Here is a 226041-nt window from a genome sequence, read left to right on the forward strand (position 1 = left end):
ACCTGAACGGCAGTAGACGACGTAGTCGGCGTGGGGGTCCAGGTCAGGGATTGCCGTTTGCAGCTCGCCGGCGGTGACGTCGAGCAGGAGTGCCCCATCGAGATGCCCTTCGGCGTGTTCGGCGGGTGTGCGGACGTCGATGACGATCGCATCCGAGCTAACCGCAGGTTGGGCGGTGGTCGGCGCGGTGCAACTCGTGAGCGCGAAGGCGGCGACGAGTGCGGTGACTGTAACGAGGGCGAAGCGACGCATGGGGTCCTTTCGGGGGTTTGGGGTTAGAGGTTGCAGGAGCGGTCGGCGCAGTGATGTGTGGGGTGTCGGCTGAGACGGCGGTGGAGGTGGCAGCCCGCGCACCAGCCGAAGATCGCTTCCAGGGCTAGGAGGATGAAGCAGACACCGCACAGGGCGAGTACCCCCTGGAGGGGGATAGCGCCGGAGCCCAGCGCGACGCATGAGACTGTGGCGATGCCGACGGCTAGCCACCACGCGAAGGCCTTCTGCGGGGCGCCGACCCAGCGCGGGAAGTGGGAGCGGCTCGCGAGTCGTCCCAACGCCAGGGTGATCGACAACCGATCACTGACGAGGAGACGGGTCAGCATGTCGAGCAGGAAGAACATTCCGAACATCTGCAGCGGGCGAGTCGTCCCGAACGCGAGTGCGGCGGTGGCGGCGAGAAGTCCGAGCGTCAGCAGGAGACCGGCCGCGATCCGGACCGCACGTTCATCGATGACAGGCCCCTGGTAGCCCTCGATGAGGGCACCAACGCGCGGGAGGACGACAGCGGGGGTGACGGACATGAGCGATTCCCGGAGGGTCATAGAAGAGGTGCGAGGCGCAGGATCGTCGCTGTGAGCATGATGATGCCCACGCCCAGGACGAAGAAGCCGAAGCTTTTGCGGAGCGTGGGGGCGGACAACTTTCTGGCGAGCAGCATCCCGGCGACGGAGCCGACAACGGCGAAGGCGGTGAAAGGAAGAACGGTTTCCCATGGGATCGCGGTGGCGAACACCTGTGCGGCGAGTCCTGCGGTGGAGTTCAGTGCGATGACGAGGAGTGATGTGCTGGTGGCCGCGGCGATGGGCAGACCGAAGATCAGCAGCGCGGGGACGATGAGGAAACCACCTCCCGCCCCGAGCAGCCCCGTGAGGAACCCCACAGACACCCCCATGATCACGACGCGCAGGACATGAGAGCTGCGCGCGCGAGGTCGCTCGGGTGGGGCGGGTGTGCGACGGCCGCGGATCATCGCGAGTGCCGTGGCGATCATGATGCCGCTGAAGAGAATGGCGAGGAGGGAGTCGGGCACGAACCGCCCCAGAGATGCACCGCCGAGCCCGCCGAGCATCCCTGTCGCCCCGAACGCGACACCGACCCCCCATTTCACGGTCCCCGTTCGCGCGCGTATCAGGACGGCGATGGCGCTGGTCACTGCGACCACGAAGAGCGAAGACGCGATCGCCTCTCGCGTTCCCATGCCCAATATCAGGGTGAGGACGGGGACGGCGAGGATTGAGCCGCCTCCGCCGAGGAGCCCGAGCGCGACGCCGACCACGGTCGCGAGGATCATCGCGGTGATGATGGGCAAGGTCAGTCGGGCTCCTCGAGGGGTCAGGCGGCGTTCGCGGCGGGCTGCGCCGTTGCGGCGAGCCAGGCGCGGTAGCTGCCGTCGATCTCGATGACGTCGTGACCGGCTCGACGCAGGGCGCTGGCGACGACGCTGTTGCGGACGCCGCTCTGGCAGTAAGTGAGGATGACGCCCGAGCTGGGGAGCTCATCGGTGTGCCAGAGAGCGCGACCGCCGGAGAGTTGGGCGGCACCGGGGATGTGTCCCGCGTTGTATTCGGTGCGGTTGCGCACATCGAGCAGGAGGGCGTGCTCCACCTGGTCGATGTCCGTGGGGGCGATGGTCTTCGGCTGAACGAGCCGCAGTCCGTCGAGGGTGTCGGTGAAGCCGTGGACAGCGTCGATCCCCACCCGCAGCAGGTGGTCGCGGAACCGCCCGGCCGCGTCAGTCGAGTCGGCCAGAATGACGAGGGGGCGTGTTTCCGTCTCAGGGTCGTAGACCCAGGCGGCGTAGCTGGCGGCTTTCGCTTCGCCGGGGACGTTGAGCGCGCCGGGCACGGTGCCCTGGTGTACCTGCGCGTGGTGGCGGGTGTCGATGAGGATGACGCTGTCTTCCTCCAGCGCAGCGGACAGGTCGGAGGCGTCGATTTGCGGCAGCGGTGCGAGCTTGCCCAGCAGAGCGGGCCCGGTGCGGTTCTGCCGCTTCATCCGGGCGAAGTAGGCGTGCGCATCAGGTTGATCATCGAGGAGGGAGTTGATGAAGCCCTGCTCGTCGCCGGCGGCCAGGTACGGTGCCCACCAGGCAAAGCGTCGCTCGTATCCGACCGTGGAGGTGGGGACAGCGCCGAGGGCCTTGCCGCAGGCCGAGCCGGACCCGTGTGCGGGGAGCACCTGGACGTAGTCCGGGAGGGTGAGGAAACGGTCGCGAAGGCTGGCGAACAGATCGCGCGCGCCCTGGAAGCGGGTGTCGATACCGCCGGCGGCTTCATCCAGCAGGTCGGGGCGGCCGATGTCGCCGACGAAGACGAAGTCGCCGCTGAGGAAGTAGCCCGGGTCGGAGGTGGCGGCTCCATCGGTGACGAGGAAGGAAAGGTGCTCGGGGGTGTGGCCGGGGGTGTGCACTGCTTCGAGGGCGATGTTGCCGAGGGTGATGCGCTGACCGTGCACCATCCGGGTGGCGTCATCGAATCCGGAACCGTACTGCCAGTCGGGCCCGCCCTCGGCGGAGACGTACATCGTCGCTCCCGTGCGGGCAGCGAGTTCGCGGGTGCCGGAGAGGTAGTCGGCGTGGATGTGAGTCTCGGTGACGGCAGTGATGGTCATGCCATGCTTCGCGGCGAGGTCGAGATAGACCTGCACGTCGCGGCGGGGATCGACCACAATCGCTTCACCGTTCCGCTGGCAACCGATCAGGTAGCTGGCGTGCGCGAGGTCGTCGTCATACAAGCGTTCGAGGAGCACGGGGATCTGCTTTCGCGGGGTCAGTGCGCGCAGGTGCAGCGCTGGTCTTCGGGAACGTCGGCGAGGGCGTCGTCGATGTGTTGGCCGCAGCCGGCCCACGTGGGCTTGCCGCAGGAGGGGCAGGTGATTTGAGCGCACACGGTCAGGCAGCCGTCTCGGCAGCCGCGATCTGGCGGCGGACATCATCCATGTCCAGCTCGCGGGCTTTGGTGATCAGTTGCTCGAGCTGCGGGGCAGGCAGAGCACCGGGCTGCTTGTACACCAGCACGCCATCGCGGATCACCATCAGCGTCGGGATCGAGGTGATGCGGTGAGCCGAGGACAACTCAGCTTCCGCTTCGGTGTCCACTTTCGCGAACACGATGTCGGGGTGCTTCTCCGACGCCGCCTCGAATACCGGAGCGAACGAGCGGCACGGGCCGCACCAGGCCGCCCAGAAGTCGATGAGGACGATCCCGTCTGCCTGGACGGCCGGGCCGAAGGTCTCGTTCGTGAGCTCAGTGGTGGCCATCGTCGGTCACCGCCCGAACAGGCGCGAGAAGAACCCGCCCTGCTTCGACTGTGCAGCCTGCACCTCACCGCGCGTGTGGTTGCCATTGCACCACTGCGACGCGGGCACCGACGCGCGTACCGAAGACACGTGCTGGCCGCAGCCCGCCCACGTCGTCTTCCCACAGGTCCGGCACTTCGTAGCTCGACACATGTTCTCTCCCTTTCCGGTGATACCCCAGGGGGTATATCTGAACCTGGACGCCCAGGATACTCCGGGGGGTATAGTTGTTGTCAACTCGACGGAAGGAACCGCTCATGGGCAGTGACCCGCAAGGCCCTGACTCGCTGCTGCACGATCAGGAGGCGAAGCGAAAGGTGCTCAACCGTCTGAAGCGTGCGCAAGGACAGCTCGCCGCGGTGATCGGCGCCGTTGAAAACGACGCACACTGCCGCGACGTCGTTCAGCAGCTCTCCGCCGTCTCTAAAGCTCTGGATCGGGCCGGCTTCCTCGTCATCTCCACCGCTCTTCGCGACTGCATGACCACGCCGGAGGCGGATAACGTCACCAACCCCGACGAGCTGGAAAAGCTCTTCCTCTCCCTCGCCTGATGACCACGCGAAACACGCTCGTCATCCACGTCTTCGCCGAGGACGCCGCGGTTCTCACCGCCGCGCTGCGCGTTGCCCGAAACGCCGTTGACGATCTCAGTCCCGACGGCATCGTGCAGCTCGTCGTCCAGGGCGGCGCGGTGCGGGGCCTGGTCGCGGACGGTGCCTATCGAGACGATCTCGTCGCAACGATCCGCAGTGCGGGCGTACAGGTGCTGGCGTGTCAGAACAGCATGAGCCGAGAAGACGTGGACGCTGATTCTTTGCTCGAGGGGGTGTCAACCGTTGCCGCGGCCGTGGGCTACCTCGCTCAACAACAATGGGCAGGCGCCGCCTACGTACGACTGTGATGCATCCAGCACCTGTCACGCCATCCGCACGCACCGGTATCGCAGCTGTGACCTCTTCTGCGTGATGGCAACTAGTCCGAGAGCGACATTTCTGCGCAAAACTCTGAAGTCCCACCGACGAGCATCCCTCCAGCAAGGCGGCCCAGCCCCGACCTGAGCCCTGCGAGAACCGAGCTGCTGTAGACACGTCACGTAGCGAAGTCAGAACGCCGCCACGGAGCGCTGTTATTCACAGGCGTGTCGGGTGCCGACTCCGCAGTTGTGCACGCGCGCGGGACGCACGCGGCGGGCCGTGCACAGACGCGGATGCGGCGGCGCGCCGCGTCAGATGACCTCGGCGGACCAGGGGTCGGGGTTGCCGTAGCGGTGCGCGGTGATGGAGATCGCCTGCTCATGCAGGAACGGCAGCAGCTCGAGCCGGCCGGCGGTCGTCACCGCGCCGTCGTACACGGCGAGGTCGGGGTCGCCCTCGGTCGCCTCCGCGAGCGCGGCGCGCAGGCCCGCGACCGCATCGGGGTCGCCGATGAGCCGCGCCCGCGAGGGGCGGTCGGCGCGCTCGAGCATCCGCTGCAGCCAGTCGCCGTCCGACTCGACCGAGACCGACACCCCGGCGTCGCCGAGCGCGCGGCGCACCGCAGCGGGCAGGCCCGTCGCCGTCGACAGCAGGAACCCGGACCCCGAGCGGATGCCGGCGACCACGACGCGCAGCACCTCCTGCAGGTCCGCGCCGGCCACCGCGCGCACCGCCACGTCGACCGGCCGGTAGCGGAAGAGGTTCCGCTCGACGCGGAGCTTCGAGGCGTCCTTCACCTGCCCGAACTCGCGGTCCCACTCGACCGCGTCCGAGAGCGCGGCCCGCCTGAGCCACTCGAACCGCTCGTAGTCCAGCGAGGGCTGCGCGGCCTCGATGATCGTCGTGATGCGGGAGTCCAGTCCGCGCAGGTGCAGGGTCGGCGAGGGCGCGCCGGCGTTCGTCGGCCGCCACGAGCCGAGGCCGACGAGGTAGTTCGGGCCGCCCGCCTTCGCGCCCGCGCCGACCGTGGAACGCTTCCAGCCGCCGAACGGCTGCCGCTGCACGATGGCGCCGGTGATCCCCCGGTTGACGTACAGGTTGCCGGCCTGCACCTCGTCGAGCCACAACCGCAGCTCGTCCGGGTTCTGCGTGTAGAGCCCGGCGGTGAGCCCGTAGTCGACGGCGTTCTGCAGTTCGATCGCGGCGGCGAGCGAGGGGGCGTGCATGATGCCGAGCACCGGCCCGAAGAACTCCTCCCGGTGGAATCGCGATCCCGGCTGCACGCCGGAGCGGATGCCGGGTGTCCACAGCCGGCCCGCGTACTCCGGTCCGCCGTCGAGCTCGCGCGGCTGCACGACCCACTTCTCGTCGGGGTCGAGTTCGGTCAGCGCCCACTTCAGCTTGCCGGTGGGCGCCTCGATGAGCGGCCCGACCTCGGCCCGCGGGTCGGTGGGCGGGCCCACGCGCAGCGACGTCACCGCATCCACGAGCTGCCGGGCGAACCGCTGCGAACGGCCGACCGGTCCGACGAGGATCGCGAGGGACGCGGCCGAGCACTTCTGACCGGCGTGGGAGAAGGCGCTGCGGACGAGGTCGCCGGCGGCGAGGTCGAGATCGGCCGAGGGGGTGACGATCATGGCGTTCTTGCCGCTCGTCTCGGCCAGCAGCGGCAGGTCGGGGCGCCAGGAGCGGAAGAGCGCGGCGGTGTCCCAGGAGCCGGTGAGGATGACGCGGTCCACCTGCGGGTGGGAGATGAGCTCACGCCCGAGCTCGCCCTCCTCGATGTCGACGAGGCGCAGCACGTCGCGGGGCACGCCCGCGTCCCACAGCGCCTCGGCGATCACCGCGGCGCAGCGCCGGGCCTGCGGGGCGGGCTTGAACACGACGCCGGAGCCCGCGGCGAGCGCGGCGAGCACGCCACCGGCGGGGATCGCGAGCGGGAAGTTCCACGGCGGGGCGACGACGGTCAGCCGCGACGGCTGGAACACGGCGCCCTGCACCCGGTCGAGCTCGCGCGCGGTGGCGGCGTAGTAGTTCGCGAAGTCGACCGCCTCGCTCACCTCGACGTCGGCCTCGGCGAACACCTTGCCGGTCTCGGATGCGGCCACCTCGATGAGGACGCCGCGTCGCTGCTCCAGCACCCGCGCAGCCTGCTGCAGCACGACGGCGCGGTCGGCGGCGGGGAGCGCGCCCCAGGCGACGGCGCCGTCGCGCACGGCGTCGATGACGCGTTCCAGCTCGTCGGCCTCGGTGACCCGTGCCTCCCCGATGACGGCGTCGCCGGCGGCGGAGGTCTCGACCCGGTCCAGGATCGCGCGCGCCCACTCGCGGTTCTGCGGCAGCGCAGCATCCGAGTCGGCGCTGTTGCGGAAGCCCGGGGCGCCGGTCGCCTTCTCGCCGGATTCGCGCGGCGAGAACACGGCGGTCTCGACGAACTGCGCGCCGCCGAACACGATGCGCGCGTCGTCGGGGTCGTCGTCCGCGGCGGCCGCGGCGATGCCGAGCACGGCCTGGGTGAGTCCCTGCGCCTCGTCGTCGGTCGCGGGTTCGCGCAGGATCGCGGGCTCGGCGGTGTCGGCGCCGACGCGGTCCTGGGTACGACGCGGGCCGGCGCGCAGCGCCGGATCGGCGGCGCGCTCGACCGAGGCGAGGAACCGGTCGCGCTCGCGCTCCCAGAGGGACTCGTCCTCGGCGAGGTCGAACGCGGCGGAGAGGAAGTTGTCGCTGGATGCGTTCTCCTCCAGGCGCCGCACCAGGTAGCTGATGGCGACGTCGAACTCGTCGGGCGCCACGACCGGCACGTACAGCAGCACGTGGCCGACCTCGGCGGCGACCGCACCGACCTGGCCCTGGGCCATGCCGAGCAGCATCTCGACCTCGATGCGCTCGCGCACCCCGCGCTCGCCCGCGAGCAGCCACGCGTAGGCGATGTCGAAGAGGTTGTGTCCGGCGACGCCGACGCGCACGGATGCGGTGTGCTCGGGCGTGAGCGCCCAGTCGAGGCAGCGCAGGTAGTTCGCGTCGGTGTCGAGCTTGCTGTCGTAGGTGGCGACCGGCCAGCCGTGCATGACCGCATCCACCCGCTCCATGGCGAGGTTGGCGCCCTTCACGAGCCGCACCTTGATCGATGAGCCGCCGTCGGCGACCCGCTGCGTCGCCCACGCGGTGAGCTCCTGCAGTGCGGGCAGCGCGTCGGGGAGGTAGGCCTGCAGCACGATGCCGGCTTCGAGCCGCGCCAGGCGCGGGTCTTCGAGGAGCCGGGTGAACACCGCGATCGTGAGGTCGAGGTCGCGGTACTCCTCCATGTCGAGGTTGATGAACGTGCCGTCCTGTGCGGCGTCGAGGTAGAGGGGCAGGAGCCGGGCGACGACGTCGTCGACGACCTCGTCGAAGGCCCACATGGTCATGCGGCCGGCGATCGCGGACACCTTCACCGAGACGTAGTCGACGTCGGGGCGGCGGATGAGGTCGTGGATGCCGGCGAGCCGGCGTCGGGCCTCCTCGTCGCCGAGCACGGCCTCGCCGAGCAGGTTGAGGTTCAGCCGGGCGCCGGACTCGCGGAGCTTCGCGATCGCGGGGCCGAGCTTCTCGGGGCGGGCGTCGACGACGAGGTGGCCGACCATCTCGCGGAGGGCGCGGCGTGCGATCGGGACGACGGGGGCGGGGAGCGCGGGCGCGACGACGCCGCCGGCGCGCACCGCGGAGCGCAGGTGCCACGGCAGGAAGTCGGGCACGAGCGGGGCGATCCGGCGCAGCTGCGCGGCCGCGGCACTGAGGCTCTCCGGGCGCATGACGCCGTCGACGAACCCGATCGTGAACGGCAGGCCGTTCGGGTCGCGGAGCACACCCGCGAGGCGCTGCGCGGCAGCATCCGCCTGCACCTCGGCCGACTCGCGCACCCACCGCCGCGCGAGCTCGACCGCCTGCTGCGCACGCTCCGGTGCGGCGGCGGTCTGGGGGGATTCCACGGTGCGGTCGTCGGACGCGTCGGCCATGCGATCAGCCTACGTCCGGGGCGGTCGCCCGGGCCGGAGCCGGCGGGGGTGCGGCGCGGGCGGGGTCAGTCCCAGACACTCGGCGCGGGCTGCCGGGTCGAGGGCAGCGACACGTCGTCGGCCCAGCGCAGCATCCACTCCTCCGGCTGCGGGACGGATGCGGGATCGGCGCCGACCGCCTCGAACATCTCCGACATGCGGAGCACGCCGCCGGACTTGCGCAGGAAGCGGCCGCGCACGAGCACCTGCGCGTAGATCTCGCCGCCGACGACGGCGCGGTGCTCGATGTAGACGGCGCGGTCGTCGGCGGCGACCACCCGCGTCTCGACGTCGAACCGCTGCCACAGGTGCAGGGACTTGCGGTACGTGATGGTCTGGTTGGCGATCACGGGGTACCAGCCGTTGCGGTCCATGACGTCCCAGATGCCGGTGCGCACGAGCATGTCGAACCGGCCGAGGTCGAACAGCGACAGGTAGCGGCCGTTGTTCATGTGCCGGACGAGGTCCAGATCGGTAGGGAGCGTGGTCAGCCGGATGCGGCCGACGGCGAGCAGGTCGATGTCCCCCTCGCGCCGGTGACGGCGGCGGGAGCGCCAGAGGGTGAGGAGGGTGCGCCAGATCACGTTCACGGGGATGGATCGTACTGACGCGCCGTCCCCACCCGGATTCGTTTGTCGATGGGCGACAGTCGGGTCAGGCCCGTTCGACGCCGAGACGGATGACGGCCCACGACAGCGGGGGCAGGCTCGCGCGCAGCACCCCGTCCTCCACGCCGACACCCTGGAGCGGTACGAGCCCGACGTGGTCGGGTGCGTCCTGCGTGTTGGCGGCGGTCCGGTCGGCGCCCTCGGGCACGGTGAGCACCTCGGCGCCCTCGATCCCGGTGACGCCGAGTCCGCGCAGTTCGAGGGTGAGGTCGGCGGCGTCGTCGAGCGAGCGGTTGGCGACGAACAGGGCGACCCGGCCGTGCTCCTCGTCCCACGTGGCGGCGGCGTCGACCGTGTCCACGTCGCCGAACTTCGCGGTGTGCGTCTGCGAGGAGTCGACGGCGAGGCGCAGGATGCGGCCGCGGGCGAGGTCGGCGATGCGGGCGAACGGCCAGAAGATCGACTGCCGCCAGGCGGGGCCGCCCTCCTCGGACCGGATCGGGGCGATCACGTTGACGAGCTGCGCCTGATTCGCGATCTTCACCCGGTCGCCGTGCCGGAGGAGGGAGTGGAGGAAGGTGCCGACGACGACCGCATCCGTCACCGAGTAGGTGTCCTCGATGAGGCGCGGGTGCTCGCGCCAGCCGCGGGCGACCTGGTGCGGCTGGTCGTCGGTGTCGAGGCCGTGCTGGTACCAGACGTTCCACTCGTCGAAGGAGATGTCGACCTGTTTGCGGTGCTTGCCGGCGGCCTTCACCGCGTCGATCGTGGCGACGACGCCGTCGATGAAGGCGTCCATGTCGACGGCCTCGGCGAGGAACGACGCCGCATCGCCGTCGTGCTCCTGGTAGTAGGCGTGCATCGAGATGTAGTCGACCTCGTCGTAGGCGTGGGTGAGCACGGTGTGCTCCCACGATCCGAAGGTCGGCATCTGCCGGTTCGAGGAGCCGACCGCGACGAGCTCCAGGTCGGGGTCCACGAACCGCATGGCCTTCGCCGTCTCCTGCGCGAGCCGGCCGTACTCGTGGGCGGTCTTGTGCCCGATCTGCCAGGGACCGTCGAGCTCGTTGCCGAGGCACCAGAGGCGGATGTCGAACGGCTCCGCCGCGCCGTTCCGGCGCCGCAGGTCGGACCAGTACGTGCCCCCGGGGTGGTTGGCGTACTCGACGAGCGCCCGTGCCTCCTCGACACCGCGGGTGCCGAGGTTCACCGCCTCCATGACCTCGACCTGCGCCTCGCGCGCCCACTCGACGAACTCGTGCAGGCCGAACGCGTTCGTCTCGATCGTGTGCCAGGCGCCGTCGAGCCGACGGGGCCGGTCCTCGACCGGGCCGACGCCGTCCTCCCACAGATACCCGGAGACGAAGTTGCCGCCCGGGTAGCGGACGACGGTCGGGCCGAGCTCGCGCACGAGGGCCAGCACGTCGCGGCGGAACCCGCGCTCGTCCGCCTGCGGGTGGCCGGGCTCGAAGATGCCGGTGTAGACGCACCGGCCCATGTGCTCGACGAACGAGCCGAACAGCCGGCGTGGCACGTCGGCGACGGTGAAGTCGCGGTCGATCACGATGCGGGCGCGGGTCATGGTTCTCCTCGGGGGATGGACGGTCTGCGGGCGGATGCGGCGGTGGGATGCGGACGGGTCACTGCCCGCCGAACCCGGTGGTCCCCACGCCCCGGACGATCTGCTTCTGGAAGACCAGGAACACCACGATGAGCGGCAGCGAGGCGAGGACGGCCTGCGCCATCACCTGCGCGTACTGCACGCCGTAGGCGCTGATCACGGTCTGCAGTCCGACCGGGAGGGTCATGAGGAAGGTGTCGTTGATGATGAGGAACGGCCAGAGGAAGTTGTTCCAGGCGGTGATGAACACGAAGATCGCGACGGCGCCCATGATGCCGCGGGACAGCGGCAGCACGATGGACCAGAAGACGCGGAGGCGTCCGGCGCCGTCGACCCGCGCCGCCTCCTCCAGCTCGATCGGCACGGCGTCGAAGAACTTCTTCAGGATGAACACCATCGGCGGCACGACGATCTGCGGCAGGATCAGCCCCCACGGGGTGTCCACGAGGTTGAACGCGAGCATCTCGTGGAACAGGGGGATGATGAGCACCTGCGGCGGGATCACGATCGAGACGATCACGACCGCGTAGAGGGCCTTCCGCCCCGGGAAGTCGAGCCGGGAGAACGCGTACGCGGCGAGCGCAGAGATCGCGAGGGTCAGCAGCGTGATCACGGCGGAGGTCCACAGGCTATTCCCCGCCCAGATCCACACGTTCCCCTGCGCGAGGATCGACGCGAACGCGTCCAGGGTGACCCCGTGTTCGCCGATCCAGGCGGTGCCGCCCGCGGCCGCATCCGTCTCGGTCTTGAACGCGGTGGCGACCGCCCACAGGTACGGCAGCAGCCAGCCGACGGCGAGCACGATGAGCACGAGGAGCGCGAGCACCCCGCCCGGACGGATGCGGCGGCCACCGGTGTGCCCGGCCCGACCACGGGTCGTCTTCCGGCCCTGGGTGAGCAGGGTGCGGGTCTGCGTGGCGGTGCTCATGCCCGCTCCTCCCCTCGGCGGCGCATCGTGAGCGCCTGGAGCACGCCCAGGATCACGATGATGGCGAAGAAGACGTACGAGATGGCGGCCGAGTACCCGAAGCGGTAGCTCACGAACCCGGTCTCGTACACGTACTGGACGATGGAGCGGGTGGTCTCACTCGCCACCCCGCCGAGCATCTGGTACGCCTGGTCGAACAGCTTCAGCGAGGCGAGCACCTGCAGGATCGCGATGAGGACGGTGATCGGCCCGAGCTGCGGCAGGGTGATCGACCACAGCTGCCGCCAGCCGCCGGCGCCGTCGAGGGATGCGGCCTCGTACTGCTGCTCCGGGATGTTCTGCAGCGCGGCGAGGTAGAGCAGGAAGTTGAACCCGACCGTCCACCAGACCGTCGCGATGACGATCGCGTACATGTTGGTGTCGGGGTTCTGCAGCCAGGCCAGGGGTTCGAGGCCGAACCACTCGAGCACCCCGTTCGCCGCGCCGATCTGCGGGTTGAAGATCCACACCCAGATCTGCGAGATGACGGTGGAGGCGAGCAGGTAGGGCATGAAGAACGACAGCCGCCAGAGCCACTGTCCGGGCAGCCCGCGGTGCACCAGCAGCGCCATGACGAGCGCGAGGAGCACGAGCGGGATCGTGGAGAGCACGGTGAACCACGCGGTGTTGCCGAGTGAGCGCCACATCGTCGGGTCGCCGAGCGCCTCGACATAGTTGTCGACGCCGACGAAGCGGCCGCCGGCACCGGTGAGCGACTGGTCGGTGAAGCTCAGGTAGAGCCCGTGGACGAGCGGCCACACCAGGAAGAGGAAGAACGCGACCAGGAACGGCGCGAGGAAGAGCCAGGCGACGCCGTACTCGCGTCGCCTGATCGACGACCGACGGGTGCTGCGGGCAGGGTCCAGCACCTGGGTGCCGCGGTCCGCGGGGAGGGTGGCGGTCATGCGCGGCTCCCGTCGGGGTCGGCCGGGTTCGGCGTGGTGAGTTTGCGGTCGATGCCGCGGCGGAATCGTTCCAGCGCCTCGGCCGGATCGTCCCCGCGCAGCAGGACGTTCTGCACGGCGGCGCCGAAATCGGCGTAGAACTGCGAGCCGGGGCCGGTGAACCACGCGGACGGGTCGTACCGCACGAGCTCCGCGGCCTCGGCGTAGTGCGCCTGCGGGAGCAGGTCGGCGTACTCGGGCGACTGCGTGACCGGGAGGAACGCGGGGATGTGGCCGGCCTCCGCCCAGCCGAACGAGCCCTTGAGCAGGTCGGCCACGAACCGGTAGGTGAGCTCGCGCGACCGCTCGTCGGGCCGCTCCTGATGCGGGAGGGTGAGGGCGTGCGAGTCCGCGTACACCGCGGGTGTGCCGTACAGGGTCGGGATCATGGACGCGTCGAACGGGAGCCCCTGCTCCTGCATCGTGCGCAGCTCCCACACGCCGGTGAGGAAGATGCCGCTCTTGCCGGTCGCGAACTCGGCGATGCCCGACTGGTAGTCGTTCTGCCGGGCGGCGATCTCGCCGTCGAGAAGCTGCTGCATGAACCGCAGCGACTCGACGCCGGCGTCGTCGTCCATCTCCATCGGCCCGCCGTCGGGCAGCCCGATCTCCAGTCCGTGCTGCGTGTACAGGGTGTAGAACAGGCGCCACATCTGCGCGCCGTCGCCGAGGTAGCCGAACGAGAGACCGTACTTCTCCGAGACCCCCGCGACCGCGCGTGCCACCTCGAGGAACTCGTCGGGCGAGGAGACCGGCAGCATCCGACCGTCCGCATCCAGTACACCGGCCGCGTCGCAGAGGTCGGTGTTGTACATCATGACGAAGGGGTGGGCGTCGAGGGCGATGCTGAACAGGTCGTCACCCGCGAACCCCTTCTCCCAGATCGCGGCGGGGAACGCGGATGCGTCGACGCCGAGGCCGGCGAGCCGGTCGAGGTCCCACGGATCGAGCAGTCCGCCGGGGGCGTAGCCGACGACGCGGGACGCGTGCATGACCGCGACGTCGGGGGCACGACCGCCCGCCGCCGCCATGGCGAGCTTCGTGTAGTACGGCTCGCCCCACGCGAGGACGGTCGGGCGGACGCGGTAGTCGCGCTGCGCCGCGTTGACCTCGTCGATGAGCCCCGACATGGTCACCCCGTCGGCGCCCGAGAGCAGGTGCCAGAACTGCAGGGTGCGCGCGTCGGGTCCGCCGGGGCCGGCGGGCGCACAGGCGGCGAGGGCGGCCGTGCCCGAGAGCGCGGCGGCGAGGGCGAGGAACTGTCGCCGTGAGAACACCGGTGGTGCGGTCATCGTCACTCCTTCGTGACACATCCGTGGGGGGAACGGTGCGACCACGTTACATCGATGTAATCGCGCGCGGAAGGTTTCCACAGGTCGGCGGATCAGGCCCGGCGGGTACTCCCCCGCACATGCAACGTGTGCGGCACCGTGACCTCGCGCGGCGGGGCCGTCGGGTCCTCGATGCGCTCGGTGAGCAGGCGCACCGCCGCCTCCGCGAACGCACGACGGTCGAAGCCCACGCTCGTGAGCGCGGGCGAGGTGAACCGGGCGAGTTCGACGTCGTCGAACCCGGTCACGAGCACGTCGTCCGGCACGCGCAGCCCCGCCTCGTGCAGCGCGTGCACGGCCCCCACCGCGATCGAGTCGGTGAACGCGACCACGGCGTCGAACGCCGCCCCGCGCCGGAGGAGCTCGGATGCGGCCGCCGCACCGCCGGCCATGTCCCACGGCTCCGTGTCGATCTCCAGCGCGGGATCCGGCCGAAGCCCGGCCTCCGCCAGCGCGTCGTGGACCCCTGCGAGCCGCAGGCGGCTCGTCGCGGTCGCGGCGTCGGCCCCGGTCACGCCGCCGATGACCGCCACGCGGCGGGCGCCGCATCCGATCACGTGCGCGGCGGCGTCCTTCGCCGCCTGCCGGCTGTCGATCCGCACCCGGTCGGTGCGGTGGTGCTCGACCTCGCCGATCAGCACGGTCGGCGGGAGCTCCTCGGCGTGGTCGACGATGCTGTCCTCCAGTCGCACGGGGTTGAGGATCAGCCCGTCGACGAGGTGGGCCCGTGCCCGCGACAGCAGGTCCTGCTCGCGCTGCGGCCGGGCGGCGGTCTCCTCGATCTGCACGGCGAGGCGACGTTCGTGCGCCGCCTCGACGATCGCGTGGAGGAGGTCCGCGGAGTACGCGGTGGCGAGGTCGGGCAGCGCGACCGCGATCGTCCCCGAGCGCCCGCTGCGCAGCCCCCGCGCACTGAGGTTCGGCACGAAGTCGAGCGAGCGCATCGCGTGCTCGACCCGCTCCCGCGTCTCGGCCCGCACCGGGATGACGCCGGTGAGCACGTTCGAGACCGTCTTCGGCGAGACGCCCGCGAGGGCGGCCACGTCCTTGACCGTCGCCCTCGCCCGTCCCATGCCCCTCAGGATAGGTCGCGCCCGACCCGATTTCGCGACCCACGGGGGTCCGCGTAGAGTCTGCGCATGAACGCCGAAATGACCGCTGACGTCATCGTCCGCCCCGTGCGCGACGTGGATGCCGAGGCCCTCGGTCGTGTCCACGCCCAGTGCTGGCACGAGACGTACGACCACCTGATCAGCAAGGCCGCCCTCGAGCGGGTCTCACCGAGGAGACTCGCGGAACTCTGGACCCACTGGGCCCTGCAGGGCCCGGAATTCCGCATGAGCGCCGCGCTCGTGGACGGCGAGATCGTCGGGTTCGTGGGCTCCGGCCCCGCCCGTGACCGCGACGCCCCGCGCACGCGCGAGCTGTACTTCCTGTACATGCTGTCGCAGTACCACGGCACCGGCCTCGGCCAGCGGCTGTTCGACGCCGCGATCGACCAGGACGAGCCCGCGTACCTGTGGGTCGCGGAGGACAACCCCCGCGCGCACGGGTTCTACAAGCGGAACGGGTTCACGCTCGACGGCGCCACCCACACCGAGCCGTTCCTGGGCGAGACGCTCACCGAGGTGCGCTTCGTCCGCTGACGGCTGACCGCCGCCGCGCACGCGCGCGCGCCGTCGTCATGATCGCCGAGACTGCATCTGCGCGCCGAGACAGCGCGGCGCGCAGATGCAGTCTCGCGGTCCGTCAGAGCGAGGTGCGCTGCGCGATCAGGGTGACCGGCTCGAACGGGGCGACCGGCTCGGGCTCGACCATGTTGCCGGCGAAGAAGTCGGACAGCTCGTCGCGCGCGGACAGCGGCAGCACCGCGGCCACGTACTGGTCCGGACGCACCACGACGATCGCGCCCTCGTCGCCGATCTCGCGGTCGCGGTGGATGTCGCGACCGTGCCCGGCCGAGAAGATCTGGTTGATGTCGACCAGCCCGAACGGTGCCTTCACCGGCTTGAACGCGTCCGGCACCTGGTGCGGCTCCACCTCGGTGTAGTCCTGGCGGTAGATCACCTTGGTGTCGAACACCGCGTCCGAGTCGCCGTCGAGCGGGGTGTACCGCACCCGCGGCGACGCCGGGTCGTGCTGCCACCAGGCCGCGAACTCCGCGGTCGGGGTGCCCTCCAGCGCCGGGGCGGCAGCATCCGCGAAGACGTACACGCGCCAGCGGCCGTCCGCCTCGTGGGTGTGACCGAGGTGCCGCCAGCGGTTGTCGGCGCGGCGGATGACCTCCGCCGACTTGAAGCGCTTGCCGACGGGGAAGCCCGGGGCGAGGTGCTGGTACCGGTCGTCGAGCGTGATGAGGTTCGGCGTGTACTGCGTCATGAAGCCCGCGGGGAACTCCATCGTCTTCACGTAGTAGCGCTCGAGCTCGGCCGGGTCCTCCCACTCGTCGACCGGCTTGGCCATGAGCGACGACCACTCCTTGTCGAAGTCGATGAGGTTCTGCGCGACGACCTTCCGCTCCTCGGCGTAGGTGTCCAGCAGCGACTCCGGCGCGCGGCCCTCGAGCACGGCGGCGAGCTTCCAACCCAGGTTGAAGCCGTCCTGGATCGACACGTTCATGCCCTGCCCGGCCTTCGCAGAGTGGGTGTGGCACGCGTCGCCCATGATGAACGCGTGCGGGTGGCGGACGCCGACCTCCTCCGGCGGCACGTCGTCGAACCCGTCGGTGATGCGGTGCGCGACCTCGTACACCGACCACCACACGACCGCGCGCACGTCGAGCGTGTACGGACGCAGGATGCGGTTCGCCTTCTCGATGATGGCCTCGATCGGCGTGGAGCGGACCTTGCCCGCATCCTTCTCGTCGGTCTCGCCGAGGTCCACGTACATGCGCACGAGGTACTCGCCCTCGCGCGGGATGAGGAGGATGTTGCCCTCGTCGTGCGACTGGATCGAGCACTTCACCTGGATGTCGGGGAAGTCGGTGTTGACCATGACGTCCATGACGCCCCAGGCGTGCAGCGCGGCCTCGCCGTGGAGGCGGTGGCCGAGCGCCGCGCGGACGGCGCTGCGCGCACCGTCGCCGCCGACGAGGTACTTCGCCTTCACGACCTGCTCCTCACCGGTGCGGGGGCCGGCGACGTACCGGATGCGGGCCGAGACCGGGTACGCGGCCTCGGGGTCGATCTCACAGCCGACGAACTCGACGCCGTAGTCGGGCACGACCCGACCGGGGGCGCGCTCGGCGTCGCGGAGGAAGTAGTCGAGGATGCGCGACTGGTTCACGTAGATGTGCGGGAACTCGCTCATCCCGGTGGCGTCGTCGGGCGCGCGGGAGGAGCGGACGATGCTGGTCGGGTCGTCGGCGGAGGGCTTCCAGAAGCACATCTCGACGTTCCGGTACGCCTCGTCGATGACCTCGTTCGCGAAGCCGAACGCCTGGAAGGTCTCGACCGAGCGCGCCTGGATGCCGTCGGCCTGGCCGACCTCGAGCCGGCCGGGCCGCTTCTCGATGGCGCGGACCGCGACCGAGGGGAAGCGCGAGAGCTGTGCGGCGACGACGGATGCGGCGGGGCCGGTGCCGACGATGAGCACGTCCATCTCGTCCGGGATCTCGGTGGGGCGGTCGATCCCGTGCCCTGCGGCCGGCTTGATGCGCGGGTCGCCCGCCTCGTAGCCGCGGTGATGGATCTGCATCGTTCCTCCTCGAATGTGTCTCTATAGTTGCTACACTGTTACAAGTATCGGAATAGACGATACCTCGACGACGAGGTTCCGGCAACGAGGAGGCTGCTGTGGCGGAGACCGGTTCACAGACGCTCGCACGCGGGCTGACCGCGCTCACCCTGATCGGGGAGGCAGCGACGCCGCTGTCGGTGCCCGAGGTCGCGGACCTCCTGGGCGTGCACCGTTCGATGGCGTACCGGCTCGTGCGCACCCTCGAGGACCTCGGGTTCGTGGTCCGCGACGGCGCCGGGCTCCTGCACGTCGGCGCGAAGGTGGTCTCCCTCGCCCGCGGCGTCTCCGGCGATCTCGCCACGGTCGCGGCGCCCGAGCTCGCCGCCCTCGCCGACGACCTCGGCATGACCGTGTGCATCGTCACCTACGACGGCGCGGAGGCCGTGACGCTCACATCGTCCGAGCCCCGGCGCGACGGCGCGACGCTCGCGCAGCGTCCGGGCAGTCGGCACTCGATCGACGCGGGTGCGCCCGGCCGGGTGATCCGCTCGCAGCTGCGGCCCGAGCAGCATCCGCCCCTCCGCTACGAGACGAGCCACGACGAGATCATCGTGGGCGTCTCGTCGGTCGCGGTCCCGCTGCCGCTGGGCGCGCACGCCCCCGCCGCACTCGCGGTGATCTACCTCACGCAGGATCTCGACACGGATGCGGTCGCCACCGCCCTCGAGCGCACCGCGCACCGCATCGCCCGCCTCGTCCGCTGACCCGCCGACGCTGACGCCGAACCGCGAGACTGCATCTGACCGCCGAGACTTCGGGGTTACCCCGCTGTCTCGGCGACAGGATGCAGTCTCGCGGTCCTTGCGGTCCTTGCGACGGGTCAGCGGGAGCTGACGGAGCCGAAGAGGCGGGCGATCGGGGCGAGCACCAGCGGCCGGGCGGCGACCCAGGATGCGGCGATCACGACCATCGAGGCGACGAAGATCCAGAACCCGGTCCAGTTCACGGCGTCCTGCGCCGCGTACATGTGGTTGAGGTTGCGGAGGGCCCCGGTGGCGAACACGAGCGCGACGTGCACGATGATGAACGCGACGAAGTACAGCATCACCGGGAAGTGCACCGCGCGGGCCCACTCGATCGGGTAGGCCTTGCTCAGCGCCGCGGCGTTCTTGGGCCAGATGCCCGACATGCGCACACCCGTCAGCGCCGCGAGGGGTGCCGCGATGAACACGGTCGTGAAGTACGCCAGCTGCTGCAGCGAGTTGTAGTTCACCCAGCCGTTCTCGGTCGGCCAGTCCAGCGACACGTACTGCAGCGCCGCCGACACGGCGTTCGGGAACACCTCCCAGCTGGTGGGCACGAGCCGCATCCACTGGCCGGTCACGAACAGCAACACGACGAACACGACGCCGTTGACCAGCCACAGGATGTCGAGCGACTGGTGGAACCAGATCGTCAGGCTGATCTTGCGCTTGCTGTTCCACTTCGGCGTCCAGAACGCGTCCGGCCGCTTCTCGTTGCGGATCCGCAGACCCGACCGGATGATGAGCACCATCAGGAACACGTTGAAGAAGTGCTGCCACCCGATCCACGCCGGCAGCCCCACGGGCGCAGCCTCGGGCAGGTGGTACTCGCCCGGGTAGGTCGCGAGGAAGTCCTGCAGCGGCTCGAGCGAGATGAGCCACCGCACCGCGAGCACGACCATCGCCGCCGCGAACAGCAGGCCGAGCCCGCCGACGACGACCGCGCCGGCCCACTGCGCCTTCGTGAACGGACCGATCCGCTCCGGCTCGGGCGCCGGCGCCGGGCGCGTGAAGGCGTACTTCCCCGGGAACACCGACGGCGTGAACGGCAGCGGCCCCGACGGCTCGGGCTGCGCGGCGACGGATGCGGCCGGCGCGAGCTCCTGCCCCGCGGGCGCGGACGCGGGTGCCTCGACCGGCGCGGATGCGGGCACGGGTGCCTCGACCGGTGCGGGCGCCTCGACCGGCGCAGCGCCCGGCGCGCCGGCCGGAGCCGGTTCACCTGTCGCCTGTTGCGGCTCCGCACCGCCGGAAGCGACAGGCGAAGCGGGTACGGCGATGTGCGGGACGAAGTCGGCGGGCGGCCAGGGCTCGCCGCCGGGTGTGCGCGGCAGCCCGCGGCGCACGGCGACGTCCGCGGCCGGAACGGATGCGGCGGGGGCCGCGACCGGCGCAGCCGTGGGCGCACCAGGGGTGGCCGATTCGGGCGCGGCCGCGGCAGCCGGCGCCGTCGCCGCGGGCGCGGCAGCGGCAGGAGTCGGCGCTGCGGCAGCGGCAGGAGCGGGGGCTGCGGATGCGGGCGGCCACGGCTCGCCGCCCGGGACGCGCGGCAGGCCCCGGCGCAGCGTCACGCCGACCGGCGCGCCGCCCCCCGCGGGCGCGGCGCTCGCGGCAGGCTGTTCACCTGTCGCGATCTGCGCCTCGAAAGCACCGTTCGCGACAGGTGAGGCACCAGGCGCCCCGGCAGCGGGCGCAGCCGCCGGCGCGGCCGCCGGAGCAGCGGGACCAGCCGCAGCCGGCGCCACGGCCTCAGCGGCAGCCACGGGCTCGGCCTCAGCCGCATCCGCGCCGGGGACGGGGGTGCCTTCGGGGGGCCAGGGGGCGCCGCCGGGCGTGCGGGGCAGACCCCGCCGCAGGGTGCGTGCGTAGGTCGCCACGGGTTACGCCTTCTTCGCCTCGAGCGCAGAGATGAGCTGTGGCACGACGGTGAACACGTCGCCGACGACGCCGAAATCGGCGATGTCGAAGATCGGGGCGTCGGCGTCCTTGTTGATCGCGACGATCGTCTTCGCCGTCTGCATGCCGGCCTTGTGCTGGATCGCGCCCGAGATGCCGAGCGCGACGTACAGCTGCGGCGACACCGACACACCGGTCTGGCCGACCTGGTACGACTGCGGCACGTAGCCGGCGTCGACCGCGGCGCGCGACGCTCCCACGGCGGCGCCGAGCGCGTCGGCGAGCTGCTCCACGAGCGCGAACTTCTCCGCCGACTGCAGGCCACGGCCGCCGGAGACGACCTTCGCCGCACCGCGCAGCTCGGGGCGGGTCGAGACCGCCTCGACCGCGTCGGTGGACTCGACGGATGCGGCGGGCTTGCCGGACGCGGCGATCTCGAGCGGGTGCACGACGAGCGGCTTCGCCTCGGCGCGGGCGTCGATCGCGCCCTGCCGGACCGTGATGACCGGTGCGCCGAACGTGGACGACGCGGTGACGTTGTACGAGCCGCCGTAGACGGAGTGGTGCGCGACCACGCCGAGGTCGTCGCGGGAGAGGCCGACCGCATCCACGGCCAGCGCCGCACGCGACCGCGCGGCGAACCGGGCCGCGGCGTCGCGACCGTCCAGCGACTGCGAGGCGAGCACCGCGTCGGGCTGCACCAGCGCGGCGGCCGCGGCCAGCGCGTCGACCGCGCCCACGCCGAGCCCGTCGCCGGGGGCGGCGGTCAGCACGGCGGCGGCGCCGAGGTCGGCGGCCTCCTGCGCGAGCGCGTCGGCGTTCTCCGCGACGATGAGCGCCACCGGGGTGCCCACCTGCGATGCGCCGCCGAGGAGGCCGGCGGCGGACTTCGCCAGTGCACCGGATGCGGTCACGTCCAGCAGGACGAGGATCGAGTCGTTCGCGAAATCAGTCATTCCACACCCCTCAGACCAGGCGGTTCTCGGCCAGGAAGTCGGCCAGCTTCTGGCCGGCGTCGCCCTCGTCGACGATCTTCACGCCCGCGGCGCGGGCCGGCTTCTCGTTCACGGTGAGCATGATGGAGCGGGCCGCGGCCGGGTCCATCGGGTCGATGCCGAGGTCGGCGAGCGTCAGCGTCTCGAACGGCTTCTTCTTCGCCGCCATGATGCCCTTGAAGTTCGGGAACCGGGCGTCGGGGAGCCGCTCGGTGATCGAGATGACCGCCGGCAGGGCCGCCTTCACCCGCTGCGTGCCGCCCTCCACGGCGCGCTCGCCGGCGACCGCGTCCTCGGCGAGCTCCACGCTGTTCAGGCCCGACGCGAGCGGCACCCCGAGGAGCTCGGCGACCATGGCCGGCACGACGCCGCCGGAGCCGTCGGTGGACTGGTTGCCCGCGATCACGAGGTCGAACCCGGTGCGCTGCAGCGCGGCGGCGAGCACCTCCGCGGTGAGGACGGTGTCGGCGCCGGCGAGCTGCTCGTCGACGACCTGCACGGCCGACGCGGCGCCCATCGCGAGGCCCTTCCGCACCGTCGCCGCCGCCGACTCGGGCGTCATCGACAGCACGACCACCTCGGTGCCCGCGTGCTTGTCGGCGTACGACAGTGCGACCTCGAGGGAGCGCTCACCGATCTCGTCGAGCACCGCCTCGCTCGCGGCGCGGTCCGCGAGTCCGGTCTCGAGGTTGAGCTTGCGGTCTCCGTAGGTGTCGGGGACTTCCTTGACCAGCACGACAATCTTCACGTAGCACTCCTCACGCCGGTTGCGAGTCTATTGAGTTCACGAGCATTCACCGAACACGCTATGGAGCGTCCGCGCGCGCCCGAAGTCGATCGTCGACGGGAGCCAAAGCGGGCCCCCTCCGGGCCGGGTGCGGCCTGTCGCTTCCCCACAGCATCCGTCACGGGAGCACCGCCGGGCGGAGGTCGACGGCGATGCCCGCGGCGTCGGCGGCCTCCCGCAGGAGCGCGGGCACACCCTGCGCGAGCGATGCGCCGAAGGCGTCGCCGGGGGTCTCGCCGTCGAGCCAGCGCGTGTGGATGGCCTCGCAGAAGACCGCGGCCTTGAACAGGGCGAGCGCGCGGTACCAGTCGAGGGCCGACACGTCGGCGCCGGTGCGCTCGACGTAGCGCGCGACGAGCTCGTCCCGCGTCGGGAACCCGGGCAGGCGGGTCACCGGCGTGAGTTCGAGCGGGGTCGCCCGTGCACCCGGTTCGGCGTAGGTCGCGACGAAGTAGCCGAGGTCGGCGAGCGGGTCGCCGAGCGTCGCCATCTCCCAGTCGAGGACCGCCAGCACGGATGCGGGTGCACTCGGCGCGTACATGAGGTTGCCGATGCGGTAGTCGCCGTGCACGACGCTCGCCCGGGCGGAGTCGGGCAGGTGGTCCGCCAGCCAGGCGGCCATGGTGTCGACGGCGGGGATCGCGCGCCGGGAGACGGCCGGCCAGAGGCCGGCGAACCGGTCCACCTGACGGCGCAGGTATCCGTCAGGGCGCCCGATGCCGGCGATCGCGGGCCGGGTGACGTCGACGGCGTGCAGGGCGGCGAGCGCGTCGACCGCGGCGTAGGCGAGGCGTTCGCGGTCGGTCGGCGCGTCGAGCAGGGCGGGCATCGCGTCGGTGACGACGAGCCCGTCGAGGTGCGCCATGAGGTAGAACGGCACGCCGAGGACCGCCTCGTCCTCGCACACGTCGAGCACGCTCGGCACCGGGACCCCCGCCTCGCCGAGCGCCCGCAGGATGCGCGCCTCCCGCACCATGTCGTGGGTCGAGGGCGGGAACGGCGGGCGTGGGCCGCGGCGCAGGACGACGCGGCGGTCGCCGAGGTCGAGCAGGAACGTGACGTTCGAGTGCCCGTCGCCGATGCGGGTCGCCTGGAGCGTCGGCACGGCGAACCCGACGTCGCGCAGGTACGCGCGGAGCGGTTCGAGCACGAGCAGCGGCGGCTGCGGCAGCTGCGCCGCCACGGCGCTCGTGGCCACGATCTCACTCACGAGGTCGCCCCGGTCGCGCGGGCACGGGCCTTCGCCGCCCGCCGCGCGATCGCCCAGCGGTGCGTCTCGCTGGAGCCGTCGTAGATGCGGAACGGGCGCACCTCGTTGAGGTACTGGATGAGGGGCAGCCCCGAGCTGACGCCGTCGCCGCCGCAGAGCTGCACGGCACGGTCGATGACCCGCCAGATCGCCTCGGAGCAGTGCACCTTCGCGATCGACGACAGCGCGGCCCCCGCCCGCGGGTCGTCCTCGAGCGCGCGGGCGGTGCGGTCGATGATCGCGTCGGAGGTCTCGATGTCGATGGCGCTGTCGGCGACGAGCGACTGCGCGACCCCGAGGTCGCGGAGGCGCTCCCCGAACAGCTCCCGCTCGTTCGCGCGGTCGAGACAGATGTCGAACGCCCGCCGCGCGAGCCCGAGCCAGCGCATGCAGTGGGTGAGGCGGGCCGGCCCCAGCCGCACCTGCGCGTAGCGGAGCCCCTGCCCGGGCTCGCCGAGCACGTCCTCGTCCGGGACGAACACGTCCCGGTACGCGACGTGGGGGTGTCCCCCGGCGATGGCCGCCTCCACCGTGCCGATCGACGGGCCGACCATGACGCCCGGGGCGTCGAAGGGCACGAGGAACATCGTGGCCCCGGCATCCGCCCCCTCCCCCGTGCGCGCCATGACGATCGCGAACGCGGCGAGTTCGGCGCCGGAGATGAAGCGCTTGGCGCCGTCGAGCACCCAGCCGCCGTCGACGCGGCGGGCGGTGGTGCGCAGCGCGGCCGGGTCGGACCCGGCGCCCGGATGCGGCTCGGTCATCGCGAAGGACGAGCGCACCTCCCCCGCCACGAGCGGGCGGAGGTACCGTTCCTGCTGCGCCGGCGTCGCGACGCGTTCGAGGAGCGACATGTTGCCCTCGTCCGGTGCCATGCAGTTGAGCACGGCCGGGCCGATGGGCGAGTAGCCGGCCGCCTGGAAGACGGGCGACCACTCCCGCAGCGGCAGCCCGAGCCCGCCGACCTCGACGGCCGCGTGCGGCGCGTACACCCCCGCCGCGCGCGCCTTGGCCCGGAGGTCGGCGAGCACGTCGTCGCGGAGCGTCTCGCCCCACCCGGGCTCGGCGGGCACGACCGTCTCCCCGATGAACGCCCGCGTGCGGCGGGCGAGGTCGGCGCTCATGCCGTGCCGCCCGCGTTCAGCAGCCCGCCGTCGAGGGTCAGCACCTGCCCGGTGACCCAGCCGGCACCGTCGCCGCACAGGTAGGCGACGGCGTCCGCGACGTCCTCCGGGGTGCCGAGGCGACCCATCGGGTAGGCGGCCGCGACCTCCTCCTCCCGGCCCTCGTACAGCGCGCGCGCGAACGTCGTCTTGACGACGGCGGGGGCGACCGCGTTCACCCGGATGCGGGGTGCGAGCTCCACCGACAGGGTGCGGGTCAGGTGGCTCACGGCCGCCTTGCTCACGCCGTACCAGCCGATGCCGTGGGAGGGGACGTCGCCGGTGACCGACGAGAGGTTCACGACGGCGGCGCCGGGCCGGTCGCCGAGTCCCTGCCGCACGGCCGCCTGCGTCCAGGCGAGGGTGCCGAGCACGTTCACGTCGAGGACCTTCCGCGCGGCGTCGAGGTCGAGGTCGACGAGCGGGCCGTAGACGGGGTTGATGCCGGCGTTGTTCACGAGGATGTCGATCCCGCCGAACGCCTCCCGCATCCGCTCGAACGTCTCCGCGCGGTGCGCCGGGTCGTCGGCGGCACCGGCCACGCCGATCGCCGAGCCGGCGGGCAGCCCCGCGACCGCCTCGGCCAGCGCGTCCTCGTGACGGGCGGTGAGACACACCTGCGCACCCCCGTCGACGAGCCGCCGTGCGATGCCGAGGCCGATGCCCCGGCTGGCGCCGGTGACCAGCGCCACCCGCCCCGAGAAAGCTGCTTCCGTCATGGCATCTCCTTCGATGACACGTTGAATTCCGATTCAAAGATAGTGCCCGGCACCGCCGGTGTTGCCGCATCCGCTTCGGACTTGCGTCGGCAGAATTCTAATGCATAATAAAAACGAGCCGCGACGAAGCGGCGGGAAGGGCGAGAGCGATGGCGCTGACCCGCGACCTGTACGAAGAAGAGCACGAGCAGTTCCGCGAGATCGTGCGGGAGTTCGTCGAACGCAATGCGAGACCGCACGCGGAACGCTGGGACCGCGAGGGGAAGGTCGACCGTTCGCTGTTCACGCAGGCGGCCGAGGCCGGCATCCTCGGGTACGCGATCCCCGAGGAGTACGGCGGCGGCGGCACCGACGACTTCCGGTTCAACGCGATCATGGGCGAGGAGCTCGCCCGCACCCCCGTCTCGAGCGGGATGGCCGGCATCTCGCTGTCGAACGACATCGTGATCCCGTACTTCACCGACCTCACGAACGAGGAGCAGAAGGCCCGGTGGCTCCCGGGGATCGCCGCCGGGGAGAAGATCGTCGCGGTCGCCATGACCGAGCCCGGCACCGGCAGCGACCTCGCCGGCATCCGCACCTCCGCCGTGCGGGACGGCGACGACTACGTGGTCAACGGGTCGAAGATCTTCATCTCGAACGGCCAGAACGCCGACCTCGTCGCGGTGGCCGTGCGCACCTCCCCCGACCGCCACCGCGGACTCAGCCTGCTCGTCGTCGAGGACGGGATGCCGGGGTTCAGCCGCGGCCGCAACCTCGACAAGTTGGGACTGCACGCGCAGGACACGAGCGAGCTCGTCTTCGAGGACGTCCGGGTGCCGGCCGCGAACCTCCTGGGCGCGGAGGGCGAGGGCTTCGCCGGGCTCATGCGCAACCTGCCGCAGGAGCGGCTGTCGATCGCCGCCGCGGCCGTCGCGTCCACCGAGGGCGTGCTCGAGCGGACGATCGCGTACGTCACCGGCCGGGAGGCGTTCGGGCAGCCGATCGGCTCGTTCCAGAACACGCGGTTCGAACTCGCCGACATGACGACGACGACCGCGGTCGGGCGCGCCTTCGTCGACCAGGCGATCAAGCAGCACGTCGCAGGGGCCCTCTCGCCCGTCGACGCCGCCGCCGCGAAGTACTGGACGACCGAGCACTACGTCGACGTCGTGAACCGCTGCCTGCAGCTGCACGGCGGCTACGGCTACATGCAGGAGTACCGCATCGCACAGGATTACCTCGATGCGCGGATCACCACCATCTACGGCGGCACGACGGAGATCATGAAAGAGATCGTCGGCCGGGACCTGGGACTTTAGGAGCACTCTGATGACGGATGCCTACATCTACGACGCGGTCCGCACCCCCCGCGGCAAGAACAAGGGCGGTGCCCTGCACTCGGTGAAGCCCGTGGACCTGGTCGTGACGTTGATCGACGCGATCACCGAGCGCAACCCCGGCCTCGACCCGGCCCACGTCGACGACATCGTGCTCGGTGTCGTCTCCCCCGTCGGCGAGCAGGGCGGCGACATCGCGCGGACCGCGGCCATCGTCGCGGGCCTGCCCGAGACCGTCGCCGGGGTGCAGGTGAACCGGTTCTGCGCCTCGGGCCTGGAGGCGGTCAACCTCGCCGCCCAGAAGGTGGCGTCGGGGTTCGAGGACCTCGTCCTCGCCGGCGGCGTGGAGTCCATGTCGCGGGTGCCGATCGGCTCGGACGGCGGCGCGTACGCGCAGGACCCGACGACGAACTACGACGCCTACTTCGTGCCGCAGGGCATCGGCGCCGACCTCATCGCCACCCTCGAGGGCTTCAGCCGGGAGGACGTCGACGCCTACGCGGCACGCTCGCAGCAGCGCGCGGAGACGGCGTGGCAGGAGGGCCGGTTCGCCCGGTCGATCGTGCCGGTGCGCGACGTCAACGGCGTGGTCGTGCTCGACCACGACGAACACCGTCGGCCGGGGTCCACCGTCGAATCGCTCGGGCAGCTGCCCGCCAGCTTCGCCGGCCTCGGGGCGCAGGCGGGCTTCGACGCGGTGGCGCTGCAGAAGTACCACTGGGTGGAGCGCATCGAGCACGTGCACGGCCCGGGCAACTCGTCCGGCATCGTCGACGGCGCCGCGCTGATGGTCGTCGGGTCGGCGAAGGCCGGCGGGCGCGCCGGGCTCACGCCGCGCGCCCGCATCGTCGCCACCGCGGTCACCGGATCCGAGCCCACGATCATGCTCACCGGCCCCACCCCGGCCACCCGCAAGGTGCTCGAGCGGGCTGGGCTCACGGTCGACGACATCGACCTGTTCGAACTCAACGAGGCCTTCGCCGCGGTCGTCATGAAGTGGCAGAAGGACCTCGGCATCCCCGACGAGAAGGTCAACGTCAACGGCGGCGCCATCGCGATGGGCCACCCCCTCGGCGCCACCGGCGCCATGATCCTCGGCACCCTGCTCGACGAACTCGAGCGCCGCGACCTCAAGCGGGGCCTGGCCACGCTGTGCGTCGGCGCGGGCATGGGCATCGCCACCGTCATCGAACGCGTCTGAAGGAAGAGCAATGGCAATCACCGAGCACACCGCCGTGTACACCGGATACGACTGGGCACAGGATGCCGACGGCGTCGTCACCCTGACGATGGACGACCCGGACAGCGCCGTCAACACGATGAACCCCCACTTCGTCGCGGCCCTCGAGGCGACCGTCGACCGCCTCGAGGCGGAGCGCGACACCATCACCGGCGTCATCCTCGCCTCGGCGAAGAAGAGCTGGTTCGCCGGCGGCGACCTCAACCTGCTGCGCGCGGCCGACCCGTCCCGCTCGGCCGAGGAGACCGCGCACATCGACCACGTGAAGTCGTTGCTCCGGCGGCTCGAGCGCCTCGGCAAGCCCGTCGTCGCCGCCATGAACGGCACCGCCCTCGGCGGGGGACTCGAGGTCGCCCTCGCGTGCCATCACCGGATCGCGGCGGGCGACGCGCGCGGCGCGCAGTTCGGCCTCCCCGAGGTCTCGCTCGGCCTCCTCCCCGGCGGCGGCGGCGTCACCCGCGTCGTGCGGATGCTGGGACTGCAGAAGGCGTTGCAGGACGTCATCCTGCCGGCGACCCGGTTCCGCGCGGACGACGCGCTGGCGGTCGGCATCGTCGACGAGGTGGCACCGCTCGCCGAACTCGAGGACCGGGCGCGCGCCTGGATCGCCGCGAACCCCGCACCCGTGAAGCCGTGGGACGAGAAGGGCTTCCGCCTCCCGGGCGGCGCCCCCACGTCACCCTCCGTCGCCGGCACCCTCGCCGCACTGCCGGCGCTGCTGCGCAAGCAGCTGAAGGGGTCGCCGATGCCCGCACCCCGTGCGGCACTCGCCGCCGCGGTCGAGGGTGCCTACGTCGACTTCGACACGGCGTCGCTCATCGAGACCCGCTACCTCGTCTCGCTCACCCACACGCAGGTCGCGAAGAACATGATCAAGGCGTTCTTCTTCGACCTGCAGGAGATCAACTCCGGCAAGAGCCGGCCGGGCGGCATCCCGCCCTACCAGGCCCGCAAGGTGGGCGTGATCGGCGCCGGCATGATGGGCGCCGCGATCGCGTACGTGTCGGCCAAGGCCGGCATCGACGTGGTGCTGAAGGACGTCAGCGTCGAAGCGGCGGAGAAGGGCAAGGACTACGCCCGCGGGCTCGAGGAGAAGGCGCTTGCCCGCGGCAAGACCACCGCCGAGAAGAGCGAGGCCCTGCTCTCGCGCATCACGACCACCGGCGACCCGGCCGACTTCGCCGGCGTCGACTTCGTCATCGAGGCGGTGTTCGAGTCGGTGCCGATCAAGCAGCAGGTGTTCCAGGAGATCCAGGAGACCGTCGAACCCGACGCGGTCCTCGGGTCGAACACGTCCACCCTGCCGATCACGCTCCTCAGCGAAGGGGTGAAACGGCGCCCCGACTTCATCGGCATCCACTTCTTCTCCCCCGTCGACAAGATGCCGCTCGTCGAGATCGTCCGCGGCGCGAACACGAGCGACGAGGTGCTCGCCAAGACCTTCGACTACGTCCGGCAGATCCGGAAGACCCCGATCGTGGTGAACGACTCCCGCGGGTTCTTCACCTCGCGGGTCATCGGCAAGTTCATCGCCGAGGCCGTGGCCGCGGTCGGCGAGGGCGTGGAACCGGCATCCGTCGAGCAGGCGGCGCTGCAGGCCGGCTACCCGGCCGGTGCGCTGCAGCTGCTGGACGAGCTCACGATCTCGCTCTCGCGGAAGATCCGGCTGGAGACCCGCGCCGCCGAGGAGGCCGAGGGCAAGGTGTGGGTGGAGCATCCGTCCGAGGCCGTCATGGACTGGATGGTCGAGGACGTCGAGCGCCCCGGCCGCCGGGCGGGCGGCGGGTTCTACGACTACGACGAGTCGGGCCGGCGCATCGGCATCTGGCCGGGCCTGCGGGAGAAGTACGGCAGCGGTCGCACGGTGCTCCCGCTGAAGGACCTGCAGGAACGGATGCTGTTCGCCGAGGCGCTCGACGCGATCGACTGCCTCGACCACGGTGTGCTGACCTCGGTCGCCGACGCGAACATCGGCTCGATCTACGGCATCGGGTTCCCCGCCTGGACCGGCGGCGTGCTGCAGTACGTGAACCAGTACCCGGGCGGCCTGCCGGGCTTCGTCGTCCGCGCCCGCGAACTCGCCGCGACCTACGGCGAGCGGTTCGAGCCGCCGGCATCCCTCGTCGCCCGCGCCGAGAAGGGCGAGGAGTATGTCTGAGGTCACGGCCGCCCCGCGGCTGCGCACCCGCTTCACCGAGGCGCTCGACATCGAGTACCCGGTGGTGCAGGGCGGGATGATGTGGGTCGGCCGCGCGGAGCTGGCCGCCGCCGTGTCCGAGGCGGGCGGGCTCGGCATGATCACCGCGCTCACGCAGCCCACCCCGGCCGACCTCGTCCGCGAGATCGAGCGGGCGCGGGCGCTGACCGACAAGCCGTTCGGGGTGAACCTGACGATCCTGCCCTCGATCAACCCGCCGCCCTACGACGAGTACCGCCGGGCGATCATCGACGCCGGCGTCACGATCGTCGAGACCGCGGGCGCGAACCCCGAACCCCACATGGACATGTTCCGCGACCACGGGGTGCGGGTCGTCCACAAGTGCACCTCGGTGCGCCACGCCCTGAAGGCCGAGAAGGTCGGCGTGACGGCGGTGTCGATCGACGGGTTCGAGTGCGCGGGGCACCCCGGCGAGGACGACGTGCCGGGGCTCGTGCTCATCCCGGCGGCGGCCGATGCGCTGTCGATCCCGTTCATCGCGTCCGGCGGGTTCGCCGACGGGCGGGGGCTCGCGGCGGCGCTGAGCCTCGGCGCCGACGGGATCAACATGGGGTCCCGGTTCATGTGCACGGTCGAGTCCCCCATCGCCCAGGCGGTCAAGGAACGGATCGTGGCCGCATCCGAACTCGACACGAACCTCATCTTCCGGAGCCTTCGCAACACGGCGCGGGTGGCGAAGAACGCGGTCAGCGACGAGGTGGTGCGGATCCTCGCCGACGGCGGGCAGTTCCCCGACGTTCAGCCGCTCGTCGCCGGCGCCCGCGGCCGCAAGGTGTTCGAGGACGGCGACCTTGACGCGGGCATCTGGACCGTCGGGCAGGTGCAGGGCCTCATCCGCGACATCCCCACCGCCGGCGAGGTCGTGCGCCGCACGGTCGCCGAGGCCCGCGAGGTGTTCGCCTCCCGCCTGTCCCTCTTCGCCTGACCCCGCGCCGGTCGCCCTCGCGGCGTGCTGCACGGGTTGAGGTGCAGCATCCGTCGCCCTCGCGGCGTGCACAACTGCGGAGATCGCGCGCGACACGCCGGCCCCACAGCATCCGTCACCGGCGTGTCGTCGACCGAATCCGCAGTTGTGTCCGCGGATGCGGCGGGCGGGCCACAGCGGAAGTCATCGCCGAGCCACCCCTTTTCCGCCGAGCCACCCCCTTTCCTGCGGCGATAAAGGGGTCGCTCGACGAGAAGGGGGTGGCTCGGCGCCCGGGGGGCGGCGCGGGCGGCGCGGGCGGGGCGCAGCATCCGTCGCCCTCGCGGCGTGCACAACTGCGGAGATCGCGCGCGACAGGCCGAGCCCACGGCATCCGTCACCGGCGTGTCGTCGACCGACTCCGCAGTTGTGTCCGCGGATGCGGCGGGTGCCCGCCGCGCACGTCGCCCGGAGGGTCAGTCGGCGGGGGCGGCGAAGGTCGCGTGGCGGACCATGTCCTGCGTCGCGCGGACCAGGTCGTCGAACGAGCGGGTGCGGGGGTTCCACCACTCGACCGCCCAGTTCATCGAACCGAGCAGCAGCAGCCGGAACACGTTGATGTCCAGTCCGGGTCGCAGCTCCCCCGCATCCTGCGCCTCGCGGAACAGGTCGCGCCAGAGGCGGCTGTACGCCCCCTCCTCCGCGGCGGGCCGCACCCGCAGATGCTCCGGCACCTGGCCGGCGTTGCGGACGGATGCGGTCGTGTAGTCGCTGATCTGCAGCTCGTACCGCAGGTGCGCGTCGACGGCGACGAGGATGCGGTCGCGCGCCGGCGTGCCGTCGGGCAGCGCCGCGAGCGCCTCCTCCACGTGCTTGCGCACCCGGTGCGCACCGGCCCACATGACCTCCTCGACGAGGTCGTCGCGGGAGGCGAAGTAGTAGTAGATCGCGGGCGCCTGCACACCGGCGGCCTCGGCGACGTCGACGAGCCGCGTGCCGGCGTACCCCTTGCGACTGAGCACCTGCGCGGCCGCGTCGAGGATCCGCTCCCTTGTGCGCGCCGACTTCGACGGTGCTGTGCGGGCCATCGCCACCTCCGCACGACATTCTAACGGTCATTCGAAAATTGCCGCCGACCGACATCTCCCTTGTTCCGCCCCGGAGGTCGGAGTAGCGTGAATCCCCATTCACTTCTCACTCGACGACGAGCGAAGGACCCGACCATGACCCTGACCGCCGGGGAACACCCCGCCACCGACCTCATCACGACCGATCCGCGGGACGGCACCGTCATCGCGAGCCACCCCATCGCCGATCGCGCGGCCGTCGCCGACGCCGTGGCCGCCGCGAAGGACGCGGCCGCCTGGTGGGCCGCCCAGGGCTACGCCGGCCGCAAGCGCGTCCTGCTCGCCTGGAAGGGCGCGATCGCCCGCTCCGCGAAGGACCTCGCCGGCGTCATCGCGGCCGAGACCGGCAAGCCCGACGGCGATGCGCTGCTCGAGGTGATGCTGACCCTCGGACACCTCGACTGGGCGGCCAAGCACGCGGAGCCCGTGCTGAAGCGACGCCGGGTGAAGTCCGGCCTGGCCAACTACAACCAGCGCGCGTCGCTCGGGTACGAGCCGTTCGGCGTCGTCGGCGTCATCGGCCCGTGGAACTACCCGTTCTACACGCCTATGGGCTCGATCTCGTACGCCCTCGCGGCCGGCAACGCGATCGTGTTCAAGCCGAGCGAGCTCACCCCCGGCACCGCCGAGTGGATCGCCGCGAAGTGGCGCGAGGTCTGCGACCGCCCGGTGTTCCAGGTCGTGACCGGCGACCGCACGACCGGCGACCACCTGGTGCGCGCCGGCGTCGACAAGATCGCGTTCACCGGCTCGACCGCGAGCGCGAAGAAGGTGATGGCCGCCGCCGCGGAGACCCTCACCCCGCTCGTCGCGGAGTGCGGCGGCAAGGACGCGCTGCTCGTGGCGGCCGACGCCGACCTCGCCGCGGCCGCGGACTTCATCGCGTTCGGCGCCTTCGGCAACGCCGGGCAGACCTGCGTGGGCGTCGAGCGGGTGTACGTGGACCGCCGCGTGCAGGAGCCGCTCGTCGCGAAGGTGGTCGAGCGCGCGGGCCGGGTCGGACCGGATGCGGCGACGCCCGCCTACGGGCCGATGACCCACCCGGGCCAGCCCGACGTGGTCGCGGCCCACATCGCGGACGCCGTCGCACGCGGCGGCCGCGCGGTCTTCGGCGGAACCGGATCGGTCGAGGGCCGACGGATCGGCCCGGTCGTGCTCGTGGACGTGCCGGAGGACTCGGACGCCGTGCAGCACGAGACGTTCGGCCCCACCGTGGTCGTCAACGGGGTCGCCGACATGGACGAGGCGATCGCGCGCGCGAACGCGACGTCGTACGGCCTCGGGGCCGCGGTGTTCACCCGCGACGGCGCGGCCGGCGAGCGCATCGCCGCGCGGCTGCGTGCCGGTGTGGTCACGGTGAACTCGGTGCTCGGGTTCGCCGCGATCGGCGCCCTGCCCTTCGGCGGCGTGAAGGGCTCGGGCTTCGGCCGGATCCACGGCGCGGACGGCCTGCGGGAGTTCAGTGTGCCGAAGTCGATCGCCCGCCAGACCGGCAAGGGGATGCTGCACCTGCTGACGCTGGACCGGAGCGAGAAGGACATGCACACCGTGGAGCGGATGATCCCGATGCTCCACGGCAAGGGCCGCTGAGTCAGAGGCCGAGCACCCGGAGGACGAGGTGCTCGGTGGCCCGGGAGAGGTCCTGGTGGCGGATGCCGGCGAGCAGGCCGACGTCCGCCACCACGCTCAGGGCGGCGTGCACGAGCACCGCCGCCTCACGGGCGCCGAGGTCGGGACGGGCGCTGCGCAGCAGCTCGACCCATTCCCCGACGTAGGTGCGCTGCAGCGCGCGGAGGCGTCGCTGCTCGTCGGGTGCGAGGCTGCCGACCTCGGCGGCGTAGACCCGCATGAGCTGGCGGTGCTCGACGCTGAACCGCACGTAGTCCGCGGCGAGGAGGCCGAGGGCCTCGGCGGGTGAGCCGGCGACGTCGCGGGCGTGCCGCATCCCGTCCTCGAGCCGCGCCGCGGCCCGGCTGCACGCCTCCAGCAGCAGCGCCGACTTGCCCTCGTAATGCCGGTAGACCCCGGATGCGGTGAGCCCTGCCGCCGAGGCGATCTCCTCGATCGTCACGTCGTGGTACCCGCGCGCCGCGAACAGCGAGATCGCCTCCTCCACGAGGCGTTCGCGCCGGCGCGCGCCGAGGTCGTGCGCGGCGGACGGCGAGGGCGCGGCCGCGGCCGCCACATCGGCGTCGAGCGCCCGCCACGCCGCGTCGTGCAGCAGCCGCCGCATGGTGGCGGCGGCGACCACCGTGCGGTGCGCCGTGATGCTGGCGACCGCGGCGAGCGCGGCCCACACGAGCACCTCGCGCTCGGCGTCGGGGACCGCCGGCCGGTAGCGCGCGTGCGGTGCGATGAACCGGGCGCGCAGGGTGTCGAACTCCGCCGTGAGCCGCGCACGGTCCGCCGCCTCCAGGTAGCGGCCCTCCCAGCGGTAGATGCCGCCGACCGCCCGCAGCTCCATGGTGGTGGCGATCACCGCGTTCAGCAGGCGCTCCAGCACCTCCCGGGCCTCGTCGGGCCCGGCCGGGTCCGCATCCGCGTCGGCGGCCGTCTCCTCGACGAGCCGGTGGGCGACCAGGAACGCGGTGCGCGCGAACAGCGCGTACTTGTTCGGGAAGTGCCGGTACAGCGCCGGCGCCGAGATGCCGACGGCCGCCGCCACATCGCTCATGCCGACCTGGTGGTACCCGTGCTGCGCGAAGGCGAGCGCGGCCGCCTCCTCGATGCGGCGTTTGCGGTCCCTGGGGCGGGAACGCTCGGCGAGTGGAGCGGACATGCGCACGACACTACCCCTCCGCGAGGGGCGCGGCGCGGCGTGGGCGCATCCGGCGGCGCGGCGTGGACGCATCCGTGGCCGGAAGGTGAATTGCCGTTAACAAAAAGCGTGACAAGCACGCCTTCCCGGTGCCATACTCGTCACCACATCACCCGGCGCGACGGTGCGCCGGGGAGAACACGCCGAGGTGACAGATGACCGAGTTCCCGTCGATCCCCGCGTCCGTCCGCCGCAACCACTGGATGAACCAGGTGGCCACGCACGCCGAGATGAAGCCCGACGCCACCGCCTTCAAGTTCCTCGGCCAGGTGACCACCTGGCGCGAGACTGCCGAGCACATGGACGCGTTCGCCGCCGCCCTGCAGCGGCGCGGCGTCGGATTCGGCGACCGGGTGCTGCTGCTGACCCTGAACCGCCCCGAGGTCGTCGAGGCCGTCTTCGGCATCAACCGCCTCGGCGCCATGGCCGTGCCGATCAACGTCCGGCTCACCCCGCCGGAGATCGCCTACATCGTCGACGACGCGGATGCCGACGTGCTCGTCGTCGAGCAGGCGCTCGCCCCGCTCGTCGGCGCGGTGGCGCAGATCACCGACCGCATCCGGCGCGTCATCGTCATCGGCGAGGCGGCCGAGGGGCAGGAGTCGTACGCCGACCTCATCGCCGAGCCGGTCGGGGCGGCGGATTTCCCGGACGTGCCCGAGGACACCACCTGCCTCATCATGTACACCTCGGGGACGACCGGCCGCCCGAAGGGCGCCATGCTCGATCACGGCAACCTCTTCGCGCAGGCGCTCACCCTGGTGCGGGTGAACCAGACGTTCGACGAGAGCGACATCTCGTTCATGACCGCGCCGCTGTTCCACATCGCCGGGCTCGGCTCGATCTCGCCGAACTTCGTTCTCGGCATCCCGACCGTCATCCACCCGCTCGGCGCGTTCAACCCGAGCGAGCTTCTGGACGCCTGGGAGCGGGAGAAGGCGACCATCGTGTTCAACGTGCCGCAGCAGTGGCAGGCGATCTGCGCGGATCCCTCCATCCCCGAGCGCGACCTGCACCTCCGGATCATCAGCTGGGGCGCCGCGCCGGCCTCCGAGACGCTGCTGCGCCAGATGAGCGACTGCTTCCCCAAGGCGACCAACGTGGCCGTGTTCGGGCAGACCGAGATGTCGCCCATCACCTGCGCGCTCAGCGGCGAGGACTCGCTGCGCAAGCTCGGCTCCGTGGGTCGCCCGATCCCCACGGTGCAGTACCGGGTGGTCGACGACGACATGCGCGACGTGCCGCAGGGGCAGGTCGGCGAGATCATCTACCGGGGGCCGAACCTCATGAAGGGGTACTGGCGCAAGCCTCAGGAGACGGCCGAGGCCTTCGCCGGCGGCTGGTTCCACTCCGGCGACCTCGTCCGGCAGGACGAGGAGGGGTTCGTCTGGGTCGTCGACCGCAAGAAGGACATGATCATCTCCGGCGGCGAGAACGTGTACTGCGCCGAGGTGGAGAACGTGCTGGCGGCCCACCCCGCGTTCCTCGAGGTCGCCGTGTACGGCCGGTCGGACGAACGCTGGGGCGAGGTCCCCGTGGCCGCGGCGGCGCTGCGCCCCGAGCAGGAGCTCACGATCGAGCAGCTGCAGGAGTGGCTGTCGGACAAGCTCGCGAGGTTCAAGCAGCCCAAGGACCTCGTGATCGTGCCCGCCCTGCCCCGCAACGCCGGCGGCAAGGTCAACAAGGTCGCGTTGCGCGCAGCGGACCGCGAGCTGTCGCCGGCGTAGGGGCATGACCGCCGCTGTGGCCGCGCTCGTCCGTGAGCGCGGCGGATCCGTCGCGCTCACGGACGTGACCGTGCGCGCCCCGGGGGCGGGCGAGGTGCTCGTCGCCGTCGCCGCCTCCGGGGTGTGCCCCACCGACCTGTTCGGCATGGCCGGCGGCGCGGGCGACCGCTTCCCGGCGGTGTTCGGGCACGAGGGCGCGGGCGTGGTCACCGCGGTCGGACCCGGCGTCTCCCGGCTGCGGGAGGGCGACCGGGTGGTGCTGAGCTTCGACTCGTGCGGCGAGTGCGACGCCTGCCGGCGCGGCCACCCCGCATCCTGCGCCCGCTTCGCACCGCTGAACTACGACGCGCCCACGGACGCGACCGCCGGGGAGGACGCGGTGACGACCGGCTGGATGGCGCAGTCGTCGTGGTCGACGCACGTCGTGGTGCGCGAGCGCAACGCCGTCCGCATCGACGACGACGTGCCGTGGGAGGTGGCGGCGACGTTCGGATGCGGTGTGCTCACCGGGGCCGGCACGGTGCTGAACGTGCTGCGCCCGGGACCGGGCGACACGCTGCTCGTGCTCGGGGCCGGCACGACCGGGCTCGCCGCGGTCATGGCCGCCGCGCACCGCGGCACGGCCCGCATCGTCGTGAGCGAGCCGTCCGCCGAGCGGCGCCTGCTCGCGCTCGGCCTCGGCGCCACGGAGGCGTACGCCCCGGCCGAACTGCCGGCGCGGACGCTCGACGCCTCCGCGGTGATCGACACCGTCGGCTCGCAGGCCGCGCTCGACACCGCGCTCGCGGCCCTCGCCCCGCTCGGGGTGTGCGCCACCGTGGCCCTGCACCCGGGCGCCAACCGCGTCGACCTGTCGCAGACCCGGCTGCTGTGGGGCCGCACGGTCACCGGGGTCATCGAAGGCGACGCCGACATCACCCGCGACATCCCGCTGCTCGCCGCGCTCTGGCGGACCGGCCGGCTGCCGGTCGAACGCCTCATCACGACGTACCCGTTCGACGCGATCGCCGACGCCGTCGAGGATGCCCGTGCCGGCCGCGTCGTGAAGGCCGTGCTGCAGATGGCGCCGCGGCCCGCGCCGCGGGCCGCGCCCGCGGCGGGGCTCGACGCGCTCCTGGCCGAGACCGCGCTCGGACAGGACGACCTCGCGGCGCTCTGGCGCTCGCTGCCGCCGGTCGACCCGGAGGCGCTGCGCGGCCTGTGGCGGGGGCACGGGCTCAGCCCCGAGCATCCCACGCACCGGCTGCTCACGGAGTCGTCGTGGTTCGGCAAGCTCTTCCGGGGCCCCGACGACGTGGTGCCCCTGGTGTGCGAGCGCGACGGCGCGCTCATCGCCGACGTCGCGGCCGCCCGCGGCGGCGCGACGCTCCGCACCGTCGTGCACCGGGGCGTCGCCACGGCCGCCATGGTCTACGACCGGCGCCCGATCATCGACTGCTTCACCAGACTCTCGCCGACGCAGGTGCTCGGCGTGATGACCGGACGTGGTGCGGAGGGGCCCGACGGCTCGCTCTACCACTTCGTCCTCGAGAAGGTCGTCGACCGCCCGGTCACGGTCGACGACCCGCACCACCCTCGCACCACCTGACCGCGCACCATCGCACCACCTGCAACCCGTCACCGTCATTCGAGGAGGAATGATGCTCGTTCCGCGTACCCGAAACGCCCGGATCGGCGGCACCGCCGTCGCCGGGATCGCCCTGGCCGCGCTGGCGCTCAGCGGCTGCGCCGGCCGTGAGGCGGCCGCCGACCCGTCCGCTGAGGCCGACGCCGCCGTGTGCGACCCCGGCTTCACCGACACCGAGGTGAAGATCGGCAACAGCATGGCGCTCTCCGGCCCGGCCGCCGCCTACGGCGCCATCTCGGAGGTCATGAAGCTGTACTTCGACGACATCAACGCCGCCGGCGGACTGGAGTTCGCCGACGGCGTGCAGCGCGACGTCGAGATCATCTACCTCGACGACGGCTACGACCCGGCCAAGGCGGCGACCAACGTGCGCACCCTCGTCGAGCAGGACGGCGTGTTCGCGCTCGCCGGCGTGCTCGGTACCGGGGCTGCGATCGCCACCGCCGACTACGTGCTCGAAGAGGGGGTTCCGAACCTGTTCACCGGCACCGGCGCCGACGCCGTCGAGGAGATCTTCGAGTCCGGGAACGACTGGGTCACCGCGTACCTGCCGCAGTACGGCTTCGAGGTGAAGGCGCTCGCGTCGTACATCAAGGAGAACTTCCCCGGCGCGAAGGCGGCGCTGATCTACCAGAACGACGACTTCGGCGAGTCGGTGAAGGCCGCCTTCGAGGCCGAGTTCGCCGGCAGCGACGTCGAGATCATCGCGACGGAGTCGTTCGAGCAGACCGCGGCGTCGGTCGATTCGCAGATCAGTGCGCTGGCCGCATCCGGCGCCGATCTGTTCCTGAACTGGACGACCGGCGCGTTCTCGACCCAGTCGCTGAAGAAGAAGGCCGAGCTCGGCTGGGACGCGCAGACGGTGCTCAGCACGACCGTGTCCGACGCGAACGTGTTCCTCAAGCCCGCCGGTCCCGGCGCCGCCGACGGCGCGATCTCCATCGCGTACACGAAGGATGTCACCGACCTGTCGCAGGCGGGCGACGCCGGCTTCGACGCGTGGACCGAGTTCACTGCGAAGCACCCGGACGAGATCAACGCGCTGTTCGCCCCCTCGGGCGTCGGGTACTCGACCGCGCAGCTGCTGGAGGCGGCGCTCGTGAACATGGACGGCTGCACCCGCGCCGACCTGCTCGAGTCCGCCCGGAACCTGACGGACGTCGAGCTCGACCTGTCGCCGCTGCCGATCACCACGACGCCGGACTACCCGTACGTCTACCGCACCCTGGGCATTCAGGAGTTCAACGGCGAGACCTGGGATCTGACCGACGCGACCTACACGGTCGGCGACTGACACCGCGGGGGTCCGGTCCCGGCCGGGCCCCCGCCCTTCCGAAGGGATCCAGCATGGCGTTGCTCGACGTGGTCGACGTCCGCCTGTCGTTCGGCGGACTGCAGGCGCTGGACGGGCCGGGCTTCACCGTCGCCGACGGCGAGGTGGTCGGGCTCATCGGCCCGAACGGTGCCGGCAAGACCAGCCTGTTCAACTGCATCAGCGGGCTGTACCGCCCGCAGTCCGGCAGCATCCGCATCGCCGGCACGGAGGTGACCCGACTGCCGCGGCACCGCATCACCGGACTCGGCGTGGGGCGGACGTTCCAGAACCTCGGACTGCTCGCCTCGCAGACCGTGCGGGAGAACGTGCTGGCCGGCGCCTACCACTCGACGAGCGGCGGATGGTGGGCGCACGCCCTCGCGCTCCCGTCGATCGCCGCGACCGAGCGGGCGATGCGCGACCGCGCCGACGTGCTGCTGGCCGAACTCGGTCTCACCGCGGTCGCGGACCGCACCGTCGGGTCGCTGCCGTTCGGCACGCTCAAGCGGGTCGAGCTCGCCCGCGCGCTGCTGAGCGAGCCGCGCCTGCTCCTCATCGACGAACCGGCGAACGGCCTCATCCACGCCGAGGTGCTCGAGCTCGGCACCACGCTCCGCCGTCTCGCCGCCGAGCGGGGCACCGCGATCCTGCTCGTCGAGCACCACATGGGGCTCGTCATGAGCGTGTGCGACCGCGTGTGCGTGCTGAACTTCGGCCGGCTCATCGCCGAGGGCGACCCGCAGACGGTCGCCCGCGACCCCGAGGTCGTCGCCGCCTACCTGGGGAGTGCCGCATGAGCATGCTGTCCGTCGAGATCGCCGAGGCCGGCTACGGCCCGGTCACCGTGCTCCGGGACGTCGCGTTCGAGATCCCCGAGGGCGGGCGGCTCGTCATCCTGGGCGCGAACGGCGCCGGCAAGACCACGACCCTGCGCACCCTCTCGGGCATGTGCCGGGTCACCGGCAGCATCCGGCTCGACGGCACCGAGATCACCGGGACGCCGCCCCATCGGATCGCCGCCGCCGGCATCGCACACGTGCCGCAGGGCCGAGGCACCTTCGGCGACCTCACGGTGCGGGAGAACCTGCTCGCCGGGGGCACGATGCGCCCGCGCCGGACCGTCGCCGAGGAGGCGACCGTGTGGCTCGAGCGGTTCCCGCGGCTCGCCGAGCGCGCGAACCGTCCCGCGTCGGGCCTCAGCGGCGGGGAGCAGCAGCTGCTCGCGATCGCGCGCGCGTTCATGTCGGCGCCGCGCGTCGTGCTGCTCGACGAACCCTCCCTCGGCCTCGCGCCGAAGATCACCGCCGAGCTGTTCGCGACCCTCGACGGGATCGGCCGCGAACGCGGCACGACACTGCTCGTGGTCGAGCAGAACGCGCAACTCGCGCTGGACATCGCCGAGGACGCGCTCGTGATGGAGAACGGGCGGATCACGCTCCGCGGCACCGCCGCGCAGCTCCGCGACGACGACGAGGTGCGGCGCGCCTACCTGGGGGTCTGAATGTTCCTGCAGCAACTCATCGACGGCATCGCCACCGGCGCCGTCTACGGCGCGCTGGCGCTCGCCATCGTGCTCGTGTTCCGGGCATCACGGACGCTGAACTTCGCGCAGGGCGAGCTGGCGCTCCTCGGCGCGTACCTGTCCTGGCAGCTGACCGTCTGGGGCGTGCCGATCTGGATCGCGCTGCTGGTGTCCATGGCGGTCTCGGCGCTGCTGTCGGCCGGCATCGAACGCGTCATGTTCCGCCCCCTCGTGCGCCGGCACCAGCACCTGGCGCTGCTCATCGTCAGCCTCGGGCTCATGATCGCGCTCGGCGCCGTCATCGGCTGGATCTGGGGCTACCAGACCCGCGAGATGCCCGCCCTGTTCGGGTCGGGGTCGATGACGTGGGGCGGGATCGCACTCTCCCGTCAGGACCTCGGCATCGTCGCCACGGTGCTCGTGGTGTCGCTCCTGCTGGCCGCACTCCTGAACCTCACCCGCGTCGGCCTGAAGATGCGCGCCGCGATCTCCGCGCCCGAGTCCGCCGAGCTCAGCGGCATCTCCACCGGTCGCACCATGACCGTCGGGTGGGCGATCGCCGGCGCGGTCGGCGCCCTCGCCGGCACCCTCGTCGCACCGGAGCTGTTCCTGCATCCGGGGATGATGGCGCCCGTCCTCATCTACGCCTTCGCCGCCGCGACGCTCGGCGGGCTGGGCTCGCCCCTCGGGGCGCTCGTGGGCGGGATCATCGTCGGGGTCGTCGAGAACCTCGCCGGTGCGTACATCCCCGAGGTCGGATCGGAGATCAAGATGCTCGTCGCCCTGCTCATCATCATCGTCGTCCTCCTCGCGAGACCGCAGGGCCTGTTCGGCCGGAAGGAGGTCGTGCGCGCATGACCCAGGTCACCTCGCCCATCCGCTCCCTCATGGCCGCGAACCGGACGCGCAGCTCGGTGTCCGAGTGGCTGCGCCGTCCCCGGCCGCCGCTGCGGGCGCCGCGCTGGCTCACCGTGACCGCGACGATCGCGCTGCTCGCCGTGCTCGTCGTGATCCCGCTCGGGAACCCCAGCTACATCAACATGAACATCACGCTCGTGATGATCTGGACGATCGTCGGTCTCGGGCTCAACCTCCTCGTCGGGTACGGCGGGCAGGTCTCCCTCGGCCACTCCGCGTTCTTCGCGCTCGGCGCGTACAGCGTCGCCGTCGGGGGCGCGGCGGGGCTCCCGCATCCGGCCACCCTTGTGCTGGCGGCCGTGCTCCCGTTCGTCGTCGGCTATCTCATCGGCCTGCCGGCGCTGCGGTTGAAGGGCCTGCAGCTGGGCCTCGTGACCCTCGCGCTGGCGATGGCGACCCCGGCCGCGATCCGGATCTTCGAGCCGCTCACCCGTGGCAGCAAGGGCATCCGGATCGACGGCGACCCGCCGGCCTGGCTCCCCCTCGCGCACGATCAGTGGGTCTACTACCTGGCCCTCGTGCTGACCCTCGTCGCGGTCGTCGTGACCCGGCGCCTCGCCCGTGGGCGGCTCGGACGCTCGTTCGTGGCGGTGCGCGACGCCGAGCTCGTCGCCGAGACCCTCGGCGTCGACACGTGGCAGACCAAGACGCGCCTGTTCGCGACGTCGGCGGCGTACGCGGGGGTCGCGGGCGGGCTCTACGCGATGCTGCTCGAATTCATCGGCCCGGAGAACTTCGGCCTGCTCATGTCGATCTCCTTCGTCACGCTCATCGTCGTCGGCGGTCTCGCCACGGTCGCCGGGGCGGTGCTGGGCGCACTGTTCGTGCAGTTCGTGCCGGCGTTCACCTCGTCGATCAGCCCCGCGGCGACCGGCGCGACCTACGGGGTCGTGCTCATCCTGTTCGCGTTCTTCGTCCCGTTCGGGCTTGTCGGGCTCATCCGCGCGGTGCTCGGCCCCCTCCTCCGCCGCCTCCCGGGTCGCTGACGGCGTCGGACGCACCCGGGGCATCGAATCGATGCGATGCTGGTGTGATGACCGTTCCCCTCATCACACTCAACGATGGAAACACCATCCCCCAGCTCGGCTTCGGCGTCTTCCAGGTCGACCCCGCCGAGACCGAGCGCATCGTCGGCGAGGCGCTCGAGGTCGGCTACCGCCACATCGACACCGCGGCCGTGTACGGCAACGAGGAGGGCGTCGGGCGCGCCATCGCCGCATCCGGCATCCCCCGCGACGAGCTGTTCGTCACCACGAAGCTGTGGAACTCCGAGCAGGGCACCGAGACCTCCCGGCCCGCGCTGGAGGAGAGCCTCGGCAAGCTCGGCCTCGACCACGTCGACCTCTACCTGATCCACTGGCCCCGGCCCGACCTCGACCGGTACGTCGACACGTTCACCGTCATGGAGGAGCTCCGCGCGGAGGGTCTGACCCGCTCGATCGGCGTCTCGAACTTCCACCGCCCGCACCTGCAGCGCATCCTCGACGAGACCGGCACCGTGCCGGCGGTCAACCAGATCGAACTGCATCCGGCCTTCGCCCAGCGCGAGCTGCGCGGCTTCCAGGAGCCGCTCGGCATCCGCACGGAGGCGTGGGGCCCGCTCGGCCAGGGCAAGTACGACCTGTTCGGCGAGCCCGCGGTGACCGCCGCCGCCGCGGCGCACGGCGTCTCGTCGGCCCAGGTCGTCATCCGCTGGCACCTGCAGGAGGGCATCATCGTCTTCCCGAAGTCGTCGACAAGGGAGCGCATGGCGCAGAACTTCGACGTGTTCGGCTTCGAGCTGAGCGACGACGAGATGGCCGCGATCAGCGCGATCGACCGGGGACAGCGCGTCGGCGCCGACCCGGACACCGCCACGTTCTGATCCGAACGACGAAGCGCCCGGGGCGTCGTCCCGGGCGCTTCGTCGTGTGCGGACGCGAGGTCGTCAGCGGTGGCGGAACTCGGGTGCCCGCTTCTCGCGGAACGCCGCCATCCCCTCCTTCTGGTCCTCCAGCGCGAACAGGCCGGCGAAGGCCTGCGACTCGAACCGGAGGCCCTCTGAGAGTGTCGTCTCCTGCGCGACCCGCAGGGCCTCCTTCGCGGCGTACAGCACCGGCAGCGACTTCGAGGCGATCGTCTCGGCGACCTTCGCCGCCTCGTCGAGCAGCTCGGATGCGGGGACCACCCGCGACACGAGCCCCGCACGCTCCGCCTCCTCGGCGCCCATGGTCCGGCCGGTCAGCACGAGCTCGGCGGCCTTGTAGGCGCCGACGGCGCGGGTGAGCCGCTGCGTGCCGCCGAGCCCGGGGATGACGCCGAGGTTGATCTCGGGCTGGCCGAACTTCGCGGTGTCGGCGGCGAGGATCACGTCGCACATCATCGCCAGCTCGCAGCCGCCACCGAGCGCGAACCCGGCGACGGCGGCGACCACGGGGGTGCGCAGCCGCGCGAGCGGTTCGAGGCCGGCGAGCGGGCTGTCGTACGCCATGTCGAGCTGACCCTTGTCGGCCATCTGCTTGATGTCGGCACCGGCGGCGAACGCGCGCTCGCTGCCGGTGATGACGATGCAGCCGATGCCCGGGTCGGCGTCGAACGCGGATGCGGCGGCGCCCAACTCGGTCGCGAGGGTCGAGTTCAGCGCGTTCAGCGCCTCCGGCCGGTCGAGGGTGATCCACCCGACCCGGCCGCGGGTCTCGACGAGCAGGGTCTCGTACGTGGCCGCCATCAGCCGACCTGCTCGGCGGGCCGCTCGGCCGCCTCGCGCTCGGCCTCGGTCGCGACGTACCCCTCGATGTGCCGCTCGTCGGGTCCGTTGTACGCCGACAGCGGGCGGATGAGCGCGTTCGACGCGGTCTGCTCCAGGATGTGCGCGGTCCAGCCGGTCACCCGCGCGGCGACGAACAGCGGCGTGAAGGTGAGGGTGTCGAAGCCGATGAGGTGGTAGGCCGGCCCGGACGGGTAGTCCAGGTTCGGGTAGATGCCCTTGCGCCCGACGAAGTCCGCCTCGAGCGCGTCGTACAGCGCGGCGAGGTCGCGGGCGTCGTAGTGCTCGATGAGGGTGTCGAGCGCCGCCTTCATGGTCGGCACGCGCGAGTCGCCCTTCTTGTACACGCGGTGGCCGAAGCCCATGATCTTGCGCTTGTTCGCGAGTGCGTCGTCGAGCCACGGCTTCACGTTCCCGGCGGTGCCGATCTCGTCGAAGATGTGCATGACGGCCTCGTTCGCGCCGCCGTGCAGGGCGCCCTTCAGCGCGCCGATCGCACCGACGACCGCGGAGTACAGGTCGGAGGTGGTGGAGGTGATGACGCGCGCGGTGAAGGTGGACGCGTTGAAGGAGTGCTCGGCGTACAGGATCATCGACACGTTGAACGCCTCGGCGACGACGTCGCTCGGCTCCTCGCCGAAGGTCATCCAGAGGAAGTTGCGCGAGTAGTCGAGGTCGCCGCGCGGCGGCACGAGTTCCTCACCGCGACGGCGGCGCTGGTCGTACGCGACCATCGCCGGGATCTTCGCGAATAGCAGCTTCGCCTTGGCGAGGTCGGATGCGGGCGAGTTGTCGGGCGTCGTCGGGTCGCTCGCGCCGAGCACCGACACGGCGGTGCGGACGACGTCCATCGGGTGCGCGTCGAGCGGCAGCAGGTCGATCGCCGCCTTCACGTGGTCGTCGAGGTCGCGGTGGGTGCGCTCGAACGTCTCGAACTCGCTGAGCTCGTGCGCCTGCGGCAGCTCGCCGTGCCACAGCAGGTACGCGACCGATTCGAACGACTGGGTGCCGGCGAGCTCCTGCACCGGGTAGCCGCGGTAGAGCAGGGAGTTCGTCTCGGGGTTCACCTTGCTGATCGCGGTGTAGTCCACCGTGACGCCGGCGAGCCCCTTCTTGATGTCGATGTCGGTCATGCTCACTCCTTCGTGATCTCGAAGTTGAAGACGTTCGTGTCGAAGTGGTTGTACTGCTCGTAGTCCACCAGGTCGTACAGGTCGGCGCGGTGCTGCATCTCGTCGAGCTTCGAGGTGAGGTGCCCCTCGTCGACGAGCGTGTCGAGTGCCCGGCCGGCCGCGCCCATCGCGATGCGCAGCAGCGACACCGGCCAGATGACGATGTTCACACCCACGTCGCGGAGCTGGTCGACCGTGAACAGGTCGGACTTGCCGAACTCGGTCATGTTGGCGAGGATCGGCACGTCCACCGCCGCCCGGATCGCGGCGAACTCGTCGAGCGTGCGCATGGCCTCGGGGAAGATCGCATCAGCCCCCGCGTCGACGAGCGCCTTGGCACGGTCGACGGCCGCATCCAGCCCCTCCACGGCGCGCACGTCGGTGCGGGCCATGATGAGGAAGTTCCCGTCGCGGCGGGCGTCGACCGCGGCACGGATGCGCTTGGTCGCGGTGCCGAGGTCGACGACGGCCTTGCCGTCCAGGTGCCCGCAGCGCTTCGGGTTCACCTGGTCCTCGATGTGCATGCCGGCGATCCCGGCGTCCTCGAGGGTCTGCACCGTGCGTGCGACGTTCATGGGCTCGCCGAAACCGGTGTCGGCGTCGATGAGGGCCGGCAGCTCGGTCATCCGCGCGATCTGCTGACCGCGCCCGGCGACCTCGCTGAGCGTCGTGAGGCCGATGTCGGGGAGCCCGAGGTCGGCGGAGAGCACGGCGCCGGAGATGTAGACGCCCTCGAAGCCCTTCCGCTCGATGAGCCGCGCCGACAGCGGGTTGAACGCGCCGGGGAACCGGAGCAGCTCACCGGAGGCGAGCCGCTCACGGAACAGGCGGCGCTTCTCGTGCGCCGGGGTGCCGCTGTACAGCATCAGAACAGCCCCTTCGGCGCGGGCGCGGTGGCGAGCACACCGGGCTTCGCGACGATCGTGAGCTGCCGCACCTCGTCGGCGGTGAGCTCGGGCAGGCGCTCGGCGAGTGCGAGGAACCGCTCGATCTCCTCCGCCGTGAGCACGGGCTCGGCCAGGATGCGGAACTTGCGGATGTAGTCCTCGCGGGCGAACGGCCGGGCCCCGAGCGGATGCGCGTCCGCGACGGCGATCTCCTCGACCAGGGTGGAGCCGTCGGCGAGGGTGATCTCCGCGCGACCGCCGAACGCCTTCTCGTCCGGGTCCTCGGAGTGGTACCGGCGGGTCCACTCCGGGTCCTCGGCGGTGGTGATCTTCTGCCACAGCGCGACGGTGTCCTCGCGGCCGGCGCGCTCGGGGGCGTACGAGTCGACGTGGTGCCAGGTGCCGTCCTGCAGCGCGACCGCGAAGATGTACGGGATCGAGTGGTCGAGCGTCTCGCGCGAGGCCTGCGGGTCGTACTTCTGCGGGTCGTTCGCGCCGGAGCCGATCACGTAGTGCGTGTGGTGGCTGGTGTGCAGCACGATCGAGGTCACGTTCGCCGGGTCGGTGAGTTCCGGGTGCTCGCCGTGGAGCTTCCGGGCCAGGTCGATCCACGCCTGGGCCTGGTATTCGGCCGAGTGCTCCTTCGTGTAGGAGTCGAGGATCGCGCGCTTGGGCTCGCCGGGGGCGGGCAGCGGCACGTCGTACGAGGTGTCCTTGCCGTCCAGCATCCAGGCGACGACGCCGTCCTCGCCCTCGTAGATGGGGCTCGGGCTGGTCTCGCCGCGCATCGCGCGGTCGACCGCTTCGACGGCCATCTTGCCGGCGAAGGCGGGGGCGTGCGCCTTCCAGGTGGAGATCTCGCCCTTGCGCGACTGACGGGTGGCGGTGGTCGTGTGCAGCGCCTGCCCGACGGCCTGGTAGATGGTCTCCGGGTCGAGACCGAGGAGCGTGCCGATGCCGGCCGCGGCCGACGGGCCGAGGTGGGCGACGTGGTCGATCTTGTGCTTGTGCAGCGAGATCGCGCGCACGAGGTCCATCTGGATCTCGTACCCGGTGGCGATGCCGCGGACGAGCGCGGCGCCGTCTGCGCCGACGTGCTGCGCGACCGCGACGATCGGCGGGATGTTGTCGCCCGGGTGGGAGTACTCGGCGGCGAGGAACGTGTCGTGGTAGTCGAGTTCGCGGACCGCGACGCCGTTCGCCCACGCCGCCCATTCCGGGCTGCTGCGGCGCTCCAGGGCGCAGCCGAAGACCGTCGCGCCGTCGCCGGAGACCGAGACGGGGTGGTCGAGCGCCTGCTGGCGGGCTGCGCTCACCGGACGCCGGGTGAGGGATGCGGCGGCGACGGAGGCGTTGTCGATGACGCGGTTGATGATCATGTCGACCACCTCGGGCTCGACGTCGACCGGGTCGGCGGCGACCTCCGCGATCTTCCACGCGAGCTGGTCCTCGCGGGCCAGGTTCTCTTCGCTCCGGTGGACGCGGAGGTGGTGGGTGACGGTCATGCTGCTCCTTCGGATGTGTCCGACGACGCATCCAGGGAGTCCAGGATGCTCGTCAGGGCGTTGTGCAGGTGCACGTGCGTGGCGTGGGACGCCAGGTCTGCGTCGCCCGCGGCGATGGCCGCGGCGATGAGTCGATGTTCGCCGACCGAGGCGGCGAGCCGCTCGGGCTTGTGGCGGGCGAGTCGGCGCACCCGCACGAGGTGGGTGCGGACGGTGCGCAGCGCCCCGGTGAGGTAGTCGTTGGCGACGGCGCGGTCGAGTTCCGCGTCGAACCTGGCGATGAGACCGTAGTAGGCCTCACGGGCCTGTTCCCCGACGACGGATGCGGCGGCGAACTCCGCCGCGAGTTCGGCGAAGGCGGCGCGGTCGCCGCGCCCGGCGGCGAGGCGCGCCGCCGTCTCCTCGAGGGCGCGTCGGAGTTCGAACAGGGCCACGATGTCGTCGCCGTCGATGGGGGCGACGACCGTGACGCGGGGGGACTGCTGCTGCACGAGGCCGTCGGCCGCCAACCGTGCGATCGCCTCCCGGAGCGGGGTGCGGCTGACACCGAGGCGCGCGGCCTGCTCGGTCTCGCCGAGCACCGTCCCGGCCGCGAGCGCACCGGATTGGATCTCGGCGAGCAGGGCGCGGTAGGCCCGGTCGCTGGCGCGCATCCTTGCCCCCTCGTGTCTCGCCCGTCGCGGTCAGTGTATACACAAACCCGACGGCGAGGCGAGTTGTCCCGGCCGCCCGCGCTTCAGCGTATACAGCGCGTCAGCCGGTCGTGCCCTCGAAGAGGCTGGGCAGCGGCAAGACCCGTGGCTCAGTCCGCGACCTCGCCCGCCGGCGGCCGGAGCGTCGTGCGCGCGAGTCGCGCCACGATGAAGCCGCCCGCCGGTGCCGACTCGTCGACGGGGGCGACGGCGCGGCCGGCCGCCCGTTCGCGGGCGAGCGCGGCGGTCCGGATGCGGACGGCCAGCGCGGCGACGTCGTCCGGCAGCCGTGCCGCCAGCTCGGCCAGCACGCGGGCCTCCCCCGCGCGCACCTGCGGGGCGACGTCGAGCGTCGCCGTGGGCAGGGCCGCGTTGAGGGCGTTCGCCCCCTCTGGGTCGCGCCGGCGGCAGACCGCGAGCGCGATGAGCGAGGCGGCGGCGATGACGAGCGCGACGCCGCCGGACACCGCGACGGCGGGCTCGCCCTCCGCGACCCCCGCCGCGGTGGCGAGCGCGACGAGCACCGTCGCGGCCGTCTCGTTGCGGAAGGTCAGCCGGTGCCGCGGCCGGAACCGCGTCCCGAGGAGCGCGGCGAGGTCGCACCCGCCGGCGAGCGCGAGGAGCAGCGCGGCGACCCACCCCGGCGCCGGCGCGACGCCGAGGGCGATCGCGGCGCCGAACGCCGCGGCGAGCAGCTGCGGCACGCACAGCAGCACGGTCCAGCCGCGCAGCGGGTTGCGGTTCCCGAACCGTTCGCGGAGGAGCCGCGCGACGGCCGGGCGCACGGCGTCCCCCACCACGCGGGCGGCATGCCAGGCGTCGAGCGCGAGGGCCTCACGGTCCAGCACGGTGAACACGGCGAGTTCGACGTCCTCCGGCTCGACCGTCCTGGTGGGGCGGGAGCGGAGCCGGTGCTCGACGGCCGCGAGGTACCGCTCGAGGTCGGGCGTTGCGCCGGTCATGCCTGTGCGAGCGCCCGTTCGAGGGCGTCGACCGCCGGGCGCTGCCCCTTCACGAGGCGTTCGCGCGCAGCATCCGGGGTCGTCCATTCGACCCGGTCGACCTCCGGGAACGTGGCGCGCTTGCCCGACCGGGGCGGCCACTCCATCTCGAACTCGCCGAACGCGACGTGCTCGAGCGGGAGCGCGGCGCCGTCGGCCACGAAGACCGTGACGCGTTTGCCCGAGGAGTACGGGAAGGTCCCGAGCTCCGCGAAGGGCCCCTCGGGCGGGTCGATGCCGAGCTCCTCGCGGAACTCGCGGGTCGCCGCTTCCAGGGCCGATTCGGTGTCGGGGTCGAACTCCCCTTTGGGGACGGACCACGCACCGGCCTCCTTGTTCGCCCAGTAGGGCCCGCCCATGTGGGCGATGAGCAGCTCGAGGCGGGTGCCGTCGAGCCGGTACAGGAGGAGGCCGGCGCTGTGGATCATGCGTTCGGGCGGGTCTTCGGCGACACCTCGTACGTCTTCTCCGGATCGGTCACCGCGACCGGCAGGAGCGCCTCGTCGATGGCCGCCATGGTGTCGGCGTCGAGGACGAGGCCGGACGCCTTGACGGTGTCGTCGAGCTGCTCGGGACGCGACGCCCCGACGAGCGCGGCGGAGACGTTGGGGTTCTGCAGCACCCACGCGATCGCGAGCTGCGGCAGGCTGAGCCCCGCCTGCTCGGCGACCGGCTTGAGCTTCTGCACGGCCTCGAGCACCTCGTCGCGCAGCAGGCGCTTGATGAACGCGGCGCCGCTCTTCTCGTCGGTGGCGCGGGAGCCCTCCGGCAGCGGCTGCCCGGGCAGGTACTTGCCCGACAGCACGCCCTGCGCCATCGGCGACCACACGATCTGCGAGATGCCCAGCTCCTCGCTGGTGGGGACGACCTTGCCCTCGATGACGCGCCACAGGGCCGAGTACTGCGGCTGGTTGGAGACGAGCTGGAACCCGAGGTCGGTGGCGAGGGCGTGACCGGCGCGGAGCTGCTCCGCCGTCCACTCGGACACGCCGATGTAGAGGGCCTTGCCCTGGCGGACGATGTCGGCGAACGCCTGCATCGTCTCCTCGAGCGGCGTCTCGTAGTCGTAGCGGTGGGCCTGGTACAGGTCGACGTAGTCGACGCCGAGGCGGCGGAGCGACCCGTTGATGCCGTCGAAGATGTGCTTGCGCGAGAGTCCGGCGTCGTTCGGTCCCATCGGGCCGATGGGCCAGTACACCTTGGTGAAGATCTCGAGCGACTCGCGGCGCTGCCCCTTCAGCGCCTCGCCGAGCACCTCCTCCGCGGCGGTGTTCGCGTACGTGTCGGCCGTGTCGAAGCTCGTGATGCCGAGGTCGAGCGCGCGGTGGACCGTCTTGATCGCCTGCTCGTTGCCGACCTGCGACGCGTGGGTGATCCAGTTGCCGTAGGTGATCTCCGAGACCTTGAACCCGCTGTTGCCGAGATACCGATAGTTGACCATCCCCCAACGCTAGCGGCGCCGGTGGACACCCGGGCCGGGCTTGCGGGGACGGTCAGCGGCCGTCGCGCCGGCGGACGAACGCGACACGCAGGCTCCGCAGGAGCAGCAGCAGCCCGCCGAGGCCGACGACGCCGCCGAGGAACGCGAAGACGGGCACCTCCGGCGTCAGCTGCGGGCCGCCGCCGGTCACCGTGAGGAACACGGCGACGAGGATGAGCGCGATCCCGACGAGCGTCGTGGTGACGCGTCCGACCAGGGTCTCGACCCAGGAGCGCTCGCCCCGGTCGTCGAACGTGCGCAGCCGCACCTGCAGCGTCCCGTCCTCCAGCTGCTGTGTGATGGTGCCGATGCGGCGCGGCAGACGCCGCAGCTGTTCGGCGAAGAGCGCCGCGTGCGTCTGCGCGGACAGCGCGAGCGACTGCGCGGACCCGATCTCACGCGCGAAGTGCGGCGAGCGGGCGAGGGCGCGGCCGACCATGTCGTAGCCGGGGACGAGCCGCCGCAGCGATCCTTCGAGCGAGGCGAGGGTGCGGAAGACGAGCAGCAGCGCCGGCGGCAGCGCGAGCCGGTGCCGCCGCATGACGTCGACGAGTGCGCGGAAGACGTTCTCGTCGACCCGGGTGTTGTGCACGCGGGTGAGGATGACGCCGATGTCGTGCTGCAGCGACGCCTGGTCGATGACGCCGTCCTGCGGCGGCGCGACGAGCATGAGCACGACGTCGGTGGCGCTGACGTCGTCCTCGTTGGCCATCGCGACCAGCAGCGGCAGCAGCATCCGGCGCATGCTCTTCTCGAGCACGCCGACCGAGCCGAAGTCGATGAGCGTCACCGAGCCGTCGTCGCCGAGCATGAGGTTGCCGGGGTGCAGGTCGGCATGGAAGACGCCTCGCACCGCGATCTGCTCGAACACCGCGTCGAGCACGCCGTCGGCGATGCGGCGCGCCTCGTCCGGGTCGAGGGATGCGGGATCCACCCGCGTGAACGGCACGCCCTCCGCGCGCTCCTGCACGAGCATCTGCGCCGTCGTGTACTGCGGGTACACCTTCGGCACACGCAGCGCGAGCCCGCCGGAACGTTCCGCAGCGCCGCGGAGCATCTCGGTGTTGGCCGCCTCGACCCGGTAGTCGAGCTCCTCGCGCAGGGCCCGGCTGAACTCGGTGGCGAGCGCCACCGTGCCGTAGTCGCGCCCCCAGGCGGTGTGCCGCTCGGCGTCGCGGGCGAGCCGCTCCACGATGTCGAGGTCGGTGGCCACCTGGGCGCGGGCGCTCGGCCGTTGGATCTTCACGACGACCCGCTCCCCCGTGTGCAGGGTCGCCGCGTGCACCTGGGCGACGGATGCGGCGGCCAGCGGCCGCTCGTCGATCTCGGCGAACGCCCGCTCGATCGGGGTGCCCAGCTGCGCCTCGATCGCGGCCTTCGCCTCGGGCCACGGGATGGGCACGGTCTCCATCTGCAGTGTGGCGAGGGAGCGGATGAGTTCAGGCGGCAGCAGGTCGTCGCGGGCGGAGAGCACCTGGCCGATCTTGATGAAGGTGACGCCCGCGTCGTTGATGGCCGACACGAGCGCGGCGGGCAGTTCGTCGGCGTCGCCGCTGTGCCGCCGACGGTAGGCCACGAGGCCGTGGCGGGACGCGATGGACACGATCTGCGCGTAGCGGCGCGCGCGGTCGCGGCGGCGGAACGCGTCGCGGATCATCGTCACCGGGTTCACCGCCGGACGGGTGGGCCAGAGCACCTCGAGCGCCACGAGGACGATGACGACGATCGCGAAGATCCAGCCGAGGGTGAGCGCGAGGAAGACGATCGCGAGCGGTTCGTCGACCACCAGCCGGCCGTCTTCCATGACCCCGGCATGCTGCAGGGCCCAGGACGCGACCGGGCTCAGCGCCAGGAACACCACGGCCGCAGTGAGCACCGACCGGATCCAGCCCACGGGGGTCTCCAGCAGCCGGCGGCTGCTCCAGCCCGCGACGAGCGAGAACACGGCGATGACCGCCACCGACCAGACGAAGATCCCGATGTCCACGACCGCCCCCGTTTCGCGGTCTCCCCGACCGCACCGCCCAGGCTATCGGCGGCATCCGCCCGGGCAAACGCCGGCCCCGCCGCATCCCCTCCACCCGCGCGGGTCGCCGCCGCCCCGCCGCATCCCGCTCGCCCGGATCAGGTGATTCGGCTGAATCAGGCCGTTCTCGCGCCGATTCGGCCTGTCCTCGCCGAATCACCTGATTCGGATGCGGGGGGGCGGTGCGCCGCACGCGGGGGTGCCCCCGCATCCCGCTCGCCCGAATCAGGTGATTCGGCTGAATCAGGCCGTTCCCGCGTCGATTCGGCCTGTTCTCGCCGAATCACCTGATCCGGACGCGGGATGACCGGGGCGGCCGGGTCGGGTCAGACGGCGGTGTACCCGCCGTCGACGGTGAACTGCGCCGCGTTCACGAACGACGCCCGGTCGCTCAGCAGGTACAGCACGAGGTCGGCGACCTCCTCGGCCGTGCCGAGTCGCCCGGCGGGGTGCTTCTCGACGAGCGCTGCCTTGGCCTCGGCCGGCATCGCGTCGAGCAACGGCGTCTCGATGTAGCCGGGATGCACCGAGTTGATCCGCACGCCCTGCCCGGCGTAGGCGGCACCGGAGGCCTTCGTCATGCCCGCGACCCCGTGCTTCGCCGTCGTGTACGGCGCCGCGGTCGGTTCGCCGACGAGGCCGAGGATGGACGAGACGTTGACGATCGCGCCGCCGCCGGCCGCGAGGACCGCCGGGATCTCGTACCGCATCCCGTAGAACACCGAGTCGAGGTTGACGCCCATGAGGGTGCGGTACGCGGCGAACCCGTCGCTGTCGTCGTAGTCGCCGAGGAACCCCTGCGGCCCGCCGATGCCGGCGTTGTTGACCGCGAGGTGCAGCCCGCCGAACGTGTCGACCGCGGCGGCGACCGCATCCTTCAGCGACGCGGGGTCGGAGACGTCGGCGCCGATCGCGAGCCCGCTCGCGCCCCGGCCCTCGGCCTCGTCCACGACGGCCTGTGCGGCGTCCTTGCGGAGGTCCACCACGACGACGTCCGCCCCCTCCTCGGCGAGCGCGAGGGCGACGGCCTTGCCGATGCCCGAGGCGCCGCCGGTGACGAGCGCGACCTTGCCGCTGAACTGTCCGGTCATGGGATGACTCCTCTCCGGGCGCCCGCCGGGTGCGGGCACCGGGTCCGAGTCCACGTCGCCCGGCGGCATCCGGCCAGCCCCTGGCGCATCACGCGCACAACCGATACCGGATCAGGTGATTCGGCGGACGCAGGCCGTACGCACCCCGGTTCGGCCTGCGTCCGCCGAAACACCTGATTCGGATGCGGGGCACCGGGGACGCGGCACACCGGGGGTGCGGGGCGCCGGGATGCGGGGCACCGGGATGCGGCACACCGGGATGCGGCGCGCCACGGCTGCGAGGCGCCGCACCCGGACGGCCACGGACGGCAGACCGCGAACGGGTCAGGCGGTGGCGGTCGCCGCGGCGGCCGCCTCGTCCTCGGTGGTGGCGACGAGCTGGCCGCAGGCGCCGTCGATCTCCTTGCCGCGGGTGTCGCGGAGGGTCGTCGGGATGCCGGCGTCGTTGAGCCGGCGGACGAACTCGTTCTGCACGTCGGGCTCGGACGAGGTCCACACGGAGCCCGGCGTCGGGTTCAGCGGGATGGGGTTCACGTGCACCCAGCCGCGACCGCGCGCGTTCAGCTTCTCGGCGAGCAGGTCGGCGCGCCAGGCGTGGTCGTTCATGTCCTTGATGAGCGCGTACTCGATCGAGACGCGGCGACCGGTCTTGTCGAAGTAGGCGCGGGCGGCGTCGAGCGCCTCGTCGACCTTCCAGCGCGAGTTCACCGGGATGAGCTCGTCGCGCAGGTGGTCGTCAGGCGCGTGCAGCGACAGCGCGAACGTGACCGGGATGTCCTCGTCGGCGAGCTTGCGGATCGCCGGGACCAGGCCGACCGTCGACACCGTGATGCCGCGGGCGCTCATGCCGAGGCCGTGCTTCTTGTCGGTCATCACGCGCACCGCGTGCATGACCCGCGCGTAGTTCGCGAGCGGCTCGCCCATGCCCATGAAGACGATGTTCGTGACCCGCTCGTCGGGGTGCCCGACCTTGCGGGGGTCGCCGAGGCCGCCGTCGCGGATGAGCCGGTTCGCGCGCACGACCTGCTCGACGATCTCGGCCGCCGACATGTTGCGGGTGAGCCCGGCCTGGCCGGTCGCGCAGAACGGGCAGTTCATGCCGCATCCGGCCTGGCTCGAGACGCAGAGCGTGATGCGGCCGGGGTAGCGCATGAGCACCGACTCGACGAGGGCGCCGTCGTGCAGCTTCCAGAGGAACTTGATCGTGTCGCCGCGGTCGGTCTCCAGGCGCCGCACCTCGGTGAGCAGCGGCGGCAGCATCCCGGCGACGAGCTCGTCGCGGCTGCCGGCGGGCAGGTCGGTCATCTCGGCCGGGTCGGACGTGTAGTGCGTGAAGAAGTGCTTCTCGAGCTGGCCGGCGCGGAAGCCGGGCAGGCCCAGCTCCTTGACCTTCTCGACCCGCGCCTCGGGGGTGAGGTCGGCGAGGTGCACCGGCGGCTTGCCGCGCTTGGGGCTCGCGAACTGCAGCAGCGGCCGCCCCTCGGCATCCTTCGCCTGCGACCACCCCTCGGTCCGGGGGCGCACCTGACGGGGTTTCGTGGTGCGCACGGGCGAGGAGTCGGTCATGCCTTCAAGGGTACGCGAGCGGCCTGGACGGATGCCGGGCGCTCACAGCGGCAGCAGCAGGTACACCGCACCGAGCACGGTGAGCAGGATCACGAGCCGTTCGAATAGGGTCTGGTCGATCCGCCGGGCGATCCGCCGGCCGACGAACGCGGCGGCGACCACGACGGGCGTGAGCACGGCGACGATGAGCAGTCCGGGCCCGGTGATCATGCCGAGCCCGATGAGGAACGGCACCTTCGCCACGTTCACCACCGCGAAGAACCACGCGCTCGTGCCGAGGAACGCGAGCACCGGGAACCGCATCGACAGGAAGTACATCGACATGACCGGCCCCGCCGCGTTCGCGACCATCGTGGTGAACCCGCCGAGCCCGCCGTACACTGCACCCGCCACCCGATGCGGACGATCGTCGGATGCGGCCGGCTTCGCCCTGCGGCGCCACAGCGTGAATCCGACCACGGCGAGCAGCAGGATGCCGATGGCCCGGCGGACGAGGTCGTCGCCGGCGAACGCGAGGAACACGACCCCCAGCAGCATCCCGACCGCCACCGCCGGGATGAGGCGGACGAGCGTCCGCACGTCGGCCTCCCGCCGGTACGCCCACAGCGCGAACACGTCGCCCACGATCAGCAGCAGCAGGATCGTGCCGGTGGACTGCTTCGCCGGCAGGACCGCGGCGAACAGCGCCACCGCGACGGTGCCCGCGCCGGGGAGCGCGGCCTTGGACAGCCCGATGACGACGGCGGCGAGGGCGAGCAGCACCCAGCCGAGCGCGGTCAGCTCCGGCATCGTCGGGAAGGGGTTCGCACCATCCCACCGTAGGGGTTCCGTGCCACGTCAAGTCCCCGCCGCGGTGCGCCGGGGGCCGCTAGCGTGCTGCCCGTGAACGACGTGCGCATCCGCCCCATCGAGCCTGAGGACGCCGGCGAGGTGCTGACCCTGCAACGGGCGGCGTTCGTCTCCGAGGCGCAGATCTACGGCGACGTGGACATGCCGGTGTTCACGCAGACCCTGGACGAGGTGCGCGGCGAGCTCGAGGACAACCTCGGCTGCGTCGCCGTCCTCGGTCACCGCATCGTCGGCGCGGCGCGGGCCAAGGCCGACGGCGGGCTCCTCCTCATCGGCCGCATCGCGATCGCGCCCGACCAGCAGGGCGAGGGCATCGGATCGCTGCTGCTCGCGGCGCTCGAGGAGCGCGGCCGCGACGCCGGCTGCACCGAGGCGGAGCTCTTCACCGGGTCGCTCAGCGAAGCGAACCTCCGCCTCTACGAACGGGAGGGGTACCGCGAGAGCGAGCGGGTGCCCGGCGAGGGCAGCGACCAGGTGTTCCTGCGCAAGCGCCTGGGCTGACGCCCGGGTTGCCCGAACCCGCCGCGCACGCGCCTGGACCGACTCAGGCGGTCGCCTCGTCGGTGACGATCGAGGCCCGCTCGCGCCACGTGCGGGCCTTCACCCGGTCGAGCGCGACCTGCCGCCGCATGGCGTCGGCCTTCTCGTACAGCGACGGGTCGCCCCAGCTCGTCAGCACCTTCACGAGCACCGGCAGCAGCTCGATCATGAAGAACAGCGCCGCGATGAGCCAGTGCGCCCACGCGAGGGCGGGTTCGCGCTCCGACAGCCGGGCGAGCGCACCCAGCTGGCTCAGCATCCCCATGGCGCCGGCGTTCGTGTCGGCGACCGTCGCCGCCCGGGCGTTGTAGGCCGCGAGCGCCGCGTCGTACTGGTCGCGGGCCGCGGGCAGCTGGTCCTGCGCCTGCGCCTTGTTGCGCTCGGCCGCACCGGCCGCGGCCTCGGTGCCCTCCGCGTTCGCTGCGGCGAGGCCGGAGGTCGCGGTGGACAGCTCGGCGGCGATGCCGTCGTACGTGGCCTGCGCCTGGGTCAGCTGCGACTGGGCGGCCTGGAGGCTGGCACCCTGACCGGGCACACCCGTGCAGCCCGGGACGGTGCCCGCGCCCTCACCGGTGAGCTCGCACTGGTAGACCGCCCGCGCCTGGTCGATGACGGCCTGCTGCGCGGCGAGCTGTTCGGTGAGCTGGTCGATGTTCGCCTGCGCGGCGGCGGATGCGGCGGACGTACTGGAGGTGCCGGCGACGATGCCCGTCGCCGCCTGGTTCTCGAGCTCGGTGACGCGCTCGGCGGCGGCGTCGAGCGCCTGCTTCTCGGGGCCGTTCGCGACGGCCTCCTGGTCGGACTGCGCCTGTGCGACGTTCACAGTCGTGACCTCGCGCGCGATGTCGTTCTGGAAGATCTGCAGTACGAGCGGCTCGGCGACGACGATGCCGATGAGCGCCGCCATGATCACGCGGGGGAACGCCAGTCCGAGGAGGCGCCAGAGGTTCCGGGTCGAGCGCATCGTCGAGGTGAGGAACCGGTCGAGGTTGAAGATGATGAGCGCCCACACGAGGGCGAGGGGCACCGCGATCCAGACCGCGACGCGCACGCCCGTGATGAGGGCGAAGAACATGGAGATCGCAGAGACCAGGGCGGTGCCGACGAGCACGAAGAACATCTGCACGAACCGGGAGGTCTCCACCGGCACGTCGTCGAGCACCTCGCCGTCGGCGCCGCCGAGGATCGCGAGCCGGCGTGACAGCGGCATCCGGCGACGCGGCCGGCGGGTGCGCGCGGCGCGGGTGCGGGGCTCGGGCTGCGGCTCGTCGACCGGCTCCGGGGCGGCCTGCGCGTCCGCGTCGGAGGTGGGGTCGGCGACGTCGACGGGCCCGGACTCGGGGCCGTCGGTCCCGGTCTCGTCGAGGACGTCGCTGAGGTACAGCGGCTCCTCTTCCTGCGGCTGCTCCACGGTGAATCGACCGTCGGCGCCGAACCGGCCGGGGCGATGGACGGAGAACGACATCCTTCAAGGCTAGGACGGGGCACCTGTGCGCCCGGTGGACGACGCCCCTGCCCGCGGTGTGAGCGGGACCACCGACCGCCGCCGTGCATGTCCCGCATCCCGCCGCCCCCGCCCCGTGCATGCACCGCATCCCACCGCCCCAGCCCGAGCGCATGCGCCGCATCCCGCCGCCGGCCCCCGAGCACAACTGCGGAGATCGTCGCCGACACGCCGACCGCGGATGCGGTGCACCCGGCGTGTCCGGCATGGACTCCGCAGTTGTGCACGCCGCGGCAGGCGGGTCAGGCGGCCTGTGCGACCTCGAGGACCGCGCGGCGACGCGAGCGGGCGGCGCCCACCACGAGGAGCAGCACGCCTGCGAGCACCCAGACCGCGAGGGTCAGCCCGGCGGTGAGGCCGCCGGCCCAACCGAAGTAGGCGGCGGAGCGGACGAGGGTGCCCGAAGCCCCCGGGGGCAGCAGCTGCCCGATGAGACCGAGGCCGGTCGGCAGCCACGCACCCGTGGTCGAGATGCCGGCGAGCGGGTTGCCGACGAACATCATCACCATCGCGCCGATCGTGAACCCCTTGCCGCCGAAGAGCTCCTGCAGTCCCGCGAGGGGCAGTGCGAGGCCGGCGATGCCGAGGGCCATGGCGGCGGCGACGGGCCAGAACGCGCTCGCGGCGATGCTGCCGAAGAGGAACGCGAGCACGGCCGCGACCGCCACGCCGCCGACCGCGGCGAACGTGACGATACCGGCGACCGCCCACCCGAGGCTCTTGGCGAACACCTTGCGGAAGGCGACGGCGGGCACGATGCCGCCGAACACGAGCGGGAACGCCAGCCCGCCGATGCCGACGCCGGACGGGTCGGTCTCCGGCAGCGGCACGACGTCGGTCACGCTCGCCTCGACACCGGTGGCGGCGGCGAGCGCCTCCCCGGTCGCGGTCACGGTCGCCGAGATGACGGCGGAGCCGGCGCTCGCGACGAGCGTGTGCACGCCGTCCTGGTCGACGACGACGCCGCCGACGACGTCGCGGTCCTGAATGGCGCTGCGCAGCGCCCCCTCGGACGCGAAGGACTCGGTCGTGTACGCACCGGGCGCTGCGGACTCGAGGCCGGTCTCGACCTGCTCGACGACCGCCGGGGCGCCGACGACGCCGAGCGGCAGGCCATGGGGGCCGCTCTTCAGCGACGGCATGATGAACACCAGCAGCAGCACCACGAGGATGACGCCGAGCCCGGCGGTCAGCCCCGCGAGCATGACCCAGCGCGGCGGCGTCCGCCGGGCGGATGCGGCGGCGGGCTCCGCAGGGGTGGTCTCGGTGGTGGTGGTCATGCCGTGCTCCCGGATCAAAGTGGAGGTTGTTCCTCCGATTATACGGAGGACTTTCCTCCACTTAAGCTGGGAGTCGCCGCCGCATCCGTTTTCGGGGCACCATGGGTGGCACCACGAGAGGGGGATCCATGCGCGCGGATGCCGTACGCCGACGCGAGACGATCGTCCGCGAGGCACGCTCCCTCTTCGCCGCGCACGGCGCGGGCATCGCCCTCGAGGCCGTGGCCGAAGCGAGCGGGGTCGGGATCGCGACGCTCTACCGCAACTTCTCCTCGCGTGCCGAGCTCGCGGACGCGGTCGCACTCGCGATCCTCGCCGACATCCACGACGCGGCGGCGACGCAGCTCGGGCGGTTCGACGACGACCCCGACGCCGCGTGGCACGGGTTCCTCGAGCGCCTCGTCGAACTAGACCTGGGCGCACTCACGGACGCGCTCGCGCACCACATCGCGGAGGGCGCGCTCTCACCCGAGGTCCGGGCCGCGCAGGACCGCGCGCTCGCGCGCGTGTCGATGCTCCTCACCGCCGCGCGCAGCAGCGGGCTCGTGCGGGTCGACCTCGACGCGCTCGAGCTCGTCGTCGCGGTCGGCATGCTCACCCGGCCGCAGCCGCAGGCCGTGCAGGAGGCCGCACCGCGCCTCGTCCCCCGCCTCATGGCGATCCTGGAGGCGGGCCTGCGCGCCTGAGACGCGAGCGCGCAGGTCAGTCGAGGAAGATGTCGGGGAAGAGCTCAGAGTCGGGGGTGCCGGGCACGGCGGCGTACCGCGAGAAGTCCGTGACGCCGACGGACTCGAGCACGTCCTCCACCACGAGCGTGTGGCCGGTGTACTCCCGCGACGGCTGCGTCACGACCTCGTACGCGGCGTCGGCGTAGATCTCCGGCGTGCGGCTGGCCCGCATCATCCGCTCGCCGCCGAGGGAGTACTGCACCGCGGCGGTGGCGATCGTGGTGCGCGGCCACAGGGTGTTCGCGGCGATGCCGGCCTCGGCGAACTCGGCGGCGAGCCCGAGCGTCACCATCGTCATGCCGTACTTCGCGAGCGTGTACCCGGTGTGCGCGCCGAGCCACCGCGGTGAGAGGTTCAGCGGCGGCGACAGCGACAGGATGTGCGGGTTGGCAGAGTGCCGCAGCGCCGGCAGCGCCGCGCGGGAGAGCAGGAAGGTGCCGCGCACGTTGACGTCCTGCATGAGGTCGTACTTCTTCGTGCTGAGCTCGCCCGACCCGGAGAGGTCGATGACGCTGGCGTTGTTCACGACGACGTCGATGCCGCCGAACTCGCCCTGCGTCTTCAGCACGGCCTCGGTGATGGCGTCCTCGTCGCGCACGTCGCCGACGATCGGCAGTGCCCGGCCGCCCGCCTCCTCGATCTGCGCGGCGGCGGTGAACACGGTGCCCTCGAGCTTCGGATGCGGGGTGCCGGTCTTGGCGAGCAGGGCGATGTTCGCGCCGTCCCGCGCCGCACGCAGGGCGATCGCGAGGCCGATCCCGCGGCTGCCGCCGGAGATCAGCAGGGTCTTGCCGGACAGGGGTGCCTCGATGCTCATGCCTGCTCCTTCGGTCGGCGGGATGCTGCGGCGAACGCGGCGACCCGCGTCTTCGCCTCGGGACCGTCGAAGGCGGCGCCGATGGACCGCGCCTCCTCCGCCAGCTGGTCGGCGAACACCCGGTCGGCGCTCGACCGGATGAGTCGCTTGGCCTGACCGTACGCCCCGGCGGCGCCGGCGAGCCAGAACCGCGCGACCTCGGCCGCCCGGGCGCGGACCGCATCCGCGATGGCGTCCGGGTCGTCGCCGGGCACGACCTCGGCGACGAGTCCCCAGGCGAGCGCCTCGTCGGCGGTGAGCATCCGGTCCTGCAGCACGAGCTGCAGGGCGCGACGCTCCCCGACGGCGCGGGCGAGGTGGGCCGAGACCGACAGGTCGGGGGTGAGGCCGATGTTCGCGTAGAGGCTGCCGATGCGCGAGTCGGCCCCGACGATCGCGTAGTCGCTGGTGAGGAGGATGCCGAGTCCCCCGCCGGCGGTCGTGCCGTGGGCTGCGGCGACGACCGGGATCGACGATTCGGCGAGCGCCCGGATGCCGGTGTTGATCACCTGCGCGAGCCGGTGGATGTCCGCACCGGACTCCATCCGCTCGGCCATGGCCCGCACGTCGCCGCCGGCGCAGAACGCCCGGCCCGCCGCATCCAGCAGGATCGCGCCGACGTCGTCCCGCGTGGTGGCGTCGACGGTGACCCGCGCCCACTCGTGGGCGAGCACGTCGTCGAAGGCGTTGAGGCTGGCGGGCCGGTTGAGGGTGATGTGCGCGAGGCCGTCCTCGACCCGGTAGCGGATGGGGTCGCTCACCGCGGCGCCATCCGGATCGCACCGTCGAGGCGGATGGTCTCACCGTTCAGGTACCCGTTGCGGACGATCTCGAGCACCAGCGACGCGTACTCTTCGGGGCGGCCGAGCCGCTGCGGGTAGGGCACCTGCTGACCGAGGGAGTCCTGCGCGGCCTGCGGCAGACCCTTCAGCATCGGGGTCTCCATGATGCCGGGGGCGATCGTGGCGACGCGGATGCCGTGGCGGGCGAGCTCGCGGGCGATGGGGAGCGTCATGGCGTGCACGCCGCCCTTCGAGGCGGAGTAGGCGGGCTGGCCGATCTGCCCGTCGAACGCGGCGACGCTGGCGGTGTTCACGATGACGCCGCGGTCACCGTCGGCGGTGGGCTCGGTGCGGGCGATGGCCGCGGCCGCCTGCGAGATGACGTTGTACGTGCCGACGAGGTTCACCTTCACGAGCTTCTCGAAATCGGCGAGCGGCGTGGGGTTGCCCTCGCGGTCGAGCACCTTGGCCGGCGGGGCGATGCCGGCGCAGTTGACCACGACCCGCAGCGGCCCGGCGGTCGCCGCCTGGGCGACGGCCTCGGCGACCTGGTCGGGGCTGGTGACGTCGGCGGGGAAGAACGACCCGCCGAGCTCGGCGGCGCGCTCGGCACCCGGCGAGGAGGGGAGGTCCACGATCGTGACGATCGCGCCGGCTGCGGCGAGGGCTGCGGCGGTGGCGTGCCCGAGGCCGCTCGCACCTCCGGTGACGAGGGCTGAGGCTCCCGTGATGTCCATGCGTTCTCCTTCGAATCTCGGCATCCGGTGTCAGCATACGGGGCACTCAGTGCCGCACGGGAGCGGGGTACCGGACGACCGTGGACCGGGGCAGGATGAGCACGTGGCCCACCCCTTCATGGCGGATCCGGACGATCCGGCCCTCCACCGGGTCCGTGCGCTGTGCCTCGCCTACCCGGGCGCGTGGGAGCGGGTGAGCCATGGCCGCCCGAACTTCGCCACCGCCCGCACGTTCTGCTGGTTCGGCGGCAGTCGCCGGGTGGACGGGACGTGGGAGGGACACGACTCGGCCGTGCTGGTGCGCCCGGATGCGGACGACGAACCGGCGCTCCGGCAGGATCCGCGGTTCTGGGTGCCCGCGTACCTCGGCCCGCACGGCTGGCTGGGGCTGGACCTCGACACCGGCACGGACTGGGACGAGGTCGCAGAGCTCATCGACGCCTCGTACCGGGCGACGGCGCCGGCCCGGCTGCTGCGGGAGCTCGACGGGTGAACCTCAGAGGCTGAACACGAACGTCCAGGTGCCGGCGAGCACTGCGGCGGCGACCGAGACCGCCGCGATGACCACGGCCAGCAGGAGCAGCACGGCATCGCGCCGGCCGACCGTGGACCGTCGCGCCCAGGTGCGCGGCGCTTCCGCCCCGAACCCCCGGGCCTCCATCGCGGTGGCGAGCTTCGTGCCGCGGCGGATCGAGAGCACGAGCAGTGCGAACGCCTGCCCGAGGAACCGGCGGATGCGGCCGGTGTCGGCGACGCCGCGCGCCCGCCTGGCCATCCCGAGTTCGCGCCAGTCGGCGACGAGGAGCCCGACGAGGCGGAGCCCCGCGAGCGCGCCGAGCACGAATCGGGCGGGCAGCCGCAGCAGCTGCGCGAGCCCGTCGGCGAGGTCGGTGGGATCGGTCGTGGCCAGCAGCAGGATCGACGGGACGGCGATCGCGAGCACGCGGAGGACGATCGCGGCGGCGAGCTCGAGCGATCCCTCGCTCACGCGCACGAGCCCCCATTCGAAGAAGACGGCGCCGGACACCCGGCCGTACAGCACGGTCGCGGCGCCGGCGATGAGCGCGGCCGCGACGACCGGGCGCACCCGGATCCACACCTGCCGGAACGGCAGCCGTGCGAACGGGAGGAGGAGCAGTGTCGCCGCGAGGGTCACCCCGGCGGAGACCGGATCGATCGACAGCAGCAGGGTGACGGAGAGGACGAGGGTCGCGGCGAGCTTCGTGACCGAGTTCACCCGGGCGAGCGGGCTGCGGCGCACGTCGAGCACGAACAGGCTCATGCGCCCACCTCCGCCACCTCGTCGGCGAGGAGTCCGACCAGCTCGGGGTCGTGCGAGACCATGCCGATCGCGGTCCCCGCCGCACGGAGCCCGTCGATGAGGTCGGCGAGCTCACGCCAGGTGCGGGCGTCCTGGCCGTAGGTCGGTTCGTCCAGCAGTAGTACGGCCGGCTCCGTCACGATCGCCGCGGCCACCGTCAGGCGGCGCTTCTCCCCACCAGAGAGCGTGAAGGGGTTCGCCTCGGCGAGGTGTCCGAGCCGGAGGCGATCGAGGAGGGGGTCCACCCGCGCGGCGATGTCCGCCTCGCCGAGTCCGAGCGCGCGGGGGCCGACGGCCAGCTCGTCGCGCACGCGGCCGGTGAGCAGCTGATGCTCCGGCTCCTGGAACACCATCCCGATGCGGGTGAGGAGTTCCCGGGAGCGCCACCGGTGCGGTTCCGCCCGCGCGCCGCCGCGCAGCACCGGGTCGGCGACGACGGTGCCGGCGACGGGTTCGCGAAGGCCCGCGAGGGTCATCGCGAGGGTGGACTTGCCGGCACCGTTCGGGCCGGTGATCGCGAGCGTGCGGCCACGGCGGAGCGTGAGGTCGATGCCGCTCGCGGCCACCCGCGGGGTCCGTTCACCGAAGTCGCGGCGCCCGACCGACAGCGCGGCGGCGGTGAGGAGTGCGGGGGCGGGATCGGTGCGCGCTCGCACGGTCACGACGGGCCGGACGCCCGGCACCCACACGCCGGCGGCGGTGAGGGTCTCGGCGTGGTCGGCGAACACCGTGTTCGGCGACCCCGAGGCGAGCACCCCGCCGGCGGCGTCGATGACGACGACCCGGTCGACGTGGTCGGCCCACAGCGCCACCCGGTGCTCGACGACGACGAGCGTGGCGCCCGTGCGGGCCGCCGCATCCGTCACCGCGTCGCGCACCTGCACGGCACCCACGGGGTCGAGGTTCGCGGTCGGCTCGTCCAGGAGCAGCAGTCCGGGCGACATCGCGAGCGCCCCGGCGAGTGCGAGGCGCTGCTTCTGCCCGCCGGAGAGGGCCGTCGTCGGATGCTCCCGGGGCACCCGGAGTCCGACCGCGTCGAGTGCGGCGTCGACGCGGCGCCAGATCTCGTCCCGCCCGACGCCGAGGTTCTCGCAACCGAACGCGACGTCGTCACCGACCCGCGCCAGCACGACCTGGGAGTCCGGGTCCTGCAGCACGAGGCCGGCCCGGCCGCGCGCGGCCGCCGGGTCGCGCCCGTCCACGGTCAGGACGCCGGCGCCCTCGCCGTCCTCGGCGTCGCCGAGCACCCCGGCGAGGCCGCGGAGGAGGGTGGACTTGCCGGCGCCGCTGGCGCCAAGCAGCAGGATGCGCTCCCCCGGCTCGATCTCGAGGTCGAGCCCGGAGACCGCCCACCGACGGCGGCCGGCGTGCCGCCACCCCCATCCGCGCGCCTCGACCCGGGCGCCGCTCACGCGGCGTCGGCGCGATCGACCGCCCGGGCCTCCCGGCCCGCGGCGAACCGGTCGAGCGCTCCGGTGCGCGCGAGCGCCCGGACGAGCAACCACGAGACGAAGCCTGCGATCACGACACCGCTGACGATCGCGGACACCAGGTAGATCGCGCGGGGCCCGAACTCGTAGGCGGCGATGGAGGTGAAGGTGGTGTCCAGGAGCCCGACCGACAGGCCGGCGAGGGCCCCGGAGACGAGCGCGCCCAGCATCCGCCAGTTGGCGTAGAGCAGGATCGCGAAGCCGAGCTCGGCGCCGAGCCCCTCGAGCACGCCCCACACGAATGTGAGGAAGCCCCATTGGGTGCCCACGGCCATCGACACGACGGAGGCGACGACCTCGGTGTACAGCGCGGCACCCGGCTTGCGGACGATGAGACCGCCGAGCACGCCGGCGAACAGCCAGCCGCCGGACAGCAGGCCCTCGAGGCCGGGCAGGAACGCCAGCACCGTGCTGAGCGGGGTCCAGGCCTGCCCCCAGACCCAGAAGATGACGCCGGCGGCGACGCCGACCACGCTGGCGACGACGATGTCGACGACCCGCCAGCGGAAGCGGCCCCGAGTGGGCGCGGACGTGGTTGTGGACGCGTGCATGTGTGCTCCTTCCTGCGCCGGCATGATCCGGATCAGGTTCGACGGTCGAAGCGTGGATCGCTTCCTCTCAGCCCGGCTCACCGGACTCCCGTGGGTGTGGTGCCGAGTATAGACACCGGCGCGATACCTTAGGCGGGTGACGCTCGAAGGCCCGCCACCGACCCGACGCGACCTGCGAGCACGGAAGGCCCCCTCGGTCGAGGTCCCGACCCCGCCCGTCGACGACGCCTCCGCCGTGCCGCTGCTCGTGGCGGCCGCGGCGCTCACCGCCGACGAGGAGACGACCGCTCCGGCATCCGGCGACCCCGTCACCGCGTCCGTTCCGACGCCCGAGCCGGTCCCGGTCGAGCCCGCGGTGCTCCCGGAGCCCGCGGATGCGGACGAGCAGGCCGACCCGGAGCCCGACACCGCCCCCGTGGCCGTCGCCCCGGCGCAACCGGAGCCCGAGCCCGCGGCGGCGCCCGAGGCGGTGCCGGAACCGGAGACCGAGGTCGGGTCCGCGCCCGGATCCGAGCCCGTGCCGGAGGAGGAACCCGAACCCGCCGCCGCGGCGGAGCCCCCGGTGCCGGTCGTCATCCCCCCGACCGCGCTGTCCTGGGTGGACGAGCGCGACGTCCTCGCCCGGACCACGCCGCAGCTGCAGCTCACGGCGCAGACCGGCGGCTACACGCCCGTGGCCGCAGACCTCCTCGCCCGCGCACCGCGCCGGTCCCCATGGCGCCCGGGTGTGCTCGTGCCGCTCGGCCTCATCCTCACGATCGTCGTCGCCTACTGCGGCACCCTGCTCGCGTGGCCGCTGCACGCGGTCGCCCCGACCGTCTCGGCGATCTCGGTACAGCCGGTGGCCGCGGCCCCGGCCACGCCCGCCTGGCCGGCCGAGGGCATCGCGGCGGTCGTCGCCGACGGCGTCGGTCCCGCGGTCGCCTCCAGCGGCGACGCGGCGCCGATGGCGAGCATCACGAAGATCGTGACCGCGCTGCTGGTGCTCGAGCAGGAGCCCCTGACCCCCGGCGAGCAGGGCCGCTCCTTCCAGTTCACCGCCGCGGACCGCACCGCCTACCGCGGGTACCTCTCACGCGGCGAGTCCGCGCTCGACGTGCCGGTCGGCGGCAGCCTGACGATGTACCAGATGCTGCAGGGGATGCTGATCGGCTCGGCCAACAACTACGCCGACCGGCTGGCCCAGACGTACTGGCCGACCGACGCGGTCTTCGCCGCCGCCGCGAACAACTGGCTCGCGCAGCGCGGCATCACCGGCGTGCGCGTGGTGGAGCCGACCGGCATCGAACCCGCCAACATCGGCACGCCGGAGGCCCTGCTCGCCCTCGGCAAGCGCGCGCTCGCGAACCCGGTCATCGCCGAGATCGTCCGCACCCAGACCGTGGAGCTCCCCGGCGCGGGCATCGTGGACAACACGAACCGCCTGCTCGCCGACCCCGGCGTGGTCGGCATCAAGACCGGCACGCTCGACGCGTACAACCTGCTGTCGGCGAAGGACATCACGGTCGGTGAGACCGTCGTCCGGGTCTACGCCGATGTGCAGGGCCAGCCCGACAACGACACCCGGGACGCCGCGACCCAGGCGCTGTTCGCCCAGCTCGAGCAGGAGCTGCAGCCGGTGCCGAGCGTGCCGGTGGGCACGACCGTGGGACAGGTCGAGACACGGTGGGGCGACCCGATCGCGATCGTCACCGCCGCGGACGCGTCCGTCGTGCTGTGGAACGGCACCGCCGCGACGACCGAGACGGTGTTCTCGCTCGGCGACGCCCGGACGGAGGGCGACGTCGTCGGTTCCCTCACCGCGACCGGGCCGCGCGACAGCGCGAGCGTCGAACTGCTGCTGGCGGCGGACGTCACCGGCCCGAGCCCGTGGTGGCGGCTGACGCACCCGCTGGAGCTGTTCGGCCTGGTGTGAGCCGCTTCAGGCGCGGAACGCAGGCGACCCGAGGACGCGCTCGACCGTGATCTCCAGCACCACGCGCTGCGGGTTCGGCGCGGGCTGCCGGTAGCGCGCGGCGTACAGCGCGACGGCGTGCGCGACCGCATCCGGATCGGCCACGACGCGGGCCGACCCCTCGAACGTGAGCCATCGACCCCCGTCGACGGTGCACACGCTCGCCCGCCCGGACCGTTCGGCGTTCAGGAACTTCTGCGTGCCGCGGCTGCCGATCACCCGGACGATCCCGTCCTCCCAGGTGATGCCGACCGGCACCTGATGGATGCGGCCGTGCCGGCCGACCGTGGCGAGGGTGGCCAGGTGGTACTCGCGGAGGAAGGCGCGCGCCTCGTCGGTGATCACGCCTCCACCCTGCCACGCGATGAGGGTGCGCTCAGAACGGCCAGACGAGCGGCACGTAGAGCACGGCGGCGGCGAGGAACACGAGCATGAGGGGCAGACCCAGCCGCCAGTAGTCGCCGAACCGGTAGCCGCCGGGCGCCATCACCATGAGGTTCGCGGGCGTCGCCACCGGGGTGAGGAAGGATGCGGCGCCGGCGACCGTGAGTCCCATGAGGAACGTGAGCGGGCTCACCCCCATCCCCTCGGCGAGCGCACCCGCCACCGGGGCGACGATGAGCACCGTCGCCACGTTGGAGATGAACTGCCCCAGCACGAACACCACCAGGCACAGCACGAGCAGCGCCGCCTGCGGGGCGCCGTCGCCGACGAGCGCGCGGATCCAGACCGCCACGATGTCGGCGGCACCGGTCGAGAGGAACGCGGCGGACAGCGGGATCATCCCGGCGATGAGCACGAGCGTCGTCCACGAGATCGAGCGGTACAGCTGCTCCAGCGCCAGCACGCGGGTGAGCACGATCGCACCCGCCGCGAGGAGTCCCGCGATCACGGGCGGGACCAGTCCGGTCGCGAGCAGCACGATCATGACGACCGCGATCACGAGCGTGCGCCGCGCACCGCGCTGCAGGTCGCGCGCCCACACGCCCCGGCGGCGCGGCAGCCGGATGGCGCCGGTGCGGACGACCTCCGGGACGAGCGAGAGCGTCTCGCCCTCCCGGCCGCTGGGCGCGGTGCGCACCGGCGGTGTCGGGTGCGCGGGGAGCAGCCGCGGCCCGAGGAGCAGCACGACCGCGACCGTGGCGAGCAGCACCGGGACACCCACGAGCGCGAACTCGAAGAACCCGAAGCCACGGCCGACCGCATCGACGGCGAGCTCGGAGACGACGACGTTCACCGGGGTGCCCGTCAACGTGAGCAGCGACGCCGCCGAGGCGATGAACGCGAGCGGGATCATGAGCTGGGATGCGGGGAGCCCGGCGCGACGGGCGATGACGGCGACCACCGGCACGAGCGCGGCGACCGCACCGTTGATGCTGATGAACGCGGTCAGCACCGCCACGAGCAGCGCCAGCAGCAGCACGATCGGCGTGCGCCGCCGGCCGGCCCTGGCCACGACCGCCCGGCCGGCGAGGGCGGTCCAGCCGGTCGCCTCGAGGGCGGCGGCGACGACGAACAGGCTCGCGATGAACAGCACGGTCGGGTCGCCGAACCCGGCGAAGGCCTCGGGGAGGGTGAGGACACCGGTGGCCCACAGCGCCACCGGCACCGCGACCGCGACCACCTCGAGCGGGATGCGGCCGGAGAGGAACGCCACGACGGCGAGCGCCAGGATGGCGAAGGTCCAGGCCGCGGGGTCCACGGTCCCACGCTACCCGCGGGCGGTCAGACGAACCGGACGGTCTGGTCCAGCCGGGTGCGGATGTCGAACACCTCGTTGCCGCCGATGTCCCGCGCGCCCGGGACGCCGCGACGGAGCACGGTCGACAGCGCGGAGCGCCCGGCGACCACGATCGGCAGGCCCCGCACCTTCCCGAGCTCGGTGATCGCCTGGGGCACGTCCTCGTCGGGCAGCACCACGATCCCGCCGCCGAAGCGCACCTTGCCGGCACGCGCGACGTGCCGCATCCCGCCGGTGAGCCGGGTGACCGGTGCGTCCGGGACGGCCGGGCCGACGATCTCGCCCCGGCGGAAGCCGACGGGTCCGCCGAAGTCCTCGCTGAGCACGCCGTACAGGCCGCTCGGGCCGAGCACGACGTGGTCGAGCTTCGCGTCCGGGTCGCCCGTGGCGACGTCGTGCCAGACCGTGTACCCCATGCCGAGGTCGGCGACGACCCGGGCGGTGGCCTCCTCGGCGAGCGCGTCGGCGAGCAGGCGCCGCAGCTCGCGCGGCGCCGACCGCAGCAGGCCCGGGTCGTAGGGGTCGGGGAGGTCGACGCCGCGACCGGCCCACTCTCGCATGAGGGTCAGGTAGCGCTCGCGGCGCCAGCCGCCGGGGTGACCGGCCGACCGGGCGCGGGGACGGGTGTCGGTGCGCGAGGCGGGCGGACGCCAGTGCGCGGGGTCGGGGTCCGGGTCGACCGAGAACCCGTGGCCGCGGTCGTAGGCGAGCCGGGCCTCGACGGTGCCGACCAGCTCCCACGCCCGCTGCACGCGCACGAACTCGGCCGCGTCGCCGCCGGTGTCGGGGTGGGTCTGCCGCAGCCGCTGCCGGAACGCACGGCGGAGGTCCTCGTCGCTCGCATCGGCCGCGACGCCGAGCACCTCGTACGCGGAGTCGGAGAGCGGGCTGTCGAACACGTCTGCTCCTCTCCTGCCGTCGGCGACGTCCCAGGCTAACGCGGCGGGCCTGTGCGCCGACCCTCAGCGGCGTTCGTTGCGCCGCGCGTAGGCGGCGGCGCTGCGGCTGGACAGCGCCAGCAGCACGAGGATGTCGAGCGCCACCGTGAGCAGCGTCGTGTCGATGTGGATCTCCTGCCCGGTCGCCCACCAGGCGACGAACGCGGAGGTGGTCGAGACCACCGCGAACAGCATGACGATCACCCGCGGGGTGTTGAACCCGAGCAGGATGAGCACGCCCAACGCGAGGTCGATGCCGAGCACGACGCCCGCGACGGCCCAGATGACCCCGAGCCCGAGGCCCAGCTCGTCCGCGTCGAGCGACACCCCGTCCAGCTGCGCGTCGACCGCGTGCACGAGCTCGGGCCAGCGCAGGGTGAGCGCCAGCATCCACAGCAGGCCCGCCGCCACGCGCAGGAACACCAGCACGGCACCGGCGACCGTGCTGATGGGCCGCTTCATCGTCGGGTCGGCCTCCGGCCGCTGCGCGAGCCGCGCGGGCGACTCGAAGGCGGGACGCTTCCGGGGCTCCTCGGTCACACCATCACCCCCCGGACGTCGATGATGGGCAGGTCGCCGTCGGTGCGGATGCTGTCACCGCCGCCGTTGCGGGCGTGGTAGCCGGTGGAGAAATCGCGGATGACGTCGACCCGCACGGCCGGCTCCGCCTCGGTGACGGTGCGCACGATGTGGTCGCGTTCGATGTCGGTGTCGGCGTCGATGCGGTGGGTGACCTGCAGCGTGAACAGGGACAGCCCGACGGCGGTGTCGAAGGTGCCGGCGGCGAGCCAGTCCACCCGGCGTCCGCCGGGGAGCAGCCAGTCGTCCGGGCAGCGCCAGAACCGCACGTGGTGGCGCTGGGCGGGGTTGCCGTCGACCTCCTGCTGGTAGGCGAAGTCCTGCATGCGGCCGAAGAGGAACAGCGGGCTCACCGGCGCCTCGCCGTAGCTGCGGCGGCTGAGCGTGGAGGTCACGATCCGCCACGAGGACCGCAGGGTCACCGGGTCGGCCCGGGTCCAGCCCGCCTGCCGGAGCGCGTGCTCGATCTGCTCCTGCCCGCCCATGAGCGCGAGGTTCACCGGGTCGCCGAGCAGCCCGTCGCTCGTGCGGGTGCGGCCGATGAAGTAGTCGGGCACGTACACGGTGGTGAGGATGCGGTGCAGTCGCGGCAGCACGAGGTAGGCCAGCAGCAGCCAGAACACCACCATGAGCGGCACGCCCCACCAGCCGACGCGGAACGTCTCGGTGAGGCTCAGCGAGGCGAGCCAGATCGCCGCGAGACCGGCGAAGACGAAGAAGAACCAGTCGAGCGCCGCCCCGATGGAGAACGTGCGGCGACGCGGTCGGCGGCCACGCATCCGGCTCACCCCCACAGCGCCTGCGCGGGGACGTGGGCGAAGGCCTGCTGCACGAGGTCGTGGGGCACGTCCTCGAGGCGGGCCGGCCGCCACCGCGGCGAGCGGTCCTTGTCGATGAGCTGCGCGCGGATCCCCTCGACGAGGTCGGGCTGGGTGGTCACGAACCAGTCGACCAGGCCGTACTCCTGTGCGAGCACGGCGCGCAGGTCGGGCAGCGTCCTCGCGCGGCGGACCGCCTCGAGCGTGATCGTCAACGCCGTCGGCGACAGCGTCCGCAGGTCCGCCGCCGCGGCGGCCGCCTCCGGTTCGTCCCGGGCGTCGAGCCGGTCGAGGATCGCGGGCACGTCGTCGGCCGCGAACGCGTCGTCGATCCAGGGGCGTGCCGCCTCGAGCCCGGAGGGCCCCGGCGTCTCGTCGAAGAGGAGGACGATCTCGGCTGGACCGTTCGGGTCGGCGCGGGAGGCGAGCGCCTCCCGCAGGTCGGCGAGCCGGTCGGCGGGGACGAGGTGATCGGCGAACCCGGCGTAGACGGCGTCGGCAGCATCCATCGACCTCCCGGTGAGGGCCAGGTACTCCCCCACCCGGCCCGGGGCGCGCGAGAGGAGCAGCGTGCCGCCGACGTCCGGGGTGAACCCGATGCGGGTCTCGGGCATCGCGAGCCGCGAGCGCTCCGTGACGACGCGGATGGCGGCGTGCCCGGCGAGGCCGATGCCGCCGCCCATCGTGATGCCGTCGGCGATCGCGACGACCGGCACCGGGTACTGGGCGACGGCCGCGTCGAGCGCGTACTCCTCGCGGAAGAACGGCACCGTGTCGGCGGGGCGCCCGGCGCGGATCTGCTCGGCGAGCGACCGGACGTCGCCGCCCGCGCAGAACCCGCGCTCCCCGGCCCCGTCGAGCACGACCACGTCGACGTCGACGGCGTCGCGCCAGGCGTCCAGCGCGGCCTGCAGGCGACGCACCATGTGGATGTCGAGCGCGTTCAGCGCGCGCGGCCGGTCGAGGGTGAGCCTGCCCACCGACCGCTCGGTGCGCACGCGCACGCCGTCGACGGATGCGGCAGCGCCGCCGGTCTCCCCCATCGCACCCACGGGCGCAACGTTACCGCCGGGCAGCGCGCCACCGTGTGTGCGCGGCACGATTCCGGCAGGATGGGAGGGCAACCGCCCCGAGGAGAGGTTCCACATGCCCGACGGCCAGGTGCTCGAATTCGAGGACGCGAGCAAGACCTTCGGCAGGGTCGCCGCCGTGTCCCGGCTGACCGCGACGATCGAGCCCGGCGCGGTGACCGGGTTCCTCGGCCCCAACGGCGCCGGGAAGACGACGTCGCTGCGCATGCTGCTCGGCCTCGTGGCCCCGACGTCGGGTCGCACCCGCATCGGCGGGAAGGCGTACGCCGACCTCAAGGACCCGCTGCGCACGGTGGGTGCCGCGTTGGAGGCGACGAGCTTCCACCCCGGGCGCACGGCGGCCGGGCACCTCGCGGTGTACTCGCGGGCCGCCGGCATCCCCCGCTCCCGCGCCGACGAGGTGCTCGGGCTCGTGGGGCTCGCCGACGTGGCGGGGCGCAAGGTCGGCGGGTTCTCCCTCGGCATGCGCCAGCGGCTCGCGCTCGCCACGGCGCTCCTCGGCGACCCGGGGGTGCTCGTGCTCGACGAGCCGACGAACGGCCTCGACCCCGAGGGCATCACCTGGATGCGCACGCTGCTGCGCATGTTCGCCCGTGAGGGGCGCACCGTGCTCGTCTCCTCGCACCTGCTGGGAGAGGTGCAGCAGACCGCCGACCGGCTGCTCATCATGAGCCGCGGCCACCTCGTGTTCGCCGGGTCCTTCGACGAGCTCGCCGACCCGGGCGAGTTCGCCACCCTCGTCGACTCCCCCGACCGCGCCGGCCTGACGCAACTCCTGCGCGATCGCGGCTGGGAGCCCGAGGTGCTCCGCAGCGGCGTCGCCGTCCGGGGCGCCGAGCCCGCGGAGATCGGTGCGGCCGTCGCCGGCACCGGTGTGGCGCTCTCGCTCCTCACCCGCCGCGGTCCGGAGCTCGAGGAGATCTTCCTCGAGCTCGTCAACGGCGTGCGGGTCGCGCCGCAGCCCGCGCCGGTCGCCGCCGCGGGCCCGGCCGCCGCACCCGACCCGGCCTCGCCGCTCGTCGAGGACGCCGCGGACCTCGGCGCGGAGCCCGTCACGGCCGAGGCCCCGGACGTGGAGACCCCCTCCGATCAGCCGGCCCCGACCGAGGCCGCGCCCGAGGCGCCCGCACCCGAACCTGCGACGGACGTCGTCGACGCCCCCGCGTTCCTCGACGAGCCGGACGCACCGACCGCCGACGAACCGCAGGAACCGACCGAAGGGAGCGAGCGATGAGCCTGGCCCGCGCCACCTCCTCGGAGCTGACGAAGCAGTTCACCACCGCGATCTGGTGGGTGCTCGCGATCGTGCTCGCCGTGTACGTGGGATTCAGCGCCACGGGCGTGGCCGCCGCCCTCGGCGCGACCGCGAGCGGCGCGCTCACCGGCTCCGCCGCGCTCGGGCTCCCCGAGGGCTCCACCGGGATGCTGTACGCCGTCGCCACCACGATCGGCTACGTGTTCCCGCTCCTCATCGGCTCGCTGCTCGTGACCGGCGAGTTCCGCCACAAGACCCTCACCCTCACGTTCCTCGCGACCCCGCGGCGGGGCACCGTGCTGTGGGCGAAGGTGCTCGCCGGCGCCGTCATGGGACTCGTGTACGGCGTGGTCGCGCTCGTCGTCACGGTCGGCGGTGTCGCCGGCATGCTCGCGCTGTTCGGCCTCGACCCCGAACTCACCAGCACCGACACCTGGGCGCTGCTCGGCCGCATCCTCATCGCCTACGTGCTGTGGGTGCTCGTGGGCATCGGGACCGGTCTCGTGATCCGCAACCAGGTCGCCGCGATCGTCGTGGTCCTCGCGTTCACCCAGTTCGTCGAACCGCTGCTGCGGCTCGGCGGGTCCCTCGTCGAGGGCGTCGCCGACGCGGCGCGGTTCCTGCCCGGCGCCGCGGGCGACGCGCTCGTCGGCTCGAGCCTGTTCAGCGCGATGGCCGCCGGTCCCGACGCGCTGCCCTGGTGGGGCGGCGGGCTCGTGCTCCTCGGCTACGGCGTCGTGCTGCTCATCGTCGGCCACATCACCAGCTGGCGCCGCGACGTCGCCTGAGCCGGTCAGGCGGTCGCGGGCTTCGGCCGGGCGGCACGCGGGGCGCGCGGCTTCTTCGCCACGATCTCGGCGACGTCTGCCGCCTCCTCGTGCCCCTCGAGGCGGAGCGCCTGCACGAGCGCGAGCCCGTGCCGCGTCGAGAGGATCACCCGCTGGAACTCCTCGTGCCCGGTGAGGTCGATCACGACCCCCGGCCGGTTGCGGCGGATGAGGGCGAAGTCCTTGCCTCCGGCGTACTGCCAGGTGCCCGCGGCGAGGGTGGCGGGCACGTAGGTGCCCGGCGAACGGACCCCGCGCAGCCAGGTCCACGGGTCGTCCGTGAGCTGCACCCGGGTGATCTCGGACCGGGGCATCAGCAGTCCGCGCCGGCGCCGGGCGAGGGCCTTCTCGGCCGGCGACAGCACGACCTCGAGCGCAGCCGAGTCGAGCATCAGGGTCACCATGCGTCCAGTCTGCCAGCGCGCCGCAGGCGCCGCTGCCCGTGTTTGCTCACAGACCGGCAACGATCGGATCCGCCCTGCACGCGCCGCCGGACCCGGCACGGTGGAAGACTGGCAGCGTGACCGTCACCACCGTGTCCGCCGACGTCCGTGCGGCGATCGCCCGCGCACGCGAGGGAGCCCGCCTCACCGCGGACGAGGTGCTGGCACTGGTCACCGGGACCGGCACCGACCGCGACGCGCTGTTCGCCGCGGCGGCCGCGCTCCGCGACGAAGGTGCCCGCCTCGCCGGACGCCCCGGCGTCATCACGTACTCGCGCAAGGTGTTCGTGCCGCTCACGACGCTGTGCCGCGACCGCTGCCACTACTGCATCTTCGTCGACACCCCGGGCCAGCTCCTGCGCCGGCACCGACCGGTCTTCATGTCGCCGGAGCAGGTGCTGCAGGTCGTGCGCCAGGGGCAGGCGCTCGGCTGCAAGGAGGCGCTGCTCACCCTCGGCGACCGGCCCGAGGAGCGCTGGCCGGAGGCGCGCGCCTGGCTCGACGAGCACGGCTTCGCCTCGACGCTCGACTACGTCGGCCACATCGCCCGACTCATCACCGCCGAGACGGGGCTGCTCGCGCACCTGAACCCGGGGGTCATGACCGCGGCCGAACTCGCCGCGCTCCGCCCCACCGCGCCGTCGATGGGCATGATGCTGGAGACCACGTCCCGGCGCCTGTTCGAGGAGCCGGGCCAGCCGCACTTCGGGTCCCCCGACAAGGATCCGGCCGTCCGCCTGCAGGTCATCGAGGACGCCGGCGCCGCCCGCATCCCGTTCACCTCCGGCATCCTCGTCGGGATCGGCGAGACGCCCCTCGACCGCGCCGAGTCGCTCATCGCCCTGCGCGACGCGCACGAGCGGCACGGGCACCTGCAGGAGGTGATCGTGCAGAACTTCCGGGCGAAGCCGCGCACCGCGATGCAGGACGCCCCCGACGCCGACCTGCTCGAGTACGCGACCGTGGTCGCCGCCGCCCGGCTCGTCCTGGGCCCGCGGATGCGGGTGCAGGTGCCGCCGAACCTCTCCGACCCCGCGGAGTTCGACCTGCTCGTCGGCGCCGGCATCGACGACTGGGGCGGGGTGTCGCCGCTCACCGCCGACCACGTGAACCCGGAGCGCCCGTGGCCGCACGTCGACGAGCTCGCCGCGCGCACCGCCGACCTCGGCTACGAGCTGCGGGAACGCCTCACCGCGCACCCCGAGTACGTGCGGGATGCGGACGCCTGGATCGACCCGGTGCTGCACGACGCGGTGGCCGCCCTCGCCGACCCCGCGACCGGCCTCGCCCGCGACGGCGCGGTGGCGACCGCATCCGGGGCCGGGCCCGCGCGTCCGACGCGGCGGGCGACGGCCGGTGCATCCGCCGCGCGCGACCGCGTGCGCGCCCTCGCCGAACGAGCCGCGGCCGACCCGCTGCAGCTCGACGACCACGAGTGGGCGGCCCTTCTCGAGGCCGGCGGCGACAACCTCGACGCGCTCACCGCGATCGCCGACGACGTGCGCCGCTACACCGTCGGCGAGGCGGTGAGCATCGTCGTGAACCGCAACCTCACCTCGACCGGCTTCCGCCGGTCGGGGGCCGCCGCGCCGGACGAGTTCGACCTCGCCGACGCCGCCGCCGTCGCACGCGACGCGGCCGGGCTCGGCGCCACCGAGCTGTGCGTGCAGGGGATGCTGCGGCCGGACGAGGACCCGCAGGCCTACCTCGACATCGCCCGCACGATCCGCGACGCGGCCCCGGACCTGCACCTGCACGCCTACCGCCCGCAGGACGTGTGGGACCTCGCCGACCGCGGCGGACTCGGCCTCGCCGGCGCCCTCGCGGCCATGCGTGAGGCGGGTGTGCGCACCGTGCCCGGCACCGGCGTGAAGGTGCTCTCCGAGCGGGTGCGGGGCATCGTCGCACCGACCGACCTCGACGTCGACCGGTGGACCGAGGGCATGGTCGCCGCGCACGAGGCGGGGTTCCGCTCCACGAGCGTGCTGTTCTACGGGCACGCCGAAACGACCGCGGAACGGATCGCCCATCTGCACCGCCTGCGGGCGATCCAGGACCGCACCGGCGGGTTCACCGAGTTCGTACCCATCCCCCTCCCCGGCCCGCTCGGGGGCGTGCCCCTCGTCGACGGCCGCGCCGCGCTCGACGAGCACCGCGCCATGGTCGCGGTGTCGCGCCTGCTCCTGTCCGGCAGCATCCCGCACGTGCAGATCCCGTGGACCCGGCACGGCCGTGCGATCAGCGCCGTGCTGCTGCAGTGCGGCGGCGACGACCTCGGCGGCACCCTCCTCGACGGCCGGGTGCGACCCGAAGCCGGCATCGAGCACGGCCAGGAGCTGCCTGTGGCGGATGCGGAGCGGCTCGTGCGTCCGCTGTTCCGGCCGCTGCGGCTGCGCACCACCGACTACCGCGACCCGGGCGGCGCGCGGACGGACGCGACGCACTGATGCGCGACGTCGTGATCGTGGGCGCCGGGTTCGCAGGCCTCGGCATGGGCATGGCCCTGCGCGAGGCGGGGCGCGACGACTTCCTCATCCTCGAGCGCGCGGACGCGGTCGGCGGCACCTGGCGCGACAACACGTATCCGGCGGTGGCGTGCGACGTGCCGAGCCACCTGTACGGCTTCGCCCGGCATCCGAACCCGTCCTGGTCGGGCGTCTACGCCGAGGGCGGCGAGATCCGCCGGTACCTCGACGACGTGGCCGCCCGCGACGGCCTCCTCCCCCACCTGCGGCTGCGCACCCCGCTGCTGTCGGCGACCTGGGACGAGGACCGCTGGCGACTGGAGACCGGTGGCCCCCGTCCCGAGGTGATCGAGACGCGCAGCCTCGTGCTCGCCTGCGGCCGGCTCACCGAACCCCGCATCCCCGACATCCGCGGCCTCGAGACGTTCGCCGGCCCGATCTTCCACACCGCCCGCTGGGACCACACCGTCGGGGTCGCCGGCCGGCGGATCGCGGTCGTCGGCACCGGCGCCTCCGCCGTGCAGCTCGTGCCCGAGCTCGTCCGCCGCGGCGCCGCCGTGACGCTCTTCCAGCGCACCCCGGCCTGGATCGTCCCGCGCGGCGCCCGGCGGTACACGGATGCGGAGCGCGCGCGGTTCGCGCAGCATCCGGCGCTGCTGCACGCCCTCCGCGACGAGCTGTACCGCGAGGGCGAGGCGCGGTTCGCGTCGCGCTCGGGCGACCGGGAGGCGGCGGAGGCCGCCCGGGCGCAGGCGCTCGCGCACCTGCACGCGCAGGTCGGCGACGAGGCGCTGCGGGAGCTCCTCACCCCGACCTACGCGTTCGGCTGCAAGCGGGTGCTGCTCTCGGACGACTTCTACCCCGCCGTGGCCTCCGACGCGGTGACGCTCGAGGCCGCCGCGCTCGTCTCGGTCGAGGACGGCGAGCTCGTCTCGGCGACCGGCCGGCGGCACCCCGCCGACGTGCTCGTGCTCGCGTCCGGGTTCGCCAGCTCGCAGCAGCCGTACGCCGACACGGTCACCGGCGAGCAGGAGACGCTCGCCCGGCACTGGTCGGGCGGGATGACCTCGTTCGCGTCGACCGTCGTCGCCGGCTTCCCGAACCTCTTCGTGCTGAACGGCCCGAACGCCTCGCTCGGCCACAACTCCGCCGTGCTCATGGCGGAGGCGCAGGCCGGGTACGTGGTCCGCTCGCTCGCCGAGCGCGACCGTCGCGGCGGCGTGCTGCGGGTGCGCCCCGAGGCCGAGAAGGCGTACACCGCCCGCATCGACGAGGCCGCCGCATCCACCCCCTGGATCGCCGGCGGGTGCGACAACTGGTACGTCGACGAACGGTCCGGTCGGCTCACACTGCTGTGGCCCGACACGGTCGACGCGTTCCGGACCATGCTGGACGAATGCCGCGGCGACGAGTTCGTCACGGCCACCGAGGAACCCCGCGACCCCTCGCGGGCGAAGGGAGAGTCATGACGGTGCCCCTGCGTTTCGGATACAAGGCGTCGGCGGAGCAGTTCGCCCCCGACCGGCTCGCCGACTACGCCGTGCTGGCCGAAGAGATGGGCTTCGACTCGGCCTTCATCTCCGACCACTTCCAGCCGTGGATGCACGAGGGCGGCCACGCCCCGGCGGCCCTCCCCTGGCTCGGCGCGGTCGGCGCGCGCACCAGCCGCATCCTGCTCGGCACCTCGGTGCTCACCCCCACGTTCCGCTACCACCCCGCCGTGGTCGCGCAGGCGTTCGCGACGCTCGGCGTGATGTACCCGGGCCGCATGGTGCTGGGCGTCGGCACCGGCGAGGCGCTGAACGAGGTCACGCTCGGCCTCGAGTGGCCCGACCCGCCGGAGCGGTTCCAGCGGCTGAAGGAGGCCATCACCCTCATCCGCGAGCTCTGGGAGGGCGAGCGGGTCACCTTCGAGGGGAACTTCTGGCACGTCACCGACGCCACCGTGTACGACCGCCCCGAGACCCCGGTGCCGATCTACATCGGCGCGGCCGGCCCCGCGGCCACCCGGCTCGCCGGGCGCATCGCGGACGGGTTCATCACCACGAGCGGCAAGGACCCGAAGCTCTACTCGGAGACCCTGCTGCCGGCACTGCAGGAGGGGCTCGAGAAGGCGCACCGCGCGGCGGACGCGATCGACACCCTCATGGAGGTGAAGGTCTCGTACCACCCCGACCACGACACCGCCCTGCAGAAGACCCGGTTCTGGGCGCCGCTCGCGCTCAGCCCCGAGGAGAAGATGGGCATCCACGACCCGATCGAGATGCAGCGCCGCGGCGACGAGCTGCCCATCGAGCGCGCCGCATCCCGCTTCATCGTCTCGACCGACCCGGACGAGCACGTGGAACGGATCGCGCGGTACGTCGACCTCGGCTTCCGCCACCTCGTGTTCCACGACCCGGGCGAGGACCAGGAGGAGTTCCTGCGCATGTACGGCGCCGAGATCCTCCCGCGCCTCCGGGCCCGGTTCGGCGGGTGACCGGCGCCGCGCAGCCCGGAGAGCCGGGGCCGCCGTTCACAACTCAGGCGGAATCGGCGGTTCCGGCCGATTCGGCGGGCCCGGATGCGGTTCTGCCTGAGTTACGGACATCCCCAACTCCGCAAGAACCGCGTGCGGCGGCTTCTGCGGGCCCCGAAACCGCCGTTTCTGAGGAGTTCGGGCGGCGCCGCTGGACGGTGATCGTGCCGCTGAAGCCCGCGGCACGCGGCAAGTCCCGGCTCGGTGCGGACGAAGCGCTCGTGCGGGCCATCGGCCTCGACACGGTCGCGGCGGCGAGCGCGGCGGCGACGGTCGCCCGCGTCGTCGTCGTGACCGCGGATGCGGACACCGCCGCCGCCCTCGCCGGGCACCCCCGGGTGGTGGTCGTCGCCGACGCCGGCGGCGGGCTGAACGCCGCCGTCGCGCAGGGCATGGCCGCTGCGGGCGAGGCCGTGGACCGGGCCGCCCTCCTCGGCGACCTGCCGGCGCTGCGCCCGGACGAGCTCGACGCCGCGCTCGCGCAGGCCGCCGCACACGAGCGCGCGGTGGTCCCGGATGCGGAGGGCAGCGGCTCCACGCTCGTCACCGCCCGTGCCGGAACGCCCTGGGCGTCCGCGTTCGGTGCTGGCTCGCACGACCGGCACCTCGCGCTGGGGTGCGCGACCCTTCCCGTGCCGGCGACAGCGGGGCTGCGACGGGATGTGGACACCGGAGCGCAGCTGCGGGCCGTCTCGGCGCTCGTCGGCGAGCACACGCGCGCCGCGCTGACGGACGGGAGCGGAGCCCCGGTGGACCACCGGGAACTGCAGGCGCGGCTCGCGGCGCTGCCGGACGTCGGCCGTTCCGGCCTGCCGTACCTGTTCGCCTGGGTCACGTCCGGCCGCCCGAGCCCGGTCCTGGTGTCCCTCCTGCCCCGGCGGGACGGCACGGTCACCGCCATGCTCGGCGACCTCCGCGAGAAGGTCCGGCCGCTCACCACGGATGACGGCACGCCTCGCGTGTTCGCCGACGAGGCGGAGGCGTGCGCGTGGGCGTGGGGCCGGTTGCGAACGGGGCTGATCGACCGCCGGGCCCCCACCCCGGAGGAGGAGGCCGAGGCGCAACGGAGCGGGGACGAGATCCGGGCCAGGTACGCGCGGGTGCTCGAAGAACACGGCGACGGGTGAGACCGGGCGCGTGACCGCCCGGCGCCATACGGTGCGCTACGCGCGCAGGGCCGTCTCGGCGAGCGCGGCGGAGCGCTCGAGGTCCCGCATCCAGAGCGGTGCGACGACCGCACGGACGCCGAGCGCGTCGACGGATGCGGCCGCATCCGCGTCCTCCTCGGCGACGAGCCAGGCGTCGAGCACCCCGCCGGCGCCACGCGCCCCGTAGTGCGCGGCGACGGCGGCCGCCGAGGTCTCCACGCCGATCGCGGTGAGGCAGACGTCGGCCATGCCGCGGACGACCTTGCCGCCGATGATCGGCGAGACCCCGACGACACGGGCGGAGGTGTCGCGGAGGGCCTCCCGGATCCCGGGCACGGCGAGGATTGGGCCGATCGACACGACGGGGTTCGAGGGGGCGAGGAGCACGACGTCGGCATCCGCGATCGCTTCGACGACACCCGGCGCGGGCGCCGACTCCGCGATGCCCGGGTTCTCGAACGCGACGGGCGCGAGCGACGCGCGGTGCCGCGTCCACCACTCCTGGAAGTGCATGCGGCGTCCGCCTTCGAGCTGGACGTGGGTGTCGACCTCGCTGTCGGTCATCGGCAGCATCCGCACGCCGAGGTCCCACCGCCGCGAGAGCCGCTCCACGACCTGGGTGACCGTGAGGCCGTCGCGCAGCCACCCGGTGCGGGCCAGGTGCGTACCGAGGTCGAGGTCGCCGAGCGTGAACCACGGCCACCCGGCGCCCCACGCCTGGAGTTCCTCGTTGACGCGCTCGGTGTCGCCGGCACGCCCCCAGCCGCGGACGGTGTCGTTCTGCCCGCCGAGGGCGTACAGCACCGAGTCGATGTCGGGCTGCAGTCGTACGCCGGAGAGCCACAGGTCGTCGCCGGTGTTGACGATCGCGGTCGCCGCGGGGGCGCCGCGGCGCCGCAGCGCCTCCCGCACGCCGAGGGTGAACTTCGATCCGCCGACGCCCCCGGCGAGCACGACGACACGGACGGATGCGGTCTCCACAGTCACCCGTCAAGTCTCGCAGCCGCGACCCCGCGCCCGGTTACGCTGGCGGCATGGTGTTCGGCCGGAGGAAGCGGGAACGGGAGCGCGACCGCGCCGAGCTGCAGGAGGCGGCCGCCCGGCACGGGTGGCGGTGGCGGGATGCGGCGGAGCCCCCGGCGCCGGAGATCCGCGAGGCGGTGTTCCGCGCCGTCCGCCCGCACAAGCACATCTGGACGACCGGGTTGGCCGACGTCGTCGACGGCACGCACGACGCTGCGCCGTTCGTCGCCGGCCGGCTGGTCGGGTACGCGTACTCGACGACCAACCAGGGCACGCCCGGTGGCAACCGGGTGACGACGAACGTCGTCTGGCGGGCGCTGCCCGCGGCGCTCCCCGAGATCCGCTTCGTCGACGGGTCCGGCCAGGCGACGACCGACCTCGGCCTCACGCTGCCCCCGATCACGACCACCGGGCTGAGCCCGCGCTGGCGGGTCGAGGGGTTCACCCCCGCGTTCGCCGCCGACCTCCTCACCCCCGCGTTCCGTGCGGCGCTCGAGACCGCCCCGGCCGGGACGACCGTCGTGCTGCGCGCCGGGGTCGCGATCGCGACCGGGCATCCGCGCGGCGACGAGGCGGCCGTCCGCGCCCGGCTCGACCTGCTGGCGGCGATCACGGCCGCCGTACCCGATGGATGCTGGGGCCGTGCGGACGCGCTCGTCGCCGGTACCGGGGTGTTCCCCTTCGACATGACCGACGGTGCCGGCCTCGACCTGCGGGCGCGCCTCGTCCGGCCGGACTGGCAGGGCTACGGCCTCGCGAAGATCCCGTGGCAGGACGCCCCCACGGCGCCGCGCATGGTGGTGCTCCGCCACAGCGAGGCCGTCGACGTCTGGGACGTCGCCCCCGGCGGCGGCACCCTGTCGGCGGGGCTCCGGGTCGGGAACGCGCAGATCGGCGGGCCGGCCCGACGCCCCGACATCCCGACGGTCGCCTCGACGCTGCTGGGCGGTTCTCCACAGCCCTGACCGGGCGGCACGACCGTTCCGCGAGAATGACTGCACACCGCGCAGGAGGCTGAACCGATGACCGACCGCATCTCCATGGACTTCGAGCGTGTGGCGCAGACCGCGGCGAGCATCGCCGCCGCAGCCACCGCGATCGGGACGACCCTCGACCGCATGGATGCGACGCTCGCCGTGGTGGAGACGCAGTGGGAGGGCGACGCGTTCACGGCCTACCGGGCGGCGCGGATGCGGTGGGAGACGCAGATGCGGTCGATGCAGGGTGACCTCGCCGGTTACGCCGAGGTGCTCCGCGAGACGAAGTCGGCGCTGCAGCAGACCGAGGCGGATCTCGCCGAGTCGCTCTGACCGCTCGCCTGTCGCATGGTGCGGCCGTGAGCGACACGAGGCGACAGGTGAACCACCGGCGTGACCGCTCACCTGTCGCATGGTGCGGCCGCGAGCCGCAGGAGGTGACAGGCGAACCGTCGCGGGGTCAGCCCTCGCGGAGATCGGTGCCGTCGCCGAGCGAGGCGAGCGGCGTGGCGAGCCCGGCGCGGTACTGCGCGAGCGTCTGCGCGCCGGCGGCACCGGCATCCGTCTCCACCACGACCTCCTCGACGTTGCGCTCGAGTTGGGCGAGCGCGTCGCGGAGCGTGGTCATGATCGCGCGCGAGAGCGCCGTCCCGCCCGCGGCGGCCGCGCGCGGCGAGATCTCCAGCGACTCCAGCAGCCCGGTCGACGACACCGCCACCTTCACGTCGCCCTGCGGCGACCGTGCCGTCGCGCCCGTCTCGCGCAGCCGGGCGTCGAGCTGCGCGACCGCCTGGGCACGCTCCTCCGCCGCGGCGTAGAGCTCCTCCCGGGCGGCCATGTACTCCGCGTACTCGGGCGGGACGGAACCGTCGGGCAGGGACATCACCAGTTCTCCTTCACCGCCGTGTTGGCGCTCTGCACGATGCTGACGAGGTTGACCGCGCTGACGTCGAACGTCCGGGTCGCGGCACGGCCGAGCGCCGTGTCGATCGCGGTGACCCGCACCTCGAACACCTGGCAGAACTGGGTGAGCTTGCTCACGATGCGGTCGACGGCCATCATCGCCTCCTGGATCTTCTGGACCCACTTGGCGACCTGCGGCACCCGCTGCGCGATCTTCGCCGAGCACTGTCCCACGATCGCCGGGATGCCGAGCCCGAGCGTCGCGAGCGCCTCGGCGACCGCCTGGATGAGCATGCCGACGAGGTCGGCGATGATGCCCTTCACGATCTCGTAGACGACCTCGACGATCGTCGCCGCCACGCGCAGCCCGTTCGCGACGCCGGTGCAGGAGGCGCCGACGGTGTCGATCATCTCCTCGATGCCGGCCGCGGTCTTCGCGTACGTGTCGGAGGCCTGGCCCTCCCAGTCCGCCTGTAGGGCGGTGACGGCCTCGGCGTGCTCGCCGGCGATCTCGCGCAGCGACCCCGAGAGGGTGTCCCACGTCTCGGCCAGCGCCCGCACCTGGTCGGGGCTGCCGGTGAGCCCCTCGAGCTCCTCGTGCAGCGGCGACATGTGGTCCATGAGGAACGAGGCGCACGAGGACGCCAGCGTCGCGATGGGGTTGGCGATGACGCTCACGACGTCGAGCGCCGCCGAGCCCACGTCGATGATGCCGGAGACCGCGTTGCCGCTGCCGAAGTCCTCGGCGGCGGCGGCGATGTTGCCGGCGACCGGGGTGGCGTCCAGGACCGCTTCGAACGCGCCCATCTCAGACCGCCACGGTGGTCAGGCCGTCGATCTTGTTCCGCAGGTTCGCGTCCGCCTCGGTGTACACCTGCGACGTCCGCTCGATCGCCTCGCCCTCCCTGCGCACCGCCGCGCCCAGCGCCGCGAACCCGGCGAGCGCCTGCATCTGATGCGCCGAGACGATCGGCACGAGGAACGAGCAGATGAGCCCGAACGCCCGGGGCTGCAGCGACATGGCGGTCAGCGCGCTGCGGGAGACGTCCCCGATCCGTTCGCCCACCGCATCCAGTCGCTTGCCGTGCGCCTCGAGTGCGGAGATCCGCACGTCCACTTCCGTCATCGGTCCTCCTGTCCATCGGGCCGCCGGTCGCCCGGGTCCCCGTCATCCGTGTCGAGGTCCCGGACCGCGCCGGCGACGCGGTCGTACAACGCGTCGAGCCGGTCGCCGAGGGTCGTGTCGAACGACGTCACGTGCGGCTGCAGGACGGCCGCCCGCAGCGGCTCCCCCTGCTCCTGCACGTCGGCGATGGCGCGGCGGGTGGCCTCGAGCACGAACCCGGCGATCTCCTCGCCCGTGTGGTCGACGACGTCGTCGGAGAGCCGCACGTCGAGCACGATGCCGTGCTGGTCGACCGTCACGGTGGCCTCGCCGTCGTCGGTGCGTCCGATGCCGCGCAGGTTCGCGAACTGTGCGCCGAGCTCCGTCACGGCGTCCGAGAGTGCGACGGCGCGCTGGAGTTGCGCGCCGATCGCCGTCAGGAGTTCACCCGCTGTGTCCATCGCCGTGCTCGTCGCCCCCTCGGTCCCGCGGGGCGCGGCCGCCCTCGCTGAGGGGAGCCTAGCCGGGGGCCGGCGGCCCGATCCGGCTATCCACAGGCGGTGGGATCAGGCGGGTGCGACCGCCTCCGCGGCGGCACGGGCGGCGGCCGGGAGCGCGGCCACGATGCGTTCGAGCGCGGCGTCGTCGTGCGCGGCGGTGAGGAACCACGCCTCGTACACGCTCGGCGGCAGCGACACCCCGGCGTCGAGCATGCTGTGGAAGAACGCCGGGTAGCGGAACGCCTCCTGCGACAGCGCCTCGGCGTAGGAGTGCGGCACCTCGGGCGCGAACGCGACGCCGAACAGGTTGCCGGCGCGCGGCACGCTGTGCGGCACCCCGGCGGTCTCGAGCGCGCCGCCGAGCGCGGTCGCGAGCACGTCCGCAGCGGCGTCGATCCGGGCGTACACCTCGGGGGTCGCCAGCCGCAGGGTCGCCAGGCCCGCCGCGACCGACAGCGGGTTCCCGCTGAGCGTGCCGGCCTGGTACACCGGGCCGACCGGCGCGAGGTGGTCCATGATCTCCGCCCGACCGCCGAGCGCGGCCAGCGGCATGCCGCCGCCGACGACCTTGCCGAACGTGAAGAGGTCGGGGGTGTACGTCTCGCCCTGCTCCTGCTGCAGCCCCCAGAACCCGGCGGGGTGCACCCGGAAACCGGTGAGCACCTCGTCGAGGATGAGGAGGGCCCCGTGCGCGTGCGCCAGGTCGGCGAGGGCGGCGTTGAAGCCGGGGAGCGGCACGACGACCCCCATGTTCGCGGCCGCGGCCTCGACGATGACGGCGGCGATCCGCTCGCCGTGCTCGGCGAACACCGCCTGCAGCGCGTCGAGGTCGTTGTAGGGGACGACGAGGGTCTGCGCGACGATGTCGGCGGGGACGCCGGCGGATGCGGGCAGCCCGAGCGTCGTGACGCCGGACCCGGCCGCGGCGAGCAGCCCGTCGGAGTGCCCGTGGTAGTGCCCGGCGAACTTCACGAGCAGGTCGCGGCCGGTGAACCCGCGGGCGAGGCGGATCGCGGTCATGGTCGCCTCGGTGCCGGTCGAAACCAGGCGCACCTTGTCGACCGGCGCCGCGTCGCCGACGCGGACGCGCCGGGCGATGACCTCGGCGAGTTCGACCTCGCCCTCGGTGGGGGCGCCGAACGACAGTCCGCGGGCGGCGGCCTCCTGCACGGCGGCCACGACCTCCGGATGCGCGTGGCCGAGAAGCGCCGGACCCCAGCTGGCGACGAGATCGACGTAGTCGGTGCCGGCCGCATCCGTCACGGTCGCGCCGCGGGCGGACGCGAGGAAGCGGGGGGCGCCGCCGACCGAGCCGTAGGCGCGCACCGGTGAGTTCACACCCCCGGGGATGGCCGCCTGCCCGCGGGCGAACAGGTCGTCGTTGCGGTCGGTCATGTCGGCCTCCATCAGAGGGATTCGCGGAGCCAGGCTGCGGCCTCGACGGCCCAGTAGGTGAGGATCGCGTCGGCACCCGCGCGACGGATGCCCAGCAGCGCCTCGGTGATCGCGCCGCGGCGGTCGATCCAGCCGTGCGCGGCGGCGGCCTCGATCATGGCGTACTCGCCGGACACCTGGTACGCCCAGACGGGCACGTCGACCGACGCCCGCACCTCGGCGAGCACGTCGAGGTAGGGCAGCGCCGGCTTCACCATCACGACGTCGGCGCCCTCGTCCACGTCGAGCAGCGCCTCGCGCACGCCCTCCCGGGCGTTGCCGGGGTCCATCTGGTAGGTGCGGCGGTCGCCCTGCAGCTGCGAGTCGACGGCCTCGCGGAAGGGGCCGTAGAACGCGCCGGCGTACTTGGCGGAGTAGGCGAGGATGAGCGTGTCGGTGAAGCCCTCGGCGTCGAGCGCGGCGCGCACGTGGCCGACCTGGCCGTCCATCATCCCGGACAGGCCGAGCAGCTGCGATCCGGCACGCGCCTGGGCGAGCCCCATCGCCGCGTAGCGCTCGAGCGTGGCGTCGTTGTCGACCGCGCCGTCCGCGGTGAGGACGCCGCAGTGGCCGTGGTCGGTGAACTCGTCCAGGCACAGGTCGGTCTGCACGACGAGCGCGTCGCCCACCTCCGCCTGCACGGCCCGGGTCGCGACGTTGAGGATGCCGTCCGGGTCGTCCGCGCCGGAGCCGCGGGCGTCACGCTCGGCGGGCACGCCGAACAGCATGATCCCGCCGACACCGGCCTCGGCCGCATCCGTCGCCGCGCGGCGGAGCGAATCGAGCGAGTGCTGCACGACCCCGGGCATGGACCCGATCGGCATCTGCTCGGTCAACCCCTCGCGGACGAAGAGCGGCAGCACGAGCTGCGACGGCACCAGGTGCGTCTCTCGGACGAGCCGGCGGACCGCCGGGGACTGCCGGAGCCGACGGGGACGGTGGACCGGGAAGCTCACGGCCGGAACTCGTCCGCGGCGTGCGGCAGCGCGAAGTGCGACACGGCGTCGATGAGGGCGTCGACGGTCTGGCGGTCGGCGACCACGTCGACGTCGAGGCCCGCCTGGCGCGCGTCCTTGGCGGTGCGCGGACCGATCGCCGCGATCACGGTGCCCTCGGGGATGTTCGGGAACTGCAGGTACACCTGCTCGGCGACCGAGCCGCTGGTGACGAGGATCGCGTTGATGCGGCCGGTCTCGACGTCGTGCGCGATGCGCTCCGTGACCGGCACCCCGACGGTGCGGTAGGCGACGACCGAACGGACCCGGTGACCGGCCTCGACGAGCCGCTTCGTGAGCACGGGCTTCGCGATCTCGCTGCGCAGGGTCAGGATGTCGCGGGGCTCCGGCTCCAGCTCGATGAGCTGATCGGCCATGCCCGCAGCCGAGTTGTCGCGGTCCGGGACGAGGTCGACCCGGTAGCCGGCCGCCTGCAGCGCCGCGGCGGTCGTCTCACCGACGGCGGCGACCTTGGTCGAGGCGGGGATCTTCGCCCGGTACGCGAAGAGGACGTCCACGGTCGTGGCGCTCGTCACGGTGAGCCAGTCGAACTCGCCCGCGGCCAGGTCGGCCAGGGCCTTCTCGAGGGTGGCGATGTCGTTCGTGGGCGCGAAGTTGATCAACGGTGCCACGACGGGCACGGCGCCCTGGGCGCGGAGGGATGCGGCGACGCCGTCGCCCCACGGACCCCCGCGGGGGACCAGGACGCGCCAGCCGGCGAGCGGCTTGGGGTCGTGCCGGGTGGAATCTGCGTGCATCAGGTCGGCTTTCATGATGAGACGTCTGCTGCTCCGCGTTCGAGCAGTTCACGGGCGACGTCTTCTCCGGTGCGCCGAGCACGCGTTTCCGGGTCCGCGTCGCCGGCAGCAATCGCACCATTGCCGCTGCCTGAGGACTCAGCATACCCGCCGATCAGGGGAATGGTCCGATCCATCCCCACCCGGGCGGCACCGTCCAGCGCGTAGACGACCGCACGCAGTCGCAGCAGGTCGTCGCGGACCTCCGCGTGCACCCCGACGGGCGCGTGACAGCCGGCCTCGAGCCCGGCGAGCACGGCGCGCTCCGCCGCGACCGCGATCCGGGTCGGCAGGTGGTCGAGCCCGGCGACCGCCTCGCGGAGCTCGGCGGGTGCGTCCTCCCTGATCTCGACCGCGAGCGCGCCCTGCCCCGGGGCGGTGGGCCACTCCGCGAGTCCGAGCGGTTCGCCGTGCAGGTCGCGCGCGAGTCCGCCGATGCGGGAGAGCCCGGCGGCGGCGAGCACGACCGCATCCAGCTCCCCCTCCCGGACCCGACCGAGACGGGAATCGATGTTGCCGCGGATGTCCTGCGTGCGGACCCGGTGGTTGCGGATGCGCACCTGGGCGATGCGCCGCGGCGAGCCGGTGCCGATCACGGCGTCCGCCGGGAGTTCGTGCAGCGGCACCCCGTCGCGGGTGACGACGACGTCGCGGGCGTCCTCCCGCTCGGGGATCGCGGCGATGACGAGGCCGGGGGCCTGGGCGGTCGGGAGGTCCTTCAGCGAGTGGACGAGCACGTCGCACTCCCCCGCCAGCAGCGCCTCGCGCAACCGGGTCGCGAACACGCCCGTGCCGCCCAGCTGCGACAGGGAGGCGCGGTTCACGTCGCCCTCGCTGGTGATGAGGACGAGCTCGACCGGCTCCCCCGCGGCCTCGGCCAGCGCGTCGGCGACCTGCTGCGACTGCGCGGTCGCGAGGGCGCTCCGGCGCGTGCCGAGCCGGATCACGCCAGCACCTCGGGGACCGCGGAGGTGGGGATGCGGCGGCCGGTGTAGAAGGGCACCTCCTCCCGCACGTGGCGGCGGGCGTCGGTGTAGCGGAGATCGCGCATCATGTCGACCAGGTCGGTGAGTTCGTCCGCCTCCATCGGCAGCACCCACTCGTAGTCGCCGAGGGCGAAGCTCGCGACGGTGTTGGCGGTGACACCGGTGAACGCGGCGCCCTTGCGGCCGTGCTCGGCCAGCATCCGGCGGCGCTCCTCCTCGGGCAGGAGGTACCACTCGTAGCTGCGGACGAACGGGTAGACGACGAGCCAGTCCTTGGGGGCGATCCCGCGGAGGAAGCCGGGCACGTGGGCGCGGTTGAACTCGGCGTCGCGGTGCACGCCCATCGCGTTCCAGGTCGGCAGCAACGGCCGCAGCAGCTCGGTGCGGCGCAGGCGCCGCAGGTCGCGCTGCAGCGCCTCGGCCTCGGGACCGTGCAGCCAGATCATGAGGTCGGCGTCGGCGCGCAGGCCGCTCACGTCGTAGAACCCGCGCACGGTGGTGCCGCCCTGCTCGATGAGGGTGACGAGTTCGGCGAGTTCGGTGTCGTCGGTCTCCGTGACGGCGTGGTGCGGGTCACGGCGGAAGACCGCCCAGAGCGTGTACTGCGCGACGGAGTCCTCGGAATGGGTCATGGTCCCAGTCTCGCCCCGGCGCGCGGAACGGCCAAACGGCGCCGGTTTCCGCTCAGCGGGTGTAGAGGCGGACGGCACCCCAGACGACGACGCCGACGGCCGCCGCCACGCCCACCACGAGTGCCGCCGCGCCCGCCGGGTTCTGCCGCGAGAAGTGGCGGAACCGGGCCGCCTTCTGCTCGACGGCGCGGTTGGCGCGCTTGGGGAGGTTGCCCTTGACCTCGATCGCCGCGAGCGTGGCCTTCAGCTCCGCCCGGGCGCGCTCGACCGGGTCGGTGATGCCGAGCGGCACGGCGGTGCGGGGGACGGGAAGCTCAGAACTCATCGCTGGTGACCTCCTTGACGGCGCGGACGTCCTCGGACACGGATGCCACGGGGTTGCCCTTGCCGATGCGCTTGAACCGGAGCAGGCCGAGGAGCGCGAGTCCGACGGCGATCAGGAGCATCGCGCCGAACACGACGAGCGCCGAGAGCCACACCGGCCACCAGGACGACAGTCCGGCGATGACGAACGTCCCGAGGGCGGGGATGGACCAGAACAGGATGAACAGCGCACCCAGCACCCATCCCACGCCGATGCCGGCGTTCTTCGCGGTCGCCGCGGCCCACTTCTTCGCCGCGTCCAGTTCGGCGACGACGAGGTTGCGCACCAGCTCGGGGATCTCGCCGATGAGGGTGAGCAGCCCCTCGTCGGCCTTGTCGCGGAATCCTCGGGGTGTGGTCATGTCACTTCCCGGCGTCGGTGGAGCGCGCCTTCGACGCCGCCTTCTTCGCGGTGGAGGTCGCCGCCTTCGCGGTGGTCTCCGCCGCCTCGGCGACGTCCTCGGCCGCATCCTCGCCCGCGTCGATCGCGGCGTCGAGGCGCTGACCGACGGTGCCCTTCGTGGTCGCCGCGGCGGTCACCTTCTTCGCGCCCTTCCACAGCGTGGTGGGCAGCGCCATCAGCGCGGAGGCGCCGAGGGATTCCATCTTGGTGACCTGCTGCTGCACCGGGTCGAGGTTCCAGACCTTCTGGGCCGCGCCCTTGATCTGCTCGTAGCGTTCGCGGCCGGCACGCGTGCCGAGCACGTAGCCTGCGGCCAGACCGATGATGAGTCCTGCTTTGCCCCTCATGGGGTCTCCTCACGCTGGTGTCGGTGGAGCGGAACGATGGCTCTCACAGTAGTGCCATATGCCGCTACCGGCATCCGGTTGACAAACCCGGCGTCCCCTGCGACCTTCGACGCCGCGTCGGCGAGGCGTCACTCGGCGCCGGAACCGTCCCAGAGCGCGGACCGTCGGGCGGCGACGGTCTCGGCGATCGCGTCCGGGATCACCTGCGCGAGGCCGGTGCCCGACAGCCACGACCCGACTGCGGCCAGACCCGGCACGGCGCGGACGGCGGCGCGGTCCGCGGCGACCGCGGCCGCCCGGCCGCGCACCGACGCCGGCTGCGACTGCTCGAACCGCTGGCGGTGCGCGCCGCGCAGCCGCGCGGGGTCGAGCCGCACGCCCAGCATCCGACCGGCATCCTCGAGGGCGAGCGCGAAGGCGTCCTCGTCCGACAGGGACGCGGTGACCGGGGCCTCCTGCTGCGTGCCGAAGGAGACGCGGACCGCGTGCACGCCGGGCCCGGCTGCGCGTGCCGCCCAGTGCCACTTCGCGGTGGTGTGCGTGAGCGCCTTCGCGGCGAACGCGCCGGGCACCGTGAGCACGCCGGTGCCGCGGGGCGCGCCGTCGAGCTCCGGCGCGTCGAGCACGAGGGTGACGATCTCGAGGACCGGCGGCGCGCCGGCCGCGGGGGCGAGCGCCGGCACCACCGGGGACAGGAGGCGTCGCGCGGTCGGCTCGTTGGTCGCGACGACCACGACGTCGGCGTCGAGCCGCGCCGCCTCGTCGGCGCCGGGCGGCACCGCGTCATCCGCGAGGTGCACGGTCCACCCGGCGGCGGCGCGCTCCAGCCGATGGACCGGACTGCCCAGACGCACGTCGACCCCGAGGTCGTGCAGTCGGACCGCCAGGGCGTCGACGAGGCGGGTCATCCCGCCGTCGATCCCCTCCACCGCGCTGCCGGGGGCCGCGGTGCGACCCGCGCGCAGCTGGCCGACCGCACCGCTCAGCGACCCCGCACGGGTGAGGGCGGCGTTCAGGCCGGGGGCGGCCGCATCCACGTCGATGTCGTCGGGCCGGGTGGAGTACACGCCCGCGGTGACCGGGGCGACGAGCCGGTCGAGCACCTTCTCGCCCATGCGCGTGCGCACGAGGTGGCCGAGGCTGTCGTCGTGGCCGATGGTCAGCGGCGGGCGCAGCCGGTCGAGGTAGGCGCGCCACGCGCCGCCCCAGCCGATGATGCGGCGCACCGACGGGTCCCACGGGTTCTCGGGGATGCCGAGGAGTCCGCCGCGCGGGAGCGGGGCCGCGCCCACACCCGGGACGCCCGCGACCCAGGCGCCGAGCGGCTCGGGGGCCACCACGGCGTCCTCGAGCCCCAGCTCGGCCAGGAGTCGCCGCACGTGTCCGCCGCGGGTCGCGAACGCCTCGGCGCCGACGTCGAGCCGGAGTCCGCCGACCTCGGCGCTGCGGATCGCGCCGCCGACGCGGTCGCCCGCCTCCAGGAGCGTGACCGACATGCCGAGCTTGCCGAACTCGAGCGCGGCGACGAGACCGGCGACGCCGCCGCCGACGACGGCGACGCGGATGTTGTGGGCGTGCGAGGCGAGGGCGTCGAGCTCGGTCATGCGCCCGCCCCGTGCACGCGCTCGACGATGCGGGTGAGCACGGCCGGGTCGGTGTCCGGCGGGACGCCGTGGCCGAGGTTCACGATGTGCGCGCGGGCGGCGCCGCCGCGGCGGAGCACGTCGTCCACGTGCGCGGACAGCACGTCCCACGGGGCGCGCAGGAGCGCCGGGTCGATGTTGCCCTGCACGGTCACGTCGTCGCCGAGCACGGTCACGGCTTCGTCGAGCGGGGTGCGCCAGTCGACGCCCACGGCGTCGGCGGTGTCGCCGAGGCGCATGTCCGCGAGCAGGTGTCCGGTCCCCACGCCGAAGTGGATGCGGGGCACCCGGGCGCCGGCGAGCGCGCGCTGCGAGTGCGGTGCGACGAACGCGCGGTAGTCGGCCACCGACAGCGACCCCGCCCAGGAGTCGAACAGCTGCACGGCGGCGGCACCCGCATCCGTCTGCGCCTGCAGGAACGCGGCGGACACCTCGGCGAGCCAGCCCGCGAGCGCGTGCCACGCGGCCGGGTCGGCGTGCATCATGGCGCGGGCGCGCAGGTGCTCCTTCGACGGACCGCCTTCGACGAGGTACGCGGCGAGGGTGAAGGGTGCGCCGGCGAAGCCGATGAGCGGGGTGTCGCCGAGCTCGGCGACGACGGCGGCGACGGCCGCGCGGATCGGACCGGCGGCTGCGGCGACCTCGCCCGGGTCGACGGCGGTGACGCGGGCGACGTCGGATGCGGTGCGCACCGGGTCGGCGAAGACGGGGCCCCGGCCGGGCTCGATCTCCACGTCCACACCGGCGAGCCGCAGCGGCACGACGATGTCGCTGAAGAAGATGCCCGCGTCCACGCCGTGCCGGCGCACCGGCTGCAGCGTGATCTCGGCGGCGAGGTCGGGGGTCAGGCAGGCGTCCAGCATCCGGGTGCCGACCCGCAGTTCGCGGTATTCGGGCAGCGACCGGCCGGCCTGTCGCATGAACCAGACGGGCGGGCGCTCGGGGCGTTCGCCGCGCAGTGCGCGCAGCAGCGGGGATGCGGTGGACACTCCCCCATCCTCGCACCGCCCTCCTCCGACCCGCCTGGACCGCCTGGCCCGCCTGGACCGCGAGACTGCATCTGCGCGCCGAGACAGCGGGGTAACCCCGCGGTCTCGGCGGTACGTTGCAGTCTCGCGGCCCGGGAGCCCGTTCAGGGGCCGCGCAGGAGGGGGCGGCGTACACTGGGTGACCGTGCTGCTGTGCGTGAGCGCGAGTCATAAGACCGCATCCTTCGACCTCCTGGAGCGGCTCAGCGCACCCCCGGCACAGATCGCGCCGATGATCGCGTCGCACCACGAGTGCGTGCAGGGCGCGGTGGTCGTCGCCACGTGCAACCGCTTCGAGGCCTACGTCGACATGGACGAGCCGGTGACCGCCGCCGAGACCGTCGGGGTCGAGGCCGCGCTCATGGCGATCGAGTCCGCCACCGGCGTCAGCCCCACCGAGCTCGACGGCGCCTACCGCGTCATCGCCGGACCGGCCGTCGCCGAGCACCTCTTCTCCGTCGCGGCCGGGCTCGAGTCCGTCGTGGTCGGCGAGGGCGAGATCGCCGGGCAGGTGCGGCGCGCACTCACCGAGGCCCGCGCCGAGGGCACCACCTCCGCCGAGCTCGAGCGCCTGTTCCAGCGCGCGTCCGAGGCGCAGCGCGACGTGAAGAACACCACCGCGCTCGGCCGAGCCGGCCGATCGCTCGTGCGGCTCGGCCTCGACCTCGCGTCCAGCCGCGTCACCGACTGGGGGATGCTGCGGGTGCTGCTGGTCGGCACCGGCGCGTACGCGGCCGCCACGCTCGCGGCGCTCCGCGACCGCGGCGTCGCCGACATCACGGTGTACTCCCCCTCCGGCCGCGGCGAGCGCTTCGCGCACAAGCACGCGATCGACTTCGTCGAGGCGGAGTCCTACCCCGCCGCGGCCCGTCGTGCCGACCTCGTCATCACCTGCACCACCGCGGAGCACCAGGTGCTCGACGCCGCGATCCTCGGCGGCGGGGCGGATGCGGTCGCCCACTGCCCCGTCGGCACGACCGTGCCGCGTCGGCTCGTGATCGACCTCGGCCTGCCGCGCAACGTGAACCCCGACGTCGCCGGCGTCCCCGGGACCGAGCTGCTGGACCTGGAGACCATCCGCCTGCACGCGCCGCTCGAGGAGCTGCAGGCGACGGACGCGGCCCGCGCCCTCGTGCAGGACGCCGCCCGCCGATTCCTCGTCGCCGGCGAGCGCCGCGCGGTCGCCCCGGCGGTCACCGCGCTCCGCCGCCACGCCTTCGACGTGCTCGAGGAGGAGATCGCACGCGCCCGCGCGAAGGGCGACGACGGCCGGGTCGAGCAGGCCCTCCGCCACCTCGTCGGCAGGCTGCTGCACACCCCCACCACGCGGGCGCACGAGCTCGCCGAGGACGGCCGCGCCGCCGAGTACGTGCAGGCGCTGGAGGCGCTGCTCGGCATCGAGGTCGACGAGCCCGCCGACGACGACACCATCGCACAGGACCTCGCGGGCTGAGACCGGCGGGCCGACCGCCGCGACACACCGCACATCGGTATCCGGTGCGTGCCAGGCTGGAGGCATGGCACTGCGCATCACCGACGACCCCGCGTCCGACGAGCTCCTCTCCGAGAACCCGCTCGCCCTGCTCATCGGGATGCTGCTGGACCAGCAGGTGCCGATGGAGACCGCGTTCGCCGGTCCCCGCAAGATCCTCGAGCGCACCGGCACGATGGATGCGGCCGAGATCGCCGCGTCCGACCCGCAGGCCTTCGCCGCCGCGTTCTCGCAGACCCCGGCCGTGCACCGGTTCCCGGGTTCCATGGCCGCGCGGGTGCAGGCGCTGTGCGCCGCGGTCGCCGAGGACTGGCACGACGACGCCGCGGCGATGTGGACCGACGGCGACCCCGACGGCCGGGAGGTGCTGCGCCGGCTGAAGGCGCTCCCCGGATTCGGAGACCAGAAGGCCAGGATCTTCCTCGCCCTGCTCGGCAAGCAGTACGGCTACACCGGCGCCGGGTGGCGCGAGGCCGCGGGCGCGTACGGCGAGGAGGGCTCGTACCGCTCCGTCGCCGACATCACCGGCCCCGAGTCGCTCGCGCGGGTGCGCGAGACCAAGCGCGCGGCGAAGGCGGCGGCGAAGGCCGCGAAGCCCTGAGCGCGTCGCTAGGGTGACGGCATGCCGATCCGTGAGCCCGCCGCATCCGTCACGCTCGAGGGCGTCGAGCTGCGGGTGCTGCACATCCCGCTGGTGAGCCCGTTCACCACGTCGTTCGGCACCGAGACGGTGCGCGAGGTGATCGTCGTGCGCGCCCTCACCGCCGACGGCGACGGATGGGGTGAGATCGTCACGCAGGCCGCCCCGTTGTACTCCAGCGAGTACACCCGGGCGGCCTGGGACGTCTCGCTGCGCTGGCTCGTCCCGGCGCTCCTGGACGCGCACACGCTCGCGCCGGAGGACGTCGCAGCGACGCTCCGCCCCTTCGTCGGGCACCGGATGGCGAAGGCCGGGCTCGAGCTCGCGGTGCTCGACGCGGCGCTCCGCGCGCAGCGGCGCTCGCTGGGTGAGTACCTCGGCGCGGTGCACGACCGGGTGCCGAGCGGTGTCTCGGTCGGCATCCAGGCCGACCCCGCCGCGCTCGTGCGCACGGTCGGCGCGTACCTCGACGAGGGGTACGTGCGCATCAAGATCAAGATCAAGCCAGGACGGGACGTCGCCGAGACCGCCGCGGTGCGCGACGCGTTCGGCGCGATCCCGCTGCAGGTCGACGCGAACTCCGCCTACACGCTCGCCGACGCCGACGTGCTCGCCGAACTCGACCGCTTCGACCTGCTCCTCATCGAGCAGCCGCTGCAGGAGGATGACATCGTCGACCACGCGGCCCTCGCCGCGGGGCTTCGCACACCGGTCTGCCTCGACGAGTCGATCACCTCGGCGAAGGCCGCCGCCGACGCGCTCGCGCTCGGCGCCACCTCCGTCATCAACATCAAGGCCGGGCGGGTCGGCGGGTACCTCGAGGCCGTCCGCATCCACGACCTCTGCCGGGATGCGGGGGTGCCGGTGTGGTGCGGCGGGATGCTGGAGACCGGCATCGGCCGGGCGGCGAACGCCGCGCTGGCCGCACTCCCGGGCTTCACGCTCCCGGGCGACGTGTCCGCATCCGACCGCTTCTACGCGCGCGACATCGTGACCGAGCCCGCCGTGCTCGAGGACGGGCACGTGCGGGTGCCGACCGGCCCGGGCCTGGGCGTCGAGATCGACCTCGCCGCGCTGGACGGCTTCACGGTCGCCCGCGAGACCCTGCGCCGATGAGCCGAAAGGCCGACGGGTAGAATCGTGGGATGCCGCGGCGCCCGTCCGCGCCGCCCTCACCCGCTCTCATCCGACCATTGGAGCCACCGTGGCCGAGCAGTCCCGTCTCGACAAAGTCATCGCCCTCGCCCGTCACCGCGGGTTCGTGTTCCAGGCCGGTGAGATCTACGGCGGTTCCCGCTCCGCATGGGACTACGGCCCCCTCGGCACCGAGCTGAAGGAGAACATCCGCCGGCAGTGGTGGCAGACCTTCGTACGCGGCCGCGGCGACATGGTGGGCCTGGACTCCTCGATCATCCTCCCCAAGCGCGTGTGGGAGGCCTCCGGCCACGTGGCCACGTTCACCGACCCGCTCGTGGAGTGCCTGCACTGTCACAAGCGGTTCCGCGCCGACAACCTCCTCGAGGACTTCGAGGCACGCAAGGGCCGCGCCGCCGAGAACGGCCTCGCCGACGTGCCGTGCCCCAACTGCGGCACCAAGGGCCAGTACACCGAGCCGAAGGCGTTCTCCGGCCTCGTGAAGTCGTACCTCGGCGTCGTCGACGACGAGTCGGGCCTCCACTACCTCCGCCCCGAGACCGCGCAGGGCATCTTCGTGAACTTCACGAACGTGCTCACCGCGAGCCGCAAGAAGCCCCCGTTCGGCATCGGCCAGGTGGGCAAGTCGTTCCGCAACGAGATCACCCCCGGCAACTTCATCTTCCGCACGCGGGAGTTCGAGCAGATGGAGATCGAGTTCTTCACCCCGCCGGCCGAGGCCGACGAGTGGTTCAAGCACTGGGTCGAGGCCTGCTGGAACTGGTTCATCGACCTGGGCGTCGACCCGGAGAACATGCGCCGGTACGACGTGCCCGAGGAGGACCGCGCGCACTACTCGGCCGGCACGATCGACGTCGAGTACCGCTTCGGCTTCCCCGGCAAGGAGTGGGGCGAGCTCATGGGCGTCGCCAACCGCACCGACTACGACCTCTCCAGCCACGCGGAGGCGTCCGGCCAGAAGCTGTCGTACTTCGACCAGGCGTCGGGCGAGACCTACACCCCGTACGTCATCGAGCCGTCCTTCGGGCTCACCCGGTCGATGATGGCGTTCCTCGTCGACGCGTACGTGGAGGAGGAGGTGCCGAACGCGAAGGGCGGCACCGACACCCGCACCGTGCTGAAGCTGGACCCGCGCCTCGCGCCGGTGAAGGTCGCCGTGCTGCCGCTGAGCCGCAACGAGCGGCTCTCGCCGCTGGCGCGCAAGGTCGCAGAGGACCTCCGCGGCCACTGGAACGTCGACTTCGACGACGCCGGCGCCATCGGCCGCCGGTACCGCCGTCAGGACGAGATCGGCACGCCGTTCTGCGTGACCGTCGACTTCGACTCGCTCGAGGACGACGCCGTCACCGTCCGCGACCGCGACACGATGGGCCAGGAGCGGGTGCCCCTCGAGGGCCTGCACGCCTACCTCGCGGAGCGGCTGCGGGGCGCCTGACCGGGGCTTTCCCGGACACCGGCGCGGGTTGCCCACAAGCCCCCGCAGGTGAGCGCGCGTCCGCGCTAACGTCGGAGGCACACCGTTCGAGGAGAGCACCGTGCCCGTGATGTCGCCCGTCGCCGTGACCCTGTGGGCGGGCGCCGCCCTGTTCGCGCTCGCGATCGTTGGCGCGTGGCATGTCTGGTACGCGCTCGCCCTCAGCCGGGTGTTCGCCGCCCGTGACACCGAGCCGTGGCGTGCCTGGGTCCCCGTGCTGAACGAGGCGGAGGTACTGCGTCTCGGCCGCGAGGACCCGGTGAAGGCGGCGCTGCTGCTGGTCCCCCTGGTGAACCTCTACGCGATCGTGCTCAAGGCGGTCGCGGCCGCACGGATCGGCCGCGCGGACGAGCGCCCGGACGGGCTTGTCGCGCTCGCCGTGCTGCTGCCCCCGCTGTGGGCCACCCTCCTCGCCGCACCCCGGCGAGAGCAGGCGCGCACACCGCTGCCCGTCCCCGCGGGGACGCGCGCACCCGCGCGCGGTGCCGGCGCGCGCCCGCAGGCGGCGGAGCGTCCGTCCTCTCCGCCACTGCCGCCGGCGGCCCCCGCGCCGACCGCAGCGGCTGCGGCGTCCCCCGCGCCGGCTGCCCCCGTGGCGCCCGCGCCCGCTGCGGCCGCCCCTGCGACATCCGCACCCGCTCCGGTCGCCCCGCCCGCACCCCCTGCACCGGCTGCGGCGGCCGCTGCGCCGCCCGTGCCGTCCTCCGCCGCTCCGGCCTCCGCCGTGCCGGCCGAGGACGCGCAGCCGCTCACCCGCCGCGCGGCCGCCCGCCGCCGTGCCGAGGTCGACGACGCGACCGCGATCGTCCGCGCCCCCGCGGGCTGGGAGCTCGTGCTCCCCACCGGCGACGCGGTCGCGCTGACCGCCCGTGTGATCGTGCTCGGCCGCAATCCGCAGCCCGAGGGCGACGCGCAGGTCGTCGCGGTCTTCGACACCACGCGGACCGTCTCGAAGCGGCACGCACGCCTGGAATGGACCGGTCGCGAGTGGACCGTCACCGACCTCGACTCGACGAACGGCGTCACGCTCGCCGGCGACGCGGAGGATGTGGGCCGCACCCCCGCCGCGGGAGTGGCGACGCCGGTCGCCGAGCGGTTCCGTCTCGGTGACGCGGTGCTGCGCCTCCGTCGCGTCGGCTGAGCTCAGTCCTCCGCCGCGGGCTCGCCGTAGAGGCCGCCACGGCCGGCCGGGGTCGTGCCGATCGTCCCGCGCCGCCGCGCCGCCGCCGCGCCGAGCGCCCCGACCGCGCCGAGCAGCACGAGTCCGCCCACCGCGGCCGCCCCGCCCCACGCGATCGCGGCCGCGTCGGCGGGCGGGCGGTCCGCCACGACGAGCGGCGCGGCGGTGGCGTCGTCCCGGGCGGACGCCGCATCCGCCCCGTCGGGTCGTTCCGGACCGCGGATGCCGGGGCCGGGCGCGAGCATGATCGCGTCGTACGGCTGCACGACGCCCCATCCGGCGGCGTCGTCCCGCGCGTCGGGGTCGGCCCGCACGGCGCTCGCCTGCAGCCGGTAGGCCCATTCCGCGGGGGTCTCGTCCGGGTGCGCGGCGGCCACGAGCGCCGCAGCGGCCGCCACGTACCCGCTCGCGTAACTCGTCATCGGCACGTCGGGGGCGAAGAAGCAGTCCCCACCCGTCACCGCCGTGGTGAGCACCATCTGTCCGGGTGCCGCGACGGCCACGTGGGGGCCGTGGATGCTCGCGTCGCCGACGACGCCGTCGAGGTCGGACGCCGCCACGCCGAGTGCACCGAGGTCGCCCGCCGGGTACCGGGGGCCGTCCTCGCGGGCGTCCTCGTCGACGGCGATCGTGCCGTCGCGGTTGCCCGCGCTGCCCACGACGAGCGAACCGCGCGCGGTCGCGTACGCGACGGCCTCGGTGACGGCCGGGTCGGCGGCCGGTGCGCTCAGCGAGACGTTGATGATCTGCGCACCCTGGTCGGCGGCGTACCGGATGCCCTGTGCGAGCCGTTCCGTCGTCGGCCCGAGCCCGGCCTCGCGCTGCTGCTGCTCGACCCCGGCGTACACGCGGACGGGCAGCACGGCGGCCTCGGGGGCGAGTCCGACCACGGCCGATCCGGCGATCTCCCGCGCCGCGATCTGGCCGGCGATGGCGGTGCCGTGGCCGTAGTCGTCGGTCCGTCCGGCGGGATCGGCGCCGTCCGGGACCAGGTTCGTCCCGCCCGTCACCGCCCCGGTGAGGTGCGGATTCGAGCCGACGCCGGAGTCGACCACGGCGACCGTGACGCCGGCGCCACGCGTGACACCCCACGCGAGGTCGCGCTGCAGCATCTGCAGCGCGGGCGCCTCGCGGTCGATGCGGGTCGACCCGTCGCACTCTCCGCTCGTCTCCGCGTGCGCGGGGACGGCGATCCCGAGCAGGAGCATGCCGAGCACCGCCCCGGCGGCGACCGCTCTGCGGGTCATCCGTCGTCGCCCCGGCCGGGCGACGTGCCTGCCGCCTCCTCCGTCAGCGCGGGACCGGTCTGGAACAGCGCGATCCAGCCCTGCGGCGCGGCGCCGGCGTCGTCCATGTCGTACCCGAGCCGGTTGACCGTCTCCTCGGTCGCGCCCGGGACGGGGAACGCGGTACCGGTCTCGTCGACGAGGGTGAGGATGCCGGCGCGCTGGTCGCCCCGGCCGCCGGCGTCGACGAGCGCGCCGCGACCGGCAGCGACCTCGACGCCCGGGGCCACCGGCGTCTGCGCGTCCTGTCCGGCGAGGAGCGTGCGGCCGCCGGGGACCGAGCCGTCGAGCACGGCGCACGGCCGCTGCTCGGCCGGCAGCGCGGTGAAGCCGTCGGCGGGCCAGTCCGCGCCGCCGGCGGCGGTGGCCGCCGACGGGATGTCGGCGATCGCGGAGGAGCTGACCTCCACCACGCCCTCGAGCTCCGCGCCGTCGCCCAGCTGGTAGAGGCGCCAGGCGAGCGGGGTGAGGTCGGCGAGGGTGCCGTCCGGGAGCACGAGGAGCCGCTCGTCGTCCGGGGTGCTGCGGATGTGGACCACGTCGCCGACGCGCAGGTCGGTTCCGTCCACCCGCTCCCCCGCGGCGTCGACCGTGATCGGTTCCAGCGGCGTCCCGGCCACGAAGAGGTTGAGCCACTGCGCGGACACCTCGACCGGGCTGAGGGCGGTGATGCCGGCGGCGCGGAGCACCGCGTCGGAGGCGTCGGCCGCGACCGGGAACGCGCGGTCGCCCGCCACGATGTAGCGGTCGCCGTCGACCTCGACGACCACCGCGCCGTCGGTCGTGCGAGGGGCCTTGCCGCCGACGCGCACGGCGAGGTCGACGTCGTCCGTCACGCACGCGCTCCAGCCGCTGTTGCGCAGCCGGTCGGGTGCCGGGAGTTCGTCGGGGGCGCCGACGATCCCGAGCGTCTCGCCCACGCTGACCCCGGCGAGGTTCTGCTGGTCGGTCGTGATGACCTCGAACCCGCTCGCCGGCAGGAGCAGCCTGGCGCTCGCGGTGTTGATGACCGGATGCAGCCCGCCCTCGATGGTCACGAACCGCGCCCCGGTGTCGGAGACGAGGATGAGTTTGCCGTTGTCCCAGCCGGAGGGCAGTCCCGGCCGGATGAGTCCGTAGAACACGCCGACGAGCACGACGCCCACCGTCAGCGCGATCGCCGCGATGACCGCGCGAAGCGGCGCCGTCGGTTCGAGCTCCTTGCCGCCGGGCGCCCCGCTGACGAACGCCGTGAGGAGCCGTCGGCGGGAGAAGTTCTGCGCCTCGATGAGGTCGCTCTTGGTCGCCATCGGCGATCAGGCCCATCCGGCGACGACGGCGCCGAGTGGCAGGAGGAGCGCGAGCACCACCAGCTCGGCGGTGTCGGCGAGGCGGGTGAGCCGCATCCGGGCGCGCGGCGACAGGATCGTGAGCGTGACGACGATCGCGGTGGCGACGGCGACCACGACCGTCAGCGCGACCCGCAGGTCCGGCTGGGCGAAGGCGACGGTGAGGCCGGTCGCCGCGAGTCCTGCGGTGCCGACGCCCATCACCGCGAGCACGCTGGCACGCGAGTACGCCTGGCGCGACGGGAACATCATGACGAGCGAGGCCAGCAGGCACAGGGCCGCGCCGACCGCACCCTCCGTCGCGACGAGGGGGATGGCCGCGAGCAGCACGAACCCGGATGCGAGCCGCAGGCACACCAGCATCCGCCGCCCCCGTGCCGCGCGGCGCCGGACGTCCTCGGGATCGATCGGCACCGGATCGGCGAACATCTCCGCGTCGCTCTGCGGCGAGATCACCCGGATGCGGGTGGAGCTCAGCACGAGCCACGGCAGTGCACCGCCGAGCGTGCCGATCACGGCGATCGTGAGCGCGTACACCGTGGCCTCGGCGCCGGGCATGAGCGCGGCGATGCCGGAGGACACCGCGAGCACGGCCGCGACGACCAGCGGGACGAGCTGCACCTCGGCGTCGGCCGGCATGAGCGCCATCGCAACCCCGGCGCACACGAGCGCGGCGAGCCCGGCGAGCGCGAGCGGCGCACCCCAGAGCGAGCCGCCGACCGGGCCCGCGAGGTAGCCGGCCAGGCCTGCGAAGACGGCGGCGGCGATGCCGAGCCCGTGCCCGGCCTCGTGCTGGCCCATGCGGGCGACGACCGCCGCGACCACGAGCAGGACGACGGCTCCGCCCCCGGCGATGAGCGGGCCGAGACCGAGCCCCGGACCGACGGCGAGGAGCAGCACGGCGCAGACGCCGAGCAGCGTGAGACTCGCGGCGAGCGCGGTGCGGGCGTTGTCCTGCGGGCTCCACGGCCGCGCCTGCTCGGCGGTCGCGTCGATGACCGCCTCGACGATGTCGTCGTACACGCGCGGCTGGGTGACCAGCCCGCCGCGTGCGAGGGTGAGCACGTCGCCGTCCTCCACGCCCTGCGCCGCGGCGCCCTGGGCCGGGTCGAGGGTGCGTCCGTCCGCGGTGACGAGCGCGTAGCCGTTCGTGGTCATGGTGGGGTCGAGCACCCCGAGCCGGCGGGCGAACCCGGGCATGAACTCGATGAGCGGCACCTGGGCGGGCACGCCGATGTCGAGCCTCCTGCCCTCGCTCTGGATCGAGATCCGCAGCAGTGAGCGTGACGTGGCGATCGTCTGGACCACGATGCGGATCCCCCTCGAGTTTCGACCGGACGCGGTGACGGACACGGTGCGAGCGGTCAGTCTAAACCGCCGCCTCCGCGCCACCTCGCCGACGGGCGGCCACCCTGTGGACATGTGGCTTCCGTGAGAGAACTTTCATCCACAACCGGGCCTTTCCGTCGTCACAGCGGAATTACCACACCTAGCGTGGAACGCGGTAGGCCCGGACGACCTGCTCCGCCCGAGGTTATGCTCGGCGGCCATCACGACCCATCGCACAGGAAGAGGGGGATGTCGTGGCAGATGTGATCTCCGCCGAAGAGGGCGCGCTCAAGCGCGGCGCCGAGGCAGTCAACACCGCGAAGGCGGGAATCGACCAGCAGGTGAAGAAGGTGCGCGGCGAGATCGAACAGGTCGCCGGGTTCTGGACGGGTGCCGCAGCCGGCGCCTACACCCAGCTCATGCAGCGCTGGAACGAGGAGACGACGAAGCTCAACGAGGTGCTCGTCTCGCTGGAGGACGCGCTGAAGGGCACCGAGCGCGACCAGGCCGCGTCCGAGGAGTCGCACCAGCAGACCATCGCCGGCCTCACCTCGATGATGGGCTCCTGACGCCGTCGGCGCAGGCGAAGAAAGGATTCCGATATGCAGTCCATGTCCGTCCGCCCCGAGCAGGTCATCGCCCTCGCCGGGCAGATCCGCAACGGCGCCGCGGGGATCAAGTCCCAGCTCGAGCAGCTCGAGTCCGAGGTCGGCAAGCTCCGCGCCTCCTGGAACGGTGAGGCGCAGAACTCCTACGACGAGGCCCAGCGCAAGTGGGCCCAGTCGCTCACCGCGCTCCAGGCTCTCCTCGAGCAGATCTCCTCGAAGACCGAGCAGATCTCGCAGGGCTACGTCTCGACCGACAAGTCCGCCGCGGGACGCTTCGCACTCTGACCGACACATCCCGCCGGGCCGGGGTCGTGATGCTCGCATCCGACCCCGGCCCGCACCCGGTTCCACACTCCACGGGGGAAGACGCACGATGATCAACGTCGCAGCCATCGGGTACGACCTGACGATCCTCGCCAAGAACATCAAGGCGATGCAGGACCAGGCCGCCGAGTTGCCCGCCTCGAGCGAGGTCCGCGAGGTGGAGGGCGGCGGCAGCACCCCCGGTCAGCAGAACTGCACGGCGCGGCTGAAGGAGGTCTCCTTCCGCCTGGCGACCATGATCGAGGGCGTCCGCGACTTCGTCGCCCAGAACGCCGACACCCTGAACGCGGCCGCGGAATCGCTCGCCGAGACGGATGCCGAGGGCGACCAGGCCGCATCCCGGGCCACGATCTTCCTCGAGTCCGCCATCACCACCGGACCCGGGAACGGCGGGTCCCGGTCGTCCGGGTCGACGGGCGCGTCCGGCTCGGGGACGTCGGCGTCCGGCGCCGACGGCGGCGGCACGGCGAACGACCTGTGATCGGGCATCGCACACGGGCGCGGCGCACCCCCCGCGCGACGGCGACGGGCGCGGCGCTCCTGGCCATGGTCCTCGGCGCGGGGGCGGCACCCGCCGCCGCCACGACCACGGGCGATGAGGGCCAGTGGTGGTACGACCTGTACCAGGTCGAGACGAACCACGCCGAGGGGTGGACCGGCGAGGGCGTGAAGATCGCGGTCATCGACACGCAGATCAACCCCGACCTGCCGGTGTTCGCGGACGCCGACCTGACGGTCGGCGAGTCGCTGTGCGTGGGCCGTGAGCCCGCCACGACGGAGTTCAACGCCGGCTCGCAGCACGGCACCAACACGACCGCCCTGCTCGTCGGGAACGGCGAGGGCGCCGCCGGCATCCGCGGCATCGTCCCGGATGCGGAGGTGCTCTTCCTCGGGTACGGCAACGAGCCGGAGGGCTCGCAGAACAACACGTGTCAGACGCCGCCCGAGGCGGGCGGCATCAGCCAGCTCGGCTGGGGCCTGCGCCAGGCGATCGACGCCGGTGCCGACATCGTGAACATGTCCTTCGGGCTGGGCCCCCTGGTCGGCGAGGAGACGAGCGACGCCGAGGTGGTCGCCGAGGCCGTGGCCCGCGGCATCGTCCTCGTCGGCGCGGTGCCCAACCCGGGCGAGTTCGACACCGCCCAGTTCTTCCCGTGGGGCTACCGGGGCGTGGTCGCGGTCAACGCGATGAACCGCGAACGCGAACTGCCGATCAACACCACCTGGAACATCCCCAACAAGGTCTCCGGCACCACGGTGGTCGCCGCCGGCCTCGACTTCTCCATCCTCGGCACCGGCGGCGACTGGAACGCGGTCGGGCACACCGGCGGCACCTCCCTCGCGACCCCGCTCGTCGCGGGCATGCTGGCCGCGACGAAGCAGAAGTACCCGGAGGCGACCGGGAACCAGCTGCTCCAGTCGCTGATCCACAACACCGGCGCGGACGACCACGAGCTCGCGTTCGACGACGAGAGCGGCTTCGGCTACGGACTCGCGTCGCTGAGCCACATGCTGCGGGTGGATCCGACGCAGTACGACGACGTGAACCCGCTGCTCGACAAGAGCTACTCGACGGCCTCCACCGGCGAGCCGACCGACGAGCAGTTCGCCGCAGCCGCCGCGGCGCTGGAACCCACCGAGGAGCCGTCGAGCGAACCCGCTGCGGGCGCGGGCGACGCCGGTGACACCGGCGGGTCCGGAGCGGTGGTGGCGGTGATCGCCGTGGTCGCGGTGGTCCTGGTCGCCGGTGTCGTCGTCACCGTCGTCATCTCGAGGAAGAACCGCACCCAGCGAGCGAGGAGCACGCAATGAGCAACTGGGAAGAGCAGCTACGGGCGATCGCCGAAGGCAAGGAGTGGGACCTCCCGCACGCCGGGCAGGCGAGGACCTCGCTCGACCAGCTGCAGACGCTGCTGAAGACCGTCTCCTCCGAGCCCGGTCTGGTCGGTTCGGCGGGCGACGAGGCGAGCGCCTCATTCGATGACGCGCGCACCGAGACGCAGAAGCTCATCGACTACCTCACCGACGACCTCCCCAAGGCGATCACGCGGGTCAACGAAGCGCAGGCCACCGCGAAGGAGGCGTTGCAGCGTCTCGGCGCCGGCTCGCTCAGCCCCGAGCAGACCGCCCTCATCCGCGGTGCCGAGATCGGCGCCACGGTCGTGGTCGGCCCGGTCGCGGTCGTGGTCGGGGAGGGCGCGATCTCCGCCCTCAACAACTTCTTCGGCAACAAGCGCGAGGAGGAGGCGCGAGAGGCCGTCCGCGCCGTCACCGCCGAGATCGACGCTGCGCGCGCGGAGATCCCCGATCCGCCGAGCTCCTACTTCACCGACGCCGACGACCCACGGAACCCCGGTGGTCCCGGCGGCCCCGGCGGGCCCGGCGGCCCCGGCATCCCCACCGACAGCTTCCCGCAGTTCCCGGGCCACGACGCCCCGGTCGGCAACGGCGGGACGGGCTATGCCGTCATCACCGGCACCGGGCAGGTCATCGACAATGGGACGCCCACCGACATCACCATCCCCCGTCCCCCCGGGGTGCCCGTGGTCATCCCGACCCCCGAGGGCCCCGTGACCGGCACCCCCGGTACGGGTGGGATCGGTGGGATCGGGGGTGGCGCCGGAGGCCTTCTCGGCGGCGGCGGCATGACCAGCGGCCTCATCGCGGGGGCCGGCGGCGCGGCGGCGCTCGGCGGTCTGGGCAAGCTCTCCAGTGTCGGCGCGGCTGCGATCGCGCGCCTCACCGGGGCGGGCGGCGCCGGTGGGATGGCCGGCGTCGGCGGTGTCGGCGGCACGGGCGGCCTGCGCGGCGGCGGACTTGCCCCGAACGCGGGCACCGGTTCGGGCGGCCTGCTCGGCGCACGCGGCATGGCGGGCGCGGCGGGCGGCGCCGGCGGCGCGGAGGCCGGACGCGGCCCCGGCGGCATGGTGGGCGGCGGCGGCCAGGGCGCCCAGGGCGCCCGCGGCACCGGTTCGGAGCGCAAGCGCGGACGCGGTCGCGGCCTGGGTGGGCCGATCGCCCCGCGACTCGAGGACGACGAGGAGTTCGGCCCGCTGTCGGAGAACGCGGGCGCGGGCGGCCGCGACTGACGTGGGCGGACGAGGAGACGAGCGATGACGAAGAAGATCTCAGCCACCGAGGGCGCGCTGCTGCGCGGCGCCGAGGCGGTGTCCGGCGCGCACGCCGACATCGCCGCGAGCACGGCCCGGGTCCGCAACGAACTGGAGGACCTGCAGTCCGCCTGGTCGGGCGACGCCGCGAAGGCCTACCGTGAGCTCATGACGGAGTGGACCACCGGCGCGAACCGGATCAACCGGACGCTCGTGCATCTGCAGGAGGCGCTCCGCGCCACGCACGGCGACCAGGTCGCGGTGGAGGACGCCCACCGTCAGACGATCTCCGGACTCGGGTCGATGATGGGAGGCGAGTGAGATGACCGATCTCAAGGTGACCCCCGCGGCGCTGAGCGCCGCCGCCGCCTCGCTCAAGCAGGAGAGTCAGCACATCGAGGCGGTGCTCGCCGGCCTCGAACAGGAGGTCGCCCGGCTGCGCGGCAACTGGGACGGTGCCGCGCAGGCCGCGTACGACGTGGCCCAGCGGGAGTGGTCGCTCACGTTCGCGCACATGAAGACGGTGCTCGCGAACATCGCGCAGGCGACGGAGCGGATCGGCGACGACTACGTGGAGACGGACAAGCGGTCCGCGAAGCTCTTCCAGCGGTGAGCGCGGACGCGGGCCGGGGCCGCGCCGCATCCGACGTGGGATCGTCGGGTATCGGGATGCTGTCGGGGGGACGGTGAGGACATGGGGACGCTCACGGAGCGGCGACGCCTGGCGATCGTCGACGGCACCGACCGCCACGACCTGAGCCTGCCGCTCGACGCCACCCTCACCGAGGCGCTCGCGCGTCTCGGTGTGCGCGTGCGTCCCGGCCGGGAGGTGCTCCTCGAGCCGGACGGCCGCGAGGTCAGCACCCTCACCCGCGCCGAGGACCTCACCGACGGCGCGGTCCTCGCACTCGTCGATCTCACCCCGGGCCCCACCCGTCGGCGCGGGCGCCCGATCGCACGCCGGGAGGGGACGGATGCGGCCGCCGCCTGGTGGACGGTGTGCGCCGTCGCGCTGCTGCTCGCTGCGGTGGCGGTCCTCGCCCCCGGCGCGCTCCCTGCGACCGCGCACACCTGGCTCGCCGGCCTCACCGGACTCGCCACCGTCGCCGCCGGGGTGCCCTACGCCTGGCGCGCCCGCGACGACCGCAGGGGCGCGGCCGCCACCCTGCTCGCCCTCCTCTCGCTCGCGTTCGCCACCGGCGCGCTCGCGGTGCCGCAGCTGCCCGCGGCCGCCGACGTGCTCGCCGTGTTCGCCGGACTCGTCTGCGCCGCCGTCACCGCGGGCGTGCTCGGCCTCGTCGCCCGCCCGCCCGGCCTCCACGCGGCACTCACCGCCGGGACCACGACCCTGCTCGTGCTCGCCGGCGTGTGGGGGCTCGCCCTCGTCACGGGGCTTCCCGCCGCAGGCGCCGCCGCGATCACGCTCGGGCTCACCCCGGTGGCGCTCCGGGTGCTGCTCGCCGGGCTCATGGAGGTGCCGCCGGGGCTGTTCATCGACTACGCGCGCTACCAGACCACGCGCTGGAGCGTGCGTCAGCAGCTCCCCGAGGAGGTGCACGGCATCGGCGCGTCGGACGCCAAGCGCCTCGTCGCCAGGTCGACCGGCCGGCTCATCGCCGGCACCGTGCTGCTGTGCACGGCCGCGGGCCTTGCGGCGCCCGCCGCGCTGCCCGGCTTCGACGGCTCGGACCCGCTCGTCCTGGCCGGCCGCATCGCCCTCGTCGCGACCTCCGTGCTCGCGCTGCTGCTCGGCGCCCGACGCTACGGTGCGCCGGTCCTGCGGTGGCTCCCCCGGGCCGCCGCATCCGTCGTCGTCCTCGTCGCCGCGCTCGCCCTCACGAGGATCGTCGACGCCGACGCGCTCGTGGTCGCCGCGGTCGCGTGCCTCGCCGTGGGTGCCGCGGTCGCGTTCACGGTCGTGCCGGTCGCCCGCGGCGCACGGTCGCTCTTCTGGTCGCGCCTCGGCGACGCCTTCGAATGGCTCGCCGTCGCGCTGTCCCTGCCGGCCGGCCTCCTGGCCGCCGACATCATCGACGTCCTCCGAGGGGTGATGGCATGAGCCTGCCGCCGCAGTTCACCGGGGAGCCCGCCACGGTCGGCGCCCGCGTCGCCGCGTTCTCGATCGACGCCGCGATCGTGGTCGTCGTCGGCGTGGCCGTCTGGCTCGTCACGGGCTCACCGTGGTTCGGGATGCTGCTGGCCGCCGAGGCGGTGCTGGCGCTGTGGATCCTGCAGTCGCGCGCCGGGACGAGTCCGGGCAAGGCGATGCTGCGGCTGCGGGTCAGCCGCGAGGACGCGCCGTACTCCCCCGGCGCCGGCCGCGCCTTCGTCCGCGGTTCGCTCGTCGCGCTCGGCGGCCTCGTCTTCGGGGTGGGCGCCTGGATCGTGGAGGCCTCGGGCGCCTGGGACCGGGGCCGTGCGCGCCGCTCGTGGGCCGACCGTGCGTCGCAGACCGTCGTCGTCGCCGCCCCGCCCAAGCCGACCGCGCGCGAGCGTGGACGCGGCGCGGTGGCGGCGGCCGCCCCGATGTCGGCGCCCGAACCCACGGTCGTCGCCCGACCCTGGACCCCGGCGGTGGTCGCCTCCACCGGTGCCCGCGGCCCGATCGCCGCCCGGACGCCGGAGCCCGTGGCGGCGCCCGCACCGCCCGCGCCGCCCGCGCCCGCCTGGGGCACACCGCAGCAACCGCCGCAAGGGGCGGTGCCGGTCGCCGCCGGGCCGGCCGCATCCGCCCCGTCGGCGCAGGTGCCGGACGACGCGACCGGCGCGCTGCTGCTCATCTTCGACACCGGTCAGCGCGAACGCCTGAGCCTGCGGCACGCCGCCGTGCTCGGCCGCAACCCCGGCCGGTCGGAGGAGTCCGACCATCTCGTGCCGGTGGAGGACCCGGACGCGAGCGTCTCCAAGGACCACCTGCGGCTGGAGTACGACCGCGGCGGCCTGTGGGTCACCGACCTGGAGTCCACGAACGGCACCGAGCTCGTCGACGACGACGGCTCCACCCGCCCCGTCCCGCCAGGACTCCGCGTCCGCGTCGACGACGGCTACCGGGTCCGGATCGGGAACCGCACCTTCACCGTGAGCCGACTGATGGGAGCCGCCGAGTGAGCAAGGGACCACGTCTCGCCCCGCCCGCCGTCCCCAGCGGCCGCATCGTCGTGCAGGCGCCGCCGGAGCTCGTGCCCAACGAAGGCGGATCGAGCCTGCTCACGTCGCTGCTGCCGATGCTCGGCAGCGTGGGCGCGATCGTGATGGTGACGATCTCGAACGCCGGCCCGACCGGGTTCATCACGGGCGGCATGTTCCTGCTGTCCTCCCTCGGCTTCGTCGCCGTGAACGGCTGGCGGCAGCGGTCGCAGCGCACCGCGCAGGTGCTCGGCAACCGGCGCGAGTACCTGGCGTACCTGTCGGATCTGCGCGAGACCGTGCGCACCGCGGCGAAGAAGCAGCGACGCCACGCCGCCTGGATCACGCCCGCGCCGTCCGCGCTGCCGTTCCTCGCGGAGGAGCGCACCCGCGTGTGGGAGCGCCAGCCCGGGGACGAGCACTTCCTCCTCACCCGCATCGGCACATCCGACCAGCCGCTGTGCGTCACGCTCGAGGCCCCCGAGCTGCCGCCGCTCGCCCAGCTCGACCCGGTCGCCGCATCCGCCGCGCACCGGTTCATGCTCACGCACGAGATCCAGCCCGACCTGCCCCTGGGCGTGCGGCTGACCGATCACGCGAAGATCGAGGTGGTCGGCCCCGACGAGGAGGCGGTGCGGGCGCTCACCCGCTCGATGCTCGCGGGGATCGCGACCCTGCACGACCCGGAGGACGTCGTCATCGCGGTGCTCGCCGGCGCCGACCAGCAACCGGCGTGGGACTGGATCAAGTGGCTTCCGCACGCCATGTCGGCCCGCGGCGAGGACCGCCTGGGGCCCGCCCGGCTCCTCGCGTCCTCGCTCGACGAGCTCGAGGAGCTCCTGCCCGCGAGCCTGCGCGAGCGGCCGCGGTTCGGTCGCGGCGGCGGCGCCACCCCCCACGTGGTGCTCGTCGTCGACGGCGTCCGCCTCCCGATCGGCGACCCCGTGGTGGGCGACGAGGGGATGCTGGGCGTCACCGTGGTGGAGCTGCCCTCCCGCTGGGCGGAGCTCGAGAACCCGGCGGTGCTGCGCATCGCGCTGCCCGCCGCCGACGCCGCGGACGCCCGGGCCGAGCTCATCGACCTCGCGAACGGCAGCGTGCCCTTCACGGCGGACGCCGCATCCATCGCCGAGGTGGAGGCGACCGCGCGACGGCTCATGCCGCTCTCGTCGAACCCGGCCGCGCTCGCGGAGACCGCCGGGGTGCAGCAGGGCCAGCGCGAACTGGTCGAGCTACTCGGGCTCCCCGACGTGCGCGAGATCGACTTCGACCGCGCCTGGTCGGGCAGGCTCGAACGCGACCGGCTGCGCGTGCCGATCGGGCAGACGACCGACGGCGCCCCACTCGTGCTCGACCTCAAGGAGGCCGCGCAGCAGGGCATGGGCCCGCACGGGGTGATGATCGGCGCCACCGGCTCCGGCAAGTCCGAGGTGCTGCGCACGCTCGTGCTCGCACTCGCGCTCACCCACTCCCCCGAGCAGCTGAACTTCGTGCTCGTCGACTTCAAGGGCGGTGCGACCTTCGCCGGTATGGCCGGGATGCCGCACGTCTCCGCGGTCATCACCAACCTCGGCAGCGAGCTCGCCCTCGTCGACCGCTTCCAGGACGCGCTGCAGGGTGAGATCGTGCGGCGCCAGGAGCTGCTGCGCGCGGCCGGCAACTTCGCGAACGTGCTCGACTACGAGAAGGCCCGCCGCGGCGGGCGCACCGACCTGGAGCCGCTGCCCGCCCTGCTCATCGTGGCCGACGAGTTCTCGGAACTCCTCGCCGCGAAGCCGGAGTTCGTGGAGAGCTTCATCAACATCGGCCGCGTGGGCCGCTCGCTGCAGGTGCACCTGCTGCTCGCCTCGCAGCGTCTCGAGGAGGGCAAGCTCCGCGGGCTGGACACCTACCTGTCCTACCGGATCGGTCTGCGCACCTTCTCGGCGGCCGAGTCGCGCACGATCATCGGCACCCCCGACGCGTACACGCTGCCGCAGGAACCGGGCGTCGGGTATCTCAAGGCCGACACCGAGAACCTGCTGCAGTTCAAGGCGGCCTACGTCTCCGGCACCCCGAAGACGACGCTGCGTCGCCGGACCGAACGCGCCGGCGACGCACCGGACGCGTCGACGGAGATCGAGCTGTTCACCGCCGCACCGCAGCCGCTCGCCGAGATCGAGGAGACCTCGGCCCCGGTCGTCGAGGAGGAGCCGGCGGCGCCCGCGGAGGAGCGCTCGACGTTCCAGATCGCGGTCGACCGGATGGCCGGTCGCGGCCCCGCCGCGCACCAGGTGTGGCTGCCGCCGCTCGCCGACCCCGCCACCCTCGACGAGCTCATGCCCGACCTCGCGGTGGACCCGCAGCTCGGGCTGGTGTCGGCGGCCTGGCGTGCGGCGGGTGCCCTCACCGTGCCGCTCGGCATCGTGGACGTGCCGCTCGAACAGCGCCGCGAGCAGCTCGTGGTCTCGCTCGGCGGCGCCGCCGGACACGTCGCGATCGTCGGGTCGCCCCTGAGCGGCAAGTCGACCATGGCCCGCACGCTCGTCTCCGCGCTCGCGCTCACCACGACCCCCCTCGAGGCGCAGTTCTACGTGCTCGACTTCGGTGGCGGCAGCTTCACCGGCATGCAGCGCCACCCGCACATCGCCGGCGTCGCGACCCGCACCGAGGCGGAGGCGGTGCGCCGCACGGTCGCCGAGGTGGAGTCGATCATCGACGCGCGCGAGCAGTACTTCCGCGCGAACGGGGTCGACTCGATCGACACCTACCGGCAGCGCCGTGCCCGCGGCCTCGTGGACGACGGCTACGGCGACGTGTTCCTCGTGGTCGACGGCTGGGCGACCCTCCGCGGCGAGTACGAGGCGCTCGAGACGCGCGTGCAGACCATCGCCGCGCGCGGCCTCAGTTTCGGCGTGCACGTGATCGTGACCGCGAACCGGTGGCTGGAGATCCGGGCGAGCCTGAAGGACCTCATCCAGACACGGCTCGAGCTGCGCCTCGGCGACCCGTCGGACTCCGAGATCGACCGCAAGCAGGCCGCGAACGTGCCCACCGGCCAGCCCGGCCGCGGGCTCAGCGCGGCGAAGCTGCAGATGCTGTCCGCCCTGCCGCGGATCGACGGCGACGGCGACCCGGCGAGTCTCGTCGACGGCGTCGACGAGATGGTCGACCGCATGCGGGAGGCCTGGACGGGGCCGGCGGCGCCCAAGCTGCGGCTCCTGCCGGAGCACCTCGCGCTCGAGGAGCTCCGCTCGCTCGCCGGACCGGACGACCGCCGTCTGCTGCTCGGCGTCGACGAGGCGCAGCTCGCACCGTTCGGCGTGGACCTCCGCTCCGAGTCGCACCTCTACCTCTACGGCGACGCGGGCATGGGCAAGTCGTCGTTCCTGCGCGGGGTCGCGCAGGAGATCACGCGGCTGTACGGCCCGGACGAGGCGAAGATCTTCGTCGTCGACTACCGGCGGGCGCTGCTCGGCGAGATCCCGGAGCAGTACCTGGGCGCCTACCTGACCTCGCACGAGATGGCGTCGGGCGGCATGTCGGAGCTCGCGGCGTTCTTCTCCGGCCGCATCCCGGGCCCGGACATCACGCCGCAGCAGCTGCGGGAGCGCAGCTGGTGGAAGGGCGCGGAGGGGTTCATCCTCGTCGACGACTACGACCTGGTCGCCACGAGTCAGGGCAACCCGATCGCGGTGCTGCAGCCGCTCCTCGCCCAGGCGGGCGACCTCGGCCTGCACGTCATCCTCACCCGGCGGACCGGTGGCGCCAGCCGCGCCGCGTACGACCCGATCATCCAGCGCTTCACCGATCTCGGTGTCACCGGCATCCTGCTCGGCGGCAACCCGGAGGAGGGCGCGCTGATCGGCCGGGTGAAGCCGGTGCCGTCGGTGCCGGGGCGCGCGCAGATCATCAGCCGCGACAAGGGGCTCGTCGCCGCGCAGCTCGCGCTGCCGCCGTCGGTGCACTGACGTCAGCGAGGACGCAGCAGCTCCCGGATCGCGCGCACGGCCGGGGCCTCGGTCATGGTGGCACGCCACACGAGCGTGACCGGCCGGGTGGGCACCGGGTCCTCCACCGGCACGGCCACCACGCCCTCCGGCAGTCGCCCCCGGCCGAGCCGCGGGACGAGGGCGACCGCGAGTCCGGCCGCGACGAGCTCGATCTGCGAGGCGAATTCGAGGCAGCGGTAGTCGATGCGCGGCGGCTGGGCCTCACCCCGGAACATGTGGCAGAACCACTCGTGGCAGATCGTGCCGTCCGGGGTGCACGCCCAGATCCGGTCGCGGATGTCGGCGGGGACGACCGCGGGCCGTCCGGCCAGCGGGTCGCCCGCCGGGACCAGGACGTCGGCGACGTCGCGGAAGAGCTCCTCGCTGCGAAGGCTCGGCGGCATCGTCAGCCCGACACCCTCCCAGTGGTGGACGAGCGCGATGTCGAGCGTCCCCGCGGCGACCGCCGCCACCGCATCCCACGGGTCCTGCTCCTGGACCGTCACGCGCAGGTCGGGGTACCGGTCGCGCACCGCGACCAGGATCCCGGGCAGGATGCCGCGGGCGGCCGTCGAGAACGTGCCGAGCCGGATCGTGCCGGTCGGCCGGGCCTGCGCGTCGTGGAGGCGCGAGCGGAGCGATTCGACCTGTTCGCGCAGCGCCTGCCCCTCCTCGACGACCCGCCGACCGGCCGCCGTGAGCACGACGCCACGACCGGCACGGTCGAGGAGCCGCGCCCCGAGGTCGCGCTCCAGGCGCTTGACCTGCTGCGAGACGGCGGAGGGGGTGAAGCCGAGTTCGGCCGCGGCACCGTGCACGGTGCCCGTACGGGAGACGGCGAGGAGCGCGTCGACGGCCGCGAGATCGATCATGGCCCCCATCATGCACGTCCGGCACCGGATGGCGTGAAGGAATGTGCGCTGGTGCTGCACGGTCGCGTCCGGCCAGCATGGACCCGTGCCCCTCCGTTCCGCGCTCGCAGCCGTCCTCGTCGCGCTCATCTGGGGCGTGAACTTCGTGGTGATCGACCTGGGACTCGAGGGGATGCCGCCCACGCTGTTCGTGGCGCTGCGGTTCACGGCCGTCATCGTGCCCGCGGTCTTCTTCGTCCCCCGCCCCGCGGCACGGATGCGCGACGTGCTCCTGATCGGCCTGTGCATGAGTCTCGGACAGTTCGGGCTCCTCTACACGGCGCTCGCGCTCGGCATGCCGGCGGGGCTCGCCTCGCTCGTGCTGCAGGCCCAGGTGGTGTTCACCGTGCTGTTCGCCGCGCTCGCGCTCCGCGAGGCCCCGACCGGGCGGCAGGCGCTCGGCGTCGCGGTCGGCGTCGGCGGGCTCGTGGTCGTGGGCGCCGGCAGCGGCGCGCACACCCCCGTCCTCGCCTTCCTCGTGTGCATCGCGGCCGCGGCATCGTGGGCGCTCGGCAACGTCATCGCCCGGCGGGCCGGCGGGGCGCCCGGAGCCGCCCGCCGCGGTTCCGGACTGTCGATGACGGTCTGGTCGGCGCTCGTGGTCCCGGTGCCCATGCTCGGGCTGTCGCTCCTCGTCGACGGGCCGGATGCGGTCGGCTTCGCGCTCACGCACCTCACCGTGCCGCAGCTGCTGTCCACCGCCTACACCGCGTGGTTGGCGAGCCTCGTGGGCTACGGGATCTGGAACACGCTGCTCGCTCGGCACCCCGCATCCGCCGTGGTGCCGTTCACGATGCTCGTCCCGCCGGTCGGCATCGTCGCGGCCTGGGTCGTGCTGGGCGAGACGCCCACCGTCACCGAGGTGGTCGGGGGCGTGGTGCTGCTGGCGGGCGTCGCGATCACGACGGGTCTGCTCCGGCGGCGCGGCTCGGGGCCGGCGTCACCGGCCGGGGCGTCACCGCCGGCGGCCGGTGCGGAACCGCCGCTCAGTCGACGAGCGTGAGGACCGCGTACTCGCTGGAGCCGCCGGCGAGGATGTTGCGGTACGACGCGTCGAGGATCGTCCTCAGCCGGTCGAGGTCGACCGCGGTGAGGTCGGGGAAGTAGAGGCACCCCACCCCCGTCCGGTGCGGACCGAGGTCGGCGAGGTCCGCCGCGTACGTGCCGACGCCGTCCAGCAGGTACACCGTGAGCGCGGTCTTCCGGGGCGCGAAGCCGATGATCGGCGAATAGCCCTGGTTGCCGGTGGGGTACTTGTAATGGCAGGCGCCGAAGCCGATGATGCCGCCGGACCACATCTCGGGTTCCCGGCCGGTCACCTCGCACAGCAGGTCGTGCATCGTGACGGCGTCACGGCGGCGAGCGGCAGGAGTCGTCTTCGAGATGGCGGTGGCCACGTCCGCGCCGGTGCGTTCCATCTGTTCAGTGTGCCATGCACTCAGTCGCGCACGAGCAGATACCCGCCGCGGTCGGCGTCGAAACCCCCGATCCGGAGCCCGTCGGCAAGGTGGCCGGTGAGCTCGTCGCGAAGCCGCCGACGCCATGCGGCCGCGTCGACGGGCGAGGTCCGGCGAAGCGTCTCGACGTCGTCGGGGACGGCGACCACCGCGACGACGTCGGCGGCGGCGGGTGCGGGCACGCGCGTGGTCAGGTCCCAGTCGACGAGGATGCGGTCGGTCTCGTCGCCCCGGTTCACCCCGTCGTCCATGGGGCCGTAGTGGTCCACCAGGTAGTCGGCGGCCCGCCCGCCCAGCACGGCCAGGTTCAGGTGGGCGTTGCGGGCGACGAGCGGGTCGAAGGTCCACGTGATGTGGTGGATTCCCCGCGCGAGCGCCCATTCCCGCTGGTGCGCCTTCAGCATCCGTCCGATGCCCTTGCCCCGGTACGCCTCGAGCAGGCCGGTGATGTGCGAGTGCATGGACAGCTCGGCGGGGGCCGCGAAGAACGCGACGGACGCCCCCACCATGCGGTCGCCGTCGTACACCGCGGCCGCGTAGTTGCCGGCGTGGGCGAGGGCACGGAGCAGGTTCGGCGGCATGCCGGTGCGGTCGCCGCCCCACACCTCGCTGAGCACCGCCGACGCCGTGTGGACCTGGTCGACGTGCTCGATCATGCGGATGCGGACGGGTGCGGAGTCGGTCACCCACCCAGTGTGCTCCGGTCGGGCGCCGTCATGTGCGCGGGCGGGCCGTGCGTCGCCGTGCGGGCGGACCGCGCACTCGTGCGGGCGGGCCGTGCACGGGGCGGGTCGGCCGCGCCGCTACCCTGAGGTCAGTGAGCACCCAGGTACGCACCGCAGACGCAGACGACACCGCAGCATCCGATTCCCGGTTCTTCGGGCAGCCACGCGCCCTGGCCCACATCTTCGGGGTGGAGATGTGGGAGCGGTTCAGCTTCTACGGGATGCAGGGCATCCTGCTCATCTACCTCTACTACTCGGTGAGCGAGGGCGGCCTCGGGATCGACAAGGCCGTCGCCACCGGCATCGTCGGCGCGTACGGCGGGTCGGTGTACCTGGCGACGATCCTCGGTGCCTGGATCGCCGACCGGGTCCTGGGCCCGGAGCGGGTGCTGTTCTTCAGTGCGATCGTCATCATGGCGGGCCACGTCGCGCTCGCGCTGATCCCCGGGATCCCGGGTGTCGCGGTCGGCCTCATCCTCGTCGCGATCGGCTCGGGCGGGTTGAAGGCGAACGCCACCGCGGTGGTCGGCACGCTGTACGGCGAGCAGGACATCCGCCGGGATGCGGGCTTCTCGCTGTTCTACCTCGGCATCAACCTCGGCGCGTTCCTCGGCCCGCTGCTGACCGGCCTGCTGCAGTCGACGCTCGGATTCCACTGGGGGTTCGGGCTCGCCGCCGTCGGCATGGCGATCGGGCTCGTGCAGTACTCGATCGGCCGCCGCGGCCTCCCCGCGGCGTCTCGGGAGGTGCCCAACCCGCTGCCGCGGTCGGCCTACACGCGGTGGATCCTCATCGCCGCCGCCGGCGTGGTCGTGATCGTCGCGCTCGTGCTGCTCGGCGCCATCCGCGCCGACAACCTCGCCGACGTCGTGATCCTGGTCACGGCGATCGCCGCGGTCGCCTACTTCGCGGTGATCCTGGGGTCGAAGCGGATCGAGCGGGTCGAACGCATCCGGGTGGTGGGCTTCATCCCGCTGTTCATCGTGAGCGTCGGGTTCTGGTCGCTGTACCAGCAGCAGTTCACCGTGCTCACGATCTACTCGGACGAGCGGCTGAACCGCGATCTCTTCGGCTGGGAGATGCCGGTGTCGTGGGTGCAGTCGATCAACCCGATCTTCATCATCATCCTGTCCGGGGTGTTCGCCGCGCTGTGGACGAAGCTCGGCAAGCGGCAGCCGTCGACCCCCGTGAAGTTCGGACTCGCGGCGATCATCATGGGCGCGGCGTTCCTGCTGTTCCTGCCGTGGGCGGACGGCGGGGCGAACACCACCCCGCTCCTCGCGATCGTCGGCATCCTGTTCGTGTTCACGGTGGCGGAGCTGCTCCTGTCCCCCATCGGCCTGTCGGTGACCACCAAGCTCGCGCCGCATGTGTTCCGCACCCAGATGGTCGCGCTGTTCTTCCTCTCGGTGGCGCTCGGCACCGCGATCGCCGGCGCGCTCGCGCAGCTGTACGACCCGGCGAACGAGGTGCCGTACTTCGGCGTGCTCGGACTCGTCGCGATCGGCCTCGGGGTCGCGCTGCTGCTGAGCGTGAAGCCCGTGCTGACCCTCATGCGCGGGGTGCGCTGACCCCGGGCCGCGCTGCGGCTGCCGCTGCGGCGGCTGCTGCTGCGGCTGCGGCTGCGGCTGCGGTTGCGGTTGCGGCTGCGGCTGCGGCTGCGGCTGCGGTGGGCGCAGCATCCGCGTGCACAACTGCGGAGTTCGTCGCCGACACGCCGCGGACGGATGCTGCGGGCACGGCGTGTCGCGCACCGTCTCCGCAGTTGTGTCCGCGCGGCGCGGGGCGCGGAGACGCTCGCCGCGTGCACGACACCGAACATGACGACGCCGAGCCACCCCCTTTTCTGCGAGCCACCCCTCCTTCTGCAGCAGAAAAGGGGGTGGGTCGCAGAAAGAGGGGTGGCTCGGCGACAGGGACCGCGACACCGCGACACCGCGACACCGCGACACCGCGACACCGCGACACCGCGAGACCGCGAGACCTCGAGACCGCGAGGGCGGGATGCGGTCAGCGGGTGAGGATGAGCGCCTCGCCCTGACCGCCGCCGCCGCACAGGCCGACGGCAGCGGTGCCGCCGCCGCGGCGGACGAGCTCGTGCACCGCGTGCACGACGAGACGGTTGCCGCTCGCGCCCACCGGGTGCCCGATGGCGATGCCGCCGCCGTGCGGGTTCACGACGTCGTCGCCGAGGCCCAGCTCGCGCTGCGACCGGGCCACGACGGCGCCGAACGCCTCGTTGATCTCGACCAGGTCGAGGTCGGCGGCCGTGATGCCCTGCTTCTCCAGCGCCTTCGCGATCGCGCGGGCCGGCTGCGCATGCAGCGTGTTGTCCGGGCCGGCGACCTGCCCGGGGGCGCCGACGGCGGCGAGCACCGTCCAGCCCTGGGCGTCGGCGTGGGCGCGCGTCGTGAGCACGACCGCGGACGCGCCGTCCGAGATCTGCGACGAGTTGCCGGCGGTGATGCTGCCGTCCTTCGAGAACGCGGGGCGGAGCTTCGCGAGCGTCTCGACCGTGGTCTCCGGCCGGATGCCCTCGTCGCGGGTGACCAGCACCGGGTCGCCCTTGCGTTGCGGCACCTCGACGGTGACGAGCTCGGCGTCGAAGATCCCGGCGTCGTACGCCGCGGCGGCGCGCTGGTGGGAGCGGGCGGCGACCGCATCCTGGTCCTCACGGGTGAGCTCGTAGCGCTCGTTGTGCCGCTCGGTCGACAGGCCCATGCTCTCCTGGTCGTACGCGTCGGTGAGTCCGTCGTAGGCCATGTGGTCGAGCACCTCGACCGTGCCGTACGACCACCCGTCGCGCGAGCCCATCAGCAGGTGCGGGGCGCGGGTCATGGACTCCATGCCGCCGGCGACCACGACGGTCGCGTCACCCGCGCGGATCATGCGGGCGGCGTCGATGATGGTCGTGAGCCCGGACAGGCACACCTTGTTGACCGAGCCCGCGTGCACGTCCCAGCCGATGCCGGCACCGATCGCGGCCTGGCGTGCCGGGTTCTGGCCGCTGCCGGCGGCGAGCACCTGCCCCATCAGCACGGCGTCGACGCCGGATGCGGGGATGCCGCCCTTCTCGAGGGCGCCCTTGATCGCGAGCGACCCGAGCTGCGGCGCGGTGAACGAGGACAGCTGGCCCTTCAGGCGGCCCTGCGGGGTGCGGGCGGCTGCGACGATGACGACGTCGTCGGTGTTCATGCCTTCTCCTTCGTTTCGAGGCGGATGACGAGCTCGGGCTGGGTGGCCGCGACGACCTCGTCGACCGTGACGCCGGGTGCGGTCTCGACGAGCACGAGCCCCTCGCTGGTCACGTCGATCACGGCGAGGTCGGTGATAATGCGGTCGACCACGCCGCGGCCGGTGAGCGGCAGCGAGCACTCGTCCACGATCTTCGGCGAGCCGTCCTTCGCGGTGTGCTCCATGAGCACGATGACGCGGCCCGCACCGTGGACGAGGTCCATGGCGCCGCCCGGGCCCTTCACCATCTTGCCCGGGATCATCCAGTTCGCCAGGTCCCCACCGGCGGAGACCTGCATGGCGCCGAGGATGGCGGCGTCGATCTTGCCGGCGCGGATCATGCCGAAGCTCGTCGCGGAGTCGAAGATCGAGGCCCCCGGGAGCACCGTCACGGTCTCCTTGCCGGCGTTGATCATCTCGGGGTCGACGGCGTCCTCGGTCGGGTACGGCCCGACGCCGAGGATGCCGTTCTCCGACTGCAGCACGACCGTGACGTCGTCCGGCACGTAGTTCGGCACGAGGGTCGGCAGCCCGATGCCGAGGTTCACGTACGACCCGTCGTGCAGCTCCTGCGCCGCCCGGGCGGCCATCTGCTCGCGTGTGAGGCCCATGCTCACTCCCCTCCCTCGGTGCGGACGGTGCGCTTCTCGATGCGCTTCTCGATGTCGGTGCCGACCTCGACGACACGGTGCACGAACACACCGGGCAGGTGCACCGCATCCGGATCGATCTCGCCGGGCTCGACGAGCCGTTCGACCTGCGCGATGCAGACCTTGCCCGCCATCGCCGCGAGCGGGTTGAAGTTGCGCGCGGCCTTGTTGAACACGAGGTTGCCGTGTCGGTCGCCGACCGCGGCGTGCACGAGCGCGAAGTCGGTGACGATCGCCTCCTCGAGCACGTACTCGCGCTCGGTGCCGTCGACGTCGAACGTGCGGACGTCCTTCACCGGCGAGGCGACGGCGATCGAGCCGTCGGCGGCGTAGCGGCGGGGCAGCCCGCCCTCGGCGACCTGCGTGCCGACGCCGGTCTGGGTGTAGAACGCGGCGATGCCGGACCCGCCGGCGCGGAGCTTCTCGGCGAGCGTGCCCTGCGGGGTGAGCTCGAGCTCGAGCTCACCACTGAGGAACTGCCGCTCGAACTCCTTGTTCTCGCCGACGTACGACGAGGTCATCTTGCGGATGCGGTGGGCGTTCAGCAGGATGCCGAGCCCCCAGTCGTCGACGCCGCAGTTGTTCGAGACGATGCTGAGGTCGCTCGCGCCCTGGGCGAGCAGCGCCTCGATGAGGATCATGGGATTGCCGGAGAGGCCGAACCCGCCGACGGCGAGGCTCGCCCCGCTCGGGATGTCGGCCACCGCCTCCGCGGCGGAGGCCACCTGTTTGTCGATCACGCAAACTCCTTCGTGCCGGATCAGGGCCCTCGCGGCCCGATCCCACCCTGCGCCCGGCGGCCGCGGAACACCCACCCCGCGTTTGCCATGTGGAACCGCGACGGCGTAGCGTCCACATCGTGGACACACACGAGACAAGGAGCACCGTCACCGGCGCGCAGGCGGTTCGACGCGCGGCGACCCTGCTCCGCCTCGTCACCGGCGCGGGCACCGCGGGCGCCACGACCGGCGAGCTCGCGGCTGCGGCGTCGCTCTCGCGACCCACGGCCCACCGCATCCTCAGTGCCCTCCGCCAGGAGGGGCTCGTCGACCAGGACGCCCGGTCCGGCAACTGGGTGGTGGGCCCCGAGGTGTACCTGATGGGCACGGTCGCCGCCGCCCGGTACGACATCACCGCGACCGCGCGCGACATCGTGCGCTCGCTCGCGGTGCGCACCGAGGAGAGCGCGTTCCTCTCCGTCCGCCGCGGCGACGAGACCGTGTGCCTGCTGCGCGAGGAAGGGAGCTTCCCCATCCGCTCGTTCGTGCTCTCGGAGGGCGTGCGGTTCCCGCTGGGCGTCGCGTCGGCGGGGCTGGCGATCCTCGCGTTCCTCCCACCCCACGATGTGGACGCCTACCTCGAGCGGCACCCCGAGCTGGCGGAGCGGTGGGGGACGGCGCACAGCGAGCCGCGGCTGCGGGCACGGCTCGCCGAGACCGCGGAGCGCGGCTTCGCGATCAACCCCGGCCTCATCGTCGAGGGCAGCTACGGCCTCGGCGCGGCGGTCTTCACCCGCGACGGCGACCCGCAGTGGGCGCTGAGCCTCACCGGCGTGCAGTTCCGGTACACGCCCGACCGGATCGCCGAGCTCGGCCGCATCCTGCTGGCGCACGCGCACCAGCTCTCGACCCGCATCGCCGCCACGCGCTGACCGCCCGCCCACGCACGACGACGCCGAGCCACCCCCTTTTCCGCGAGCCACCCCCGTTCCTGCAGCAGGAAGAGGGGTGGGTCGCAGAGAAGGGGGTGGCTCGGCGAATGGGGTGGACGGGAGCGGCTACTTGCCGGCGCGGTGCTTGCGACCGAGGTAGGTCGACAGGCCCACGGCCGCCAGCAGCGCGACACCGTTGAACACGTTCGACGCCCAGCCGCTCGCACCCGAGAGCGCGAGACCGCTCACCGAGACCGAGACGAAGATCGCGCCGATGATCGTGCCGATCACGTTGAAGAAGCCGGGGCGGATCGCCGTGGCACCCAGGAACACCGCGGCCAGCGCCGGGAAGAGCAGCGCGCCGCCGTCGGAGGCGGTGGCGCTGCCGACCCGGGCGAGCTGCAGCACGCCCGCGAGGCCCGAGATGAACCCGGCGATGATGAAGCTCCACCAGACGTTCTTCGACACCGGCAGACCGACGAGCTTCGCGGCGGTCGCGTTCGAGCCGATCGCGTAGAGCGAGCGGCCGTACGGGGTGTGGGTGAAGAAGTACCAGGCGATGGCGGCGACGATCAGCGTGATGAAGAACGCCACCGGGATGCCGAGCAGTCGCGTCGAGCCGAACTTGATGAGTGCCGGGTCGATGCCGCTCACGAACGTCTGCCCGCCGGTGAACCAGCTCATGAGGCCCGCCAGCAGCATCGACATGCCGAGGGTGGTGACGAACGGGCTCATGTTCAGCTTCGTGACGAAGAAGCCGTTCAGCACGCCGACGAGGGTGCCGAGCACGAGCGAGATCGCGATCGACAGCCACAGCGGCAGCCCGAACACCGACATGAGGCCGGCGGTCATGACCTGCGCCATCACCGCGACCGCGCCGAGCGAGAAGTCGAAGTAGCCGCAGATGAGCGGGAACAGCGCCGCGATCGCGATGAGCGCCACCACGGCCTGGCTGCCCAGGATCACCGCGAGGTTGTTCATCGTCGGGAACGACGCGGACGACAGCGGGAAGAACGCGAAGAACGCGTAGACCACGATCGCCAGCAGCGGCAGGGCGAAGTTCTCCAGCAGCCGCAGGGGCGTCGGGGTGCGCTTCACCGGGATGGAGACGGTCGCCGAAGCCGGCGGGGTGCTCGTCTGGGTCATTGCTGGGCCTCCGTGGGGGCGTCGGGTACGTTCTTCTCGCGCAGCACGAGGCTCGTGAGCCCGTCCACGTCGAGGGTGCCGGCGGCGACCTCGTCGGAGATCTTCCCGCGGCTGAGGATGAGGGTGCGGTCGCACAGGGCGTGGATCTCACCCAGGTCGCTCGAGGCGACGACGACCGCGCAGCCCTCCGCCGCGGCACGGCGGATGATGGCGTAGATGTCGGCGCGACTCATCACGTCGACACCCTGCGTCGGCTCGTCCAGGAGCAGCAGCTTCGGGTTCCGCTGCATCCATCGGGCCAGCACGACCTTCTGCTGGTTGCCGCCGGACATCGACGAGAAGAGCGCGTCGGGTCCTGCGACCTTCACGCCGAAGTCCGCGATGAGGGTCTCGGCTGCGCCGTGCTCGCGCCCGCGCGGCATGACCCCGCGGGTGAAGTTCTCACCGTAGACGGCCACCGCGAGGTTCTCGGTGACGGTCTGGTCGGGGAACGCCGCCTCGCCGCCGCGGTCCTCGGGCACGAGTGCGACCCCGGCGCGCATGGCGTCGCCGATGGTCGACGGGCGGTAGTCGGCCCCCGACATCGTCATGGTCCCGGCGTCCGGTGCGTACTCGCCGAAGATCATCTTCAGCACGCTGGAGCGGCCGGAGCCGACGAGGCCGGCGAGTCCGAGGATCTCGCCCTTGTGGACGGTGAAGTCGATCCCGCGGACGGGACCGCCTCGCAGCCCCGACACGGAGAACACCGGGCTGCGGTCGGCGTGCGACGCCTCGCCGGTGGGGCGGAGCGCCTTCACGGCGCGGCCGGCCATGATCTCGATGAGTTCGTCTTCGGAGGGGGATGCTGCGACGAGCTCGCCGGCGACGCGACCGTCGCGGTAGACGGTGTAGTCGTCGCAGACGGCCAGCACCTCGCGGAGGCGGTGGCTCACGATGATGACGGTCTGTCCCTGCTCGGCGCGGCGTCGCACCCGCTCCAGCAGCACCTCGGACTCCTGTGCGGCCAGTCGGGCCGTTGGCTCGTCGAGCACGAGCAGGAGTTCCTGCGACGCGTCCTGGTCCTGCAGGGCGCGGGCGATCGCGACCATGGTCTGGTCGGACGGGCGGAGGTTCCGCACCGGGGTCCGGGGGTCGAGGTCGAGTTCGTACTCGCGCAGCACCGAGGTGACGTGGGCACGCAGGTGCTTCCAGTCGATGCCGGGGCCACGGCGGGGGTAGCCGTTGTCGAGGGCGAAGTTCTCCTCGATCGAGAGGTCGTCGAACAGGCCGAGGTCCTGGTGCACGAACCGCAGCCCCGCACGCTGCGCCGTGGCGGGGGTGTACCCCTGCAGGTCGAAGTTCTCGCCGAAGATCTCCAGGTCGCCGCCGTCGGCCTCGTAGACGCCGGCGAGGATCTTGATGGTCGTCGACTTGCCGGAGCCGTTCCCGCCGAGCAGGGCGTGGACGGTGCCGCGGCGGACGTTCAGGGAGACGTGGTTCAGGGCGCGGGTGCCGGAGAAGCTCTTGTCGAGGTCGCGGATGCGGAGCGCGAGCCCGGAGCGGTCCGGACCGCCGGGGGCGGCAGGGGAAACCCCTGCCGCCCCCGGGTTCGCCGAGGTGTTGGTCACTTGCCCCACGCCTCGAGGAACTTGGACTTCCAGTCGATCGAGCCGTCGTACGGACCCGCGTCGGGCAGGTTGTGGTCCTTGTCCACGGCCTGCAGCGACTGACCGATGAACACCGGCTCCTCGCCGGCGCGGGCGCGGATCGCGGTGTCGACGGAGCCCCAGGACTCCCAGATCTGCGCCTGGCCGATGGTCGCGGTGATGCCCGGCTGACCGTTGCGGATCATGTCGATGGCCGCCTCCGAGCCGAAGCCGCCGACGGAGATGATCTTGTCGGCGAGGCCGGCCTGGTCGATGGCGGCGGCGAGACCGCCCACGAGGTAGCCGTCGGTCGGCATGACGAGCGAGTTCGCCTCCGGGTTGGCCATCAGCGCGCTGACGATCTTCTGGTTCATCGAACCGTCCGCGCTCTCCACGTCGGAGATGTCGACGATCTCGAGCACCTCACCGGCACCCAGCTCCTCGAGCTCGGCCTGGTAGGCGTCGGTCACCAGCTGGCCCCAGGGGTTGCTGGTCATGTTGACGACGACGGTCTTGGGGTCGCCGTTCGTCTTGCCGAAGACGTAGTCGGCCTGCAGCATGCCGATCGCCATGAAGGGGCTGGGGACCGGTGCGTCCTCGAGCCAGAGGCGCTCGGAGTCCCAGAGCTGGGGCGAGCAGTCGTCCACGCCGCCACCGCCGACGATGGTGACGCCGGCGTCCTTCGCCTCCTGGAAGGCGGCCTGCGCGGCGGAGCAGCTGATGCCGACCGGGACGAGCACGTCCGCACCACCGGCGACGGCCTGGCGGATCGCGGTCGCGAAGCCCTCGGGGCTGAGCTTGCCGTCGACGATGGTGGCGTTCCAGCCGGCGGTCTCAGCGGCGTCGGCCATGGCCGCGGCGGGCGCCGAGCAGGTGGGGTTCGACTCGCCGCAGGACATGACGTAGAAGTTCAGGCCCTCCTCGACGGTCACGGCGGGGAGTTCGGCGAGGTCGGAGCCGACGCCCTCGTAGGCGCGGTCGAGCGCAGCCTGGGCCTCGGCGCTGAGCTCGGCCCCGCTGTCGCCGCCGGCCGCGTCGTCGGTGGCGTCACCGGTGCTACATGCGGTGAGCGAGAGGGCGGCTGCGAAGACGGCAGCCGCGATCGCGTACTTCTTGGGTGATCTCACGAGACACTCCTGCTGTGTCAGGAGGCGCGGGGCCGCGGGCACGGCTCCATCGCCTCGTCGGGTACTGGCGTCGATGCCAGCACCTCATCACACCAGGCCACGCAGGGTTCGGGAACGTGGGGCACGTGATGGGTGGCATCGCCGGCTGCAATGAGCCTAGGGGAAACCGCGACGGTCTCAGTTCCGCGCTTCGCCGCCGTCGACGAGGATCGTCTGGCCGGTGATGAAGGCGGCATCGGGCGAGGTGAGGAAGGCCACGGCGGCGGCGATGTCGTCGGGTTCTCCGGTGCGCGGCACGGCCTGCCGGCTGCGGACGAGGTCGAAGTGCGCGGCGGGGACGTCCTGCGCGGCCTTCTCCGTCCGGGTCAGTCCCGGTGCGACGGCGTTCACCGTGATCCCGTCGGGGCCGAGCTCGGTCGCGAGGGCGCGCACGAGTCCGGTCAGCGCGCCCTTGCTGGCGATGTAGTGGCTCATGCCGGCGGGCGGGGTGAAGAAGCTCGACGAGGTGATCACGACGATGCGCGGGTCGGCCGCATCCCGTAGCGACGGCAGCGCGGCCCGGATGAGGTGGAACGCGCCGTCGACGTTCACGCGGAACGTGCGCTCCCAGTCGGCGGGGTCGAGCGTGTCGAACGGCGCCGTCATCTGGAACGCCGCGCAGTGCACCACGACCGCCGGCGGGGCGAGTTCGGCGGCGACCCGCCGCACGGCGGCGGCCACCGCATCCGGGTCGGCGATGTCGCAGCGCACGTCGAGCACACCCTCGCGTGCGGCGGGCGGCTCGATGACGTCGAGGTTCGCCACGACCGCGCCGCCACGGCGCAGCCGCTCGACGATCGCGGCACCGATGCCCCGCGAAGCGCCGGTGACGATCGCGACGCGAGGGCTGGACTCGACGGACGGCATGGCGTTCCTCCTCCGGTCCGCGGCGCGGACGCATGCGCTCACGCTAGGGAGCGCCGGCGGCCGCGGTGAACCCCGCGACGGGGATGGCAGTCATCGCCGGGCGGGGCTCACGCCCCGAGCGCCTCGGCGGCCTCCTCCGCGTCGAACTCGACGCGCTCGGCGACCGCCCGGAGGATGCCGAGCAGCCACCGCAGGGCGGGGTCGTCGTTGCGGGACGGGTGCCAGAACGCGGACTCGACGAGCGTCGGGATCGGCACCGGCGTGCGGGCGACCGCGAGCCCGAGCTGCGCGCCGTACCGGTCGGCGACGCGAGTGGGCACGAACGCGTACATGTCGGTGTCCGCCACGAGGAACGGCACCGGCAGGAACCCGGGCACCGTGCGGGCGACCGGCGGGTGGACGGATGCGGCGGCGAGCGCGTCGTCCGAGAACGTCGTCACGTGCTCGGCCAGCACCACCTTCACGTACGGCGTCTCGCGGAGATCGTCGATCGTGAGCGCGCCGTCGACGAGCCTCGGGTGGTCGCGGCGGACGATGCAGCTCATCGCGTCGGAGAACAGGGACTGGCGTTTGCCGGGCACGCCGTGCGCCGCCGAGGCGATCGCGACGTCCTCACGGAGGAGGTCGACCGGCTCGATGTTGTTCAGCGACGAGAACTCGATCGAGACGCCGGGGGCCTGCTCCTCCAGCATCCGCAGCAGTGGTCCGGTCATGACCGACAGCGCGTAGTCCGACGCGCTGATGCGGAACTGCCGGTCGCTCGTGGCCGGGTCGAACAACGGCCGCAGGTTGAAGGTGCGACCGACCTCTGACATCGCTGCGCGCACGACCGGTTCGAGCGCGAGCGCGCGCGGGGTGAGGTCGTAGGTGCGGCCGTTGCGCACCAGCAGCGGGTCGTCGAGGAGCTTGCGGAGCTTGGCGACCGCCCCGCTCACGGCGGGCTGGGTGAGGCCGATCGCCTCACCGGCTCGCGTGAGGCTGCGTTCGGTGAGGATGGCGTCGAGCACGACGATGAGGTTGATGTCCACGCCGCGGAGATCTCCCATGTGCACCTCCGCTTCCTCACACGCTCCCCGGTCAGCTTACCGAGGAGCGTGCGAGGAGGCGGAGGCGACGGCTCAGAGGCGGTCGGGCCCGTAGGTGCGCCGTGCCGGCGGCACGGTGTACCCGGGGCTCGCCGTCTCGACGATGCGGTTCTCGATCGTGCCGAGCCCCTGGACGGTCATCGTCACGACGTCGCCGACCTGCAGCGGCGGGATGACGAGCTCGCCGCCCGCGCGGGCCCAGCGCTCGGAGAGCGCGCCCTGCGACGCGGTGCCGGTGGCGAGCACGTCGCCGCGGCCGACCCAGGCGTCGCGCGAGGCGTGCACGAGCATCTCCTCGAACGACCAGGACATGTTGCGGAGGTTGTCGGTGCCGACGACCTCCCCGTTGATCGCGACGGACATCTCCAGCGCGTAGCGGTCGCCCTCGCGGTACTGCTCGAGCTCGTCGGGCGTGGTGATCCACGGTCCCAGTGTGTTCGCGAAGTCCTTGCCCTTGTTGGGCCCGAGGCCGACGCGCATCTCGTTGCCCTGGATGTCGCGGGCGCTCCAGTCGTTGAGCAGGCAGAACCCGGCGATGTGCTCGTGCGCCTCCTCGATGGGCACGTCGCGCACCGTGTTCTTCACGATCATGGCGACCTCGAGTTCGAAGTCGAGCTTCTTCGTGAACGGCGGCATCGGGATGTCGGCACCGCTCGGCACGACCGACCACGGGTTCATGAAGAGGAACGCCGGCGCCTCGTACCACTGCGGCGGCACGCTGCCGTCACCCGGCTCGTTCTTCTTCATGCCCGCGATGTGCGCCTCGAAGACGAGGAAGTCGCGCATGGCGCGCGGCTCGACCGGGACCGCGAGCGTGGCGTCCTGGATCGGGAGCTTCTGCATCCGACCGGCCCGCACGTCGAGGTCGCGGCGACGCTCCTCGGGCATGGTGAGCAGGTCGAGGATGCCGGGGTCGCCCGGGATGTCCTGGATGCGGCCGTGCTGCAGCCGCCCCGTGTGGACCATCCCGTTGGTCCCCACGTAGCGGGCGTACTGCGCCATCTCAGAAGTCCAGGGTCTCGTAGAAGTCGCGCTGGCGGGTCTCGAGGACCGGGATCGCCTGACCGAGCGCCCACTGCTCGAAGTGGGGGTAGGTGGCGTGCGCCTTGAAGGCGTCCTCGTCGACGTAGACCTCGAAGATGCGGAAGATGTTCGGCTCCTCCGGGCTCTGGTAGGCCTGGTAGTAGAGGTTGCCGGGCTCGTCACGGGAGGCGGGCGAGAGCTTCTCGAGGGCGTCGCGGACGGTGTCCTCCTCGCCGGGCTTGGCGATCCAGGTTGCGCTGCAGACGAAGGCCATGGTGGTTCCTTTCTCAGGTGGTTCGTGCGGGGCGGTCGCCCCGGCGGATCATTCGTCGAAGATGGCGACCGCGCGGGTCCAGCCCGCCGACGCGCCTCGCACCTTGGTGGGGAAGCACGCGACGGTGAAGCCGGTGGCGGGCAGCTCTTCGAGGTTCTGGAGCTTCTCGATCTGGCAGTAGCCGACCTCGGCGCCCGCCTTGTGGCCTTCCCACACGACGGCGGGGTCGCCGGTCTCCTCGAAGACGCGGCGGTTGTCGACGATGGGCAGGTCCCAGCCCCACGCGTCGGTGCCGACCACGCGGACGCCCTTGCCGGTCAGGTGCAGGGTCGCCTCGCGGCCGAACCCGATGCCGGTGTCGATGTAGTCGTCGCGGCCGTAGGCGGCGGAGGCGACGGTGTGCGCGAGGACGATGTCGAACGGCTGCAGCTCGTGCCCGATCCGGGCGAGCTCGGCGTCGATGTCGGCCGGGGTCACCAGGTGCCCGCTGGGCAGGTGACGCAGGTCGAGCTTCACACCCGGACGGAAGAACCAGTCGAGCGGCACCTCGTCGATCGTCCAGGCCTTCTCGCCGTTGTTCATGGTCGGGTGGTAGTGCCACGGCGCGTCGACGTGCGTGCCCGCGTGCGTGGTGATCGTGACGGTCTCGGCGGCCAGGCCCTGCTCGTCGAGCAGCTGGTCCGGACGGATGCCGTACATCGCCTCCATGTCCTTGCGACCGGCGATGTGGTCCTTGTACTCGATCTTGGGGCGGAGGAAGGGCGGGTCGACGGGGACCACGTCATCGAGCGGCATCGAGAGATCGACGAAACGCATAGGGGAACTCCTTTGTCTGACTCTTCATCCTGGGTCGCGGACCCGGAACGGGAACACCCGCTTCCGCCCATGGCAGGCATCGGCGGAAGCGGGTTGTCCCGGATCAGCGGGAGGGGCGCAGCGCCGCCGGCCAGATGCCGTGGCGGCCGGGGTTGAGGATGCCCTGCGGGTCGACCGCATCCTTGATCCGCTCGACGAACCGGCGGTAGGCGTGGCCGTTGAAGGCGTACTGCTCCTGGGCGAGGTCCATGAACTGCAGGTGCGCGCGGTACTCGCCGTAGCCGATCTTCCCGGCCTCGACGACGAGCTCCTGCATCGTCCGGTAGGCCTTCGCGGTGGCCTCCTCGTCGTCGTAGTCGAAGGTGACGCCGTTGACGCTGGCCATGGCGCGCGCGCCGACCACGATGAGGTCGGCGGTGTGGTCGATGCCGCGGGACTCGAACTTCTCCCGCATCCACCGGTGCAGCTCGTAGACCTTCTCCCCCACCATCGGCGCGACGGGGGCGAAGCTCATGTGTCCGCCGTGCTCGCCGCCGTACCAGCCGCCCATGTCCTTCCAGTCCAGGTTCGGCACACCCGCGTACACGCGGTCGGACGGGTCGGGCAGCGACGCCCACTCCTCGGGGCCGGTCGTCGTGGAACGGATGCGGACCCCGTCGATGACCCCGAAGGCCTTCTCGACCTTGGCGAGGTTGTACGCGTTGACGGGGCGGTCGCCGTAGAGCGCGAGGCGGAGGTGCCAGCGGCCGATCCCGATCCTCTCGGCGATGCGGTCGATCGCCTCGTCGGTGAGCGGCACAGACGGGTCGGAGTCGTCCCAGTGCGAGCGCGGCGCGATCGTGGAGGCGATGAGGAGGGTGTTCAGGATGCAGGGGACACCGTCGACCGTGCCGTCCAGGCGCAGATCGCGGAGGATGTCGACGAGCGGGATGAGGTCTTCGTCGCGGGGCGCGTCGATGTGCACGTGCGTGATGACCTCGGGCTTGGGCATGAGCCAGATGCCGAGCTTGGTGACCACGCCGAGGTTCGACTGCATGAACAGCTGGTCCAGCGACGGACCGAGGCTGCGCTTGTAGAGGTTCCAGGAGGCGTTGCCGTCCATGGCGCCCATGCCGGTGCGCAGCAGGTCGCCGTCGGCCGTGACGACCTCGAGGCCGCAGACCGCCTGATGGTCGCGCCCGAGCGGGAGGTAGGTGAGCCCGTTGTCGAGCGAGTTGCCGCCGAGGCTCCCCCACCCGAGGTCGGGCACGGACACCATGAGCCGCGAGCCGCTCGCCTCGAGCGCGTCGTACATGTCCTGGAAGCTGACGCCGGGTTCGACGAGCGCGTAACCGAGGTCCTCGTCGATCGTGAGCACCTTGTTCATCCGTCGGTAGTTCAGGGTGATGCCGCCCGAGACGCGCGGGGCCGCGCCGCCGTACCCGTTGTTGCGGCCCTGACCCTGCGCCCAGATCGGCACACCGTGGGCGCCGGCGATGCGGACGATGGCCTGCACCTCCTCGACGGACTCCGGCTGGACGACGCCGGCGGCGGCGAACGCGTCCCACGCGACGGGCTGGAACGGGTCGCGGTACTCGGCGGCGTCGTCCGCCCCGAGGACGCGGTCGACGCCGATCGCCGCCGCGATCTCGGCGAGCGCGTCGCGGACGACCTCGGGCGCGACCGCGCTCTGGACGGCGGGCAGGAACTCGGGTGTGGTCATGGGCCTCTCTTCTCTCCTCGTCGAGAGCGGCGGATGCCGCGAGGTCGAAACTATAGCGCTCACTACGGTTTAGCCATCCGCCTCCGGGATGGCTCCCATCGGCCGGGCTCGTTGGGGCGGCGTCACTACGCTGTGGGGGTGACCCATCGGCCGGGCTCGTTGGGGCGGCGTCACTACGCTGTGGGGGTGACCCGTCGACCCGACCTCGAGGTGCGCCCGCCGCAGCAGGAGCGCACGCAGGCCGCATGGGACCGCATCCTGGACGCGGGGCTCGCGATCCTGGAGGAGTCCGGATACGCGGGGTTCACCATCGCGGCGATCTGCGGGCGCGCGGGTGTCAGTCCGCCGGCGATCTACGCGCGGGTGCGCACGAAGCAGGCGCTGTACTTCGCCGTGTTCGAGCACGGCTTCGCGCCGCTGCGGGCGCGACAGATGGACGCGCTCGATCCCGCACGCTGGGCCGGCGCGCCGGCGCAGGAGGCCGCCCGCGGCGCCGTCGCCGCGATCGCGAGGACCTCGCTCGAGCACGAGCCGTTCCTGCGCGAGATCGCCCGTCGTGCAGAGGAGGATCCGGAGGTCGCGGCCCGGACCCACGACGCCCGCCGCTGGACCGCCGAGCTGTTCACCGACCTCATGCTGCAGCATCCGGCGGCACTGCGGAGCACGGACGCCGAGCACGTGCAGGCGTGCTTCCGCATCGTGTTCGCGGCGCTCATGGCGCGCATCGCGCTGCCGCGGGCCCTGGATGTCGGGCCGCAGGTGGACGACGACGCGTTCGTCGCCCACCTGCAGGAGACGGCCGTGCGGTGGCTGTTCCCGGATGCCGGGACCGAGCACACCGCACGGTGAGGGTCAGGCCGGGTTGCGGCCGATGAAGAACTCGCGGAACGGGTCCATGCTCGGCTCGAACCCGGAGTCGATGAGGCCCTTGCGCAGCATGTTCATCTGCGGGTCGTGGATGCGCTGGGTCGGCGTGCGCAGCGGACCGCCGTTGTAGCCCTGCAGCCACCCCTGGAACTTCCACGCCTGCCGGTCGATGAAGAACCCGCCGTGCAACTGCGCGGCGACGGCGCCCTTCGCCTTCCGCGCCGGGTGCATCCGCCAGTAGAGCTCGGTGACCTCGTCGAACTTCTCCTCGCGCAGCAGCCGCATCGCCTCGGGGATGGTCGGCCCCCAGAACTCGTGGTCGCTGGTCGCCGAGAGCTGGATCGGCATGAGCTGGCCGAGGGTGAGCAGGTCGCCCTCGATCGGGCAGGAGATGACGACGTCCTTGTGGAACTTCCGGTACGCCTCGATCGTGCCCATGATGCTCGGCGCCCCGCCCTCGGCCTTGATGACGGCGATGTTCGGGATGTCGTCGATCATGCGGCGGATGAGGCGGGCGGGGATGTCGGAGGGGTGGATGCGGGAGTTGAAGCCCCAGAGGAACATGGGGAAGAGGATCACCGCGAGGTTGGTGGCGTCGCAGACGGCCTTCGTGTAGTCGTAGATCTCCTGCTCGGACTCCGGGTAGAAGTTCGGCGGGTACGACAGCAGCACGAGCTCCGCACCGGCGGCCTCGGCGCCCTTGACGGCGGCGATGTTCTGTTCGAGGTTGCTCCAGCTGGCGTGGTGGACGATCACCATCTCGCCGTTCGCCTCGTCCTTCATGATCTCGAGGAACTCGAGGTACTCCGGCAGGGTGATGCTCACCTCGGAGACGCCGAGGCTGCCGATGAACCCGTGCTGCTTCGCCAGGCGCACGTCGTGCCGGATGGCGGTCTCGTTGATCGCGGTCAGGTCGTTCGTGAACGAGGGGATCGTGCAGTTGATCGCTCCGACCAGGCGCTCACGCGCCCAGTCCCGGCTCTCGCCCTTGGTGTATTCGGCCATGGTGTTCCTTCTCTGTGGGTCTCGGGCTACGTGCTCTGTGGGTCTCGGCTACTTGCGGATGGTGAGGATGCCGACCGGCAGCGGCGTGCCGCGGCCCGCTGCGACGGCGCGTTCGTGCAGGAGCTCCGCGATGACGATGTCCTGGAACCCGCTGCCGGTGGACTTGTAGATCGCGATGCCGCGCTCCGGGCGGGCGACGCGGCCGCCGAGCAGGTCGTGCAGCGGCACGGTGACCGCATCCGGGTCGAATCCGGCGGCGCGGGCGGCGATCATGTCGCCGGAGTCGTGCAGCACCTCGGCGAGCGCGTCGGCGACGATGAGCGACGCCCGGCCCACGAGCGCGGGGTCGAGCTCCTTCTGCGACGGGGTGGTCGATCCGACCGACACGACGGTCGCGTCGGGGACGACCCAGTCGGCGAGCACTGTGGGCGTCTCGTCGCGGGAGCGGGCCGCGCACAGCACGAGGTCGGCGCCGCGCACCGCCTGCTCCGCGGTCTCGGTCGCGACCACCGGCACCCCGAGCTCCTCGGAGAGCTCGGCGGCGAACCGTTCCCGGTTGGCCGGTGTCGGGCTGCTCACCCGCACCTGCTCGACGCAGGCGACCCGGGATGCGGCGCGCAGCTGCGCGCGGGCCTCGAACCCGGAGCCGACGACGGCGACGGTCAACGGCCGGTCGGGCAGCAGCGCGGTGAGCGCGGCCGCGGCGGTGGCGGCCGTGCGGATGCCGGTGATGCGGTTGCCGTCGAGCAGCGCGACCAGGCGTGAGTCGTGCTGGTCGAACAGCGTGATGAGGTACGACGCCAGGCCGTTGCGGATCGCGGCCGAGATCGTCTTCGAGCCGGCGTAGCGGGCGCCGGGCGGGGCGGCGGTCATGACGCGCTGCCAGCCCGACGCCGTGGTCGCGACCGCCCGCTCGGGGGTCGCGGCCGGGTCGTCCGGCCGGGCGTAGGCCTCGCGCAGGGCCTCGATCGCCGCATCCCAGTCGGCGAGCGCCGCGATGTCCTCATCGGTGAGGAACAGCGTCGGCGGGTCTGCGAGGAAACCGTCGTCGGTCATCGGGGGACCTCTTCTCTCTTCGTCTCGGGCACCGGCTCACACGGCCGGCGCCGGCTCCTGCGGCCGCATGATGAGTTCGTGGATGCGAGCGCGCAGCTCGAGGAACTCCGGCGTCGCCTTCGTCGCGATCTGCTCCCGCACCGGTCCGAACGGCACGCGCACGGTCGCTGCGACGGTCGCCGGTCGGCCCGAGATGACGATCACGGTATCGGAGAGGTACACCGCCTCGTCGATGTCATGCGTGACGAGCACGATCGTGACCCCGAGCCGGTTGCGGAGATCGAGCATGAGGTCCTCGAGGTCCGCGCGCGTCTGCGCATCCACGGACGCGAAGGGCTCGTCCATGATGAGCACCTCGGGCCGGTATGCCAGGGCACGGGCGATCGCGACGCGCTGCTGCATCCCGCCGGACATCTGCCACGGGTAGAGGTGCCCTGCGTCGGGCAGCCCGACGTCGGCGAGCGCCTGCCGGACCCGTTCCCGCCGTTCCGACCTGCTGAGGCGTGCGCGACGCAGCGGCAGCGCGACGTTGGCCTCCACCCGCATCCACGGCATGAGGGAGCGGCTGTAGTCCTGGAAGACGACCGCCATCTGCTCGGGCGGCTCGGTGACCGCGCGCCCGTCGAGCATGACGCTGCCGCTGTCGGGTGCGGCGAGCTGGGCGAGACTCCGCAGCAGCGTCGTCTTGCCGACACCGGACGGACCCACGATGCACACGAACTCCCCGGCATCCGCGGTGAAGGTGATGTCACCCAGCACCTGGCGATCGCCGAACCCCTTCTTCAGCTGCTGCACGGACAGGATCGTCCGGTTTTCGTTGTCGCTCATGGGATTCCTTTCAACCGCGCGACAGACGGTGCCACGCGAGCACGTAGTGCTCCACGACGCCGTACAGGACATTGAGGACGTATCCGATGAGGCCGAGGAGGATCATCCCCGACCACATCTCCGGGATGGAGAACTGGCGCTGCGCCTCGAGGATGAAGTAGCCGATCCCCCGCGACGAGCCCATCAGCTCGCTCGCGACCATCAGCACGACGCTGACCGCGAGACTCGCCCGGATCCCGGCGAAGATCTGCGGGCTCGCCGCGGGCAGGACGATACGGAAGATCCAGTCGATCTTGCGCAGGCGCACCGACCGGGCGACGTCGCGCATCGCCGGACTGACGCCGCGGACGCCGTCCATCGTGTTGAGGAGGATGGGCCAGACCGCACCCAGGACGATGATGGTGACGCGCATCTCGAGGCCGATGCCGATGAGCTGGATCGCGAGGGGCAGCAGCGCCACAGCCGGCAGGTAGCGGAGGAACTGCAGGACGGGGCCGGTCGCCTCCGCGGCGGTCGGTGCCAGGCCGAGCACGACGCCGAGCGCGACGCCGACGACGATCGAGATCAACAGACCCAGCCCGATGGCGATGAGGCTCGGCACCACGTGCAGCTCGACGAGGTTGAAGACCCAGAGGTCGAAGAACGTCTGGATGATCTGCGACAGCGGTGGGAAGTAGAAGGAGGTCGACCCCTCGCTCGCGAACCACCAGAGCGTGACGAGGACGATCGGGACGATTACCCCGAGGGCGAAGTTGCGGACGGCTGCGGTCATTGCTCGACCTTCCGGTAGGACACGTGCCAGCTGAGCGCCGCACGCTCGGCCGAGACGAACACGGCGTTCAGCCCGACGCCCAGGAGCCCTGCCAGCACGATGTACGCGTACATCTGCGGGATCGCGCCGCCGAGTTGGGTGACGACGATCTGCTGCCCGATCCCCGGCGCGGCGATGACGATCTGGACGCTGAGGGTGAGCAGCAGGCAGATGGCGGCGGCGAGCCGCAGCCCCGTCGCGATGTACGGCGCCGCCGACGGCAGCACCAGCAGACCGAGCACGTCCAGCCGACGCACCCGGAACGACCGGTAGGTGTCGCGGGCGACGGGGTCGACGTCGCGCACACCGTAGATGGTCTGCAGCATGATCGCCCACACTGCGGCGAAGGTCGCGAGCCACACCGTGCTCTCCATGCCGGTGCCGAACATGAGCACGATGAGCGGGATCAGCGCGAGCGGCGGGATGGTGCGGCAGAAGTCCAGCACCGGCGCCGTCATGCGATAGGCGAGCCGGCTGAGTCCGAGCGCGAACCCGATCACGACGCCCACGCAGGCCGCGATCGCGAAACTGATCGCCCACGACCCGAGCGTGATGCCCAGCGGCGCCCACACCGACCCGTCGAGGAAGATGCCGCCCAGGGCGACCCCGACCTCGACGGGGGTCGGGACGGCGCCGACCCGCCCGCCGGCGGCGGCGGCCTGCCACGCCACGAGGAGGACGAGCGCGAAGCCCACCTTCCACGCGACGAAGCTCCGCCGCCGACCGGCGACTGCGGTCATCGCTGCCACAGCACTCCCCCGGCGTCGAACGCCTCCGCGATGAAGCCCTGCTCGTGCATGGCGTCGGCGATCCACTGCAGGTCGGCGGGTGCCACCTCGCTCGAGTAGAACGGCAGGAGGCTCGCGGCACGCGCCTCATCGGACAGCTGCGTGAACTCGCCCATGATCTCGCGCACCGCATCCGGGTTCTCGATCGCATACTCGACCGCCTTCGCGATCGCGTCGGCGAACCCCTCGACGGCGTCGGGGTGCTGGGCAGCGAACGCACCACTGGTCACCCAGGTCGTGCCGACCTGGCCGCCCATGCCTTCGACGAACGGCTGGGACAGCACGGTCATGCCGGCGGCCTTCGCCTGCGACAGGAATGGGTCCGTGATGACGGCGGCGTCGACACGGTCGGATTCGAGGGCGGACGTCATGTCGGGGATCGCGATCTCGACGAACTCGACGCTGTCGGCGTCGACACCGGCCTCCTCGAGCGCGAGGCGCGTCGCCAGCTCCGGCGCCGACTTCAGGCCCACGACCGCGACGGTCTTGCCGGCAAGGTCGGACACCTCGGCGATCCCGCTGCCGGGGGCGGTCACCAGTGCGGCGGCATCGACGTAGTCATCACCGGAGCCGTACCGGTCGTTCACCGCCGCGATCGTCAGGTCGAGCCCCTTGGACACTGCGGTCAGCGTCGGCACGGGCGAGATCAGCGCGAACTGCAGTTCGTCGTTCAGGAGGGACGGGATGGCGGCGGCCGCCGCCTGGATCAGCGTCGGCGTGACCTCAAGACCCTCCTCCTCGAAGTATCCGAGCTCGTTCGCGAGGTAGACCGTGGCCGCGTTCGCGATGGGCGTGACACCCACGGTGATCTCGAGCACCTCCTGCGCTTCGGCCGCGTCGGTCGTGGCCGCCGACGGTGTCGCCTCGGCGCCGCATCCGGTCACAAGCAGCGTCAACGCCAGGGCTGCTCCTGCAGCCAGGGCGGTCTTCGTGTTGCGGGTCATCCTGCTCCCTACGTCGTTGGAAGGTCGTTCAAGGAATATCCAATATCCAGTATCCGGGCATCCATGCGCACGATGGCTGGCATCGTCAGGCCGCGGCCTGGCCGGCGCGGCGCCCGGTCAGCGCAGCGAGAAGTCGCGCAGGACCTGGGCGAGGATGCCGTCGCCCGGATCCCGGTCGCCGCCCCGCATCGCGAAGAACGACTCGAGGATGTGCTGCCGGGTGGCGAGCGCGGCCGCATCCGCATCCCGGCGACGGCACGCCTCGACGATGTCGCGGTGGAACTGCTCGGCGAGCGGGGAGCGCAGATCGAAGTGCAGCCGGATGCGGTCGGCCTCGGCGGAGAGCGTGTTGATGAGCCGCAGAAGCTGTGGCGCGCCCGCCGCCGCATACAGCAGGTCATGGAACGTCGCGTTCAGCTCGTTGAACCCGACCGGCGAGAAGTCGTCGTCGTGCTGCTTCGCCTCGATGTCATCGAGCACCTCGACCATGGCGTCGATGGTGGCGTCCGCGAGCCGGGGCACCGCCAGCAGCGCGGCGCGTCCCTCCAGATCGATTCGCAGCGCCGTGACCTCTTCGAGCCGCTGGACGTCGACACCGGCGACCACCGCGCCCCGGTAGGGCTGGCGCACCACGAGGCCGGAGGCCTCCAGCCGCAACACCGCCTCTCGCAGCGGCGTGCGACTGACCCCGAGTTCCTCGGCCAGGGTGACGAGGTCGAGCTTCGTGCCGGGCGGGAGTTCGCCACGCACGATTCGATCGTGCAGAATGCGAGTGACCTCATCGGTCATGCGTCGAGGGGTCACCTGGGCCATCATCCTTGGATATCCAATATCCTCGTCGGCCACCAGTACGCCACGCCATGTGAGCTATCGATGGTTCCGGTGGAACGGAACCGTCGCCCGGACATACGCTCACCCACGACCCCGCCACTCGATGAGGAGGCAGCACCATGCCCATCGCCACCGTCAACCCGTTCACCGGCCTGACCGAGCAGGAGTTCGAGGCGCACGACGACGCCGAGGTCGAACGCCGCATCGCCGCCGCGCACGACGCCTACACCGCGCTGAAGTCGACGACGTTCGCGCAGCGCGCGGCCTGGATGAACACCGCCGCCGACCTGCTCGAGGAGGACGTCGAACAGCTCGCCCGACTCATCACGATCGAGATGGGCCGACCCATCGTCGGTGCCCGCGCCGAGATCCTCAAGTGCGCGAAGGGCCTGCGCTTCTACGCGGACCACGCCGAGGAGTTCCTCGCGCCGGAGCCGCTGGACGATCCGTCGAAGGTCGGCGCATCCGCAGCCGGCACCCAGTACGCCCCCATCGGCATCGTGCTCGCCGTGATGCCCTGGAACTACCCCTTCTGGCAGGTGCTGCGCTTCGCCGGGCCGGCCCTCATGGCCGGCAACACCGGCCTGCTCAAGCACGCGTCCAACGTGCCCCAGGCTGCGCTCTACCTCGACACGCTCTTCGAGCGCGCCGGCTTCCCGGCCGGGGCGTTCCACACGCTGCTCATCCCCGCATCCCGGGTCGAGAAGGTGCTCCGCGACCCGCGCGTGAAGGCCACGACGCTCACCGGTTCCGAGCCGGCCGGCCGCTCGCTCGCCTCGATCGCCGGTTCCGAGGTGAAGCACGTCGTGCTCGAGCTCGGCGGCTCCGACCCCTACGTCGTGATGCCCTCGGCCGACATCGAGCGCGCCGCGACCGTCGCGGTCACCGCCCGCAACCAGAACAACGGGCAGTCGTGCATCGCCGCGAAGCGGTTCATCGTGCACACCGACGTCTTCGACGAGTTCACCCGCCTGTTCGCCGAGAAGGTCGCCGCGCTGAAGGTGGGCGACCCGCTCGACGAGGGCACCGACGTCGGGCCGGTCGCGACCGAGTCGGGCCGGCAGGAGCTCGCCGAGCAGGTCGAGGATGCGGTGTCCAAGGGCGCCACGGTGCTCACCGGCGGCTTCGCCCCCGACCGCGCCGGGTGGTTCTACCAGCCGACCGTGCTCACCGACATCACCACCGACATGCGGCTTTACCTCGAGGAGGCCTTCGGGCCGGTCGCGACCGTGTACCGGGTCGCCGACCGCGACGAGGCCCTCCGGATCGCGAACGGCACGACCTTCGGTCTGAGCTCGGCCGTGTGGACGAACGACGCCGAGGAGGAGGCCTGGTTCGTGCGCAACATGGACGCCGGCGCGGTCTTCGTCAACGGCATGACCGCCTCGTACCCCGAGCTGCCCTTCGGCGGTGTGAAGGACTCCGGCGTCGGCCGCGAACTCGCCGCCGCCGGCATCCGCGAGTTCTGCAACCTCAAGACGGTCTGGAAGGCCTGACAGCCGCATCCGACACGCGACCGGGCGGAGGGAGCCGATGGGCCCCTCCGCCCGGTCGCTGCGTTGGCGGGTGACACGGGCGCAGGCCCGCACTTCGGTGCGGCCGAACGTGCGGCCCGCGCGTGCACAACTGCGGAGTCCGTGCCCGACACGCCGCATCCGGCCCCCGATCCCCCGGCGTGTCGCGCGTCATCTCCGCAGCTGTGCACGGCGGACGCGACGCATGCGGGACGGCGACGCCGCACGAACAGTCCGGAGCGGGCAGGCCCCACGGCGGCCCACGCGTGCACAACTGCGGAGTCCGTGCCCGACACGCCGCATCCGGCCCCCGATCCCCCGGCGTGTCGCGCATCATCTCCGCAGTTGTGCACGGCGGACGCGACGCATGCGGCCGGGCACACCCGAACACACGCGCACACCGGCACGCCGTTGCGACCGAACACGAAGGCGCGACCGGAGGATGCGGCATCCTCCGGTCGCGCCTGGGACCGCGCTCAGGCGGTGACGATGATCTTCCCGGGGGCGTGGGCGCCTTCCATGGCGGCGAACGCGGCGGCGACCTCGTCCAGCGGGTACGTCGCAGCGACGGGCACCACGAGGCGGCCGGCGGCGATCTCCTCGGCGACCCACGCGAGGTTCTCGGCGGTGCGGGCCTCCCGCTCGACGTTGTGCACGCCGAGCTCGTCGATCGCGTCGTAGGCGGCGATCGCGACCATGCGGTCCACCGGCACACCGAGCTCGACGCCCGCGTCCAGCGCCCCGCGGCCGTGGCAGTCGTACACGAGCGTGAACGGGGCGTACTCGCGCAGGCGGTCCACCATGCCGTCGCCGTGCGCGACCGGCTCGACGCCCACCGAACGCAGGAGGTCGTGGTTCCGCTCGGATGCGGTGCCGATCACGCGTGCGCCCTTGGCGACCGCGAGCTGCGCGGCGATGAGGCCGACGGCGCCGGCCGCGCCGCCCACGAGCACCACGTCGCCCTCACCGGCGGGCACGGTCTCGAGCAGCGACACGGCCGTCAGCGCGGCGACGTTGAGCCCCGCGGCGACCTCGACCGGCAGCCCCTCCGGCCGGCGCGTGAGCCCCTCGGCCTGCGCGACCGCGCGCTCGGCGACGGCGCCGGCGCCGCGGCCGAGCACCTCGTCGCCGACCTGGATCGGCGTGCCGTCCCAGTAGACGGCGCCCTCCCCCACGGCCTCGACGGTGCCCGCCAGGTCCGCGCCGATCCGGCGCGGGAACGGCGTCTGCATCGGGATGAAGCCGCTGCGCACCTTGGCGTCGAACGGGTTCAGTCCGGCGGCGTGCACCCGCACCACGACGTGGCCGGGGGTGGGTTCGGGGTCGGGGACGTCACCGACGTACAGGACCTCGGGACCGCCGGTCTCGTCGTACAGCGCTGCGCGCGTCATCGTTCCTCCTCGAAGCGGTGGGGTGATCGGATGCCGGCGGGGCCGGTCACTCGTGCCGGACGGCGATCTGCTCGGGCTCGAGCTGCACGGCCCAGCCCTCGATCGTGCCGGCGTTCTCGTACTCCTCGATCTGGAGGATACGCCGACCGTTGTCGACCACGTGCGGCATGCCGGTGATGATGAACGCGTGCAGCGTGAGCCACGCGTTCTCCTCCCACGCGATGCCCTCGAGCACGAGCACGTTGGCGTCGATGACCTCGCGCGTGGTGGCGGCGGAGCGCGGGGATGCGGCGGGGACGGCGCGGACGCCGTTGACCTTGTTCGCGGCGACGACGCCGGCGAAGCCCTCGTCGACGACGAGCACGCCGAACGCGTCGACGCCGGCGTCCTGGTCGGTCACGACCGCGGTGCCGAGGCGCACGGCGTAGACCGGGTAGTCGTCGCCCGGGTCCGGCGCGTCGGAGCCGTGCCAGACGACGTCGTAGCCGGCCGCCGTCGCGCGGGTCTCCAGTGCGCGGGCGAGCTCGTAGCCGCCGTGGTCGGCGGCGATGTGGATGCGGGTCATGTCACAGCTCCCAGTGGTTTCGGTTCAGGGTGGCGGGGTCCTTCGCCAGATAACGGACGAAGCGGCCGTCGGGGTCGCGGTCGGCGATGATCTGCTGCAGCTTCGCGAAGTTGTCGTCCGACATGAACTTCACCTGGCGGGCGGTGAAGTCGCTGTCGCCGAGGTACTGCCCGGCGGTCACCGGCTGCGCGCCGGCGTACACCTGCCGCATCCAGGCGCGGTTCGCGTCCTCCTCGGCGGGGTCCTCGTAGCAGCAGTATGTCGCGACGTAGGCGCCGGTGTGCAGGCTGAAGGCCATGTCGGGCAGCGGCCGGGTGGGCGTGTTCGACATCCAGATGGTGAACGCCTTCTTGGTCGGCAGCTCGGTGAACATCGGGCGGATGCGCTCGACGATCTCGGCAGCGTCGCCCTCGACCCAGATGTTGTCGTTGAGCCACTGGTGCTCCTCCGGGTTCGCGCGGAGCTGCTCGGCGCGCTGCTCGGCGAGCGTGGACGGCGCGGCATCCTTCACCATGATCGCCCGCGGCAGTGCCGGGTTCTCGTTGAAGATCGCGAGCGAGGCCTGGGCGTGGGCGAGGTCGTCGCCGAACGCGAGCCCGGTCACCACGAAGCCGAGCTCGCCGGGCTCACCTTGCTCGTCGGGCAGGTACTGCCCGACGACCACGATCTCGACGTTGTCGGGGATGCGGGTGGTGGCGTCGTACATCCACGTCATCACCTCGGTGAACTCCTCCGGGCGGAACGCCTGCACCGTGTGGGCGAGCCCGCCGTAGATGGGTCGGGTCTGCAGGTGGAACCGGGTCACCACGCCCGGGAAGGACGGGCCGGCGCCGCGCGCCGCCCAGTACAGGTCGCTGTGCTGCGTCGCGTCGGCGCGGACCAGCTCGCCGTCGGCGGTGACGACGTCGACCGCGACGACGCTCTCGGCCGCCCAGCCCCAGCCGCGCTGGTTCCAGCCCTGGCCGCCCTGGAGGAGGAACCCGCCGATGCCCACCGTCGGGCAGTGGCCGCCGTTGAAGAACCGGCCGCGCTCCTCGAGGAACGGGCTCAGCTCCTCCCCGCCCTTCGTGGAGGGGGTGGCGCTGACGATGCCGGTCGCCTCGTCGAAGTCGATGCCGCGGTAGTCGCCGAGGTCGATGAGCAGGCCGCCGTCACGGACGCTCCACGCCGCCCAGGCGTGCCCGCCGGAGCGGACCGCGACCTGCCAGCCGCGCTCCTTGGCCAGGCGGACACCTGCGACGATGTCGTCCTCGGTCTGGGCGAGGAGGACGGCGTCGGGGCGACGCGCGGGGCGCCGGTGGTTGAAGACACGGCCGAGGACGGCCTCGTCGAAGTCGGCGTCGGCCGGCGTCACGAGCCGCCCGGTGAAGACGGGAGCAGTCTGGGTCATCGTTGAACCTCCGTGGTGAGCATAGGAAGCGGGAAGCGGCCGGACCACGGCCGCGGCGGGATACCAGGGATCAGGAATCGGCCGGTCGGGCGGGGCGGAACAGCGCCCATCCGATCCAGGCGAGCACGGCGCCCGCGACGAGGGTCACGGCGAGGGCGGTGAAGTCGCGGGGTGCGCCCTGCACGGCGATCGGGGCGACGGCCGCGGAGATGGCGAACTGCACGGCGCCGACCAGTGCCAGGGTCGTCCCTGCGGTCTCGCGGAGCTCGGCGACGGCCATCGCGAGGCCCGGACCGATGTACAGGCCGCAGGCCGCGGCGAGCAGGAAGAAGCCGGGCAGCACGAGCCACGGCGTGAGCGTCCCGGTGACGATCGCGACCACGACCGACGCGGCGCCGAGGGAGACCACCGTGAGTCCGACACCGAGGATGCGGTGCGGCCCCCAGCGGCGGGCGAGCCGCGCGGAGACGAGCCCGCCCGCGACGACGCCGAGCCCGTTCACCGCGAAGACGACCGCGAAGAGGGCGACCGGGAACCCCATGGCCTCCTGCAGCACGTACGGGGACGCGGAGATGTAGGCGAAGCTCGACGCGAACGCGAACCACACCACGAGCGCCCCGCACCAGAACGCCCGCGTGCGCACGGCGGCGAGCACCGCCGCGGGCACGGCACGCAGGCCCCCGCGGATGCGGTGGGCGGGCGGCAGCGATTCGGGCACGAGCGTCGCCACGAACACGAACGAGACGAGCGCCAGCACCGCGAGTCCGACGAAGATCCCGCGCCAGCCCCACAGGAGCGCGAGGACGACACCGAACACGGGTGCGATCACCGGTCCGACCGCCATGGCCGAGCCCAGCAGCGACAGCCCGCGGGTCAGGGCGGGGCCCGTCTCGAGGTCGGTGACGACCGCACGGCCGACCGTGGCGCCGGCGGCCGCCCCGAGCCCGATGATCGCGCACGAGACGATGAGCAGCGGCAGGCTCGGCGCGAGTGCCGCGGCGACCGCGAACAGCGTGAGCGCCGCGCTGCCGATGAGCAGGGGGCGACGGCGGCCGAACATGTCCGACAGCGGTCCGGAGAACAGCTGACCGACCGCGAGGCCGATCGTGACGCCGCTGAGCGCGAGCTGCACCGACCCTGCCGTCACCTCGAACTCGCCGGCGATGCGCGGCAGCGCGGGCAGGAAGGCGTCGGTGGTCATCGGGCCGAGCATGGCCAGCCCGCTGAGTCCGAGCAGGGTGGTGCCGGTGAGCCCGGCCGCCCGGCCGCCGTCCGTCGCCCGTGCGGGGCCGGTCATCCCAGCACGCTGCCGCCGCCGTCGACGACGAGGTTCACGCCGGTGATCCACGACGCCTCGTCCGAGGCGAGGAACACCGCGGCGTTCACCACGTCGTCCGGCTGACCGACACGGCCGAGCGGGATGCGGTCCCAGGTGGCCTTCAGCGCGGGCGGCGGGTCTTCGACGAGGAAGGTCGTCGCCGGGGTCTGGATGAACCCGGGCGAGATGCACACCGCACGGATGCGGTGCGGACCGCCCTCGACCGCGAGCTGCTGGGTGAGGTTGATGACACCGGCCTTGGCGGCGCCGTGCGCGTTCTGCGGCATGAACTCGACCCCGCGGGTGCCCGCGATCGAGCCGATGTTCACGATCGTCCCGCCGCGGACCTTGAGGTGCTTCCACGCGGCCCGCACGGCGTAGAACACGATGTTCAACTCCATGTCGATCGCGAAGTCCCAGTCCTCGACGCTGATCTCGTCGATCGCGCCGAACCGCTGGATGGACGCGTTGTTGTAGAGCACGTCGATCCCGCCGTAGACCTCCGCCGCGGCGTCGATCCAGGTCTCCACGGCCTTCGCGTCACCGGCGTCCACCGGAGCGAACCCGGTGATCTCGCCGCCCTCGGCGCGCACGAGCTCGACCGTGTCCTGCAGTCCCTGCTCGTTCAGGTCGCAGCCGACGACCTTCGCGCCCTCGGCGGCGAACCGCCGTGCGGCCTCGCGGCCCATGCCGCCACCGATCCCGGTGATGACCGCGACCTTGCCGTCCAACCGGCCCATCACAACTCCCGTCCTTGTCGCATCGTCCGCATCCGTCGCCGGATCAGACCGGCGGGGCGACGAAGAGGCCCTTGTCGATGTCGTTGAACGACTCGCGGGCGACGAGCTCGCTCATCTCCTGCGCGGTGCCCCACTGGTCCTGCGTGTCCAGGTGGCTGATGTCGTGCCGGTTCGCGACCCAGCTGTCGTCGTCGACGACGGCCAGCTCGGTCGTGTACTCGATCGTGTTGCCGGCGGGCGAGAGGAAGTAGGCGAACGTGTTGTCGCCGGCGTTGTGGCGGCCCGGGCCCCAGATCATGCGCGCACCCGAGCGGAGGATCTTGCCGGAGCCGCGCATCCACTCCTCGATGCCGCGCATCTCGAACGACAGGTGGTGCAGCGAGTGGTGCGGGCCCATCGCGATGGCGATCGAGTGGTGGTTCGGGTTGCAGCGCATGAAGTGCATCATGTCGACGCCGTCCGGGCGCACCAGCGAGTCGGAGATGGTGAAGTCGAGGTGGTCGATGTACCACTGCGCGGTGCGGTTCAGGTCGGACGAGTTGAAGACCATGTGCGAGAGCTTGGCCGGGATGGGCTCGCGCTCGCGGATCTTGCGGGCCTCGCGCTGCTCGTAGCCGGTGGAGAACTCGAGCACGCGGCCGTCGCCGTCGAACACGCGGAAGCCGTAGCCGCCGCCGAACTGGGTGAGCTCCTGCGGCTCGTGCACGAACTGCACGTCCTCGGCGTGGAGCTTGTCGGCCAGCGCGTGGATGTCGGCGCGCGAACGCACGCCGAAGCCGGCGAGGTCGACGCGCTTCTCGTCGCGGCGCAGGCGCAGGATGAAGGGCTCGCTGGAGCCCTCGGCGGCCAGGTAGCTCAGGCCGTCCTCGGCGTGCACCTCGGTGAGGCCCCAGTGCCGGGCGAAGAAGTCGCGCTCCACCTCGAATTCGGGCACTGCGAGCGCGGCGTAGCGGAGGTGGGAAACGAGCCGGTCAGTCATCGTCGACCTTCTTTCGGGAATGCAAGGGAAAGCGCGTTGAGCGCGACCTGTCGAATCTATGCAACTTCGCGGACCGGGAACCACGTCGCCCGACGGATACCATGCATCTGTGGCTAGCGGTGACCCGGATCTCAACCTCCTCGTGGCGTTGCGCGCCCTCCTGGAGGAGGAGAACGTCACCCACGCCGGCGAGCGGATCGGGCTCGGCCAGTCGACCATGTCGTCCGCGCTGGCGCGGTTGCGGGCGGTGTTCCAGGACGAACTGCTCGTCCGGGTCGGCCGCGACTACGAGCTGACCCCGCTCGCCCGGCAGATCCTGCCGCAGGTGCAGCGCACCCTGCCGCTGGTCGCGCAGGCGCTCGGCCAGGAGGAGATGTTCGACCCGGCCACCACCCGACGGCGCTTCAGCGTGCACATCTCCGACTACGCGTGCATCGAGCTGCGGCCGCTGTTCGGACTCGCTTCGACCCTGGCCCCCGGCATCCGCTTCGACTTCCTGCGGCTGCCCACCGATCCGGTGACCGCGGAACGCCAGCTGCTCCCGAACGACTTCCTCGTGCTGACCCCGGGCATCGGCGTGACGATGGAGGGGTTCGAGATCCTCCGGGACGAGTACGTCGTCGTCGCCGACCGGGCGAACCCGCGCGTGGCGTCCGGGGAGATCTCCCCCGCCGACTTCATGGCCAGCCCGCTCGTGCGATGCGACTTCGGCCGCGCGCACACCCTCCCGATCGAGCGGCGCATGCACGAGCTCGACATGCACCCGCAGGTGCGCGTGTCGACCTCGACGCTCATGTCGGTGCCGCTCATCGTCGCCGGCACCGACCTCATCGGGCTCGTCCCGAAGCGCCTGGCGGAGCGGAGTCTCGCGTCGGTCGACGTCGTGAGCGTGCCGACGCCGTTCCCCGCCGTCGAGCTCATCCTGCGCCTGTGGTGGCACAGCGCGCACACCCACGACCCGGCGCACACGTGGTTCCGCGAACTCGCCGCGCAGGCGGTGGCCGACGGGATGCTGACGCCGGCGGCCGGCGCACCCGCCGTCCGATAGCTGGCATCGGGCGGGGGCGGTGGCCCAGCGACACCCCGGGGCCATAGCGTCGAGCGGTGGGCGTGACGCTGCGCCCGGAAGCTGGAGACACAGATGTCGGTTAAGAAGGTGCTCATCGTCGGCGGTGGATTCACCGGCCTGACGGCGGCGATCGCCCTCGCACAGCGCGAGGTTTCCGTGACGCTCGTCGACCGCGCGAAGGCGTGGGCCCGGGTCGGCCACGGCCTCACCATCCAGGGCAACGCCCTGCGGGTGTTCCGCGAGCTCGGCGTCATCGACGAGGTACTGGCCAAGGGCCAGGCCGAGAACGGCGTCACCCTGTACTTCGCCGACGGCCGCGTGATGGCCGAGATGCCCACGCCCCGCACCGGCGGCGACGACCTGCCCGCCACGATCGGCGCCCTCCGCCCCGACCTGCACGAGATCCTCGTGAACCGCGCCGAGGCGCTCGGCGTCGAGATCCGCCTCGGGCTCGAGCTCACCTCGTACGAGACCGGCGACGACTCGGCCACGTCGGTGCTCTCCGACGGCACCACCGAGACCTGGGACGCGATCGTCATCGCCGAGGGCATCAAGTCGCAGACCCGCCCGACGCTCGGCATCACCGAGGACCGCAAGCCCAGCGGCCTCGGCATCTGGCGCGCGGTCACCTCGCGCACCCCCGACATGACCGGCGGCATCGCGTACCCGATGGTCGACGACGGCGGCGCCTACAAGGTCGGCTACACCCCGGTGAGCGACGACCAGTGCTACATCTTCGTCCTGTGCCGCCCGGAGCGGGTGGAGAACGGGCTCGAGGGCTGGCAGGAGGTCAAGCGCCTCATGGCGAACTTCCACGGCCAGTTCGACTACCTCCGCGAGTCCATCACCGAGGACACCTTCCTGAACTTCCAGGAGATCGAGTGGATCTTCGTGGACCGACCCTGGCACTCCGGCCGCGTCATCGCGCTCGGCGAGGCCGTGCACGCCGTGCCGCCGCTCATCGCCCAGGGTGCCGCGCAGTGCGTCGAGGACAGCCTGCTGTTCGCCGAGTACGTGACCGCCGAGGGCGACTGGGAGCAGCAGCTCTCCGCGTTCTACGACCGCCGCATCCCGCGCATCAAGGGCGTCGTGGACGCCTCGATGCAGCTCGCCCACTGGGAGCTGCACCCCGGCACGCCGGACGCCAACCCCGGCAAGGTCATGGCCGAGGCGCTCGTCGCCCTGGTGCCGGCCCCGTGAGCGACTTCCGCATCCCGCGGCGGATCGTCACCGGGCACGACGCGAACGGCGTCTCCGTCGTCGTGAGCGACGGCCCGGTGCCGGTCACGCGTGAGCTGCCCGAGGACGGCGTCGCCTTCCACGAGGTGTGGGAGACGGCGGGTTCCCCGGCCGTCGTCGGCGCCGGCTTCGTCGACCCGACCATCGGCGACATCACCGTGCCGCCGCCCGCCCGGGGCACCCGCATCCGGATCAACGAGTTCAAGCCCGGCCACCTCGACGACCGCGGCCTGCAGTCGCCGGTGCACCGCACCGAGTCCGTCGACTACGGCATCGTGCTCGAGGGCGAGATCACGCTCGTCCTCGACGACAGCGAGGTGACCGCCCGCGCCGGCGACATCGTGATCCAGCGCGGCACCGACCACGCCTGGGCGAACCGCTCCGACGCGATCGCCCGGGTGGCGTTCGTGCTCGTGGACGGCGAGTTCGGCGACGACCTGCTCGAACTGCTGCCCGGCGTCCGCGCCGGACTCATGCGGCACGGACCGCGGGACTGAGGAGGACGACATGCACGTGGACCATATCGGGCTGTCGGTCGGCGACCTCGACGGGATGCGGGACTGGTACCAGCGGGCCTTCGGATTCGCCACGGCCCAGCCGTTCGACATCCCGCCGGTGGGCCTTCGCGGGGTCTTCCTGCTCGGCCCCGACGACGTCGCGATCGAACTGCTCGAACGCCGCGGCTCCACCGTGACCCGGCCGAGCGCCACCACCCCGCCGGACGCACTGCTGTCCCGCGGCTGGGCGCACCTGTGCCTGCGCGTCGACGACGTGGACGCGACGTTCGCCACGCTCGTCGACGCGGGCGCCGGGGTGCTCAGCGCCCCCGGCGACTCCCCCGAGCCCGGAGTCCGGTTCGCGTTCGTGACCGACCCCGAGGGCAACCTCATCGAACTCCTCGACCGCAAGGGACCGGTGTCCGTATGATCCCCGCACCCACCGAGGGCGTGCAGCTGCCCGGTCTCGCCGGCAACGTGTTCGTCGTCACGGGCGCCGCCGGCGGCCAGGGCGCGCAGGAGGCGCTCCTGCTCGCCGCGAACGGTGCCGACGTGATCGCCGCCGACGTCCGCGACGAGGCACCCGAGCTCCTCGCCGCGGCCGAGGGGCTCGCCGGCACCGTCACCTACCGCCGCCTCGACGTGACCGATGAGGACGGCTGGCGCGAACTCGCCGCATCCCTCGACGGCCGCCCGGTGAAGGGCCTCGTCAACAACGCCGGCGTCACCCACCGGGTGCGGATCGGCGCGGTGGAGCGGGCCGACTGGGACCGCGTGCTCGCCGTCAACGTCACCGGCGCGATGCTCGGCATCCAGGCCCTGCTGCCCGCCATGGGCGAGGGGTCGTCGATCGTGAACATCGGCTCGGCCGCCGGCCTCACCGGCCACTACACGGCCGCGTACACGACCAGCAAGTGGGCGATCCGCGGCCTCACGCACTCCTGCGTGACCGAGCTCGGGCCCCGCGGCATCCGCGCGAACATCGTGCACCCGGGCTACATCCGCACCGAGATGACCGCGAGCGCGCCCGGCGCGTTCCTCGACGCGAACGTCGCGATCGCGCCGCTCCACCGCGGCGGCGAGCCGCAGGAGGTCGCCAACATGGTGGTGTTCCTCCTCTCGGATGCGGCCGCGTACATCACCGGCGCCGAGGTCTCGGTCGACGGCGGGCAGCTGCTCTCCGGCGTCGCGACGTTCCTCTCGGACGCCGTGCGCCCCGAGCAGCAGGCCGCGACGGCGGACTGAGCCGATGGACAAGGCAGCGTTCGACGACTACATCGCCCGGTTCAACCGGCGCGACGAGACGGCGTTCGAGGACTACCTCGCCGACGACATGCACATGCGCAACGGCACGCTCGAGTACACCGGCGTGCAGGGCATGAAGGACCACTACGCGAAGATCTGGTCCACGTTCCGCGAGGAGCTCGCGCCGACCGACTTCGTCGGATCCGACACCAACGTCGCCATCCGCATGGTCACGTACTTCACCGCCGAGCGGGACGACCCGGAGTCGGTCTTCGGTCCGGTCCAGGAGGGCGACCGCTTCGAGTTCCGCGGCGTCATCTCCTACCGCCTGAACGCCGAGGGCAGGTTCGCCGACATCCTCGTCGCCTACAACTCGTTCACCGGCATCCGTCGCGACGGCACCGTGACCGAGCTCGGCATCCCCCACTGACTTCCCCCGTCCGCAAGAAGGAGTCCTTCCGCATGTACATGTACTACCCCACCAACTACGTCTGGAGCATGGCCGTCGTCGCCTCGCTCAACAACGGTGGATTCATCGACGAGATCGACAAGGCCGCCCGGCCCGCGCTCGAGGCCTCGCAGCAGGGCGACGACGTCGGCACCGAGCTGCTGTACTCGTCGTGGCAGGCCGTCGCCGACCGCCTGCTCGCCGCCGCCGAGGCCGACGAGGCCCGCGGCTGGAAGCTCAGCGCCTCCGACAAGTACTACCGCGCCGCGCTGTACACCTCGCAGGCCGAGCGCCTGCAGTCGCCGAAGTGGGAGGGCCGCAAGGCCGCCTACCAGAAGTCGATCGACCTGCTCCTGAAGCACATCGAGCTCGGCGGCATCCCCGTCACCACGGTCGACGTGCCCTACAAGGGCGACGACGCACCCGAGGGCTCGGCGCTCCCGGGCTACTTCTACCGCGCACCCGGCGACGGCCCGAAGCCGCTCATCATCATGTGGAACGGTCTCGATTCCACCAAGGAGATGATGTACACGTCGCGGTTCCCGCAGCAGATGGCCCGCCGTGGCATCTCGACCCTCATGATCGACCCTCCCGGCTCGGGTGAGGCGCTCCGGATGCGGGACCTGCACGCCCGGTTCGACACCGAGGTGTGGGCCGCATCCATCCTCGACTGGGTCGAGGAGCACGCCGCCGACCTCGACGTCGACGTGAAGAAGGTCGGCCTCGTGGGCTGGTCGCTCGGCGGGTACTACGTGCCGCGCGCGACCGCGTTCGAGAAGCGCATCGCCCTCGCCGTCGCGTGGGGCGCGAACTACGACTGGGCCGCCGTCCAGGAGGCGCGTCGCCGCCGCGAGGGCGAGAACCCGGTCCCCCACTACTGGGACCACGTGCACTGGGTGTTCGGCGCGAAGGACGACGCCGACTTCCTGGAGAAGACGAAGAACATGCGCCTGGAGGGCGTCGTCGAGAACATCACCGTGCCGTTCCTGGTGACGCACGGCGAGGGCGACCGGCAGATCCCGGTGAAGTACGCCTACGACGAGTACGAGGCGGCCGTGAACTCCCCGAAGCGGGAGCTGCGCATCTTCACGCAGGAGGAGGGCGGCGCCGAGCACATCGGCATCGACAACATGGAGTACGTCGGCGAGTTCACCGCCGAGTGGATCGCCGAGACGTTCAACGAACTGTCCTGATCCGACACGGAGGGGGATGCTGCGACCACGCGGCATCCCCCTCCGGCGTTTCCGGCCCGCGCGGCGCGCTCCCGCCGCGTGCCGTGCGCGCGTTGCCGCGTGCACAACTGCGGAGTCCGTCCGCGACACGCCGGGCCCCGGCGGCACGGGCCCGGCGTGTCGGCCACCATCTCCGCAGTTGTGCACGGGCGCACCGCGGCGCCGGAATCGGAGCCGGCGGGGGCGCGCAGCATCCGTCGCCCACGCGCGCCCTCCCCGGAACAGGAGAAATCCCCGGGTCAGGAGGATTCGGCGCGAATCGTCCTGTTCCGGGGATTTCTCCTGATCCGGTGCGCCTCAGCGGCGGCGGTTGCGGGGCCGCGGGCGCGCCGGCGGGATCGGCGGACCCGGGATGCGGTCGCCGACCGTGTTCACGATCTCGCCCACGCCCTCGATCACCATGCGCACCTCGTCGCCCGGCTCGAGCGGCGGGATCGTGCGGCCGAGCCCCCACAGCTCGCCGAGGCAGCCGCCGTTGCCGACGGTGCCGGAGCCGAGCACGTCGCCCGGCTTGATGACGCTGTTGCGGGCCGCGTAGGCGACGAGTTCGGGGAAGGGCCACCCCATGTTCGAGACGAGGTCCTCGCCGACGAGCTCGCCGTTGACGTACACCTCGGCGCGCACGGCCAGGAACCCGTCCTCGTCGAGGAAGGGCGCGAGCTCGTCGGCCGTGACGATCCACGGACCGAGCGTCGTGCCGAAGTCCTTGCCCTTCGCGGGCCCGAGCCGCACCTTCATCTCGCGCGCCTGCAGGTCGCGGGCGGACCAGTCGTTCATGACGGTGTACCCGAAGATGTGGGATGCGGCCGTGTCCACGTCGACGTTCTCGCCGGTCGAACCGGCGACCGCGCCGACGACGACCGCGAGTTCGAGCTCGAAGTCGAGGCGGTGCGTCTCGGGGATCGGCACGACCACGCCGGTGGGATGAACGATGTGCGGGTTCGTGAAGTAGAACGTGGGCGCCTCGTACCACTCCGCCGCGACGTCGCTCTTGCCCTCGACGCCGGCGCTCACGCCCTCGACGTGCTCCTCGAACGCGACGAAGTCACGGATGCTGGTGGGCACGACGGGTGCGAGCAGGGTCACCGCCGACAGGGGCGTCGCCTGCACCGACCCGGCGGCCAGCGCCTCGCGCACGGACGCGTCGAGCGCGAGCGCCGCATCCAGCCCCTCCTCGAGCAGCCCCGTCACGGTCACGCCGTCCGGGAACGGCACCACCGTCTCGTCGATGACGATCCCCTCGCGGACCGGTCCTCCGGCCGCATCCGACCACCGTGCAATCCTCACGCCTGCTCCTTCGCACACCGAGGGGACACCTGCCCCCGGACGCTTCCACTCTCCTGCGGCGGCCCCGGCTCCGCCAGGGGCCGCCGCCCATGCCTCGGATCGACGAGGCGGATGCCGTTACAGCGCCGCTGCCGCAGCCCGGGCGCCGCGCACCGCGATCGCGACGCTCATGAGCGTCGGGTTCATCGTGTTCGCGGTCGGGATGAGCGCGTTGCCGCCCACGAGGAGGCCCTCGACACCCCAGACGCGGGAGTACGGGTCGGCGACGCTCGTGCCGTCGTCGGACTGCCCCATCCGCATCGTGCCCATGTAGTGCAGGCTCGAGCCGTTGGGCAGCAGGCGGGGCCCGGCGACGAAGTGGCCGAGCGCCTCGCCGGCACGCTGCAGCCGACGGGTGCCCTCGGCGATCTCGGCCTCCTCGGCGTCGGTGAGGGCGTACTCGATCGTCATGTTCGGCAGGCCGCGGTAGTCGAGCTCATCGTCGTGGAAGACGATGCCGTCCTCCACGCGGGGGCGCTTGCGCATGCCGTAGCCCATGTTGACGTAGCCCCAGCGGTTCTCGGCGTACTCGGTGCCCGGCTCCATGCGGAACGGGGTGGTCTCGGAGTACATCACCTGCAGCGAGAAGGGGTGGTCGGGCTCGGAGAACGGGATGCGGTTGACCGCCGCCACCGGGTCGGCCGGGTTCACCGCGCGTCGGGCGAGTTCGGCGTCGAGCTCCCCCTCGGTCGCGAAGCGGGTCATCCGCTCCGCGTCGAGCGCGACGGTGGAGATGACGACGTGGTGCTCGGTGAGGTAGCGGCCGAGCGCGGCGGGCCGGACCCCCGAGGCCCACAGCAGCTGCGGGGAGCGGAACGCGTCGGCGGCGACCACGACGAGGTCGGCGTCGAAGCGGGACTCCGCCTTGGTCTGCAGGTCCTCGACGAGCACGCCCCGCGCACGGCCGTCCTCGACGATCACGCGGCGCACCAGGTGCAGCGGACGCAGTTCGAAGCGCTCGGCGAGGGGGTGGCCGGGCTCGATGAGCGGGCCGAGCACGGCGTCCGCGCCCGCCCAGCGCATGGTGCCGTCAGGCTGCGGGTCGCCGGCGACTGGCAGCGTGCTCACGCCGTACCCCTCGGGCAGTTCGGCGCCGAACTCCTCCTCGAGCAGCGACCGGATCGCCGCACCGACGGCGGAGTCGGCGAACGCGGCGGACTGCACGTGCAGCAGCCGCTCGGCCTCCGCGATGAGCTCCTCCCACTCCGCATCCTCGATGAACGGGATCCGCTCGCTGAACGACGGGGCCGGGGTCGCGCATGTCCAGTGCGCGCCCTGGCCGCCGACGTTGGTCGACGCGGCGGCGGCGGGGAACGTCGGCGCGTGGGCCGAGCCTTCGCCGCCGAAGTCCAGCAGGTGGGTGCCCTGGCGGGCCGTGAACATGCCCTCGACGACGGCACCGGCCGGCAGCCCGAGCGACTCGCGGTGCGAGCCCGACTGCGGGCCCTGCGAGCGCTCGCGGGCGCGCTCCTTCTCGTCGGGGTCGGCGATGTTGCGGACGCTCTCGCCCGGGACGTCGGTGAGCTGCGGCCCCGCCTCGAACATCACCACACGCGCGGTGGGGTGGCTCTCGAGCAGGATGCGGGCATACGCGCTGCCGATCGGGCCGCTGCCGACGATCGCGATGGTCGGTGCACTGGTCATGGGTCCTCCTCGGGGATGAACGGAAGTGTGGGTGGCCCGCGCGCTCATGCGGTGGCCGCCTGCGTGTCGGGCAACGGGTCCGTCTCGTCGGAGAGGCGCCCGGGCGGGAGCAGGAGCGCCGCGACGACACCGACGACGTAGACGACGGCGAGACCGGCGAAGATCGGTGCGATCACGTGCATGTAGACCTCGGCCACCTCGGCGACGACGGCGGGTCCGGCGGCCTGGACGGCCTGGGGCGTGAGGGTGGAGGGGTCGAGCCCGGCAGGGAGCCCCGCTGCGACGCCGACGGCGATGAGCACGCCGATGAGCGCGGTCACGACGGTGGACCCGATCTGTCGGACGAGGTTCACCGTGGCGGTGATGGTACCGGTCTCGCTGCGCGGCACGGCGCTCTGCACGACCGTCACCACGAGGCTCATGAACGCTCCCGTGCCCATGCCGACGACGAACATGACCACCATCGGCACCCAGAGCGGCGTGCCGGTCGGGAGCATCGACATGGCCAGCATCCCGACCGCGCCCAGCGCGGTGCCGATGATCGGGTACGGGCGGTAGGCGCCGGTGCGCGAGGCGAGGAAGCCGGTCAGCAGGTTGGTCACCAGCATGCCCATGACCGTCGCGATGGGGACGAGCCCGGAGACCGTCGCGGAGGTGCCGTAGGCCATCTGCACGTAGGTCGGGATGTAGGAGACCACCGAGAAGAGGCCGATCCCGACGATGACCGACAGCGCGAGCCCCGCTGCGACCGTGCGGTTGCGGAAGAAGCGGAGCGGCACCAGCGGCTCCGCCGTCCGACGCTCCACGAGCCCGAAGAGCACGAAGCCGACGGCCGCGATGACGAAGGCGACGACCATGGCGACACGCAGTGCGGGGTCGCCGAGCCAGCTGACCGCCAGCACGAGCGCGACGAGGGCGATGCTGAGCGTTGCGGTGCCCCCGTAGTCGTAGCTCCCCCGGCTCGGCCGCGACGGCAGCTTCGGCACCGCGAAGGCGGCGAGGGCGAACGCGATGACGCCGATGGGCAGGTTGATCCAGAACACCCAGCGCCAGCCGAGGTAGTCGGTGATGAGCCCGCCGACCGCCGGCCCCAGGAGGATCGCGATCGGGAACGCGGCGCCGATGATGCTCATGTACTTCGGACGCTCGCGAGGCGAGGTCGTCTCGGCGACGATCGTCTGGGACACGAGCGCGACGCCGGCAGAGCTCATGCCCTGCACCACCCGGGCGACGATGAGCATCGTCATGTCGCCGGCGAATCCGCACGCGAGCGAGGCCAGCAGGAACACGGCGAGCGAAGCGAGGAAGACCCGCTTCGCACCGAACAGGTCGCTGACCTTGCCGAGCACGGGGAGCACGACGGTGCTCGCGAGCGTGTAGCCCACCACCACCCAGCTCATGGATTCGAGCGCGCCGAGCGAGCCGGCGACGGTCGCGAGCGACGTGGAGACGATGGTGTGGTCGAGGGCGCCCAGCAGCGAGACGGTGAGCAGGGCGACGATGAGGAGACGGAGTCTCAGCGGTGAGAGCGGCATACGCGGATCACCCGAACGATCGGGTCGTCGACGCGACGGAGTGTGCCCTCGGATGCTGCGGCGCACCGAGGAACGGGCCTGCGGCCCCGACGTCACCACCGATCCTATGCACTCTTTTGTCTGATTTCAACTGAACTCTGAGAAGGCCCGATGGCGGGCAATTCCTGTTACTTTCGCCGATTCTTTACGTTTTGCGTCTCCAACTGGACAATTCTCGCCCGTCTTGCGCCGGAAACGCCGCCTGACCATGTAGCTTTCAACCATGGCCAGCGAGTCCACGCTGCGTTTCGGCGCCCACACAGATGAAGTCACGAGCTTCCTCCGCATCGTCAACATGATCCGTCTCGGCGAGGCGGCGACCCGCCCCGAGATCGGCAGGGTCACCGGGCTCGGCCGCGGCGTCGTCACCCAGCGGGTGGAACAGGGCATCGACCTCGGCTACCTCGAGGACGCCGAGTTCGGGCCGTCCTCCGGCGGCCGCGCCCCGCGCCGGCTCCGGTTCCGCGCCGAGCAGGGCCTCATCGTGATCTGCGCCCTCGGCGCCCGCCACATCAACGTCGGCCTCACGCATCTCGAAGGCGACGTCATCGCGCAGGCGAACCGCGACTGGGACATCGCGACCGGTCCTGCGGAGACCCTCGACACCGCCATGGAGATGATCGACGAGCTGCGGGCGCAGCATCCGGGACTCCCGGTGTGGGGCGTCGCCGTCGGCCTCCCCGGCCCCGTCGACTTCGAGTCCGGCCGACCCGTCGCGCCGCCCATCATGCCCGGCTGGAACGGGTTCGACGTGCGGCGCCGCTTCGAGCAGCGCTACGACGCCCCCGTCTGGGTCGACAACGACGTGAACCTGCTCGCGTTCAGCGAGCGCGCCCGGCGCCGCAACGACCACCCCGACCTCATCTACTGCAAGGTGGGCTCCGGTATCGGTGCGGGGCTGCTCTCGCACGGCCGGGTGCACCGCGGCGCGAACGGCGCGGCCGGCGACATCGGCCACGTCCGCGTGCGCGACTCCGACGCGCAGTGCCGCTGCGGCAAGGTCGGCTGCCTCGAGGCCGAGGCGGGCGGCTGGGCGCTCGTCCGCGATGCCGATCAGGCGCTCGCCGACGGGGCGGGCGGACTCCTCGGTGCCCGCGTCGCCGACGGGGCGGAGCTCAGCCCCGACCTCATCGCCCGCGCCGCGGAGGACGGCGACGCGCTCGCGATCTCGCTCATCCAGCGCTCGGCCCGCACGGTCGGCGAGTCGATCGCCGCGCTCGTGAACATGTTCAACCCGGGCGTGATCGTCGTGGGCGGTTCGATCGCCGCCGCCGGCGAGGTGTTCCTCGCGGAGGTGCGCCAGCGCGTGTACGAGCGGTCGCTGCCGCTCGCGACCCGCGACCTGTCGATCGTGCAGTCGCTGAACGAGGTGCGCGAGCCCCTCCGCGGCGGCGCGGACATGGTGCGCGAGCAGCTGTTCGACGTGACGTTCCCGCGCTGGTTCGCCGACGGGCATCCCTCGCTCGCCGCGATCCGCGGCACCGCCTGACCCGCTCCCCCGCCGCATCCCCCCTCCCCTGCTGCACCCCCGCTCACCTGAATCCACGGCGTTCATCCGTCGCGGATGCAGGGTGTCACGGCGCCGGACGGCACATTCGCGACGGGTGAACACCCGCGCGATGGGCGACCCCGAGCAACGGGTAACCCCGCGCGACGGATGCACCGCGCGCGCGGGGACGCGGGAGGGGCCGGTGCGTGCGCACCGGCCCCTCCCGCGTACGGACTACTTCGTCGAGAACGCGGCGTCGAACGCGGCGGCGGACGGCTGGATCGCGGCCATGCGGCGCACGAACCCGAGGGCCTCGGGGGCGCCGACGAGGCGGTCCATCCCGGCGTCCTCCCACTCGACCGACAGCGGGCCGTCGTAGCCGATGGCGTTCAGCATCCGGAACGCGTCCTCCCACGGCACGTCGCCGTGGCCGGTGGAGATGAAGTCCCAGCCGCGGCGCGGGTCGGCCCACGCGAGGTGCGACGACAGCCGGCCGTTGCGGCCGTTGCCGACGCGCTTGCGGGTGTCCTTGCAGTGCACGTGGAAGATGCGGTCCTGGAAGTCCCACAGGAACCCGACCGGGTCGAGGTCCTGCCACACCATGTGCGACGGGTCCCAGTTCAGGCCGAACGAGGCGCGGTGCCCGATCGCCTCGAGCGTGCGCTTGGTCGTCCAGTAGTCGTAGGCGATCTCGGACGGGTGCACCTCGAGCGCGAACCGCACCCCGACCTCCTCGAACACGTCGAGGATCGGGTGCCAGCGGTCGGCGAAGTCGCGGTAGCCGGCCTCGATCATGGCGTCGGATGCGGGCGGGAACATCGCCACGCACTTCCAGATCGACGAGCCGGTGAACCCGGTGACGGTCTTCACCCCGAGCGCGGCAGCCATCCGGGCGGTGAGCTTCATCTCCTCGGCCGCCCGCTGCCGGACGCCCTCGGCGTCGCCGTCGCCCCACACCCGGTCGTTCAGGATGTCGCGGTGGCGCTCGTCGATCGGGTCGTCGCAGACGGCCTGGCCGACGAGGTGGTTCGAGATCGCGAACACCTGCAGGCCGTTGCGGGCGAGGATGTCCTTCCGCCCCTGGACGTAGGCGGCGTCGTCCCAGCGGGACACGTCGAGGTGGTCGCCCCAGCTCGCGATCTCGAGGCCGTCGTAGCCCCACTCGCCCGCGAGCCGTGCGACCTCCTCGAACGGGAGGTCGGCCCACTGGCCGGTGAAGAGGGTGATCGGTCTTGCCATGTCTGTCTCCTCAGTCGTTCCCGGGCACCGCTGCCCACGTCGAACCGTCGGCGGCACTCGTGCCGACCGCATCCAGGACCCGCTGCACGCTGAGCCCCTCCGCGAACGTACCGTGCGCGGGGACGCCGGTCTCGATCGCCTGCACGAGGTCGACGACCTGGTGCGTGAACCCGTGCTCGTACCCGAGCATGTGCCCCGCCGGCCACCACGCCGACACGTAGGGGTGCACGTCCTCGGTGACGAGGATGCGGGTGAAGCCCTGCCGCTCGGTCGGTGCGGTGCGGTCGTAGTGCTCGAGCACGTTGAGGTCCTCGAGGTCGAACACGAGCGCGCCGTCCTCGCCCGACACCTCGAGGGTGAGGGCGTTCTTGCGGCCGGTGGCGAAGCGGGTCGCCTCGAACGACGCGATCGCGCCGCCGGAGAGCCGGCCGGTGAACAGCGCCAGGTCGTCCACGGTCACCTCGCCGGTGCCCTCGGCGGCGGTGCCGGACAGGCCCGCCGTCTCGCCGAGGAGCGGGCGCTCCGTCACGATCGTCTCGAGCACGCCGGAGACGGCGGTGACGGTCTGGCCGGTCACGAACTGCGTCATGTCGACGATGTGCGCGCCGATGTCGCCGAGCGCGCCGGAGCCTGCGTGCTCCTTCTGCAGCCGCCACACGAGCGGCGCCTGCGGGTCGACGAGCCAGTCCTGCCGGTAGGCGGCGCGCACCTGGCGCACCGGCCCGATGAGCCCCTGGGCGATGAGGTCGCGCATGAGCGTCACGGCCGGGACGCGCCGGTAGGTGAACCCGACCATCGCGTGGACCCCGGATGCGGCGGCGGCCGCGGCCGCATCCGCCATCTGCTCCGCCTCGGCCGCGGAGTTCGCGAGCGGCTTCTCGCAGAGGACGTGCTTGCCGGCCCGGAGCGCCGCGATCGCGATCTCGGCGTGCGAGTCGCCCGGGGTGACGATGTCGACGATGTCGATGTCGTCACGGGCGACGACCTCGCGCCAGTCGGTGGCGGACTCGGCCCAGCCCCACTGCGCGGCGGCGGTCGCTGTCTTCTCGGGGTTGCGCCCCACGAGCACGGCCATCTCGACGTCGCGCGGCAGCGGGAACACCGCCGGCGCCTGCCGCCAGCCGACCGAGTGGGCGGCACCCATGAAGCCGTGCCCGATCATGGCCACCCGGAGTGCGCTCATGCGAGCACCACGGTGCGCGACACCGGAACGCGGTTGGTGACGTACCGGCCGGGGCCGCCGTCGACGCCGGGCATGATCTGCATGTAGAGCAGCCGCATGGTGAGGACGACCTCGACGGTCACCTCGGCGCCCGGGGCGATCGGCTCGTCGAGCGCGATCACCACGTCGGGGCGGTCCGCGACGAACCACAGGGTGTCGAACTGCTCGGGCAGCTCCTCCACCCGGTAGGCGGTGCCGTTCAGCACGAAGCGGAGCCGGTCGGTGGCGATCTGCGTGCCGTTCACGGTCGCCTCGACACCGTCCACCGCCGACAGCCAGAGGCTGCGGTACCAGGGAAGCTGCACCGAGACCGCGAGCCCGTCGTCGTGACGGCGGACGTCCTCCTCGCGGAAGAGGGAGTTGTGCGTAGCCATTTGCTGCGGGTCCTTCCTGCGTCAGCTCGCCGAGACCGAGGGGCCGGCGGCTGCGATCTGGTCTTCGATGGCGCGGCGCATGAGCTCGTGCTGCTGCTTCACCTGCGCGATCGGGTCGGCCTCGCCGAGGTCGCTGAACGCGTGCCCCTCCCACTCGCTGGAGAGGAACCCGCGGTAGCCGCCGTCGACGAACTGCCGCACGATGCGCGGGATGTCCATCGCCGGCTCCTGGCCGTGCTCGTCGATGTCGTAGAACTTCGCGTGCACGTGGAAGATCTGCGGCATGATGTCGAGCCACTCCTCCGGCGGCACGAGGCCGTGCATGTTGAAGGCGAGGCGGGTGAACGGGCCGAACTGCGCGCTGTCGAACTTCTCGGCGGCCAGGAAGTCCTCGAACTCCTGGTTGCGCACGTGCATCGGCAGGGGCTTGCGCCAGATCTCGTCCATGACCGTGAAGTACTCCTCCGGCATGCCCATGGTCTTCAGGGTCCGGAGCAGCCGCGGCGAGAGGCTGTGCATGGTCGAGGAGAAGTCGGCGGTGAACCCGAGGCGCTCGGAGCCGAGCTCCTCGTACATCTCGCGGATCTGCGTGATGTGCGGGTCGTTGGGGCCGGCGGGGGCGTGCAGCTCGTAGCCGAGCCGCTGGTCGTACTGCTCGGCGAGCGGCAGGAGCCGGCGCAGCAGCTCCTTGCCCGCGGAGCGGATGACGATGGTGTTGAACCCGAGCGTGTGCGCGGTCTTCAGCTGCCGGGCGAAGAACTCGAACTCCTCGTCCGGGGTCATGTCGCGGTCCTTGCGCCGGCCCATGTCGAGGTTCGTGCCGACGGCGCTCGGGATGAGGCCGTACCGGTCGATGCTGTCGCGCCAGAGCCGCACGAACGCGTCGTCGACGTCGGGGTAGGTGCGCAGCATCTGCGCGATGTTGAACTCGATGCCCGGGCCGAGCCCCTCGTCGGCGACCGCCTTGATGAGGGTCTCGGGCGTGTAGAGCCCGGCGGCGAACTCGGAGGTGAGCGAGTACAGGGTGATGCCGAGCTCGATGCCGGTCCCTGCGATGCCTTCACGTGTCATGGTCGTTCCCTTCAGCGCGCGGTCGGGAGGTGGGCGGCCAGCGCCGCGCGTGCCTCGGCCGCATCCGTCAGCATCCGGCTGCCCGCGTCCTGCGCGGCGGAGCGCTGCACGGCCTGCTCGGCGCGGACGATGTCGAACGCGTCCTGCCAGTTGTTCCAGTGCCAGCCCTCGTACTCGGACGAGATGGCCCCGCTGTAGCCGCTGCGCACGAGCAGTTTCACGAGCGATCGGACCGGCACCGAGGGCTCCTCGCCCTGTTCGTCGATGCCGAAGAACTTGCCGTGCACGTGACGGATCCAGGGCATGATCTCGAGCCAGTCGTCGACCGGGGCCGGACCGAAGATGCCGGTGCCGTTGATGCCGAAGTCGATGCCGAACTCGGGCTGCCCGTGCTGGGCGGCGAGGCCGATGAACGACCCGAACCGCTGCCCGTGCTCGGTCTGGTCGGCGGGCGGGCCCTGCTCGAAGTAGCGGTTCCAGAGGGCGACGACCGCGTCGAGCATCTCCTCGGACGCGCCACGGCGACGGTAGGCCTCGAGGAGCGAGGGTGCGAAGCCGATCGTGGTGGCGCCCCAGTCCATCGTGAACCCGAGGAAGGGCGAGCCGACCTGCTCGAACCTGTCGCGCAGCGCCAGGATGCGGGGGTGCGAGGCGTACTGGTCGGCGTGCACCTCGAGGGCGAGCGTGACGCCGTACTCCTCGGCGACGGGGGCGAGCTGCTCCATCGAGTCGGGCGTGAGCGAGATCTGCACGCGCGCGATCGGGAAACCGAGCACGGATGCGGCCTTGATCTGGCGGCGCATGTACTCGACGAGCTCGTCCTGCGTCATGAGCCGGTCGCGGCGGATGCCGATGTCGGCGTTGACGGCGAGCGAGGTCTGCACGAGGCCCAGCTCGTCGACGAGGCCGCGGAACCGGTCGGCGAACGCCGGGTCGATCTCGGGGAAGCCGCGGAAGCTGGAGAAGCCGATGATCTCCAGACCCGGGCCGAAGCCCTCCGCGGCTGCCTTGCGCATGAGCTGCTCGAGGTCGTACTCGCGGGCGTGGAAGGCGCGGGTGAAGCTGTAGAGCGTGACGCCCTGGATCGGAGTGCCGAGGCTCATGCGGCCACCGCCTTCATGGTCTTGCGGTCGTGCTCCTCGATCCGGAGGACGTCGCTGTCGGAGATGATGATGTACGGGATGTAGAGCTGCAGGTCGACCTCGACCACGTGCTCCTCCTCGTCCGCCGCCACCGCGAGGTCGCCCGAGAGGACGGCCGAATCGGCGGGGAACCACCACTCGTCGAGGTCGTCCACCAGCTCGGCGAACGTGAACTCGCGGTCGTTCATGCGCCAGCGCAGGCTCTCCGCGGGTGCTTCGACGCCGTCGATGCGCAGCGCGGCGCCGGCGATGCAGGATCCGGGAAGGGCCCGGTACCAGGGGATGCGCACCTCGACCGCGGCGCGCGCGCCGTCGGTGCGGAGCGTGCCCTGCTCGATGATCCGGTCGGGAATCAACACGTCCTCCTTGTCGTGTCGCCGGCGGTGCCACGCGGCACCGCCGGATCGACGTACTTCTTCGTTACTTCTGCAGCCTATTGTCTTTTTCCGACATAAGCAATGTCATGCGGCGAGTCGCGCCGCGACGGCGCGTGCACCGCGGACGGCGAGCGCCACCGCGGTGAGCGTCGGGTTGCACGCCGTCGAGGTCGGGATGACGCCGTTGCCGGCGACGAAGACGCCGGGCGCCGCCCACACCTCGCTGTCGGGCGAGCAGACGCTGCGCCCGTCGTCGACCGCGCCCATCCGCGTCGTGCCCTGGTAGTGCAGGGAGCTGCCGAGCGGCATCGTGAACGGCCGCTCGTCGAGCGGGTCGCCGACCGCGCGGCCGAGCCGCACGATCTCCTCGCGGGCACGCTCGACGGTCTCGCGGTCACGGTCGCTGAGGGTGTACCGGATGCGCATGGCGGGCAGCCCGTAGCTGTCGGTGCGGGCGTCGTCGAACTCGACGCGGTCGTCCCACTGCAGGTCCTTCGCACAGAAGAGGCCGAGACCCACGATCGAACCGGGCACGACCGGGTCGTCCTCCGCGAGCGGCACCGGCGAGGCGTCCAGCTGCATGATCTGCCCGTGGAACGGCACCGCGTCGGTGAACGGCACCCAGCTCACGCCGCTCTGCTCGCTGAGCGTGCCGGCCGCGGCCAGTGCCTCCGCCTCGGGCGGCAGCGTGACGTCGCGCAGGCGCGAGGCGAAGACGACCTGCATCTGATCGTTCAGGGTGCGTCCGAGCGCGTCCGGGCGGATGCCGGAGGCCCACAGCAGCTGCGGGGTGCGCAGCGCGTCCGCGGCGACCACGACGAAGGGGGCGCTGATGACGTGGTCGGTGCCGTCGGCGAGGTCGCGGACCGCGACCCCCTCGGTCCGGTCGCCGTCCCGCAGGATGCGGGTGGCGAGCGCCCGGTCCACGAGCTCGAAGTTCGGGTTGGCGCGGGTGACGTCGCCGAAGACGACGTCGGAGCCCGACCACACCAGGCGGCCGTCGTCGCGGCGGTGCACGGCCAGCGGCATCCGCTGCACGCGCTGATGCTCGGGGCGACCCTCGTCGACGACCGCGGCGAGCCGGTCGCGCACGAGCTGGGCGAACGGCGCCGCGTCGAACGCGTCGGTGGTGACCCCGAGGAGGCGCTCGCCCTCGGCGAGGAGCTCGTCCATGTCGTCGAGGAAGTCGATGCGCTCGCTGTCGTTCGGCCGCGGACAGGCGCCGGTCCAGTGGGCGCCCATGCCGCCGACGTTGCTCGAGAACGCGGCGACCGGCAGGCCGTCCTCGCCCTCCGCCGCGAAGCCCTCCGCCAGGAGGAAGGTGCCGGGGCGGGCCCGGCGGTCGCCCGCCTTGACCGCGCCCGGTCCGTCGACGGTCGCGGCGCCCGCGCCGGGGCCCTCGGACGCGCGCTGCGCTTGGGCGCGGACGGACGGGTCCTCGATGTTCTTCACGTGCGCGCCGGGCGGGTCGGACACGAGCGGGCCGACCTCGCACATCACGACGCGCGCCTGCGGGGCGAGCTCGCTGAGCACCCGGGCGTAGGCGGCGCCGGTCGGGCCGGAGCCGACGATGACGACGTCCGCGGCGGCGGGGATGCGGGAGCTCATGCCCGTGCCGCCAGGTCGCGGATGAACGCCAGCGAGGCGACCGACTCGACGGTCGGGTAGTACTCGAGGCCGATGGGCCCGTCGTAGCCGCTCGCGCGGAGGTCGCCGAGTCGGGCCTCCCAGTCGATCGCGCCCGAGCCGGGCTCGCCGCGGCCGGGGGCGTCGGCGAGCTGGACGTAGCGCACCAGGTCGCCGGCGTCGGCGAGCGCCTCGGCGACGTCCTCGCCCTCGACGGTGGAGTGGTACAGGTCGTAGAGGATGCCGAAGTCGGGCGAGTCGACGCCGCGCGCGATGTACGCGGCCTCGGCGGTGCGGTCGAGGAGCGACCCGGGGTGGTCGACCCGGACGTTCACCGCCTCGAGCACGAGGGTGATGCCCGAGCCCACGATCTGGTCGACGCCCTTCCGGAAGATGCCGATGAGTTCGTCGAGCTGGGCCTGGCGCTTCATGCCGCCGAACCCGGTGCCGCTGCCCACCACGATGCGGGGGCAGCCGAGCGCGCGGGCGTACTCCACGCCCTCGTCGAGCCCCTCATAGAAGGGGGTGTGGTCCTTCGGCGGGATCATGAACTGCACGCGCGGCTCGGCGAGCTGCGCCTGGATGGTGACGCCGGTCTCCTCCAGCGCCGCCTGCAGCGAGGGGACGTCCTTCGGACGCGAGGGCGCGGACTTGCCGGCCGGGCCCCACATCTCCACCGAGGTGAAGCCGGCGGCTGCGGCGGCGCGAACGCGTGCCGCGTAGTCGTCGCCGGCCTCGGTGAAGAGGAGTTCGATGTTCGGTGCGAGCTCGAACATGGGAGTTCCTTCCTTGCGGTCGAAGGCGTGCGCCGTCGACCCGATGTCGGGTGATGGGATGGAGCGCGCTCGTCAGCCCTTGAGGCCGCCGGCGTATCCCTGGATGAACTGCTTCTGGGCGAACATGTAGAACGCGAGGATCGGCACCATCGAGATGATCACGACGGCGAAGATCTTGTTCCACGCCGAGATGAGGCTGCCGACGTACGTGTACATGGCGACCGGGAGCGTCTGGACGGTCGAGCCGCCCAGGAAGATCAGCGAGTTGAAGAAGTCGTTCCAGATGATGAGGCCGCAGAGGATGGCCACGGTGCCGGTGGCGGGCGACATGAGCGGCAGCACGATCTGGAAGAACGCCCGGGTGGGACCGGCGCCGTCGATCGTCGCGGCCTCCTCGTACTCCGTGCTGAGCCCGCGGAAGAAGCTCGAGTAGAGGAAGACCGCGAGGGGCATCATCATGCCCGTCCACAGCAGGATCATGCCGAACGCCGAGCCGGTGAGGCCGAGGTTGCGGGCGCCGATGTAGAGGGGCACGGTGCCCAGCTGCGCCGGGAGCACGATGGCGATGAGCACGAGGTAGAAGGTCAGCGTGCTCCAGGTGCGGGTGCGGCGCGAGATGACGTACGCGCACAGCGACCCGAGCAGCACGAGCCCGATGATGGCCCCGGCGGTGATGATGATGCTGTTGAGCATCGCGAGCATGATGCTGTTGCGGCCGGTCGAGGTGATGACCTCGACGAAGGCGCTGAAGTCGATCGCCGTGGGCGGGGCGACCGCGCTGGAGGTGATCGCCTCCTCGTCGCTCTTCAGCGCGGTGACCACGAGGATGTACATCGGCAGCAGCATGAGCAGCGCGATGATCCACATGATCACCTCGCGGACGGCGGTGGCCTTGGTGTAACGGAACACGGGTCAGTCCTTCGGGGTGCGGGTCAGGTACTGCTGGAGGACGGCGAAGCCCAGGATGACGAGCGTGAGCACGAGCGCGAGCGCCGAGCCGAAGCCGAACTGGCCGAGCTGGAACGCCTGCTTGTAGATCTGGGTGGCGAGCGTCTCGGTGGCACCCGCGGGTCCGCCGCCGGTGAGCGCGTAGATCTGGTCGAAGATGCGCAGCCCCTGCACGATGCCGAGGGTCGTCGCGATCGCCACGGACGGGCGGATCGACGGCAGCACGACGTGCCAGAAGCGTCCCCAGACGCCGGCGCCGTCGATCGCCGCGGCCTCCTCGACCTCCTGCGGCACCGAGGCGAGGCCGGCGAGGTAGATGACCATGGTGAAGCCGATCTGCTGCCAGGCGATCGTGACGAGGATCGCCCAGATCGACCAGGTGGGGTCGGCGAGCCAGGTCTTCTGCATCGACTCCAGCCCGATCATCCCGAGGAAGCCGTTGAGCGGACCGTCGAACTGGTAGATGAACTTCCAGACGTAGGCGACCGCGAGCGGGCTCAGCACGACGGGCATGAACAGGAGCGTCCGCAGGATGTACCGCGACTTGAGCGTGCGGTTGATCCCGAGCGCGAACAGGATGCCGACGACGTTGGTGATCACCACCGAGCCGATCGCGAGCAGGAAGGTGTTCCAGACCGCGAGGGCGAGCTTGCCGTCCTCGAAGATGCGGGCGAAGTTGTCGAACCCGACCCAGTTCCAGCGCCCGAGGCCGGTCCAGTCGGTGAAGGCGAAGAACCCGCCTGTCAGGGTGGCCGCGTAGTGGACCCCGACGACCAGGACGATCGCCGGCAGCGCCCACCACCAGTGGCCGTAGCGGATGAGGGGCTTCGTGGTTTGCCTCGCGCGGATCCTGCGGCGGCCGGGCGGCACCGTAATGACCCTCGTACTGTTCTGGGAGATCGTCACCGTTGCTTCACTCTCTGACGTCTTCGTCGCACTGTTGCGGACAGAGTGCACTCACTATGACACGCTTTTGTCTCAAACGCACATTAGTGTCGCAGATATCAGTTACAAGTGCCGCGAATGAGCCGGGGAGCATCGAGGACGATGACCGAACGACCGACCACCACCGACGAACTCTGGACGACGTTCACGACGCCGCCCGACGACGCCCGCCCGCACGCCTGGTGGCACTGGATGGACGGGAACGTCGACCCGGACGGCGTGGAGCGCGACCTGCGCTGGCTGTACGGCGTCGGCGTCCGCGGTGCACACCTGTTCGAGGGCGGGATGGGTGGCCCACGGTTCGTCGATCCGCCGGTGCGACCCGGTGACGACCGGTGGCGGGAAGCCGTCGCCCGGGCAGGTGACGTCGCCGCGGAGTTGGGGATGGAGCTCGCCGTGGCGACGTCGTCCGGCTGGAGCGCCGCCGGCGCACCGTGGGTGCGTCCCGACGACGCCATGCAAAAGGTGGTGTGGGCCGACGCGGTGGTCGTCGGGGGCGACGACGTCGAGCTCGCGCTCCCCGAGCTGCCGGCCGTGGCCGGGCCGTACCTCGACCACCCGCGCTGGGGCGCATCGCCCGCGCCGCTGCACGCCCGGGACTGGCGCGTGCTCGCGATCCCGGACGACCCGGCGCACGAGGCGCTCCGCCCGGCAGCCGTGACCGCCTCCGCGCCCGTCCCGGGCGCCGACGCCCTGCAGCATCCCTCCGCCATGAGCTCCGTCCGGCTCCCCCGCGACCCCGAGCAGACGTCCGAGGCCTGGATCGAGTACCGCTTCGACGCACCGGTGACCGTCCGGTCGATGACGGTCGGCATCCCCGGGCCGCAGGGGTTCGGCGCCGCCCCGCCGCCGGCGATGACCCTGCTCGCGGCCTCGGCGGACGGCGCCTGGTCGCCCGTGGTCGCACTCGACCCCGACCCGTTCCCGGTGCGGACGGTCTCGTTCGCACCGACCACCGCGACGCGCTTCCGGCTGCACCTGTCGGCCCGGAGCGCGGCCGAGGCCCTTCCGCCCCAGGGCGAGGGACTGCGGCGCCCACCGGTGCTGCGCACGCTCGACGCGTTCACCCTCACCGAGTTCCGCCTCTTCCGGGCGGGCCGGGTGCACGAGGCGCAGGCGAAGGCCGGGTTCGGCATCCTGCCCGACTTCGACGCGGTGCCGACCCCGCGCACCTCGGATGCGGGTGCCGTCGCGCCGACGGACGTGCACGATGTCACGGCGCTCGTCCGCGACGGGATCCTGCGGTGGCCCGTCGCGCCGGCCGGGCGCTGGCGCGTCCTTCGGCTCGGGGGCTCCCCCACCGGCAAGACGAACGGGCCCGCACTGCCCGATGTCACGGGCCTCGAGGTCGACAAGCTCGACGGGGCCCGGGTGCGCGCCTACCTGGACCGGCACCTCGAGACGTTCGGGGTGGCGGGGGCGACCGCCCTCCTCAGCGACAGCATCGAGTCCGGCCCGCAGAACTGGACCGACCGGATCGCCGAACGGTTCACCGAGCTGCGCGGGTACGACCCGACGCCGTGGCTTCCCGCACTCACCGGGATCGTGGTCGGGGATGCGGAACGCACCGACCGGTTCCTGCACGACTACCGCACCACGATCGCGGAGCTCCTCGCCGCGGAGTACTACGGCACGCTCGCCGACTGCGCCCACGAGCGGGGGCTCACGTACTACGCCGAGGCGCTGGAGGACAAGCGGCCGCAGCTCGGCGACGACCTCGCCATCCGCGCCCGCGCGGACGTGCCGATGGGCGCGATGTGGTGCTTCGACCCCGCCGAGGGACCGCTGCCCACCTACGTCGCCGACCTGAAGGGTGCTTCCTCGGTGGCGCACGTGTGGGGCAAGGCGCACACCGGTGCGGAGGCGTTCACGGCGTTCACGACGCCGTGGTCGTTCTCGCCGCGCCGGCTCAAGCACGTCGCGGACCTCCAGCTCGCTCTGGGGGTCACCCGGTTCTGCATCCACACCTCGCCGCACCAGCCCGTCGACGCGCCCGCGCCGGGGGTGAGCCTCGCGCCCTTCCTCGGTCAGGCCTTCACGGTGAACGAGACGTGGGCGCCGATGGCCCGGCCGTGGATCGACTACCTCGCGCGGTGCGCCGCGCTCCTCGGCGTCGGTGAACCGGACGTGACCGCGGCGGTCTTCATCGGCGAGGAAGGACCGGTCACCGGACTCTTCGGCACGCGGCCCGACACGACCATGCCCGCGGGGTACGACTTCGACTACGTGGACCTGGCGGCGCTCGAGGAGGCGCTGGACGTCGCGCCGGACGGCACGCTCCGCGCCGGCGGCGCGACGTACCGGTTCCTGGTGCTCGGCGGGGCGAGCGGACACCTCTCGGTCCGCGCACTGCGGCGACTCCACGCCCTCGCGTGCGCCGGCGCCCGGATCGTCGGCGAACGCCCGCTCGGGCCGCGCTCGCTCGCGGACGACGACGCCGAGCACACCCGGCTCTGCGATGCGCTCTGGGGCGACGGACGCTCCCCCGGCCTCGTCATCGCGGCCACGGCGGACGAGGCGGTCCGCCGACTCCACCTCCGCCCGGCACTCGCGGTGACCGGAGGCGACGTGCGCTGGATCGCCCGGCGGATCGGCGACGCGCAGCTCGTCTTCCTCGCCAACCCGCGCCCGGAGCCGATCACCGTCCGCGTGCGGCCGCGGTCGGACGGCCCGTTCCAGCGGTGGGACCCGGTGCAGTGCACGCGCACGCCCGCGACCCGTCGCGACGACGGTTCGATCGTCATCCGGCTGGTGCCGTTCGAGTCGTGCTTCCTCGTCCCCGGCACCGCGCCGGACCGCTCCGGCACGAGCGACGTCGCGCCCCTCGCACGGACCGAACCGTGGCACGTCCGCATCCCCGGTCTTCCGACACACGCGTTCGCCGACGAACCGCAGCACTGGACCAGCCTCGGCAAGGCGGCCCGAGGGTTCTCCGGGGTGGGCACGTACACGACCGCCTTCCGCGTCGAGGAGGCCGCCGCATCCGTCCGGCTGCGGTTCGACGACGTCGCCGAGGTCGCCGAGGTGCTCGTGAACGGCGTCGGATGCGGTGTGGTCTGGACCGCGCCGTTCGAGGTCGAGATCGGCCATGCCCTCCGGCCCGGCGACAACGCGCTCGAGGTGCGGGTCGCCACACCGTGGCGCAACCGGCTCATCGCCGAAGCGGCCGGCCCGTCCGGCGCGGTTCCGGAGGCGTACACGCGGGTCTACCAGCCCGAGGCCGATCCCATGCCGGCCGGACTCGCGGGCCCCGCCCTGGTGCGTCAGGACACGACCGAAGATTGAGTCATCGGCGCCGTCGGTGGTACGCATCTGAAATCGTTATGTCTAAAGTCGGCAAATGCTGGCACACTTTCGACAAGGCTGTCCTGCCAAGTCAGCGTGCCCCGCTGGCGACAACGAAGTCACGAAAGGGATGAAATGCCCCAGCACCCCGTTACCCGACAGCTCCGGTGGACGCTCCTCGCAGCGCCCCTCGCCGGTGCTCTGGTGCTCGCCGGCTGCGCCGGCGGCGGCGACTCCTCCTCCGACAGCGACGCTGCCGAGGAAGGGTTCAGCATCATGGTCGCCGTCGCCAACGACGGCGACGACGCGTACCAGCAGCTCGTCGACGCGTTCACCGAAGAGACCGGCGTCCCGGTCGAGTACATCACCTACCCGTCCGAGGCCTACAACCAGCAGGTCCGCACCCAGCTGCAGGCCGGCACCGCCGCCGACATCATGATCCTCGCGCCGGGCACCGGCCAGGAGATCTCGGTCGTCCCGCTCGCCGAGGAGGGCTTCCTGGAGCCGGTCGAGTCGGCATCGAAGGTCATCCCCGCCGGCACCGAGTCGCAGTACGAGGTCGACGGCAAGCTGTACGCGCAGCCCAACGGCCTCATGCCGGTCGGCTTCGTCTACAACGGCGCCGCGGCCGAGGAGGCCGGGATCGACGAGTTCCCCGCCACCTTCGAGGACCTCATCAAGGAGTGCACCACCGCGCGTGACGCCGGCAAGAGCTTCACCGCCCTCGCCGGTGCCGCCGCCCCGAACACGGGCATGCTCGGCATGAACCTCGCGGCGTCCCGCGTCTACGGCGAGGACCCGGAGTGGAACACCAAGCGCGCCGAGGGCAAGGTCACCTTCGCCGACAGCGCCTGGGTCGACGCCCTCGAGGCCGTCGTCGAGATGAACGACGCCGGGTGCTTCCAGGACGGCGCCGCGGGCAGCGGCTTCGACGCCATCACCAACGGCGTCGTGGGCGGCACCTCGCTCACCGGCATCGTCCCCGGTTCCGCCGCGCTGTCGATGAACGCGGCCAAGGAGGGCGCCGGCATCGTCGTCGAGGCGATCCCCGCCCCCAAGGGTGCGACCGAGACGCTGTACGCGTCGGCCAACTACGCCTTCGCGCTGAACGCCAAGGCCTCCGACGGCGCCAAGGCGTCCGCGAAGAAGTTCCTCGAGTGGATGACCGAGCCGGAGCAGGCGATCCTCTTCGCCGACCTCTACGGCATGGTCCCGATCATCGGCGTGACCGACGACAACCTGCTCGCGGAGTTCCAGCCGATCTCGCAGCTCGTCATGGACGGCAACTACACCGGCATCCCGAACGCCGACTGGCCGAGCGCGGCGGTGTACGACGCGCTGGCGACCGGTGTCCAGGGTCTGCTCACGGGTCAGAAGACCCCGGTGCAGGTGGCCGAGGACATGGACCAGGCCTGGGGCTGATCTCCCCCAGTAACCGATGCGGCCGTCCGGTGATCCCGGGCGGCCGCATCGCATTCCCGCACGACGAGAGGACCCGCCGATGCCCGCCGCACTCCGCTCCGCCGACCTCGGCGACGGCACCTTCCGCAATCCGATCCTCCCGGGCGACCGCCCCGACCCGGCGATCGTGCGGGTGGGCGACGACTTCTACCTGACGCACTCGTCGTTCGACTCGGTGCCGGGCCTCACCATCTGGCACTCGCGCGACCTGGTGAACTGGACGCCGATCGCGAACGCGCTCCCCGAGCCGGCCGGCACCGTGTTCGCGCCCGACTTCGTGCACCACGACGGTCGCTTCTTCCTGTACATCCCGCTCATCCCCGCCGCCTGGTCGGAGCTGACCGCCCCGGAGATCGTCGTGGTCACCGCCGACGACCCGGCCGGGCCCTGGAGCGAGCCGGTGTCCACCGGCATCCGCGGCGCGATCGACCCCGGGCACGGCGTCGACGACGAGGGCCGGCGATGGCTGTTCACGAACGGCATCCGCCGGGCTCCGCTCGACGACGAGGGTCTGCGCGCCACCGGGCCGCTCGAGCACGTCTACGACGGCTGGCGGTACCCCGACGACTGGGTCACCGAGGCGTACGCGCTCGAGGGCCCCAAGCTCTTCCGCCGCGACGGGTGGCACTACCTGGTGAGCGCCGTCGGCGGCACGAGCGGCCCGGCCACCGGGCACATGGTCATCGTCGCCCGCTCCCGCTCGTTGCACGGCCCGTGGGAGAACTCCCCGCACAACCCGGTCACCCGCACCCGGGACGCCTCGGAGGCCTGGTGGTCGCGCGGACACGCGACGATCCTCGACGCCCCCGACGGCAGCTGGTGGATGGTGTCCCACGGTTACGAGAAGGACTACCGCACGCTCGGTCGCCAGATGCTGCTGGAGCCGATCTCGTGGACCGACGACGGCTGGCCCGTCGCCCCGGCGACCGACCTCGGCGCCCCCATCGCGAAGCCGCGGGCCGACGCATCCGCCCTGCCCGTCGACCCGCCGATCGACTGGCGGATGGAGGACGGCGGCCCTTCGGCGCGGACGCGCGTCCGACGGGACGGCGACGGGTTCGTGCTCGCCGCGGCCGGCTCGTCCCCCGCCGATTCCGCCCCGCTGGCGACGCTCGCCGGCGAGCACCGGTATCGGGTCGAGGTCACGCTCACGGCGGACCCCGGCGCGACGGGCGCGCTGCTCCTCTACGTCAACCCGCGGCTCTTCTGCGGCATGGCCTGGGACGGCGAGCGCATGACCAGCTACGCCGGCGGGATCACCACGCACTGGCGCGAGCCCGTGCCCTTCACCGGCCCCATCCGGCTGCGGCTCGAGAACGCCGGGCACATCGTCACCGGCTGGTACGCCGGGGCGGACGGCGAGTGGCACCGGCACGGGGTGCGCTACGACACCTCCGGCTACCACGCCGCCACCGTGCAGGACCTCAAGTCGCTGCGTCCCGCACTCGGCGCGTTCGGCGACGGCGAGGTGCGGTTCACCGACCTGCGGTACACGGCCCTGGAGGAGGACGCACGATGACCCCCCGAGGAACTGCTCGCCGCGATGACGCCGGCGGAGAAGCTCGCGCAGCTGCAGATCATCTGGCGTCGCGACGACGCGGATGCGGCCGAGCTCGCCCGCCGCGGGATCGGCGCGCTCTTCTGGCCGCAGAGCGCCGCCTGCACGAACGCGCTGCAGCGCGTCGCGGTGGAGGAGAGCCGCCTCGGCATCCCGCTGCTCATCGGCCTGGACGTGGTGCACGGGCAGTTCACGATCTTCCCCACCCCGCTCGCGCAGGCCGCGTCCTTCGACCCGGCGGTCGCCGTCGCCGACGCCCGCGTCTCGGCCGCCGAGGCGCGCTCCGGCGGGGTCACCTGGACGTTCTCCCCCATGGTCGACGTCACCCGCGACCCGCGCTGGGGCCGGGTGGTCGAGGGCTTCGGCGAGGACCCGCTCGTGTCGGGCGTCTTCGGCGCCGCGAAGGTCGCCGGCTATCAGGGCGACGACCTCGCCGCGCCCGATGCGATCGCCGCCTGCCTGAAGCACTTCGTCGCGTACGGCGCAGCCGAGGGCGGACGCGACTACAACACCGCCGACATGTCGCGGCAGCGGCTGCGCGAGGTGTACCTCGAGCCCTTCCGCGCCGGCGTCGAGGCGGGCGCCGCGAGCGTCATGGCGAGCTTCAACACCCTCAACGGCACCCCCATGCACGCGAACCGGCGGCTGCTCACCGACGTGCTGAAGACCGAGTACGGGTTCACCGGCCCGATCGTCGCCGACGCGGAGGGCGTCGCCCAGCTCGTGCCGCACGGGGTCGCCGCCGACGAGGTCGACGCGGTCGTGCGGTCGGTCGGCGCAGGCCTCGACGTCGTCATGGGCGGCGTCCCCCTCTCCGACCCGGATGCGGCCGCCGCGGTCCTGGAACGGCTCGATCCGGCACGGGTCGACGACGCGGTGCTCCGGATGCTGCGGCTCAAGGAACGGCTCGGCCTCTTCGAGCGGCCCTACGTCGACGAGGCCGCCGAGCGCACCGCGCCGACGCCGGAGACGCTCGTCACCGCGCGCGAGGCCGCGGAGCGCTGCCCGGTGCTGCTGCAGAACGCGCACCGGCGGCTCCCCCTCCCGGCATCGGGCGCCCGCGTGCTCCTCACCGGACCGTTCGCGGACTCCACGGACCACCTCGGCGCCTGGGTGCAGCACTTCGCCGCGCCCGCCGGCTCCCTCGCGGACGCCCTCCGCTCCCGTCTTCCGGAACTCGACTGGGTCGTCGACCCGGCGATCGACCCGGTCCGTCCGAGCGCCGACGGCGTCGCCCGGGCGGCCCGGCTGGCAACCGACTGCGACCTCGTCGTGGTGGCCGCCGGCGAACCGAGCACCCTCTCCGGCGAGGCGGCCTCCCGCAGCGACATCCGCCTTCCCGGCGACCAGGAGGCCCTCATCCGCGCCCTCGCCGCCACCGGCGTCCCGGTCGTGGTGCTGCTGGCGACCGGGCGACCGCTCGTCGTCGAGGACTGGGTGGACGAGGTCGACGGGCTGCTCGTCACCTGGCACCTCGGCACGCAGGGGCCCGAGGCGATCGCGCGCGTGCTCGCCGGCGACGTGAGTCCGGCGGGGCGTCTGCCGATGTCGTTCCCCCGCAGCGTCGGGCAGATCCCGGTGCACCACGACGCCCTCCCCACGGGACGCCCGGCGCGCACCGGCGGGTCCCTCACCGCGGAGCGGGTGGACGTCGGCCTCAACGGCCCCGACAACCTCGACGACGTCTACACGTCGAAGTACCTCGACCTGCCGCTCGGCCCCCGCTTCGCGTTCGGCGAGGGTCTGTCGTACACGACCTTCGAGCTGACGGACCTGCGCCTGGACCGCACGGAGCTCCCGGTGGACGAACTGCGCGCAGGCGGCACGTTCACCGCCACCGTGACCGTGACGAACACCGGTGACCGGGATGCGGACGACGTGCTGCAGCTGTTCGTGCGCATGCCGGTCTCGTCGCTGTCGCATCCGGTCCGTCGACTCGCGGCGTTCGGGCGGGTGCACGTCCCCGCCGGGTCGTCGCGCACGGTCGCGCTCTCCGCCGATGCGCGGACGCTCTTCCGCATCGACGACGACGAGCGTCAGGTGTTCGAAACCGGACGGCTCGAAGTCGCCGTCACCGACGGGACGACGACCCTGCAGGATGCGGTGACGCTCACCGTCCGGTGAGCCACGCCCGCATCCGCTCGAGGGTGCGCAGCGCGTCGTCCGCGCCGGGCCGGTCGATGTGCGCGTGCGCGGCGCCCGGCTCGCAGTACAGCTCGACCTCGCGGCCTGCGGCCTCGAGCGTGCGGGCGAAGGCCTCGCCCGAGGGGCGGAGGTCGTCGTGTTCGCAGACCACGATGAGCGTCGGCGGGAACCCGGCGCCGTCGCCCATGCCGGCGAACGCGAGCGGGTCGCGGAGGGCGGCCTCGGAGCCGGCGTAGTTCAGGGCGAGCTGCCCGTGCGGGGAGTCGAGGTCGAGCTCCGCGTTCGCGGCGGGGCCGTTCGGGTGCAGCACCGGGTAGACGAGCACCGCGCGGGCCGGGAGCGCGTCGGGCGTGGCGGTGAGCCGCTGCAGGAGTCCTCCCGCGAGCGCGCCGCCGGCACTCGCACCGCCCAGGCACAGCCGGGCGGCGGGCACACCGGTACGGGTCTCGACCTCGGCCCGGGCGTACGCCCAGGCGGCGGCGACGTCGTGCGCGGGGGCGGGATGGTGCACGCCGCCGAGGCACTTGCGGTAGTCGACCGAGAGCACCGGGACACCGCGGGCGGCGAGCTCGAGCGACACCCAGTTGGCCTCCGGCATGTCCAGGTGGCCGCCGATGAACGCACCGCCGTGGATCCACACGAACGCGGGACCCGCGACCTCGGCCGTCGGGTCCAGGTACCAGCGCGCGGCGACCGGGCCGTCGACGGTGGGGATCGCGACGTCGTCGCACCGGACCGCCGCGAGGTGCGGGAACCGCTGCCGCAGCGAGGCGGTGTCGATGTCCGTCCGGGGGTCGGCGGGCTCACCGTGCTCGGCGAGCCACGCCAACGCCTCGGGCACCGGCATCCGTCGGAACGGGGGCAGGTCGTCGTCGGCGGCCATGATCGCTTCCTCTCGTGCCGGCGCGGGTCAGCCCTGCGCGAGCCCGCGCATGGTGGCGCGGATGAGGTCGTGCTGCTTGCGCACCAGCAGGAGCGGGTCGACCTCGCCGAGCTCGGCGAAGGCGTGCCCCTCCCACTCGCTCGACCAGTAGCCGCGGTAGCCGCCCTCGACGAACACGCGCACGTGCTCCGGGTAGTCGATCGCGGGCTCCTGCCCCTGCTCGTCGATGTCGTAGAACTTCGCGTGCACGTGCATGATCTGCGGCATGATGTCGGCCCATTCGCGCGGGTCGACGTGGCCGTGCATGTTGAACGCGAGGTGCGCGAACGAACCCAGGCGGCCCGGGTCGAAGTCGCGCCCGCGGAGGTAGCCGATGAACTCCTCCTGACGCTCCCGCATCGACGCGTCGGTGGCCCAGATGCGCTGCAGTTCCGCGACCGCATCCGCATCCAGCCCGGCGCGGGAGACCGCACGCAGGAGCGTCGGCGACATGGCGTGCATGGTCGAGGAGAAGTCTGCGACGAAGCCGAGGAGCGGCGAGCCGAGCTCGTCGTACACCTCGCGCACCTTCATGATCTCGGGCGCGTTCGGGCCCATGGGCGCGTGGATCTCGTAGGCGAGCTTGAGCTCGAGCTCCTCGGCGACCGGGAGCAGGCGGCGCAGCAGCTCGGGCTTGGCCGACTGGATGCGCACGAGCGGGAAACCGAGCTGCTTCGCACCGCGGAAGAGCAGCTCGCTGACCTCGAACTCCTCGTCCGGGGTCATGTCGCGGTCGCGGCGCCGGCCCATGTCGAGGTTGGCGCCGAAGGAGCTCGCGTCGAAGCCGTGGCGGTCGAACGCCGCGCGCCACTTGCGCCCGAACCCGTCGGTGACGACGGGGTAGGTCGGCACCATCTGCGAGGCGACGATCTCGATGCCGGGGCCGATGCCGAGCTCGGCGACCCGGTCGAGCAGCCCGTCGAAGTCGAACCACCCGGCACGGAACTCGGCGCTCGCGGAGTAGAGCGTGAGACCGAGCTTGAAGGGGTCCTCCTCGGTGGCGGCCGGGGCCGGCGGCACGTCGGTGACCATGATGGGCACCTCGGCGTCGCGATCGGTCACCGTGAGGGTCTTCACGTCGCGGACGACGTTGGGCACGTACATCCCGGGGCCGCCGTCGGTGCCCGGCATGATCTGCATGTAGGGCAGGCGGAGCTGGCCGAACAGGGTCACCTCGTGCGTCTCACCGAGCGCGAACGGCTCGGCCCGGCGCACCACGAGGAGCGGGTGCTGCTGCAGGTACCAGAGCACGTCGTGCTGCGCCTGCAGCTCGTCGAGCCGGTACCGGGTGCCCTGGAGCTCGAAGACGATGTCGTCGGCGGGCACCTGCTCGCCGTCGACCGTGAGCTCGAGGCTCGTGACGCTCGAGAGCCAGAGGCTGCGGTACCACGGGATGGTGAGCCGCAGGGCGTAGCCCTCCGGGTGGATGCGGAGGCTGTCGTCGTGGATGAGTCCGTTGGGCATGGCGGCGTCGTTCCTTCGCAGGGTCAGAGGGTCGAGGCGATGCGGCGCATCACGGTGTGCTGTCGGCGGACCTGCTCGATCGCGCGCCACGGCTCCCGCTCTCCCTCGTATTCGCTGGAGAGGTAACCGGTGTAGCCGGCCGCGGCGAGGCCGCGCAGCACCGGCTCCCACGGGATCTGCTGGTCGTGCAGGTGCTCGTCGATGTCGTGGAACTTCGCCTGCACGAACACGACGTACTCGGCGATCTCGGCGATGTCGGCCGGGTCGACGCCGATGCCGTCGAGGAACGCCGGACGCTCGCCGGGCAGCTCGCCCGGGCGCAGCGGCAACGGGCGGTCCTGGAAGATGCCGGTGTCCAGCAGCAGCCCGAAGTGCTGCGTGCCGGTGCGGCGGATGAGCTCGACATAGTCCTCGACCACCTGGTGCTTGATCGGGGTCGGCGAGTGGATCTCGGGGCAGATGACCACGTCGAGGTCGGCGGCGAGCTCCAGCGAGCGCTCGACCGCCTCGTTCCAGATCGGATGCGGCACGAGGTCGCCCGAGACGACACCGATCTTCGGCCGCACGAAGCGGAACCCGAGGGTCTTGGCGAGCCGCAGGTCGCGCTGCAGCATCGCCGCGCCCTCCTGCGCCGTCAGGTCGCGGGCGGCCAGGCCGCTCGAGTGCAGCCGGGTGTCGATCCACGAGCCGTAGTTGGTGGGTTCGAGCCGGTAGTGCTCCAGGAGCCGGAACCAGCCGTCGATCCACGCGGTCGAGGGCTCCGGGTAGCCGGGGATGTGCCCCTCGCCGAGGATCTCGACGCCGGTCGCGCCGATGTCGGCGATGCCGGCCAGCGCGGTCTCCAGGTCCATCACGGTGCCGAAGTCGTGCATGTAGCTGTAGAGGCTCACGCCGTACCGGAACGGGCCGCCGTCCGTCTCGGGCGAGAGTGTGAGGTGCCGGGTGCTGCGGTAGGTCGAGGGCTGGTGCTCGAGCGGGATGTACGACATCCGCAGGCGCAGTTCGACGGAGACCTCGTGCACGCCGTCCGGCAGCCCGCCGGCGAACGGCACGGTGACGATCGCCGCCTCCTCGAGGGGCCAGCGGACACCGTCGGACTCCCAGAGCTGGGCGAGCGTGTACGTCCGACCGCCGAGCGTCCACAGCGGCACCTCCGGCCCGACCTCGACGAGGTCGCCGACGCGGACCGAGACCCCGTCGATGAGGGATGCGGCCATGCCGCGGTACGACGGCATCCGCAGCCGCAGCTGGAAGCCGGTCACCGTGTCGCCGGAGCGGACGTTCCGGAAGCCCACGGACTGGATCAGTTCACGCTCGAGAAGCATCTGTGCTCACCTTGTGTTCGTCGCCCGCCGCGCCTGCGCGCCGGGCCGCTCCCACCGATGCTATCCGCAATTGCCTACTTGTGACAAAAGTAAGAGACATTCTCTCGAAAGGCGCTCGCCCGCCGGATGAAAGCCGGCGCCGGCCACCCCGCCCGGCCGGATAGCCTGAACCGATGCCCCGGAGCGACGACCACGACAGACGGAACCGCCTCACCCGGATGCCGAACCAGGGGGCGATCGTGGCCGTGCTCGCCGCAGCCGGCCTCGCGTCCTCCTTCATGTTCACACTCGTGGTGCCCATCCAGGCGCAGCTGCCGGAGCTCCTCCACGCGAGCCGCGACGACACGGCCTGGGTCATCACCTCGACGCTGCTCGCGGCCGCCGTCATCACCCCCATCGCGGGCCGCCTCGGCGACATGTACGGCAAGCGGCGCATCGTGCTGGTCCTCCTCGGACTCCTCGTGGCCGGATCCGTGCTCGCGGCGGTCTCCACCTCGATCGTCCCCATGATCATCGGTCGCACCCTCCAGGGCGCGATGTCCGGCGTCATCCCGCTCGGCATCTCCATCCTCCGCGACGTCCTGCACGAGAAGCGGGTCGACGCCGCCGTGGCGCTCATCAGTGCCACGCTCGGGGTGGGCGGCGCGATCGGCATGCCGGTGAGCGCGCTGGTGACCCAGTACCTCAACTGGCACATGCTGTTCTGGATGTCGGCGGCGATGGGCGCCATCGTGTTCGTGCTCGTGCTGTGGCTCGTCCCGGTGAGCGTCCTGCGGTCGGGCGGACGGTTCGACGTGGTCGGTGCGGTCGGGCTCAGCGTCGGTCTCGTCGGCATCCTGCTGGCGATCTCCCGGGGCAACGAGTGGGGCTGGACGTCGCCGGCGACCCTCGGCTGCGCGATCGGCGGTGTCGTGGTGCTGCTCGTGTGGGGCGTGTACCAGCTGCGCGTCCCGACGCCGCTGCTCGACCTGCGCGTCGCCGCGCGCCCGGCGGTGCTGCTCACGAACCTCGCTTCCGTGGCGATCGGCTTCGGCCTCTTCGCCTCGAGCGTCGCGTACCCGCAGATCCTCGAGCTCCCCGTCGCATCCGGCGCGGGGCTCGGCCTCACCATCGTCGAGGCGGCGTTCGTCGTGATGCCCTCCGGCCTGGTGATGATGGTGCTCTCGCCGTTCTCCGGCAAGCTCGCCTCGACCGTGGGCCCGAAACTCCTGCTCGTCCTCGGGTCGGTCGCGCTCGTGGTCGCCTACGGCATCTCGCTGTGGTCGACCGCGGAGGTGTGGCACATCCTCGTGGCGAACCTGTTCGTCGGCGTCGGCATCGGCTTCGGCTACGCTTCCATGCCCATGCTCATCATGCGCTCGGTGCCGCAGAGCGAGACCGGCGCGTCCAACGGCCTCAACACCCTCTTCCGCTCGCTCGGCACGAGCAGCGCGTCGGCGATCGTCGGCGCCGTGCTGGCCGGGTACACGATCGACCTCGACGGCGTCGCCGTCCCCTCCGCGGAGGGGTTCCAGGTCGCGTTCGTCTGGGGCATGGGCGCGGCGGTCGTCGCACTCGTCATCGCCCTGTGCCTGCCCCGGCGCCGCGACCCGCACGAGCTGCACCCTTCTCTCCCGCACTGAGCGCCGGCGCGCGATGCATGCCATCGTGCCGCCGCCGTTGTCCTGGCGGGACGGCGCGCCATAGCGTCGAAGGCATGCCGACGACGCCGTTGCCCACCGCATCCGAACTCTTCTCCCTGGACGGGACCGTCGCGATCGTGACCGGGGCGACCTCGGGCATCGGCCTGGCGACCGCACGGATGCTGGCGTCGGCCGGCGCGCGGACGGTGCTCACCGGGCTCGCCGCCGACGACCCCGAGGGCCTCGCGGGGGAGCTCGCCGCATCCGGGCTCCCGGTCAGCGGCCGCGCCTGCGACATGCGCTCCGCCGACGACATCGCCGCGCTCGTCGACGACACCGCGGCGCGGTTCGGACGGATCGACACCCTGTTCGCGAACGCGGGCCTCTCCACCGAGGACCACCCGATCCCCGGGCTCGACCGCGAGGCGCAGCTCGACCTCATGCTCGACGTGCACGTGCGCGGCAACCTGCGACTCACCGACCGGGTGCTGCCGGTCATGGCCGAGGGCGGTGGCGGGTCGGTCGTCGTGATGTCGAGCCTCGCGGGGCTCCGCGGCAGCCGGAACGTGCCGATGTACGGCATCACCAAGGCCGCGGCGGCCCAGCTCGCCCGCAACATCGCCGTCGCGTGGGGGCCGCGCGGCATCCGGGCCAACGCGATCGCACCGGGCGTGATCGAGACCCGGTTCGCCGAGAGCATCACGAAGGGCGAGCTGCGGGAGGCACGGATGCAGAAGGCGCCGCTGCACCGCTTCGGACGCGTGGAAGAGGTCGCCGGGACCGTGCTGTACCTCGCCTCGGCCGCCGGCGCGCACACCACCGGCCAGACGATCGCGATCGACGGCGGGGCGCTGATCAGTGACTAGGACGCTGCAACTGCGGCGCTACGAGCTGGTGCCCGGCGGCGGCGCCGAGTTCGTCGCCTGGTGGGCGCCCCGCATCCCGCAGGTGCGCGCCGCCCACGGGTTCCGCGTGGTCTCGGCGGTGCTGCACGACGCCGGCGACGAGTTCACCTGGACGGTCGCATACGACGGTGACGAGGCGGCGTTCCGCGCGGCCGAGGAACGCTACGTGCAGGACCCGCGACGGATCGCCGCGTTCGAGGTGGCACCGCCGCTGCGGCGCCAGCACCTCGCGTTCGTAACCGAGGTGCCGTTCGGCGCCGCGGGTCCGTGACCGGATCAGGTGATTCGGCCTGAGGCTGCCGCCCAGAACAGGTGATTCGGCCTGAGCAGGCCGTTTCCACCCGCATCCGGCCTGTTCTCGCCGAATCACCTGATCCGGTACACCGGTCGGTCAGACGAACGGCCGCGAGACGTCGACGATGCGCTGCAGGCAGAGGAAGGTCGTGACGGATTCGGCGGCCTCGGACGGCCGCATCCCGAGTTCCACGTCGATGGCCCGGCGGTAGTCGGCCAGCGCCGCGTCGGCCGCCGCCAGCAGCTCGGGCGCGCCGGCCTCGCGCAGCTCGGCGCCCATGAGCTCGGCCGTGCGCCGCAGCGCCGCCGCCAGGGGCTTCCGCGTCTCCTCGGCGGGGCCGCCCTGCTCCGCCATCCGCAGCAGCACGTCGACGAGGTCGCGCAGGAGGAAGCCGGCGCGCTCCATCGCCGCCAGCCGCCGCGCGTTCTCGTCGCTGAGGTCGCGCGCCGTGGCACGACGACCGCGCGGATTGCCCCGGCGGCTCTCGGCGGCCTCCTGCACGTCCTCGCCGACCTCCTCCTCCACCGCGACGATCTCGGAGAGGTCGCGCAGCATCCGCTCCGGGTCGATGGACCGGTCGGCGACACGGTCGGCGGTGCGGGCGAGGAAACCGGCGATCTCGTCGCGCAGCACCGCGAGCCGGCGGCCCGCCCGCCCCACGTACAGCGGCGGGAGGAGCAGGTTCACGAGGATGCCGACGACGACGCCGAACCCCATGGTCACGATGTACGACACCGAGAACCCCTCCGCGTCGCCGCCGCCGAGCAGCAGCACGAAGAGTCCGGCGAGACTCACCCATTCCCGCCCGGATCCGAGCACACGGATGCCGCCGACCAGCACCCCGATCAGGAGCACCAGCGCGAGGGCGACGCCCGGCAGCATCCCCGCCTGCACCACGGCGAGGCCGCCGAGACCGATGAGGATGCCGATCCCGAGTCCGACCACGGTCTCCACGCCCGAGCGGGTCGAGCGGGCGAGCGTCGGATAGATCGTGACGAGCGCCCCGAGGGGTGCGTAGTAGGAGTACTGATCCTCGGCGAAGGGGATGTACGGCGCCAGGTACCAGGCGAGGACGCCCGCGAGCGCGGTCTTCACGGCGAGGAGCGGACGGTGGTGGCCGGCGACGTCGGCCCACGCGGTGCGGAGCGCGCGGCGGATGCGGCCGGGCGCCGCCCCGTCGTTCACGGTGTCGTGCATCCCGACACGGTAGCCGGACGCCCCCGCGCGGCCCCCGGGGGTTGCCCTCACCCGCGCCGGGGGTCGGACGGGCCGCCGGGGGTGGTCGGGGCGCGTTGGACGGCCGTGCCCAGATCAGGTGATTCGGCCTGAGCAGGCCGTTCGCGCCCGCATCCTGCCTGATCTCGCCGAATCACCTGATCCGGTGCGGAGGTCAGACGTGTCGGGGCAGGGGTGCCGGGGCAGGGGTGCGGGGCGCAGGGGGTGAAGGTCGGTAGGTGCCGGAGCAGAGTGCGGCGGCCGCAAGCAGGTCAGACGTGCCGGGCCTCGAGCTCGATGCGGGCGGTGGTCTCCAGCAGGCGCGGCAGGTGGCGCTCGACGAGCGTCTCGGGCGGTTCACCGGATGCGGCCGTCGACACGTTCACGGCGGCGATGACCGAGCCGTCACGGCCGTGGACCGGCGCGGCGATCGATCGCAGTCCCTGCTCCAGCTCGCCGTCGACGAGCGCCCAGCCGCGCTCCCGGACCCGGTCCAGTTCGGCGCGGAGTTCGGCCGGCTCGGTGAGGGTGCGGTCGGTGAGGTGCACGCGCGCGGACGCCGCGAGCACCGCATCCCGCTCGTCGTCCGGGAGTCCCGCCAGCAGCACCCGGCCCATGCTCGTCGCGTACGCCGGGAAGCGGGTGCCGATCGTGATGCGCACGCTCATGATGCGGCGGGTGGGGACGCGCGCGACGTAGACGATGTCGGTGCCGTCGAGCACGGCCGCCGACACCGATTCACCGACCTCGTGCGAGAGCCGCTCCAGGTGCGGTTGCGCGATCTCGGGCAGCGACAGCGACGAGAGGTAGCTGAACCCGAGCTCGAGCACCCGCGGGGTGAGCGTGAAGAGCCGCCCGTCGGTGCGGACGTAGCCGAGCGAGGTCAGCGTGTGCAGGAACCGCCGGGCCGCCGCCCGGGTGAGCTCGGCGCGGCGGGCGACGTCGCTCAGCGACAGTTCCGGATGCTCGGCGTCGAAGGCGCGGATGACGGCGAGCCCCCGCGCGAGCGACTGCACGAACTCGCCGGCCGGCGCAGCATCCGTCTCGTCGCTCATGGATCCATCCTGTCGTGGTGCGCCTGCGTGTCCCACTTTCTGCCGTTTTGAGCCTGCCGAAGCGGCAGAAAGTGGGACATGTTCTGCGGAAAGTGGGACACGGTCGGTCGGCGAGCCGAGGCGGGTCAGCGCTCGGTCGGCGAGCCGAGGCGGGTCAGCGCTCGGTCGGCGAGCCGAGGCGGGTCGGCGCGCGGTCAGCGCGACGGAGCGGCTCGGCGCGCCGAGGCGGGTCAGCGCTCGAGGACGACCGCGAGGCCCTGGCCGACGCCGATGCAGATCGCGGCGACCGCGACACCGCCGCCGCGGCGGGCGAGCTCGTGCGCGGCGTGGCCGAGGATGCGGCCGCCCGAGGCGCCGAGCGGGTGCCCGATCGCGAGCGCACCGCCGTGGGTGTTCACCTTCTCCGGGTCGAGCTCCGGCCAGCCGGCGACGCACGCGAGCGACTGCGACGCGAACGCCTCGTTCAGCTCGACGACGTCGACGTCGGCCCAGGTCTTGCCGGCGCGGGCGAGCGCCTTGTTCGCCGCCTCGATCGGCGCGGTCGGGAACAGGTCCGGGTCGACGCCGTGGGCGGCGCGACCGGCGATGCGCGCGAGCGGCTCGCCCGGCAGCGCACCCTCCGCACCGATGAGCACGGCGGAGGCACCGTCGTTGATCGGCGAGGAGTTGCCGGCGGTGACCGTGCCGGCGCCGTCGGACGCGAACAGCGCCTTCAGGTTCGCGAGCTTCTCGACCGAGGTGTCGTCGCGGATGCCCTCGTCGCGGGCGAGCTCGGCACCGGGGACCTGCACGATCTCGCGGTCGTACACGCCGTCGGCCCATGCCTTGGCCGCCAGCCGGTGCGAGCGCACCGCGAACTCGTCCTGCGCCTCGCGGGAGAGGTTCCAGTCGCGGGCGGTCTTCTCGGCCGCCTCGCCGTTGGAGATCGTCCACTCCTTCGGGAGCTTCCGGTTCGTCATCCGCCAGCCGATCGCGGTGTTCCACATCGTCTGGTTGCCGACCGCCGGGAAGGGCTTCGCGGACTTCTCGACGATGTAGGGCGCGCGGCTCATCGACTCGACCCCGCCGGCGAGCACGATGTCCGCATCCCCGGTCTCGACCGCACGGGCGGCCTGGATCGCCGACTCGAGCGACGAGGAGCAGAGGCGGTTCACGGTGACGCCGGTGACGCTCGTCGGGAACCCGGCCAGCAGCGCGCCGAAGCGTGCCACGTTGCGGTTGTCCTCGCCGGCCTGGTTCGCGTCGCCGAAGATGACGTCGTCGATGCGGGCCGGGTCGAGGCCGGTGCGCTCGACGATCGAGCGCATCACGACGGCGGCGAGGTCGTCGGGGCGGACCCCGGCGAGGGCCCCGCCGGCGCGGCCGAACGGGGTGCGGACGGCGTCGTACACGAAGGATGCGGTCATGTCAGTTCCCTCCTCGGGATGCGGTGGCGTCGATCAGGTCGAGGCCGGTGAGTCCGCGCAGGTCGTCCATGGTGTTCTCGCCGAACAGCTCGCGGACCGCGAAGCCGTCGGGGGTGACGTCGAAGACGGCGTGGTCGGTGTAGACGCGGGAGACGCAGCCGACGCCGGTGAGCGGGTAGGTGCACTCGGCGACGAGCTTGGAGTCGCCCTGCCTGGTGAGCAGGTCGGTCATGACGTACACGTCCTTGGCGCCGATGGCGAGGTCCATCGCGCCGCCGATCGCCGGGATCGCGCCGGGCGCGCCGGTGGACCAGTTGGCGAGGTCGCCGTTCTGCGCGACCTGGAACGCGCCGAGCACGCACACGTCGAGGTGTCCGCCGCGCATCATCGCGAACGAGTCGGCGTGGTGGAAGTACGCGGCACCGGCGACCGCGGTCACGGCCTGCTTGCCGGCGTTGATGAGGTCGGGGTCGACCTGTCCAGCATCCGGGGCCGGTCCCATGCCGAGCAGGCCGTTCTCGGTGTGGAGGATGATCTCCTGGTCGGCGGGGAGGAAGTTGGCCACGAGCGTGGGCGCGCCGATGCCGAGGTTCACGTACGAACCCTCGGTGATGTCGGCCGCGATGCGGGCGGCGAGGTCTTCACGGGAGATGCGGGTGGTCATCGGTCCTCCTCCTGCAGGCGGCGACCCTCGAGGTCGACACCGCCGACGAATGCGCCGTCCTGCAGCCAGGCGCGGGAGCCGACCGCGACGACGCGGTCGACGAACAGGCCGGGCGTGACGACGGTCTCGGGGTCGATCGACCCCAGCGGCACGACCTCGTCGACCTGCACGATCGTGGTGGTCGCGGCGGTCGCCATGATGGGTCCGAAGTTGCGGGCGGTCTCGCGGTACACGAGGTTGCCCCAGCGGTCGCCCTGCAGCGCGCTGATGAGCGCGAAATCCGCCTTGATCGGGTATTCGAGCAGGTACGTGCGCCCGTCGATCTCGCGGGTCTCCTTGCCCTCGGCCAGCTGCGTGCCCACCGCGGTCGGGGAGTAGAACCCGCCGATGCCGGCACCGGCGGCGCGGATGCGCTCGGCGAGGTTGCCCTGCGGCACGAGCTCGAGCTCGATCTTGCCGTCGCGGTAGAGACCGTCGAAGACGTAGGAGTCGCTCTGCCGCGGGAACGAGCAGATGATCTTGCGCACGCGGCCGGCGGCGAGGAGCGCGGCGAGGCCGGTGTCGCCGTTGCCGGCGTTGTTGTTGACGATCGTGAGGTCGCCGGCGCCCTGCGCGATGAGCGCGTCGATGAGTTCGACGGGCTGGCCGGCGCGGCCGAAGCCGCCGATCATGACGGTCGCGCCGTCGGTGATTCCCTCGACCGCCGTGGCGACGTCGGGGACGGTCTTGTCGATCACACGCCCTCCTCGGAGTGTTCGCTGTGCGAACGCACGTTCGCATGTAGAACAGTCTACGCGCGCCGCTCGGTGCCCGCAATGGTCGGCGGACGCGCACGGCCGTCCGGCTCGGCACCGCCGCATCCGCCGTTCGCCCCGCGAGTGCGCACCCGTTTCGCGAACGAGCATCCGATCGGGTGCGCACTCACGAAACGGATGCGCGCTCGGGAGTGGAAGCATCCCCGCCGCGAGGGGCGGGGCGGGGCGGGAGCCAGGGTTCATAGGGGACGCAAAGGGGGGAGAAAGGATGCGGCGAGGTCGGGGCGACAGGATGGGTTCGACGACCAGGAGGACCCATGCCCCGCATCCCCGAACCCGACCTCACGCCCGACGGCCCCGCGTACGAGGGGCGGCTGCTGCACCGGGCGGACGAGGAGGTCGTGGATCAGGGCGCCCGCTTCGACATCGGGACGATCCTGTCGCGGCGCGGGCTGCTGAGTGTCGTCGGCCTCGGTGCGGGCGCCGCGCTCCTCGCCGCGTGCAGCCCCAAGGCATCCGCGACGCCGTCGGCCACCGCATCCGCCGACGCCGGGACGGCCACCGGCGCCGGCACGCCGAGCGGTGAGATCCCCGATGAGACCGCAGGGCCGTACCCGGGCGACGGGTCGAACGGCCCGGACGTGCTGTCGCAGTCGGGCGTGGTGCGCAGCGACATCCGCTCGAGCATCGGCGGCGGTGCGACGGCCGACGGCGTGCCGATGCGTCTCGACCTCACGATCCTCGACATGGCGAACGGCGACGCACCGTTCGCCGGGGCCGCCGTCTACGTGTGGCACTGCGACGCGCAGGGCCGCTACTCGATGTACTCGACCGGCGTCGAGGATGCGACCTACCTCCGCGGTGTGCAGGTCGCCGACGCCGCGGGCGTGGTGTCGTTCACCTCGATCATCCCCGCCTGCTACAGCGGCCGCTGGCCGCACGTCCACTTCGAGGTGTACCCGACCCTCGACGACATCACGGATGCGGACAACGCGATCGCGACCTCGCAGGTCGCCCTCCCCCAGGACGTCTGCGATGTCGTCTACGCGCTGCCGGAGTACGACGGGTCGAGCCGGAACCTCTCGCAGGTCTCGCTCACCTCGGACAACGTGTTCGGCGAGGACGGCGGCGCGCTGCAGCTCGCGACGGTGACCGGCGGCCCCGACGCCGGGTACACGGTCGCGCTCACGGCACGCGTCGACACCCGCACCACCCCCACCGGCGGCTCGGCCCCCGGCGGCCGCGGCGGCGGTCCCGGCGGCGGTGGCCCCGGCGGCAACCCGCCTGCGCGCCCCACCTCCCGCTGACCCCGGCTCCCCGCATCCACACACCCGCGCGGTCCCGCATCCCGAGCCCGCACGAGTCCCGAATGCGCACCCGTTTCGCGGGCGAGCATCCGATCGGGTGTGCACTCACGGAACGGATGCGCACTCGCGCGGCCGCGCACCATCCGCCCCGCCCCCGCGCCCACGAACGCCGAGACCACATCCACCCGCCGAGACCACATGCAACTGGATGTGGTCTCGGCGAGAAGATGTGGTCTCGCGCGGGAAACGGGCGCCCGGGTCAGGCCTCGGCGAAGACGTCCTTCGCGATGCGGAACGCGGTGTTCGCGGCGGGGACGCCGCAGTAGATCGCGGACTGCAGGATGACCTCGGTGATCTCGTCGTGCGTGAGGCCGTTGCGGATCGCCGCGCGCAGGTGCATCGCGAGCTCCTCGTGGTGACCGAGGGCGATGAGCGCGGTCAGCACCGCGATCGAGCGGTCACGGCGCGCGAGCCCCGGCCGCGACCAGATGTCACCCCACGCGTAGCGGGTGATGAGGTCCTGGAAGTCGGCCGTCATCGGCACCGTTCCGGCCACGGCGCGGTCGACGTGCGCGTCGCCGAGCACGGCGCGGCGCACCTCCATGCCCTGGTCGTAGCGGGCTTCGTCGGTGAGTCCCTCACCGTCGGGTCGGGTCATGTCGAGACCTTTCAGCGGACCGCGTCGAAGAACGCGATGAGGGCGGATGCGGTGGCGGAGGGCTGCTCCGCCGGGGGCAGGTGCGCCGCATCCTCGATGACGGCGATGGAGCCGTGCGGCACGCCGGACGCGATCTGCTCGGCCTTCGCCTCGGGGGCCACCTGATCGTGGCGTCCCCAGATCGCGTGCACCGGCGGCTGGATCTCACGGAGCCGGTCCTGCACGTCGAAGGTCGCGAGCGCCTCGCAGCACAGGGCGTAGCCCTCGTCGTCCGCATCCTGCAGCACGTGCAGCAGCCGGCCGGACAGCTCGGGCTCGCGCTCGATCGAGCCGGGCGCGAACCACCGCTGCGCGGAACCGATGATGAGCGACGACGTCGACTGCTCCCGCACCTGCCTGGCCCGGTCGTGCCAGGCCTGCGGGTCGCCGAGCTGCGCGCCCGAGGCGACGATCGCGGCCGCCGCGACGAGGTCGGGGTGGCGCAGGGCGAGTTCGAGGCCGGTCGCGCCGCCGAGCGAGACACCGGCGTACAGGATGCGGTCGGCGCCGAGTCCGCGCGCGCCCTCGGCGACCGCGTCGGCGAGCTCCGCCACCGTGAACGGTGCGTCAGGGGCGGCGGAGGCGCCGTGCCCGGGCAGGTCCCAGGCGGTGACGCGGTAGCGCGAGCGCAGGAGCGGCAGCGCGTTCTCCCACAGGATCGACGAGGTGCCCAGCGACGGGCCGAGCACCAGCAGCGGTGCACCGTCGGGGCCGACGGGGTCGGTGAAGGCGATGTCGGGAACGGTCATGCGTCCTCCGGTCGGGGTTCGGTGGGTGCGGGCGCGTCGGTGGCGTCCTCCGGGTACGGCAGCTCCTGCACGAACAGGTCGCGGGCAGCGTCCGCGGGGGCGTCGGCGACCGCGCGGTCGACGATCGTGCCGGCCAGGCCGGTGTAGTTCGCGGGGTCGAGCAGCGCGTCGACGTCGTCGGCGGGGTGCGCGGCGCCGGGGACCCGGTCGACCGCGTGCTCCAGCGCCTCGCGCACGAGCGCGGCGAGGTCGCCGCCGCGCCCGGCCTCACCGACGATGCGGGTGACCTCGTCCTTGCCGAGCACCGGGGTGAGCACGAGCGACAGGCGCTCGGCGACGATGAGCCCGCCGGTGATCGACACGTTGTGGGTGCCCGCCTCGCCGTCGACCCGCAGGCCCTCGACGAGGTCGGCGGCGGTGCCGGTCGCGCCGAGCGCGAGGCGCAGCAGCTCGCGCAGCGTCGGCCATTCGGCGTGCCAGGCGCCGTCGGGTCGCTCGTCGGCGGCGAGGGCGGACGCCAGGTGCAGCGTGGCGGCGAGGTTCGGGGCACGCAGGGCGGCCGAGCGGATGAGCACGGATGCGGCGGGGTTCTGCTTCTGCGGCATGGCGCTCGAGCCGCCGCCGGTGCCCTCGGCGAGTTCGCCGATCTCGGTGCGGCTGAGGGTGGCCACGTCGGTCGCGATCTTGCCGACCGCGTCGACCGCCTGCGTGAGCGCGTCGCCGAGTTCGGTGACCGGCCAGCGGTTCACGTGCCACGGCGCGTCCGGCGCCGCGAGGCCGAGCTCCGCGGCGTACGCGGCGGGGAGGGCAGCGGCGATGTCGGCCGCGCCGATCTCGGTGAACGAGGCGAGGGTGCCGCCGGCGCCGCCGAGCTGCGCGGGCAGCGCGCCGACCGCATCCGCCAGGCGCACGCGGGCGCGGGTGACACCGCGGAGCCACCCGGCCGCACGGGCGCCGACGGTGGTCGGCACGGCGTGCTGCGTGAGGGTGCGGGCGGCCACCACGTCGTCGCGGTGCACGACCGCGAAGCCGGCCAGGCGCACCTCGGTCGCCCGCAGCGTGGCGAGCACCCGCAGGCCCGCGCGGCGCGCGACGAGCATGAGGGCGGAATCCAGGATGTCCTGGCTGGTCGCGCCGCGGTGCACCCAGGTGCGCACGTCGACCGCGACCCGGTCCTTGAGCCGGCCGACGAGCGGGATCACGGGGTTGCCGCCGGCGACGGATGCGGCGCGCACCGCGTCGCGGTCGAGCCACCCGGTCTCGCAGCCACGGCCCGGCCCTTGCCACCCGAGGGCGTTCGAGATCTCGGTCGCGGCGGCATCCGGGGCCACGCCGACCGCGGCCCAGGCGCGCGTGAGCGCCACCTCGGCCGCGACCAGCGCGTCCATGACGGCCGCGTCGGTGACCTCGGCGTCTCGGCCGACGGTCACCGGCGACAGCAGACCTTCGTCGACGGCGGCGATGTGGGCGTCGTCGGGGGAAGGTTCGTCAGAAGGCAAGGAACACGGTCTCCTTCTCGCCCTGCAAGTGGATGTCGTGGATCAGGTCACCCTCGGGCGTTCGCGTCGCCACGAGCGTAGCGCGCTCCTCCGGGGTCAGCGACGCCAGCAGGGGGTCCTGCGCCATGAGCTCGGTGTACTCCGGCAGGTAGATGCGGGTGTGCAGCTTGTTCGGCAGACCGCGGGCGTAGACGATCGCCGCGAAGAACGGCGCCTTGCCGTCGACCGGGCCCGGGTTGCGGGTCCAGAAGTCGTACGCCCCCTCGTCCGTGGTGAACGAACGGCCGAACCCGGTGAAGGTGTGGTCGTCGCGGCGGCGGGCACCGCGCTTGCGCGAGATGGTGCCGTCGGAGTCGGCGCCCCAGATCTCGATGCAGGCGTCCGGGATCGGCTGGCCGGCGCCGTCGTAGATCGTGCCGGAGAGCACCATCGCGCCCTGCGAGTGCGGGAACACGACCTCGTGCATCTTGTCGTACTTCAGCCCGAAGGCGAAGAACGGGCCGATCGTCTGCCCGGCGGAGGGCTCGAGCGTCGGCTCACCCGCGGCGGCGTTGCGGCGGGCTCGGGTCTCGGTGGTCATCTCAGTGCTCTCCCTCGGGCTCGAACCAGGTGGCGTCGGGACCGTCGACGACGATGTCCCAGCGGTAGCCCATGGAGAACTCCGGCACCGTGAGGTCGTGGTCGTAGGTCGAGATCAGCCGATCACGGTCCTTCTGACTGCGGATGGTGTTGTAGATCGGGTCGAGCGCGAACAGCGGGTCGCCCGGGAAGTACATCTGCGTGATGATCCGCTGCGTGAACCCCGAGCCGAAGATCGAGAAGTGGATGTGGGCCGGACGCCACGCGTTGATGTGGTTCTTCCACGGGTAGGGCCCGGGCTTGATGGTGGTGAAGAAGTACTCGCCGTTGTCGTTCGTGATGGTGCGGCCGGCACCGGTGAAGTTCGGGTCGAGCGGGGCGGGGTGCTGGTCGCGCTGGTGGATGTAGCGACCGGCGGCGTTGGCCTGCCAGATCTCGATGAGCTGGTTGCGCAGCGGCCGGCCCCAACTGTCGAGCACGCGACCGGTGACGGTGATGCGCTCCCCCTGCGGCTCGCCGGTGTGCTGCAGCGTGAGGTCGGATTCGATGAGCGCGACGTCGCGCTGACCGAACGCCGGCGAGTACAGCTCGATCGTCTCGGGGTCGACCAGGCGCGGGTTCTTGGTGGGGTGGCGCAGGATGCTGGAGCGGTACGGCGCGAAGTCGTACAGCGTCTTGAGCACGGTCTCGCCGGCGGCCTCGCGGGCGTCGGCCTCGGCGTGCAGCTGCGCCATCTCCTCGTTGATCTGACGCTGCGAGGGCATGTCCGCGGACGCGAGCAGCGTCTCGGGTGCCGCAGCGGTGGGTGTGGGCTCTGCCATGAATGTCCCCTTCGACGTCTGGGCGGTCGATCAAGGGTCGCACCGAGGTCGTCCGCGCCTTCGACGCTATTCCCACTGAGTGGGAATGGGGGCTTCCGTCCAGCGGATCCCTCAGCCCTTCCGCAGGGCCCGGGTGAGGTCTTTCGCGGCCTGCACGACGAGGGGCGCGAGCCGGCGTTCGAGCGACTCCGATTCGTGCGCCACGATGCCCATCGCCATCGGGGGGAGGCCGGCGACGAGCCCGAGCGGTGCGGCCACCGAGATGTTCCCGAGCGTCATCTCGCCGCGCGTCACCGCGTACCCGCGGGTGCGGGCCAGCTCGATCTCGGCGCGGAGGGCGGCCGGGTCGGTGATCGACAGGGTCGTCTCGGGCAGGAGCGGCCCCTGCAGGTACTCGTCGAGCCAGGCGTCCTCGCGGGTTCCGAGCAGCGCCTTGCCGACGCCGGTGGTGTGCAGCGGGTGACGGCCTCCCATCCGGCCGAGGGTCGGCACCGAGGCCCGGCCCGTGATCCGACCGGCGAACAGCACGGTCGCCGTGTGCGGGGTGGGGGCGTCGAGCACGGCCAGGTGCACGTTCTCCCCGGTCGCCTCGTACAGGCGCACCATGTGCGGCAACCCGGTCTCGCGCAGGCGCAGGGCGAGGGGCGACAGCTCCCCCACCTCCCACAGCCGCTGCCCGATCGCGTAGCGGAACCCGTCGGTGCGCCCCAGCAGGCCCTCCTCGACGAGCTGCCCGATGAGGCGGTGCACCGTCGACAGCGGGAGCCCCGACCGCTCCGCGAGCTGCGCGGCGGTCAGTTCCGGGGTGTCCTCGTCGAACGCCGAGAGCAGCCGCATCGCGCGGCGCAGCATCCCGTCGGCCATGGCTCCTCCGCGTCGAGGGTATCGCCGCGGATCGGGCGGCCGCGCGCGGCGCCGTGCGGTACTGCCCGAGGTCGATGCTCACCTGTCGGGAAGTGCGGCCGAAGCGCACACCGTGCGACAGGGGAACGGCGGCCGGATACGGCGTGGGATGCTGGGCGCATGGCGAACTCGCCCAGCGGTGACACGATGACCGAGCGCATCGTGCGGGTGCTGGAGACCTTCACCGCCGAGCGCACGGTGCAGACCGCCGCCGAGATCGGCCGCCGCGCCGGGCTGCCGTCCTCGAGCGCGCACCGCATCGTCGACGACCTCGTCGGGGCCGGACTCCTCGAGCGGGACGAGGACCGGCGCATCAGGCTCGGGATGCGGCTGTGGGAGCTCGCGCTCCGCGGCTCGAGCGCGCTGCGGCTGAGGCAGGCGGCGCTGCCGTTCATGCAGGAGGTGCAGCGCAGCATCCGGCAGCACACCCAACTCGCCGTGCTGGAGCAGGACGAGGCGCTGTTCCTTGAGCGCCTGTCGCACCCGGCCGCGGGCGCGAACATCACCCGGGTGGCCGGCCGGCTGCCGCTGCACGCGTCGTCGTCCGGGCTCGTGCTGCTCGCGCACGCGGAGCCGACCGTGCGCGAACGCGTGCTCGCGGGGCCACTCCGGGCGCTCTCGCGCGAGACGGTGACGGATGCGGCGGCGCTCCGCCGCATCCTCGCCCGCATCCGCCGGCAGGGGTTCGTCGTCGCCCCGGGCACGGTGGAGACCGTGTCGACCGGCGTCGCCGTGCCGGTGCGGAGCGCGGGCGAGGTCGTGGCCGCGCTGTCGGTGGTGCTCCCCCGCGACGCCGACCCCGCCGCATCCGTCGAGGCGCTGCGTGCCGCCGCCGCCGGTGTCGAGGCCGCCCTCCGCGCCGACCGCCGCTGACCCCGGCTGGGCCGCGAGACTGCTTCTGCGCGCCGAGACTGCGGGGTCACCCCGCTGTCTCGGCGGTCGGATGCAGTCTCGCGGTCCGATACGGGGAATCCCGTTCAATGGGAAACGCCGGGACACGGCGGATGCTGCGCGGCATGCTGGGGCCACGCATCCGTCGAAGGAGACGCCCATGACCGAAACCATCCGCACCCGGGTCGCCATCATCGGCGCCGGACCCGCCGGACTCCTGCTGTCGCACCTGCTCGCCGCCGAGGGCGTCGAGTCGGTGATCGTCGACCAGCGCTCCCGCGAGGAGATCGAGCAGACGATCCGCGCCGGCATCCTCGAGCAGGGCACGGTCGACGTGCTCACGCAGACCGGCGCGTCCGAGCGCGTGCTCGTCGACGGGCACCGCCACGACGGCATCGAGCTGCGGTTCGAGGGCGAGGGGCACCGCATCGACTTCCCCGGCCTCGTCGGCCGCAGCGTCTGGCTGTACCCGCAGCACGAGGTGCTGAAGGACCTCATCGCCACCCGCCTCGCCGCGGGGCAGGACATCCGGTTCGGCGTCACCGCCGAGCGCGTCGACGGCGCCGAGACCGACCGGCCGAGCGTCGTCGTCACGGATGCGGACGGCACCACGACCGAGATCGTCGCCGAGTTCGTTGTCGGCGCCGACGGATCGCGCTCCGTCGCGCGCGCGGCCGTGACCGGGTCGTCCACCGGCGGATACTTCCGCGAGTACCCGTTCGCCTGGTTCGGCATCCTCTGCGAGGCCCCGCCGAGCTCCGACGAACTCATCTACAGCAACTCGCCGAACGGGTTCGCGCTCATCAGCCAGCGCTCCGCCACCGTCCAGCGCATGTACTTCCAGTGCGACCCCGAGGCCGACCCCAACGCGTACAGCGAGGCCGAGCTGTGGGAGGCGCTGCAGTCGCGCGTGCCGGGCACGACCCTCAAGGAAGGGCCGATCTTCCAGCGCGACGTGCTGCGGTTCCGCAGCTTCGTGGCGCACGAGCTGCGCCGCGGCCGCGTCGCACTCGTCGGCGACGCCGCGCACACCGTGCCGCCGACCGGCGCGAAGGGCATGAACCTCGCCGTCGCCGACGTCGTGCTGCTGTCGAAGGCGCTCGAGGCGCTGCTCCTGCGGAACGACCAGGCCCCGCTCGACCGCTACGCCGAGGTCGCCTCGCGCCGCATCTGGAAGGCCCAGCACTTCTCCTGGTGGATGACGAGCATGCTCCACGTCGCACCCGACGCGAGCGACTTCGACCGTCGCCGCCAGGTGGGCGAGCTGCGCAGCGTCGTCGAGTCCGAGGCCGGCCGCACCTACCTCGCCGAGGCGTACACGGGCTGGCCGCTCGAGACCTCGCTCTGAGCCGCGGCCCGCGCCCGCCCGACCCGAACGCGCGGGCGCGGGCCGCCCGCATCCGCTCGGGACGCCGGCGACGGCCGCGTCAGTGGCGGATGCGGAGGGCGACCGCGGTGCCGACGACACCGAAGACGGCGACGGCCGCGGTGATGGCGAGCAGCGGCGCCGTCCACGCCCCGGTGGCCTCGTGCAGCCCGCCGACCACCGTGGGACCGACCGCCGCGACCGCGTAGCCGATGCCCTGCACGAGCCCGGACCGGCCGGTGATCTCGTGCTGGTCGCCGCCGAGCGCGCTGACCATGATGAACACGACCGTGAGTCCGCCGCCCTGTGCGACGCCGCCGACGACGCACCACAGCCACCACAGGTCGGGGGCGAACAGGAACCCGAGCGTCACGGTCGCCCAGCCGGAAGCCACGACGACCACGCCGGCCGGGATCGACACCCGGGTGAGCCCCGGGATGAGGAGCGCCCCGGCGATCCCGGCGACCTGGAACAGCGCCGAGATCGCGCCCGCCGCCGTCACCGCGAACCCGCGGTCGACGAGCAGGGTGGGCAGCCACGCCGTCATGGCGTAGTACGAGAACGCCTGACCGGCGAACGCGGCACCGAGCGCCCAGGTGCTGCCTGCGCGCAGCACCGACCGCCGCGGCGCGTCGCGCGTCGACTTCGGCGCGGGGTCGGGCACGGGGACGAACGTGGCGCGCACGCCGTACAGCGCGATCCACGCCGCGACCGCGCCGAGTCCGAAGACGGCGCCGAGCGCGATCGCGCTGCGCCAGCCGATCCCGGCCGCGATCGGTGCCGTCGCGAGGGTGACCGTCATCGTGCCCACGTTGATCGCGGACGTGTAGACGCCGGTCATGAAGTGCACGCGCCGGGGCGGGAACTCCCGGGCGATGACCACGGGCACCACGACGTTGCCGATCGTGAGGAAGATGCCGAGGATCGCGGTGCCGAGCACCGCGACGGGGTACCCGTCGAGCGAGCGGAGCACGCATCCGACGACCGCGCCGAGCATGCTGACCGCGAGCGCGAAGTTCGCCCCGCCCCGCCGGATGACCGCGATGGCGAGCGGGGAGCAGACCGCGAAGGCGAGCACGGGGATGCTGGTGAGCACACCGAGCGCCGCCGCGGAGACGCCGAGGTCGTCGCCCATGTCCCGGGCGACCGGTGCGACCGCGATGATCGGGGCGCGCAGCATCGCCGCGACGAGCGCGATGCCGACGACGAGCAGGACGGTCCGGGAGGTGCCGGCACGGAGGGTCGGGGACATCCTTGCCACCCTATGCCCGCCCGGCCACCCCGGCGCGGGCCGTCACCCCCGACCGACCCGGGCACGGCCGGTCACCCCCGACCGACCCCGGACACAACTGCGGAGACGATCCCCGACACGCCGCCCCACCCGCATCCGGACGCGGCGTGTCGCCCACGAACTCCGCAGTTGTGCACGCGGGGCGCTCCACCGGCGCGGGCCGCCGCCCCCGCCCAGCCCGGACACAACTGCGGAGACGATCCCCGACACGCCGCCCCACCCGCATCCGGATGCGGCGTGTCGCCCACGAACTCCGCAGTTGTGCACGCGGGGCGCGGGTGGAAGTCGGCGCGAAGCGGCACGGACCGCCGGGTATAGTCCGGTGACCATGGGCGAGGACACACGGCTGCAGCGGATCGGGCTGCTCGTCGCGGTGTGCCTCATCGCCGCGAACATGCGCACGACGATCACGGGCGTCGGTCCGCTGCTGGAGCAGATCGCCGGCGACCTCGGCACGACGACCGTCGCGCTCGGAGCGCTCGCCTCGATCCCCCTCCTGACCTGGGCGATCGTGTCGCCGCTCACCCACGACCTGAGCCGCCGGTTCGGTGCGTCGCGGGTGCTCCTGTGGTCGCTGCTGGCGCTCACCGTCGGCACCGTGTGGCGCTCGGTCCCGGGCGCGGCCGTCAACCTCTGGCTCGGCACCGTGCTCATCGGCGCCGCCCTCGCGATCGCGAACGTGCTCATGCCGGCGGTGATCAAGCGCGACTTCGTCGGGCACGTGCCCGCCGTCATGGGTGTGTACACGGCGCTCCTCGCGGGTTCCGGCGCGGTCGCGTCCGGGATCGTCGTGCCGATCGCCGACGTCCAGGTCGACGGCGACCCGCTCGGATGGCGCGTCGCACTGCTGGCCACGGGCGCGCTGCTCCCCTTCGCGATCATCGCGTGGCTGCTGGCCTCGCGCCGCTCGGCGAGCGCCTCGGCGGCACCGCGCACCCCGCGGACGGCCGGCGGCACCGGCATCTGGCGGGATCCGCTCGCGTGGCAGGTCGCCGCGTACACCGGCCTGCAGTCGGCCTCGTTCTACATCCAGCTCACGTGGGTCGCCCCCTTCGCGACCGACAACGGCCGGTCGCCGGTCGTCGCCGGCATCGACGTCGCGGTCTACCAGTTGGCCGGCATCGTCGGCTCACTCGTGCTGCCGGTGTTCCTGAAGGGTCGGGCTCGGCGCTGGGTGCCCGCGACCCTGCCTGTGCTGGCGATGGTGGCGGTCGTCGGGATGCTGACGGCGACCGACCTGCTGACGCTGTGGACGATCCCGGCGGGCCTGTCGGCCGGGGCGTCGCTCGGGATGTCGCTCACGCTCATGGCGGAGCGCGCGCACGACCTGTCGGCGGCCACGGCGCTCTCGGGCATGGCGCAGTCGGTCGGCTACCTGCTGGCGGCGATCGGCCCGGTGGCGTTCGGCGCGCTGCACGCCGTCGACGGCGGATGGATCCTGCCGTTCGCGTTGCTGTTCGCGGTCCTGCTCGCCCAGCTCCTGTTCGGTGTGGGCGTGGGCCGCGAACGGTTCGTGCTCGAGCGGCGAGCGCCCCAGCGCTCGAAGGTCTGACGCCGCGCCAGCCGGGAGCGGTCGCGCACGACGCGGCATCCGGGAGAACTCGTCTTCCGTCGGTCAGAACGGACCGTGGAGCGCGCGCCCGGTCGTTCCTACCGTGGTGCCGGGTCGAGTGTCGACCCGGCACCCATCGAGGCAGGGCTGAGGAGGCCGATACGGATGACGCCGCGCACGAATCGTCAGATGACACTGACGTTCTTCATGACCGCGTTCGGATACCACAACGACGCGTGGATGCACCCGCGCAGCAACGCCGAGGAGATCGGCAAGCTCTCGCTCATCCGCGAGATGGCGCAGGCCGCCGAGCGGGCGAAGCTGGACGCCGTCTTCATCGCGGACAGCGTCAGCGCGCACCCGCTGTGGCGGGGCGCCTACCGCGGCGCGTCGGTGTACGAGCCGGTCGTGACCCTGGCCGCGCTGATCGGCTACACGGACAAGATCGGTCTCATCGGCACGCAGTCGACGACGTTCAACGAGCCCTACACGGTCGCCCGCCAGTTCGCCGAGCTCGACGTGCTCAGCGGCGGCCGTGCGGCGTGGAACATCGTCACCGCGATCAACGGCAACGAGAACTACGGTCGCGACCTGCCGCCGAAGGACTGGCGCTACGACCGCGCGACGGAGTTCGTCGACGTCGTGACGAAGCTCTGGGACTCCTGGGACCGCGATGCGATCGTCAACGACCACGAACGCGGCCGCTGGGTCGACACCGAACGGATCCACCGCATCAACCACGTCGGCGAGCACTTCAAGGTCGAGGGGCCGCTCGCGATCCCTCGGTCGCCGCAGGAGCGCCCCGTGCTCGTGCAGGCGGGCCAGTCCCCGGCCGGCCTGGAGCTCGGCACCTCGGTCGCCGACCTCATCTACGCGGTGCAGCCGGAGTACCACGCGGCGGTCGACTTCTACCGGATGTTCAAGGACCGCGTCGCCGCGAAGGGCCGCAACCCCGAGAAGGTGCGGATCCTGCCGGGCATCATGCCCATCACCGGCCGCACGCAGAAGGAGGCAGAGGAGTTCGCCAAGGAGCTCGAGGACAGCATGCACCCGGGCAACAGCCGGGCCCTCATCGAGAACTTCCTCGGCATCGACATCAGCGACCTGGAGATGACCGACCGCATCCCGCAGGAGCGGTTCGTCGACGACCCGGAGCGCATCGAGCGGTACAAGCTGTTCCGCGACCTCGCGAAGGAGATGAGCATCCGCGAGCTCATGGTGCACATCGCCCGTGCGGTGGGACACCGGGTCATGATCGCGACGCCCGACAAGATCGCGGAGTCGATGATCGAGTGGTTCGAGGGCCGCGCGTGCGACGGCTTCAACCTCAACATGCCGTCGATCCCGGAGGGGATGAACCGCGTGTTCGACCTCGTGGTGCCCGAGCTGCAGGAGCGGGGCTACTTCCGTGCCGAGTACGTCGGTGACACGTTCCGCGAGCGGTCCGGCCTCGAGGTGGAAGCGGACGACCTGGAGCGTCTGCGGGCGACGTACCGCACGTTCGCCACGGTCTGACCGACCGCAGACGGGAGGGGAGGACCGGTGCGGTCCTCCCCTCCTTCCGTGCCGTCGTTCAGCGGTCGCTCGGTCGACCCACCGCGTAGGGGCTGAACCCGCCGCCGTCGACCCCGATCGTCTGGGCGGTGATGTAGCCGCTCGCCTCGTGGGCGAAGAACGCGACGACGTGCGCGATGTCCTCCGGGGTGCCGACGCGGCCGACGCCGATCCGCTCACTCATGCGCGCCATCGCCTCCGCGCGGTCCTCATTCGTGCGCCCGAGCATGGAACGGCTCGTCGCGACGAGTCCGGGGCAGATCGCGTTCGCGGTGATCCCCCAGCCGACGACGTCCATCGCGAGGGCGCGGGTCATCCCGAGCACGCCGGCCTTCGACGCGGAGTACGCGGTCGACCGGCCGGCGGGCTCGATCCCCGCCATCGACGAGATCGTGACGATGCGCCCGTATCGGCGCTCGCGCATGAGCGGAACGGCGGCGCGGGCCATGAGGAACGCGCCGGTGAGGTTCACGCGCAGCTGCAGGTCCCACGCCTCCAGCGGCACGTCCTCCACATCCACGCGGTCGGCGCCCTGCGGAGCAGCGGCATTGTTGACGAGGATGTCGAGCCGGCCGTAGCGCTCCCGCACCGCCGCCATGATCCGCTCGACGTCCTCCGGCGATCCGACGTCGCCGAGCATCGCCTCTGCGGTGCCGCCGGCATCCCGGATCTCGGCGACGAGTTCGTCGAGCCCGCGCTCCTGGTCGGCGGTCTGCCCCGCGTTGACGACGCCGCGGGGCTCACGGTCCGTCACGACGACCGTGCGTCCCTCGGATGCCAGGCGACGCGCGATGGCCGCGCCCATGCCGTCCGGTTTGCCGCAGCCGCTGATGAGCGCGACGGGTGCCTCGTGTGTCATGTCTCTCCTTCTGGTCTGGGCGGATGCGGGTGCGCACCGCCGGGTGCACGGTCGACCGTCCCCGGGCACGACGGCGGGGCCGCAGGCGCATCGCCCGCGACCCCGCCGCGCATGCCGGGGATCAGCCGACCCAGGTCAGTTCCGCCCACGCCGGCGTGTTCGTCTGCCCCTCGCCGTTGAGCAGGCCGTCCCAGCGGGCGGTGCTCACGGTGTAGTTCGAGCCGTTCGTCCAGGCCAACGGGAGCCAGTGCACGCTCTCCGCCGCGCGCTGCTGCACGGTGTGGAAGTACTCCGCGCGCTGCTCGCGATCCAGCGTCGAGAGGGCCCCCTTCGCGGCGGCGTCCAGTTCCTCGTCGCAGACGCCGGACGGGTTGCTGACCGGGATGCGGTTCGGGTTGCAGGTGAGCCAGCGGGTGATGCCGATGCTGGGGTCCGCGCCGACCGTGTTCCGCAGCAGCATGATGCCGAAGTCGCCCTGCTGGAACACGGCGTCCATGAAGACCGGCTCGGCCGTCCCGACGAGGTTCACGCCGATGCCGACCTCCTGCAGGGAGGACTTCACCACCTCGGCGACGGCCGCCACGTCGCTGAGGGCGGAGATGAACCGGACGTCGATCGTGAACCGGGTGCCGTCGGCGCCGACCGGGTAGCCCGCCGCGTCGAGCGCCTTGCCGATCTCGTCGACGTCGCGTTCGAAGAGCTTGTCGAAGTCGATCGAGGAGTCCTGCGCCCACGCGAGCGTGTCGGGGAACACGGTGCGCGCCGGCTCGCCGAGCCCGTTGAGGCCGAGGTCGACGACCGCGTCGCGGTCGATCGCCGCGTACACCAGGCCGCGCAGCTCCGGCGTGGCGAGCTGTTCGACCCCGGAGTTGAACGCGAGCGTGGTCATCTGTGTGAACACGCCGCGCGTGGTGAGCTCCAGCGCGTCGGATGCGGCGACCTGGTCCTGCTGCGACGGGTCCACCGTGGCGGCGTCGAGCTCACCGGCCTGCAGCGCCATCATCCGGGCGTTCGCGTCGGTCATCACGGGGTAGATCGCCCGGTCGACCTCGATGTCGCCGCGCCACCAGTTCGGGTTCTTCACCAGCACGACCTGCTCGCCCGGGCTGAACGACTCGAACATGAGCGGACCGGTGCCGATGGGGGCCATGTTGGCGGGGTTGGTGACGTAGTCGGTGCCCTCGTAGACGTGCTTGGGCACGATCGCCTGCTGCGACAAGGCCTCCAGGAACGGGCCGTACTGCGAGGCGAGGTGCAGGATGACGGTCGTGTCGTCGGGGGTCTCGATCGATGCGATGGACTCTGAGAGGGGCTTGCCGAAGGTCTGGAGCGGCATGATCTCCTCGAAGTTGAACTTCACGTCCTCGGCGGTGAACGGTTCGCCGTCGTGCCACTGCACGCCCTCGCGCAGGTTCAGCGTCACGGTCATGCCGTCGTCGCTGAACTCCCACTCCTCGACGAGGCCGGGCATGATCTCGTACTGGTCGTTCACCTCGACGAGCGTGCCGAGGATCGCGAAGCCGAACCGCAACGGGATCGGCCCGCCGGCGAACTGGGGGTTCAGCGCGGTCGGGTCGGCGCTGATCGCCTCGACGTAGACGTGCTCGACGCCGTCGTCCGCGGCATCCGTCGCGCCGCCTCCGCCGCATGCGGTCAGGGTCACGGCCATCGCGGCGGCGCCCAGCGCCGCGCTCCACCGTAGGTGTCTCTTGCTCATCCTCGAGCTGCCTTTCTGTCGTGCGTTCGGGTCTTCCTGGGTCGTCACAGCCGCGGCGCGGCCGCGAGCAGGGTGCGGGTGTAGTCCTCGGTCGGCGCCTCGAAGATCTGCGTCTTCGTGCCGTGCTCGACGATCCGTCCGTTGCGCATCACGTACACGTGGTCGGCCACCTTCTGGACGACGGGGAGATCGTGGGTGATGAAGACGTAGCCGATCCCCCGTTCGGCCTGCAGGTCGGTGAGCACCCGGAGGACGCCGGCCTTCACGGACGCGTCGAGAGCGGAGACCGCCTCGTCGGCGATGATGATTCGGGGGTCCAGCACGAGCGCACGGGCGATGAGCACACGCTGTCGCTGACCGCCGCTGAGTTCGTGGGGGAACCGGTCGAGGAAACCGGATGCGGGGAACAGTCCGACCGACTCGAGCGCGTCGGCCGCGACCCGCTCGACATCCCTCCCGCTCGCGACGTCGTGCAGTCTGATGATCTCGCCGAGCGCGCGGCGGACGGTCTTGCGGGGGTTCAGCGACCCCGCCGGGTCCTGCAGCACCGCCTGCACGCTGCGGCGGTAGCGGCGACGTTGCGTCGCCGTCATGCGGCGCAGGTCCACCCCGTCCAACGCGACCGTCCCCGTGGTGGGTTCGATGAGCCCGAGCAGCATCCGCGCCAGGGTGCTCTTGCCGCTGCCGCTCTCGCCCACGACCGCGATGAACTCGCCGGGGCGGGCGACGAGGGACGCGTCCGCGACGGCGGTCACGCCGCGACGGCCGCCGTACACCTTGGAGGCGTCGCGGACGTCGAGCACGACCGCGCCCGCCGGCTGGGTCGAGGTCATACCTTCTCCGTTTCGTGCAGGAACACCGTGGTGTCGGCCGCGAGCCGGTCGCGCAGCACCGGGGGGATCGAGTACAGCTCGGTCCCGTCGTCGGTGAGGCTGCGGACCGCCCGCAGCAACGCCTGGGTGTACGGGTGCCTCGGATCGTCGAGCACGGCACGCGTGGGGCCGGCCTCGAGCACCCGCCCGCCGTACATGACGTAGAGGCGGTCGGTCATCTGCGCGACGACGGCGAGGTCGTGGGACACGAGGAGCAACGAGGTGCCGAGCGTGCGGACGGTGTCGTCGAGGCCGCGGAGGACGACCGCCTGCACGGTCGCGTCGAGCGCGGTGGTCGGTTCGTCGGCGATGAGCAGCTCGGGGCGCTTGGCGACGGCGATGGCGATGAGCACGCGCTGGCGCATGCCGCCGCTGAGCTCGTGCGGGAACTTCGCGGCGACGCCCTTCGCATCGTCGAGCCCGGCGAGCACGAGGGAGCGGAGCACCTCGGTCTCGACCTGCGCGCGCTCGCGCACCCGTCCGCTGGCACGGACGGATTCGGCGACCTGCCGGCCGATGCGCTTGGTCGGGTTGAGATAGGTGAGCGGGTCCTGGAACACCATCCCGACACGGCGGGACCGGACCTCGCGCCATGCGCGCGGCGGCGCACCGACCATCTCGGCGCCGTCGAAGCGCAGCGATCCCTCGACCCGCACCCGCGGCGACGTCGGCAGGAGCCCCGCGATCGAGCGGGCGGTCACCGACTTGCCCGAGCCGGATTCGCCGACGATCCCCACGCGTTCCCCGCGGTGCACCGTGAGCGTCACGTCCTTCACCGCGTGCACGGACTCCCGCTCGCCCGCGGGGAGGTGGACCGAGAGGGACGTGAGCCTGAGCATCGGCTCCGTCGTCTCGTCGATGTTCATTTGACCCTCCCGATGGTCGGGTTGAGGATGTCGTTCAGCGAGTCGCCGAGCATGTTCACCGCGAGCACGACGAAGAAGATGCACAGGCCGGGGAGCACGGCCAGCCACCACCCGCTCGCCATGTACGGCTGGGCCGCGTTCAGCAGCGCGCCCCAGCTCGGGGTGTTCGTGTCGCCGATGCCCAGGAACGCCAGCGACGATTCGATGAGGATCGCCCGGCCGACGGTCATCGTGGTGGCCACCAGCACCGGCGGCATGGCGTTCGGGAGCACGTCGGACCACAGGATGCGGAGGCTGTGGAACCCCGCGGCGCGTGCCGACTCGACGTAGCCGAGCTGGGCGATCCGCATCGCCTCGGCGCGCACGATCCTCGCGACCGAGGGCCACATGGTGATCGACAGGATCCCGACGACGAGGACGATGTTCGCGCCGAAGAGGGCGGCCGCGACGATCGCGAGCACGATCCCGGGCAGCACCTGGAAGAACTCGGCCAGCTTGACCAGGAGCGTGTCGGCGAAGCCGCCGTAGAACCCCGCCAGTCCGCCCAGCACGAGTCCGAGCGTCATGCACAGGATCGCGACGGTGAACCCGACGATCAGCGACACCCGGCCGCCCAGCAGCATCCGGGACAGGTAGTCGCGCCCCAACTGGTCGGTGCCGAACCATCCGGCCTCCCCGGGCGGCTGCAGCACGTCGGCGCTCGTCGCCACGGGGTCCGCCGCGAACAGCGGCCCGATCGCGACGGCGAGGGCGATGACGGCGAGCGCGCCGAGGAAGAAGAGGTTGCCGGGGCGGCGGATGAACCGGCGCCAGACCGACGGCCGCCGTCCGCCGCGGGGGGCGGTCGGCGTCGCGCCGGTGGCCGGCGCGTCCAGTGCCGCGACGAGCGGATCCGGCGCGGTCGTGTCGTCGACGCGGGTCAAGAGGCCCTCCCTGAGGCGAAGAGTCGTGCGCGCAGGCGGGGATCGACGATCCCGTACACGATGTCGGTGAGCAGGTTGATGACGATGATCGCCAGCGTGATGACCACGGCGCAGCCGAGCACGACCTGGTTGTTCTGCTTCTGGACGGCGTCGTAGAGGAGCAGTCCCATGCCCGGCCAGCCGAAGACCCGCTCGATCACGACGGAGCCGGCGAACGTGATGCCCAGGCTGTAGCCGGAGATCGTCACCAGGGGCAGCAGCGCGTTGGGGAGCGCGTGCCGCCACAGCACCGCCTGCCCGGCGATGCCCTTCGACCGGGCGGTGTCGATGTAGTCCTGTCCGAGGGCCTCGATGACCGAGGACCGCATGATCCGCGTCTTGTACGCGAGTTCCGTCGTGGCCATCGTGATGACGGGCAGCACGAGGTACTGGATCGCGATCCCCTCCTGCCCGTACGGGCTCTTGCCCTGGGTGGGGAGCCATCCCAGCCACATCGAGAACACCATGATGAGCAGCAGGCCGAGCCAGAAGTTCGGGATCGAGAACAGCGCCAAGGCGAAGCCCGAGATGGTGCCGTCGAGCACCTTGGACCGGGTGCGGGCGGCGATCGTGCCGAGCACGATGCCGCCGACGGTGGAGATCACGAATGCGGGCAGGGCCAGCGCGATCGTGTTCCCGACGCGGTCAATGATGAGCTCCGACACCGTCATCGACGTGCCGAACGAGGTGCCGAGGTTCCCGGTGAAGATGTTCCCGAGGAAGATCAGGTACCGCTCGACGAGGGGACGGTCCAGGCCGAACGCGGCCACCATCTGCGCACGGAAGTCGTCCGAGACCGGACTGTCCCCGATGAGGCTCTGCACCGGGTCGCCGGGGGCGATCTCCAGCAGGAGGAACAGCACGGTCAGCACCGCCACGAACAGCAGGAGGGACGACAGCAGCAGCCGACCGATGTGCAGCATCGCCGGCTTCACGGGCGCGCTCCGGCGCGTCGGCGACCGGTTCGTGGGACCACGGGCGTCTTCGTTCGCACTGCTTCTCTCATCTCCGTCGATGACAGTCGGCCGGCGGATCCGGGCGGGACGCCTCGGTCGCGGTGCCCCAGCGTACGGCGCGCCGAACCCCGACGATCAATCGCGCATTCCGCACTGCGGAAGGCCGCTCCGGGGTGCGTCCATCCCGCCCCGACCACCCTTCCGCGGGGCGGAAGGAGACGGCCTCGGGGGGTGCGGTCATCGGAAAATGGCCGGACCATCCGGACCACCGCCGGGCCGCACGACCGTTCGAAGGAGATCGGATGAGTGCCGACATCCTCCACATCTCGGACTACCGCCAGCCCGCCGTCGTACCCGCGGGCCTCCGCCCGGCCGCGACCGGTCAGACGGCGGCGCACGCCGCGGATGCCGATCGACCCGCGGCGGCGGAGCACGACCTCGGGAAGCGCACCGCCGCATCCCGGCTCCTGGCGCTCCTGGATGCGTTCGGCGTCGGCGACGGCGCGAAGACCCTCTCCGAGCTGAGCCGGCATGCGGGTCTCTCCCTGACCACCACCCACCGCCTCGTGCACGAGCTGCGCGGCTGGGGCGGGGTCGAGGTCGATCCCCGCGGCCGGTACCGGCTGAGCAACAAGCTGCTGGCCCTGGCGTCGGGCTCCGCGCAGGCGTTCGAGCTGCGGGAGCGGGCACTGCCCCATCTCATGGCGCTGAACCGGGTGGCCGGGATCAGCGTGCAACTCGCCGTCCGCGACGGCGGCGACGTGCTCTACCTTGAGGCGCTGCGCACCATCCCGAACTACACCGGTCAGAACCGGATCGGCGGCCGGATGCCGTTGCACACGGTGGCGACCGGGCTCGTCCTGCTCGCGCACGAGGAGCCGGCGTTCGTCGACGAGTACCTCTCGGGCCCGCTCGCCCGGTTCACCGAACGGACGCCGACGGATCCCGCCGCCATCCGCCGCGAACTGGAGCGCCTCCGGGAACGGCGGTACGTGTGCGCGGATCGGACGGTGACGCCGGAGGCCGGTTCGGTGGCGGCCCCCGTCGTCGGGGAGGACGGCCGCGTCGTCGCCGCCGTCGGCGTGATCTACTTCGTCGCCCAGACGGACCCTCGACAGCTGATCCGCCCCCTGCTGACCGCCGCGAAGCAGATCTCGCAGGCCATGACCGAGACCCGGTCGGCGCCGGATCCGCGGACGATCGCCTTCAACCGCCGCCGCGCCGGCCTGCTCTGACCGACGCCTTCAGGAGTCACATGCACACCACCCTCACCCCCGAGCACCTCCGCGACGTCCTCGGGAACTACCCGACCGGCGTGAGCGTCATCACCGCCACCGCCCCGGACGGACAGGCGCTCGCGATGGTCGTGGGCACCTTCACGTCGGTGTCGCTGGATCCGCCGCTGATCGCGTTCCTCCCGCAGAAGTCCTCATCCTCGTTCGCCGACCTCCGCGCCTGCGACCGGTTCGCGGTGAACGTCCTCGCGCACGACCAGGAGGACGTCGTGCGACGGCTCTCGCGGTCGGACCGGAAGAAGATGGACGCCGAGGCGTGGCATCCGTCCCCCGGCGGCGCACCCGTGCTGGACGGGGTCGTCGCGGCCATCGAGTGCGACTTCCACGACGTCATCGAGGCCGGCGACCACTACATCGCACTCGGGAACGTGCGGTCGCTGCGCACCGTCCGGCCGACGAACCCGCTGTTGTTCTTCCGCGGCGGGTACGGCGAGTTCGCCGCGAAGTCGATCGTCGTCCCCGACGGGCGGGGGCTCTCCGAGGCCGTGCGGCGCGCCCAGGCGCTGCGGACCGACCTGGAGGACGGCGCGCGGCGGCTGGGTGGCGAGCTCACCGTGTTCGCACGCATCGTCTCCGACTCGGTCGCGGTCGCGTCGGCGACCGCCGCCGGCAGCGAGACCGTCACGGAGCTGGGTGTGCGCTACCCGCTCGTCCCGCCGATCGGCGCACTGTACGTGGCGTGGTCGACGGCGTCGGAGCAGGATGCCTGGATCGGCAAGGCCGTCGGCGCCTCCCCGGCGCAGCGCCGGGCCTACCGCAGCCACCTCGCCGACATCCGCGACCACGGGTGGGCGGCCAGCTTCGTGCCGGACGACGACACCGGCGAGACGGGACTCCTCCCCGACGAGATCACCCGGCGGATGGCGACCTCCGCGTTCGTGCTCGACGTGAGCGAGATCGATCCGACCCGCCGCTACCGGTTGACCGGGTTGATGGCGCCGGTGTTCCTCGACGGCGGCCGGTCCCCCGAACTCATGATCCGGCAGCTGCTGTACCCCGCGATCGAGACGACCGGGGAGGCGGTGATCCGACGTGGGGAGGCACTCAAAGCGTTCGCCGAGCAGGCGTCGGCGCGGTTGAGCGCGGCGGCCGCGGCTTGAGTCGCGGACTCAGCGCATGACGTCGCGCAGGGTCGCGGCGATCTCGCGTCGGCGGTCCGCGTCCACGCCTGCGAACGTCTCCTGTTCGGCCTCGGCGGCGATCCGGTACGCCTGCCGGTGCAGTTCCTCCCCCGCCTCGGTCGCGACCACGACGTTCACGCGCCGGTCGTTCGGGTCGGGCTCTCGCCGCACGAGGTCCCGCTCGGCGAGCCCGTCCACGAGCGCGACGATCTGACTCGGGTCGAGCCGGAGGAAGTCGGAGAGCTCGCGCTGCGTGGGCCGTGAACCGCTGGCTGCGAGCGCGAGCACGCTGTACGACCGGGCCTTCAGTCCGAGGCCGGCGAGCGCGCTGTTGGCGCGGGCGAGGGACAGCGCGTTCACGCGGGCGAGGAGGAACGCGAGGTCGCTGCCGACGTGGGTCTCCCACAGCCGATCGGCGCCGGTGACGGCCCGGTCGGTCGTCGTGGAACCCGAGGATGACATGCCTGGATGCTAGCGCGGACCGTGGCGCGAAGAAATCATTGACAGTTTCAATGGTTTGGGTTTTCATGTGACGGAACCCCAATGGAGGACCTCACATGAGTCTTGAAGGCAAAGTCGCCGTCGTGACCGGATCCGGCCGCGGCCTGGGTCTCGCATACGCGCAGGAACTGGCGCGGCAGGGCGCCGCGGTCGTCGTCAACGACGTGGACGAGCAGACCGCGAACGACGCGGTCGCCGCGATCACCGCCGCCGGCGGCAGGGCCGTCGCCGTGGTCGCCCCGGTCGGGCCGACCGAGACGGCGCAGCAGCTCGTGCGCACGGCCGTCGACACGTTCGGCGGTCTCGACATCCTCGTCACCAACGCGGGCGTGCTCCGCGACCGGGTGCTCTGGAAGATGAGCGACGAGGATTTCGACACCGTCCTCGACGTGCACATGCGCGGCACCTTCACGTGCGTGCGGGAGGCGGCGACGTACATGCGCGAGCAGGGCGTCGCCGGCCGCATCATCTGCATCGGGTCGCCCGCCGGGCAGCGCGGCAACTTCGGGCAGACGAACTACGCCGGCGCGAAGGCCGGGATCGCCGGCATGGTCCGCACCTGGGCGATGGAGCTGAAGAAGGCGGGCATCACCGCCAACACCGTCGTCCCGGTCGCCGCGACCGGCATGACCGCGACCATGCCCTACTTCGCCGCGGCCGTCGCCGCCGACGCGGCGGGCGAGCCCATGCCGGCGTTCTTCCGTCACGACCTCGGCTTCGGCACCGCCGCCGACGTCGCGGGGCTCATCGCCTTCCTCGCCTCCGACGCCGCCGCCGGCATCACCGGCCAGGCGATCGGCGTGGGCGGCGACCGCCTGCAGGTGTGGTCGCACCCCGAGCCCGTGCTCACCGAGTACCACGAGGGCGGCTGGACGTACGAGGCGTTGCAGGCGCAGGGCGCCGACCTCCTCGGCGGACACCAGCAGAGCGTGGGCGAGACCTTCCCGCCGCTCCCCGAGGAGCTGCAGGCCGCGCAGGCCTGACCGCATCCCTGGTCCCCGACGACGAAAGCCGAGCATGACCCGTTACGAACCCGCCATCGACCTCGACGCCGTCACCGCGATCGACGTGCACGTGCACGTCGAGACCGACGAGCACGGACACTCGTCCCTGCCCGACGACCTGAACGAGGCCGCGTCGAAGTACTTCAGCACCGACGGCCCCAAGCCCGACGTGGACGGCATCGCCGCCTACTACCGGGAGCGGAGGATGGCGGCCGTGGTCTTCACGGTCGACTCGGAGTCGAACCTCGGCCAGCCGCCGATCTCGTCGGTCGACATCGCCGAGGGCGCGGCCCGCAACAACGACGTGCTCATCCCGTTCGGCTCGGTCGACCCCCGCAAGGGCGACGCCGCGATCGACCAGGCACGCCGGCTCATCGAGGACCACGGCGTGCGCGGGTTCAAGTTCCACCCCACCGTGCAGGGGTTCGATCCGAGCGACCCGGTGCACTTCCCGCTGTACGAGACGCTGCAGGACGCCGGCGTGGTGGCACTCTTCCACACCGGGCAGACCGGCATCGGCGCGGGCATGCCCGGCGGCCGCGGATTCCGGCTCGGACTGTCGAACCCGATCCTGCTCGACGTGGTCGCCGCGGAGCACCCCGAGCTGCAGATCATCATGGCCCACCCCTCCGTGCCGTGGCAGGACGAGGCGCTGTCGGTCGCGACCCACAAGCACAACACGTGGATCGACCTGTCCGGCTGGAGCCCGAAGTACTTCCCGAAAGAGCTCGTGCGCTACGCGAACTCGATGATCAAGGACCGCGTGCTGTTCGGGTCCGACTTCCCCCTCATCACCCCCGACCGGTGGCTGCGCGACGTCGAGCACGCGGCGTTCAAGCCGGAGGTCATGCCGGGGATCATGAAGGAGAACGCCATCCGCCTGCTGCGGCTCAGGGACCGGTCATGAGGATCGAGCCGGGTCCGTTGGGCTACGACCCGTACGGGTACGCCCGGACCCACCTCAGCGAGGCGGCGCGCCGGGTGCTGGCCGGGCTCGCCGGCACGCTCGAGCGCGAGATCGTCCCGCTCATGGCGGACGCGTGGGAGCACGCGACCATGCCGGATGCGGTGCTGGACACCCTCATCCCGCTGCACCTCATGGACCCCGAAGGGGTGGACGCCGCGGAGGCGGCGTCGTCGATGTACGCCGGGTTCCGCACCTACGTGCTGGCCCGCGCCGACGTCTCGGTGGCGACGGTCTACAACGCCCAGTCGGGGCTGTTCCGGGCGCTCGTCGCGCAGGGGGGCTCCCCCGAGCAGGCCGCGCGGCTCGACCCGCGGGTGCGCTCCTTCGACCTGAAGGGCGTGTTCGCCCTCACCGAGCCCGAGCACGGCTCCGACATCGCGGGCGGTCTGTCGACCACGGCACGCCGCGACGGCGAGGGGTGGGTCATCGACGGCGCCAAGCGGTGGATCGGCGGCGCCGCCGCGGCCGACGTGCTGGCGGTCTTCGCCCGTGACGCCGACGACGGCGCGGTGAAGGTGTTCCTCGTCCCCCGCACCGCCCCCGGCGTGCGGATCGAGGTCATCCGGGGGAAGGTCTCGCTGCGACCGATGCAGAACGCCGTCATCCACCTCGACGGGGTGCGGGTGTCCGAGGACTACCGCCTCCACGGGGTGAACGGCTGGCGCGACGTCGCGGCGGTCCTGCGCACCATGCGCTCGGACGTCGCGTGGATCGCGGCGGGCCTGCAGGCGGGCGCGCTTGAGGCCGCCGTGCGGTATGTCACCGCCCGTGAGCAGTTCGGTCGTCCGGTCGGCGGATTCCAGCTCGTGCAGGAGAAGCTCGCCCGGATGCTGGGGAACACGGTGTCCTCGCTCGGCATGGCCGTGCAGTTGTCGGCGCTGCAGGATGCCGGCGGGTACAGCGACGAGAACTCGGCGCTCGCCAAGATGCAGACCGCACGCCTCGCCCGCGAGACCGTCGCGCTCGGCCGGGAGGTCCTCGGCGGCAACGGCATCCTCCTGGAGCACGACGTCGCCCGGTTCTTCACCGACGCCGAGGCCGTCTACTCCTATGAGGGCACCCACGAGATCAACGCACTCATCGTCGGCCGGGGGCTCACCGGGTCCTCGGCGTTCACCTGACCCGGAAGCAAGGAGCACTCATGACCACCACCGTCGCCTACGCCGACGTCCCGTCCCTCGTCGGCACCGAACTCGGATACTCCGACTGGATGGAGATCACGCAGGAGCGGATCGACACGTTCGCCGACGCGACCGACGACCACCAGTGGATCCACACCGACCCGGAGCGCGCGAAGGACGGCCCCTTCGGCGGCCCGATCGCCCACGGCTTCCTCACCCTCTCGCTGCTGATCCCGCTGTGGACGCAGCTGCTCGAGGTCGAGGGCGCCGGCACGAAGGTCAACTACGGCCTCGACAAGGTGCGGTTCGTCTCGCCGGTCCCGGCGGGCGCCCGCATCCGCCTCACCGCCCAGGTCGCCGAGGTGACCGAGGTCGCCGGCGGCTACCAGCTGGTGGTCGACGTGACGATCGAGACCGAGGGCGGCACCAAGCCCGCGGTGGTCGCGCGGAGCCTCCAGCGCATCTACGCCTGACCCGCCGCGGCACCCGCCGCGGCCTGCACCACAACCGAACACCGACGCAGCCGCCCTCGGGCTACTGCACCAGATCAGTCACAAGGGAGTCACTGAAATGCGTACACGACGAATGACGGCCATCGCGGCGATCGCCGCGGGCGGGCTGTTCCTGACCGCCTGCGGCGGCGGCTCGCTCAGCGGCGAGACCACCGCCCCCGAGGGCGAGGCCGGCTCGGGCGAGCTCATCCCGGTCACCGTCGGGCTGCTGCCCATCGCCGCCGCCGCCGCGGTGCAGATGGGCATCGACGAGGGGGTCTTCGAGGAGGAGGGGCTCGACGTCACGGTCCAGATCGGCCAGGGCGGCGCGGCGCTCCTGCCCGCCGTCTCCAGCGGCGACATCGAGTTCGCCGTCGGCAACCCGCTCTCCGTGCTGGTCGCCGCCAGCCAGGGGCTCGAGATGAGCATCATCGCCGGCTACTCCAGCGTGGACGTGCCGGCGGACAAGCTCCCCACCGGCGTGATCGTCAAGGAGGACGCCGGCATCGCCACGTGGAAGGACCTCGAGGGCAAGACGGTCGCGGTCAACGCCTTCAACACCCAGGGCGACCTGAGCATCATGGGGTCGGTCGAGGAGGACGGCGGCGACCCGGAGAAGGTGAACTTCACCGAGATCGCGTTCCCCGACCAGCTCGCCCAGCTCGAGCAGGGCAACATCGACGCCGCGTGGGTGCCGGAGCCGTTCGTCGGCAAGGCGCTCGCCACCGACGGCCTGGTGCTCCTCGGCGAGCCCATGGGCAACGTCATCCCGGGCCTGGCCTCGATGGTGACCTTCACCTCCACGAAGTTCGCGGAGGAGAACCCGGACATCGTCGACAAGTTCCGCGCCGGCATCGAGAAGTCGACGCAGATGGCGATGGACGACACCGACGCCTACCGCGAGGTCATCGTGTCGTACACCGGCATGGACGCGGCGGTCGTCGAGAACATCAACCTCGAGAAGCTGTCGGGCGAGCTCGACCCGGCCATCATCGAGCAGCTCTCGGCCCTCGCGTCGAAGTACGGCTTCCTGGAGCAGGAGCCCGACCTCGACAAGGTGCTGCTGCTCAACTGACCGATCCGCCCGCCGTCGCGCGCGCGGCGGCGGGCGACCCCTCCCCAGCCGGCGAAAGAGACCGTTGTGAACAACGAAGGCATCGGTACCTGGATCAGCCGCCGCACGCGGCGATCCTTCGACGACGTCGCGGTGGTCTACCGCGACCAGACCCTCGGCTACGCCGAACTTGCCGGCCGCATCCGCCGGCTCGCCAACGCCCTGGCCGACCGCGGGGTGCGGGCGGGCGACCGGGTCGCGTACCTCGGCAACAACCACCCCTCCTTCCTCGAGACCCTGTTCGCCACCGCGACCCTCGGCGCGATCTTCGTGCCGTTGAACACCCGGCTCGCCGCCCCCGAGATCGAGTTCGCGCTCGAGGACTCCGGCGCGACCACCCTCGTGCTGCGAGAGGACCTCCGCGACCTCGCCCGGGCCGGCGCCTGGTCGACCGGCGTGACCCGCCGCATCATCGTCGGCGCGGACGCCTACCCCGCGGTGGAGTCGTACGAGGAGGTGCTCGCGTCCGGTGCGGACACCGACGTCGACGTCGCCGTCACACTCGACGACCCGGCGATCATCCTCTACACCTCCGGCACGACCGGACACCCGAAGGGCGCCGTCCTCACCCACGGCAACCTCACCTGGAACTGCTTCAACGCGGTCGTCGACTACGGCGTGACCGCCGCCGACCGCGTGCTCCTCATCTCGCCCATGTTCCACGTCGCCTCGCTCAACATGGGGGCCCTCCCGGTGCTGCTGCAGGGCGGCCAGGTCATCCTGCACGAGCGGTTCGAACCCGGCGAGGTGCTCCGCACGATCGAGTCCGACCGGGTGACGATGCTCTCCGGCGTCCCGACCACGTTCCAGATGCTGCAGGAGCACCCCGACTTCGACACGACCGACATCAGCAGCCTGCAGCACCTCACCTGCGGCGGGTCGACGATGCCCGAGCGGATGCTGAACGCCTACGAGGCACGCGGACTCTCGTTCTCGTGCGGGTACGGCATGACCGAGACCGCCCCCGGCGCGACCGCGATGCCACCGCGCATGTCGAAGGAGAAGATGGGCTCGTCCGGGCTCGCGCACTTCTTCACCGACGTGAAGGTCGTCGACGAGCACGGCGAACAGGTGCCCGCAGGCACCGTCGGCGAGGTGTGGGTCCGCGGTCCCAACGTCATCAAGGAGTACTGGAACCGCCCCGACGCGACCGCATCCGCGTTCGTGGACGGCTGGTTCCGGTCCGGCGACCTCGGCACGATGGACGAGGACGGGTATCTGCGCATCTCCGACCGGCTGAAGGACATGATCATCTCCGGCGGTGAGAACATCTACTCCGCCGAGGTCGAGAGCGTCATCATGGAGATCCCGGCGATCTCGTCCGTGGCCCTCATCGGCGTGCCGGACGAGCGCTGGGGCGAGGTGCCCCTCGCCGTGGTGAGCCTGAAGCCGGGGGCGCAGCTCGACCCCGAGGAGATCCCGCGGCACCTCACCGGCCGCCTCGCGAAGTACAAGATCCCGAAGCGCGTCGTGTTCGAGGACGAACTCCCCCGCACCGCCAGCGGCAAGATCCGGAAGGCCGAGCTGCGCGCGCGCTACGGCTCCGGCGCCGTGCTGCACTGACGACCCGCCACGAGAGGAAGAGGTCGACGATGACCACCGCCCCACCCGGCGACCACACGGTGACCACCACCGTCGCGATCGCACGAGCGCGCGCCCGCCGCCGCTTCCGACCGCGCACGGCCCTCCTCGGCGTCGTCGGCATCCTCCTGTTCCTGGGCGTCTGGGAGATCGCCTCGCGCACCGGGCTCGTGAACGGCACCTATCTGCCGCCGCCCACCGAGGTGATCCCGCAGCTGTTCGTGATCGCCACGTTCCCGGACTTCTGGGCCGCGGTCGGCGACACCGTGCTGGTGTGGGGGCTGGGCCTGATCATCGCCCTCGTCCTGGCGTGCGTGCTCGGCGTGGTCATCGGACTGTCCCCGTTCCTGCGGCGTGCGACGCACTCCACCGTCGAGTTCCTGCGCCCCATCCCGTCGGTGGCGCTCATCCCGCTCGCCGTGCTGCTGTTCGGCACCCGGCTCGAATCCACCCTGCTGCTCGTCGTCTACGCCGCGTTCTGGCAGATCTTCATCCAGGTGCTCTACGGCGTCGCCGACGTCGACCAGGTGGCGATGAGCACGGCGCGGAGCTACGGGTTCTCGAAATGGCAGCGCATCCGCGACGTCGTCTTCCCGACGGCCCTGCCGTACCTCATGACCGGCGTCCGCCTCGCCTCCGCGATCGCGCTCATCCTCGCCGTGACCGGGCAGCTCATCATCGGCACCCCGGGCCTGGGCACCGAGATCGCCTTCGCGCAGAACGCCGGCAACTACGCCATCATGTACGCGCTCACGATCGCCACCGGCCTGCTCGGCGTCCTCATCAACCTCGGTGCACGGGCGCTGGAGCGACGGCTGCTGTCCTGGCACACCTCGGTGCGAGGGGAGGTGCCGGCATGAGGAAGGTGCTCTCGTCGATCGGCTTCACCCTGGGCCTGCCGGTCATCCTGGTCGCCCTCTGGTGGATCAGCACGATCGTGTCGCCGAACTTCTTCGTCCCCGAACCGCCGGAGCTCATCGGCGACTTCTTCCAGCTGTGGTTCGGGCCGCGCCTGTGGACCGACGTGCTCCCGAGCCTCGGCCGGTTCGTCGCCGGGGTCGCGATCGCCATGGTGGTGGGCATCGTCCTCGGCATCGTCATCGGTCTGAACCGGACGCTGCGCGCGCTGACCGAGCCGGTGTTCGAGTTCTTCCGGGCTCTGCCCGCCCCGGTGCTCGTGCCACCCCTCCTGCTCATCCTGGGGCCGAACGACGCCATGCGCATCGCGGTCATCGCGCTGGGCGCGGTGTGGCCGGTGCTGCTGAACACGGTCGAGGGCGTCCGCGCCGCCGACCCGGTGCAGAGCGACACGAGCCGCTCCTACGGGCTCTCCGGCGTCAACCGGGTGCGCTACCAGGTGCTCCCCTCGGCCGCGCCGCAGATCCTGACGGGGGTCCGCCAGGCGCTGCCGATCGGCCTCATCCTCATGGTGATCTCCGAGATGTTCGCCACCACCGGCGGCCTCGGCGCCGCCATCATCCGATTCCAGCGCACCTACGCGATCCCCGAGATGTGGTCGGGCATCCTGCTGCTGGGCATCATCGGCTTCCTCGTCGCGGTCGTCTTCCGCGCGGTGGAACGCCGCATCCTCCGCTGGTACTACGGACTGAAGGATCTCGAGAATGCTGCCTGACGCCACCGCCCCGCTCGACGCCGTCCCCCACGGCCGCACGCTCGCCGCGGCCGACACCCTCCTCTCGGTGCGGAACCTGAAGAAGGTGTACGCCACCGACGGCGGCGACATCGAGGCGGTCCGCGACCTCACCTTCGACCTGGGCAAGAACGAGTTGACCTGCCTGGTCGGCCCGTCCGGCTCCGGCAAGACCACGCTGCTGAAGTGCATCGCGGGCCTGCTCGCCCCCACGAGCGGCGAGGTCGTGCTCGACGGCAGGACCGTGACCGCCCCGCCGAAGAAGATGGCGGTGGTGTTCCAGGAGTACGGCCGGTCGCTGTTCCCCTGGCTGCGCGTCGCGGAGAACGTCGAGCTGCCGCTGAAGAACGCGGGCGTGTCCAAGGCCGACCGCAAGGCGCTCGTCGAGGAGGCGTTGGAGAGCGTCGGCCTCGCACACGTGCCGAAGTCCTACCCGTGGCAGCTGTCCGGCGGCATGCAGCAGCGCGTCGCCATCGCCCGGGCCATCGCGTACCAGCCCGAGGTGCTGCTCATGGACGAGCCGTTCGCGGCCGTCGACGCGCAGACCCGCGCCGACCTGGAGGACCTCGTCCGCCGGGTGCGCCGCACCCTCGGCCTGTCGGTGCTGTTCGTCACGCACGACATCGACGAGTCGGTGTACCTCGGCGAGCGGGTCATCATGCTCTCCAGCTCCCCGACGGTCGTGCAGCAGGACCTGGTGGTCGACCTGCCGGAGGAGCGCGACCAGCTCGAGACGCGCTCGATGCCCCGCTTCACCGAGCTCCGGCACTTCGTGTACGAGCAGATCCAGCTGGCGAAGAAGGGCTTCCGCCCGGACGGGGCACCCGCCGCGTGAGATCCCCCAGCGCGGTCGGCAGGGTCCCGGGTCGCATCGACCCGGGGCTCATGCTCGCGCTCGGCTTCGTCGCGATGGCCGGGTCGCTGTCGACCGACATGTACCTGCCCGCCTTCCCCGACATCGCCGACGCGTTCCGGGTCGAGGCCTCGGCCGTGCAGCTGACCATGACGTCGTTCCTGGTCGGATCCGCCTTCGGCCAGCTGTGCATCGGGGCGTTCTCCGACGCGCTCGGCCGGCGACGGACGCTCCTCATCGCCCTCGCCGTGTTCGCCGCCTGCGCGTTCCTCGCCGCCGCGAGCCCGTCGCTGCCGGTGCTCATCGCGGTGCGTGCGGTGCAGGGCTTCGCCGGCTCGGCGGGGGCGGTGCTCGCCCGGGCGATCGTGACCGACCTCGCCGACCGCGAACAGGCGGTCCGCGCGTTCAGTCTGCTGTGGGCGATGATCGCCCTCGGTCCCGCCGTCGCGGCGCCGCTCGGCGGCATCCTGACCCAGCTCGGCGGCTGGCGGCTCACGCTCCTCGGGGTCGCCCTCATCGCCACGGCGATGCTCGTCGCGGCCTCCCTGGTCATCCCGGAGAGCCTGCCGGCCGACCGACGCCACCCGTTCACGGTGCGCTCGATCGCCGGCAACATCGGACGCCTCCTGCGCGACGGGGCGTTCGTGGCGTACGCGATCGCCTTCGGGCTCGGCTACGGCGGGATCATCGTCTACATCAGCTCGTCGTCGTTCATCGTGCAGCGCATCTTCGGCGCCTCCCCGCTGGAGTACTCGCTCACCTTCTCGTTCACGGGGCTGTGCATCATGAGCGGCGCCTGGCTGAGCGGTCGGGTCGCGACGCGCATCGGCCCGTTCCGGACGCTGCGCATCGCGCAGTGCCTGCAGCTCGTCCCCGCCGCCGTCTCCGTCGCGCTCGTCCTGGCCGGCGGCTACACGATCTGGACGTACCTGCCGCTCATGGCCGTCTTCGCCCTCGGCTGCGGCGCGGTGATGTCCACCGCGTCCGCCATCGCCGTCGGTCGCGCCGCCCGCACCGCCGGCGCCGGCTCCGCGCTCGTCGGGTTCAGCCAGTTCACGTTCGGGGCGCTCGCCTCCCCGCTGGGCGGCCTGTTCGGCACCGGGACGGCGCTGCCCGCCATGACGTTCATGGCGGTGCTGCCGGTGCTCGCCCTCACCGCGGCGGCCCTGGGCCGCGCCCGGGAGCGGCGCATCCCCACGGTCCACCCCGACGACCGGCATCCGGACCATCCGGATGCGGTCGCGGATCCGAAGACACAGTCGCACGGCGGCCACGGCCGGCGCGACTGACCACCATCCCGTGGCACGAGACTCGACGAGGAGTTCGCATGACCATCACCGAAGGCACCACGACCACCCGGTCCGCCGGGTTCGCACCCGGACGGCTGTTCATCGGCGGCAGCTGGCGCGACGCATCCGACGGCGGGCGCACCGACGTGGTCACCCCCGCGACGGGTCGGAAGATCACCGACGTCGCCAAGGGGACCATCGCCGACATCGACGCCGCCGTGGCGGCGGCGCGCGAGGCGTTCGACTCCGGCGTCTGGTCGGGTCTCTCCAGCCGTGAGCGCGCCCGCATCCTGCACCGCGTGTACGAGCTCATGCGGGAGCGGACCGAGGAGCTGGCGCAGGCCGAGAGCGCCGACGTCGGCAAGCCGATCATGCTGGCGCGGTTCGTCGACGTGAACAACGCGGCCGAGCTGTTCGAGTACTACGCCGGGCTCGGCCACAGCAACGACGGGTCGGTGCGGGAGACGACCGGCAACCTGCACGCGTACGTGAAGAAGGAGCCGATGGGGGTCGTGGCCGCCATCACCCCGTTCAACTTCCCGCTGATCCTGTCGGCGTCGAAGCTCGCCCCCGCCCTCATGGCGGGGAACACGATCGTGCACAAGCCGGCCAGCGACACCCCGCTCTCGGCGCTCATCATGGCCGACATCCTGCAGCAGGCCGGCGTGCCGGACGGCGTCTACAACGTCGTCACGGGGCCGGGCTCGGTGCTCGGCGACCACCTCATCAGCCACCCCGACGTCGACAAGATCGCCTTCACCGGCTCCACCGAGGTCGGCGCGCACGCGGCGTCGCTCGCGGCCGAGCACCTGAAGCCGTTCACCGCCGAACTCGGGGGCAATGCGGCCAACATCCTGTTCGCCGACGCCGATCTGGAGACCGCGATCCACACGGTGGTCTCGGCGTTCGTGTTCAACAGCGGGCAGTTCTGCATGGCCGGTCCGCGCCTGCTCGTCGAGCGCCCCGTGTACGACACCGTGCTCGGCATCCTCGAGCAGGCGGTGCCCCAGGTGCCGTTCGGCGACATCACCGCCCCGGACACCGTGATCGGCCCGCTCGCCAGCGCCGCGCAGCTGGAGAAGGTGTCGTCGATGGTCGAGCGGGCGGTCGCCGCGGGCGCACGTGTGGTCACCGGCGGCGAGAAGGCCGACATCGACGGCGGCTTCTACTACCGGCCCACGGTGCTCGCCGACCTCGCCCCCGACGCGGAGATCGTGCTCGAGGAGGTGTTCGGCCCCGTGCTCACCGTGCAGCCGTTCGACACCGAGGAGGAGGCGATCGCGATGGCCAACGGCACCCGCTACGGGCTCGCCAGCGGCATCCAGACCCGCGACCTCGCCCGCGCGCACCGGGTCGCGGCGCGCCTCGAGGCCGGGATCACCTGGATCAACGGCTGGTCGCTCATGGACGCGTCCGTGCCGTTCGGCGGCGTGAAGGCGTCCGGCTGGGGCCGCGAGGGCGGGCCCGAGGCGCTGGAGTCGTACCAGCGCGCGCACTCGATCGTGTTCAACCTCGACTGAACGCCCGCGGCGACGGCCCCGGGGTGCGGATGCCACGGCATCCGGCTCCGGGGCCGTCCGGCGTCAGTCCAGCGTGTGGAGCACCTCGATGATGCCCTCCAGGTGCGTGCGGGTCGCGACCTCGGCCGCATCCGGGTCCTTCGCGATGACGGCGTCGATGATCGCGATGTGCTCGGGCGCCGACCGGGTGACCCGGCCGGGATGGAACGCGAGGCGGAACTGGTGCCGGGCCGACTGGGCGCGCAGGCGCTCGAGCAGGCGCACCGCGGTCTCGTGCCCGCTGAGCTCCTGCACCTGCCGGTCGAGCTCCTGGTTCAGCCGCGAATAGGCCAGCAGGTCGCCGCCGGCCACCGCCGCCTCGATGCCGTCCCGCAGCTCGCGCAGCCGCGCGATCGCCGCGTCGTCGGCATGCTCG

The 226041-nt window shown here is 72.3% G+C and carries 212 protein-coding genes and 1 riboswitch (2 of these 213 cut by a window edge); of the genes, 82 read left to right on the top strand and 130 right to left on the bottom strand.

Features of this window, described 5'->3' with window-relative positions; all coding sequences use genetic code 11:
• From ACWAUO_RS02510 to trxA, 5 genes are all read right to left on the bottom strand, one after another.
• A protein-coding gene (locus ACWAUO_RS02510) for a rhodanese-like domain-containing protein (RefSeq protein WP_016463905.1) crosses the window boundary here: on the bottom strand, positions 1-252 show its 5' portion. The gene continues 120 nt to the left of window position 1, outside the view; 252 of the gene's 372 nt are visible here — the first part of the coding sequence; the start codon lies at positions 250-252; the stop codon falls past the left edge of the window.
• Positions 253-275: 23 nt separating this feature from the next.
• The gene (locus tag ACWAUO_RS02515; RefSeq protein ID WP_036282995.1) at positions 276-797 is read right to left on the bottom strand and encodes a DUF4395 family protein; all 522 of its coding nucleotides are present in this window, start codon (positions 795-797) and stop codon (positions 276-278) included.
• Between the two features lie 17 nt (positions 798-814).
• Positions 815-1585 carry a sulfite exporter TauE/SafE family protein gene (locus tag ACWAUO_RS02520; protein WP_016463907.1) on the bottom strand — a complete coding sequence of 257 codons (771 nt, stop codon included), beginning with the start codon at positions 1583-1585 and terminating at the stop codon, positions 815-817.
• 23 nt (positions 1586-1608) lie between these two features.
• Complete coding sequence (locus ACWAUO_RS02525; RefSeq protein WP_016463908.1) at positions 1609-3024, bottom strand: MBL fold metallo-hydrolase; 1416 nt, start codon at positions 3022-3024, stop codon at positions 1609-1611.
• A 142-nt stretch (positions 3025-3166) separates the two neighbouring features.
• Positions 3167-3535, bottom strand: coding sequence for a thioredoxin (trxA, locus tag ACWAUO_RS02530; protein ID WP_016463909.1), 369 nt, complete (start codon positions 3533-3535; stop codon positions 3167-3169).
• A gap of 296 nt (positions 3536-3831) precedes the next feature.
• Here trxA and ACWAUO_RS02535 point away from each other — a divergent pair, with 296 nt between their 5' ends.
• Positions 3832-4125 (top strand): metal-sensitive transcriptional regulator, encoded by a 294-nt coding sequence (locus tag ACWAUO_RS02535; RefSeq protein WP_016463910.1) that lies wholly within the window; start codon positions 3832-3834, stop codon positions 4123-4125.
• A complete protein-coding gene (locus ACWAUO_RS02540; protein WP_016463911.1) occupies positions 4125-4475 on the top strand; it encodes a DsrE family protein in 351 nt (116 codons plus the stop codon). The genes ACWAUO_RS02535 and ACWAUO_RS02540 overlap by 1 nt, the downstream gene beginning before the upstream one ends.
• A gap of 324 nt (positions 4476-4799) precedes the next feature.
• Here the strand turns inward: ACWAUO_RS02540 and ACWAUO_RS02545 are convergent, their stop codons facing one another.
• The 7 genes from ACWAUO_RS02545 to ACWAUO_RS02575 all read right to left on the bottom strand — a co-directional run bounded on the left by ACWAUO_RS02545 (position 4800) and on the right by ACWAUO_RS02575 (position 15066).
• On the bottom strand, positions 4800-8483 hold the full coding sequence (locus ACWAUO_RS02545) for a proline dehydrogenase family protein (RefSeq protein WP_460772782.1): 3684 nt from the start codon (positions 8481-8483) through the stop codon (positions 4800-4802).
• A gap of 65 nt (positions 8484-8548) precedes the next feature.
• Positions 8549-9112 carry an acyl-CoA thioesterase gene (locus ACWAUO_RS02550; RefSeq protein WP_460772783.1) on the bottom strand — a complete coding sequence of 188 codons (564 nt, stop codon included), beginning with the start codon at positions 9110-9112 and terminating at the stop codon, positions 8549-8551.
• 64 nt (positions 9113-9176) lie between these two features.
• Positions 9177-10712 (bottom strand): arabinosylfuranosidase ArfA, encoded by a 1536-nt coding sequence (gene arfA, locus ACWAUO_RS02555; RefSeq protein WP_460772785.1) that lies wholly within the window; start codon positions 10710-10712, stop codon positions 9177-9179.
• A gap of 58 nt (positions 10713-10770) precedes the next feature.
• Positions 10771-11679 carry a carbohydrate ABC transporter permease gene (locus tag ACWAUO_RS02560; protein ID WP_460772786.1) on the bottom strand — a complete coding sequence of 303 codons (909 nt, stop codon included), beginning with the start codon at positions 11677-11679 and terminating at the stop codon, positions 10771-10773.
• Positions 11676-12623 (bottom strand): carbohydrate ABC transporter permease, encoded by a 948-nt coding sequence (locus tag ACWAUO_RS02565; protein ID WP_460772788.1) that lies wholly within the window; start codon positions 12621-12623, stop codon positions 11676-11678. The genes ACWAUO_RS02560 and ACWAUO_RS02565 overlap by 4 nt, the downstream gene beginning before the upstream one ends.
• On the bottom strand, positions 12620-13954 hold the full coding sequence (locus ACWAUO_RS02570; protein ID WP_460772789.1) for an extracellular solute-binding protein: 1335 nt from the start codon (positions 13952-13954) through the stop codon (positions 12620-12622). Before ACWAUO_RS02570 ends, ACWAUO_RS02565 begins: the two co-directional genes overlap by 4 nt.
• A 92-nt stretch (positions 13955-14046) precedes the next feature.
• Entirely contained in the window at positions 14047-15066 is a 1020-nt protein-coding gene (locus ACWAUO_RS02575) for a LacI family DNA-binding transcriptional regulator (RefSeq protein WP_460772791.1), read from the bottom strand.
• A 66-nt stretch (positions 15067-15132) separates the two neighbouring features.
• Here ACWAUO_RS02575 and ACWAUO_RS02580 point away from each other — a divergent pair, with 66 nt between their 5' ends.
• On the top strand, positions 15133-15639 hold the full coding sequence (locus ACWAUO_RS02580; RefSeq protein WP_460772792.1) for a GNAT family N-acetyltransferase: 507 nt from the start codon (positions 15133-15135) through the stop codon (positions 15637-15639).
• A gap of 103 nt (positions 15640-15742) precedes the next feature.
• On the opposite strand, the gene ACWAUO_RS02585 is transcribed toward ACWAUO_RS02580, so the two are convergent.
• On the bottom strand, positions 15743-17689 hold the full coding sequence (locus tag ACWAUO_RS02585; protein WP_460772794.1) for an FAD-dependent monooxygenase: 1947 nt from the start codon (positions 17687-17689) through the stop codon (positions 15743-15745).
• 98 nt (positions 17690-17787) lie between these two features.
• Here ACWAUO_RS02585 and ACWAUO_RS02590 point away from each other — a divergent pair, with 98 nt between their 5' ends.
• Positions 17788-18435 (top strand): IclR family transcriptional regulator, encoded by a 648-nt coding sequence (locus ACWAUO_RS02590; protein WP_460772796.1) that lies wholly within the window; start codon positions 17788-17790, stop codon positions 18433-18435.
• Positions 18436-18551: 116 nt separating this feature from the next.
• On the opposite strand, the gene ACWAUO_RS02595 is transcribed toward ACWAUO_RS02590, so the two are convergent.
• The 6 genes from ACWAUO_RS02595 to ACWAUO_RS02620 all read right to left on the bottom strand — a co-directional run bounded on the left by ACWAUO_RS02595 (position 18552) and on the right by ACWAUO_RS02620 (position 25283).
• Positions 18552-20045, bottom strand: a complete 1494-nt coding sequence (locus tag ACWAUO_RS02595; RefSeq protein ID WP_460772798.1) for a cytochrome b/b6 domain-containing protein — start codon at positions 20043-20045, stop codon at positions 18552-18554.
• Positions 20046-20354: 309 nt separating this feature from the next.
• The gene (locus ACWAUO_RS02600; protein WP_460772800.1) at positions 20355-21326 is read right to left on the bottom strand and encodes an electron transfer flavoprotein subunit alpha/FixB family protein; all 972 of its coding nucleotides are present in this window, start codon (positions 21324-21326) and stop codon (positions 20355-20357) included.
• A 10-nt stretch (positions 21327-21336) separates the two neighbouring features.
• Positions 21337-22113: an electron transfer flavoprotein subunit beta/FixA family protein gene (locus ACWAUO_RS02605; protein WP_460772801.1), complete on the bottom strand. Its 777-nt coding sequence runs from the start codon at positions 22111-22113 to the stop codon at positions 21337-21339.
• 157 nt (positions 22114-22270) lie between these two features.
• Positions 22271-23362: a phosphotransferase family protein gene (locus ACWAUO_RS02610; protein ID WP_460772803.1), complete on the bottom strand. Its 1092-nt coding sequence runs from the start codon at positions 23360-23362 to the stop codon at positions 22271-22273.
• Positions 23359-24525, bottom strand: a complete 1167-nt coding sequence (locus ACWAUO_RS02615; protein WP_460772804.1) for an acyl-CoA dehydrogenase family protein — start codon at positions 24523-24525, stop codon at positions 23359-23361. Before ACWAUO_RS02615 ends, ACWAUO_RS02610 begins: the two co-directional genes overlap by 4 nt.
• Entirely contained in the window at positions 24522-25283 is a 762-nt protein-coding gene (locus ACWAUO_RS02620; protein ID WP_460772806.1) for an SDR family oxidoreductase, read from the bottom strand. Before ACWAUO_RS02620 ends, ACWAUO_RS02615 begins: the two co-directional genes overlap by 4 nt.
• A gap of 155 nt (positions 25284-25438) precedes the next feature.
• On the opposite strand from ACWAUO_RS02620, the gene ACWAUO_RS02625 reads away from it, so the two are divergent.
• Genes ACWAUO_RS02625 through ACWAUO_RS02640 form a run of 4 tightly spaced genes read left to right on the top strand, consistent with a single transcriptional unit; the run spans position 25439 to position 30985 of the window.
• Positions 25439-26584: an acyl-CoA dehydrogenase family protein gene (locus ACWAUO_RS02625; RefSeq protein WP_460773281.1), complete on the top strand. Its 1146-nt coding sequence runs from the start codon at positions 25439-25441 to the stop codon at positions 26582-26584.
• 10 nt (positions 26585-26594) lie between these two features.
• Complete coding sequence (locus ACWAUO_RS02630; protein WP_460772807.1) at positions 26595-27803, top strand: acetyl-CoA C-acetyltransferase; 1209 nt, start codon at positions 26595-26597, stop codon at positions 27801-27803.
• 10 nt (positions 27804-27813) lie between these two features.
• On the top strand, positions 27814-30000 hold the full coding sequence (locus ACWAUO_RS02635) for a 3-hydroxyacyl-CoA dehydrogenase NAD-binding domain-containing protein (protein ID WP_460772808.1): 2187 nt from the start codon (positions 27814-27816) through the stop codon (positions 29998-30000).
• Entirely contained in the window at positions 29993-30985 is a 993-nt protein-coding gene (locus tag ACWAUO_RS02640; RefSeq protein ID WP_460772810.1) for an NAD(P)H-dependent flavin oxidoreductase, read from the top strand. The genes ACWAUO_RS02635 and ACWAUO_RS02640 overlap by 8 nt, the downstream gene beginning before the upstream one ends.
• Positions 30986-31440: 455 nt before the next feature.
• On the opposite strand, the gene ACWAUO_RS02645 is transcribed toward ACWAUO_RS02640, so the two are convergent.
• On the bottom strand, positions 31441-32052 hold the full coding sequence (locus tag ACWAUO_RS02645; protein ID WP_460772812.1) for a TetR/AcrR family transcriptional regulator: 612 nt from the start codon (positions 32050-32052) through the stop codon (positions 31441-31443).
• Positions 32053-32187: 135 nt separating this feature from the next.
• Between ACWAUO_RS02645 and ACWAUO_RS02650 the strand changes: the two genes are divergently transcribed.
• Positions 32188-33681 carry an aldehyde dehydrogenase family protein gene (locus ACWAUO_RS02650; RefSeq protein WP_460772813.1) on the top strand — a complete coding sequence of 498 codons (1494 nt, stop codon included), beginning with the start codon at positions 32188-32190 and terminating at the stop codon, positions 33679-33681.
• A 1-nt stretch (position 33682) separates the two neighbouring features.
• On the opposite strand, the gene ACWAUO_RS02655 is transcribed toward ACWAUO_RS02650, so the two are convergent.
• Positions 33683-34870 (bottom strand): TetR/AcrR family transcriptional regulator, encoded by a 1188-nt coding sequence (locus tag ACWAUO_RS02655; protein WP_460772815.1) that lies wholly within the window; start codon positions 34868-34870, stop codon positions 33683-33685.
• Between the two features lie 194 nt (positions 34871-35064).
• Between ACWAUO_RS02655 and fadD5 the strand changes: the two genes are divergently transcribed.
• Genes fadD5 through ACWAUO_RS02695 form a run of 8 tightly spaced genes read left to right on the top strand, consistent with a single transcriptional unit; the run spans position 35065 to position 43882 of the window.
• Positions 35065-36636, top strand: coding sequence for a fatty-acid--CoA ligase FadD5 (fadD5, locus tag ACWAUO_RS02660; protein ID WP_460772817.1), 1572 nt, complete (start codon positions 35065-35067; stop codon positions 36634-36636).
• Positions 36637-36640: 4 nt separating this feature from the next.
• Positions 36641-38224, top strand: coding sequence for an alcohol dehydrogenase catalytic domain-containing protein (locus ACWAUO_RS02665; RefSeq protein WP_460772819.1), 1584 nt, complete (start codon positions 36641-36643; stop codon positions 38222-38224).
• Positions 38225-38276: 52 nt separating this feature from the next.
• Complete coding sequence (locus tag ACWAUO_RS02670; RefSeq protein ID WP_460772820.1) at positions 38277-39557, top strand: ABC transporter substrate-binding protein; 1281 nt, start codon at positions 38277-38279, stop codon at positions 39555-39557.
• 53 nt (positions 39558-39610) lie between these two features.
• Positions 39611-40375 carry an ABC transporter ATP-binding protein gene (locus ACWAUO_RS02675; protein ID WP_460772822.1) on the top strand — a complete coding sequence of 255 codons (765 nt, stop codon included), beginning with the start codon at positions 39611-39613 and terminating at the stop codon, positions 40373-40375.
• Positions 40372-41079 (top strand): ABC transporter ATP-binding protein, encoded by a 708-nt coding sequence (locus ACWAUO_RS02680; RefSeq protein ID WP_460772823.1) that lies wholly within the window; start codon positions 40372-40374, stop codon positions 41077-41079. The genes ACWAUO_RS02675 and ACWAUO_RS02680 overlap by 4 nt, the downstream gene beginning before the upstream one ends.
• Complete coding sequence (locus tag ACWAUO_RS02685) at positions 41080-41958, top strand: branched-chain amino acid ABC transporter permease (protein ID WP_460772825.1); 879 nt, start codon at positions 41080-41082, stop codon at positions 41956-41958.
• The gene (locus ACWAUO_RS02690) at positions 41955-43004 is read left to right on the top strand and encodes a branched-chain amino acid ABC transporter permease (protein ID WP_460772826.1); all 1050 of its coding nucleotides are present in this window, start codon (positions 41955-41957) and stop codon (positions 43002-43004) included. The genes ACWAUO_RS02685 and ACWAUO_RS02690 overlap by 4 nt, the downstream gene beginning before the upstream one ends.
• A gap of 47 nt (positions 43005-43051) precedes the next feature.
• The gene (locus tag ACWAUO_RS02695) at positions 43052-43882 is read left to right on the top strand and encodes an aldo/keto reductase (protein ID WP_460772828.1); all 831 of its coding nucleotides are present in this window, start codon (positions 43052-43054) and stop codon (positions 43880-43882) included.
• A gap of 63 nt (positions 43883-43945) precedes the next feature.
• Here ACWAUO_RS02695 and ACWAUO_RS02700 read toward each other — a convergent pair whose 3' ends face one another.
• The 12 genes from ACWAUO_RS02700 to ACWAUO_RS02755 all read right to left on the bottom strand — a co-directional run bounded on the left by ACWAUO_RS02700 (position 43946) and on the right by ACWAUO_RS02755 (position 56973).
• Positions 43946-44725: an enoyl-CoA hydratase-related protein gene (locus ACWAUO_RS02700; RefSeq protein ID WP_460772829.1), complete on the bottom strand. Its 780-nt coding sequence runs from the start codon at positions 44723-44725 to the stop codon at positions 43946-43948.
• On the bottom strand, positions 44725-45897 hold the full coding sequence (locus ACWAUO_RS02705) for a bifunctional 2-methylcitrate synthase/citrate synthase (RefSeq protein ID WP_460772831.1): 1173 nt from the start codon (positions 45895-45897) through the stop codon (positions 44725-44727). The genes ACWAUO_RS02700 and ACWAUO_RS02705 overlap by 1 nt, the downstream gene beginning before the upstream one ends.
• A gap of 2 nt (positions 45898-45899) precedes the next feature.
• Positions 45900-46802 (bottom strand): methylisocitrate lyase, encoded by a 903-nt coding sequence (prpB, locus tag ACWAUO_RS02710; RefSeq protein WP_460772833.1) that lies wholly within the window; start codon positions 46800-46802, stop codon positions 45900-45902.
• Positions 46802-48328: an MmgE/PrpD family protein gene (locus ACWAUO_RS02715; protein ID WP_460772835.1), complete on the bottom strand. Its 1527-nt coding sequence runs from the start codon at positions 48326-48328 to the stop codon at positions 46802-46804. Before ACWAUO_RS02715 ends, prpB begins: the two co-directional genes overlap by 1 nt.
• The gene (locus ACWAUO_RS02720) at positions 48325-48981 is read right to left on the bottom strand and encodes a GntR family transcriptional regulator (protein WP_460772837.1); all 657 of its coding nucleotides are present in this window, start codon (positions 48979-48981) and stop codon (positions 48325-48327) included. Before ACWAUO_RS02720 ends, ACWAUO_RS02715 begins: the two co-directional genes overlap by 4 nt.
• A gap of 149 nt (positions 48982-49130) precedes the next feature.
• Positions 49131-49982 carry a hypothetical protein gene (locus ACWAUO_RS02725; protein WP_460772838.1) on the bottom strand — a complete coding sequence of 284 codons (852 nt, stop codon included), beginning with the start codon at positions 49980-49982 and terminating at the stop codon, positions 49131-49133.
• Complete coding sequence (locus ACWAUO_RS02730) at positions 49979-50449, bottom strand: NUDIX domain-containing protein (RefSeq protein WP_460772840.1); 471 nt, start codon at positions 50447-50449, stop codon at positions 49979-49981. Before ACWAUO_RS02730 ends, ACWAUO_RS02725 begins: the two co-directional genes overlap by 4 nt.
• Positions 50446-51462 carry an aldo/keto reductase family protein gene (locus ACWAUO_RS02735; RefSeq protein ID WP_460772842.1) on the bottom strand — a complete coding sequence of 339 codons (1017 nt, stop codon included), beginning with the start codon at positions 51460-51462 and terminating at the stop codon, positions 50446-50448. Before ACWAUO_RS02735 ends, ACWAUO_RS02730 begins: the two co-directional genes overlap by 4 nt.
• Positions 51463-51514: 52 nt before the next feature.
• Positions 51515-53488 carry an ABC1 kinase family protein gene (locus ACWAUO_RS02740; protein WP_460772843.1) on the bottom strand — a complete coding sequence of 658 codons (1974 nt, stop codon included), beginning with the start codon at positions 53486-53488 and terminating at the stop codon, positions 51515-51517.
• Between the two features lie 365 nt (positions 53489-53853).
• A complete protein-coding gene (locus ACWAUO_RS02745) occupies positions 53854-54618 on the bottom strand; it encodes an SDR family NAD(P)-dependent oxidoreductase (RefSeq protein WP_460772845.1) in 765 nt (254 codons plus the stop codon).
• 324 nt (positions 54619-54942) lie between these two features.
• The gene (gene rlmN, locus ACWAUO_RS02750; RefSeq protein ID WP_460772847.1) at positions 54943-56184 is read right to left on the bottom strand and encodes a dual-specificity RNA methyltransferase RlmN; all 1242 of its coding nucleotides are present in this window, start codon (positions 56182-56184) and stop codon (positions 54943-54945) included.
• 42 nt (positions 56185-56226) lie between these two features.
• Complete coding sequence (locus ACWAUO_RS02755) at positions 56227-56973, bottom strand: sulfite exporter TauE/SafE family protein (protein ID WP_460772849.1); 747 nt, start codon at positions 56971-56973, stop codon at positions 56227-56229.
• 93 nt (positions 56974-57066) lie between these two features.
• Between ACWAUO_RS02755 and ACWAUO_RS02760 the strand changes: the two genes are divergently transcribed.
• The gene (locus tag ACWAUO_RS02760; RefSeq protein WP_460772851.1) at positions 57067-57534 is read left to right on the top strand and encodes a GNAT family N-acetyltransferase; all 468 of its coding nucleotides are present in this window, start codon (positions 57067-57069) and stop codon (positions 57532-57534) included.
• A gap of 43 nt (positions 57535-57577) precedes the next feature.
• On the opposite strand, the gene ACWAUO_RS02765 is transcribed toward ACWAUO_RS02760, so the two are convergent.
• Together ACWAUO_RS02765 and ACWAUO_RS02770 are read right to left on the bottom strand one after the other, a co-directional pair.
• Positions 57578-59038, bottom strand: coding sequence for a DUF4407 domain-containing protein (locus ACWAUO_RS02765; protein WP_460772853.1), 1461 nt, complete (start codon positions 59036-59038; stop codon positions 57578-57580).
• A gap of 281 nt (positions 59039-59319) precedes the next feature.
• Positions 59320-60357 (bottom strand): hypothetical protein, encoded by a 1038-nt coding sequence (locus ACWAUO_RS02770; protein WP_460772854.1) that lies wholly within the window; start codon positions 60355-60357, stop codon positions 59320-59322.
• 128 nt (positions 60358-60485) lie between these two features.
• Here ACWAUO_RS02770 and ACWAUO_RS02775 point away from each other — a divergent pair, with 128 nt between their 5' ends.
• Positions 60486-61043 (top strand): TetR/AcrR family transcriptional regulator, encoded by a 558-nt coding sequence (locus ACWAUO_RS02775; RefSeq protein ID WP_460772856.1) that lies wholly within the window; start codon positions 60486-60488, stop codon positions 61041-61043.
• A gap of 16 nt (positions 61044-61059) precedes the next feature.
• On the opposite strand, the gene ACWAUO_RS02780 is transcribed toward ACWAUO_RS02775, so the two are convergent.
• From ACWAUO_RS02780 to ACWAUO_RS02790, 3 genes are read right to left on the bottom strand one after another with little or no spacing between them, the layout of a single operon-like run.
• A complete protein-coding gene (locus tag ACWAUO_RS02780) occupies positions 61060-61902 on the bottom strand; it encodes an SDR family oxidoreductase (RefSeq protein ID WP_460772858.1) in 843 nt (280 codons plus the stop codon).
• Positions 61899-62702, bottom strand: a complete 804-nt coding sequence (locus ACWAUO_RS02785; protein ID WP_460772859.1) for an enoyl-CoA hydratase/isomerase family protein — start codon at positions 62700-62702, stop codon at positions 61899-61901. Before ACWAUO_RS02785 ends, ACWAUO_RS02780 begins: the two co-directional genes overlap by 4 nt.
• Positions 62699-63460: an SDR family NAD(P)-dependent oxidoreductase gene (locus ACWAUO_RS02790; RefSeq protein WP_460772861.1), complete on the bottom strand. Its 762-nt coding sequence runs from the start codon at positions 63458-63460 to the stop codon at positions 62699-62701. The genes ACWAUO_RS02785 and ACWAUO_RS02790 overlap by 4 nt, the downstream gene beginning before the upstream one ends.
• 103 nt (positions 63461-63563) lie before the next feature.
• On the opposite strand from ACWAUO_RS02790, the gene ACWAUO_RS02795 reads away from it, so the two are divergent.
• The gene (locus tag ACWAUO_RS02795; protein ID WP_460772863.1) at positions 63564-63953 is read left to right on the top strand and encodes an MmcQ/YjbR family DNA-binding protein; all 390 of its coding nucleotides are present in this window, start codon (positions 63564-63566) and stop codon (positions 63951-63953) included.
• Between the two features lie 3 nt (positions 63954-63956).
• Here the strand turns inward: ACWAUO_RS02795 and ACWAUO_RS02800 are convergent, their stop codons facing one another.
• From ACWAUO_RS02800 to ACWAUO_RS02810, 3 genes are all read right to left on the bottom strand, one after another.
• Positions 63957-64742: an energy-coupling factor transporter transmembrane component T family protein gene (locus ACWAUO_RS02800; protein WP_460772864.1), complete on the bottom strand. Its 786-nt coding sequence runs from the start codon at positions 64740-64742 to the stop codon at positions 63957-63959.
• On the bottom strand, positions 64739-66193 hold the full coding sequence (locus tag ACWAUO_RS02805; RefSeq protein ID WP_460772866.1) for an ABC transporter ATP-binding protein: 1455 nt from the start codon (positions 66191-66193) through the stop codon (positions 64739-64741). Before ACWAUO_RS02805 ends, ACWAUO_RS02800 begins: the two co-directional genes overlap by 4 nt.
• The gene (locus ACWAUO_RS02810) at positions 66190-66822 is read right to left on the bottom strand and encodes an ECF transporter S component (RefSeq protein ID WP_460772868.1); all 633 of its coding nucleotides are present in this window, start codon (positions 66820-66822) and stop codon (positions 66190-66192) included. Before ACWAUO_RS02810 ends, ACWAUO_RS02805 begins: the two co-directional genes overlap by 4 nt.
• Positions 66815-66924, bottom strand: a riboswitch (TPP riboswitch). Its footprint overlaps the gene before it by 8 nt.
• A 34-nt stretch (positions 66925-66958) precedes the next feature.
• Between ACWAUO_RS02810 and ACWAUO_RS02815 the strand changes: the two genes are divergently transcribed.
• Complete coding sequence (locus ACWAUO_RS02815) at positions 66959-68737, top strand: D-alanyl-D-alanine carboxypeptidase family protein (protein WP_460772870.1); 1779 nt, start codon at positions 66959-66961, stop codon at positions 68735-68737.
• A 6-nt stretch (positions 68738-68743) separates the two neighbouring features.
• Here ACWAUO_RS02815 and ACWAUO_RS02820 read toward each other — a convergent pair whose 3' ends face one another.
• From ACWAUO_RS02820 to ACWAUO_RS02845, 6 genes are all read right to left on the bottom strand, one after another.
• Complete coding sequence (locus tag ACWAUO_RS02820) at positions 68744-69121, bottom strand: PPOX class F420-dependent oxidoreductase (RefSeq protein WP_460772871.1); 378 nt, start codon at positions 69119-69121, stop codon at positions 68744-68746.
• 31 nt (positions 69122-69152) lie between these two features.
• Entirely contained in the window at positions 69153-70478 is a 1326-nt protein-coding gene (locus tag ACWAUO_RS02825) for an SLC13 family permease (protein ID WP_460772873.1), read from the bottom strand.
• 23 nt (positions 70479-70501) lie between these two features.
• Positions 70502-71416 (bottom strand): DnaJ domain-containing protein, encoded by a 915-nt coding sequence (locus ACWAUO_RS02830; RefSeq protein WP_460772875.1) that lies wholly within the window; start codon positions 71414-71416, stop codon positions 70502-70504.
• A 63-nt stretch (positions 71417-71479) separates the two neighbouring features.
• The gene (locus ACWAUO_RS02835; RefSeq protein ID WP_460772876.1) at positions 71480-71995 is read right to left on the bottom strand and encodes a hypothetical protein; all 516 of its coding nucleotides are present in this window, start codon (positions 71993-71995) and stop codon (positions 71480-71482) included.
• A complete protein-coding gene (locus ACWAUO_RS02840) occupies positions 71992-72813 on the bottom strand; it encodes an LssY C-terminal domain-containing protein (protein WP_460773282.1) in 822 nt (273 codons plus the stop codon). The genes ACWAUO_RS02835 and ACWAUO_RS02840 overlap by 4 nt, the downstream gene beginning before the upstream one ends.
• 5 nt (positions 72814-72818) lie before the next feature.
• Positions 72819-73895 carry an enoyl-CoA hydratase/isomerase family protein gene (locus tag ACWAUO_RS02845; RefSeq protein WP_460773283.1) on the bottom strand — a complete coding sequence of 359 codons (1077 nt, stop codon included), beginning with the start codon at positions 73893-73895 and terminating at the stop codon, positions 72819-72821.
• Positions 73896-73998: 103 nt separating this feature from the next.
• On the opposite strand from ACWAUO_RS02845, the gene ACWAUO_RS02850 reads away from it, so the two are divergent.
• Both ACWAUO_RS02850 and ACWAUO_RS02855 read left to right on the top strand, forming a co-directional pair.
• Positions 73999-75177: an ATP-binding cassette domain-containing protein gene (locus ACWAUO_RS02850; protein ID WP_460772878.1), complete on the top strand. Its 1179-nt coding sequence runs from the start codon at positions 73999-74001 to the stop codon at positions 75175-75177.
• Entirely contained in the window at positions 75174-75986 is an 813-nt protein-coding gene (locus tag ACWAUO_RS02855) for an ABC transporter permease (RefSeq protein ID WP_460772879.1), read from the top strand. Before ACWAUO_RS02850 ends, ACWAUO_RS02855 begins: the two co-directional genes overlap by 4 nt.
• 5 nt (positions 75987-75991) lie before the next feature.
• Here the strand turns inward: ACWAUO_RS02855 and ACWAUO_RS02860 are convergent, their stop codons facing one another.
• Positions 75992-76429, bottom strand: a complete 438-nt coding sequence (locus ACWAUO_RS02860) for a hypothetical protein (RefSeq protein WP_460772881.1) — start codon at positions 76427-76429, stop codon at positions 75992-75994.
• Positions 76430-76545: 116 nt separating this feature from the next.
• Between ACWAUO_RS02860 and cofG the strand changes: the two genes are divergently transcribed.
• From cofG to ACWAUO_RS02880, 4 genes are all read left to right on the top strand, one after another.
• Complete coding sequence (gene cofG, locus ACWAUO_RS02865; RefSeq protein WP_460772883.1) at positions 76546-78915, top strand: 7,8-didemethyl-8-hydroxy-5-deazariboflavin synthase CofG; 2370 nt, start codon at positions 76546-76548, stop codon at positions 78913-78915.
• Positions 78915-80402, top strand: coding sequence for a flavin-containing monooxygenase (locus tag ACWAUO_RS02870; protein WP_460772884.1), 1488 nt, complete (start codon positions 78915-78917; stop codon positions 80400-80402). The genes cofG and ACWAUO_RS02870 overlap by 1 nt, the downstream gene beginning before the upstream one ends.
• Positions 80399-81412 carry a glucose-6-phosphate dehydrogenase (coenzyme-F420) gene (gene fgd / locus ACWAUO_RS02875; RefSeq protein ID WP_460772887.1) on the top strand — a complete coding sequence of 338 codons (1014 nt, stop codon included), beginning with the start codon at positions 80399-80401 and terminating at the stop codon, positions 81410-81412. The genes ACWAUO_RS02870 and fgd overlap by 4 nt, the downstream gene beginning before the upstream one ends.
• Before the next feature lie 203 nt (positions 81413-81615).
• Entirely contained in the window at positions 81616-82578 is a 963-nt protein-coding gene (locus ACWAUO_RS02880; protein WP_460772888.1) for an NTP transferase domain-containing protein, read from the top strand.
• Positions 82579-82614: 36 nt separating this feature from the next.
• Here the strand turns inward: ACWAUO_RS02880 and cofD are convergent, their stop codons facing one another.
• On the bottom strand, positions 82615-83586 hold the full coding sequence (gene cofD, locus ACWAUO_RS02885) for a 2-phospho-L-lactate transferase (protein WP_460772890.1): 972 nt from the start codon (positions 83584-83586) through the stop codon (positions 82615-82617).
• Positions 83587-83633: 47 nt separating this feature from the next.
• On the opposite strand from cofD, the gene ACWAUO_RS02890 reads away from it, so the two are divergent.
• Both ACWAUO_RS02890 and ACWAUO_RS02895 read left to right on the top strand, forming a co-directional pair.
• Positions 83634-84587, top strand: a complete 954-nt coding sequence (locus ACWAUO_RS02890; RefSeq protein ID WP_460772892.1) for a hypothetical protein — start codon at positions 83634-83636, stop codon at positions 84585-84587.
• Positions 84588-84644: 57 nt separating this feature from the next.
• Entirely contained in the window at positions 84645-84932 is a 288-nt protein-coding gene (locus ACWAUO_RS02895; RefSeq protein WP_460772893.1) for a WXG100 family type VII secretion target, read from the top strand.
• 127 nt (positions 84933-85059) lie between these two features.
• Here the strand turns inward: ACWAUO_RS02895 and ACWAUO_RS02900 are convergent, their stop codons facing one another.
• The 14 genes from ACWAUO_RS02900 to hemE form a co-directional block, all read right to left on the bottom strand.
• Positions 85060-85482, bottom strand: coding sequence for a YbaB/EbfC family nucleoid-associated protein (locus tag ACWAUO_RS02900; RefSeq protein ID WP_460772894.1), 423 nt, complete (start codon positions 85480-85482; stop codon positions 85060-85062).
• A complete protein-coding gene (locus ACWAUO_RS02905) occupies positions 85482-86309 on the bottom strand; it encodes a WXG100 family type VII secretion target (RefSeq protein WP_460772896.1) in 828 nt (275 codons plus the stop codon). The genes ACWAUO_RS02900 and ACWAUO_RS02905 overlap by 1 nt, the downstream gene beginning before the upstream one ends.
• 1 nt (position 86310) lies before the next feature.
• Positions 86311-86628, bottom strand: a complete 318-nt coding sequence (locus ACWAUO_RS02910) for a hypothetical protein (protein ID WP_460772897.1) — start codon at positions 86626-86628, stop codon at positions 86311-86313.
• Positions 86625-87068: a YbaB/EbfC family nucleoid-associated protein gene (locus ACWAUO_RS02915; RefSeq protein WP_460772899.1), complete on the bottom strand. Its 444-nt coding sequence runs from the start codon at positions 87066-87068 to the stop codon at positions 86625-86627. The genes ACWAUO_RS02910 and ACWAUO_RS02915 overlap by 4 nt, the downstream gene beginning before the upstream one ends.
• 105 nt (positions 87069-87173) lie before the next feature.
• The gene (gene hemL, locus ACWAUO_RS02920; protein ID WP_460772901.1) at positions 87174-88502 is read right to left on the bottom strand and encodes a glutamate-1-semialdehyde 2,1-aminomutase; all 1329 of its coding nucleotides are present in this window, start codon (positions 88500-88502) and stop codon (positions 87174-87176) included.
• Between the two features lie 11 nt (positions 88503-88513).
• A complete protein-coding gene (gene hemB / locus ACWAUO_RS02925) occupies positions 88514-89497 on the bottom strand; it encodes a porphobilinogen synthase (protein WP_460772902.1) in 984 nt (327 codons plus the stop codon).
• A complete protein-coding gene (locus ACWAUO_RS02930) occupies positions 89494-90294 on the bottom strand; it encodes a uroporphyrinogen-III synthase (RefSeq protein ID WP_460772904.1) in 801 nt (266 codons plus the stop codon). Before ACWAUO_RS02930 ends, hemB begins: the two co-directional genes overlap by 4 nt.
• Before the next feature lie 11 nt (positions 90295-90305).
• A complete protein-coding gene (gene hemC / locus ACWAUO_RS02935) occupies positions 90306-91280 on the bottom strand; it encodes a hydroxymethylbilane synthase (protein ID WP_460772905.1) in 975 nt (324 codons plus the stop codon).
• On the bottom strand, positions 91277-91951 hold the full coding sequence (hemQ, locus tag ACWAUO_RS02940; protein ID WP_460772907.1) for a hydrogen peroxide-dependent heme synthase: 675 nt from the start codon (positions 91949-91951) through the stop codon (positions 91277-91279). The genes hemC and hemQ overlap by 4 nt, the downstream gene beginning before the upstream one ends.
• 52 nt (positions 91952-92003) lie before the next feature.
• Positions 92004-92276 (bottom strand): hypothetical protein, encoded by a 273-nt coding sequence (locus ACWAUO_RS02945; RefSeq protein WP_460772908.1) that lies wholly within the window; start codon positions 92274-92276, stop codon positions 92004-92006.
• Positions 92266-92676, bottom strand: a complete 411-nt coding sequence (locus tag ACWAUO_RS02950) for a phage holin family protein (RefSeq protein ID WP_460772909.1) — start codon at positions 92674-92676, stop codon at positions 92266-92268. The genes ACWAUO_RS02945 and ACWAUO_RS02950 overlap by 11 nt, the downstream gene beginning before the upstream one ends.
• Before the next feature lies 1 nt (position 92677).
• Positions 92678-93064, bottom strand: coding sequence for a hypothetical protein (locus tag ACWAUO_RS02955; RefSeq protein WP_460772911.1), 387 nt, complete (start codon positions 93062-93064; stop codon positions 92678-92680).
• Positions 93065-93192: 128 nt separating this feature from the next.
• Positions 93193-94668 carry a protoporphyrinogen oxidase gene (gene hemG, locus ACWAUO_RS02960; protein ID WP_460772913.1) on the bottom strand — a complete coding sequence of 492 codons (1476 nt, stop codon included), beginning with the start codon at positions 94666-94668 and terminating at the stop codon, positions 93193-93195.
• Complete coding sequence (gene hemE / locus ACWAUO_RS02965) at positions 94665-95696, bottom strand: uroporphyrinogen decarboxylase (RefSeq protein ID WP_460772914.1); 1032 nt, start codon at positions 95694-95696, stop codon at positions 94665-94667. Before hemE ends, hemG begins: the two co-directional genes overlap by 4 nt.
• A 184-nt stretch (positions 95697-95880) precedes the next feature.
• Between hemE and ACWAUO_RS02970 the strand changes: the two genes are divergently transcribed.
• From ACWAUO_RS02970 to ACWAUO_RS02990, 5 genes are all read left to right on the top strand, one after another.
• Positions 95881-97188 carry a glutamyl-tRNA reductase gene (locus ACWAUO_RS02970; protein WP_460772916.1) on the top strand — a complete coding sequence of 436 codons (1308 nt, stop codon included), beginning with the start codon at positions 95881-95883 and terminating at the stop codon, positions 97186-97188.
• A 64-nt stretch (positions 97189-97252) separates the two neighbouring features.
• Positions 97253-97828, top strand: coding sequence for an HhH-GPD-type base excision DNA repair protein (locus ACWAUO_RS02975; RefSeq protein WP_460772918.1), 576 nt, complete (start codon positions 97253-97255; stop codon positions 97826-97828).
• A 21-nt stretch (positions 97829-97849) separates the two neighbouring features.
• Positions 97850-98983, top strand: a complete 1134-nt coding sequence (gene menC / locus ACWAUO_RS02980; protein WP_460772919.1) for an o-succinylbenzoate synthase — start codon at positions 97850-97852, stop codon at positions 98981-98983.
• Positions 98984-99071: 88 nt separating this feature from the next.
• The gene (locus ACWAUO_RS02985) at positions 99072-100457 is read left to right on the top strand and encodes a glycine--tRNA ligase (protein ID WP_460772921.1); all 1386 of its coding nucleotides are present in this window, start codon (positions 99072-99074) and stop codon (positions 100455-100457) included.
• Between the two features lie 109 nt (positions 100458-100566).
• On the top strand, positions 100567-101637 hold the full coding sequence (locus ACWAUO_RS02990) for an FHA domain-containing protein (protein ID WP_460773285.1): 1071 nt from the start codon (positions 100567-100569) through the stop codon (positions 101635-101637).
• A gap of 2 nt (positions 101638-101639) precedes the next feature.
• Here ACWAUO_RS02990 and ACWAUO_RS02995 read toward each other — a convergent pair whose 3' ends face one another.
• From ACWAUO_RS02995 to eccD, 3 genes are read right to left on the bottom strand one after another with little or no spacing between them, the layout of a single operon-like run.
• Complete coding sequence (locus ACWAUO_RS02995) at positions 101640-102923, bottom strand: S8 family serine peptidase (RefSeq protein WP_460772922.1); 1284 nt, start codon at positions 102921-102923, stop codon at positions 101640-101642.
• Entirely contained in the window at positions 102920-104251 is a 1332-nt protein-coding gene (gene eccB, locus ACWAUO_RS03000; protein ID WP_460772924.1) for a type VII secretion protein EccB, read from the bottom strand. Before eccB ends, ACWAUO_RS02995 begins: the two co-directional genes overlap by 4 nt.
• Before the next feature lie 6 nt (positions 104252-104257).
• Positions 104258-105598, bottom strand: a complete 1341-nt coding sequence (gene eccD / locus ACWAUO_RS03005; protein WP_460772926.1) for a type VII secretion integral membrane protein EccD — start codon at positions 105596-105598, stop codon at positions 104258-104260.
• Between the two features lie 275 nt (positions 105599-105873).
• On the opposite strand from eccD, the gene ACWAUO_RS03010 reads away from it, so the two are divergent.
• From ACWAUO_RS03010 to eccCa, 10 genes are all read left to right on the top strand, one after another.
• Positions 105874-106188 carry a WXG100 family type VII secretion target gene (locus ACWAUO_RS03010; RefSeq protein ID WP_460772928.1) on the top strand — a complete coding sequence of 105 codons (315 nt, stop codon included), beginning with the start codon at positions 105874-105876 and terminating at the stop codon, positions 106186-106188.
• Between the two features lie 33 nt (positions 106189-106221).
• Positions 106222-106512, top strand: coding sequence for a WXG100 family type VII secretion target (locus ACWAUO_RS03015; RefSeq protein ID WP_460772929.1), 291 nt, complete (start codon positions 106222-106224; stop codon positions 106510-106512).
• An 88-nt stretch (positions 106513-106600) separates the two neighbouring features.
• Positions 106601-107032 carry a hypothetical protein gene (locus ACWAUO_RS03020; RefSeq protein WP_460772931.1) on the top strand — a complete coding sequence of 144 codons (432 nt, stop codon included), beginning with the start codon at positions 106601-106603 and terminating at the stop codon, positions 107030-107032.
• On the top strand, positions 107029-108363 hold the full coding sequence (locus tag ACWAUO_RS03025) for a S8 family peptidase (RefSeq protein ID WP_460772933.1): 1335 nt from the start codon (positions 107029-107031) through the stop codon (positions 108361-108363). The genes ACWAUO_RS03020 and ACWAUO_RS03025 overlap by 4 nt, the downstream gene beginning before the upstream one ends.
• On the top strand, positions 108360-109640 hold the full coding sequence (locus ACWAUO_RS03030; RefSeq protein WP_460772934.1) for a hypothetical protein: 1281 nt from the start codon (positions 108360-108362) through the stop codon (positions 109638-109640). Before ACWAUO_RS03025 ends, ACWAUO_RS03030 begins: the two co-directional genes overlap by 4 nt.
• A gap of 24 nt (positions 109641-109664) precedes the next feature.
• On the top strand, positions 109665-109982 hold the full coding sequence (locus tag ACWAUO_RS03035; protein ID WP_460772936.1) for a WXG100 family type VII secretion target: 318 nt from the start codon (positions 109665-109667) through the stop codon (positions 109980-109982).
• Position 109983: 1 nt separating this feature from the next.
• Complete coding sequence (locus ACWAUO_RS03040; protein WP_460772937.1) at positions 109984-110274, top strand: WXG100 family type VII secretion target; 291 nt, start codon at positions 109984-109986, stop codon at positions 110272-110274.
• 81 nt (positions 110275-110355) lie between these two features.
• Positions 110356-111720 carry a hypothetical protein gene (locus ACWAUO_RS03045; protein ID WP_460772939.1) on the top strand — a complete coding sequence of 455 codons (1365 nt, stop codon included), beginning with the start codon at positions 110356-110358 and terminating at the stop codon, positions 111718-111720.
• Positions 111717-112769, top strand: coding sequence for an RDD family protein (locus tag ACWAUO_RS03050; RefSeq protein ID WP_460772940.1), 1053 nt, complete (start codon positions 111717-111719; stop codon positions 112767-112769). Before ACWAUO_RS03045 ends, ACWAUO_RS03050 begins: the two co-directional genes overlap by 4 nt.
• Positions 112766-116737 carry a type VII secretion protein EccCa gene (gene eccCa / locus ACWAUO_RS03055; RefSeq protein ID WP_460772942.1) on the top strand — a complete coding sequence of 1324 codons (3972 nt, stop codon included), beginning with the start codon at positions 112766-112768 and terminating at the stop codon, positions 116735-116737. Before ACWAUO_RS03050 ends, eccCa begins: the two co-directional genes overlap by 4 nt.
• 2 nt (positions 116738-116739) lie before the next feature.
• Here eccCa and ACWAUO_RS03060 read toward each other — a convergent pair whose 3' ends face one another.
• Positions 116740-117630, bottom strand: a complete 891-nt coding sequence (locus tag ACWAUO_RS03060) for a LysR family transcriptional regulator (protein ID WP_460772944.1) — start codon at positions 117628-117630, stop codon at positions 116740-116742.
• A gap of 85 nt (positions 117631-117715) precedes the next feature.
• Here ACWAUO_RS03060 and ACWAUO_RS03065 point away from each other — a divergent pair, with 85 nt between their 5' ends.
• Entirely contained in the window at positions 117716-118672 is a 957-nt protein-coding gene (locus tag ACWAUO_RS03065) for an EamA family transporter (RefSeq protein WP_460772946.1), read from the top strand.
• Here ACWAUO_RS03065 and ACWAUO_RS03070 read toward each other — a convergent pair.
• Complete coding sequence (locus ACWAUO_RS03070; protein ID WP_460772947.1) at positions 118656-119087, bottom strand: DUF1801 domain-containing protein; 432 nt, start codon at positions 119085-119087, stop codon at positions 118656-118658. The genes ACWAUO_RS03065 and ACWAUO_RS03070 overlap by 17 nt on opposite strands.
• Positions 119088-119107: 20 nt before the next feature.
• Positions 119108-119782, bottom strand: coding sequence for a GNAT family N-acetyltransferase (locus ACWAUO_RS03075; protein WP_460773286.1), 675 nt, complete (start codon positions 119780-119782; stop codon positions 119108-119110).
• A 161-nt stretch (positions 119783-119943) separates the two neighbouring features.
• On the opposite strand from ACWAUO_RS03075, the gene ACWAUO_RS03080 reads away from it, so the two are divergent.
• Positions 119944-121422 carry a peptide MFS transporter gene (locus ACWAUO_RS03080; protein WP_460772948.1) on the top strand — a complete coding sequence of 493 codons (1479 nt, stop codon included), beginning with the start codon at positions 119944-119946 and terminating at the stop codon, positions 121420-121422.
• 439 nt (positions 121423-121861) lie between these two features.
• On the opposite strand, the gene ACWAUO_RS03085 is transcribed toward ACWAUO_RS03080, so the two are convergent.
• The 3 genes from ACWAUO_RS03085 to ACWAUO_RS03095 are packed head-to-tail and all read right to left on the bottom strand — an operon-like array spanning position 121862 to position 124475.
• Complete coding sequence (locus ACWAUO_RS03085) at positions 121862-123046, bottom strand: acetyl-CoA C-acetyltransferase (RefSeq protein ID WP_460772950.1); 1185 nt, start codon at positions 123044-123046, stop codon at positions 121862-121864.
• Positions 123043-123696 (bottom strand): CoA transferase subunit B, encoded by a 654-nt coding sequence (locus tag ACWAUO_RS03090; RefSeq protein ID WP_460772951.1) that lies wholly within the window; start codon positions 123694-123696, stop codon positions 123043-123045. Before ACWAUO_RS03090 ends, ACWAUO_RS03085 begins: the two co-directional genes overlap by 4 nt.
• A 2-nt stretch (positions 123697-123698) precedes the next feature.
• A complete protein-coding gene (locus tag ACWAUO_RS03095; RefSeq protein WP_460772953.1) occupies positions 123699-124475 on the bottom strand; it encodes a CoA transferase subunit A in 777 nt (258 codons plus the stop codon).
• Positions 124476-124594: 119 nt separating this feature from the next.
• On the opposite strand from ACWAUO_RS03095, the gene ACWAUO_RS03100 reads away from it, so the two are divergent.
• The gene (locus tag ACWAUO_RS03100; RefSeq protein WP_460772955.1) at positions 124595-125386 is read left to right on the top strand and encodes an IclR family transcriptional regulator; all 792 of its coding nucleotides are present in this window, start codon (positions 124595-124597) and stop codon (positions 125384-125386) included.
• A 126-nt stretch (positions 125387-125512) separates the two neighbouring features.
• On the opposite strand, the gene ACWAUO_RS03105 is transcribed toward ACWAUO_RS03100, so the two are convergent.
• The 9 genes from ACWAUO_RS03105 to ACWAUO_RS03145 all read right to left on the bottom strand — a co-directional run bounded on the left by ACWAUO_RS03105 (position 125513) and on the right by ACWAUO_RS03145 (position 135090).
• Positions 125513-126532 (bottom strand): ABC transporter permease, encoded by a 1020-nt coding sequence (locus ACWAUO_RS03105; RefSeq protein WP_460772957.1) that lies wholly within the window; start codon positions 126530-126532, stop codon positions 125513-125515.
• Positions 126529-128139 carry a sugar ABC transporter ATP-binding protein gene (locus ACWAUO_RS03110; RefSeq protein ID WP_460772959.1) on the bottom strand — a complete coding sequence of 537 codons (1611 nt, stop codon included), beginning with the start codon at positions 128137-128139 and terminating at the stop codon, positions 126529-126531. The genes ACWAUO_RS03105 and ACWAUO_RS03110 overlap by 4 nt, the downstream gene beginning before the upstream one ends.
• Positions 128136-129284 carry a sugar ABC transporter substrate-binding protein gene (locus ACWAUO_RS03115; protein WP_460772961.1) on the bottom strand — a complete coding sequence of 383 codons (1149 nt, stop codon included), beginning with the start codon at positions 129282-129284 and terminating at the stop codon, positions 128136-128138. Before ACWAUO_RS03115 ends, ACWAUO_RS03110 begins: the two co-directional genes overlap by 4 nt.
• A 177-nt stretch (positions 129285-129461) precedes the next feature.
• Positions 129462-130190 (bottom strand): SDR family NAD(P)-dependent oxidoreductase, encoded by a 729-nt coding sequence (locus ACWAUO_RS03120; RefSeq protein ID WP_460772963.1) that lies wholly within the window; start codon positions 130188-130190, stop codon positions 129462-129464.
• 107 nt (positions 130191-130297) lie between these two features.
• Positions 130298-131236: a LysR family transcriptional regulator gene (locus ACWAUO_RS03125; RefSeq protein WP_460772964.1), complete on the bottom strand. Its 939-nt coding sequence runs from the start codon at positions 131234-131236 to the stop codon at positions 130298-130300.
• Positions 131237-131308: 72 nt separating this feature from the next.
• Complete coding sequence (locus tag ACWAUO_RS03130) at positions 131309-132277, bottom strand: fumarylacetoacetate hydrolase family protein (RefSeq protein ID WP_460772966.1); 969 nt, start codon at positions 132275-132277, stop codon at positions 131309-131311.
• 1 nt (position 132278) lies between these two features.
• Complete coding sequence (locus tag ACWAUO_RS03135) at positions 132279-132572, bottom strand: putative quinol monooxygenase (protein ID WP_460772968.1); 294 nt, start codon at positions 132570-132572, stop codon at positions 132279-132281.
• A gap of 48 nt (positions 132573-132620) precedes the next feature.
• Positions 132621-133388 (bottom strand): cyclase family protein, encoded by a 768-nt coding sequence (locus ACWAUO_RS03140; RefSeq protein WP_460772969.1) that lies wholly within the window; start codon positions 133386-133388, stop codon positions 132621-132623.
• A gap of 103 nt (positions 133389-133491) precedes the next feature.
• A complete protein-coding gene (locus ACWAUO_RS03145) occupies positions 133492-135090 on the bottom strand; it encodes an FAD-binding oxidoreductase (protein ID WP_460772971.1) in 1599 nt (532 codons plus the stop codon).
• Positions 135091-135276: 186 nt separating this feature from the next.
• Here ACWAUO_RS03145 and ACWAUO_RS03150 point away from each other — a divergent pair, with 186 nt between their 5' ends.
• Positions 135277-135939 (top strand): TetR/AcrR family transcriptional regulator, encoded by a 663-nt coding sequence (locus ACWAUO_RS03150; RefSeq protein ID WP_460772972.1) that lies wholly within the window; start codon positions 135277-135279, stop codon positions 135937-135939.
• 3 nt (positions 135940-135942) lie between these two features.
• Here ACWAUO_RS03150 and ACWAUO_RS03155 read toward each other — a convergent pair whose 3' ends face one another.
• The 7 genes from ACWAUO_RS03155 to ACWAUO_RS03185 form a co-directional block, all read right to left on the bottom strand.
• Positions 135943-136962 (bottom strand): dihydrodipicolinate synthase family protein, encoded by a 1020-nt coding sequence (locus tag ACWAUO_RS03155; RefSeq protein ID WP_460772974.1) that lies wholly within the window; start codon positions 136960-136962, stop codon positions 135943-135945.
• A gap of 48 nt (positions 136963-137010) precedes the next feature.
• Entirely contained in the window at positions 137011-138018 is a 1008-nt protein-coding gene (locus ACWAUO_RS03160; RefSeq protein WP_460772976.1) for an ornithine cyclodeaminase family protein, read from the bottom strand.
• Positions 138019-138054: 36 nt separating this feature from the next.
• Positions 138055-138846, bottom strand: coding sequence for an ABC transporter ATP-binding protein (locus ACWAUO_RS03165; RefSeq protein WP_460772977.1), 792 nt, complete (start codon positions 138844-138846; stop codon positions 138055-138057).
• A 10-nt stretch (positions 138847-138856) separates the two neighbouring features.
• Positions 138857-139618: an ABC transporter permease gene (locus ACWAUO_RS03170; protein ID WP_460772979.1), complete on the bottom strand. Its 762-nt coding sequence runs from the start codon at positions 139616-139618 to the stop codon at positions 138857-138859.
• On the bottom strand, positions 139615-140397 hold the full coding sequence (locus ACWAUO_RS03175; protein ID WP_460772980.1) for an ABC transporter permease: 783 nt from the start codon (positions 140395-140397) through the stop codon (positions 139615-139617). The genes ACWAUO_RS03170 and ACWAUO_RS03175 overlap by 4 nt, the downstream gene beginning before the upstream one ends.
• A complete protein-coding gene (locus ACWAUO_RS03180; protein ID WP_460772982.1) occupies positions 140394-141389 on the bottom strand; it encodes an ABC transporter substrate-binding protein in 996 nt (331 codons plus the stop codon). Before ACWAUO_RS03180 ends, ACWAUO_RS03175 begins: the two co-directional genes overlap by 4 nt.
• A 117-nt stretch (positions 141390-141506) precedes the next feature.
• Entirely contained in the window at positions 141507-142205 is a 699-nt protein-coding gene (locus ACWAUO_RS03185) for a GntR family transcriptional regulator (protein WP_460772983.1), read from the bottom strand.
• Positions 142206-142339: 134 nt separating this feature from the next.
• Here ACWAUO_RS03185 and ACWAUO_RS03190 point away from each other — a divergent pair, with 134 nt between their 5' ends.
• Complete coding sequence (locus tag ACWAUO_RS03190) at positions 142340-143716, top strand: NADP-dependent succinic semialdehyde dehydrogenase (protein ID WP_460772985.1); 1377 nt, start codon at positions 142340-142342, stop codon at positions 143714-143716.
• Between the two features lie 494 nt (positions 143717-144210).
• Here ACWAUO_RS03190 and ACWAUO_RS03195 read toward each other — a convergent pair whose 3' ends face one another.
• The 6 genes from ACWAUO_RS03195 to ACWAUO_RS03220 all read right to left on the bottom strand — a co-directional run bounded on the left by ACWAUO_RS03195 (position 144211) and on the right by ACWAUO_RS03220 (position 150117).
• The gene (locus ACWAUO_RS03195; protein ID WP_460772986.1) at positions 144211-145125 is read right to left on the bottom strand and encodes an NADP-dependent oxidoreductase; all 915 of its coding nucleotides are present in this window, start codon (positions 145123-145125) and stop codon (positions 144211-144213) included.
• 46 nt (positions 145126-145171) lie between these two features.
• Entirely contained in the window at positions 145172-145690 is a 519-nt protein-coding gene (locus ACWAUO_RS03200; RefSeq protein WP_460772988.1) for an RpiB/LacA/LacB family sugar-phosphate isomerase, read from the bottom strand.
• A gap of 1 nt (position 145691) precedes the next feature.
• Positions 145692-147080 carry an FAD-binding oxidoreductase gene (locus tag ACWAUO_RS03205; RefSeq protein WP_460772989.1) on the bottom strand — a complete coding sequence of 463 codons (1389 nt, stop codon included), beginning with the start codon at positions 147078-147080 and terminating at the stop codon, positions 145692-145694.
• Between the two features lie 70 nt (positions 147081-147150).
• Positions 147151-148377, bottom strand: coding sequence for a multidrug effflux MFS transporter (locus ACWAUO_RS03210; RefSeq protein ID WP_460772991.1), 1227 nt, complete (start codon positions 148375-148377; stop codon positions 147151-147153).
• Positions 148374-149138, bottom strand: coding sequence for an SDR family NAD(P)-dependent oxidoreductase (locus tag ACWAUO_RS03215; protein WP_460772992.1), 765 nt, complete (start codon positions 149136-149138; stop codon positions 148374-148376). Before ACWAUO_RS03215 ends, ACWAUO_RS03210 begins: the two co-directional genes overlap by 4 nt.
• Positions 149139-149181: 43 nt before the next feature.
• The gene (locus ACWAUO_RS03220) at positions 149182-150117 is read right to left on the bottom strand and encodes a VOC family protein (protein ID WP_460772994.1); all 936 of its coding nucleotides are present in this window, start codon (positions 150115-150117) and stop codon (positions 149182-149184) included.
• A gap of 109 nt (positions 150118-150226) precedes the next feature.
• Between ACWAUO_RS03220 and ACWAUO_RS03225 the strand changes: the two genes are divergently transcribed.
• From ACWAUO_RS03225 to ACWAUO_RS03255, 7 genes are all read left to right on the top strand, one after another.
• The gene (locus tag ACWAUO_RS03225) at positions 150227-151165 is read left to right on the top strand and encodes a LysR family transcriptional regulator (RefSeq protein ID WP_460772995.1); all 939 of its coding nucleotides are present in this window, start codon (positions 150227-150229) and stop codon (positions 151163-151165) included.
• Between the two features lie 81 nt (positions 151166-151246).
• Positions 151247-152386 (top strand): FAD-dependent oxidoreductase, encoded by a 1140-nt coding sequence (locus ACWAUO_RS03230; protein ID WP_460773287.1) that lies wholly within the window; start codon positions 151247-151249, stop codon positions 152384-152386.
• On the top strand, positions 152383-152922 hold the full coding sequence (locus ACWAUO_RS03235; protein ID WP_460772998.1) for a cupin domain-containing protein: 540 nt from the start codon (positions 152383-152385) through the stop codon (positions 152920-152922). The genes ACWAUO_RS03230 and ACWAUO_RS03235 overlap by 4 nt, the downstream gene beginning before the upstream one ends.
• Before the next feature lie 10 nt (positions 152923-152932).
• A complete protein-coding gene (locus ACWAUO_RS03240) occupies positions 152933-153352 on the top strand; it encodes a VOC family protein (RefSeq protein ID WP_460773001.1) in 420 nt (139 codons plus the stop codon).
• Positions 153349-154167 (top strand): SDR family NAD(P)-dependent oxidoreductase, encoded by an 819-nt coding sequence (locus ACWAUO_RS03245; protein ID WP_460773003.1) that lies wholly within the window; start codon positions 153349-153351, stop codon positions 154165-154167. Before ACWAUO_RS03240 ends, ACWAUO_RS03245 begins: the two co-directional genes overlap by 4 nt.
• 4 nt (positions 154168-154171) lie before the next feature.
• Positions 154172-154597 (top strand): nuclear transport factor 2 family protein, encoded by a 426-nt coding sequence (locus tag ACWAUO_RS03250; protein ID WP_460773004.1) that lies wholly within the window; start codon positions 154172-154174, stop codon positions 154595-154597.
• Positions 154598-154629: 32 nt separating this feature from the next.
• Positions 154630-155808 carry an alpha/beta hydrolase family protein gene (locus ACWAUO_RS03255; protein WP_460773006.1) on the top strand — a complete coding sequence of 393 codons (1179 nt, stop codon included), beginning with the start codon at positions 154630-154632 and terminating at the stop codon, positions 155806-155808.
• 336 nt (positions 155809-156144) lie between these two features.
• On the opposite strand, the gene ACWAUO_RS03260 is transcribed toward ACWAUO_RS03255, so the two are convergent.
• The 3 genes from ACWAUO_RS03260 to ACWAUO_RS03270 all read right to left on the bottom strand — a co-directional run bounded on the left by ACWAUO_RS03260 (position 156145) and on the right by ACWAUO_RS03270 (position 160352).
• Positions 156145-157134 carry a fumarylacetoacetate hydrolase family protein gene (locus tag ACWAUO_RS03260; RefSeq protein WP_460773007.1) on the bottom strand — a complete coding sequence of 330 codons (990 nt, stop codon included), beginning with the start codon at positions 157132-157134 and terminating at the stop codon, positions 156145-156147.
• A 117-nt stretch (positions 157135-157251) separates the two neighbouring features.
• Positions 157252-158817: a GMC oxidoreductase gene (locus ACWAUO_RS03265; RefSeq protein ID WP_460773009.1), complete on the bottom strand. Its 1566-nt coding sequence runs from the start codon at positions 158815-158817 to the stop codon at positions 157252-157254.
• Between the two features lie 44 nt (positions 158818-158861).
• Positions 158862-160352, bottom strand: coding sequence for an MDR family MFS transporter (locus tag ACWAUO_RS03270; RefSeq protein WP_460773010.1), 1491 nt, complete (start codon positions 160350-160352; stop codon positions 158862-158864).
• A 262-nt stretch (positions 160353-160614) separates the two neighbouring features.
• Between ACWAUO_RS03270 and ACWAUO_RS03275 the strand changes: the two genes are divergently transcribed.
• On the top strand, positions 160615-161880 hold the full coding sequence (locus ACWAUO_RS03275) for an ROK family protein (RefSeq protein WP_460773012.1): 1266 nt from the start codon (positions 160615-160617) through the stop codon (positions 161878-161880).
• 234 nt (positions 161881-162114) lie between these two features.
• Here the strand turns inward: ACWAUO_RS03275 and ACWAUO_RS03280 are convergent, their stop codons facing one another.
• The 10 genes from ACWAUO_RS03280 to ACWAUO_RS03325 form a co-directional block, all read right to left on the bottom strand.
• Positions 162115-163119 carry a sugar phosphate isomerase/epimerase family protein gene (locus ACWAUO_RS03280; RefSeq protein ID WP_460773013.1) on the bottom strand — a complete coding sequence of 335 codons (1005 nt, stop codon included), beginning with the start codon at positions 163117-163119 and terminating at the stop codon, positions 162115-162117.
• Positions 163120-163129: 10 nt separating this feature from the next.
• Positions 163130-164302 (bottom strand): Gfo/Idh/MocA family protein, encoded by a 1173-nt coding sequence (locus ACWAUO_RS03285; protein WP_460773015.1) that lies wholly within the window; start codon positions 164300-164302, stop codon positions 163130-163132.
• Positions 164299-164715 (bottom strand): C-glycoside deglycosidase beta subunit domain-containing protein, encoded by a 417-nt coding sequence (locus tag ACWAUO_RS03290; protein WP_460773017.1) that lies wholly within the window; start codon positions 164713-164715, stop codon positions 164299-164301. Before ACWAUO_RS03290 ends, ACWAUO_RS03285 begins: the two co-directional genes overlap by 4 nt.
• 21 nt (positions 164716-164736) lie before the next feature.
• The gene (locus ACWAUO_RS03295; RefSeq protein WP_460773019.1) at positions 164737-165786 is read right to left on the bottom strand and encodes a sugar phosphate isomerase/epimerase family protein; all 1050 of its coding nucleotides are present in this window, start codon (positions 165784-165786) and stop codon (positions 164737-164739) included.
• Between the two features lie 11 nt (positions 165787-165797).
• Positions 165798-166889 (bottom strand): sugar phosphate isomerase/epimerase family protein, encoded by a 1092-nt coding sequence (locus tag ACWAUO_RS03300; protein WP_460773020.1) that lies wholly within the window; start codon positions 166887-166889, stop codon positions 165798-165800.
• Positions 166886-167287 carry a C-glycoside deglycosidase beta subunit domain-containing protein gene (locus ACWAUO_RS03305; RefSeq protein WP_460773022.1) on the bottom strand — a complete coding sequence of 134 codons (402 nt, stop codon included), beginning with the start codon at positions 167285-167287 and terminating at the stop codon, positions 166886-166888. Before ACWAUO_RS03305 ends, ACWAUO_RS03300 begins: the two co-directional genes overlap by 4 nt.
• A 102-nt stretch (positions 167288-167389) precedes the next feature.
• Positions 167390-168913: a GMC oxidoreductase gene (locus ACWAUO_RS03310; RefSeq protein WP_460773024.1), complete on the bottom strand. Its 1524-nt coding sequence runs from the start codon at positions 168911-168913 to the stop codon at positions 167390-167392.
• Positions 168910-169707 carry a TIM barrel protein gene (locus ACWAUO_RS03315; protein ID WP_460773026.1) on the bottom strand — a complete coding sequence of 266 codons (798 nt, stop codon included), beginning with the start codon at positions 169705-169707 and terminating at the stop codon, positions 168910-168912. The genes ACWAUO_RS03310 and ACWAUO_RS03315 overlap by 4 nt, the downstream gene beginning before the upstream one ends.
• Before the next feature lie 72 nt (positions 169708-169779).
• Complete coding sequence (locus ACWAUO_RS03320) at positions 169780-170616, bottom strand: carbohydrate ABC transporter permease (RefSeq protein WP_460773028.1); 837 nt, start codon at positions 170614-170616, stop codon at positions 169780-169782.
• A 3-nt stretch (positions 170617-170619) separates the two neighbouring features.
• Complete coding sequence (locus ACWAUO_RS03325) at positions 170620-171561, bottom strand: carbohydrate ABC transporter permease (RefSeq protein ID WP_460773030.1); 942 nt, start codon at positions 171559-171561, stop codon at positions 170620-170622.
• A gap of 141 nt (positions 171562-171702) precedes the next feature.
• Between ACWAUO_RS03325 and ACWAUO_RS03330 the strand changes: the two genes are divergently transcribed.
• From ACWAUO_RS03330 to ACWAUO_RS03345, 4 genes are all read left to right on the top strand, one after another.
• Positions 171703-174885: a glycosyl hydrolase gene (locus tag ACWAUO_RS03330; protein WP_460773032.1), complete on the top strand. Its 3183-nt coding sequence runs from the start codon at positions 171703-171705 to the stop codon at positions 174883-174885.
• Between the two features lie 135 nt (positions 174886-175020).
• The gene (locus tag ACWAUO_RS03335; protein WP_460773033.1) at positions 175021-176307 is read left to right on the top strand and encodes an extracellular solute-binding protein; all 1287 of its coding nucleotides are present in this window, start codon (positions 175021-175023) and stop codon (positions 176305-176307) included.
• Positions 176308-176386: 79 nt separating this feature from the next.
• Positions 176387-177865 carry a family 43 glycosylhydrolase gene (locus tag ACWAUO_RS03340; protein ID WP_460773035.1) on the top strand — a complete coding sequence of 493 codons (1479 nt, stop codon included), beginning with the start codon at positions 176387-176389 and terminating at the stop codon, positions 177863-177865.
• A gap of 24 nt (positions 177866-177889) precedes the next feature.
• Positions 177890-180028, top strand: coding sequence for a glycoside hydrolase family 3 N-terminal domain-containing protein (locus tag ACWAUO_RS03345; RefSeq protein WP_460773037.1), 2139 nt, complete (start codon positions 177890-177892; stop codon positions 180026-180028).
• Here ACWAUO_RS03345 and ACWAUO_RS03350 read toward each other — a convergent pair.
• The 3 genes from ACWAUO_RS03350 to ACWAUO_RS03360 are packed head-to-tail and all read right to left on the bottom strand — an operon-like array spanning position 180015 to position 183760.
• Positions 180015-180932 (bottom strand): alpha/beta hydrolase, encoded by a 918-nt coding sequence (locus ACWAUO_RS03350; RefSeq protein WP_460773038.1) that lies wholly within the window; start codon positions 180930-180932, stop codon positions 180015-180017. The two genes, ACWAUO_RS03345 and ACWAUO_RS03350, sit on opposite strands and share 14 nt — an antisense overlap.
• A 27-nt stretch (positions 180933-180959) precedes the next feature.
• On the bottom strand, positions 180960-182435 hold the full coding sequence (locus ACWAUO_RS03355) for a C-glycoside deglycosidase beta subunit domain-containing protein (protein WP_460773039.1): 1476 nt from the start codon (positions 182433-182435) through the stop codon (positions 180960-180962).
• Between the two features lie 23 nt (positions 182436-182458).
• Positions 182459-183760 (bottom strand): C-glycoside deglycosidase beta subunit domain-containing protein, encoded by a 1302-nt coding sequence (locus ACWAUO_RS03360; RefSeq protein WP_460773041.1) that lies wholly within the window; start codon positions 183758-183760, stop codon positions 182459-182461.
• Between the two features lie 218 nt (positions 183761-183978).
• On the opposite strand from ACWAUO_RS03360, the gene ACWAUO_RS03365 reads away from it, so the two are divergent.
• The 3 genes from ACWAUO_RS03365 (at position 183979) to ACWAUO_RS03375 (ending at position 186558) form a co-directional block, all read left to right on the top strand.
• Entirely contained in the window at positions 183979-185382 is a 1404-nt protein-coding gene (locus ACWAUO_RS03365) for an MFS transporter (RefSeq protein WP_460773289.1), read from the top strand.
• Positions 185383-185456: 74 nt separating this feature from the next.
• Complete coding sequence (locus ACWAUO_RS03370; RefSeq protein WP_460773043.1) at positions 185457-186248, top strand: SDR family NAD(P)-dependent oxidoreductase; 792 nt, start codon at positions 185457-185459, stop codon at positions 186246-186248.
• Positions 186241-186558: an NIPSNAP family protein gene (locus ACWAUO_RS03375; RefSeq protein WP_460773045.1), complete on the top strand. Its 318-nt coding sequence runs from the start codon at positions 186241-186243 to the stop codon at positions 186556-186558. Before ACWAUO_RS03370 ends, ACWAUO_RS03375 begins: the two co-directional genes overlap by 8 nt.
• A gap of 120 nt (positions 186559-186678) precedes the next feature.
• Here the strand turns inward: ACWAUO_RS03375 and ACWAUO_RS03380 are convergent, their stop codons facing one another.
• The 5 genes from ACWAUO_RS03380 to ACWAUO_RS03400 all read right to left on the bottom strand — a co-directional run bounded on the left by ACWAUO_RS03380 (position 186679) and on the right by ACWAUO_RS03400 (position 191659).
• A complete protein-coding gene (locus ACWAUO_RS03380; RefSeq protein ID WP_460773047.1) occupies positions 186679-187779 on the bottom strand; it encodes an aromatic acid exporter family protein in 1101 nt (366 codons plus the stop codon).
• A 290-nt stretch (positions 187780-188069) separates the two neighbouring features.
• Complete coding sequence (locus tag ACWAUO_RS03385) at positions 188070-188852, bottom strand: IclR family transcriptional regulator domain-containing protein (protein WP_460773048.1); 783 nt, start codon at positions 188850-188852, stop codon at positions 188070-188072.
• A 230-nt stretch (positions 188853-189082) separates the two neighbouring features.
• On the bottom strand, positions 189083-190258 hold the full coding sequence (locus tag ACWAUO_RS03390; protein ID WP_460773050.1) for a thiolase family protein: 1176 nt from the start codon (positions 190256-190258) through the stop codon (positions 189083-189085).
• Position 190259: 1 nt separating this feature from the next.
• On the bottom strand, positions 190260-190922 hold the full coding sequence (locus ACWAUO_RS03395; RefSeq protein WP_460773052.1) for a 3-oxoacid CoA-transferase subunit B: 663 nt from the start codon (positions 190920-190922) through the stop codon (positions 190260-190262).
• Positions 190919-191659 carry a 3-oxoacid CoA-transferase subunit A gene (locus ACWAUO_RS03400; RefSeq protein ID WP_460773053.1) on the bottom strand — a complete coding sequence of 247 codons (741 nt, stop codon included), beginning with the start codon at positions 191657-191659 and terminating at the stop codon, positions 190919-190921. The genes ACWAUO_RS03395 and ACWAUO_RS03400 overlap by 4 nt, the downstream gene beginning before the upstream one ends.
• Positions 191660-191994: 335 nt before the next feature.
• Here ACWAUO_RS03400 and ACWAUO_RS03405 point away from each other — a divergent pair, with 335 nt between their 5' ends.
• Positions 191995-192984, top strand: coding sequence for an intradiol ring-cleavage dioxygenase (locus ACWAUO_RS03405; protein WP_460773054.1), 990 nt, complete (start codon positions 191995-191997; stop codon positions 192982-192984).
• 259 nt (positions 192985-193243) lie between these two features.
• Here the strand turns inward: ACWAUO_RS03405 and pcaC are convergent, their stop codons facing one another.
• The 6 genes from pcaC to ACWAUO_RS03435 form a co-directional block, all read right to left on the bottom strand.
• Entirely contained in the window at positions 193244-193642 is a 399-nt protein-coding gene (pcaC, locus tag ACWAUO_RS03410) for a 4-carboxymuconolactone decarboxylase (protein ID WP_460773056.1), read from the bottom strand.
• An 11-nt stretch (positions 193643-193653) separates the two neighbouring features.
• The gene (locus ACWAUO_RS03415) at positions 193654-194430 is read right to left on the bottom strand and encodes an alpha/beta fold hydrolase (RefSeq protein ID WP_460773057.1); all 777 of its coding nucleotides are present in this window, start codon (positions 194428-194430) and stop codon (positions 193654-193656) included.
• Positions 194427-195929: a lyase family protein gene (locus ACWAUO_RS03420; RefSeq protein ID WP_460773059.1), complete on the bottom strand. Its 1503-nt coding sequence runs from the start codon at positions 195927-195929 to the stop codon at positions 194427-194429. Before ACWAUO_RS03420 ends, ACWAUO_RS03415 begins: the two co-directional genes overlap by 4 nt.
• A complete protein-coding gene (gene pcaG, locus ACWAUO_RS03425; protein ID WP_460773060.1) occupies positions 195919-196509 on the bottom strand; it encodes a protocatechuate 3,4-dioxygenase subunit alpha in 591 nt (196 codons plus the stop codon). Before pcaG ends, ACWAUO_RS03420 begins: the two co-directional genes overlap by 11 nt.
• 1 nt (position 196510) lies before the next feature.
• Entirely contained in the window at positions 196511-197329 is an 819-nt protein-coding gene (gene pcaH, locus ACWAUO_RS03430; RefSeq protein ID WP_460773062.1) for a protocatechuate 3,4-dioxygenase subunit beta, read from the bottom strand.
• Positions 197330-197440: 111 nt separating this feature from the next.
• Positions 197441-198193, bottom strand: coding sequence for an IclR family transcriptional regulator (locus ACWAUO_RS03435; protein WP_460773063.1), 753 nt, complete (start codon positions 198191-198193; stop codon positions 197441-197443).
• Positions 198194-198352: 159 nt separating this feature from the next.
• On the opposite strand from ACWAUO_RS03435, the gene ACWAUO_RS03440 reads away from it, so the two are divergent.
• Together ACWAUO_RS03440 and ACWAUO_RS03445 are read left to right on the top strand one after the other, a co-directional pair.
• A complete protein-coding gene (locus ACWAUO_RS03440) occupies positions 198353-199105 on the top strand; it encodes an IclR family transcriptional regulator (RefSeq protein WP_460773065.1) in 753 nt (250 codons plus the stop codon).
• Positions 199106-199283: 178 nt separating this feature from the next.
• Entirely contained in the window at positions 199284-200471 is a 1188-nt protein-coding gene (locus tag ACWAUO_RS03445) for a 4-hydroxybenzoate 3-monooxygenase (RefSeq protein ID WP_460773066.1), read from the top strand.
• 79 nt (positions 200472-200550) lie between these two features.
• On the opposite strand, the gene ACWAUO_RS03450 is transcribed toward ACWAUO_RS03445, so the two are convergent.
• Entirely contained in the window at positions 200551-201741 is a 1191-nt protein-coding gene (locus tag ACWAUO_RS03450) for an MFS transporter (RefSeq protein WP_460773068.1), read from the bottom strand.
• A gap of 367 nt (positions 201742-202108) precedes the next feature.
• Here ACWAUO_RS03450 and ACWAUO_RS03455 point away from each other — a divergent pair, with 367 nt between their 5' ends.
• Both ACWAUO_RS03455 and ACWAUO_RS03460 read left to right on the top strand, forming a co-directional pair.
• A complete protein-coding gene (locus ACWAUO_RS03455) occupies positions 202109-203332 on the top strand; it encodes an MFS transporter (RefSeq protein WP_460773070.1) in 1224 nt (407 codons plus the stop codon).
• A gap of 189 nt (positions 203333-203521) precedes the next feature.
• Complete coding sequence (locus ACWAUO_RS03460; protein ID WP_460773072.1) at positions 203522-204847, top strand: NtaA/DmoA family FMN-dependent monooxygenase; 1326 nt, start codon at positions 203522-203524, stop codon at positions 204845-204847.
• A 58-nt stretch (positions 204848-204905) separates the two neighbouring features.
• Here ACWAUO_RS03460 and ACWAUO_RS03465 read toward each other — a convergent pair whose 3' ends face one another.
• From ACWAUO_RS03465 to ACWAUO_RS03490, 6 genes are all read right to left on the bottom strand, one after another.
• Complete coding sequence (locus ACWAUO_RS03465) at positions 204906-205745, bottom strand: SDR family NAD(P)-dependent oxidoreductase (RefSeq protein ID WP_460773074.1); 840 nt, start codon at positions 205743-205745, stop codon at positions 204906-204908.
• 121 nt (positions 205746-205866) lie between these two features.
• Positions 205867-207462 carry an ABC transporter substrate-binding protein gene (locus ACWAUO_RS03470; RefSeq protein WP_460773076.1) on the bottom strand — a complete coding sequence of 532 codons (1596 nt, stop codon included), beginning with the start codon at positions 207460-207462 and terminating at the stop codon, positions 205867-205869.
• A gap of 44 nt (positions 207463-207506) precedes the next feature.
• Positions 207507-208295 carry an ABC transporter ATP-binding protein gene (locus tag ACWAUO_RS03475; RefSeq protein ID WP_460773077.1) on the bottom strand — a complete coding sequence of 263 codons (789 nt, stop codon included), beginning with the start codon at positions 208293-208295 and terminating at the stop codon, positions 207507-207509.
• Positions 208292-209200, bottom strand: a complete 909-nt coding sequence (locus ACWAUO_RS03480; protein WP_460773079.1) for an ABC transporter ATP-binding protein — start codon at positions 209198-209200, stop codon at positions 208292-208294. The genes ACWAUO_RS03475 and ACWAUO_RS03480 overlap by 4 nt, the downstream gene beginning before the upstream one ends.
• On the bottom strand, positions 209197-210123 hold the full coding sequence (locus ACWAUO_RS03485; protein ID WP_460773080.1) for an ABC transporter permease: 927 nt from the start codon (positions 210121-210123) through the stop codon (positions 209197-209199). Before ACWAUO_RS03485 ends, ACWAUO_RS03480 begins: the two co-directional genes overlap by 4 nt.
• On the bottom strand, positions 210120-211085 hold the full coding sequence (locus ACWAUO_RS03490) for an ABC transporter permease (RefSeq protein ID WP_460773082.1): 966 nt from the start codon (positions 211083-211085) through the stop codon (positions 210120-210122). Before ACWAUO_RS03490 ends, ACWAUO_RS03485 begins: the two co-directional genes overlap by 4 nt.
• A 335-nt stretch (positions 211086-211420) precedes the next feature.
• Between ACWAUO_RS03490 and ACWAUO_RS03495 the strand changes: the two genes are divergently transcribed.
• Positions 211421-212353, top strand: a complete 933-nt coding sequence (locus ACWAUO_RS03495; RefSeq protein ID WP_460773085.1) for an IclR family transcriptional regulator — start codon at positions 211421-211423, stop codon at positions 212351-212353.
• Positions 212354-212373: 20 nt separating this feature from the next.
• Positions 212374-213513, top strand: a complete 1140-nt coding sequence (locus ACWAUO_RS03500; RefSeq protein ID WP_460773086.1) for a flavin reductase family protein — start codon at positions 212374-212376, stop codon at positions 213511-213513.
• A 9-nt stretch (positions 213514-213522) separates the two neighbouring features.
• Here ACWAUO_RS03500 and ACWAUO_RS03505 read toward each other — a convergent pair whose 3' ends face one another.
• Positions 213523-213996 (bottom strand): MarR family winged helix-turn-helix transcriptional regulator, encoded by a 474-nt coding sequence (locus ACWAUO_RS03505; protein WP_460773088.1) that lies wholly within the window; start codon positions 213994-213996, stop codon positions 213523-213525.
• 95 nt (positions 213997-214091) lie between these two features.
• Between ACWAUO_RS03505 and ACWAUO_RS03510 the strand changes: the two genes are divergently transcribed.
• The 11 genes from ACWAUO_RS03510 to ACWAUO_RS03560 all read left to right on the top strand — a co-directional run bounded on the left by ACWAUO_RS03510 (position 214092) and on the right by ACWAUO_RS03560 (position 225626).
• Entirely contained in the window at positions 214092-215018 is a 927-nt protein-coding gene (locus ACWAUO_RS03510; protein ID WP_460773090.1) for an SDR family NAD(P)-dependent oxidoreductase, read from the top strand.
• A 34-nt stretch (positions 215019-215052) separates the two neighbouring features.
• Positions 215053-215946 (top strand): amidohydrolase family protein, encoded by an 894-nt coding sequence (locus tag ACWAUO_RS03515; protein ID WP_460773092.1) that lies wholly within the window; start codon positions 215053-215055, stop codon positions 215944-215946.
• The gene (locus ACWAUO_RS03520) at positions 215943-217127 is read left to right on the top strand and encodes an acyl-CoA dehydrogenase family protein (RefSeq protein WP_460773094.1); all 1185 of its coding nucleotides are present in this window, start codon (positions 215943-215945) and stop codon (positions 217125-217127) included. The genes ACWAUO_RS03515 and ACWAUO_RS03520 overlap by 4 nt, the downstream gene beginning before the upstream one ends.
• 20 nt (positions 217128-217147) lie before the next feature.
• A complete protein-coding gene (locus ACWAUO_RS03525) occupies positions 217148-217600 on the top strand; it encodes a MaoC family dehydratase (RefSeq protein WP_460773095.1) in 453 nt (150 codons plus the stop codon).
• Positions 217601-217697: 97 nt separating this feature from the next.
• Positions 217698-218693: an ABC transporter substrate-binding protein gene (locus ACWAUO_RS03530; RefSeq protein WP_460773097.1), complete on the top strand. Its 996-nt coding sequence runs from the start codon at positions 217698-217700 to the stop codon at positions 218691-218693.
• A gap of 66 nt (positions 218694-218759) precedes the next feature.
• Positions 218760-220295, top strand: a complete 1536-nt coding sequence (gene menE / locus ACWAUO_RS03535; RefSeq protein ID WP_460773099.1) for an o-succinylbenzoate--CoA ligase — start codon at positions 218760-218762, stop codon at positions 220293-220295.
• Between the two features lie 29 nt (positions 220296-220324).
• Positions 220325-221173, top strand: a complete 849-nt coding sequence (locus ACWAUO_RS03540) for an ABC transporter permease (protein WP_460773101.1) — start codon at positions 220325-220327, stop codon at positions 221171-221173.
• The gene (locus ACWAUO_RS03545) at positions 221170-221946 is read left to right on the top strand and encodes an ABC transporter permease (RefSeq protein WP_460773102.1); all 777 of its coding nucleotides are present in this window, start codon (positions 221170-221172) and stop codon (positions 221944-221946) included. Before ACWAUO_RS03540 ends, ACWAUO_RS03545 begins: the two co-directional genes overlap by 4 nt.
• Positions 221936-222799 carry an ABC transporter ATP-binding protein gene (locus ACWAUO_RS03550; protein WP_460773104.1) on the top strand — a complete coding sequence of 288 codons (864 nt, stop codon included), beginning with the start codon at positions 221936-221938 and terminating at the stop codon, positions 222797-222799. The genes ACWAUO_RS03545 and ACWAUO_RS03550 overlap by 11 nt, the downstream gene beginning before the upstream one ends.
• Positions 222796-224106, top strand: coding sequence for a multidrug effflux MFS transporter (locus ACWAUO_RS03555; RefSeq protein WP_460773105.1), 1311 nt, complete (start codon positions 222796-222798; stop codon positions 224104-224106). Before ACWAUO_RS03550 ends, ACWAUO_RS03555 begins: the two co-directional genes overlap by 4 nt.
• Positions 224107-224144: 38 nt before the next feature.
• Positions 224145-225626, top strand: a complete 1482-nt coding sequence (locus tag ACWAUO_RS03560; protein WP_460773107.1) for an aldehyde dehydrogenase family protein — start codon at positions 224145-224147, stop codon at positions 225624-225626.
• Between the two features lie 63 nt (positions 225627-225689).
• Here ACWAUO_RS03560 and ACWAUO_RS03565 read toward each other — a convergent pair whose 3' ends face one another.
• Positions 225690-226041 carry the 3' portion of a GntR family transcriptional regulator gene (locus tag ACWAUO_RS03565; protein WP_460773109.1) on the bottom strand. It continues 296 nt past the right edge of the window, so 352 of the gene's 648 nt are visible here — the last part of the coding sequence; its start codon lies beyond the right edge, outside the window; its stop codon occupies positions 225690-225692.

Source organism: Microbacterium sp. GXF7504, from assembly GCF_054798235.1.

Bases quoted from the DNA above. Each gene is read 5' to 3' on its own strand.
- ACWAUO_RS02515 (WP_036282995.1), bottom strand. From the start codon at position 797: ATGTCCGTCACCCCCGCTGTCGTCCTCCCGCGCGTTGGTGCCCTCATC.
- trxA (WP_016463909.1), bottom strand. From the start codon at position 3,535: ATGGCCACCACTGAGCTCACGAACGAGACCTTCGGCCCGGCCGTCCAG.
- ACWAUO_RS02535 (WP_016463910.1), top strand. From the start codon at position 3,832: ATGGGCAGTGACCCGCAAGGCCCTGACTCGCTGCTGCACGATCAGGAG.
- ACWAUO_RS02540 (WP_016463911.1), top strand. From the start codon at position 4,125: ATGACCACGCGAAACACGCTCGTCATCCACGTCTTCGCCGAGGACGCC.
- ACWAUO_RS02545 (WP_460772782.1), bottom strand. From the start codon at position 8,483: ATGGCCGACGCGTCCGACGACCGCACCGTGGAATCCCCCCAGACCGCC.
- arfA (WP_460772785.1), bottom strand. From the start codon at position 10,712: ATGACCCGCGCCCGCATCGTGATCGACCGCGACTTCACCGTCGCCGAC.
- ACWAUO_RS02560 (WP_460772786.1), bottom strand. From the start codon at position 11,679: ATGAGCACCGCCACGCAGACCCGCACCCTGCTCACCCAGGGCCGGAAG.
- ACWAUO_RS02565 (WP_460772788.1), bottom strand. From the start codon at position 12,623: ATGACCGCCACCCTCCCCGCGGACCGCGGCACCCAGGTGCTGGACCCT.
- ACWAUO_RS02570 (WP_460772789.1), bottom strand. From the start codon at position 13,954: ATGACCGCACCACCGGTGTTCTCACGGCGACAGTTCCTCGCCCTCGCC.
- ACWAUO_RS02575 (WP_460772791.1), bottom strand. From the start codon at position 15,066: ATGGGACGGGCGAGGGCGACGGTCAAGGACGTGGCCGCCCTCGCGGGC.
- ACWAUO_RS02580 (WP_460772792.1), top strand. From the start codon at position 15,133: ATGAACGCCGAAATGACCGCTGACGTCATCGTCCGCCCCGTGCGCGAC.
- ACWAUO_RS02585 (WP_460772794.1), bottom strand. From the start codon at position 17,689: ATGCAGATCCATCACCGCGGCTACGAGGCGGGCGACCCGCGCATCAAG.
- ACWAUO_RS02600 (WP_460772800.1), bottom strand. From the start codon at position 21,326: ATGACTGATTTCGCGAACGACTCGATCCTCGTCCTGCTGGACGTGACC.
- ACWAUO_RS02615 (WP_460772804.1), bottom strand. From the start codon at position 24,525: ATGAGCGCCGACCTCGCCCGCCGCACGCGGGCGTTCATCGGGGAGACG.
- ACWAUO_RS02620 (WP_460772806.1), bottom strand. From the start codon at position 25,283: ATGACGGAAGCAGCTTTCTCGGGGCGGGTGGCGCTGGTCACCGGCGCC.
- ACWAUO_RS02630 (WP_460772807.1), top strand. From the start codon at position 26,595: ATGACGGATGCCTACATCTACGACGCGGTCCGCACCCCCCGCGGCAAG.
- ACWAUO_RS02635 (WP_460772808.1), top strand. From the start codon at position 27,814: ATGGCAATCACCGAGCACACCGCCGTGTACACCGGATACGACTGGGCA.
- ACWAUO_RS02640 (WP_460772810.1), top strand. From the start codon at position 29,993: ATGTCTGAGGTCACGGCCGCCCCGCGGCTGCGCACCCGCTTCACCGAG.
- ACWAUO_RS02645 (WP_460772812.1), bottom strand. From the start codon at position 32,052: ATGGCCCGCACAGCACCGTCGAAGTCGGCGCGCACAAGGGAGCGGATC.
- ACWAUO_RS02650 (WP_460772813.1), top strand. From the start codon at position 32,188: ATGACCCTGACCGCCGGGGAACACCCCGCCACCGACCTCATCACGACC.
- ACWAUO_RS02655 (WP_460772815.1), bottom strand. From the start codon at position 34,870: ATGTCCGCTCCACTCGCCGAGCGTTCCCGCCCCAGGGACCGCAAACGC.
- fadD5 (WP_460772817.1), top strand. From the start codon at position 35,065: ATGACCGAGTTCCCGTCGATCCCCGCGTCCGTCCGCCGCAACCACTGG.
- ACWAUO_RS02665 (WP_460772819.1), top strand. From the start codon at position 36,641: ATGACCGCCGCTGTGGCCGCGCTCGTCCGTGAGCGCGGCGGATCCGTC.
- ACWAUO_RS02670 (WP_460772820.1), top strand. From the start codon at position 38,277: ATGCTCGTTCCGCGTACCCGAAACGCCCGGATCGGCGGCACCGCCGTC.
- ACWAUO_RS02675 (WP_460772822.1), top strand. From the start codon at position 39,611: ATGGCGTTGCTCGACGTGGTCGACGTCCGCCTGTCGTTCGGCGGACTG.
- ACWAUO_RS02680 (WP_460772823.1), top strand. From the start codon at position 40,372: ATGAGCATGCTGTCCGTCGAGATCGCCGAGGCCGGCTACGGCCCGGTC.
- ACWAUO_RS02685 (WP_460772825.1), top strand. From the start codon at position 41,080: ATGTTCCTGCAGCAACTCATCGACGGCATCGCCACCGGCGCCGTCTAC.
- ACWAUO_RS02690 (WP_460772826.1), top strand. From the start codon at position 41,955: ATGACCCAGGTCACCTCGCCCATCCGCTCCCTCATGGCCGCGAACCGG.
- ACWAUO_RS02695 (WP_460772828.1), top strand. From the start codon at position 43,052: ATGACCGTTCCCCTCATCACACTCAACGATGGAAACACCATCCCCCAG.
- ACWAUO_RS02700 (WP_460772829.1), bottom strand. From the start codon at position 44,725: ATGGCGGCCACGTACGAGACCCTGCTCGTCGAGACCCGCGGCCGGGTC.
- ACWAUO_RS02705 (WP_460772831.1), bottom strand. From the start codon at position 45,897: ATGACCGACATCGACATCAAGAAGGGGCTCGCCGGCGTCACGGTGGAC.
- prpB (WP_460772833.1), bottom strand. From the start codon at position 46,802: ATGCTGTACAGCGGCACCCCGGCGCACGAGAAGCGCCGCCTGTTCCGT.
- ACWAUO_RS02715 (WP_460772835.1), bottom strand. From the start codon at position 48,328: ATGACCGTCACCCACCACCTCCGCGTCCACCGGAGCGAAGAGAACCTG.
- ACWAUO_RS02720 (WP_460772837.1), bottom strand. From the start codon at position 48,981: ATGCGCGCCAGCGACCGGGCCTACCGCGCCCTGCTCGCCGAGATCCAA.
- ACWAUO_RS02725 (WP_460772838.1), bottom strand. From the start codon at position 49,982: ATGACCGGCGCAACGCCCGACCTCGAGCGGTACCTCGCGGCCGTCGAG.
- ACWAUO_RS02730 (WP_460772840.1), bottom strand. From the start codon at position 50,449: ATGATCCACAGCGCCGGCCTCCTCCTGTACCGGCTCGACGGCACCCGC.
- ACWAUO_RS02735 (WP_460772842.1), bottom strand. From the start codon at position 51,462: ATGGTCAACTATCGGTATCTCGGCAACAGCGGGTTCAAGGTCTCGGAG.
- ACWAUO_RS02745 (WP_460772845.1), bottom strand. From the start codon at position 54,618: ATGACCGGACAGTTCAGCGGCAAGGTCGCGCTCGTCACCGGCGGCGCC.
- rlmN (WP_460772847.1), bottom strand. From the start codon at position 56,184: ATGACCGACTCCTCGCCCGTGCGCACCACGAAACCCCGTCAGGTGCGC.
- ACWAUO_RS02755 (WP_460772849.1), bottom strand. From the start codon at position 56,973: ATGCCGGAGCTGACCGCGCTCGGCTGGGTGCTGCTCGCCCTCGCCGCC.
- ACWAUO_RS02765 (WP_460772853.1), bottom strand. From the start codon at position 59,038: ATGTCGTTCTCCGTCCATCGCCCCGGCCGGTTCGGCGCCGACGGTCGA.
- ACWAUO_RS02770 (WP_460772854.1), bottom strand. From the start codon at position 60,357: ATGACCACCACCACCGAGACCACCCCTGCGGAGCCCGCCGCCGCATCC.
- ACWAUO_RS02775 (WP_460772856.1), top strand. From the start codon at position 60,486: ATGCGCGCGGATGCCGTACGCCGACGCGAGACGATCGTCCGCGAGGCA.
- ACWAUO_RS02780 (WP_460772858.1), bottom strand. From the start codon at position 61,902: ATGAGCATCGAGGCACCCCTGTCCGGCAAGACCCTGCTGATCTCCGGC.
- ACWAUO_RS02790 (WP_460772861.1), bottom strand. From the start codon at position 63,460: ATGGACATCACGGGAGCCTCAGCCCTCGTCACCGGAGGTGCGAGCGGC.
- ACWAUO_RS02800 (WP_460772864.1), bottom strand. From the start codon at position 64,742: ATGAGCCTGTTCGTGCTCGACGTGCGCCGCAGCCCGCTCGCCCGGGTG.
- ACWAUO_RS02810 (WP_460772868.1), bottom strand. From the start codon at position 66,822: ATGCACGCGTCCACAACCACGTCCGCGCCCACTCGGGGCCGCTTCCGC.
- ACWAUO_RS02840 (WP_460773282.1), bottom strand. From the start codon at position 72,813: ATGCGTGGCCGCCGACCGCGTCGCCGCACGTTCTCCATCGGGGCGGCG.
- ACWAUO_RS02845 (WP_460773283.1), bottom strand. From the start codon at position 73,895: ATGGGGGAGACCGGCGGCGCTGCCGCATCCGTCGACGGCGTGCGCGTG.
- ACWAUO_RS02850 (WP_460772878.1), top strand. From the start codon at position 73,999: ATGCCCGACGGCCAGGTGCTCGAATTCGAGGACGCGAGCAAGACCTTC.
- ACWAUO_RS02855 (WP_460772879.1), top strand. From the start codon at position 75,174: ATGAGCCTGGCCCGCGCCACCTCCTCGGAGCTGACGAAGCAGTTCACC.
- ACWAUO_RS02860 (WP_460772881.1), bottom strand. From the start codon at position 76,429: ATGGTGACCCTGATGCTCGACTCGGCTGCGCTCGAGGTCGTGCTGTCG.
- ACWAUO_RS02870 (WP_460772884.1), top strand. From the start codon at position 78,915: ATGCGCGACGTCGTGATCGTGGGCGCCGGGTTCGCAGGCCTCGGCATG.
- fgd (WP_460772887.1), top strand. From the start codon at position 80,399: ATGACGGTGCCCCTGCGTTTCGGATACAAGGCGTCGGCGGAGCAGTTC.
- ACWAUO_RS02890 (WP_460772892.1), top strand. From the start codon at position 83,634: ATGGTGTTCGGCCGGAGGAAGCGGGAACGGGAGCGCGACCGCGCCGAG.
- ACWAUO_RS02895 (WP_460772893.1), top strand. From the start codon at position 84,645: ATGACCGACCGCATCTCCATGGACTTCGAGCGTGTGGCGCAGACCGCG.
- ACWAUO_RS02900 (WP_460772894.1), bottom strand. From the start codon at position 85,482: ATGTCCCTGCCCGACGGTTCCGTCCCGCCCGAGTACGCGGAGTACATG.
- ACWAUO_RS02905 (WP_460772896.1), bottom strand. From the start codon at position 86,309: ATGGGCGCGTTCGAAGCGGTCCTGGACGCCACCCCGGTCGCCGGCAAC.
- ACWAUO_RS02910 (WP_460772897.1), bottom strand. From the start codon at position 86,628: ATGACGGAAGTGGACGTGCGGATCTCCGCACTCGAGGCGCACGGCAAG.
- ACWAUO_RS02915 (WP_460772899.1), bottom strand. From the start codon at position 87,068: ATGGACACAGCGGGTGAACTCCTGACGGCGATCGGCGCGCAACTCCAG.
- hemL (WP_460772901.1), bottom strand. From the start codon at position 88,502: ATGACCGACCGCAACGACGACCTGTTCGCCCGCGGGCAGGCGGCCATC.
- ACWAUO_RS02930 (WP_460772904.1), bottom strand. From the start codon at position 90,294: ATGCACGCAGATTCCACCCGGCACGACCCCAAGCCGCTCGCCGGCTGG.
- hemQ (WP_460772907.1), bottom strand. From the start codon at position 91,951: ATGACCCATTCCGAGGACTCCGTCGCGCAGTACACGCTCTGGGCGGTC.
- ACWAUO_RS02945 (WP_460772908.1), bottom strand. From the start codon at position 92,276: ATGAGTTCTGAGCTTCCCGTCCCCCGCACCGCCGTGCCGCTCGGCATC.
- ACWAUO_RS02950 (WP_460772909.1), bottom strand. From the start codon at position 92,676: ATGACCACACCCCGAGGATTCCGCGACAAGGCCGACGAGGGGCTGCTC.
- ACWAUO_RS02955 (WP_460772911.1), bottom strand. From the start codon at position 93,064: ATGAGGGGCAAAGCAGGACTCATCATCGGTCTGGCCGCAGGCTACGTG.
- hemG (WP_460772913.1), bottom strand. From the start codon at position 94,668: ATGACCGAGCTCGACGCCCTCGCCTCGCACGCCCACAACATCCGCGTC.
- ACWAUO_RS02975 (WP_460772918.1), top strand. From the start codon at position 97,253: ATGGCACTGCGCATCACCGACGACCCCGCGTCCGACGAGCTCCTCTCC.
- menC (WP_460772919.1), top strand. From the start codon at position 97,850: ATGCCGATCCGTGAGCCCGCCGCATCCGTCACGCTCGAGGGCGTCGAG.
- ACWAUO_RS02990 (WP_460773285.1), top strand. From the start codon at position 100,567: ATGTCGCCCGTCGCCGTGACCCTGTGGGCGGGCGCCGCCCTGTTCGCG.
- ACWAUO_RS02995 (WP_460772922.1), bottom strand. From the start codon at position 102,923: ATGACCCGCAGAGCGGTCGCCGCCGGGGCGGTGCTCGGCATGCTCCTG.
- eccB (WP_460772924.1), bottom strand. From the start codon at position 104,251: ATGGCGACCAAGAGCGACCTCATCGAGGCGCAGAACTTCTCCCGCCGA.
- ACWAUO_RS03015 (WP_460772929.1), top strand. From the start codon at position 106,222: ATGCAGTCCATGTCCGTCCGCCCCGAGCAGGTCATCGCCCTCGCCGGG.
- ACWAUO_RS03020 (WP_460772931.1), top strand. From the start codon at position 106,601: ATGATCAACGTCGCAGCCATCGGGTACGACCTGACGATCCTCGCCAAG.
- ACWAUO_RS03030 (WP_460772934.1), top strand. From the start codon at position 108,360: ATGAGCAACTGGGAAGAGCAGCTACGGGCGATCGCCGAAGGCAAGGAG.
- ACWAUO_RS03035 (WP_460772936.1), top strand. From the start codon at position 109,665: ATGACGAAGAAGATCTCAGCCACCGAGGGCGCGCTGCTGCGCGGCGCC.
- ACWAUO_RS03040 (WP_460772937.1), top strand. From the start codon at position 109,984: ATGACCGATCTCAAGGTGACCCCCGCGGCGCTGAGCGCCGCCGCCGCC.
- ACWAUO_RS03045 (WP_460772939.1), top strand. From the start codon at position 110,356: ATGGGGACGCTCACGGAGCGGCGACGCCTGGCGATCGTCGACGGCACC.
- ACWAUO_RS03050 (WP_460772940.1), top strand. From the start codon at position 111,717: ATGAGCCTGCCGCCGCAGTTCACCGGGGAGCCCGCCACGGTCGGCGCC.
- ACWAUO_RS03060 (WP_460772944.1), bottom strand. From the start codon at position 117,630: ATGATCGATCTCGCGGCCGTCGACGCGCTCCTCGCCGTCTCCCGTACG.
- ACWAUO_RS03070 (WP_460772947.1), bottom strand. From the start codon at position 119,087: ATGGAACGCACCGGCGCGGACGTGGCCACCGCCATCTCGAAGACGACT.
- ACWAUO_RS03075 (WP_460773286.1), bottom strand. From the start codon at position 119,782: ATGATCGAGCACGTCGACCAGGTCCACACGGCGTCGGCGGTGCTCAGC.
- ACWAUO_RS03085 (WP_460772950.1), bottom strand. From the start codon at position 123,046: ATGAACACCGACGACGTCGTCATCGTCGCAGCCGCCCGCACCCCGCAG.
- ACWAUO_RS03090 (WP_460772951.1), bottom strand. From the start codon at position 123,696: ATGGGCCTCACACGCGAGCAGATGGCCGCCCGGGCGGCGCAGGAGCTG.
- ACWAUO_RS03105 (WP_460772957.1), bottom strand. From the start codon at position 126,532: ATGACCCAGACGAGCACCCCGCCGGCTTCGGCGACCGTCTCCATCCCG.
- ACWAUO_RS03120 (WP_460772963.1), bottom strand. From the start codon at position 130,190: ATGCCGTCCGTCGAGTCCAGCCCTCGCGTCGCGATCGTCACCGGCGCT.
- ACWAUO_RS03125 (WP_460772964.1), bottom strand. From the start codon at position 131,236: ATGGGAGATCTCCGCGGCGTGGACATCAACCTCATCGTCGTGCTCGAC.
- ACWAUO_RS03130 (WP_460772966.1), bottom strand. From the start codon at position 132,277: ATGGCGCAGTACGCCCGCTACGTGGGGACCAACGGGATGGTCCACACG.
- ACWAUO_RS03135 (WP_460772968.1), bottom strand. From the start codon at position 132,572: ATGGCCTTCGTCTGCAGCGCAACCTGGATCGCCAAGCCCGGCGAGGAG.
- ACWAUO_RS03140 (WP_460772969.1), bottom strand. From the start codon at position 133,388: ATGCGTTTCGTCGATCTCTCGATGCCGCTCGATGACGTGGTCCCCGTC.
- ACWAUO_RS03145 (WP_460772971.1), bottom strand. From the start codon at position 135,090: ATGACCACACCCGAGTTCCTGCCCGCCGTCCAGAGCGCGGTCGCGCCC.
- ACWAUO_RS03155 (WP_460772974.1), bottom strand. From the start codon at position 136,962: ATGGCCGAATACACCAAGGGCGAGAGCCGGGACTGGGCGCGTGAGCGC.
- ACWAUO_RS03160 (WP_460772976.1), bottom strand. From the start codon at position 138,018: ATGACCGACGACGGTTTCCTCGCAGACCCGCCGACGCTGTTCCTCACC.
- ACWAUO_RS03165 (WP_460772977.1), bottom strand. From the start codon at position 138,846: ATGAGCGACAACGAAAACCGGACGATCCTGTCCGTGCAGCAGCTGAAG.
- ACWAUO_RS03170 (WP_460772979.1), bottom strand. From the start codon at position 139,618: ATGACCGCAGCCGTCCGCAACTTCGCCCTCGGGGTAATCGTCCCGATC.
- ACWAUO_RS03175 (WP_460772980.1), bottom strand. From the start codon at position 140,397: ATGACCGCAGTCGCCGGTCGGCGGCGGAGCTTCGTCGCGTGGAAGGTG.
- ACWAUO_RS03180 (WP_460772982.1), bottom strand. From the start codon at position 141,389: ATGACCCGCAACACGAAGACCGCCCTGGCTGCAGGAGCAGCCCTGGCG.
- ACWAUO_RS03185 (WP_460772983.1), bottom strand. From the start codon at position 142,205: ATGATGGCCCAGGTGACCCCTCGACGCATGACCGATGAGGTCACTCGC.
- ACWAUO_RS03190 (WP_460772985.1), top strand. From the start codon at position 142,340: ATGCCCATCGCCACCGTCAACCCGTTCACCGGCCTGACCGAGCAGGAG.
- ACWAUO_RS03195 (WP_460772986.1), bottom strand. From the start codon at position 145,125: ATGACGCGCGCAGCGCTGTACGACGAGACCGGCGGTCCCGAGGTCCTG.
- ACWAUO_RS03200 (WP_460772988.1), bottom strand. From the start codon at position 145,690: ATGACCCGCATCCACATCGCCGCCGACCACGGCGGCTACGAGCTCGCC.
- ACWAUO_RS03205 (WP_460772989.1), bottom strand. From the start codon at position 147,080: ATGACCCAGACTGCTCCCGTCTTCACCGGGCGGCTCGTGACGCCGGCC.
- ACWAUO_RS03210 (WP_460772991.1), bottom strand. From the start codon at position 148,377: ATGACCGGCCCCGCACGGGCGACGGACGGCGGCCGGGCGGCCGGGCTC.
- ACWAUO_RS03215 (WP_460772992.1), bottom strand. From the start codon at position 149,138: ATGGGCCGGTTGGACGGCAAGGTCGCGGTCATCACCGGGATCGGTGGC.
- ACWAUO_RS03220 (WP_460772994.1), bottom strand. From the start codon at position 150,117: ATGACTGACCGGCTCGTTTCCCACCTCCGCTACGCCGCGCTCGCAGTG.
- ACWAUO_RS03240 (WP_460773001.1), top strand. From the start codon at position 152,933: ATGCACGTGGACCATATCGGGCTGTCGGTCGGCGACCTCGACGGGATG.
- ACWAUO_RS03245 (WP_460773003.1), top strand. From the start codon at position 153,349: ATGATCCCCGCACCCACCGAGGGCGTGCAGCTGCCCGGTCTCGCCGGC.
- ACWAUO_RS03250 (WP_460773004.1), top strand. From the start codon at position 154,172: ATGGACAAGGCAGCGTTCGACGACTACATCGCCCGGTTCAACCGGCGC.
- ACWAUO_RS03255 (WP_460773006.1), top strand. From the start codon at position 154,630: ATGTACATGTACTACCCCACCAACTACGTCTGGAGCATGGCCGTCGTC.
- ACWAUO_RS03265 (WP_460773009.1), bottom strand. From the start codon at position 158,817: ATGACCAGTGCACCGACCATCGCGATCGTCGGCAGCGGCCCGATCGGC.
- ACWAUO_RS03270 (WP_460773010.1), bottom strand. From the start codon at position 160,352: ATGCCGCTCTCACCGCTGAGACTCCGTCTCCTCATCGTCGCCCTGCTC.
- ACWAUO_RS03275 (WP_460773012.1), top strand. From the start codon at position 160,615: ATGGCCAGCGAGTCCACGCTGCGTTTCGGCGCCCACACAGATGAAGTC.
- ACWAUO_RS03280 (WP_460773013.1), bottom strand. From the start codon at position 163,119: ATGGCAAGACCGATCACCCTCTTCACCGGCCAGTGGGCCGACCTCCCG.
- ACWAUO_RS03285 (WP_460773015.1), bottom strand. From the start codon at position 164,302: ATGAGCGCACTCCGGGTGGCCATGATCGGGCACGGCTTCATGGGTGCC.
- ACWAUO_RS03290 (WP_460773017.1), bottom strand. From the start codon at position 164,715: ATGGCTACGCACAACTCCCTCTTCCGCGAGGAGGACGTCCGCCGTCAC.
- ACWAUO_RS03295 (WP_460773019.1), bottom strand. From the start codon at position 165,786: ATGACACGTGAAGGCATCGCAGGGACCGGCATCGAGCTCGGCATCACC.
- ACWAUO_RS03300 (WP_460773020.1), bottom strand. From the start codon at position 166,889: ATGAGCCTCGGCACTCCGATCCAGGGCGTCACGCTCTACAGCTTCACC.
- ACWAUO_RS03310 (WP_460773024.1), bottom strand. From the start codon at position 168,913: ATGAGCTCCCGCATCCCCGCCGCCGCGGACGTCGTCATCGTCGGCTCC.
- ACWAUO_RS03315 (WP_460773026.1), bottom strand. From the start codon at position 169,707: ATGTTCGAGCTCGCACCGAACATCGAACTCCTCTTCACCGAGGCCGGC.
- ACWAUO_RS03330 (WP_460773032.1), top strand. From the start codon at position 171,703: ATGACCGAACGACCGACCACCACCGACGAACTCTGGACGACGTTCACG.
- ACWAUO_RS03335 (WP_460773033.1), top strand. From the start codon at position 175,021: ATGCCCCAGCACCCCGTTACCCGACAGCTCCGGTGGACGCTCCTCGCA.
- ACWAUO_RS03340 (WP_460773035.1), top strand. From the start codon at position 176,387: ATGCCCGCCGCACTCCGCTCCGCCGACCTCGGCGACGGCACCTTCCGC.
- ACWAUO_RS03345 (WP_460773037.1), top strand. From the start codon at position 177,890: ATGACGCCGGCGGAGAAGCTCGCGCAGCTGCAGATCATCTGGCGTCGC.
- ACWAUO_RS03350 (WP_460773038.1), bottom strand. From the start codon at position 180,932: ATGGCCGCCGACGACGACCTGCCCCCGTTCCGACGGATGCCGGTGCCC.
- ACWAUO_RS03355 (WP_460773039.1), bottom strand. From the start codon at position 182,435: ATGCCCAACGGACTCATCCACGACGACAGCCTCCGCATCCACCCGGAG.
- ACWAUO_RS03360 (WP_460773041.1), bottom strand. From the start codon at position 183,760: ATGCTTCTCGAGCGTGAACTGATCCAGTCCGTGGGCTTCCGGAACGTC.
- ACWAUO_RS03365 (WP_460773289.1), top strand. From the start codon at position 183,979: ATGCCGAACCAGGGGGCGATCGTGGCCGTGCTCGCCGCAGCCGGCCTC.
- ACWAUO_RS03370 (WP_460773043.1), top strand. From the start codon at position 185,457: ATGCCGACGACGCCGTTGCCCACCGCATCCGAACTCTTCTCCCTGGAC.
- ACWAUO_RS03380 (WP_460773047.1), bottom strand. From the start codon at position 187,779: ATGCACGACACCGTGAACGACGGGGCGGCGCCCGGCCGCATCCGCCGC.
- ACWAUO_RS03385 (WP_460773048.1), bottom strand. From the start codon at position 188,852: ATGAGCGACGAGACGGATGCTGCGCCGGCCGGCGAGTTCGTGCAGTCG.
- ACWAUO_RS03390 (WP_460773050.1), bottom strand. From the start codon at position 190,258: ATGACCGCATCCTTCGTGTACGACGCCGTCCGCACCCCGTTCGGCCGC.
- ACWAUO_RS03395 (WP_460773052.1), bottom strand. From the start codon at position 190,922: ATGACCACCCGCATCTCCCGTGAAGACCTCGCCGCCCGCATCGCGGCC.
- ACWAUO_RS03405 (WP_460773054.1), top strand. From the start codon at position 191,995: ATGCCCCGCATCCCCGAACCCGACCTCACGCCCGACGGCCCCGCGTAC.
- pcaC (WP_460773056.1), bottom strand. From the start codon at position 193,642: ATGACCCGACCCGACGGTGAGGGACTCACCGACGAAGCCCGCTACGAC.
- ACWAUO_RS03415 (WP_460773057.1), bottom strand. From the start codon at position 194,430: ATGACCGTTCCCGACATCGCCTTCACCGACCCCGTCGGCCCCGACGGT.
- pcaG (WP_460773060.1), bottom strand. From the start codon at position 196,509: ATGACCACCGAGACCCGAGCCCGCCGCAACGCCGCCGCGGGTGAGCCG.
- pcaH (WP_460773062.1), bottom strand. From the start codon at position 197,329: ATGGCAGAGCCCACACCCACCGCTGCGGCACCCGAGACGCTGCTCGCG.
- ACWAUO_RS03435 (WP_460773063.1), bottom strand. From the start codon at position 198,193: ATGGCCGACGGGATGCTGCGCCGCGCGATGCGGCTGCTCTCGGCGTTC.
- ACWAUO_RS03440 (WP_460773065.1), top strand. From the start codon at position 198,353: ATGGCGAACTCGCCCAGCGGTGACACGATGACCGAGCGCATCGTGCGG.
- ACWAUO_RS03445 (WP_460773066.1), top strand. From the start codon at position 199,284: ATGACCGAAACCATCCGCACCCGGGTCGCCATCATCGGCGCCGGACCC.
- ACWAUO_RS03450 (WP_460773068.1), bottom strand. From the start codon at position 201,741: ATGTCCCCGACCCTCCGTGCCGGCACCTCCCGGACCGTCCTGCTCGTC.
- ACWAUO_RS03455 (WP_460773070.1), top strand. From the start codon at position 202,109: ATGGGCGAGGACACACGGCTGCAGCGGATCGGGCTGCTCGTCGCGGTG.
- ACWAUO_RS03460 (WP_460773072.1), top strand. From the start codon at position 203,522: ATGACACTGACGTTCTTCATGACCGCGTTCGGATACCACAACGACGCG.
- ACWAUO_RS03465 (WP_460773074.1), bottom strand. From the start codon at position 205,745: ATGACACACGAGGCACCCGTCGCGCTCATCAGCGGCTGCGGCAAACCG.
- ACWAUO_RS03470 (WP_460773076.1), bottom strand. From the start codon at position 207,462: ATGAGCAAGAGACACCTACGGTGGAGCGCGGCGCTGGGCGCCGCCGCG.
- ACWAUO_RS03475 (WP_460773077.1), bottom strand. From the start codon at position 208,295: ATGACCTCGACCCAGCCGGCGGGCGCGGTCGTGCTCGACGTCCGCGAC.
- ACWAUO_RS03480 (WP_460773079.1), bottom strand. From the start codon at position 209,200: ATGAACATCGACGAGACGACGGAGCCGATGCTCAGGCTCACGTCCCTC.
- ACWAUO_RS03490 (WP_460773082.1), bottom strand. From the start codon at position 211,085: ATGCTGCACATCGGTCGGCTGCTGCTGTCGTCCCTCCTGCTGTTCGTG.
- ACWAUO_RS03495 (WP_460773085.1), top strand. From the start codon at position 211,421: ATGAGTGCCGACATCCTCCACATCTCGGACTACCGCCAGCCCGCCGTC.
- ACWAUO_RS03500 (WP_460773086.1), top strand. From the start codon at position 212,374: ATGCACACCACCCTCACCCCCGAGCACCTCCGCGACGTCCTCGGGAAC.
- ACWAUO_RS03505 (WP_460773088.1), bottom strand. From the start codon at position 213,996: ATGTCATCCTCGGGTTCCACGACGACCGACCGGGCCGTCACCGGCGCC.
- ACWAUO_RS03510 (WP_460773090.1), top strand. From the start codon at position 214,092: ATGAGTCTTGAAGGCAAAGTCGCCGTCGTGACCGGATCCGGCCGCGGC.
- ACWAUO_RS03515 (WP_460773092.1), top strand. From the start codon at position 215,053: ATGACCCGTTACGAACCCGCCATCGACCTCGACGCCGTCACCGCGATC.
- ACWAUO_RS03520 (WP_460773094.1), top strand. From the start codon at position 215,943: ATGAGGATCGAGCCGGGTCCGTTGGGCTACGACCCGTACGGGTACGCC.
- ACWAUO_RS03525 (WP_460773095.1), top strand. From the start codon at position 217,148: ATGACCACCACCGTCGCCTACGCCGACGTCCCGTCCCTCGTCGGCACC.
- ACWAUO_RS03530 (WP_460773097.1), top strand. From the start codon at position 217,698: ATGCGTACACGACGAATGACGGCCATCGCGGCGATCGCCGCGGGCGGG.
- ACWAUO_RS03540 (WP_460773101.1), top strand. From the start codon at position 220,325: ATGACCACCGCCCCACCCGGCGACCACACGGTGACCACCACCGTCGCG.
- ACWAUO_RS03545 (WP_460773102.1), top strand. From the start codon at position 221,170: ATGAGGAAGGTGCTCTCGTCGATCGGCTTCACCCTGGGCCTGCCGGTC.
- ACWAUO_RS03550 (WP_460773104.1), top strand. From the start codon at position 221,936: ATGCTGCCTGACGCCACCGCCCCGCTCGACGCCGTCCCCCACGGCCGC.
- ACWAUO_RS03560 (WP_460773107.1), top strand. From the start codon at position 224,145: ATGACCATCACCGAAGGCACCACGACCACCCGGTCCGCCGGGTTCGCA.